Annotated in this window: 199 protein-coding genes and 26 pseudogenes (2 of these 225 running past the window's edge); 112 read left to right on the top strand and 113 right to left on the bottom strand. The window is 61.8% G+C overall.

The annotated features are described in order from the left end of the window. On the top strand, positions 1-84 hold the end of the coding sequence (locus ETW23_RS07990) for a hypothetical protein (RefSeq protein WP_134829685.1). 105 nt of this gene lie to the left of the window's left edge; only the last 84 of its 189 coding nucleotides appear in the window; its start codon lies off the left edge, out of view; the stop codon is at positions 82-84. Here ETW23_RS07990 and ETW23_RS07995 read toward each other — a convergent pair. Then, positions 81-881 carry an alpha/beta fold hydrolase gene (locus ETW23_RS07995; RefSeq protein WP_167738101.1) on the bottom strand — a complete coding sequence of 267 codons (801 nt, stop codon included), beginning with the start codon at positions 879-881 and terminating at the stop codon, positions 81-83. The genes ETW23_RS07990 and ETW23_RS07995 overlap by 4 nt on opposite strands. Before the next feature lie 61 nt (positions 882-942). Between ETW23_RS07995 and ETW23_RS08000 the strand changes: the two genes are divergently transcribed. From ETW23_RS08000 to ETW23_RS08015, 4 genes and pseudogenes are all read left to right on the top strand, one after another. Beyond that, complete coding sequence (locus ETW23_RS08000; RefSeq protein ID WP_129370556.1) at positions 943-1,308, top strand: hypothetical protein; 366 nt, start codon at positions 943-945, stop codon at positions 1,306-1,308. Between the two features lie 66 nt (positions 1,309-1,374). Next, positions 1,375-1,970, top strand: a pseudogene (locus tag ETW23_RS08005) (TetR/AcrR family transcriptional regulator). 91 nt (positions 1,971-2,061) lie between these two features. Beyond that, a complete protein-coding gene (locus ETW23_RS08010; protein WP_164982720.1) occupies positions 2,062-2,739 on the top strand; it encodes a PspA/IM30 family protein in 678 nt (225 codons plus the stop codon). 71 nt (positions 2,740-2,810) lie between these two features. Further along, positions 2,811-3,098: a hypothetical protein gene (locus tag ETW23_RS08015; RefSeq protein WP_129370559.1), complete on the top strand. Its 288-nt coding sequence runs from the start codon at positions 2,811-2,813 to the stop codon at positions 3,096-3,098. Positions 3,099-3,164: 66 nt separating this feature from the next. On the opposite strand, the gene ETW23_RS08020 is transcribed toward ETW23_RS08015, so the two are convergent. Both ETW23_RS08020 and glyA read right to left on the bottom strand, forming a co-directional pair. Beyond that, the gene (locus ETW23_RS08020; RefSeq protein ID WP_134829687.1) at positions 3,165-3,875 is read right to left on the bottom strand and encodes a class I SAM-dependent methyltransferase; all 711 of its coding nucleotides are present in this window, start codon (positions 3,873-3,875) and stop codon (positions 3,165-3,167) included. A 121-nt stretch (positions 3,876-3,996) separates the two neighbouring features. Further along, positions 3,997-5,292: a serine hydroxymethyltransferase gene (gene glyA, locus ETW23_RS08025; RefSeq protein WP_134829688.1), complete on the bottom strand. Its 1,296-nt coding sequence runs from the start codon at positions 5,290-5,292 to the stop codon at positions 3,997-3,999. Between the two features lie 169 nt (positions 5,293-5,461). Here glyA and ETW23_RS08030 point away from each other — a divergent pair, with 169 nt between their 5' ends. Next, on the top strand, positions 5,462-6,223 hold the full coding sequence (locus tag ETW23_RS08030; RefSeq protein ID WP_129370562.1) for an NAD kinase: 762 nt from the start codon (positions 5,462-5,464) through the stop codon (positions 6,221-6,223). A gap of 457 nt (positions 6,224-6,680) precedes the next feature. On the opposite strand, the pseudogene ETW23_RS08035 reads toward ETW23_RS08030, so the two are convergent. Beyond that, positions 6,681-8,125 (bottom strand): annotated as a pseudogene (locus ETW23_RS08035) (amidase family protein). 600 nt (positions 8,126-8,725) lie between these two features. On the opposite strand from ETW23_RS08035, the gene prpE reads away from it, so the two are divergent. Continuing rightward, positions 8,726-10,615: a propionate-CoA ligase PrpE gene (prpE, locus tag ETW23_RS08040; RefSeq protein WP_134829689.1), complete on the top strand. Its 1,890-nt coding sequence runs from the start codon at positions 8,726-8,728 to the stop codon at positions 10,613-10,615. 95 nt (positions 10,616-10,710) lie between these two features. On the opposite strand, the gene ETW23_RS08045 is transcribed toward prpE, so the two are convergent. The 3 genes from ETW23_RS08045 to ETW23_RS08055 form a co-directional block, all read right to left on the bottom strand. Next, complete coding sequence (locus ETW23_RS08045; RefSeq protein WP_129370565.1) at positions 10,711-11,112, bottom strand: GFA family protein; 402 nt, start codon at positions 11,110-11,112, stop codon at positions 10,711-10,713. 62 nt (positions 11,113-11,174) lie between these two features. Further along, positions 11,175-13,448, bottom strand: coding sequence for an NADP-dependent malic enzyme (locus ETW23_RS08050; RefSeq protein ID WP_134829690.1), 2,274 nt, complete (start codon positions 13,446-13,448; stop codon positions 11,175-11,177). Positions 13,449-13,480: 32 nt separating this feature from the next. After that, positions 13,481-13,933, bottom strand: a complete 453-nt coding sequence (locus ETW23_RS08055; RefSeq protein WP_134829691.1) for a hypothetical protein — start codon at positions 13,931-13,933, stop codon at positions 13,481-13,483. A 79-nt stretch (positions 13,934-14,012) separates the two neighbouring features. Here ETW23_RS08055 and ETW23_RS08060 point away from each other — a divergent pair, with 79 nt between their 5' ends. The 5 genes from ETW23_RS08060 to ETW23_RS08080 all read left to right on the top strand — a co-directional run bounded on the left by ETW23_RS08060 (position 14,013) and on the right by ETW23_RS08080 (position 19,146). Then, positions 14,013-14,405 carry a cytidine deaminase gene (locus ETW23_RS08060; protein WP_129370568.1) on the top strand — a complete coding sequence of 131 codons (393 nt, stop codon included), beginning with the start codon at positions 14,013-14,015 and terminating at the stop codon, positions 14,403-14,405. Then, positions 14,405-15,709, top strand: a complete 1,305-nt coding sequence (locus ETW23_RS08065; RefSeq protein WP_134829692.1) for a thymidine phosphorylase — start codon at positions 14,405-14,407, stop codon at positions 15,707-15,709. The genes ETW23_RS08060 and ETW23_RS08065 overlap by 1 nt, the downstream gene beginning before the upstream one ends. After that, on the top strand, positions 15,709-16,920 hold the full coding sequence (locus tag ETW23_RS08070) for a phosphopentomutase (protein WP_134829693.1): 1,212 nt from the start codon (positions 15,709-15,711) through the stop codon (positions 16,918-16,920). The genes ETW23_RS08065 and ETW23_RS08070 overlap by 1 nt, the downstream gene beginning before the upstream one ends. A 91-nt stretch (positions 16,921-17,011) precedes the next feature. Next, a complete protein-coding gene (gene upp / locus ETW23_RS08075; RefSeq protein WP_129370571.1) occupies positions 17,012-17,644 on the top strand; it encodes a uracil phosphoribosyltransferase in 633 nt (210 codons plus the stop codon). Between the two features lie 185 nt (positions 17,645-17,829). Beyond that, on the top strand, positions 17,830-19,146 hold the full coding sequence (locus tag ETW23_RS08080) for an SPOR domain-containing protein (protein WP_134829694.1): 1,317 nt from the start codon (positions 17,830-17,832) through the stop codon (positions 19,144-19,146). Between the two features lie 199 nt (positions 19,147-19,345). Here the strand turns inward: ETW23_RS08080 and ETW23_RS08085 are convergent, their stop codons facing one another. Next, the gene (locus ETW23_RS08085; RefSeq protein WP_134829695.1) at positions 19,346-20,356 is read right to left on the bottom strand and encodes a hypothetical protein; all 1,011 of its coding nucleotides are present in this window, start codon (positions 20,354-20,356) and stop codon (positions 19,346-19,348) included. 104 nt (positions 20,357-20,460) lie between these two features. Then, complete coding sequence (locus tag ETW23_RS08090) at positions 20,461-22,089, bottom strand: AMP-binding protein (protein WP_134829696.1); 1,629 nt, start codon at positions 22,087-22,089, stop codon at positions 20,461-20,463. A 76-nt stretch (positions 22,090-22,165) separates the two neighbouring features. On the opposite strand from ETW23_RS08090, the gene ETW23_RS08095 reads away from it, so the two are divergent. The 3 genes from ETW23_RS08095 (at position 22,166) to ETW23_RS08105 (ending at position 24,721) form a co-directional block, all read left to right on the top strand. Further along, complete coding sequence (locus ETW23_RS08095) at positions 22,166-23,089, top strand: DMT family transporter (RefSeq protein ID WP_134829697.1); 924 nt, start codon at positions 22,166-22,168, stop codon at positions 23,087-23,089. Between the two features lie 174 nt (positions 23,090-23,263). Beyond that, positions 23,264-23,929, top strand: a complete 666-nt coding sequence (locus ETW23_RS08100; RefSeq protein WP_134829698.1) for a sulfotransferase family 2 domain-containing protein — start codon at positions 23,264-23,266, stop codon at positions 23,927-23,929. Between the two features lie 111 nt (positions 23,930-24,040). Continuing rightward, positions 24,041-24,721 (top strand): Hint domain-containing protein, encoded by a 681-nt coding sequence (locus ETW23_RS08105; protein ID WP_134829699.1) that lies wholly within the window; start codon positions 24,041-24,043, stop codon positions 24,719-24,721. Between the two features lie 111 nt (positions 24,722-24,832). Here the strand turns inward: ETW23_RS08105 and ETW23_RS08110 are convergent, their stop codons facing one another. The 9 genes from ETW23_RS08110 to ETW23_RS08150 all read right to left on the bottom strand — a co-directional run bounded on the left by ETW23_RS08110 (position 24,833) and on the right by ETW23_RS08150 (position 34,194). Further along, entirely contained in the window at positions 24,833-27,034 is a 2,202-nt protein-coding gene (locus ETW23_RS08110; RefSeq protein ID WP_134829700.1) for a 3-hydroxyacyl-CoA dehydrogenase NAD-binding domain-containing protein, read from the bottom strand. After that, positions 27,031-27,516: a cupin domain-containing protein gene (locus ETW23_RS08115; RefSeq protein ID WP_134829701.1), complete on the bottom strand. Its 486-nt coding sequence runs from the start codon at positions 27,514-27,516 to the stop codon at positions 27,031-27,033. Before ETW23_RS08115 ends, ETW23_RS08110 begins: the two co-directional genes overlap by 4 nt. Beyond that, complete coding sequence (locus tag ETW23_RS08120; protein ID WP_134829702.1) at positions 27,516-28,727, bottom strand: acetyl-CoA C-acetyltransferase; 1,212 nt, start codon at positions 28,725-28,727, stop codon at positions 27,516-27,518. The genes ETW23_RS08115 and ETW23_RS08120 overlap by 1 nt, the downstream gene beginning before the upstream one ends. A gap of 10 nt (positions 28,728-28,737) precedes the next feature. Then, positions 28,738-29,370 (bottom strand): glutathione S-transferase family protein, encoded by a 633-nt coding sequence (locus ETW23_RS08125; RefSeq protein ID WP_134829703.1) that lies wholly within the window; start codon positions 29,368-29,370, stop codon positions 28,738-28,740. A gap of 277 nt (positions 29,371-29,647) precedes the next feature. Next, positions 29,648-30,796 carry an acyl-CoA dehydrogenase family protein gene (locus ETW23_RS08130; protein ID WP_134829704.1) on the bottom strand — a complete coding sequence of 383 codons (1,149 nt, stop codon included), beginning with the start codon at positions 30,794-30,796 and terminating at the stop codon, positions 29,648-29,650. Between the two features lie 28 nt (positions 30,797-30,824). Beyond that, positions 30,825-31,037, bottom strand: a complete 213-nt coding sequence (locus ETW23_RS08135) for a hypothetical protein (RefSeq protein ID WP_134829705.1) — start codon at positions 31,035-31,037, stop codon at positions 30,825-30,827. A gap of 76 nt (positions 31,038-31,113) precedes the next feature. Further along, positions 31,114-32,895 (bottom strand): acyl-CoA dehydrogenase C-terminal domain-containing protein, encoded by a 1,782-nt coding sequence (locus tag ETW23_RS08140; RefSeq protein WP_134829706.1) that lies wholly within the window; start codon positions 32,893-32,895, stop codon positions 31,114-31,116. 74 nt (positions 32,896-32,969) lie between these two features. Further along, a complete protein-coding gene (locus ETW23_RS08145) occupies positions 32,970-33,371 on the bottom strand; it encodes a MerR family DNA-binding transcriptional regulator (RefSeq protein ID WP_129370584.1) in 402 nt (133 codons plus the stop codon). 454 nt (positions 33,372-33,825) lie between these two features. Then, complete coding sequence (locus ETW23_RS08150; RefSeq protein ID WP_134829707.1) at positions 33,826-34,194, bottom strand: MerR family DNA-binding transcriptional regulator; 369 nt, start codon at positions 34,192-34,194, stop codon at positions 33,826-33,828. 124 nt (positions 34,195-34,318) lie between these two features. On the opposite strand from ETW23_RS08150, the gene ETW23_RS08155 reads away from it, so the two are divergent. The 3 genes and pseudogenes from ETW23_RS08155 (at position 34,319) to ETW23_RS08165 (ending at position 36,579) form a co-directional block, all read left to right on the top strand. Beyond that, positions 34,319-34,741: a PaaI family thioesterase gene (locus tag ETW23_RS08155; RefSeq protein WP_129370586.1), complete on the top strand. Its 423-nt coding sequence runs from the start codon at positions 34,319-34,321 to the stop codon at positions 34,739-34,741. Further along, positions 34,738-35,256: a PaaI family thioesterase gene (locus ETW23_RS08160; protein ID WP_134829708.1), complete on the top strand. Its 519-nt coding sequence runs from the start codon at positions 34,738-34,740 to the stop codon at positions 35,254-35,256. Before ETW23_RS08155 ends, ETW23_RS08160 begins: the two co-directional genes overlap by 4 nt. Positions 35,257-35,260: 4 nt before the next feature. Further along, a pseudogene (locus ETW23_RS08165) lies at positions 35,261-36,579 on the top strand (MATE family efflux transporter). Between the two features lie 36 nt (positions 36,580-36,615). Here ETW23_RS08165 and arsC read toward each other — a convergent pair. From arsC to ETW23_RS08180, 3 genes and pseudogenes are all read right to left on the bottom strand, one after another. Next, positions 36,616-36,957: an arsenate reductase (glutaredoxin) gene (gene arsC, locus ETW23_RS08170; RefSeq protein ID WP_134829709.1), complete on the bottom strand. Its 342-nt coding sequence runs from the start codon at positions 36,955-36,957 to the stop codon at positions 36,616-36,618. Continuing rightward, positions 36,954-38,011 (bottom strand): annotated as a pseudogene (locus ETW23_RS08175) (quinone-dependent dihydroorotate dehydrogenase). The gene arsC and the pseudogene ETW23_RS08175 overlap by 4 nt, the downstream one beginning before the upstream one ends. Then, positions 38,008-38,345: pseudogene (locus tag ETW23_RS08180) on the bottom strand (DUF952 domain-containing protein). Before ETW23_RS08180 ends, ETW23_RS08175 begins: the two co-directional pseudogenes overlap by 4 nt. Before the next feature lie 162 nt (positions 38,346-38,507). Here ETW23_RS08180 and ETW23_RS08185 point away from each other — a divergent pair. Further along, positions 38,508-40,088 carry a bifunctional UDP-sugar hydrolase/5'-nucleotidase gene (locus ETW23_RS08185; protein ID WP_134829710.1) on the top strand — a complete coding sequence of 527 codons (1,581 nt, stop codon included), beginning with the start codon at positions 38,508-38,510 and terminating at the stop codon, positions 40,086-40,088. Positions 40,089-40,241: 153 nt separating this feature from the next. Then, a complete protein-coding gene (locus ETW23_RS08190; protein ID WP_134831286.1) occupies positions 40,242-40,550 on the top strand; it encodes a DUF1992 domain-containing protein in 309 nt (102 codons plus the stop codon). A 6-nt stretch (positions 40,551-40,556) separates the two neighbouring features. Here ETW23_RS08190 and ETW23_RS25845 read toward each other — a convergent pair whose 3' ends face one another. Together ETW23_RS25845 and ETW23_RS08195 are read right to left on the bottom strand one after the other, a co-directional pair. Beyond that, positions 40,557-41,072 (bottom strand): sulfotransferase, encoded by a 516-nt coding sequence (locus ETW23_RS25845; protein WP_254695175.1) that lies wholly within the window; start codon positions 41,070-41,072, stop codon positions 40,557-40,559. Between the two features lie 26 nt (positions 41,073-41,098). Further along, complete coding sequence (locus tag ETW23_RS08195; RefSeq protein ID WP_254695176.1) at positions 41,099-42,304, bottom strand: tetratricopeptide repeat protein; 1,206 nt, start codon at positions 42,302-42,304, stop codon at positions 41,099-41,101. Between the two features lie 91 nt (positions 42,305-42,395). Here ETW23_RS08195 and ETW23_RS08200 point away from each other — a divergent pair, with 91 nt between their 5' ends. After that, entirely contained in the window at positions 42,396-43,085 is a 690-nt protein-coding gene (locus ETW23_RS08200) for an SOS response-associated peptidase (protein WP_134829711.1), read from the top strand. A gap of 2 nt (positions 43,086-43,087) precedes the next feature. On the opposite strand, the gene ETW23_RS08205 is transcribed toward ETW23_RS08200, so the two are convergent. Further along, the gene (locus ETW23_RS08205) at positions 43,088-43,579 is read right to left on the bottom strand and encodes a MarR family winged helix-turn-helix transcriptional regulator (protein WP_134829712.1); all 492 of its coding nucleotides are present in this window, start codon (positions 43,577-43,579) and stop codon (positions 43,088-43,090) included. Positions 43,580-43,782: 203 nt separating this feature from the next. Here ETW23_RS08205 and mnmH point away from each other — a divergent pair, with 203 nt between their 5' ends. Continuing rightward, a complete protein-coding gene (gene mnmH / locus ETW23_RS08210) occupies positions 43,783-44,835 on the top strand; it encodes a tRNA 2-selenouridine(34) synthase MnmH (protein ID WP_134829713.1) in 1,053 nt (350 codons plus the stop codon). A 240-nt stretch (positions 44,836-45,075) separates the two neighbouring features. On the opposite strand, the gene selD is transcribed toward mnmH, so the two are convergent. The 7 genes and pseudogenes from selD to ETW23_RS08245 form a co-directional block, all read right to left on the bottom strand. Next, the gene (gene selD / locus ETW23_RS08215) at positions 45,076-47,238 is read right to left on the bottom strand and encodes a selenide, water dikinase SelD (RefSeq protein WP_134829714.1); all 2,163 of its coding nucleotides are present in this window, start codon (positions 47,236-47,238) and stop codon (positions 45,076-45,078) included. A 47-nt stretch (positions 47,239-47,285) separates the two neighbouring features. Continuing rightward, the gene (locus tag ETW23_RS08220; RefSeq protein WP_129370597.1) at positions 47,286-47,684 is read right to left on the bottom strand and encodes a Na+/H+ antiporter subunit G; all 399 of its coding nucleotides are present in this window, start codon (positions 47,682-47,684) and stop codon (positions 47,286-47,288) included. A 9-nt stretch (positions 47,685-47,693) separates the two neighbouring features. After that, positions 47,694-47,963, bottom strand: coding sequence for a K+/H+ antiporter subunit F (locus tag ETW23_RS08225; protein WP_027259298.1), 270 nt, complete (start codon positions 47,961-47,963; stop codon positions 47,694-47,696). Beyond that, positions 47,960-48,457, bottom strand: a complete 498-nt coding sequence (locus tag ETW23_RS08230) for a Na+/H+ antiporter subunit E (protein ID WP_129370598.1) — start codon at positions 48,455-48,457, stop codon at positions 47,960-47,962. The genes ETW23_RS08225 and ETW23_RS08230 overlap by 4 nt, the downstream gene beginning before the upstream one ends. Further along, a pseudogene (locus ETW23_RS08235) lies at positions 48,454-49,991 on the bottom strand (monovalent cation/H+ antiporter subunit D). Before ETW23_RS08235 ends, ETW23_RS08230 begins: the two are co-directional and overlap by 4 nt. Beyond that, positions 49,991-50,343 (bottom strand): annotated as a pseudogene (locus ETW23_RS08240) (Na+/H+ antiporter subunit C). Before ETW23_RS08240 ends, ETW23_RS08235 begins: the two co-directional pseudogenes overlap by 1 nt. Before the next feature lie 2 nt (positions 50,344-50,345). Continuing rightward, positions 50,346-53,206 (bottom strand): annotated as a pseudogene (locus ETW23_RS08245) (monovalent cation/H+ antiporter subunit A). 288 nt (positions 53,207-53,494) lie between these two features. On the opposite strand from ETW23_RS08245, the pseudogene ETW23_RS08250 reads away from it, so the two are divergent. Both ETW23_RS08250 and ETW23_RS08255 read left to right on the top strand, forming a co-directional pair. After that, a pseudogene (locus ETW23_RS08250) lies at positions 53,495-53,970 on the top strand (rhodanese-like domain-containing protein). After that, positions 53,970-54,767 carry a PHB depolymerase family esterase gene (locus ETW23_RS08255; protein WP_368075883.1) on the top strand — a complete coding sequence of 266 codons (798 nt, stop codon included), beginning with the start codon at positions 53,970-53,972 and terminating at the stop codon, positions 54,765-54,767. Before ETW23_RS08250 ends, ETW23_RS08255 begins: the two are co-directional and overlap by 1 nt. 300 nt (positions 54,768-55,067) lie before the next feature. On the opposite strand, the gene mdoH is transcribed toward ETW23_RS08255, so the two are convergent. The 11 genes and pseudogenes from mdoH to ETW23_RS08310 all read right to left on the bottom strand — a co-directional run bounded on the left by mdoH (position 55,068) and on the right by ETW23_RS08310 (position 68,998). Further along, on the bottom strand, positions 55,068-56,945 hold the full coding sequence (gene mdoH / locus ETW23_RS08260; protein ID WP_134829715.1) for a glucans biosynthesis glucosyltransferase MdoH: 1,878 nt from the start codon (positions 56,943-56,945) through the stop codon (positions 55,068-55,070). Next, positions 56,942-58,449, bottom strand: a pseudogene (locus ETW23_RS08265) (glucan biosynthesis protein). The gene mdoH and the pseudogene ETW23_RS08265 overlap by 4 nt, the downstream one beginning before the upstream one ends. Further along, on the bottom strand, positions 58,446-59,708 hold the full coding sequence (locus ETW23_RS08270; RefSeq protein ID WP_134829716.1) for an OpgC family protein: 1,263 nt from the start codon (positions 59,706-59,708) through the stop codon (positions 58,446-58,448). Before ETW23_RS08270 ends, ETW23_RS08265 begins: the two are co-directional and overlap by 4 nt. Before the next feature lie 24 nt (positions 59,709-59,732). Further along, positions 59,733-61,094: a tetratricopeptide repeat protein gene (locus tag ETW23_RS08275; protein WP_134829717.1), complete on the bottom strand. Its 1,362-nt coding sequence runs from the start codon at positions 61,092-61,094 to the stop codon at positions 59,733-59,735. 260 nt (positions 61,095-61,354) lie between these two features. Beyond that, positions 61,355-62,552: pseudogene (locus ETW23_RS08280) on the bottom strand (CaiB/BaiF CoA transferase family protein). After that, positions 62,539-64,151, bottom strand: a pseudogene (locus ETW23_RS08285) (thiamine pyrophosphate-binding protein). Before ETW23_RS08285 ends, ETW23_RS08280 begins: the two co-directional pseudogenes overlap by 14 nt. A gap of 150 nt (positions 64,152-64,301) precedes the next feature. Continuing rightward, positions 64,302-64,772 carry a DUF302 domain-containing protein gene (locus ETW23_RS08290; protein ID WP_134829718.1) on the bottom strand — a complete coding sequence of 157 codons (471 nt, stop codon included), beginning with the start codon at positions 64,770-64,772 and terminating at the stop codon, positions 64,302-64,304. 155 nt (positions 64,773-64,927) lie between these two features. Then, positions 64,928-66,961 carry a PhoX family phosphatase gene (locus ETW23_RS08295; RefSeq protein ID WP_134829719.1) on the bottom strand — a complete coding sequence of 678 codons (2,034 nt, stop codon included), beginning with the start codon at positions 66,959-66,961 and terminating at the stop codon, positions 64,928-64,930. 175 nt (positions 66,962-67,136) lie between these two features. After that, a complete protein-coding gene (locus ETW23_RS08300) occupies positions 67,137-68,195 on the bottom strand; it encodes a YeeE/YedE family protein (protein WP_134829720.1) in 1,059 nt (352 codons plus the stop codon). Between the two features lie 20 nt (positions 68,196-68,215). Beyond that, on the bottom strand, positions 68,216-68,554 hold the full coding sequence (locus ETW23_RS08305) for a helix-turn-helix transcriptional regulator (protein WP_129370612.1): 339 nt from the start codon (positions 68,552-68,554) through the stop codon (positions 68,216-68,218). Positions 68,555-68,614: 60 nt separating this feature from the next. Beyond that, entirely contained in the window at positions 68,615-68,998 is a 384-nt protein-coding gene (locus tag ETW23_RS08310) for a hypothetical protein (RefSeq protein WP_205879964.1), read from the bottom strand. A 109-nt stretch (positions 68,999-69,107) separates the two neighbouring features. On the opposite strand from ETW23_RS08310, the gene ETW23_RS08315 reads away from it, so the two are divergent. The 9 genes from ETW23_RS08315 to ETW23_RS08355 all read left to right on the top strand — a co-directional run bounded on the left by ETW23_RS08315 (position 69,108) and on the right by ETW23_RS08355 (position 77,038). Continuing rightward, positions 69,108-69,845, top strand: coding sequence for a cytochrome c biogenesis CcdA family protein (locus ETW23_RS08315; RefSeq protein ID WP_134829722.1), 738 nt, complete (start codon positions 69,108-69,110; stop codon positions 69,843-69,845). A gap of 52 nt (positions 69,846-69,897) precedes the next feature. Continuing rightward, positions 69,898-70,446, top strand: a complete 549-nt coding sequence (locus tag ETW23_RS08320; protein WP_205877411.1) for a thioredoxin family protein — start codon at positions 69,898-69,900, stop codon at positions 70,444-70,446. Between the two features lie 127 nt (positions 70,447-70,573). After that, positions 70,574-71,050: a sulfur oxidation c-type cytochrome SoxX gene (gene soxX / locus ETW23_RS08325; RefSeq protein WP_134829723.1), complete on the top strand. Its 477-nt coding sequence runs from the start codon at positions 70,574-70,576 to the stop codon at positions 71,048-71,050. Between the two features lie 58 nt (positions 71,051-71,108). Next, positions 71,109-71,525, top strand: a complete 417-nt coding sequence (gene soxY, locus ETW23_RS08330) for a thiosulfate oxidation carrier protein SoxY (protein WP_129370616.1) — start codon at positions 71,109-71,111, stop codon at positions 71,523-71,525. Positions 71,526-71,569: 44 nt separating this feature from the next. Further along, the gene (soxZ, locus tag ETW23_RS08335) at positions 71,570-71,899 is read left to right on the top strand and encodes a thiosulfate oxidation carrier complex protein SoxZ (protein WP_027259276.1); all 330 of its coding nucleotides are present in this window, start codon (positions 71,570-71,572) and stop codon (positions 71,897-71,899) included. Between the two features lie 75 nt (positions 71,900-71,974). Further along, complete coding sequence (gene soxA / locus ETW23_RS08340) at positions 71,975-72,826, top strand: sulfur oxidation c-type cytochrome SoxA (protein ID WP_129370618.1); 852 nt, start codon at positions 71,975-71,977, stop codon at positions 72,824-72,826. Positions 72,827-72,925: 99 nt separating this feature from the next. Next, positions 72,926-74,623, top strand: a complete 1,698-nt coding sequence (soxB, locus tag ETW23_RS08345) for a thiosulfohydrolase SoxB (RefSeq protein WP_134829724.1) — start codon at positions 72,926-72,928, stop codon at positions 74,621-74,623. Between the two features lie 113 nt (positions 74,624-74,736). Next, a complete protein-coding gene (soxC, locus tag ETW23_RS08350; RefSeq protein ID WP_134829725.1) occupies positions 74,737-76,008 on the top strand; it encodes a sulfite dehydrogenase in 1,272 nt (423 codons plus the stop codon). Continuing rightward, entirely contained in the window at positions 75,992-77,038 is a 1,047-nt protein-coding gene (locus ETW23_RS08355) for a c-type cytochrome (RefSeq protein WP_134829726.1), read from the top strand. Before soxC ends, ETW23_RS08355 begins: the two co-directional genes overlap by 17 nt. 84 nt (positions 77,039-77,122) lie before the next feature. Here the strand turns inward: ETW23_RS08355 and ETW23_RS08360 are convergent, their stop codons facing one another. Both ETW23_RS08360 and ETW23_RS08365 read right to left on the bottom strand, forming a co-directional pair. Then, positions 77,123-78,562 (bottom strand): hypothetical protein, encoded by a 1,440-nt coding sequence (locus tag ETW23_RS08360; protein ID WP_134829727.1) that lies wholly within the window; start codon positions 78,560-78,562, stop codon positions 77,123-77,125. A 390-nt stretch (positions 78,563-78,952) separates the two neighbouring features. Next, on the bottom strand, positions 78,953-79,960 hold the full coding sequence (locus ETW23_RS08365) for a GlxA family transcriptional regulator (protein WP_134829728.1): 1,008 nt from the start codon (positions 79,958-79,960) through the stop codon (positions 78,953-78,955). Between the two features lie 254 nt (positions 79,961-80,214). Between ETW23_RS08365 and ETW23_RS08370 the strand changes: the two genes are divergently transcribed. The 6 genes from ETW23_RS08370 (at position 80,215) to ETW23_RS08395 (ending at position 84,134) form a co-directional block, all read left to right on the top strand. Further along, the gene (locus ETW23_RS08370) at positions 80,215-80,847 is read left to right on the top strand and encodes an ATP-dependent Clp protease proteolytic subunit (RefSeq protein WP_129370624.1); all 633 of its coding nucleotides are present in this window, start codon (positions 80,215-80,217) and stop codon (positions 80,845-80,847) included. Positions 80,848-80,996: 149 nt separating this feature from the next. Beyond that, a complete protein-coding gene (gene clpX / locus ETW23_RS08375) occupies positions 80,997-82,265 on the top strand; it encodes an ATP-dependent Clp protease ATP-binding subunit ClpX (protein ID WP_129370625.1) in 1,269 nt (422 codons plus the stop codon). A gap of 141 nt (positions 82,266-82,406) precedes the next feature. After that, positions 82,407-82,772 (top strand): RidA family protein, encoded by a 366-nt coding sequence (locus ETW23_RS08380; RefSeq protein ID WP_134829729.1) that lies wholly within the window; start codon positions 82,407-82,409, stop codon positions 82,770-82,772. Positions 82,773-82,905: 133 nt separating this feature from the next. Beyond that, complete coding sequence (locus ETW23_RS08385; RefSeq protein WP_129370627.1) at positions 82,906-83,292, top strand: NADH:ubiquinone oxidoreductase subunit NDUFA12; 387 nt, start codon at positions 82,906-82,908, stop codon at positions 83,290-83,292. A 24-nt stretch (positions 83,293-83,316) separates the two neighbouring features. Then, entirely contained in the window at positions 83,317-83,772 is a 456-nt protein-coding gene (gene mlaD / locus ETW23_RS08390; protein ID WP_129370628.1) for an outer membrane lipid asymmetry maintenance protein MlaD, read from the top strand. Beyond that, positions 83,772-84,134: a DUF2155 domain-containing protein gene (locus ETW23_RS08395; protein WP_129370629.1), complete on the top strand. Its 363-nt coding sequence runs from the start codon at positions 83,772-83,774 to the stop codon at positions 84,132-84,134. Before mlaD ends, ETW23_RS08395 begins: the two co-directional genes overlap by 1 nt. Here ETW23_RS08395 and aat read toward each other — a convergent pair. The 4 genes from aat to ETW23_RS08415 all read right to left on the bottom strand — a co-directional run bounded on the left by aat (position 84,098) and on the right by ETW23_RS08415 (position 87,348). Continuing rightward, positions 84,098-84,730, bottom strand: a complete 633-nt coding sequence (gene aat / locus ETW23_RS08400) for a leucyl/phenylalanyl-tRNA--protein transferase (RefSeq protein ID WP_129370630.1) — start codon at positions 84,728-84,730, stop codon at positions 84,098-84,100. The two genes, ETW23_RS08395 and aat, sit on opposite strands and share 37 nt — an antisense overlap. A 74-nt stretch (positions 84,731-84,804) precedes the next feature. Then, on the bottom strand, positions 84,805-86,154 hold the full coding sequence (gene accC / locus ETW23_RS08405; RefSeq protein WP_134829730.1) for an acetyl-CoA carboxylase biotin carboxylase subunit: 1,350 nt from the start codon (positions 86,152-86,154) through the stop codon (positions 84,805-84,807). A gap of 9 nt (positions 86,155-86,163) precedes the next feature. After that, positions 86,164-86,655 (bottom strand): acetyl-CoA carboxylase biotin carboxyl carrier protein, encoded by a 492-nt coding sequence (gene accB / locus ETW23_RS08410; RefSeq protein WP_129370632.1) that lies wholly within the window; start codon positions 86,653-86,655, stop codon positions 86,164-86,166. A gap of 156 nt (positions 86,656-86,811) precedes the next feature. Continuing rightward, positions 86,812-87,348, bottom strand: a complete 537-nt coding sequence (locus ETW23_RS08415) for a LuxR C-terminal-related transcriptional regulator (protein WP_134829731.1) — start codon at positions 87,346-87,348, stop codon at positions 86,812-86,814. Positions 87,349-87,439: 91 nt separating this feature from the next. On the opposite strand from ETW23_RS08415, the gene ETW23_RS08420 reads away from it, so the two are divergent. Next, entirely contained in the window at positions 87,440-88,936 is a 1,497-nt protein-coding gene (locus ETW23_RS08420; RefSeq protein WP_134829732.1) for a class I adenylate-forming enzyme family protein, read from the top strand. 8 nt (positions 88,937-88,944) lie between these two features. Here ETW23_RS08420 and ETW23_RS08425 read toward each other — a convergent pair whose 3' ends face one another. From ETW23_RS08425 to ETW23_RS08460, 8 genes are all read right to left on the bottom strand, one after another. Then, positions 88,945-89,493, bottom strand: a complete 549-nt coding sequence (locus tag ETW23_RS08425) for a helix-turn-helix transcriptional regulator (RefSeq protein WP_134829733.1) — start codon at positions 89,491-89,493, stop codon at positions 88,945-88,947. Between the two features lie 2 nt (positions 89,494-89,495). Then, complete coding sequence (locus tag ETW23_RS08430) at positions 89,496-90,032, bottom strand: cytochrome b/b6 domain-containing protein (RefSeq protein ID WP_134829734.1); 537 nt, start codon at positions 90,030-90,032, stop codon at positions 89,496-89,498. Positions 90,033-90,093: 61 nt separating this feature from the next. Next, positions 90,094-90,354 carry a PepSY domain-containing protein gene (locus ETW23_RS08435; protein WP_134829735.1) on the bottom strand — a complete coding sequence of 87 codons (261 nt, stop codon included), beginning with the start codon at positions 90,352-90,354 and terminating at the stop codon, positions 90,094-90,096. Between the two features lie 255 nt (positions 90,355-90,609). Continuing rightward, a complete protein-coding gene (locus ETW23_RS08440; RefSeq protein ID WP_129370638.1) occupies positions 90,610-91,365 on the bottom strand; it encodes an ABC transporter ATP-binding protein in 756 nt (251 codons plus the stop codon). Between the two features lie 12 nt (positions 91,366-91,377). Then, positions 91,378-92,133 (bottom strand): ABC transporter ATP-binding protein, encoded by a 756-nt coding sequence (locus tag ETW23_RS08445; RefSeq protein ID WP_134829736.1) that lies wholly within the window; start codon positions 92,131-92,133, stop codon positions 91,378-91,380. Between the two features lie 12 nt (positions 92,134-92,145). After that, positions 92,146-93,348, bottom strand: coding sequence for a branched-chain amino acid ABC transporter permease (locus ETW23_RS08450; protein WP_134829737.1), 1,203 nt, complete (start codon positions 93,346-93,348; stop codon positions 92,146-92,148). 3 nt (positions 93,349-93,351) lie between these two features. Further along, entirely contained in the window at positions 93,352-94,374 is a 1,023-nt protein-coding gene (locus ETW23_RS08455) for a branched-chain amino acid ABC transporter permease (RefSeq protein ID WP_129370641.1), read from the bottom strand. 141 nt (positions 94,375-94,515) lie between these two features. Further along, positions 94,516-95,862, bottom strand: coding sequence for a substrate-binding protein (locus ETW23_RS08460; RefSeq protein WP_129370642.1), 1,347 nt, complete (start codon positions 95,860-95,862; stop codon positions 94,516-94,518). Between the two features lie 231 nt (positions 95,863-96,093). On the opposite strand from ETW23_RS08460, the gene ETW23_RS08465 reads away from it, so the two are divergent. From ETW23_RS08465 to ETW23_RS08485, 5 genes are all read left to right on the top strand, one after another. Beyond that, positions 96,094-97,392 carry a helix-turn-helix transcriptional regulator gene (locus tag ETW23_RS08465; protein ID WP_134829738.1) on the top strand — a complete coding sequence of 433 codons (1,299 nt, stop codon included), beginning with the start codon at positions 96,094-96,096 and terminating at the stop codon, positions 97,390-97,392. A 92-nt stretch (positions 97,393-97,484) separates the two neighbouring features. After that, positions 97,485-97,865, top strand: coding sequence for a response regulator transcription factor (locus ETW23_RS08470; protein ID WP_129372881.1), 381 nt, complete (start codon positions 97,485-97,487; stop codon positions 97,863-97,865). A 7-nt stretch (positions 97,866-97,872) separates the two neighbouring features. Beyond that, positions 97,873-98,205, top strand: a complete 333-nt coding sequence (locus ETW23_RS08475) for a hypothetical protein (protein WP_129370644.1) — start codon at positions 97,873-97,875, stop codon at positions 98,203-98,205. After that, positions 98,205-100,883 (top strand): ATP-binding protein, encoded by a 2,679-nt coding sequence (locus ETW23_RS08480; protein WP_134829739.1) that lies wholly within the window; start codon positions 98,205-98,207, stop codon positions 100,881-100,883. Before ETW23_RS08475 ends, ETW23_RS08480 begins: the two co-directional genes overlap by 1 nt. 84 nt (positions 100,884-100,967) lie before the next feature. Further along, a complete protein-coding gene (locus ETW23_RS08485; protein ID WP_134829740.1) occupies positions 100,968-102,311 on the top strand; it encodes a FliM/FliN family flagellar motor C-terminal domain-containing protein in 1,344 nt (447 codons plus the stop codon). Between the two features lie 266 nt (positions 102,312-102,577). Here ETW23_RS08485 and ETW23_RS08490 read toward each other — a convergent pair whose 3' ends face one another. The 4 genes from ETW23_RS08490 to ETW23_RS08505 are packed head-to-tail and all read right to left on the bottom strand — an operon-like array spanning position 102,578 to position 104,759. Further along, positions 102,578-103,042, bottom strand: coding sequence for a TIGR01244 family sulfur transferase (locus ETW23_RS08490; protein WP_134829741.1), 465 nt, complete (start codon positions 103,040-103,042; stop codon positions 102,578-102,580). Then, entirely contained in the window at positions 103,014-103,448 is a 435-nt protein-coding gene (locus ETW23_RS08495) for a DUF6691 family protein (protein ID WP_129370648.1), read from the bottom strand. Before ETW23_RS08495 ends, ETW23_RS08490 begins: the two co-directional genes overlap by 29 nt. Then, positions 103,448-103,873 carry a YeeE/YedE family protein gene (locus ETW23_RS08500; RefSeq protein ID WP_134829742.1) on the bottom strand — a complete coding sequence of 142 codons (426 nt, stop codon included), beginning with the start codon at positions 103,871-103,873 and terminating at the stop codon, positions 103,448-103,450. Before ETW23_RS08500 ends, ETW23_RS08495 begins: the two co-directional genes overlap by 1 nt. 22 nt (positions 103,874-103,895) lie before the next feature. Then, a complete protein-coding gene (locus ETW23_RS08505; RefSeq protein WP_134829743.1) occupies positions 103,896-104,759 on the bottom strand; it encodes an MBL fold metallo-hydrolase in 864 nt (287 codons plus the stop codon). A 293-nt stretch (positions 104,760-105,052) separates the two neighbouring features. Here ETW23_RS08505 and ETW23_RS08510 point away from each other — a divergent pair, with 293 nt between their 5' ends. Next, positions 105,053-105,268, top strand: a complete 216-nt coding sequence (locus ETW23_RS08510) for a hypothetical protein (RefSeq protein ID WP_129370651.1) — start codon at positions 105,053-105,055, stop codon at positions 105,266-105,268. Positions 105,269-105,297: 29 nt separating this feature from the next. Here the strand turns inward: ETW23_RS08510 and ETW23_RS08515 are convergent, their stop codons facing one another. Then, positions 105,298-105,516: a hypothetical protein gene (locus tag ETW23_RS08515; protein ID WP_024089790.1), complete on the bottom strand. Its 219-nt coding sequence runs from the start codon at positions 105,514-105,516 to the stop codon at positions 105,298-105,300. A gap of 193 nt (positions 105,517-105,709) precedes the next feature. Here ETW23_RS08515 and ETW23_RS08520 point away from each other — a divergent pair, with 193 nt between their 5' ends. Further along, positions 105,710-105,973: a DUF2312 domain-containing protein gene (locus ETW23_RS08520; RefSeq protein WP_024089791.1), complete on the top strand. Its 264-nt coding sequence runs from the start codon at positions 105,710-105,712 to the stop codon at positions 105,971-105,973. Between the two features lie 94 nt (positions 105,974-106,067). Here ETW23_RS08520 and ETW23_RS08525 read toward each other — a convergent pair whose 3' ends face one another. Beyond that, positions 106,068-107,648: a hypothetical protein gene (locus ETW23_RS08525; protein ID WP_134829744.1), complete on the bottom strand. Its 1,581-nt coding sequence runs from the start codon at positions 107,646-107,648 to the stop codon at positions 106,068-106,070. A gap of 266 nt (positions 107,649-107,914) precedes the next feature. On the opposite strand from ETW23_RS08525, the gene ETW23_RS08530 reads away from it, so the two are divergent. The 11 genes and pseudogenes from ETW23_RS08530 to preA all read left to right on the top strand — a co-directional run bounded on the left by ETW23_RS08530 (position 107,915) and on the right by preA (position 117,615). Then, positions 107,915-108,334, top strand: a complete 420-nt coding sequence (locus ETW23_RS08530) for a GtrA family protein (RefSeq protein ID WP_129370653.1) — start codon at positions 107,915-107,917, stop codon at positions 108,332-108,334. Beyond that, positions 108,331-109,659, top strand: a complete 1,329-nt coding sequence (locus ETW23_RS08535) for an FAD-binding oxidoreductase (RefSeq protein WP_134829745.1) — start codon at positions 108,331-108,333, stop codon at positions 109,657-109,659. The genes ETW23_RS08530 and ETW23_RS08535 overlap by 4 nt, the downstream gene beginning before the upstream one ends. Further along, positions 109,656-110,393 carry an SDR family oxidoreductase gene (locus ETW23_RS08540; protein ID WP_134829746.1) on the top strand — a complete coding sequence of 246 codons (738 nt, stop codon included), beginning with the start codon at positions 109,656-109,658 and terminating at the stop codon, positions 110,391-110,393. Before ETW23_RS08535 ends, ETW23_RS08540 begins: the two co-directional genes overlap by 4 nt. A gap of 221 nt (positions 110,394-110,614) precedes the next feature. Then, positions 110,615-111,625, top strand: a pseudogene (locus tag ETW23_RS26745) (calcium-binding protein); the annotation flags it as partial. An 18-nt stretch (positions 111,626-111,643) separates the two neighbouring features. Beyond that, complete coding sequence (locus ETW23_RS25855) at positions 111,644-112,522, top strand: VCBS domain-containing protein (protein ID WP_134829748.1); 879 nt, start codon at positions 111,644-111,646, stop codon at positions 112,520-112,522. A 69-nt stretch (positions 112,523-112,591) separates the two neighbouring features. After that, positions 112,592-113,224 carry a hypothetical protein gene (locus tag ETW23_RS08555; protein ID WP_134829749.1) on the top strand — a complete coding sequence of 211 codons (633 nt, stop codon included), beginning with the start codon at positions 112,592-112,594 and terminating at the stop codon, positions 113,222-113,224. Next, positions 113,176-113,496, top strand: a complete 321-nt coding sequence (locus ETW23_RS08560) for a cadherin-like domain-containing protein (protein ID WP_254695177.1) — start codon at positions 113,176-113,178, stop codon at positions 113,494-113,496. Before ETW23_RS08555 ends, ETW23_RS08560 begins: the two co-directional genes overlap by 49 nt. Before the next feature lie 145 nt (positions 113,497-113,641). Then, positions 113,642-114,040, top strand: coding sequence for a RidA family protein (locus ETW23_RS08565; protein WP_134829751.1), 399 nt, complete (start codon positions 113,642-113,644; stop codon positions 114,038-114,040). Between the two features lie 87 nt (positions 114,041-114,127). Then, positions 114,128-114,766 carry a cupin domain-containing protein gene (locus tag ETW23_RS08570; RefSeq protein WP_134829752.1) on the top strand — a complete coding sequence of 213 codons (639 nt, stop codon included), beginning with the start codon at positions 114,128-114,130 and terminating at the stop codon, positions 114,764-114,766. A 157-nt stretch (positions 114,767-114,923) separates the two neighbouring features. Continuing rightward, positions 114,924-116,257 (top strand): annotated as a pseudogene (locus tag ETW23_RS08575) (NAD(P)-dependent oxidoreductase). A gap of 53 nt (positions 116,258-116,310) precedes the next feature. Beyond that, complete coding sequence (gene preA, locus ETW23_RS08580) at positions 116,311-117,615, top strand: NAD-dependent dihydropyrimidine dehydrogenase subunit PreA (protein ID WP_134829753.1); 1,305 nt, start codon at positions 116,311-116,313, stop codon at positions 117,613-117,615. A 185-nt stretch (positions 117,616-117,800) separates the two neighbouring features. On the opposite strand, the gene ETW23_RS08585 is transcribed toward preA, so the two are convergent. After that, a complete protein-coding gene (locus ETW23_RS08585) occupies positions 117,801-118,415 on the bottom strand; it encodes a TetR family transcriptional regulator C-terminal domain-containing protein (protein ID WP_129370663.1) in 615 nt (204 codons plus the stop codon). Between the two features lie 267 nt (positions 118,416-118,682). Here ETW23_RS08585 and ETW23_RS08590 point away from each other — a divergent pair, with 267 nt between their 5' ends. From ETW23_RS08590 to ETW23_RS08615, 6 genes and pseudogenes are all read left to right on the top strand, one after another. Next, positions 118,683-119,933 (top strand): Zn-dependent hydrolase, encoded by a 1,251-nt coding sequence (locus ETW23_RS08590; RefSeq protein WP_134829754.1) that lies wholly within the window; start codon positions 118,683-118,685, stop codon positions 119,931-119,933. 133 nt (positions 119,934-120,066) lie between these two features. Continuing rightward, complete coding sequence (hydA, locus tag ETW23_RS08595) at positions 120,067-121,521, top strand: dihydropyrimidinase (RefSeq protein WP_134829755.1); 1,455 nt, start codon at positions 120,067-120,069, stop codon at positions 121,519-121,521. Positions 121,522-121,582: 61 nt separating this feature from the next. After that, on the top strand, positions 121,583-122,422 hold the full coding sequence (locus tag ETW23_RS08600) for an ABC transporter ATP-binding protein (protein WP_134829756.1): 840 nt from the start codon (positions 121,583-121,585) through the stop codon (positions 122,420-122,422). A 146-nt stretch (positions 122,423-122,568) separates the two neighbouring features. Then, complete coding sequence (locus ETW23_RS08605; protein ID WP_134829757.1) at positions 122,569-123,477, top strand: ABC transporter permease; 909 nt, start codon at positions 122,569-122,571, stop codon at positions 123,475-123,477. A gap of 89 nt (positions 123,478-123,566) precedes the next feature. Then, positions 123,567-124,412: an ABC transporter permease gene (locus ETW23_RS08610; protein WP_129370668.1), complete on the top strand. Its 846-nt coding sequence runs from the start codon at positions 123,567-123,569 to the stop codon at positions 124,410-124,412. Between the two features lie 147 nt (positions 124,413-124,559). After that, positions 124,560-125,545: pseudogene (locus ETW23_RS08615) on the top strand (ABC transporter substrate-binding protein). A 281-nt stretch (positions 125,546-125,826) separates the two neighbouring features. Here ETW23_RS08615 and ETW23_RS25860 read toward each other — a convergent pair. Next, a complete protein-coding gene (locus tag ETW23_RS25860; protein ID WP_254695178.1) occupies positions 125,827-126,024 on the bottom strand; it encodes a hypothetical protein in 198 nt (65 codons plus the stop codon). 161 nt (positions 126,025-126,185) lie between these two features. On the opposite strand from ETW23_RS25860, the gene ETW23_RS25865 reads away from it, so the two are divergent. Continuing rightward, a complete protein-coding gene (locus ETW23_RS25865) occupies positions 126,186-126,665 on the top strand; it encodes an ATP-binding protein (protein ID WP_254695179.1) in 480 nt (159 codons plus the stop codon). Positions 126,666-126,690: 25 nt separating this feature from the next. Here ETW23_RS25865 and ETW23_RS08625 read toward each other — a convergent pair whose 3' ends face one another. The 8 genes from ETW23_RS08625 to acs all read right to left on the bottom strand — a co-directional run bounded on the left by ETW23_RS08625 (position 126,691) and on the right by acs (position 136,110). Then, the gene (locus ETW23_RS08625) at positions 126,691-127,191 is read right to left on the bottom strand and encodes a flavin reductase family protein (RefSeq protein WP_129370670.1); all 501 of its coding nucleotides are present in this window, start codon (positions 127,189-127,191) and stop codon (positions 126,691-126,693) included. A gap of 60 nt (positions 127,192-127,251) precedes the next feature. After that, on the bottom strand, positions 127,252-128,661 hold the full coding sequence (locus ETW23_RS08630; RefSeq protein ID WP_134829758.1) for a 3'-5' exonuclease: 1,410 nt from the start codon (positions 128,659-128,661) through the stop codon (positions 127,252-127,254). Between the two features lie 3 nt (positions 128,662-128,664). Continuing rightward, positions 128,665-129,180, bottom strand: a complete 516-nt coding sequence (locus ETW23_RS08635) for a hypothetical protein (protein ID WP_129370672.1) — start codon at positions 129,178-129,180, stop codon at positions 128,665-128,667. Positions 129,181-129,265: 85 nt separating this feature from the next. Beyond that, on the bottom strand, positions 129,266-131,089 hold the full coding sequence (locus ETW23_RS08640) for a DUF294 nucleotidyltransferase-like domain-containing protein (RefSeq protein ID WP_134829759.1): 1,824 nt from the start codon (positions 131,087-131,089) through the stop codon (positions 129,266-129,268). Between the two features lie 104 nt (positions 131,090-131,193). Beyond that, positions 131,194-132,978 (bottom strand): sodium:solute symporter family protein, encoded by a 1,785-nt coding sequence (locus tag ETW23_RS08645; protein WP_134829760.1) that lies wholly within the window; start codon positions 132,976-132,978, stop codon positions 131,194-131,196. A gap of 1 nt (position 132,979) precedes the next feature. Next, the gene (locus ETW23_RS08650; protein ID WP_129370675.1) at positions 132,980-133,264 is read right to left on the bottom strand and encodes a DUF4212 domain-containing protein; all 285 of its coding nucleotides are present in this window, start codon (positions 133,262-133,264) and stop codon (positions 132,980-132,982) included. A gap of 193 nt (positions 133,265-133,457) precedes the next feature. Further along, positions 133,458-134,141 (bottom strand): adenylate kinase, encoded by a 684-nt coding sequence (locus ETW23_RS08655; protein ID WP_129370676.1) that lies wholly within the window; start codon positions 134,139-134,141, stop codon positions 133,458-133,460. 7 nt (positions 134,142-134,148) lie between these two features. Next, positions 134,149-136,110 carry an acetate--CoA ligase gene (acs, locus tag ETW23_RS08660; RefSeq protein WP_134829761.1) on the bottom strand — a complete coding sequence of 654 codons (1,962 nt, stop codon included), beginning with the start codon at positions 136,108-136,110 and terminating at the stop codon, positions 134,149-134,151. Between the two features lie 491 nt (positions 136,111-136,601). Here acs and ETW23_RS08665 point away from each other — a divergent pair, with 491 nt between their 5' ends. The 3 genes from ETW23_RS08665 to ETW23_RS08675 all read left to right on the top strand — a co-directional run bounded on the left by ETW23_RS08665 (position 136,602) and on the right by ETW23_RS08675 (position 139,760). Further along, positions 136,602-137,618 carry a C4-dicarboxylate TRAP transporter substrate-binding protein gene (locus ETW23_RS08665; RefSeq protein ID WP_129370678.1) on the top strand — a complete coding sequence of 339 codons (1,017 nt, stop codon included), beginning with the start codon at positions 136,602-136,604 and terminating at the stop codon, positions 137,616-137,618. 82 nt (positions 137,619-137,700) lie between these two features. Further along, on the top strand, positions 137,701-138,351 hold the full coding sequence (locus ETW23_RS08670; protein ID WP_129370679.1) for a TRAP transporter small permease subunit: 651 nt from the start codon (positions 137,701-137,703) through the stop codon (positions 138,349-138,351). Between the two features lie 5 nt (positions 138,352-138,356). Beyond that, positions 138,357-139,760, top strand: a complete 1,404-nt coding sequence (locus ETW23_RS08675) for a TRAP transporter large permease (protein ID WP_129370680.1) — start codon at positions 138,357-138,359, stop codon at positions 139,758-139,760. A 102-nt stretch (positions 139,761-139,862) separates the two neighbouring features. Here the strand turns inward: ETW23_RS08675 and ETW23_RS25870 are convergent. Next, positions 139,863-140,252, bottom strand: a pseudogene (locus ETW23_RS25870) (hypothetical protein); the annotation flags it as partial. A gap of 410 nt (positions 140,253-140,662) precedes the next feature. Next, positions 140,663-141,196 (bottom strand): single-stranded DNA-binding protein, encoded by a 534-nt coding sequence (gene ssb / locus ETW23_RS08680; protein ID WP_129370682.1) that lies wholly within the window; start codon positions 141,194-141,196, stop codon positions 140,663-140,665. Between the two features lie 233 nt (positions 141,197-141,429). Between ssb and ETW23_RS08685 the strand changes: the two genes are divergently transcribed. From ETW23_RS08685 to ETW23_RS08700, 4 genes are all read left to right on the top strand, one after another. After that, entirely contained in the window at positions 141,430-142,014 is a 585-nt protein-coding gene (locus ETW23_RS08685; RefSeq protein ID WP_129370683.1) for a lytic transglycosylase domain-containing protein, read from the top strand. Positions 142,015-142,131: 117 nt separating this feature from the next. After that, a complete protein-coding gene (locus ETW23_RS08690) occupies positions 142,132-142,506 on the top strand; it encodes a hypothetical protein (RefSeq protein ID WP_134829762.1) in 375 nt (124 codons plus the stop codon). Between the two features lie 212 nt (positions 142,507-142,718). Next, positions 142,719-143,291 carry a hypothetical protein gene (locus ETW23_RS08695; protein ID WP_167738103.1) on the top strand — a complete coding sequence of 191 codons (573 nt, stop codon included), beginning with the start codon at positions 142,719-142,721 and terminating at the stop codon, positions 143,289-143,291. A gap of 119 nt (positions 143,292-143,410) precedes the next feature. After that, the gene (locus tag ETW23_RS08700; protein WP_167738104.1) at positions 143,411-144,151 is read left to right on the top strand and encodes a sulfotransferase; all 741 of its coding nucleotides are present in this window, start codon (positions 143,411-143,413) and stop codon (positions 144,149-144,151) included. A gap of 61 nt (positions 144,152-144,212) precedes the next feature. Here ETW23_RS08700 and ETW23_RS08705 read toward each other — a convergent pair. The 6 genes and pseudogenes from ETW23_RS08705 to miaA all read right to left on the bottom strand — a co-directional run bounded on the left by ETW23_RS08705 (position 144,213) and on the right by miaA (position 152,616). Beyond that, positions 144,213-146,301, bottom strand: a pseudogene (locus ETW23_RS08705) (dipeptide ABC transporter ATP-binding protein). Positions 146,302-146,435: 134 nt separating this feature from the next. After that, positions 146,436-147,650, bottom strand: coding sequence for an ABC transporter permease (locus ETW23_RS08710; protein ID WP_129370688.1), 1,215 nt, complete (start codon positions 147,648-147,650; stop codon positions 146,436-146,438). A gap of 15 nt (positions 147,651-147,665) precedes the next feature. Continuing rightward, positions 147,666-148,718 (bottom strand): ABC transporter permease, encoded by a 1,053-nt coding sequence (locus tag ETW23_RS08715; RefSeq protein WP_129370690.1) that lies wholly within the window; start codon positions 148,716-148,718, stop codon positions 147,666-147,668. Between the two features lie 122 nt (positions 148,719-148,840). Beyond that, positions 148,841-150,505, bottom strand: a complete 1,665-nt coding sequence (locus ETW23_RS08720) for an ABC transporter substrate-binding protein (protein ID WP_134829765.1) — start codon at positions 150,503-150,505, stop codon at positions 148,841-148,843. 300 nt (positions 150,506-150,805) lie between these two features. Beyond that, on the bottom strand, positions 150,806-151,618 hold the full coding sequence (locus ETW23_RS08725; protein WP_134829766.1) for an AraC family transcriptional regulator: 813 nt from the start codon (positions 151,616-151,618) through the stop codon (positions 150,806-150,808). 137 nt (positions 151,619-151,755) lie between these two features. Beyond that, positions 151,756-152,616, bottom strand: coding sequence for a tRNA (adenosine(37)-N6)-dimethylallyltransferase MiaA (miaA, locus tag ETW23_RS08730; RefSeq protein WP_134829767.1), 861 nt, complete (start codon positions 152,614-152,616; stop codon positions 151,756-151,758). 129 nt (positions 152,617-152,745) lie between these two features. Here miaA and pyrH point away from each other — a divergent pair, with 129 nt between their 5' ends. From pyrH to lpxB, 13 genes are all read left to right on the top strand, one after another. Next, positions 152,746-153,495 (top strand): UMP kinase, encoded by a 750-nt coding sequence (pyrH, locus tag ETW23_RS08735; RefSeq protein ID WP_129370696.1) that lies wholly within the window; start codon positions 152,746-152,748, stop codon positions 153,493-153,495. A gap of 266 nt (positions 153,496-153,761) precedes the next feature. Further along, complete coding sequence (frr, locus tag ETW23_RS08740) at positions 153,762-154,325, top strand: ribosome recycling factor (RefSeq protein WP_129370698.1); 564 nt, start codon at positions 153,762-153,764, stop codon at positions 154,323-154,325. 8 nt (positions 154,326-154,333) lie between these two features. Further along, a complete protein-coding gene (locus tag ETW23_RS08745; protein ID WP_134829768.1) occupies positions 154,334-155,092 on the top strand; it encodes an isoprenyl transferase in 759 nt (252 codons plus the stop codon). Continuing rightward, positions 155,089-155,865 carry a phosphatidate cytidylyltransferase gene (locus ETW23_RS08750; protein ID WP_134829769.1) on the top strand — a complete coding sequence of 259 codons (777 nt, stop codon included), beginning with the start codon at positions 155,089-155,091 and terminating at the stop codon, positions 155,863-155,865. Before ETW23_RS08745 ends, ETW23_RS08750 begins: the two co-directional genes overlap by 4 nt. Before the next feature lie 16 nt (positions 155,866-155,881). Continuing rightward, on the top strand, positions 155,882-157,054 hold the full coding sequence (gene dxr, locus ETW23_RS08755; RefSeq protein ID WP_134829770.1) for a 1-deoxy-D-xylulose-5-phosphate reductoisomerase: 1,173 nt from the start codon (positions 155,882-155,884) through the stop codon (positions 157,052-157,054). 4 nt (positions 157,055-157,058) lie between these two features. Next, positions 157,059-158,408 (top strand): RIP metalloprotease RseP, encoded by a 1,350-nt coding sequence (gene rseP / locus ETW23_RS08760; RefSeq protein ID WP_129370705.1) that lies wholly within the window; start codon positions 157,059-157,061, stop codon positions 158,406-158,408. Between the two features lie 143 nt (positions 158,409-158,551). Continuing rightward, a complete protein-coding gene (locus ETW23_RS26570) occupies positions 158,552-158,677 on the top strand; it encodes a hypothetical protein (RefSeq protein WP_275423037.1) in 126 nt (41 codons plus the stop codon). A 126-nt stretch (positions 158,678-158,803) separates the two neighbouring features. Further along, on the top strand, positions 158,804-161,218 hold the full coding sequence (bamA, locus tag ETW23_RS08765) for an outer membrane protein assembly factor BamA (protein WP_134829771.1): 2,415 nt from the start codon (positions 158,804-158,806) through the stop codon (positions 161,216-161,218). 73 nt (positions 161,219-161,291) lie between these two features. After that, positions 161,292-161,837 (top strand): OmpH family outer membrane protein, encoded by a 546-nt coding sequence (locus ETW23_RS08770; RefSeq protein WP_247676680.1) that lies wholly within the window; start codon positions 161,292-161,294, stop codon positions 161,835-161,837. 75 nt (positions 161,838-161,912) lie between these two features. Continuing rightward, positions 161,913-162,383 carry a 3-hydroxyacyl-ACP dehydratase FabZ gene (gene fabZ / locus ETW23_RS08775; RefSeq protein ID WP_129370710.1) on the top strand — a complete coding sequence of 157 codons (471 nt, stop codon included), beginning with the start codon at positions 161,913-161,915 and terminating at the stop codon, positions 162,381-162,383. 1 nt (position 162,384) lies between these two features. Continuing rightward, positions 162,385-163,170, top strand: a complete 786-nt coding sequence (gene lpxA, locus ETW23_RS08780) for an acyl-ACP--UDP-N-acetylglucosamine O-acyltransferase (RefSeq protein WP_129370712.1) — start codon at positions 162,385-162,387, stop codon at positions 163,168-163,170. Between the two features lie 4 nt (positions 163,171-163,174). Further along, positions 163,175-163,963, top strand: a complete 789-nt coding sequence (locus ETW23_RS08785; RefSeq protein ID WP_129370714.1) for an LpxI family protein — start codon at positions 163,175-163,177, stop codon at positions 163,961-163,963. After that, positions 163,960-165,126: a lipid-A-disaccharide synthase gene (gene lpxB, locus ETW23_RS08790; protein WP_134829773.1), complete on the top strand. Its 1,167-nt coding sequence runs from the start codon at positions 163,960-163,962 to the stop codon at positions 165,124-165,126. Before ETW23_RS08785 ends, lpxB begins: the two co-directional genes overlap by 4 nt. A 232-nt stretch (positions 165,127-165,358) precedes the next feature. Here the strand turns inward: lpxB and mnmA are convergent. After that, positions 165,359-166,503, bottom strand: a pseudogene (mnmA, locus tag ETW23_RS08795) (tRNA 2-thiouridine(34) synthase MnmA). Positions 166,504-166,650: 147 nt separating this feature from the next. Here mnmA and ETW23_RS08800 point away from each other — a divergent pair. From ETW23_RS08800 to ETW23_RS26575, 5 genes are all read left to right on the top strand, one after another. Further along, positions 166,651-166,938 (top strand): DUF1153 domain-containing protein, encoded by a 288-nt coding sequence (locus ETW23_RS08800; RefSeq protein ID WP_129370719.1) that lies wholly within the window; start codon positions 166,651-166,653, stop codon positions 166,936-166,938. A gap of 117 nt (positions 166,939-167,055) precedes the next feature. Then, positions 167,056-167,775 (top strand): response regulator transcription factor CtrA, encoded by a 720-nt coding sequence (gene ctrA, locus ETW23_RS08805; RefSeq protein WP_129370721.1) that lies wholly within the window; start codon positions 167,056-167,058, stop codon positions 167,773-167,775. Between the two features lie 169 nt (positions 167,776-167,944). Beyond that, on the top strand, positions 167,945-170,197 hold the full coding sequence (gene ligA, locus ETW23_RS08810; protein ID WP_254695180.1) for an NAD-dependent DNA ligase LigA: 2,253 nt from the start codon (positions 167,945-167,947) through the stop codon (positions 170,195-170,197). Next, entirely contained in the window at positions 170,194-172,284 is a 2,091-nt protein-coding gene (gene recG / locus ETW23_RS08815; RefSeq protein ID WP_134829774.1) for an ATP-dependent DNA helicase RecG, read from the top strand. The genes ligA and recG overlap by 4 nt, the downstream gene beginning before the upstream one ends. 148 nt (positions 172,285-172,432) lie before the next feature. Next, positions 172,433-172,555, top strand: coding sequence for a hypothetical protein (locus tag ETW23_RS26575; RefSeq protein WP_282103097.1), 123 nt, complete (start codon positions 172,433-172,435; stop codon positions 172,553-172,555). A 292-nt stretch (positions 172,556-172,847) separates the two neighbouring features. Here the strand turns inward: ETW23_RS26575 and ETW23_RS08820 are convergent, their stop codons facing one another. Further along, positions 172,848-173,300, bottom strand: a complete 453-nt coding sequence (locus ETW23_RS08820; protein ID WP_134829775.1) for an iron-sulfur cluster assembly scaffold protein — start codon at positions 173,298-173,300, stop codon at positions 172,848-172,850. Positions 173,301-173,377: 77 nt separating this feature from the next. Here ETW23_RS08820 and hisI point away from each other — a divergent pair. Further along, positions 173,378-173,748, top strand: a pseudogene (gene hisI, locus ETW23_RS08825) (phosphoribosyl-AMP cyclohydrolase). Positions 173,749-173,793: 45 nt separating this feature from the next. On the opposite strand, the gene gluQRS reads toward hisI, so the two are convergent. The 4 genes and pseudogenes from gluQRS to ETW23_RS08845 all read right to left on the bottom strand — a co-directional run bounded on the left by gluQRS (position 173,794) and on the right by ETW23_RS08845 (position 177,825). Continuing rightward, positions 173,794-174,654 (bottom strand): tRNA glutamyl-Q(34) synthetase GluQRS, encoded by an 861-nt coding sequence (gluQRS, locus tag ETW23_RS08830; RefSeq protein ID WP_134829776.1) that lies wholly within the window; start codon positions 174,652-174,654, stop codon positions 173,794-173,796. Then, a complete protein-coding gene (locus tag ETW23_RS08835; RefSeq protein WP_134829777.1) occupies positions 174,651-175,265 on the bottom strand; it encodes a class I SAM-dependent methyltransferase in 615 nt (204 codons plus the stop codon). Before ETW23_RS08835 ends, gluQRS begins: the two co-directional genes overlap by 4 nt. A gap of 33 nt (positions 175,266-175,298) precedes the next feature. Continuing rightward, a complete protein-coding gene (gene trmFO / locus ETW23_RS08840) occupies positions 175,299-176,654 on the bottom strand; it encodes a methylenetetrahydrofolate--tRNA-(uracil(54)-C(5))-methyltransferase (FADH(2)-oxidizing) TrmFO (protein WP_134829778.1) in 1,356 nt (451 codons plus the stop codon). A gap of 383 nt (positions 176,655-177,037) precedes the next feature. After that, a pseudogene (locus ETW23_RS08845) lies at positions 177,038-177,825 on the bottom strand (enoyl-CoA hydratase). 58 nt (positions 177,826-177,883) lie between these two features. On the opposite strand from ETW23_RS08845, the gene ETW23_RS08850 reads away from it, so the two are divergent. Continuing rightward, the gene (locus ETW23_RS08850; protein ID WP_129370735.1) at positions 177,884-178,306 is read left to right on the top strand and encodes a PaaI family thioesterase; all 423 of its coding nucleotides are present in this window, start codon (positions 177,884-177,886) and stop codon (positions 178,304-178,306) included. Here ETW23_RS08850 and asd read toward each other — a convergent pair. From asd to ETW23_RS08870, 4 genes are all read right to left on the bottom strand, one after another. After that, a complete protein-coding gene (gene asd, locus ETW23_RS08855; protein ID WP_134829779.1) occupies positions 178,303-179,193 on the bottom strand; it encodes an archaetidylserine decarboxylase in 891 nt (296 codons plus the stop codon). The genes ETW23_RS08850 and asd overlap by 4 nt on opposite strands. 255 nt (positions 179,194-179,448) lie before the next feature. Then, positions 179,449-180,312 (bottom strand): polyamine aminopropyltransferase, encoded by an 864-nt coding sequence (gene speE, locus ETW23_RS08860; protein WP_129370738.1) that lies wholly within the window; start codon positions 180,310-180,312, stop codon positions 179,449-179,451. Next, positions 180,309-180,815, bottom strand: coding sequence for an adenosylmethionine decarboxylase (gene speD, locus ETW23_RS08865; RefSeq protein ID WP_129370740.1), 507 nt, complete (start codon positions 180,813-180,815; stop codon positions 180,309-180,311). Before speD ends, speE begins: the two co-directional genes overlap by 4 nt. Positions 180,816-181,060: 245 nt before the next feature. Continuing rightward, entirely contained in the window at positions 181,061-181,294 is a 234-nt protein-coding gene (locus ETW23_RS08870; RefSeq protein ID WP_134829780.1) for a DUF1127 domain-containing protein, read from the bottom strand. Between the two features lie 94 nt (positions 181,295-181,388). Here ETW23_RS08870 and ETW23_RS08875 point away from each other — a divergent pair, with 94 nt between their 5' ends. From ETW23_RS08875 to ETW23_RS08895, 5 genes are all read left to right on the top strand, one after another. After that, the gene (locus ETW23_RS08875) at positions 181,389-182,792 is read left to right on the top strand and encodes a PLP-dependent aminotransferase family protein (protein WP_134829781.1); all 1,404 of its coding nucleotides are present in this window, start codon (positions 181,389-181,391) and stop codon (positions 182,790-182,792) included. 166 nt (positions 182,793-182,958) lie between these two features. Next, complete coding sequence (gene rplM, locus ETW23_RS08880; protein WP_129370746.1) at positions 182,959-183,417, top strand: 50S ribosomal protein L13; 459 nt, start codon at positions 182,959-182,961, stop codon at positions 183,415-183,417. Between the two features lie 5 nt (positions 183,418-183,422). Further along, on the top strand, positions 183,423-183,908 hold the full coding sequence (rpsI, locus tag ETW23_RS08885; protein WP_129370747.1) for a 30S ribosomal protein S9: 486 nt from the start codon (positions 183,423-183,425) through the stop codon (positions 183,906-183,908). A gap of 143 nt (positions 183,909-184,051) precedes the next feature. Next, complete coding sequence (locus tag ETW23_RS08890) at positions 184,052-184,420, top strand: group 1 truncated hemoglobin (RefSeq protein WP_134829782.1); 369 nt, start codon at positions 184,052-184,054, stop codon at positions 184,418-184,420. Next, positions 184,417-185,475 carry an adenylate/guanylate cyclase domain-containing protein gene (locus tag ETW23_RS08895; RefSeq protein WP_134829783.1) on the top strand — a complete coding sequence of 353 codons (1,059 nt, stop codon included), beginning with the start codon at positions 184,417-184,419 and terminating at the stop codon, positions 185,473-185,475. Before ETW23_RS08890 ends, ETW23_RS08895 begins: the two co-directional genes overlap by 4 nt. Here ETW23_RS08895 and ETW23_RS08900 read toward each other — a convergent pair. The 10 genes and pseudogenes from ETW23_RS08900 to guaA all read right to left on the bottom strand — a co-directional run bounded on the left by ETW23_RS08900 (position 185,472) and on the right by guaA (position 195,190). Beyond that, positions 185,472-186,089: a TetR/AcrR family transcriptional regulator gene (locus ETW23_RS08900; protein ID WP_027258814.1), complete on the bottom strand. Its 618-nt coding sequence runs from the start codon at positions 186,087-186,089 to the stop codon at positions 185,472-185,474. The genes ETW23_RS08895 and ETW23_RS08900 overlap by 4 nt on opposite strands. After that, the gene (gene ppk2 / locus ETW23_RS08905; RefSeq protein ID WP_134829784.1) at positions 186,082-186,951 is read right to left on the bottom strand and encodes a polyphosphate kinase 2; all 870 of its coding nucleotides are present in this window, start codon (positions 186,949-186,951) and stop codon (positions 186,082-186,084) included. The genes ETW23_RS08900 and ppk2 overlap by 8 nt, the downstream gene beginning before the upstream one ends. A 61-nt stretch (positions 186,952-187,012) precedes the next feature. Further along, positions 187,013-187,993, bottom strand: a complete 981-nt coding sequence (locus tag ETW23_RS08910) for an alpha/beta fold hydrolase (protein ID WP_167738105.1) — start codon at positions 187,991-187,993, stop codon at positions 187,013-187,015. After that, positions 187,968-188,885, bottom strand: a complete 918-nt coding sequence (gene metA, locus ETW23_RS08915) for a homoserine O-succinyltransferase (RefSeq protein ID WP_134829785.1) — start codon at positions 188,883-188,885, stop codon at positions 187,968-187,970. The genes ETW23_RS08910 and metA overlap by 26 nt, the downstream gene beginning before the upstream one ends. 59 nt (positions 188,886-188,944) lie before the next feature. After that, a complete protein-coding gene (locus ETW23_RS08920; RefSeq protein ID WP_134829786.1) occupies positions 188,945-189,808 on the bottom strand; it encodes an ATPase in 864 nt (287 codons plus the stop codon). Between the two features lie 55 nt (positions 189,809-189,863). Next, complete coding sequence (locus ETW23_RS08925; protein WP_254695181.1) at positions 189,864-190,829, bottom strand: DMT family transporter; 966 nt, start codon at positions 190,827-190,829, stop codon at positions 189,864-189,866. A gap of 56 nt (positions 190,830-190,885) precedes the next feature. After that, positions 190,886-192,000: pseudogene (locus ETW23_RS08930) on the bottom strand (outer membrane protein transport protein). Positions 192,001-192,103: 103 nt separating this feature from the next. Further along, entirely contained in the window at positions 192,104-192,976 is an 873-nt protein-coding gene (locus ETW23_RS08935; protein WP_134829787.1) for a DMT family transporter, read from the bottom strand. Next, on the bottom strand, positions 192,976-193,476 hold the full coding sequence (locus tag ETW23_RS08940) for a YdcF family protein (RefSeq protein ID WP_167738106.1): 501 nt from the start codon (positions 193,474-193,476) through the stop codon (positions 192,976-192,978). The genes ETW23_RS08935 and ETW23_RS08940 overlap by 1 nt, the downstream gene beginning before the upstream one ends. 146 nt (positions 193,477-193,622) lie before the next feature. Next, positions 193,623-195,190, bottom strand: a pseudogene (gene guaA / locus ETW23_RS08945) (glutamine-hydrolyzing GMP synthase). A gap of 261 nt (positions 195,191-195,451) precedes the next feature. Here guaA and ETW23_RS08950 point away from each other — a divergent pair. Beyond that, positions 195,452-196,995 (top strand): annotated as a pseudogene (locus ETW23_RS08950) (trimethylamine methyltransferase family protein). A 15-nt stretch (positions 196,996-197,010) separates the two neighbouring features. Here ETW23_RS08950 and ETW23_RS08955 read toward each other — a convergent pair. Then, positions 197,011-197,370, bottom strand: a complete 360-nt coding sequence (locus ETW23_RS08955) for a DUF6477 family protein (RefSeq protein WP_134829789.1) — start codon at positions 197,368-197,370, stop codon at positions 197,011-197,013. A 383-nt stretch (positions 197,371-197,753) separates the two neighbouring features. On the opposite strand from ETW23_RS08955, the gene ETW23_RS08960 reads away from it, so the two are divergent. After that, positions 197,754-198,683, top strand: a complete 930-nt coding sequence (locus ETW23_RS08960) for a DUF6456 domain-containing protein (RefSeq protein ID WP_368075884.1) — start codon at positions 197,754-197,756, stop codon at positions 198,681-198,683. A 72-nt stretch (positions 198,684-198,755) separates the two neighbouring features. Here the strand turns inward: ETW23_RS08960 and ETW23_RS08965 are convergent, their stop codons facing one another. Both ETW23_RS08965 and ETW23_RS08970 read right to left on the bottom strand, forming a co-directional pair. Continuing rightward, positions 198,756-199,304: a peroxiredoxin gene (locus tag ETW23_RS08965; protein WP_129370766.1), complete on the bottom strand. Its 549-nt coding sequence runs from the start codon at positions 199,302-199,304 to the stop codon at positions 198,756-198,758. A gap of 185 nt (positions 199,305-199,489) precedes the next feature. Beyond that, entirely contained in the window at positions 199,490-200,404 is a 915-nt protein-coding gene (locus tag ETW23_RS08970; protein WP_129370767.1) for a hypothetical protein, read from the bottom strand. Between the two features lie 209 nt (positions 200,405-200,613). On the opposite strand from ETW23_RS08970, the gene lipA reads away from it, so the two are divergent. Both lipA and ETW23_RS08980 read left to right on the top strand, forming a co-directional pair. Continuing rightward, entirely contained in the window at positions 200,614-201,567 is a 954-nt protein-coding gene (lipA, locus tag ETW23_RS08975; protein ID WP_134829790.1) for a lipoyl synthase, read from the top strand. After that, positions 201,564-202,706, top strand: a complete 1,143-nt coding sequence (locus ETW23_RS08980) for an amidohydrolase (protein ID WP_134829791.1) — start codon at positions 201,564-201,566, stop codon at positions 202,704-202,706. The genes lipA and ETW23_RS08980 overlap by 4 nt, the downstream gene beginning before the upstream one ends. A 3-nt stretch (positions 202,707-202,709) precedes the next feature. Here the strand turns inward: ETW23_RS08980 and ETW23_RS08985 are convergent, their stop codons facing one another. Continuing rightward, positions 202,710-203,054 carry a hypothetical protein gene (locus tag ETW23_RS08985; protein WP_205879954.1) on the bottom strand — a complete coding sequence of 115 codons (345 nt, stop codon included), beginning with the start codon at positions 203,052-203,054 and terminating at the stop codon, positions 202,710-202,712. 268 nt (positions 203,055-203,322) lie between these two features. Then, positions 203,323-203,868 (bottom strand): hypoxanthine phosphoribosyltransferase, encoded by a 546-nt coding sequence (gene hpt / locus ETW23_RS08990; protein WP_129370770.1) that lies wholly within the window; start codon positions 203,866-203,868, stop codon positions 203,323-203,325. A gap of 74 nt (positions 203,869-203,942) precedes the next feature. Between hpt and ETW23_RS08995 the strand changes: the two genes are divergently transcribed. Both ETW23_RS08995 and tmpT read left to right on the top strand, forming a co-directional pair. Next, positions 203,943-204,389, top strand: coding sequence for a type II toxin-antitoxin system RatA family toxin (locus ETW23_RS08995; protein ID WP_134829792.1), 447 nt, complete (start codon positions 203,943-203,945; stop codon positions 204,387-204,389). Positions 204,390-204,484: 95 nt separating this feature from the next. Further along, positions 204,485-205,126, top strand: a complete 642-nt coding sequence (gene tmpT, locus ETW23_RS09000) for a thiopurine S-methyltransferase (protein WP_134829793.1) — start codon at positions 204,485-204,487, stop codon at positions 205,124-205,126. 85 nt (positions 205,127-205,211) lie between these two features. Here the strand turns inward: tmpT and ETW23_RS09005 are convergent. From ETW23_RS09005 to ETW23_RS09020, 4 genes and pseudogenes are all read right to left on the bottom strand, one after another. Continuing rightward, positions 205,212-206,392: pseudogene (locus ETW23_RS09005) on the bottom strand (ammonium transporter). A 164-nt stretch (positions 206,393-206,556) separates the two neighbouring features. After that, positions 206,557-207,024, bottom strand: coding sequence for a CinA family protein (locus ETW23_RS09010; RefSeq protein WP_134831291.1), 468 nt, complete (start codon positions 207,022-207,024; stop codon positions 206,557-206,559). Positions 207,025-207,026: 2 nt separating this feature from the next. After that, positions 207,027-207,524 carry a phosphatidylglycerophosphatase A gene (locus ETW23_RS09015; RefSeq protein WP_134829794.1) on the bottom strand — a complete coding sequence of 166 codons (498 nt, stop codon included), beginning with the start codon at positions 207,522-207,524 and terminating at the stop codon, positions 207,027-207,029. Further along, on the bottom strand, positions 207,521-208,657 hold the full coding sequence (locus ETW23_RS09020) for a bifunctional 2-C-methyl-D-erythritol 4-phosphate cytidylyltransferase/2-C-methyl-D-erythritol 2,4-cyclodiphosphate synthase (RefSeq protein ID WP_134829795.1): 1,137 nt from the start codon (positions 208,655-208,657) through the stop codon (positions 207,521-207,523). The genes ETW23_RS09015 and ETW23_RS09020 overlap by 4 nt, the downstream gene beginning before the upstream one ends. Positions 208,658-208,838: 181 nt before the next feature. Between ETW23_RS09020 and dusB the strand changes: the two genes are divergently transcribed. From dusB to ETW23_RS09045, 5 genes and pseudogenes are all read left to right on the top strand, one after another. Further along, complete coding sequence (dusB, locus tag ETW23_RS09025; RefSeq protein WP_134829796.1) at positions 208,839-209,825, top strand: tRNA dihydrouridine synthase DusB; 987 nt, start codon at positions 208,839-208,841, stop codon at positions 209,823-209,825. Then, positions 209,822-210,901 (top strand): nitrogen regulation protein NR(II), encoded by a 1,080-nt coding sequence (locus ETW23_RS09030; protein WP_129370777.1) that lies wholly within the window; start codon positions 209,822-209,824, stop codon positions 210,899-210,901. The genes dusB and ETW23_RS09030 overlap by 4 nt, the downstream gene beginning before the upstream one ends. Positions 210,902-210,904: 3 nt before the next feature. Next, positions 210,905-212,272 (top strand): response regulator, encoded by a 1,368-nt coding sequence (locus ETW23_RS09035; RefSeq protein WP_134829797.1) that lies wholly within the window; start codon positions 210,905-210,907, stop codon positions 212,270-212,272. A gap of 100 nt (positions 212,273-212,372) precedes the next feature. Beyond that, entirely contained in the window at positions 212,373-214,652 is a 2,280-nt protein-coding gene (locus ETW23_RS09040) for a PAS domain-containing sensor histidine kinase (protein WP_134829798.1), read from the top strand. Beyond that, positions 214,649-216,057 (top strand): annotated as a pseudogene (locus ETW23_RS09045) (sigma-54-dependent transcriptional regulator). The gene ETW23_RS09040 and the pseudogene ETW23_RS09045 overlap by 4 nt, the downstream one beginning before the upstream one ends. A gap of 55 nt (positions 216,058-216,112) precedes the next feature. Here the strand turns inward: ETW23_RS09045 and ETW23_RS09050 are convergent. Together ETW23_RS09050 and ETW23_RS09060 are read right to left on the bottom strand one after the other, a co-directional pair. Beyond that, positions 216,113-218,401, bottom strand: a complete 2,289-nt coding sequence (locus ETW23_RS09050) for a caspase family protein (RefSeq protein ID WP_247676675.1) — start codon at positions 218,399-218,401, stop codon at positions 216,113-216,115. 457 nt (positions 218,402-218,858) lie between these two features. Further along, entirely contained in the window at positions 218,859-219,305 is a 447-nt protein-coding gene (locus tag ETW23_RS09060) for a hypothetical protein (RefSeq protein ID WP_237454427.1), read from the bottom strand. A gap of 134 nt (positions 219,306-219,439) precedes the next feature. On the opposite strand from ETW23_RS09060, the gene trkA reads away from it, so the two are divergent. From trkA to hflX, 4 genes and pseudogenes are all read left to right on the top strand, one after another. Continuing rightward, positions 219,440-220,816 carry a Trk system potassium transporter TrkA gene (gene trkA / locus ETW23_RS09065; protein ID WP_129370782.1) on the top strand — a complete coding sequence of 459 codons (1,377 nt, stop codon included), beginning with the start codon at positions 219,440-219,442 and terminating at the stop codon, positions 220,814-220,816. 1 nt (position 220,817) lies between these two features. Further along, complete coding sequence (locus ETW23_RS09070; RefSeq protein ID WP_129370783.1) at positions 220,818-222,353, top strand: TrkH family potassium uptake protein; 1,536 nt, start codon at positions 220,818-220,820, stop codon at positions 222,351-222,353. A gap of 120 nt (positions 222,354-222,473) precedes the next feature. Continuing rightward, the gene (gene hfq, locus ETW23_RS09075) at positions 222,474-222,713 is read left to right on the top strand and encodes an RNA chaperone Hfq (RefSeq protein ID WP_005611588.1); all 240 of its coding nucleotides are present in this window, start codon (positions 222,474-222,476) and stop codon (positions 222,711-222,713) included. Then, positions 222,713-223,983: pseudogene (gene hflX, locus ETW23_RS09080) on the top strand (GTPase HflX). Before hfq ends, hflX begins: the two are co-directional and overlap by 1 nt. A gap of 9 nt (positions 223,984-223,992) precedes the next feature. Here hflX and ETW23_RS09085 read toward each other — a convergent pair. Both ETW23_RS09085 and ETW23_RS09090 read right to left on the bottom strand, forming a co-directional pair. Beyond that, entirely contained in the window at positions 223,993-224,478 is a 486-nt protein-coding gene (locus ETW23_RS09085; protein ID WP_134829800.1) for a dienelactone hydrolase family protein, read from the bottom strand. Between the two features lie 424 nt (positions 224,479-224,902). After that, positions 224,903-226,780 carry the 3' portion of a penicillin acylase family protein gene (locus tag ETW23_RS09090; RefSeq protein ID WP_134829801.1) on the bottom strand. 597 nt of this gene lie beyond the right edge of the window, so the window shows 1,878 of its 2,475 coding nt (coding positions 598-2,475); its start codon lies beyond the right edge, outside the window; it ends in the stop codon at positions 224,903-224,905.

Consider the following 226,780-nt stretch of genomic DNA (forward strand, 5'->3'; position numbering starts at 1 on the left):
CTGGCCTCGGCGGCCATTGGTGCGCTTGCCGGGTTGCCGGTGGCCTGGCTAGTGGCCAAACAGCTTTATGCCCGCGGCGCCTAGGCGTTCAGGAACACCCGCGCGGCGGCTTCGAATTCGCGCGGCTTTTCGGCGTGCAGCCAATGGCCCGCACCGGGCAGTTTGGCAAAGCGGGCGGCGGGAAAGCGCGCACGGATCTCGTCGCGGTGTTCGGGCAGGACATAGTCCGATTCAGCCCCGGACAGGAACAGCGCAGGCCCCTCCCACGCGGCATCCGTGTCAGGGAAGGACATGATGTCCGGCATCTGATTCGCCAGCGTGTCCAGGTTCAGCTTCCAGCGCTTGTTCGGAATATCCAGCGATTGGGTGAAAAAGCTTTGCAGCGCAGGTTCCACCCCTGCCTCGGCCAGTTGCGCCGCGGCCTCCGGGCGGCGCGCAACTGTTTCCAGGTCCACTGTGCGCATGGCGTGGATGTATTGAATCTGGGTATGGCCATAGGCAACCGGCGCGATGTCGGCAACCACCAGGCGGCGTACCGCCTCAGGGTGGTTAAGAGCCAGCGTCATTGCCGCCTTGCCGCCCATTGAATGTCCGATCACATCCATCCGGCCGCCATGCGCGGCAATCACTTCGGCCAGGTCTTCGGCCAGTTCAGGATAGCTGTGGCTTTCGGTCCGCGGGCTGTCGCCGTGGTTGCGCATGTCCGCCGCAACCACCAGCCGCTCATCCGACAGGCGTTTGGCAATAACACCCCAGTTCCGGGCCGAGCCGTAAAGACCGTGGGCAATCAGCAGCGGGGTTTTGTTTGTGGCAGTGCCATGTGTGATCGTGTTCAGCATAAGCTTTAGATACCCGCGCAGGCAAAGGCTTGCCACCCCCATTGAGACAGACGCAGGCGCAGGTTAGGGTGGCGGTGAACAGCAGCTGAGGGAGAGTGCCGGAATGGCCGCCAGCCTGGACCAGGATATCGAGGACATCCGTACGTTGCTGAAGGAGCGCGAACAGGCCTCCGGCGATCTGGCCGCGGCATTGAAGCGGGCGCGCCGCCGCCTGCCGCGCCGGGTCTATAAACAGGGCATGAAGCTCGCCGATGCGCTGCCGATGCTGGAACACCCCAAGCTGCGGCCGACTGTTGACGAAAAACCGCTGCGCGGCGCCGCACGCGAAGTGAAGGCGCATTTGCAGAAAATCGACCTGGCCGACCGGCGCAAGGGCTTTTGGCTGGGGGTGCTGGGCAGTGCGGCGTTTTCCCTTCTGGTGGTGCTGATCCTGCTGGTCGTTGTGTTGCGCTGGCGCGGTCTGATCTGATTTCCCGCTTTACCCCGCCGCTGCCTTCGGTATTTTGAACGTGGTTCAAGATGAGGGCAGGGTGCCATGGCAGGCAAAGTAGAAGCGCGCAAGGCGGCGCTGCGGGAAAAACTGGTGGAAGCGGCAGAGATCCGCATTGCCCGTGACGGGGCAGGGGCGTTGCGCGCCCGTGATCTGGCGCAGGATGCGGGCTGTGCGCTGGGGGCGATCTACAACGCATTCGACGATTTGAACGCCATCATCATGGCGGTGAACGGCCGCACCTTCCGCAGGCTTGGGGCCGCTGTCAGGGCATCGGTGGAACACGCCGGCGCGGAGCCGCCCGCCAGCCGCCTGATCCTGATGAGCAACGCCTACCTGCACTTTGCCATCGCGAACACCAACCTGTGGCGGGCGCTGTTTGATTTGCAGATGACAGCAGAGGGGCCGGTGCCCGGCTGGTATCTGGAGGCGCTGGAAGGGCTCTTTGCCAATATCGCCCGGCCAGTGGGGGAGCTGTTCCCGGGATGGGCGCAGAGGAGACCGGCCTGATGGTGCGGGCGCTGTTTTCTTCTGTTCATGGCATTGTGCTGCTGGGGCTGGAGCGGCGTATTTCGGGGGTTCCGCCCCATCAGATCGAAACGATGATTGCCCAGGTGCTCAATCAAATCGGCAGTAAATGAATTTTTGAACACCGTTCAAAATAGTCATTGAACAACGTTCAGGATTGTGCGATCACTCTTCCCGTGAACGATGTTCAAGATGGAGGAAGAGATGTTCGCCACTCTGAAGACCCTGATCACCGGTGCCAATGCCCGGGCCGAGGAACAGCTGCGGGAGACCTATTCGATCGAGCTGATCACCCAGAAGATCCGTGAGGCCGAAGGCAATCTGAAGGCGGCCAAGCTGACCTTGGCCAGCCTGATCCAACGCCAGCGCGCTGAGTTGCGCCAGATCGAGACCCTGCAAACCCGTGTGCACGACCTGATGGCCCGGGCCGGCGAAGCGCTGGAAGGCGGGCGCGAGGACCTGGCGCAAAGCGCAGCCCAGGCAGTAGCCGAGATGGAGAACGAGCTGACAGTCCGCCGCCAGACCCTGGACCGGCTGGACACAAGGATCTTGCAGTTGCGTCAGTCGGTGGAAACCGCCAGCCGCCGCATCACCGATCTGAAACAGGGCGCCATTGCTGCCCGTGCTACCCGGCGCGAACAGGACATCCAGCGCCGCCTGCGCCGCCACACCGGCGGTGACAGCCCGGCTGAGGAGGCCGAGGCGCTGATCAGCGAAGTCCTGCAGCGCGATGACCCGTTTGAGCAGGGCGAGATCCTGCGTGAAATCGACGGCGAGCTGAACAGCAGCTCCATCGCCGATGATCTGGCGGACGCCGGTTTCGGCCCCCGCAGCCGCAGCACCGCCGCCGATGTGCTGAACCGGCTGAAAGCCAAAGACTGACCGGGCACAGTCCAGGCACCTCCCGGGCCGCCGGGCAACCTCAAGAAATTTTTGAATACTGGAGCAAAGATATGTTTACCGACAGCACTGACAACAAACTGATTATCCTGCTGAACGTCGCCGGCGTCGCCATCGCCTATGCGATGCTGGGGGTGTCGCTGTGGCTTTCCACCGAAGTACCGCTTGCCACCAAAGGCTATTGGGGCATGGGCGTGCTCTTGCTGACGCTCAGCTTGATCAACGTGGTGAAGTACCGGTTCGATCATCGCTCCAGCGAAGACCGCATTCGCAAGATCGAAGATGCCCGCAACGAAAAACTGCTGGAAGACGCGCTGCTTGACGCGAAACAGGATCTTTGATCCTCATTAAGTGAGACCGGCCCGGCGCCCGCCATTTATTGGCGGGCGTTTGCCGTGCCGCCGTATTCAGCCAGCCGGCTTTTGCCACTCCATCAGGTAGAGATAGGGAGCCCGGTTGTAGCTGTCCGCCCGCTCGCCGCCCGTCGCCATGGGTTCGTCAAAATGGGTCAGCTGCAGCCCTGCGTTCAGCAATGCCTGCATGTAGAACGCCTGCGGCCGGTGCCAGTTCTTTATCCGCATCCCATTCCATTCGCCCCAATGGTGGTGTTCTTCGAAATAGCGGTCGATGCACATATTCGCCGCGCCGTCCTGATCACGTGTCCAGCCTCCGCCTTTGGATTGCGAGGCTGTGATCCAGCTGTTGAGGTTGGCAATCAGCAGATGACCTCCCGGCGCCAGCACCCGCGTCATCTCGGCGATTGCACGTTTCGTGTCTGGAATGTCGATCAGTGTCAAATAGCTGACTACGATGTCGAAACTGGCGTCTGCAAATGGCAGAGCTTCTGCAGTACCTTTTACAAACCTCTGATCAGACAGGGCTTCCGCATGCCTGAGGAGGGCATCTGTCGGATCCAACCCGGTTACGTTTCCTGCGAAGGGCGCGAGCATCCGGCAAAACCGGCCCTCGCCGCACCCCACGTCGAGAATGCGCGGGCTTGGCCGGAGACGCACACGGTTCAGCATCGGGTGATCCAGAACATGTTGCCGGCTGAAGTCGCCGCTTACCCCCATCAGTGTGATCCAAGCGTAAGCAGAGGCCTGCCATCCATTGTCCATCACAGGCTCTCCCATACTGCATACGCGAAAGGGGAGTAGTGGTGGCTGACAGACGTGCCGTCAATAAGAAACGCCGCGGTATTTGAGCCGCGGCGTTTGGTTTTTTATGTTCTTCAGTCTCTTACAGGTTCGGGTACAGCGGGAATCTGGCGCAGAGATCCGCGACCTTGGCGCGCACCGCCGCTTCCACATCCGCATTGCCGTCTTCACCGTTGGCGGCCAGCCCGTCGATCACCTCGATGATCAGATCGGCGATCTGGCGGAACTCTGCCTCGCCGAAGCCGCGGGTGGTGCCGGCCGGGGTCCCGAGGCGCAGGCCCGAGGTCACGGTGGGCTTTTCCGGGTCGAACGGGATGCCGTTCTTGTTGGTGGTGATATGGGCCCGCCCCAGCGCCTTGTCGGCGATGTTGCCGGTCACGCCTTTGGGACGCAGATCGACCAGCATCACATGGGTATCGGTACCGCCGGTGACGATGTCCAGCCCGCCCTGGATCAGCTGGTCCGCCAGGGCCGCCGCGTTGGCCTTCACCTGCTTCTGGTAGGTCTTGAACTCAGGCTTCAGCGCCTCGCCAAAGGCCGCCGCCTTGCCTGCGATCACATGCATCAGCGGGCCGCCCTGGATGCCGGGGAAAATCGCCGAGTTCACTTTCTTGGCAATCGCCTCGTCATTGGTCACGATCATGCCGCCGCGCGGGCCGCGCAGGGTCTTGTGGGTGGTGGTGGTGGCCACATGCGCATGCGGGAACGGCGAGGGGTGCTCACCGGCCGCGATCAGACCCGCGATATGGGCCATGTCGACCATGAAATAGGCGCCGACGCTGTCGGCGATTTCACGGAATTTTGCAAAGTCGATCTGGCGCGGGATGGCGGAGCCGCCGGCGATGATCAGCTTGGGCTGGTGCTCGGTGGCCAGCGCCTGGATCTGGTCGTAGTCGATCAGGTTGTCGCTTTCGCGCACGCCGTAATGCACCGCGTTGAACCACTTGCCCGACTGGTTCGGGCGCGCACCGTGGGTCAGGTGGCCGCCGGAGGCCAGATCCATGCCCAGGATGGTGTCGCCGGGCTGGATCAGCGCCTGGAACACGCCCTGGTTCGCCTGGCTGCCGGAGTTCGGCTGCACATTGGCAAAGTCGCAGCCGAACAGCGCCTTGGCGCGGTCGATGGCCAGATTTTCAGCCACGTCCACATACTGGCAGCCGCCGTAATACCGGCGCCCCGGATAGCCTTCGGCGTATTTGTTGGTCAGTACAGAGCCTTGCGCTTCCATCACCGCCGCCGAGACGATGTTCTCGGAGGCAATCAGCTCGATCTCGTCGCGCTGGCGGCCCAGCTCGGCGGTGATCGACGCATAAAGCTCAGGGTCGCGCTCGGAGAGGGTTTGGGTGAAAAAGCCGGGGTCACGGGTCGCTTCAGTCATGGTGGCTCCGTTGGAGTAAGGATCAGAACTGAGGGATTTCCTATCGGAAACTTCCTTGCGCAGGAAGCCTGTAAAGCGACATTTCCCTGCGACAGAACGGCAACTATGGTCTTTGCCGGAAAGCTGTGATTGTTTCGGAACCAGATGCCTAACACCGGAAACAGATTTCATGAGTTTGAGAATCGCCTTTCTGGCCAGTGAGGCCGAAATTGCGCAACAGGCCCTGGGCACTCTGCGTAACAGATACGGGCATGTGCCGCCCGCCGAAGCCGGTATTGTTGTGGCTCTGGGCGGTGACGGTTTCATGCTGCGCACATTGCTTGCGATGGTGGATCATCCGGCGCCGGTTTACGGGATGAACCGCGGCACCGTTGGCTTTCTGATGAATGAGTACCGTGAAGACGGGCTGATCGAGCGGCTTGAAGAAGCGGTGCAGGAAATCATCAATCCGCTGTCGATGACCGCAATGGACCGCCGCGGCGCGGTGCATAAGGCGCTGGCCATCAACGAAGTGTCTCTGCTGCGGGCGGGGCCGCAGGCGGCACGGCTCAGAGTATCCGTGGACGGGCGCGTGCGGATGGACGAACTGGTCTGCGATGGCGCCTTGGTCTCCACCCCTGCGGGCTCCACGGCCTATAATTATTCTGCCCATGGCCCGATCCTGCCGATCGGGGCGGATGTGCTGGCGCTGACGGCGATTGCCGCTTTCCGGCCGCGGCGCTGGCGCGGAGCGCTTTTGCCCAGCAACGCAATGGTGCGCTTTGATGTGCTGGAGGCCGGTAAACGCCCGGTGATGGCTGACGCGGATTCGAATTCGGTGGCCGATATTGATTGGGTTGAGATCCGCACTGATCCGCAAATACGCCATAAAATCCTGTTCGATCCGGGTCATGGCCTGGAAGAAAGGCTTATATCCGAGCAGTTTACGTAACCGTTTAACGAAGAGTTCACGGATTTGTGAACATCCCGGTAACGATTATATGCGATGGTTTACCCACAGGCGGACGTGGGTGGTAATTGCCCAAGGGCAGAATGCCATAGAGCCGTACCGGCGTGTTTTGTACGTTCCTGTTTATTTAGTTACCTGCCGGTCATGCCTACGAAACCTGCGCCAGAACGCCAGGTTCGCTGAATGCGGCGAGGCGACCGCTGTTTGTAGTGAGTGATCTCGGTATGGAAGTTCCCCGGGGGCGGTTCAGTCCGTTCCCCGGGACCATTCGCAAAACGAGCGTGAACAGGCAAGACGGGCGTGAACAGGCTGTGTGAGAATAGGCTGTACGTGAAGATGCATACACCCGCCATTGCGCCCATCCGGACTATTTCTGGGCGATCTCCAATTTGAACCTTTGGGACCCGCTGATGCTGCCGTTTGCCGGCTGACTGTGAAATCAGGCGCTTCCGCCCGCCTGTATCTGGTCCCACAGCGGCAGGCACATGCGGCCTGCGCGGGCTTCAATCGCGGCGCAGGCGTCCACTGCCAGATCCTCGCGCCAGCGGCGGGCGGCGATCTGCACATTGATCGGCTGCGGCCCCTTGGGCAGCTGCGCCAGCCGGGCGGGGACCGAGGCGGCAGGCAGGCCGAGGAAGTTCATCGCATAGGAATAAACTGCGCAGCCGAGCACCTCATGCACGCCTTCGGCGCCTTCGGTGTCGCGGTCCGGCTTGAAAAAGGGCTGCGGCAGGAACGGCGACAAGACCAGCGGGTACTCTTCCATGAACAGGGACCATTGCCGCGCGTAATGGGTGCGCGCGGCCATCATTCTCAGCAGCTCATCGCCGGCAAAGGGCGGGAACTCCTGGAAATAGACGGCAAAGATGTCGCGCACGGTCTGGGAGCCTGCCGCGTCCACGTCATCCTTCATTAGCGCATGGACCTCGCCCATCAGTGCGCGGTAACCGTTGCGCCCGGCCTCGAACACATTGGGCGGTTCCGCTTCCTCCACCAAATAGCCTGCGTCGGTCAGCGCCGAGCGGGCAAAATCCAGCGCGGCCTCGACTTCGGGGTGCAGATCATAGCCATGGGTGTTCTTGGTGAATGCGACCTTGACCGGGCCGCTCACCGCTTTGCCAAACCACGGTACCGGCACATGGAAGGGGTCGCGCGGGTCTGCGGCAATCAAGGAGGGCATTGACAGATGCAGGTCTTCTGCCGAGCGCGCAATCAGCCCTTGCACTGACATCAGCTGCGCCAGCAGCCCGCGTTCGGCGGATTGGCTGGGGTTCCAGGCCGGCACCCGGCCCAGGCCAGGCTTCACTGTTACCGCGCCATTGGCGGCTGCCGGAAAGCGCAAGGATCCGCCTATGTCATTGCCATGCGCCAGTGCGCCGATCCCGGCCATCACCGCAGCCCCTGCGCCGCCGGAGGAGCCGCCCGGCGAGATATGCCGCCCCAAGGGTTAAAAGTGCGGCCATGCAGCGGGTTGTCGGTATCGGCCCGGAAGGAAAACTCCGGCGTATTTGTCCGCCCGATCACCACCGCCCCGGCCTTTTGCAGGTTTTCCACCACCGGGGCGTCTGCAGGTGCGATCAAATCCTTCAGCGCCGGGACGCCGTTGGAGGTGGCATGGCCCTTTTGATCCACGTTGATCTTGATGGTGACCGGCACGCCATGCAGCGGGCCGGGAACAGCACCGCCTGCGCGTTCCGTGTCGAGCGCGCGGGCGCGCTCCAGTGCCTCGGCGCTCAGGTCTTCAACCACGGCATTCAGCGCCGGGTTCACCGCGTTCATCCGGTCAATGGAGGCTTGCACGGCATCTTCGGCGCTCAGATCTCCGGTGCGGGTCCGTTTTGTCAGTTCCGTTGCACTCAGGCGCCATAGATCCGGTTTTGTCATGCTCAAGCCTCCCTGGCCGCAGCCTAGGAGGGCAGGGCTGAGTTGCAAGGGAAACCGGGCGGAAAAGGGCCGGAATTCTGCAAGAACTCCACCGAGGTTCAGGACCTGTCAGGTTTGTCTGTCAGCGTGACAGATCGCCATGAGCGCGCGATGGCACGTCTGGAAATTGTTTCCCCAAGCCCATGGCGGGCGGCGCGACAGGATAAGCGCAGTTGAAAGCGGCAAAGCCGGATCGAAATCATGCTTGGCGGAATGCAGGAACAGCGGTGCACGGCGAGGCGGCGCGGCAGATGCCAGAAGGCCGTTTCTGTGTCATGGGTCTTGCCGCAGGGGGTGATTCCCTGATTGCAGCCGCCATATCCGGGGGAAAAGTTTGCAGATTTGCAATTCTGGCGGGGCTTTCCTGAATATTCTCCGGCAAAGACCTGTTTGCAAAGTGGTTTGGATGCAAACCGCAAACCATGTGTAAATTTTGTGAATTCAGGCTGTCTGCCTGTTCGGAACCTGTAAATTTATTGACCAACCTTGCGTGCAGGGGCAGCAAAACTTGCCCGTTTGCCGCTTTCTCGCCTAGGCAAAGAGCAGGAGGAGACGATCACTATGGGATATCAGGATATTTATGCCGGCTGGAAACAGGACCCGGAACGGTTTTGGATGGAGGCCGCACAGGCGATCAACTGGGATGAAGCCCCGAAACAGGCGCTGTTAGATAAGGGCGATGGCCTTTATGAATGGTTTTCCGATGCCAAGGTGAACACCTGCTACAACGCCGTTGACCGCCATGTGGAACAGGGCCGCGGCGAACAGACCGCGATCATCTATGACAGCCCGGTCACCCATACCAAGCGTGAAATCTCCTATGTCGAGCTGCGCAACCGGGTCGCCACTCTGGCCGGTGCGCTGCGTGCGAAAGGCATCGAAAAGGGCGACCGGGTCATCATCTATATGCCGATGATCCCAGAAGCGCTGGAGGCGATGCTGGCCTGCGCCCGCATCGGGGCTGTGCATTCGGTGGTGTTCGGCGGCTTTGCCTCCAACGAGCTGGCGGTGCGGATCGACGATGCCAAGCCCAAGGCGATCATCGCCGCGTCCTGCGGGATCGAGCCGGGCCGCACCGTGCATTACAAACCGCTGCTGGATGGCGCCATCGACCTGTCTGAGCACAAGCCGGAATTCTGCGTGATCTTCCAGCGCGAACAGGAAGTGGCGGATCTGATCCCGGGCCGCGACGTGAACTGGCACGGGTTCCAATACGGTGTGGAACCCGCCGAATGCGTGCCAGTCGAAGGCAACCACCCCTCCTATATCCTCTACACCTCCGGCACCACCGGCCAGCCCAAAGGCGTGATCCGTCATACCGCGGGCCAGCTGGTGGCGCTGAACTGGACGATGAAAAACATCTACAACGTCGATCCGGGCGATGTGTTCTGGGCGGCGTCGGATGTGGGCTGGGTCGTTGGGCACAGCTACATATGCTATGCGCCGCTCATTCACGGTAACACAACAATTGTGTTTGAGGGCAAGCCGGTCGGCACACCGGATGCGGGCACATTCTGGCGGGTGATTTCCGAGCATAAAGTCAAAAGCTTCTTCACCGCCCCTACCGCCTTTCGCGCAGTGAAGCGGGAGGATCCCAAGGGCGAATTCGTCAAGAAATACGATCTGAGCTGCCTGCAGCAGGTTTACCTGGCCGGCGAGCGCGCCGACCCCGACACCATTACCTGGGCGCAGGATCAGCTGAAGGTGCCGGTGGTGGACCATTGGTGGCAGACCGAAACCGGCTGGTCGATTGCCGCCAACCCGCTGGGGATCGAAGAACTGCCGACCAAGCTTGGCTCGCCTGCGGTGCCGATGCCCGGCTATGAGGTGGACATTCTGGACGAAGGCGGCAACCCGGTGGCGCCGGGCGAACTGGGCGCAATTGCGGTCAAGCTGCCGCTGCCGCCGGGAACCTTGCCGACGCTGTGGAACGCCGAAGAGCGGTTCAAGAAAAGCTATCTCACTACATTTCCCGGCTATTACGAGACCGGCGATGCCGGCATGAAGGACGAGGACGGCTATCTCTATATCATGGCGCGCACTGATGATGTGATCAACGTGGCGGGGCATCGTCTCTCGACCGGCGGCATGGAGGAAGTGCTGGCGGGCCACCCGGATGTTGCCGAATGCGCCGTGATCGGCGTGGCGGACAGCCTTAAGGGGCAGATGCCGGTTGGCTTCCTCTGCCTGAACTCAGGCGCCGGCCGCGATCATGGCGAGGTGGCGGCCGAGGTCGTCAAACTGGTGCGCGAGAAGATCGGCCCGGTTGCCGCCTTCAAACTGGCGGTGGTGGTGGACCGGCTGCCCAAGACCCGCTCCGGCAAGATCCTGCGCGGCACCATGGTGAACATTGCGGATGGCACGCCGTGGAAGATGCCGGCGACCATTGACGATCCGGCTGTCCTGGATGAAATCAAGGATGCTCTGCAAACAATCGGTTACGCCGGTTAAGCGCAGGGTGGCTCCCTGCATGAAAGCCGCTAGGAAATCCCGCGATCTCCTGGCGGCGCAGGGAACATTGATGTCCGTCCGTCAACCCGGCCTGGCTACCGCGGATCCTGGTCGCTGCTCTGGCCATAGCGGGGCAGCCTGTCTTTCAGCTCCAGCCAGCTTACATGTTCGGAGTGGAAGACATGAAACCTGGGGGGCATATCCCCAGGACATTCCAAAGTCGCCGTGTACATGTGGATATTCACCGCATCCCGTGCGGTGCGATAGGCCATCTGGGTGCCGCAGGCGCCGCAGAACAGCCGCTCGACACCGTCAGAGGAATTGTAGATCTGCGGCTCTGCACCGGACCACGCGACTGCCGTATGCGGCAGTCCGAAAAATGCGGTGACAGGTGCCGCGCAGTTGCGGCGGCAATCGGCGCAGTGGCAGTAGCAGCTCCAGGCCGCCTCGGCCTGGCTCTCCCAATGCACGGCGCCGCAGTGGCAATGCCCTCTCATGGCTGGTCCCTCACTGTTGGCTTCCCTGGACAGGCGGCCAGCGGTAATTCCCAGCCGCAGGATTAACCGTAGTGCGCCACCGGGGTGCCGGCAATGGCGGCCATGTTCAATAGCCCGCGCGCGGTGATCGAAGGGGAAACGATATGGGCGCGGTTGCCCATGCCCATCAGGATCGGCCCGACCTCCAGCCCGCCGGCCCGCATTTTCAGGATGTTGCGCACGCCTGAGGCGGCATCGGCATGGGCAAAGATCAGCACATTGGCCGCGCCCTCCAGCCGCGAATTGGGGAAAATCCGCTCACGCAGTTCGGGATCCAGCGCACTGTCGATGTTCATCTCGCCCTCATAGGCAAAATCCCGGTGCCTTTCGTCCAGGATCTCCAGCGCGGCGCGCAGGCGGCTGCCGGTGTCGCAGGCGATATTGCCGAATTGCGACTGCGAACACAGCGCGATCTTCGGCTCCAGGCCGAAGCGGCGCACGTGGCGGGCGGCGCCGATTACGGTTTCCGCAATCTGTTCCGGCGTCGGCTCGATCCGCACATGGGTGTCGGCAATGAACAGCGGCCCGTCCTCCAGGATCATCAGCGACAACGCCCCGTGCGGCGCATAGCTGTTGCCGCCCAGAACCTGTTCGACATAGTTCATGTGCCAGCGGTATTCACCAAAGGTGCCGCAAATCAGGCTGTCCGCTTCACCGCGATGAACCATAATGGCGCCAATTGCAGTGGTATTGGTGCGCATGATCGCTTTGGCAAGATCCGGCGTCACCCCGCGCCGCTGCATCACCTTGTGATAGCTGTTCCAATAGTCGTAATAGCGCGGGTCGTTCTCCGGGTTCACCAGCTGAAAATCGCGCCCCGGCCGCACATCCAGCCCCAGCCGCTCACAGCGGCGCTCAATCACTTCCGGGCGGCCGATCAGGATCGGGGTCTCGGTTGTCTCTTCCAGGATCGCCTGCGCCGCACGCAGCACCCGCTCATCCTCGCCCTCGCTGAACACGATCCGGCGGGACGCGGCGCGGGCGGCCTCGAACACCGGTCGCATCAGCAGGGCGGACTTGAATACCGTCTGGTTCAGTTTCTGCTTATAGGCCTCGATATCCTCAATCGGCCGGGTCGCTACGCCGCTGTCCATTGCCGCCTTGGCAACGGCGGAGGAGACCACCGCCACCAGCCGCGGGTCGAAGGGTTTGGGGATCAGGTAATCGGCGCCGAAATTCAGCTGTTCGCCTTTGTAGGCAGCCGCGGCTTCGGCGCTGGTTGTGGCGCGGGCCAGTTCGGCAATGCCGTCGACGCAGGCGATCTGCATCTGGTCGTTGATCTCGGTTGCCCCGACATCCAGCGCGCCGCGGAAGATGAAGGGGAAGCACAGCACGTTGTTGACCTGATTGGGAAAATCGCTGCGGCCCGTGGCGATGATCGCCTCCGGCGCCACCTGGCGCGCGGCCTCCGGCATGATTTCCGGCGTCGGGTTCGCCAGCGCAAAGATGATCGGGCGGTCCGCCATCTTTGCCACCATTTCGGGCTTCAGGACGTTCGGGCCGGACAGGCCAAGGAACAGATCCGCGCCGTCCATCACCTGGTCGAGCGCGCGCAGGTCCGACGCCTGGGCAAAGGCCGCCTTCTGCGGGTTCATATCCTCCTCGCGGCCTTCATAAACCAGACCGTGAATATCGCAGAGCCAGATATTTTCGCGCTTCACCCCCAGTTTCACCAGCATGTTGAGGCAGGCAATCCCCGCCGCGCCGCCGCCGGTGGAGACGATCTTGATGTCTTCAAACGACTTGCCCGCCACATGCAGGGCGTTCTTGGCGGCCGCGCCCACAACAATTGCGGTGCCATGCTGGTCGTCATGAAACACCGGAATGCCCATCCGCTCACGGCAGATCTTCTCGACGATAAAACAGTCCGGCGCCTTGATGTCTTCGAGGTTGATGGCGCCGAACGTCGGCTCCAGCGAGCAGACGATATCCGCCAGCTTTTCCGGATCGCTCTCATTCACTTCAATGTCAAAACAATCGATGCCCGCGAAGTTTTTGAACAGGACCGCCTTGCCTTCCATCACCGGTTTTGAGGCCAGCGCGCCGATGTTGCCCAGCCCCAGAACCGCTGAACCGTTCGACACGACCGCCACCAGATTCCCGCGCGAGGTATAGCGGGCAGCATTGGCGGCGTCCGCTTTGATCTCGGTGCAGGCCTCTGCCACACCGGGCGAATAGGCGCGTGCCAGATCGCGCCCGTTGGCCATCGGTTTGGTCGCGCGGATCTCCAGTTTACCGGGCCGCGGAAACTCGTGATAGTTGAGCGCGGCTTGGCGCAGGTTCTGTGAATCGGACATCTGGCGCTCCTGAAGATCAGTATTGTTTAGTGTTAAACCATTTTTCTTGCCGGAAACCTAGTCCAAACTGACGCAAATGAACGCCAGTGCTGGCAAGCGGCGGCTTCTTGCGTGAATTCTGCCTTGCGGACGCCTTTGCCGGCAAATGAAAAGGGAATAAAATCGGGGCGCACAGTCGCCGGATTTTGCCTGCGCAAGCTGGAGCGGTTCTCTGGTATAGTGCTGATTGCCAAAGCCTTGGGGAAGAAAACGGACATAATCAAACGGCGGATGACTTGCGGATTGCGGGTTTTCCAGCCGCCGGGTGTACTGCGGGCTGCTAGAAAACCAAAGACATCCTTGGCGACCGCTGTATTCTGACTGAAGATCTTAGTTGGTTTTACAAAGGCCCGCCGCCTGGCCGGCCCCTGAAACAACGTGAAACTACTGAACGTGGATTGGTTTTGCTTGTTCGGCTTCACACCGGGATGCCAAGTGAACTGCATAGCAGGGCTTTCGCTCTGCGGGGCATATCAGCTAGGCTGCGGCATTCTGACCAGATGATCAAAAACCGGGGAAACACCCATGAGCCTCAAAGCCGCCGCAACCGCCGTCCGCGAAAACGCCCACGCGCCTTACTCCAATTTCAAGGTTGGTGCCGCCATCCGCTCGTCCAGCGGCCAGATCTACGTCGGCTGCAATGTTGAAAACGTGGCCTATCCGGAGGGCACCTGCGCCGAGGCCGGGGCCATCGCCGCCATGGTGGCCGCGGGCGAAAAGCAGTTGGCAGAGGTCTATGTGATCGCCGACTGCCCCTCTCCGATCCCGCCCTGCGGCGGCTGCCGTCAGAAGCTCAAGGAGTTTGGCACAGGAGAGGTGAAAGTGACCCTGGCAACCACCGACGGTGCTGAGAAGGACACCACAATCGGCGATCTGCTGCCGGGCGCTTTTGACGTGGACCATATGGAGCGCAGCTGATGGACGCCCGCGCCATCAATGCAACGCTCCGGCGCGGTCAAACACCGGGCGAGCACGCACTGCGCTGGTTTGCCGAAGGGCTGGCCAATGGCGCGGTCTCGGACGCGCAGGCCGGGGCCTTTGCCATGGCGGTCTGCCTGCAGGGCCTCAGCGTCGAGGGCCGCCGCGCCCTGACGCTGGCGATGCGCGACACCGGTGATGTGCTGGCATGGGATCTGGACGGGCCGGTTCTGGACAAACACTCCACCGGCGGGGTGGGGGACTGTGTGTCGCTGCTTCTGGCGCCTGCGCTGGCTGCTTGCGGCGCCTATGTGCCGATGATCTCGGGGCGCGGCCTGGGCCACACCGGCGGTACTTTGGACAAGCTGGAATCGATTCCCGGTGTTTCCACCAGCGTCAGCGAAGACCACCTGCGCCGCATGATGCAGGACATGGGCTGCGCCATTGCCGGCGCCACTGCGCGGATCGCACCTGCGGACAAGCGGCTTTATGCGATCCGCGATGTGACCGCGACGGTGGACAGCCTCGACCTGATCACCGCCTCGATCCTGTCCAAAAAACTCGCCGCCAGCCCGGATGCGCTGGTGCTGGACGTGAAAATCGGCTCCGGCGCCTTTATGAAAACCGCCGATGACGCCCGTGCGCTGGCGCAGTCGCTGTGCGATACCGCCAATGCCGCCGGCTGCCGCACTTCGGCGCTGATCACCGACATGAATCAGCCGCTGGCGCCCGCCCTGGGCAATGCGCTGGAAGTGGCCGAGGTGATGCGGGTTCTGACCGGGCAGGCGGCTGGCCCCCTGGCCGGGATTTCCGCGGTTTTGGGCGGCGAATTGCTGGCCCATGCCGGGCTGGCAGCTGATGCAGGGGATGGCGCGGCCAAGATCACCGCAACCCTTGCCGATGGCCGCGCGGCAGAGCGGTTTGCCCGAATGATTGCCGCCATGGGCGGCCCCGCGGATTTCGCCGCCAAATGGCAGGATCATCTGCCCGGCGCTGAGGTTGTGCGTGATGTGAAAGCGCCAATCGCCGGCTGCGTCTCGGCAATGAACGGCGAAGCCCTGGGCCTGACCGTTGTCAGCCTCGGCGGCGGCCGCATGGTGGAGAGTGACAAAATCCATCACGGCGTTGGCATTTCCGGCATAGCCCGCCTGGGGCAGCAGGTCGGGGCAGGGGATGTCCTGGCCCGCATTCACGCGGCCAGCGATGATGCGGCGGACAGGGCAGAGGCTTCCCTCCTGGCCTCCATTGCCATCGGCGATGCGCCGGATGCGCTGCCGCCGCTGGTTCATGAAAGGATCTCCTGATGCCCCGTGCCTTCCTTGTGGTGATGGATTCCGTTGGCATCGGCGGTGCCCCGGACGCCGGGACGTTCTTCAACGGCGATCTGCCGGATCTCGGCGCCAACACATTGGCCCATATCGTCCAGGCCTGTGCTGCGGGTGAGGCCGAGGAGGGCAGAAGCGGCCCGCTGCAGGTACCCAGCATGGAGCGCCTTGGCCTAGGCGCAGCAATGCGGCTGGCGTCCTCAGTGCCGTTTCCGGGCCTGAATGCAGAGCCGCAGGGCCGCTGGGGCTGTGCCAGCGAAGTCAGCCGCGGCAAGGACACGCCCTCGGGTCACTGGGAACTGGCGGGGCTGCCGGTGCCCTGGGACTGGCATTACTTCCCCGATCAGGCGCTGTCTTTCTCCGAAGACCTAACGGAATTTGTGGCGGAGCAGGCCGGCACCGATGGCATCCTCGGCAATTGCCACGCTTCCGGCACGGTGATCCTAAACGACCTTGGCGCCGAACACATGCGGACCGGCAAGCCGATATGCTACACCTCCGCCGACAGCGTCTTTCAGATCGCCGCGCATGAGGGCACATTCGGCCTCGACCGCCTGCTGACCCTGTGCAAATCCATCGCCCCCCGCCTGCACGCAATGAAAGTGGGACGGGTTATTGCGCGGCCTTTCCTTGGCTCGGCGGAGGACGGGTTCACCCGCACAACCAATCGCCGCGACTATGCGATCACCCCGCCGGCACCTGTGCTGACAAATTGGGTGCAGGACGCCGGCGGCAAGGTCCATGCTATCGGCAAGATCGGTGATATCTTCTCTATGTCCGGCATTGATACATTGGAAAAAGGCCCTGATGCCAAGCTGATGCAGCATCTCTTTGATGCAGTGGAGATGGCAGAGGAGGGCAGTCTGACATTCGCCAACTTTGTTGAGTTCGACAGCATGTACGGCCACACCCGCGACATCGCCGGTTATGCCCGTGCGCTGGAGTGGTTCGACGCGGAACTGGGACGGCTGCTGGCAAAGCTGCGCCCTGATGACATGCTCGTGCTCACCGCTGATCACGGCAATGATCCCAGCTGGCCCGGCAGTGACCACACCCGCGAACAAGTGCCGGTTCTGGTCGCAGGGCTTGACGCCGGCCCCGTCGGGCAGGTCAAATTCGCCGATGTGGGCGCCTCTATTGCGGCCCATTTGAACGTCCCGGCCCAGGGCCCCGGCAAGAGCTTTCTTTGACTTCATGGTCAAAACCCGCTTGCCAGCCGCGGCCAGGCCCGTAAAAGCGCTGCAAACAGAACCGCCGCAAACAAAAAAGTAGGAGTGCCCCATGACCGACCACCTGACCGTTGTTGATCACCCGCTTGTGCAGCACAAGCTGACCCTGATGCGGGACAAGGGCACATCCACGGCCGGCTTCCGCCGCCTGCTGCGCGAGATTACCCAGCTCTTGGCCTATGAAATCACCCGCGGAATGGAGCTGACCACAACCAGCATCGAAACCCCGATGGAGGAAATGGACGCGCCGATCCTGGCCGGCAAGAAACTGGCGCTGGTGTCGATCCTGCGCGCGGGCAACGGTATGCTGGACGGGGTGCTTGAGCTGATCCCCTCGGCCCGTGTCGGCTTTGTCGGCCTTTACCGGGACGAGGAAACCCTGGAACCGGTGCAGTATTACTTCAAAGCGCCCGAAGCGCTGGAAGACCGGCTGGTGATCGCGGTGGACCCGATGCTGGCCACTGGCAACAGCTCAGCTGCGGCCATTGATCTGCTTAAGGAGGCCGGCGCCAATAACATCCGTTTCCTGTGCCTTCTGGCCTCGCCCGAGGGTGTTGCACGGATGAAGGAAGCGCACCCGGATGTGCCGATCGTCACCGCCTCGCTGGACCGGCAGCTGAACGAGAAGGGCTACATTCTGCCCGGTCTGGGTGATGCCGGCGACCGGATGTTCGGCACCAAATGACCTGATCGGAAACGGCCAAGGCAGCCCTGATTGCCTTGGCCGGACTGCCCGGCTGCCGCCCGCGGCACGAAAACTAGTTCCAATTTGCGCAAAAATTGCCGCCGTGCGGCCTTATTGTTGCCGCAGAATCTTTACTCACAGGCCGGATTCGGGCATCCTGCAGCCATATTTTGTGGGGCTCAGGAATGAAAATAACTAGAATTATTGCACTGGCCATCATCGCGGGGACAACCGTGGCAGCAGGTATACAGGCGCAAACCCTGCGTGAAACCAGCCCGCCCTCCGAATTTCCGCCTGCCTCCTATACGGGCAAGCAATATGTGGACAGCCGCGGCTGTGTCTACATCCGTGCAGGCATCGACGGCAATGTCACTTGGGTGCCGCGGGTCTCCCGCTCGCGCAAGCAGATCTGCGGCTATGCACCAACCAAGCTGGCGGGCGCCACGCGAACGCAGCAGGCAGCCCCGGCACCGGAGCTGATCACCCTTGACCCGGGCCAGCAGCCGGCACAATCGAATGCGGGCGCCACGGCGCCCAGGGTTGTCACCACGGCCAAACCGCGCCGCACACCGCAATCCACCAGCGCCCGGCCTGCAGCCGCTCCGGCGCCGTTGCCGAAACCGGCAGTCAAAAGGGTCGTGCGGGTGACGCCCAAGCCAGCACCGGCACCAGTCCCGGCAGCCCCCGCTCCGGCAGCAGTGCAGCCCGCAGGCAGCGGTGCTTGCGCCGGGCTATCTGATATCAGCCGCCAGTACTCCAATGCCACCGGCGCGCGCTGCGGCCCGCAAACTGTTTCGCCGGTGACCTACGGCGGGCAGGACAGCGGCGCGCAGTCCTCTCTGCGCCTCACCCCGAATACACGTGTGGTGCAGACGCACATCTACCAGGACCGCCGCCTCAGCAACAGTTTCACGGTGCCCGAAGGCTATCGCCCGGTCTGGACCGACGGGCGGCTGAACCCGCAGCGTGCGGTGCGTACCGTGCGTCCGGCAGTGGTGACCGGTTTTGCCCAGGCCCCGGCCGGCTATCTGACAGTGGAACGTGAGGATGGCCGCCTGAACCCGATGCGCGGCGTGCGCACGCCCGAGGGCGACGCGCAGATGGCGCAGGTCTGGACCAATGGGGTGCCGCGCCGCCTGGTGCAGCTGCCATTGGACCGTGCCACGCTGACACTGCCGCGCAATGTGCGCCGCAGCCCGGCCGAAGCGCAGCCGTCGGGCCTGCGTCTGTCCTCCCGCTCGGCACCGGATGCGGCGGTGCCGCAGCAGGCCGCATCGCGGCGGTACATTCGCGCCGCAACTTTTGCCGGTGCCGCTGAGGCCCAGGCCGCAGCGCGGCAGCTTGCTGCTGCCGGCCTGCCGGTGCGCCTTGGTACAGTCAGCCGCAGAGGGCAGCCCTACAAGGTGGTTCTGGCAGGCCCGTTTCAAGCCGATGACCAGGCCGCCGCAGCCTTGGCCAAGGCCCGCAATGCTGGTTTCACCGGCGCCCGGATCAGTAAATAACATCGGGGCAGGGCCTGCCCCTGCCTCTGCAAAGACGGTCAGCACCCCTGCGGTCCGAAGGCGGAATGCACCAATGAGCGCATAATGGCCCGTTCCTGACACCATCAGGGGCGGGCTTTGTGTTCTGTGCCGCAGCTGCTCCAGTTTCTGTATGAACAATTGTGCCGCCCGTATTGCGCCGGGACCCCAAAACGGGCGCCTAGCCGCAGATGTTCTGCAATTGAACCCAGTCGCGGTCATTCAGCAGCGGCTTCTGGTCGCGGCCTGCCATCGGGTCCGCCTCGATCAGCCCCAGCACCGTTTCACCGGTGATGTCCAGCGCGTAGGCATAAGGCGATGAGGGCAGCGCTGCGCGGGCGAACTCGGCCAGCAGCACCTGATCCGGCAGTGCCGGGCGCGGACTGGCCAGGGTCGCCTCGGAATAGGCATCCAGGGCAGCGCGGTCCAGCTCGCCCGTGGTCAGCAGTTTGAAGGCGGCCATGACACCGCCGGCCTCCAGCAGTTCGAACATCGGGTCGCTGGCCTCAGCCCGGGCGCGTTCCGCCAGGATGGCGCCGGCCGCAACTGCCGGATCCTCGAAATCCTCAACGAACGAACGGTTCAGCAGCACGATGCCGCCAGGCAGATGCAGGCTGCCGGGAATGCCTGAGCGAAGCACCGCCAGCTGCCGCACCCCGGTGCGCGCTGCCAGATCCCGCAGGATCGGAGCGGCTTCCGGCGTCGCGCAGGCCGGCCCCGAGACCCGCTCGATCCGGCCAAGCAAGGCTTGGCCGATGGCCTTGCGCTTAATGTCAGGAACCACGCTGACAGCATGCCGGGTGACAGCACCAGGCAGCCACAAAACCAGCAGCGCCAGCACCAGCGCAAAGGTGCCCAGGATACTGACAGCCCGCAGCCGCCCGGGCCGCGCGCGGGAACGGCCGATGGCGTTTTGCACCCGGGCTATCGCCTCCAGCATGGCGGTCTCGTCCTGACCCAGTTCCAGTGTCTCGCCGGGATCGCCATCGGGGTGGAACAGGGCCGGGAACGCTCCGGGATTGGCGCGTTCGACCGCTGCCAGCGACCAGTGGGCCAGCGGCAGGTCATTCATGCTTGCGATGGTCAGCGTCGCATCGCCCAGCGAGATGATCACATCCCGCCGCTGCGCCTCCCGGTCCGCGCGCCACAAGCCCGCAGCCTCCAGCCGCTCAAATTCCCTCAATGCCGTCATGCAGCCAGCCCGGCCCCCGTTCTTATCGTTGCCAGCAGGATAATCACATAAAACAGGGGCAGCAAATTGCTTTGCTGCCCCGGACGCTGTTTCGCCGCGAAAAATTACAGGTTCTTGGCGATATTCCTCAGTTCGAACTTCTGGATCTTGCCGGTGGAGGTTTTCGGCAGCTCTTGGAACACCACTTTCTTGGGCGCCTTGAAACCCGCCAGCGTCTCGCGGGTGAAGGCGATCAAAGCAGCAGCATCTTCCGCGGCACCCGGTTTCAGCTCGACAAAGGCACAGGGCACCTCGCCCCATTTGTCGTCCGGCATCGCAGCGACCGCGGCCAGCAGCACATCCGGATGCGCCATCAGCACGCCTTCTACTTCAACCGAGGAGATGTTCTCGCCGCCCGAAATGATGATATCCTTGGCCCGGTCGGCAATCTGGATGTAGCCGTCGGGGTGCTGCACTGCCAGGTCGCCGGAGTTGAAGTAGCCGTCCTTGAACGCCTCTGCAGTGGCCTCCGGGTTCTTCAGATAGCCCTTCATCACCACATTGCCGCGCAAGGCGATCTCGCCCTGGCTCTGGCCATCTTTGGGCAGGGTGTTGTGATCGCTGTCGCGCACCACCACCGGCTCCAGCATCGGCATGGAAACCCCCTGGCGGGATTTCTTGGCGGCAATGCCGGCCTTGTCCAGCCCGTCCCATTCAGCGGCCTTCCAGTAGCATTCGGTGACATGGCCATAGGTTTCGGTCAGCCCGTAAACATGGGTGATGTTAAAGCCCAGATCCTCGATCTTGGACAGGGTTGCGGGCGCTGGCGGGGCGCCTGCGGTGAAGACCTCCACCGTGTGATCAAAGGTGCGGCGCTCTTCGTCCAGCGCATTGACCAGCATGTTCAGCACAATCGGCGCACCGCCGAAATGGCTGACGCCCTCATAATGGATGGCGTTATAGATGTTCTGCGCGGTGACATCGCGGCAGCAGACCAGGGTGCCGCCCACCACCGGCATCATCCAGGTGTGGTTCCAGCCGTTGCAGTGAAACAGCGGCACGATGGTCAGGTAGACCGGATGCAGCACCATGCGCCAGGACACCACCGTGCCCATGGTCATCAGATACGCGCCGCGGTGATGGTAAACCACGCCCTTGGGCCGCCCGGTGGTGCCGGAGGTATAGTTCAGCGCCAGGCTTTCCCATTCATCATCGGGCATGATCCATTGGAAGTCCGCATCGCCGCTGGCCAGCAGCGCCTCGTATTCCATATGCCGGCCGGTGGCGTGCCAGGTGGCCTGATCATCCGCCACTTCGATCAAAACCGGGGCCGGGCCTTCCATTTCCTCGACGGCGGCTTCGGCCAGTTCCAGGAACTGCGGATCGACCAGCACCGCCTTGGCTTCGCCGTGGTCAAAGATATAGGCGACTGTGCCCACGTCCAACCGGGTGTTGATGGTGTTCAAGACCGCACCGCAGGCGGGCACGCCGAAATGCGCCTCGGCCTGGGCCGGGATATTCGGCAGCAGAGTGGCCACCACGTCGCCTGGTTTTACCCCCAGCTTGACCAGCCCCGAGGCCAGCCGTGTGCAGCGGCCGTGGTATTCGGCATAAGTTTTGCGGTGCTTGCCATAGCTTACCGCCAGATGCTCCGGAAACACCTGCGCCGCCCGCTGCAGATGCGACAGCGGCGTCAGCGGCACATAATTCGCGGCGGTCTTCTCCAGACCGGTTTCATCCGCCATCCACCCCATCAGTTTCCTCCCCTGAATCACTTTGGTGTCGTTTAGAGAACAGATATTGCGGAAAGTTGCGGGCAATGGGAAGGGTATGAAACAAACAGCTACCCTTTCCGCAGAAACCGGCAGCCAGACGGCGGCCGCGCACGCCATGCTGGCAGCCATGCTGATTATCGGCATTACCGACAATGCGGTCCCGCTGATGGCCGAACAGATCGGGCTGGGGCAGTTCTACCTGCTGCGAAGTTTTGTCGCGCTGCCGTTCCTGTGGCTGATGGCGCGGGCCGGGCTGGGCGGCCTGGCGCCGCGCCGGATGGGGGCGGTGCTGCTGCGGGCGGTGCTGGTTGCGGTGGCGATGGTGTTCTATTTTGCTGCTGTCGCGCTGATGCCGATCGCACAGGCGCTGGCGGGGCTGTTCACCTCGCCGATCATCATTGTGCTTATCTCGGTTCTGTTTCTGAAAATGCAGATTGGCTGGGTCCGCATCGGCGCCGTGCTGTTTGGGTTTTCCGGGGTGCTGATGGTGCTGCAGCCCGACCCGGCAGCCTTCAACTGGCTGATCCTGGTGCCGGTAGCAGGCGGGCTGTTCTACGCATTGGGGTCGCTGGCCACCGGCCTTTACTGCCAGGGCGAAAGCACGGTGGCGATGCTGTTCATCTACCTGCTGGTGCAGGGCGCACTGGGGGCGATGCTGCTCACCGGGCTGGAAATCTGGCCGCAAGCGGTGCCCGCTGGCGCCGATGGATTTGTCACCCGCGGCTGGGTCTGGCCGCTGTGGGAGATATCGCATCTGATCCTGCTGCAGGGCTGCGCGGCAGTTGGCGGCGTGTTCCTGATCACCAAGGCCTACCAGCTGGGCGAAGCGTCCTTTGTGGCGGTGTTTGAATATTCGGTGATGATCGTCGGACCGGGTGTTGCCTGGGCCTATTGGGGCCAGGCGCTGAACATCTGGCAGATGCTGGGGATCACCCTGATCATTGCCGCCGGCACCACCATTGCAGTGCGCTCAAGGTAGCCAGGCAGGGGCGCTGCCCCTCTTGGCCCTATGGGCCAATTCACCCCGGAGTATTTGCGCAAAGGTGAAATGGGCCGGGGGTGCTTTGGGTTTGCCGTTCACCGGGGCAGAGCGTTCTGCAGGCCTGCGCACATCAGCATTTCCAACTGCGGATCAATGGCCTAGGGTCGGCTCATGATCCTGTCTCCGGGCCGCAAATACGTCTTTATCCATATCCCCAAGACCGGTGGAACAGCGCTGGCCCTGGCGTTGGAAGCGCGCGCCATGGCCAATGACATGATGCTGGGCGACACCCCAAAAGCGCTGAAACGCCGCCGCCGTCTGAAGGACACGCAGACCCGCGGGCGGCTGTGGAAACACTCGACGCTGGCAGATATCGAAGGGCTGGTGCCGGATCGCACATTGCGGTCGCTGTTTGCCTTTACCCTGGTGCGCAACCCGTGGGACCGGGCGGTGAGCTATTACCATTGGCTGCGCGGGCAGAACTTCAGCCACCCGGCAATCCGTCTGGCACAAGAACTGGAGTTCCGCGGCTTTGTGCAGCACCCGGAGATCATCAGCGCGTTCCGCGGCAGCCCGGCGGCCTCATACATGCGCCACGCGGACGGGGCAGAGCAGTGCCGGCTGTACATCCGGCTGGAGCATTTTCACGACGATGCCCAGCCTCTGTTCAGCCACCTCGGGTTTTCTCTGGATCTGCCGCGGGTCAATGACAGCGGCCGGCAGCGGGACTGGCGGGCCTATTACGATGACCGTGCAGCCGGGGCCGTGGCGGAGGCCTGCGCGCAGGATATCGCGCAATTTGAATACTCTTTTAACGATTCCCCTCTATCCAGGTGACCGGGAAAGGCGCTTTTGCGGCCCCCGGGGCGGATCGGCCAACGGGGATTTGCCAAGGCGTGAGAGTTGAGGCCAGCCTGGGAATGCCTGGGCCGCAGGAAAGGAAACCGGATGCTGGATTGGCTTCTGAAACGTTCGCAGGTCTCTATGGGACGGGCATTGAACAGCGGTTTTCCACTGGTTTCCGTCGGGCAGGGCGGGTTTCTGGCTGGCACGCATGTGGCCTCGAACCTGGGCTGGCGCCCGGTTGAAGCGCTGACGCCAGGCGACAAAGTGCTGACATTCGATCATGGCATGCAGGAGATTGTGGAACTGCAGCGCGAAACCATCGTTCCGGGCGACGGCGATCTGGATCCGGCCCGCTGTCCGCTGCTGGTGCCGCGTGATGCGCTGATGAACCGGGTGCCGCTGTGGCTGATGCCGGATCAGGGCGTGCTGCTGGAGAGCGATCTGGTGGAGGATGTTCAGGGTGACCCCTTTGCGGTTGTGCCCGCCGCCGCGCTGGAGGGTTACCGGGGTATCCGCCGGATGCATCCCGGTGCGCAGCTGGAGCTGGTCACGCCGCGGTTTGCCCAGGATCAGGTGATTTACCTGGAGGCCGGAATGCTGGGTTTCGCAGCCGCGCCGGTCAACTTGATGTGCGGGCGTATCTTTACCGAAGAAGGCACTTACCGTGTGCTGCCGCCGGATGAGGCGCGCGGTCTGGTCTTGTCGATGATGGCCGAGGAAGAGCGCTGGGGCGCGCCTGGCGCGGCCTCGGTTGCGGCCCAATATCAGCAACCGCTGAATTGAGCGGGACCATCCGCCGCTAAACTGAGCGGGCAGCACACCATTCGGAGCAGTAAAAAACGGCCAGGGAATGCCCTGGCCGTTTTGTGTTTTCCGTTGCAGTTGCCGTTGCCGTCAGGCGGCGGCGGATTTCTCCGGGTCGAAACGGCCATAGAAGCTTTGGCCCTTGTTCGCCATGTCGCGCAGCAGATCCGGGCAGGCAAAGCGTTCGCCGTACTGCGCGGCCAGCTGATCGCAGCGTTCAGCTGCGTAAGGCGTGCCGATGATGTCCAGCCAGCTTAAGGGGCCGCCGGACCAGGGCGCAAAGCCCCAGGCCAGAACCGCGCCCACGTCGCCTTCGCGGATGTCCATAAGCACACCTTCCTCCAGTGCGCGCACCGCCTCCAGCACCTGCGCAAACATCAGCCGTTCCTGGACTTCGATCAGCTCGGGCTGTTCGGACGCTTGCGGGTATTTCTCCTGCAGGCCTTTCCAGTATTCAACGCGCTTGCCCTTGTCGTCATAGTCAAAGAAGCCTGCGTTGGCTTTGCGGCCCAGACGGCCCTGTTCTTCCATCCAGAAAATCAGATCATCCGACGGGCTTTCGGGATAGGCATCGCCCATCGCCGCCTTGGTAGCGCGGGCAATCTTGGCGCCCAGATCAATCGAGGTCTCATCGGTCAGCTGGATCGGCCCCACCGGGAAGCCCAGCTGGCGCGCGGCGTTGTCGATCAGCACCGGCGAGACACCCTCGGCGATCATCCGCACCCCTTCGTTGATGTAAGGAATGATGCAGCGGTTGGCGTAGAAGAAGCGCGCGTCATTGACCACAATCGGCGTCTTGCGGATCTGGCGCACGTAGTCCAGCGCCTTGGCCACCGCGCGGTCGCCGGTTTCCTTGCCCTTGATGATCTCCACCAGGAACATCTTTTCAACCGGCGAGAAGAAGTGGATGCCGATGAACTGATCTGCGCGGCTGGAGGCCTTGGCCAGCTCCGAGATCGGCAGGGTCGAGGTGTTGGAGGCAAAGATGCAGTCGTCGGGAATGATCGCCTCAACCTTCCGGGTCATCTCGGCCTTGACGCCTGGATCCTCGAATACCGCTTCGATGATCAGGTCGCAGCCCTTCAGCGCGTCCAGATCCGGGGTCGCAGTGATCTGTGCCAGCAGCGCCTCTTTCTTTTCCTCAGTCGCTTTGCCGCGCTTGATGCCCTTGTCCATATAGGCGGCGGAATAGGCCTTGCCTTTGTCGGCGGCGTCCTGATCACGGTCGATCAGTACCACGTCCATGCCGGCCTGGGCCGAGACCAGCGCGATGCCTGCGCCCATCATGCCAGCGCCCAGTATACCGATTTTCTTCACCGACTGGTCCGGCACATCCTTGGGCCGCACAGCGCCTTTTTCCAGCGCCTGCTTGTTCAGGAACAGGCTGCGGATCATCGCCGAGGACGACGGGTTCATTAGCACATGGGTGAACCAGCGCGCTTCGATCTTCAGGGCTGTATCAAAGTCAACCAGCGCCCCTTCATAGATCGAAGACAACAGTGCCTGGGCCGCGGGGAAGGCGCCCTGGGTCTTGCCGTTGATCATCGCCGAAGCGCCAACAAAGGTCATGAAACCAGCGGGGTGATACGGCGCGCCGCCCGGCATCTTGTAACCCTTGGCATCCCACGGCTTGACCAGATCGGCAGGTTTGGCATTCAGCACCCACTCCTTGGCTGCGGCCAGCGCATCATCTGCAACCGCGTCGATCAGCTGCGCGCCCTTGGCCTTCTTCGGGTCCAGCATCTTGCCTTCCAGCAGCACAGGCGCTGCCGCCATGGCACCCACCATGCGGGAGTACCGCGTGGTGCCGCCGCCGCCGGGGAAGATGCCGATCATGATTTCCGGCAGGCCGATCTTGGCTTTCGGGTTGGAGGTCATCACCCGGTGATGGCAGGCCAGCGCAATCTCTGTGCCGATGCCGGCACAGGTGCCGTTGATCGCACAGGCAACCGGCTTGCCGCCCTTCTTGGTCTTCGGGTCCATGCCTGCGAGTTCGAGTTTGCGCAGGATGCGGTGGCCGCCCATTGTGAAGTCGAACAGCCCTTGCGCGGGGTTCTCGCCGGATTCTTCGCGGATTGTCGCCAGCACATTCAGGTCCATGCCGCCGGCAAAATCCTTCTTGGCCGACGTGATCACGATGCCCTTGACGGCCTCGTCTTCCAGCGCCCGGTCCACGTATTCCTCCACCAGGCCAAAGGCCTCGCGGGTGAGGACGTTCATGGACTTGCCGATCGCGTCCCAGGTGATGATTGCGACGCCGTCTGCGTCCACGTCGTATTTGAAATCGCTCATGTATCTTCTCCGGTCTGGTCAGCCGTCAGCGGGCTGCCGTCCTTGCGGGTGAAATTGAAATCGCCGTTTGCGAATTTCACCATCATGTCCAAATCGCTGTAATAGCCGGTCTCGGTTGCGGTACGGGTGCCCACCACCAGAAAGGCGGCAGGCTTGCTCGAGCGGTTCACCAGATGGTGGCCGTTCTCCTCCCCCGCAGGGAAGGCGGCGCAATCGCCCGGGAGCATTTCATGCGCGCCCTGATCATCGATCAGGGTGCAGGTGCCCTCGGTCACCATTACGAACTCGTCCTGCTCCATATGGTAATGGCGCAATGACGACGCTGCGCCGGGTTCCAGCCGCACGATGTTGACGCCGTACTGGGTGAGGCCGCCGGGATCGCCCAAGGGCTGCACGCTGCGGCCTTCAGTCGAGGCCGCCAGCTTACCGGGATAGCCCGATCCGGTCCGCCAGGGCAGTTGGGAAAGGTCCAGTTTCGGCATCAGACGCGCTCGATGATGGTGGCCGCGCCCATGCCGGATGCGATGCACAGGGTTGCGAGGCCGCATTCCTTGTCCTGCCGCTCCAGCTCATCCAGCAGGGTGCCGATGATAATTGCGCCGGTCGCACCCAGCGGATGGCCCATGGCAATGGAACCGCCGTTGACATTGACCAGTTCCGGGTCGACATCAAACGCCTGCTGGAAGCGCATCACGACGGATGCAAAGGCTTCGTTCACCTCAAACAGATCCAGATCGCTGATCTTCATACCGTTGTCGGCCAGGATCTTTTCTGTCACTGGCACCGGGCCGGTCAGCATGATGGTGGGGTCAGTGCCGATCTTGGCGGTTGCCTTGATCCGGGCGCGCGGTTTCAGCCCGTGCTTCTCACCGAATTCCTTGTTGCCGATCAGCAGCGCGGCAGCCCCGTCCACGATACCGGATGAGTTACCCGCATGGTGGATATGGTTGATCCGCTCCAGATGCGGGTATTTCATCATCGCCACTTTGTCGAAACCTGGCATCTGTTCGCCCATCATCTGGAACGCCGGGTTCAGCGATCCCAGCGCCTGCATGTCGGTGCCGGGGCGCATGTATTCGTCGTGATCCAGGATCGCCAAGCCGTTCTGGTCGCGCACCGTGATCACCGATTTGGCAAAGCGGTTATCATCCCACGCGGCCTTGGCCCGGCGCTGGCTCTCCATCGCCAGCGCATCCGCCTGATCACGGGTGAACCTATACTCAGTTGCGATGATATCCGCGGAAATGCCCTGAGGCACAAAATACGTGTCCATTGCCAGGCTCGGGTCCACGGCAATCGCCGCGCCATCGCTGCCCATGGCAACCCGGCCCATCATCTCAACACCGCCCGCGATGTAACCATCGCCTGCGCCGCCTTTCACCTGGTTTGCGGCCAGGTTCACGGCTTCCATGCCGCTGGCACAGAAGCGGTTGATGGCGAGGCCCGGAATACGCTCGTCCAGGTCCGAGGCCAGAACCGCCGAACGCGCCAGGCAGCCGCCCTGTTCCATCACCTGGGTGACATTGCCCCAGATCACGTCCTCGACCGCATGGCCTTCCAGGTTGTTGCGCTCTTTTATTGCGTTCAGCGTCAGGGCCGACAGGCGGACCGAGGTCACCTCATGCAGGCTGCCGTCTTTGCGGCCCTTGCCGCGCGGGGTGCGCAGGGCGTCATAGATATATGCATCAGTCATTTTGCTCTCCTCACGCCCGGTCCGACGGGTTGCCGGGCATCAAATCATAGGGGTGTTTCCAGCCTGGAACCGCGCTGATGCGGGTCAGCCAGGCGTCAATATTAGGCCACTCGGTCCGGTCAAAGCCGAAGGGTTCGGGGTAATACAGATAACTGCAGCAGCTGATGTCAGCATTGCTAAGGTCCTCCCCCACAATCCACTCCCGCCCCTTCAGGTGGTGTTCCAATGTGGCATATGCGGCCTTCAGGCGGCCCTGCATGAAAGCGATCACTTCCGGCGGCCGGTGTTTTTCCGGCAGGAAGTTGATCAGGAAGCGGGTCATCCCGGCCTGGCTGGACATTTTGTGATTGTCCCACAGCACCCAACGCAGAATCTCGTACTTGTCTTCCGGACGGCCTGCGAACTTGCCGGTCTTGTCGCTGATATACTGCTGGATCACGCCGGACTGCGACAGGCACACATCGTCGTCCACCAGCACCGGCGCCTCGGCCATCACGTTCAGGCCGCGGTAATCGTCGGTGCGGTGCGCGCCGCTGAAGAAATCGACAAAGACCGGTTCCCAGGCAAGGCCCGACAGTTCCAGCGCTAGCGCCGCCTTGTAGGAATGACCGCTTTCGCCGAAGCAGTGCAGTTTTATTGTCATCTGCTGTTCCCTGTGTCTGCTGGTGGAGCGGGGTTTCACACCCCCGCGCCCCCGTGGAGTATTTTTGGAAAGATGATGCAGCATTAACCCGCTGCGTCTTCCTGTTTGCTATCTTTGACCTGCGGTACAGGCTGGAGAGCCGATGGCCGTGAAAGCTGAAGACGTCCCTGCCCATTTGGCGCTGGCCTGGGGGCAGGGGCACTCTTTCGCCTTCATCTTTCCCCAAATACTCAAATCCCATCATCAGCCTCCCGCCGCTCCGCCGCGGCTCCTGCGCCTACAGCGCCCTTGAAATCAGCTCCTTCATGATTTCATTGGTGCCGCCATAGATCCGCTGCACCCGGGCATCTGCCCACATCTCACCCACCGCATATTCCTGCATGTAGCCATAGCCGCCGAAGAGTTGCAGGCACTCGTCCAGAACCTCGCCCTGGGTATCGGTGATCCAGTATTTCGCCATCGCTGCCTTCTCAACCGTCAGCTTGCCCGCCAGATGCTCGGCAATGCAGTCATCCAGAAAGGCGCGTGCCACTTTGGCTTTGGTCAGGCATTCCGCCAGTTTGAAGCGGGTGTTCTGAAACTGCAGGATCGGACCGCCAAAGGCTTCGCGCTCCTTGCAATAGGCAATGGTGCGGTCCACGGCACCTTCCATGGCGCCCACTGCGCCGCAGGCGATGATCAGCCGTTCTTGCGGCAGTTGCTTCATCATTTGATAAAAGCCCTGACCCTCGGCGCCGCCCAGAATGTTCTCCGGCGGGATTTCCACGCCGTCAAAGAACAGCTCGGATGTGTCCGCCGCATGGCAGCCGATCTTGTCGAGGTTGCGGCCGCGGCTGAAGCCCGCTGCGCCATCGGTTTCCACCGCCACCAGCGAGACACCCTTGGCACCCGCTGCCGGGTCGGTCTTGGCAGCGACCAGGATCAGATTGGCGTGCTGCCCGTTGGTGATAAAAGTCTTCTGCCCCGACAGCCGGTAGGCATTGCCGTCCCGCACTGCCTTGGTCTTTATCGCCTGCACGTCTGATCCGGTGGACGGTTCCGTCATCGCCAGCGCGCCGACCAGTTCGCCGCTGACCATCCTGGGCAGCCAGCGCTGTTTCTGCTCTTCGGTGCCATAGGCCAGGATATAGTGGCCGACGATGCCGGAATGGATGCCCTGGCCCCAGCTGGCCAGATTGGCGCGGCTGCCTTCCATCAGGATCACCGCCTCATGGCCGAAGTCGCCGCCGGCGCCGCCGTATTCCTCGGGGATCGAGGGGCAGAGCAGGCCGAGGTCTCCGGCCTGGTTCCAGGTCTCCCGGTCCATCATGCCCTGCTTGCGCCAGGTCTCGAATTTGGGCGCCCATTCATTGGTGATGAACTGGGCCGTCATTCCGGCGAGCATCTGATGCTCATCCGTCATCCATGCGGAGCGCGTCTCGGTCATCTTTCTCCCTTTGGCCGCTTTGCGGGCCTTATCTTTTGCGCGCCTCCAGCTCGGCGTTGAACAGCCGCAGCCGGTGGCTCAGGTTTTCAAAATCCGTCACGCTGTCGAAATTCTCGAACAGGAATGACAGCGCCTCGCCTTCATCCAGCCCCGCCTCCTGGGCAAACTTCTTTAGCTTGCGATAGCCGTCCTCGGTCATTGCAACCGGAAAACGGCGGGTCAGGCGGAAACGTTTCGGCATCATGTGGTCCTTTGCATGTCAAAGCACCGGTCGGGGTTGCGTTGGGCGTTCCCGTCACGGGAACGCCCGGAAGGCATCAGAAAGCGTCTGCGTCCAGCGCCATCACCGTATCAGCACCGCTTTCGATGCGGGCCAGGTGCAGTTTGGTCGCGGGCAGCCGCCGTGCCATATAGTACCGGCCGGTTGCGAGTTTCGTCTCATAGAACGCCGCGTCAGAAGACCCCGCGTCAAGCGCTTCCTGCGCGGCCTTGCCCATCTTTGCCCACATCAGGCCCAGGCAAACCTGCCCGAACAGATGCATGAAGTCGTAAGAGCCGGCCAGCGCGTGGTTGGGATCCTTCATGCCGTTTTGCATGAAATACATGCCTGCCGCCTGCAGGTCTTTGGATGCGGCCTTCAGCGGATCAATGAAGTCTTTGCCGAAAGCCTCTGAAACATCTTTGTTTTCCTGGCAGAACGTTTTCACCAGATCAAAGAACGCCAGCACGTATTTGCCGCCGTGCTGACCCAGCTTGCGGCCCACCAGGTCCAGTGCCTGCACGCCGTTGGCGCCCTCATAGATCATCGCGATGCGGGCATCGCGGGTGTATTGCGACATGCCTGATTCTTCGATGTAGCCGTGGCCGCCGTAAATCTGCTGCGCCTGCACGGTCATGTCATAGCCCTGATCGGTCAGGAAGCCCTTGATCACCGGCGTCATCAGCGAGATCAGCCCGTCGGCGTCCTTGTCGTCCGCACGGTGCGCCTGGTCGATCAGGGTGGCCCCCCACAGCAGGAACGCGCGCGCGCCCTCGGCAAAGCTTTTCTGGTCCATCAGCGAGCGGCGGATATCCGGGTGCACAATCAGCGGATCGGCGGGGCCGTCCGGGTTTTTGGCGCCGGTCACATCGCGGCCCTGCAGCCGGTCCTTGGCGTACTCGACCGCGTTCTGATAGGCGGCCTCGGCCTGGGCCAGGCCCTGCATGCCGACACCCAGACGGGCCTCGTTCATCATGGTGAACATGGCGCGCATGCCTTTATGCTCTTCGCCCAGCAGCCAGCCGGTGGCGCCGTCATAATCCATCACACAGGTCGAATTGCCGTGGATGCCCATCTTCTCTTCGATCTTGCCGACCGAGACGCCGTTACGCTCTCCCAGCGAGCCGTCTTCTTTCACCAGGAACTTGGGCACGATGAACAGGCTGACGCCCTTGATGCCGTCGGGGCCGCCGGGGATTTTGGCCAGCACCAGATGGACGACGTTTTCCGCCATGTCGTGATCGCCCGAGGAGATGAAGATCTTCTGTCCCGAGATCTTGAAGCTGCCGTCGCCCTGCGGTTCTGCCTTGCTGCGCATCAGGCCCAGATCGGTGCCGCAATGCGGTTCGGTCAGGTTCATGGTGCCGGTCCACTGACAGCTGACCATATTGGGCAGATAGGTGGCTTTCTGTTCGTCCGTGCCATGCACCAGAATAGCCGAGGCGGCGCCATGGGTCAGGCCCTGGTACATGGTGAACGCCTGGTTGGCAGAGGAGAAAAACTCCCCCACTGCGGTGCCCATCACATAGGGCATGTTCTGGCCGCCGAACTCCTCGGGCATATCCAGCCCGGTCCAGCCGCCTTCCTTGACCTGCTCAAAGGCCTCTTTGAAGCCCTTGGGCGTATAAACCACGCCGTTTTCCAGCCGGCAGCCCTCGGTGTCGCCCACCACATTCAGGGGGTGCAGCACTGCGCTGGCGATCTTGCCGGCTTCTTCCAGCACAGCGCCGGTAAAATCCGGCTCCAGTTCGCTGTATCCGGGGGTGCCGCTGCCGGACACCTTCAAAACGTCATGCAGGATAAACTGGGCGTCTTTTGCGGGGGCTGTATAAGAAGGCATTGCGGTCCTCTTCAGGGGTCTTGTTGCTTAGGGTCGGTGCCGGGCAGGCCGGCGGAATAGGGCGGGGCGGCTGCCTATTGGGCGGCCTCCTGCTTGGCCCGCATCGAGGCGATCATCTTTTCGCCCCAGGCCAGCTGGTCTTTCAGGTCCTCGATCGCCTCGGTCAGCTCTTCGCGCTGGCGCTCCATATCGGCAAGCCGCTCGCGGCCGACCTCATAGGTCTTGGTGAGCTGGGTCACCTGCTGGTCACCGGCATGGTACAGATCCAGCAGCTGGCGGATTTCCTCCAGGCTGAACCCGAACCGCTTGCCGCGCAGGATCAGCTTCAGCCGGGCGCGGTCGCGTTTGGTGAACAACCGCTTCTGGCCGTCGCGGATCGGGAACAGCAGTTCCTTGGCCTCGTAGAACCGGAGCGTGCGGGGCGTGACGTCATATGCCTCGCACATCTCCCGGATGGTCATGGTTTTCTCAGTCATCATCGTTACTCTTACGGCTTGGTGCAGGACCAAGCTGGGCGCATCCGGCTTTTCGATCAAGACTGACTTTACGTTTACGTAAGTTGTACGTTGCGTCACTTTGGGCTGAGTGAAAGGTTCGTAAAACGAACATAAAGTGACGCAGCGTTACGGATTTGTGCCCTCGCCAGAGCAAGGTTCCGAAGCCTTGAAAGGAATGTTTTGCAGACGAATCCAGCAGCCCGGAATCAAAACCAAGGCGTCAGGCAAGCGCTTGCCGGCCGTGCTTTGCGGCGCATAGCACGAGAGACCGCCCCAAAGGGCCGGCGCCTTTGCAGCCTGGCATCACATTAAAAATACAGCGCTGCCTGGCTGCCAGAAAACGGCAGGCAAAACAGGTCGGCACCCGCCCTGAGGGCAGGCGCTTGCCCGGCTTATTAAAACGGGACTGGCTTAGGATGGATGTCGAAGGAGATTACTTCAGCAGCGCCCGGGTGCTTTCGCGCAGCTCGCTCAGCTCTTCAATGGCCTCATTGATCTGTTCACGCTGCTTTTCCAGTTCCACCAGCTGACGGTCAGCCATATCCATGAACGCATGGTTTTGGGCGTCATTGCTCTCTTTTTCATAGATCATGAGCCACTGGCGGATCTCTTCCAGCTGAAAGCCGAACTTCCGCCCGCGCAGGATCAGCTTCATCCGCGCCCGCTCCCGTGCGCCATAGAAACGCGACCGGCCTTCGCGGTCCGGCTGCAGCAATTCGATGTATTCATAGTAGCGCAGCGTCCGCGGCGTAACCTCGAACTCGGCGCACATTTCTTTGAATGACAATCTGTTGTCGGTCATCCGTCTTCTCCCTTGCCGGGAACCTATGCACTTGCAGCGAACAGTGCAACCTCCGCGGCGGCACTCTTGCGCTTTCGCCGGGGCGGGGCCAAAGATGAAGCAGACAATCCAAAGGGGCAGCCCCATGGCCGACAAGACCGACCTCGCGCGCCAGTTCATCGAAGCGATCCCCCATGCCCAGCAATTGGGCATGAAGCTGACTGAGATCAGCGACGGCACTGCCGAAATCCGCATGGCGTATGATGAAAAGCTGATCGGCGACCCCGCAACCGGCGTCATTCACGGCGGCGCGGTCTCGGCGCTGATGGACACCTGCTGCGGCGCCGCAGTGATGAGCCATCCTTCGGCGCCGGGCGGCACTGCCACCATCGATCTTCGCATCGATTACATGCGCCCGGCAACGCCGGGACAGGCGATTACCACCCGCGCCACCTGCCACCAGATCACCCGCAGCGTCGCCTTTGTCCGCGCCGTTGCGATGGACGAGGACACAGACCGCCCCGTCGCCACAGCCGCGGGCGCCTTTACCGTGGAGAAGAAGTTTTGAGCCGCCCCCGTCCAGAACCGATCCAGGTGGTCAAGCAGCGCCGCGATGCGGCCCTGTCGGCGCTGGTGGATTCGGTGCCCTACATCCGCTTCCTGAACGTGACATTTGAGCGCCGCGGAGATGAGCTGACGGCGCAGCTGAATTTTGGTGACAAGCTGATCGGCAACCCGTTCCTGCCCGCCATTCACGGCGGGGTCACCGCGGCCTTCCTGGAAATCACCGCGATGATCACGCTCAATTGGTCGCACCTGTGGCAGCGCATCGAATCCGGCGATCTGGATCCGGCGGAAATGGCCAAGGGCAACCTGCCGCGCCAGCCCAAGACCATCGACTTTACCGTCGATTACCTGCGTTCCGGCCTGCCGCGCGACGCCTATGCCCGCGCCCGCGTGAACCGCTCCGGGCGCCGCTATGCCTCGGTGCATGTAGAGGCCTGGCAGGATCACAAGGACAAGCTGTTCGCCCAGGCCACCGGCCATTTCCTGATGCCGCAGGATCAGAACGGCGAAGGCTGACCTGATGGCCGGCGCCAGCCATGAGATCACCCATAAACGGGTGCTGAAAATCGCCTTGCCGATTGTGCTGTCCAACGCCACGGTGCCGATCCTGGGTGCGGTGGATACCGGCGTGGTCGGCCAGATGGGCCAGGCCGCACCGATAGGTGCGGTTGGTATTGGCGCGGTGATCCTGGCGACGATCTATTGGATCTTCGGCTTCCTGCGCATGGGCACCACTGGCCTTGCGGCGCAGGCCCGCGGGGCCGGGGACTGGGCTGAGACAGGCGCGCTGCTGACGCGCGGTTTGCTGCTGGCCTTTGCGGCCGGTGCCGTTTTCATCATTGCGCAAGGTGCGGTGTTCTGGGGCGCCTTTGCGCTGGCTCCCGCCAGTGCCGAGGTCGAAAACCTGGCGCGGGACTACCTGCAGATCCGGATCTGGGGGCGCCTGCCACGATTGCGCTTTATGCGGTCACCGGCTGGCTGATCGCGGTCGAGCGCACCCGCGGCGTGTTCCTGCTGCAGGTCTGGATGAACGGGCTCAATATCGTGCTGGACCTGTGGTTTGTGCTGGGTCTTGGCTGGGGTGTCGAAGGCGTAGCCATCGCCACGCTGATTGCGGAATGGACCGGGCTGGCGCTGGGGCTGTACCTGTGCCGTGATGCCTTTGCCGGTGATCAATGGCGCGACTGGGCGCGGGTGTTCGACCCGGCGCGGCTGAAGCGGATGATGCAGGTCAATGGCGATATCATGGTGCGCTCGGTGCTGCTGACCGGCTCTTTCACCACCTTCCTGTTCATCGGCTCAGGCATCGGCGATGTGAACCTCGCCGCCAATCAGATCCTGCTGCAGTTTGTCGAAATCACCGCCTTTGCGCTGGATGGCTTTGCCTTCTCTGCCGAAGCGCTGGTGGGCGGTGCCGTCGGCGCCAAGGCCCGCCAAAGATTGCGCCGTGCTGCGGTGATCTCCTCGCAATGGGGCGTCGGCGGGTCGGTTCTGCTGGGCATTGCCTTTGCTGCGGGCGGCCCTTGGCTCATCGACCTGATGTCCACGTCACCTGAAGTGCGCGACGCGGGGCGGGTTTTTCTGATCTGGGCGGCGGTGCTGCCGGTCCTCAGCGTGGCGAGCTACATGTTCGACGGCATCTATATCGGCGCCACCTGGACCCGCGACATGCGGTGGGCGATGCTGCAATCGGTGGCCATCTATGTCGCGGCGCTGCTGCTGCTGGTTCCTGCCTTTGGCAATCATGGCCTTTGGGCCGCGCTGATCGTGCTGAACATCGCCCGCGGCGTCACGCTGGGCCTGCGCTATCCGCGGCTGGAGGCGCAAGTGGGCGCCTGAATGTGCAAGGCGGGCCTATTGGCCCGCCGCAGCCGCTTACAGCAGCGTTTCAATCGCCTCGGTGGGGCGTCCGATCACAGCCTTGCCATCCATAATCGCAATCGGGCGCTCGATCAGGATCGGGTTCGCGGCCATCGCGGCCATCAGGTCATCTTCCGGGCTGTCCTTGGTCAGGCCCAGCTCCTTAAAGATTTTCTCGCCGGTCCGTACCATCTCAATCGCCGGGGTGCCAAGGGCGGTCTGAACCGCTTTCAGCTCCTCAACCGAAGGCGTATCCTCCAGATACACCCGCGTCTGCACATCCGCGCCGCGCTCCTCAATCAGCGCAAGGCCCGCGCGGGATTTTGAGCATTTCGGGTAATGCCAATATGTAATCACAGCCAATCCTTCCGTTTGGTGCCAACCGCTTGTGCGACGTTGTCAAAGCCATCCCGCGCCAGCAGCGCGTCCAGCCCGCGGGCGATGTCTCCTGCCAACGACAACCCGCCATAGACCATCGCGGTGTAGAACTGCACCGCTGACGCCCCGGCGCAGATCTTGGCATAGGCCTGCTCCGCCGTGCTGATACCGCCGACACCGACCAGCGGCACTTGGCCCTCCAGCAGCTCCGACAGCTGCGCAAGCACCCGGGTGGATTTTTCAAACAGCGGCGCGCCGGACAGACCGCCGGCCTCGCCCTTATAGGCGCTTTGCAGTCCGTCGCGCGACAGGGTGGTGTTGGTGGCAATCACCGCGTCGATGCCGGTTTCCAGCGCGACGGCGGCGATGTCCTCAATGCCTTCGCGGTCCAGATCCGGGGCAATCTTCAGGAACACCGGCACCCGGCGGGAAAGGCCCTCGCGGGTTTCAATCACACCGGCCAGCAGCGCCGACAGCGCCGCCTTGCCCTGCAGGTCGCGCAGTTTTTCGGTGTTGGGGAGGACACGTTGACAGTGGCAAAGTCCAGATGCGCACCGCAATGGGCCAGCACCTTGGCAAAATCCGCCGCGCGGTCCTCGCTGTCCTTGTTGGCGCCAAGGTTCAGGCCGATGACGGCATCGCGGGGACGTTGCGCCAGCCGGGCGCCGATCGCCTCCATGCCCTCGTTGTTGAAGCCGAAGCGGTTGATCGCCGCCTTGTCCTCGGTCAGGCGGAACAGGCGCGGCTTGGGATTGCCGGGCTGCGGGCGCGGGGTGGAGGCACCGACCTCAATAAAGCCAAAGCCGGATTTTGACAGCGGCGCCAGCGCCTCGGCGTTTTTGTCATAGCCTGCGGCGAGGCCCACCGGGTTCGGCAGATCAATGCCCGCCAGTGTGGTCTTCAGCCGCGCCGAAGTCACCGGGCCGGGGGCAGGCGCCAGCCCCATGTTCAGCGCCTTGATTGACAGGCCATGGGCGGTTTCCGGATCGGTCTTGTGCAGGGCGGCAAGGGCCAGTTTCTCGGTCAGCTTCATGCCATCTCCTCCGGGAATTGATGCACGCCCTCCGCCAGCGGCAGCGGCTTGGCCCAGACAACATCGCTCAGTCGGATAATGCGGTAGAGATGCGGGAATTCGGCGCCGCCGCGGGAAATCTCCCATTTCAGATCCGCCCCCATTGCAACCGCATCGCAGGCCAGCAGGGTCAGCCCCCGGCACCGGCAAAATGCTTGGCCGCGGTTTCCGCCGCCTGGGTTGCGGTGGAGAAATGGACGTAACCGTCCGCCACATCAATCGGCGCGCCAGTGGTCTCGCCCGCCGCCTGCAGTGCGGCCCATTCGTCCGCCCGGAAAATCTTGTAAATCAGCATGACGGCCTGATGCCTTGTGTTTGCGGGTGAATCAAGGGGGATTGGCGGCAGCAACCGCGCAGAGCTGACGCAAGGGGAGGCGGCGGCCCGGCTTTTCCCCTTTGACCGGCGCAGGCTTTGGGCGCAGGATTCTCCCAAGACAGATCAACAGGAGCGCCCCAAATGATTGCACGCATTCTTACGTCGGTTGCAGCCCTGACCCTCACAGCCGGCGCGGTGGCGGCGGAGTACAAGCTGACCATCCTGCACACCAACGATTTCCACGCGCGGTTCGAGCCGATCAACAAATACGACAGCACCTGCGACGGTGAGGATCAGGCCGAAGGCAAGTGTTTCGGCGGCACCGCGCGGCTGGTGACGGCCATCGCGGAGGCGCGGGCACGGGCGGAGCATTCGATTCTGGTGGATGGCGGCGACCAGTTCCAGGGTTCGCTGTTCTATACCTATTACAAGGGCAAGGCCGCGGCGGAATTCATGACCCAGCTGGGCTATGACGGGATGACCGTCGGCAATCATGAGTTTGACGACGGGCCGGAGGTGCTGCGCGGCTTCATGGATGCGGTGGGCTTTCCGGTCTTGATGTCCAATGCGGATGTCTCAGGCGAACCGGCACTGGCGGATGTGCTGAAGAAATCCACGGTGATTGAGCGCGGCGGCGAAAAGACCGGCCTTATCGGCCTGACGCCCGAAGATACGCATGAGCTGGCAAGCCCCGGTAAGAACGTGCATTTTTCCGACCCCGTGGCGGCGGTGCAAGCAGAGGTCGACAGGCTGACCGCGGAAGGCGTGACCAAGATCGTGGTGCTCAGCCACTCCGGCTATGGCATCGACCAGCGGGTGGCGGCGGAAACCACCGGCGTTGACGTGATCGTCGGCGGCCACAGTAACACCTACCTGTCCAACAGGTCGGACAAGGCCGCAGGGCCGTACCCGACAGTGGTGAATGGGGTGCAGATCGTACAGGCCTATGCCTATGGCAAGTTCCTGGGTGAATTGAGCGTGACCTTCGACGATGCGGGCAATGTGACCAGCGCCTCAGGTGAGCCATTGATCATGGATGCTGCCGTCAGCGAAGATGCGGCCACCCTGGACCGGATTGCCGAACTGGCGCAGCCGCTGGATGAGATCCGCAACAAGGTGGTGGCGGAAACGGCCGCACCGATTGAGGGCAGCCGTGACATTTGCCGGGTGCAGGAATGCCAGATGGGAAATCTGGTGGCTGATGCGATGCTGGACCACGTACGGGATCAGGGCGTGACCATTGCCATTGCCAACTCCGGCGGTATTCGCGCCAGCCTGGATGCGGGTGCCGTCACCATGGGCGAAGTGCTGACCATCCTGCCGTTTCAAAATACGCTGTCGACCTTTGAGATCAGCGGCGCAACCCTCATCCAAGCGCTGGAAAACGGGGTCAGCCAGGTGGAGGAGGTCAAGGGCCGCTTTCCGCAGGTTGCAGGCCTTACATTCAGCTGGGACGCCTCAGCTGCGCCGAACGAGGGCCGCATCAGGCAAGTGATGGTGGCCGAGGGCGGGGGTTTTGTGCCGATTGATCCGGCAAAGAGATACCTTGTGGTCACCAATGACTATGTCCGCAATGGCGGCGACGGCTATGCGATGTTCGAGGGCGACGACAAGAATGCCTATGATTTTGGCCCTGATGTGGCCGATGTGCTGGCAGAATACCTGGCGGCGCAAGGCCCGTATTCGCCCTATACCGACGGGCGGATTTCGCGGGTGAAATAGGCGCTGTCAACTAGGTCCGAACCGGATCCAATGTTTCGCGCGCGAAACATTCGGGCAGGGAAGCTGCCACATTATTTTCGGTGATTGTTAACCTTTGCCGGCGGTTCGTAAACGGGCTGGCGGGTGGCAGGGGGGCATGGCAGAATGCGGGTCATGGACCACCCGCTGATCGACCTCATCAATGCCCGGATCGAAGCCGCCGAGAAGGACGGCGCCTTTGACAATTTGCAAGGCGCCGGCAGGCCTCTGCCGGACTGCGGCGATCCGGAAAACGCGCTGGTCAACCGGCTGGTGCGCGAAAGCGGCGGGGTGCCGGAGTTTGTGAGCCTGTCGCGCGAGCTGCAGCGCCTGCGGGCAGAGCTGCGCGAGGCCGGCGACCGCAGCCGCCGGCAGGAGATCCTGAAAGAGATGTCGATGATGGATGCCCGGTTGGAACTGGCGCGTAAAGCTTACACGAAATAGGCCGGTTTACCCTTTGATTTCCGGCCAGATTTCCGGGTCCAATCCGTCGACGAACGGCGCCAGGACATCGGCGTATTTCTCCCACTTGCCGATTGAGCGCGTGTGCGCCGTCTGCCGCACTTGGGTGTTCGACAGTGTCAGAACCTGGCCCTCGTGGCGTTCCGGGTGGGCCATGTCCTCAACCCAGTTCAGCCCGCAGAACGCGGCCAGCTTGCGGCTTTCGCCCTCGATATCGGCAACGAAATCTTCATAGCGCAGGTCATAGATCCGCCCCGGCATCACTCGCCGCCAGTGCTGCATCAGCCGGCCATAAAGGTTGAACCGGTGCGCCATGGCCTTCAAATCATAGGCATAGGTGAGTGAGCTGCCGGAGAAATAGCCGCGCCAGATCGACAGCGCCACATCGCGCGGATCGCGGCAAAGATGAACAATGCGTGCATCCGGGTAGGCGGTCAGCAGATGGCCCAGCAGCCGGTAATTGTCGGGCATTTTGTCGACATAGGCCGCGGTGCCCTCGGGCATCTGCGGCAGGCGGCTGATGTCCTCGGCTACGAATTTGCGGGCGGCCTCGGGGTGAATCCCTGACCCTTGTCGATATAGGGATGCAGCAGGAAGGCCGGCACGCCGCGTTCGCCCAAGGGAAACACATCCGGGTGCAGGCCGATCACTGTTTCCGTCAGCGTGGTGCCGGAGCGCGGCATCCCCACCACATAGATCGGGCGCGGGCCGTCAACTTCAGTTTCGGCCGGGGGGATCGCCTCCGGGAAGGCCGCCATGATGCGGCTGAACTGGCGTTCGCTGTCCTCGTAATCATAGGGGTTCTGCGCCGCCATACAGGCGTTTGCCTCGTCGTTGTGGGCGGCAAAGCCGTCCTTGTCGCCGCCTTGATCGGCTATCCGGGCCAGGGCAAAGCTGACGTTGGCCCGGTCGAGCGAGCGGGGGGCGGCCGCTTTCAGCGCCTTTTGCGCCACCGGCAGCAGCTCTGCGTTCTGTTCACGGCTGTTGAGCCGGGCCAGCATTTCCAGCACCTGGCTGTCCTTGGGGTCCAGATCCAATATCGCCAGGCAATGGGTGCGGGCGGCATCGGACTCTCCGTTGGAGATCAGCTGGCTGGCCAGCCGCCGCCGTGCCTCCAGATTGCCGGGCGCCAGGGCAACGGCCTTTTGCGCGGCTTCTGTGGCCTCGTCCTGCCGCATCAGCCGGGCCAGCGGCAGGCTGATATTGGTCAGCGCATCCACGTCATCAGGGTTCAGGCGCAGGGTGGCCTGATAGTCTTCCAGCGCGGCCTTTTCGTCGCCAAGGTTCTTCCAGGCCATGGCGCGCAGCCGCAGCATCCGCGGCTGTTTGCCATCGCGGGCGAGCGCATCGCTTGCGGTGGCGATGGCCGCTTCGGGATCATTCTGCACCAGCTGCGCCTGCGCTTTCAGATACAGCGCGCCCTGATCGGCGGGCAGATCCGCCAGCACCCGGTCCAGCAGTTTCATTGCGGTCCCGCCCTGCTGCAGGAACAAAAGCGTCTGCGCCAGGTTCTTGCGCGCGTCATGAAAGCCGGGCGCCAGGGCCAGCGCCTTTTTGAAATGCGGCACCGCATCGCGGTGTTTGCCAAGCCCGGACAGAGAGATGCCCGCGATGTTGGGAAAATCCGGATGGGTCTTGTGCCGTTTCATCCCGGCTTTGGACTGTTTCAGCGCCTGTTTGAACTTGCCCTGATTGAGAAAGCCGAACGCTGCCTGGAGGTCGTTCTGAAGAGTCATGAGGCCTATCCGTCTCTTGGTGTCAGGGCGGCTGCTTCCCGGATGTGCGCAGGCACTTTGCGCGGGGGCAGTCCTGGGTTAGAAAATCAGCATGTGCGGACGATTTGCCATAACCCTGCCCAATGATGCAATGGCGCAGCTGTTTGCGGCGCAGCCTGCGAACACTTTGCCGGATGTGCCTGATTATAATGTCTGCCCCACCAATACGGTGCATGCGGTGCAGGCCGGGGAGGGGGGCCGCCAGCTGGTGCCCATGCGCTGGGGGTTCTTGCCGCAGTGGTATACGGCTGAGACCGCCGGGCCGCTGCTGATCAATGCCCGCGCGGAAACCATTGCGCAAAAACCCGCATTTGCCGCCGCCTGCCGCAATCGGCGCTGCCTGGTCCCGGCCACGGGGTTCTATGAATGGACCAAAGCAGGCGATGGCGCCCGGCTGCCCTGGTACATCCGCCGCAGCGACGCAGCCCCCTTGGCCTTTGCCGCCATCTGGCAGAGCTGGGGAGCGGAACACCCGGTCAAGACCTGCGCCATTGTCACGACCGCGGCAAATGAGGCGCTGTCGCCTATCCACCACCGGATGCCATTGATCCTTGAGCCGCAGGACTGGGGCAGATGGCTGGGCGAGGACGGGCCAGGTGCCGCGCGGCTGATGCAGCCGGGGGCGGCGGGCGTTCTGGATTTCCACCGGGTGGATCCGGCGGTAAACTCCAACCGGGCCAGCGGGCCGGAGCTGATAGAGCCGTTTGAGGACGGGGATATCCCGCGCGGCCGGCTGATCTGAGGTTACTCGGCTGCTTGGCGGGACGGCAGGTCGCGCTGCGGCGCGCGGCTCAGGCCATTGGCGGCGATGGCCGCCTTTTGCAGCAGGGCCACAAAGATCTCGCGTTCCGAATCCGTAAGGCCCGTCAGGATGCCTGGCTGGGCGGCCCGCACAACCGGCAGGATCCGTTCCAGCAATGCTTCGCCTTCGCCGGTCAGGCTGACCTCGCGCGCCCGCCGGTCTGCCTTGGAGATCCCGCGGGCCACCAGCCCCTTCTCCACCAGCCGGTCCACCACCTTGCCCAGGGTGGCCCGGTCATAGGCGATGAGCCCGGCAACCGAGGCCTGGTCGATGCCGGGATGGCGGTGGATCGCGGCCAGGGCGGAGAACTGCACCGGGGTAAGGTCGGCACCTTCCTCAGCCATCCGTTCCATAAACTGGGCGACCGAGATCTGATGCAGCCGCCGGATCAGGTGGCCGGGCAGGGTGTGAATGTCCAAAGGGTCGCTGTCCATGGCCTTCTGGTCCTTGCCGGCCTGATGGGGCCGGTCTGCTGGGTTCGGTCTGCTGGTGCCGGTTTGCTGGTCCGGGCCTTTTGCCCGCGGGTCTGTTCACCCTGACTGCCATACTGCCCTGTGCGCAGTACGTGCAAGTTTTATTGCCGCAACTGCGGCATTTGCGGCTTTTCCTTGCCGAAGGCGCGGGGTAGGCATGGGCCATGGCGCTGAAATTCACCTCCCTGCAAGACTTCTATGCCCACGGGTTCGACACCGTGATCGATGTGCGCAGCCCGGCGGAATATGCCGAGGACCATGTGCCGGGCGCAATCAGCCTGCCGGTGCTGGACAATGAGGAACGCGCCGAGGTCGGCACCATCTATGTGCAGGACAGCCCGTTCAAGGCGCGCAAGCTGGGCGCGGCGCTGGTGTTCCGCAATGCCGCAAACCACATCGAGCAGCATCTGAGCCACCATGATGGCGGCTGGAAACCGCTGGTCTATTGCTGGCGCGGTGGTCAGCGGTCGGGGTCCTTCACCTGGATGCTGCAGCAGATCGGCTGGCGCGCCGAGGTGGCGGAGGGCGGCTATCAGACCTATCGCCGTCTGGTGAATACGGCGCTGTATCAGACTGCATTGCCGCATCGGCTGGTGGCGCTGGACGGCTATACCGGATCGGCCAAGACCGAGGTGCTGACGCGGGCCGGTGCTCTGGGCGTGCAGGTGCTGGATCTGGAGGGGCTGGCAAATCACCGCGGCTCGCTCTTGGGGGACATGCCGACGCCGCAGCCGTCGCAGAAGGGGTTTGAATCCGCCCTGGCGGGCGCCTTGATGCGGCTGGACCCCAGCCGCCCGGTGCTGGTGGAGGCGGAGTCGAGCAAAGTCGGCCAGCGGATCATTCCGCCTTCGGTCTGGGCGGCAATGAAGCAGGCACCGAGGATTGACCTGCAGGTGCCGGTTGCGGCCCGCTGCCGCTATTTGGTGGCGGCTTATGACGACATCCTGTCAGACGCGGACCGTCTGCGCAAAAAGCTGGCCCCCTTGCGCGCGTATCGCTCAGGCGCGGTTGTTGATGGCTGGTTCACCAGCATTGCCAAGGGCGACAAAGCCGGGCTGACCGAGGCGCTGATGGCCGAACATTATGACCCCGCCTACCGCAAGTCCCGCACGGCTATTGGCGCAGAGGTTGCTGCCACTGTCGACGCAGAGGCGCTGGATGACGCAGGCCTGGATGCCGCAGCGGCGCAGGTGGCGGCGATCATGTCCCGTCTCTGACAAACGATACTCCCGCCCGTCGCCGGCACATCAAAGATGCCCCGCTCCCGTTGGGCGCGGCGCTGCGCTGGCGCGCAGCGTGCCTGCGCACCCGGCGGCAAAGCCGCCTGCCAGGCAGCGGGACAGGAGTATTTTCACAAAGGTGAAGCACCGGAACAGGGCTTCTTTCTGGTTGAAAATACCCCGGGGTGAATTGGTCCGCAGGGCCAAGAGGGGCTGGCCCCTGTACGCCAGGCGCCGCTAGGCACTGAGGGTGATGGCGCCGGGGCTTGAGTTTACCTTGCCGATGCGCACTGCCGGGTATCTGGCTGCGCGCAGCCGGTGCAGCAAATCATCAGCCTGATCCGCGGCGACCGCTGCCAGCAGGCCGCCCGCGGTTTGAGGGTCGAACAGCAGGTCCTGCCAGCCAGTGGTTTTCAGTTCCGGTACAGCGGCTTGATTGGCGGGAAACAGCGACGAGCGGATGCCGCGGTCCGCCAGTTCAGCGGCGCCCTGCATCAGGGGGATCTTACTGGTGAAGATTTCTGCGCCCGCGCCGGAGGCCTCGCAGATGCCAAGCAGATGGCCAATAAGGCCAAAGCCGGTCACGTCGGTCATTGCGCGGGCGTCCTGCAGGATGCGGGCGGCTTTGCCCTGCGGCTGGCTCATCTGTGCCAGCGCGGCGGCGACCCATTCCCCCTTAGCCAGGCCCGCCATTTCCGCGGCCATCAGCACGCCGGAGCCGATGGGTTTGGTCAGGATCAGCGCGTCGCCCGGTTTGGCACCCGCCAGGGTGATGGCAGGGCGGGGGCAGAGGCCGGTGACGGTGAACCCGATGGTCAGCTCATCCCCCAGCGAGGTATGGCCGCCGATTATGGCGGCGCCGGCCTGCTGCATGACGTCCGAGGCGGCATCCATGATCTCCTGCAGGGTCCGGGCCTGCAGGCCGGGTGACATCCGCGGCAGGATCAGGTTGGCGGTGGCGGCCTGCGGGTCTGCCCCCATCGCCCAGATGTCGCCAAGCGCATGCACGGCTGCGATGCGGGTCATCAGGACCGGGTCGCTGGTGAAGCTGCGCAAATGGTCGGTGCTGATCACCTGATTGACGCCGCCGGTGGTCAGAAGTGCGGCGTCGTCGCCGGGCAGCGGGGTGATGTCTTTGCGGTCCGCAGGCGCAAGTCCTGCGAGCGCGCCAAGCAGCGCGTCGCGGCCGACTTTGGCGCCGCAGCCGCCGCACATGGGTTTGTCGCCAAGTGCGGCCTCCATGCCCAGTGTGTGTTCGGCCGGAAGGGGCAGCGCGTCCATTGCAGGCAGGTCACGGAACTTCTCCATGAAGGCCTGGTCGATGCGGTCTTTCCAGGTCCACATCATGGGGCCGGCCAGCGTGGTGCCGAAGCGTTCGCCAAGCGCCTCCCTGGCGCCCATGGAGATGAGTTTCAGGTAGTCCTTTTGCGGGCGGTACCTGCGCAATGGATCGCCAGTCAGGGTGCTGCGCAGGTTGTGGTACAGCACCGGCGCCTGGCGCACTGCGTAAACGCCGGCCTTGGGACGCAGGGCGAAGTCCATATGGGCGCAGTCGCCGGTGGCAAAGACGTTGGCGGCGGAGCTTTGCAGGGTGTCACTGACCCGGATGAAGCCGTCCTGCAGGTCCAGGCCGCTGTCTGCGAGCCAGCCATAAGGGCGGGCGCCGGCGGCGCCGGTGGTAAAGTCCGACAGGATCTCGCGCCCGTCTTCCAGCACGATATAGCCGTCACAGATGCGCGCGATTTTCGCGTTCTCCTCCAGCCGGACGCCCTGTTCGACCAAAGCGCGGCGGAGTGTCTGGCGGGCCTTTTTGCCAATCGCGCGCAAGGCCTGGCCGTTGTCGATCAGGGTTGCCTGCGCCAGCCGGCCGCGGGATCTGAGAGCAAAGGCCATCGCCAGGATCAGCTCTGCCCCCGCCACGCCGCCGCCGATCACGGCGACATGGGCGGGGGTGTCACCGTCGCGGAACGCGTCCCATCGGGCGGCGAAACGTCCCAGCGGCTTGGCTGGGATCCCGTAGCCGGCAAAGCCCGGCAGGTCCGGCATGGCAGAGGTGATGCCGACATCAACCGAGGCCACGTCATAGCCGATGGGCGGGCGGCCCGGCACATGCACCAGCCGGGCTGCGGTATCGATATGATCCGCCGCGCCCAGCACCACGCGGGCGCCGGCAAACCGGGCCAGACGCACCAGATCGATGTCCAGTTCATCACGCGCGTAATGTCCGGCCACAAACCCCGGCAGCATGCCGGAGTAGGGCGCAGCGGGACCGGGGTTGATCACCGTCAGACGGGCGCCGGGCAGCGGCCGCATGCCCCATTTGCGCAGCACCAGCGCGTGGGTGTGGCCGCCGCCGACCAGCACCAGATCACGGGTCAGGGGAAGTCGCGAAGAATCCATATCTTGTCCAGCCTTTGCAGCGGGCCGGAACGCACATCAATCTGCCCTTACCGGGGCGTTTCCGTGCGGCCGGCGTTTTTGCGTTCCTCGTCCTCTGGCGTGTCATGGGTGGCCCAATGGTCATCCTCGCCCGCCGAGGGCATGGTGTCGCGGCTCTCTTGCCGGTGGATATGCACCTTGGCAATGAAATTGGCGGTGATCGGCGCAGTCAGGAACAGGAACAGAGTGATCATCAGCTCATGCACCGAGAAGTATTTCTCAAACGCTGCCGCATGCAGCATTGAGGCCAGCAGCACGCCGCCGACGCCCAGGGTGGTGGCCTTGGTCGGGGCGTGCAGGCGCGACATCGGATCGTTGAGCTTGAGCAGCCCGAAGGAGCCGACAAAACCGAAGACCCCGGCAATCACCAGAAAAGCGGCAACGAGGAATTCAAACAGGCTTTCCATGTCTCACCCTCACTCGATGATATTGCCGCGCAGGATAAAGCGCGCGTAGGCCACGGTGGAGACAAAGCCAAGCATGGCGATGATCATCGCGGCCTCAAAGAAAATCTCGCTCCCCAGCGCCATTCCGTAGAGCACCATCAGTGCGATGGCGTTGATGAACATGGTGTCCAGCGCCAGGATGCGGTCGGCCACGTCCGGCGCGGTGACGACCTTCCACAGGTTCATCAGCATCGCCAGGGCAAAGCAGGCAAAGGCAAAGGTGGCAGCACTTTCGATCATTCGAAAATCTCCATCAGCCGGCGCTCGTAGCGCTGTTTGATCTCGTCCCGCACCGCGTCCGGGTTGGGAGCATCAAGGCAGTGGACCAAGAGGGCGTGGCCCTCGTCCGAGACATCCGCCGACAGGGTGCCCGGCGTCATGGTGATGGTGCCTGCAAGGGCGGTGATCGCCTCGGGTGTTTTCAGGTCCAGCGGGACGGTGATCCAGTTGGGGCGGCGGTCTGCATTGGGTTTGAACAGCACGATGCGGGCCACGATGATATTGGCCTGCACAATGTCCAGCAGCACCACCAGGATGTATTCCGCGATCTTCAGCGGGCGGCGCAGCTTGGGCCGGTTGGGCCAGTAGGGCTGGGTCACAAACGGGATCAGCACGCCCAGCAGAAGGCCAAAGACCAGCGAATTCAGCGACCAGCCATTGACCAGCAAAAGCCAGGTGACGGTCAGCAGAAGCGTGAGCAGGGGGTGCGGGAACAGCCGCCGGATCAGTTTCATTCTGCCGTCCTCCCCAGCACGGTGTCGATATAGGCTGTTGGCGTAAAGAGCTGGGCTGCCGTTGCCTCGGCATAGCGGGTGGCGGGGCCTGCGAATACGGTAAGGGCAATGAGCCCGCCCAGCAGGCCGAAACAGGCGACAAAGGGCAGCTGCGCCGGTCTTGCGGCCAGGTTATCCAGTGGCGGTTCGGCGCTGGTATCAATGTCCTGCGGCGGCAGGCCGTGGCCTTTCCAGAACAGCAGCGAGCCGGCACGGGCCATGCCGATAATGGTGATCAGCGACCCCAGCAGGATCACGGCCCAGATCCACGGCGCCAGATCGACGCCGCGGGTGGCGTCCAGCACCAGCAGTTTACCAAGGAAACCCGACAGCGGCGGCATGCCCGCAAGCGCGATGGCGGCGGCAAAGAACAGCGCCGAGATCAGCCCGGTCTGCGGCATCGGCAGCTGCGGCAGGATCCATTGGCCCTGCCGTTCTATCACCAGATCAGCAACCAGGAACAACAGCGCCGCGGCCAGGGTGGAATGCACCAGATAGTACAGCGCCGCTGCCGCGGCGGTCTGGGTGAACAGCGAAATGGCGATCAGCAGCGTGCCCATCGAGGCGATGGCGCCAAAGGCCGCAAGCCGGCCCAGCTTCTTGGAGCCGAGAACACCGATGGCGCCGGCGCCAAGGGTCAGCAGGGCGGCGGGCAGCAGCCAGGTCTCGGTCAGGCCGGCGGTGGCCTGAACCTCGGGCCGAAAATCAGCGTGTACATACGCAGGATCGAATAGGCGCCGACCTTGGTCATGATGGCAAACAGGGCCGCCACCGGCATCGGTGCATTGGCATAGGCCGAGGGCAGCCAGAAATGCAGCGGCAGCAGCGACGCCTTGATGGCAAAGACCAGCAGCAGCATCACAGCACCAACGCGCAGCAGGGCGGTATCCTCAGCCGGGATCTGGGCCACTTTTACCGCGAGGTCGGCCATGTTCAGGGTGCCGGTCACCGAATACAGCGTGCCAAGCGCAAACAGGAACAGGGTGGAGCCAAGCAGGTTGAACACCACATACTGAACCCCGGCCTGAAACCGCCGGGTGCCGCCGGAGTGGATCATCAGGCCATAGGAGGCGATCAGCAGCACCTCGAAGAACACAAACAGGTTGAAGGCGTCGCCGGTCAGGAATGCGCCCATGATGCCCATCAGCTGGAACTGGAACAGCGCGTGGAAATTGGCGCCGCGGGTGTCCCAGCCGGAGCCGATGGCATAGAGCAGGACCGGCAGCGCCAGCAGTGAGGTCAGCACGATCATCATTGCTGACAGCCGGTCCAGCACCAGCACAATGCCAAAGGGCGCGGGCCAGTCGCCCAGCTCATAGACCTTGACGGTGCCGTCCAATGTCTGGGCGGCCAGGGTCAGCGACACGGCTGCCAGCAGCACCACGCTGGCCAGCGAAAAGATCCGCTGCAGGTCCAGATGGTGGCGCACCGCCATGATGATGAACGGCGCCACCAAGGCAGGCAGCACCACCGGCGCAATCAGAAGGTGGTCGATCATGCGTCGTCTCCTGCGCCTTCGGGTTCAACCGGCATGGCAGTGCTGTCATCGCGTGACGACAGATAGGCCCCAGCGCGATCATCACCACAACGGCTGTCATGCCGAAAGAGATCACGATGGCAGTGAGCACCAGCGCCTGCGGCAGCGGATCGGTATAGGCGACCTCCTCGTATTTGTTGAGGATCGGCGGCGCGCCGGTTGCCAGCCGCCCGGTGGCGAACAGGAAGACATTGACCGCATAAGTGATCAGCGACAGGCCCAGGATCACCGGGAAGCTGCGGCGGCGCAGGATCAGGTAGATGCCGGCCGCGGTCAGGATGCCGACGGCAGAGGCGACGAGAAGTTCCATATCTATCCCTCCGTCCCGGTCTTGTCCGCGTCATCGCGCGCCGGGTTGATGTCCATCGCGTGTTCCGTGCTCATCCCTGGCTGCCAGGCAAAGCGCGACAGGCTTTCCAGTGCCAGCAGCACCGCGCCAACCACCGCCAGGAAGACGCCCAGGTCGAACAGGGCGGCTGTGGCCCATTCGAATTCCTCCAGCGGCGGCCAGTGCAGGTAGCCGAAATCGCTGGTCAGGAAGGGCATGCCGTTGAACCAGGCGCCCATGCCGGTGGCGGCGGCAATCAGCACGCCCGAGCCGATGATAGCGTGATAGGGGTAGCGCTGGCGTTCAGTGGCCCAGGCAAAGCCCGACGCCATGTATTGCATGATGATCGCAATTGCCGCGATCAGCCCGGCGATAAAGCCGCCGCCCGGCAGGTTGTGGCCGCGGAAAAAGATATAGGCCGCCACCATCAGCGCCAGCGGCATTATCACCCGCGTTGCCACCACCATCATCAGCGGATGCGCGTCGCCGGCCTGCGGCAGATCGGGCTTGCGGTTCAGAAGATGGGCGCGCACACGGCTGTTCAAAACCGCTTCGGTCAGGGCAAAGATCACCATGGCGGCGATGCCCAGCACGATGATCTCGCCAAAGGTGTCATAGCCGCGGAAGTCGACCAGGATCACGTTCACCACATTGGTGCCGCCGCCGCCCTTGTAGGAATTGGCGAGGTGGAAATCCGAAATCGTCGGGAAGGCAAAATCGCGCATCAGCAGCGCATAGATCAGCCCGCCGGCACCCAGACCGGCGACCACAGATATCGCGCCATCGCGGATGCGGGTCAGGGCCGGGGTTTCAACCGGGGTTTCCTTTGGCATGAAGTTCAGCGCTAGCAGCATCAGGATGATCGTCACCACCTCGACCGAAATCTGGGTCAGTGCCAGATCAGGCGCCGAGAGGTAATTGAACGACATCGAGACAACCAGACCCACAACGCCGATCAGCACCAGCGACAACAGCCGGTTGCGGTGTTTGGCGACGATGAACAGCGTCGCCACAACCAGCGCGAACCAGCCGAGCACGGGCAGCAGGCCCGGTCTCTGCAGCTCACGCGTGGCCGCACCCAGTGTGCCGCCCTGATAGGCGTAAAAGGCGATGGCAACGGTGAAGGTGACCATGACTGCGGCATAGCGGGTCAGGTTGCCATTGTGCAGCCCTTCGGTCACGCCTTGGCCCAGGCGGGTAAAGGCGTCGATAAGGGCGTCGAAAATGACCTTGGCCTCGGGCGGGGCAGGGCGTTCCAGATCCGCTCCAGCGGCCTGTGCAGCGCCAGCAGCACCGCGCCGCCCAGCACGGCAAACAGCGACATATACAGTGCCGGAGTCAGCCCGTGCCACAGTTTGAGCGAGTAATAGGGCAGTTTCTCGCCGCCGATCACCGCGCTGGCGGCAGTGGCGACCATCGGACCTGCGATCTTGGCCGAAGCCAGGCCGATCAGCACCACCAGCAGCACCAGAAAGGCAGGCCCCATCCACATGCCGGAGTTGGGGTCATGCGGGTGTGCGGGATAGTCGTCGCGCTTGGGGCCGAAGAAGACATGCGCAATGAAGCGGAAGGAATAGGCGGCAGAGAACAGCGCCGCCACGGAGGCCAGCGCAGGGATCACCAGATGCGAGCCGTTCCAGACGGTATGGGCGGCTTCCTCCAGCATCATTTCCTTGGACAGGAAGCCGTTCAAGGGCGGGATGCCGGCCATCGACAGCGCCGCGACCATGCCGATGGTGAAGGTGACCGGCATCAGATGCCGCAATCCGCCAAGGCGTTTGATGTCGCGGGTGCCGGCCTCGTGATCGACAATGCCCGCGGTCATGAACAGCGCCGCCTTGAAGGTGGCGTGGTTGATGATGTGGAACATGGCCGCCACTGCGGCGATCTTGGTGCCAAAGCCCAAGAGCATGGTGATCAGCCCCAGATGGCTGACGGTGGAAAACGCCAATAGCGCCTTGAGGTCATCCTTGAACAGCGCAATCACCGCGCCCAGCAGCATGGTGACAAGACCGGTGGTGGCAACGATATAGAACCATTCCGGCGTGCCGGCCAGCACCGGCCACATACGGGCCATCAGAAACAGCCCGGCCTTCACCATGGTGGCAGAGTGCAAATAGGCCGAGACGGGCGTGGGTGCTGCCATCGCATGCGGCAGCCAGAAATGGAACGGGAACTGCGCCGATTTGGTGAAGGCCCCCAGAAGGATCAGGATCAGCGCGGGCAGATACAGCGGCGAGGATTGAATGGCGTCTTTGTTTTGCAGAATAACGCTCAGGTCATAAGAGCCTGCGATATGGCCCAGGATCAGCATCCCCGCAATCATCGCCAGCCCGCCGGAGCCGGTGACTGTCAGTGCCATCCGCGCGCCCTGGCGGCCTTCGGGCAGGTGTTTCCAATAGCCGATCAGCAGGAAGGAGCTGAGCGAGGTCAGCTCCCAGAATACCAGCAAAAGCAGAATGTTATCGGACAGAACGATACCAACCATCGCGCCCTGGAACAGCAGCAGATAGCTGTAGAACTGGCCCATCGGGTCTTCGCGCGACAGGTAGAACCGGGCGTAAAGGATGATGAGCAGGCCGATGCCCAGGATCATTGCCGCAAACAGGAAGCCCAGCCCGTCAAGAAAGAAATTGGCATTCAGACCCAATGCGGGCAGCCAGCTGGCAGAGGCATGAATGGTTTCGCCGCGGAACACGGCCGGGATATGCAGCATCAGCCCGATAAAGGCGAGCAGGGTGGTAAGCCCGGCGGCTGAGGCTGCCGCATTGCGTCCCGCGCGGATCAACAGCGCTGGGAAGACGGCTCCGAGAAAGGGCAGGGCCGCAATCAGGAATAGGGACACGTGCAGGTCTCCTGTCGGGTTGGCGCGTCGTTTTTGGACCAGTGCTAAGCAATTTTCTTGCCCAGAACCACCCCCGCCGGCCCGGATGCGGTAATAATGACGCAGCCAGAGGCGGGAATCTTACGCTCGTTAGGGCCATAATTGGGCAGTGTCCGTCCAATAACAAGAACTTGACCGGCGGTATTGGCCTGTTTCTGGTGATTGCGGCCTCATGGCCTGCTAGGTCTTGGGGCAACGGCCCGGGTCCGGGCAGTCAGCGGGCGGTCGGATTGAAAGGAAAGCGGCGGGATGGCGGCGCAGGAAAACACAGGTAAACGCGGAGTGTCCCGCCGGCTGGCGCTGCTCGGCGGTATTGCAGCGGCGGCTGGTGCGGGGATCTGGTGGCAGCGCAGGCAGCCTCCGGACCATGATCACCCGCGGCTGACCGTAGCCGAGGCCTTTGCCCAGGCGCAGGCCGGGGAGATTACCCTGGTGGATATCCGCACGCCGCAGGAATGGCGCGCCTCGGGGTGCCGGTGGGCAGCCATCAGATCGACATGCGCCGCGACGACTTTATAGCAGCCCTGCAAACCGCAGCGGGGCCGGACCCGGCTTTGCCTGTGGCGCTGATCTGCGCCCGTGGCGTGCGGTCGGCCCGGCTGACGCTGGCCCTGGCGCGGGCGGGATTCAGCAATGTGTTTGACGTGCCCGAAGGCATGCTGGGATCCGGTGCAGGACCAGGCTGGATTGCCGCCAACCTGCCGGTGGCGCGATGGGAGGGATGATGAAGACTTGGAAAACAGCCGCAGCCGCAGCGCTGCTGTCTGCGGCGTGGGGCGGCGCGGCAGTTGCTGCCTGCGGTTCAGAGGCCGGCGCGTGTGAGGTTGCGGATGGCGCGTATCACATCGCGCTGCCCGCTGATGCGAACACGCCGCCGCCTGTGGTGATGTTCTTGCATGGCTACGGCGGCAGCGGCGCGCAGGTGATGCGCAACAGGGCGCTGTCCGAAGGGCTGACAGCGCGCGGCTATGCGGTGATTGCACCTGAGGGGCGCAAACGCGGCGGCAGCGGTCCGCAGTCCTGGGGCTTCGGGCCGTTCACCGAAGGCCGGGATGAGGGAGCGTTTTTTGCGTCTGTGCTGACAGATGCCTCGGAACGGTTTGGCACATCCTCTGCGCAGACGGTTCTCGCAGGGTTCTCAGCGGGTGCCTTTATGGTGCATTACCTGGCTTGCAGCAATCCGGCGGCGTTTGCAGCGTATGCGCCGGTGTCCGGTGCGTTCTGGCGGCCGCAGCCTGAGACTTGCGAGGGGCCGGTGCGCCTGTTGCAAACCCACGGCTGGCGCGATGAGGTGGTGCCGCTGGAGGGGCGTATCCTTGGCGGCGGGCGCTGGGAGCAGGGCGATGTCTTTGCCGGGCTTGAGGTTTGGCGCGAGGCGAACGGCTGCGCGTCGCACGCGCCGGTCAAGGCTTGGAGCGCGGACAGCCTGATGCACCGCCGCTGGGATTGCGGGCCGGGGCGGAGATCGAACTGGTGTTGTTTGACGGCGGCCATACTGTGCCCGAAACCTGGGCGGGCCTGATGGCCGAATGGTTCGAAGATGAACCGGCAGTGCGCTGACGCTTGGGGGCTGTAACGAACGGAGCGCTCCCGCCCCTGTGATCGAAATCAAAGATTTCCATCAAAGCGTTGGGCCAGGCAGCGCGCCCTGCGGGCGCGCTGCTGTTGCATGCCGCCGCGAGGCCGGCATTTTTGAGGATAGCGGCGGGTACTTGCGCAACCGCGACGCGCGCCAGCGCGGCGCTTGGCCCAAGACCGTCAAGGGTGTCCCGGCGCAGCCGGGGATCCTTCGGTCGCGGGAGCTGCCCGCTGACGTGCAGGTTTATTCCGCCGGAGTACCGCGGGCGGTGCTGCCTTCCAGCAGGGCCTTCAAGTCAGCCCGCGCAACGCGGGCGGCACGGGTGATCTGGGGTTCGGTGAATTCCTCGCGCGTGGCCATCCAGTTGCGGATGCGGTTCACTGTCTTCACCCCGGACAGTGCCGACAGTGGCACTGCCAGCACCAGCGACAGCGCAATCGGTGCCAGCCACAGCGATACGGTGCCGCTGAGGATCCCTGCCCAGAGCGCCAACCCGCTGACGGTTTCCAGCGCATGGCAGGTGATCAGCGTGCGCAATGAATAGCTGCCGCCGTCGCGGGCCTGCGGTTCCCAGCCGCGCTGCAAGCCTAAGGCGGTACGGAACACCGCGATCATCTGCTGTACCATCAGGATCGGCGCATAGAGGATTGCCAGCAGGACCTCGGACACAAAGGACAGCGCAAAATGCACTGGACCGCCGTATTCCGAGAACCGGCTGCCGGTCAGCGGCAGCGCCGTTGCGGCCAGCATCTTGGGCGCCAGCAGCATCGCGTAGATCAGGATGATCACCAGCACGTGTTTGGGTTCCGACATATCCGGCCAGCTGGGGCGGAACGGGTTGGCCTCGCTGAAGTAGCTGATCACCGAGGCCTCGTCGCTGCGGCCGATAATGGCCCAGAGCACCAGCAGCGCAAACCACACCGGTGCCATCAGATAGCCGATGGCGCCGGCAAACAGGTGAAAGCGCGAGATCGCCCGGAAACCCTTGGCGTGCAGCAGGTTCAGGTGCTGGAGGTTGCCCTGGCACCAGCGGCGGTCGCGCAGGATGTGGTCGATCAGGGTGGCCGGGGTTTCCTCGTATGATCCGCGGATGCGGGGCAGAAAACGCACCGACCAGCCCGCGCGGCGCAACAGGCCTGCCTCGACAAAATCATGGCTCATGATCAGCTTGTCGCCGCCGCCAAAGCGCGAACGCAGCAGCGGCAGCCCGGCGCAGGCGGCAAAGGCGCGGGTGCGGATGATGGCGTTATGGCCCCAATAGTTGCCCTCGTGGCCTGCCCAGCGGGCCAGCCCTTCGGCCAGGGCGAGGCCATAGACACCATTGGCGAACTGCTGCATGCGGCCAAAGACCGACTGGGCGCCGATCAGCTGCGGATAGCTTTGGATCAGGCCGGCGCCGGGATCGCGGGCCAGGGCATCGGCCAGCCGGGCAATGGCGCGGCCGGTCATCAGGCTGTCGGCGTCCAGCACCAGCATCGCCTCGTAATCAGCGCCCCAGCGGCGCACCCAGTCAGAAATATTGCCGACCTTGCGGCCCTCATTGTCGGCGCGGCGGCGGTAATACAGTTCAGTGCCTTCCGGCAGCATGCTGCGCAGCGCCTCGACACTGGCGCGCTCCTGTGCGGCAATGGCGTCGTTGCGGGTGTCGGACAGGATGAACATCGCATACTCATGCTGGCCGCCGCGGCCATGAAGTTCCTGCAGCATGGTCTGGGCGTTGCCCAGCACGTACCAGGGCACTTCGTTGTAGACCGGCATCAAGAGTGCCACCTTCATCGGGCGCGCCGCGCCGCGGGCCACGGTCTTTTCCCGGCGGGACAGACCGTAAAGGCCCAGCAACACGGTCGAGACGGTAAAGGCGATCCAGAAGAAGTTGAAGGCGATCAGCGCCAGCAGGATCAGCTCCAGCACTGAGAACCCGTCAGCCGTAAACCAGCCCCGCATCACCCAGGTCAGAACGCCGGTTGCCAGCATTGCAGGCGAGAAGGCCAGCAGCCGCCACAACGCCACCTGGCGCGGCGCGGCGCCGCCGGGGGCTTCGGCATCGTGAAAGTCCTTGCTGAAATCCTGTTCCGGCATCGCCAGCGGCTGTTCCGGGGGCATCAGATCACATGCAGTCATGCGGTCCACCTGTATAGCCAGACCTCGGAAGCGGCAGTGCCGTCCTTCCTGAGCTGGGCGCGCAGTTCAACGTGATCCCGCTCACCGGGATCAAAATAGAAGGCCAGGCGCAGACCGCCGGTTTCGGGGTTGTGCTGCAGCACGCCTTCGCTGGTCGCCACATGGGGAGAGTGGATGTGGACGTCAAGAGTGTCCGGGCCGCCGTCAAACAACGGGTGGGCATCGAAATCGATGGTCATGATCCGGCCCGGCCCGCCAAAGATCCGTGCGCCCTCGGCGGTGTCGATCACCCGCGGCATCGACAGCACCGGCTCTTCGCCCCAGGTGAGACGGTAATTCAGGTTCACCTCGGATCCGGCGGCATAGGGCTCGCGCGGGCGCCAGTAGGCGACGATATTGTCGTAGATTTCCTTGTCCGCCGGGATCTCCACCAGGGTGACGGCGCCTTTGCCCCAGTCTTCCTTGGGTTCGACCCACAGGCAGGGGCGGTTGTGATAAAAGGCTTCCAGGTCGTTGAACTCCGACAATCTGCGCGGGCGTTGCATCAGGCCAAAGCCTTGCGGGTTTTCATCGACAAAGGACGAGACCTGCAGACGGGTCGGATTGGCAAGCGGCCGCCACAGGGTCTCGCCATTGCCATTCAGCACCAAGAGGCCGTCGCTGTCATGCACCGCCGGGCGGAAATCATCGAAACGGTTGCGGTTGGTGGCGTCGAACAGGAACATCGAGGTGAGCGGCGCAAGGCCTGCGTGGTTCAGCTCCTCGCGGGCGAACAGGGTTGCCTCCACATCCATCACCGCGCTGCTGCCGGGGTGATGGTGAACCGGTAGGCGCCAGTGACAGAGGGCGAATCCATCAGCGCATGCACCACCATCGAGCGTTGGCCGGGGGCAGGGGCCTCCAGCCAGAACTCGATGAATTCGGGGAATTCCTCACCCTCGGGGTCAGCGGTTTTCAGTGCCAGGCCGCGGGCCGACAGCCCATAGGCGTTGCCGGTGCCGATGGCACGGAAATAGCTGGCGCCCTGGAAGACGCAGAATTCTGTCTTTTTGTCCGGGTGATCCAGATCGGTACGCAGGCGCAGGCCGGAATAGCCCAGATCACCCTCGGTCGTCAGATCCGGCGCCTTGTCGTTTTTGTCGAACAGCGACAGGTCAAAGCCGATCCGCTCAGCCATGCCGTCCGCCACCGTGTTCACCTGAACGGCGCGCGGGAAATAAAGGCCGGGCAGGAAGAAATCGACGTTATAGCTGCGGTCGGTCCCCGCCCACAGCGCGTCCTTGGTGCGGAACCAGCGGGATTTGTAATCGTCATATGACTGGTCCAGCCAATCCTGCGGCACCATCGGGCGCTCGGCAAAGGGTTTGGCGGCCAGCGCGCGGGCCTTGGCCACAACAACATAGCGGGTAAAGGGCATGGCCTCGCGTGCCACAGACGGCAATGCGGCAAGTGCTGTGCTGCCAAGTGCTGCGGCCAAAAAGGAACGGCGGGTGAAAGAGCTCATTTCTTGGCTCTCCATGGCTGGGACTTGAACCAGGCAGCGCCGTAAGCGCAACCAATGATTAGGAAAAAACCAAACAGATTGGCGAATGCCGTGGTCATAACCGCGCGGTCCGTCTGGTCAAGCGCAAAGCCGATGAAACGCGCCAGTGCCATCGAGAATACAAACACCGCAAGCGATTGCTGGCCGACTTTGGTGATGATCTGCAGCAGAACCGCCCAGATCCGCGCTGCAGCGGAACTGCCGTTGGCGATCAGCCGTTTGCCGCCTTCGCCCGCAGCAACCCAGCCCAGATAGGCCAGCGCCAGGAAATGGGCATAGCGCAGCAGTCCAAAGTCTGTTTTTTCGCGCCATTCGCCGATGGCATCGCGGCCCGGCTTGATCAGGTCGGCCAGCTCGGGGCTGGCGGCCTTGACCCAGGTGAAGACTTTCCACGAACCATAAGGCGCCGACAGGATCAGGAATGCGGCGGCCAGCACGACCAGCACTTTGGACACCGGCGGTTTCGGCAGCCAACCCTTCATAAAGGCAAAGCCGGTGAAGAACAGCAACTGCCAGCCGAAGGGATTGAAGAACCATTCGCGTTCCGACCAGGGTTCCGCCGGCAGCGACAGGCCATCGGGACCCAGGCCGATCATATAGGGGTTTGCCATCAGCCAGATCAGCATGGATACGGCAGCCACGGCCCAAAGACCGATCTTTTCCAGACCCATCAGCAGCGGCATCAGCATCAGCACCACCAGATACATCGGCAGGATGTCAAAGTAGTTCGGCACGTAGGTGAGGGTGAACAGCCCCACCAGCTGCGGCGCCGGGTCCTTGAAGAAATGGCCCAGGTTCAGCGAATTGATATAGCTCTTTTCAAACCCGCCATAGACATCAATCGCCGCCAGCGACATGGCGATGAAGAAGAACAGTCCGATATGGGCCCAGAATACCTGCCAGCAGCGGAATGCGACGCGGGCGGTGCCCAGCCACCAGCCTTGCTTGGCAAAAGAGCCGCCAAAGGCAATGGCCGAGGCCATGCCGGAGCAGAATACAAAGATCTCGGTTGCGTCCGAGAACCCGAACCGGGCCGGAATCCAGCCGGTCCAGCGGTTGCCCGGGATGTGGGCGGCCAGGATGATGAACATGGCAATGCCACGGTAGAAGTCGAGCCGCGGGTCGCGCACACGCGGCTGTGCCGCTTGCGGCGGGGGGGCTGCGCGGTTGGCGACGCCGGGATCGTTCTGAGGCCCGGGGAAGGGCGCAACGCTGGACATTTGTGTTTTTGGTCCTTGAAAGTCTTATTCAGCAGGAACGCTTGCAGCACCGGGAGAGTTCCGGCCTTCGGCGATCAGGGTGCGGCGGGCAAGCGCATAATTGTCCTCGGCGCCGCCGCGCTTGGCACGGCGGTCATCCAGGATTGCCTCGACCGCGTCAAGCTGGCCTGAGCGGATTCCCGCGTCTATGGTAATGCGTTCAAAAACATCGCGTTGCGCGTGGCTGCCGCCGGCCAGCTGCATGCTGCCGCGGGCGGACGCAAGATGGCTGAAGGCGGATTTGTAATTGCCGTCGCCAAAGGCTTCCAACCCATCGGCGGCTGCGCAGCCCGGATCACCCATGCGGGCGCAGGCTTCGGAGCCGCCCTGTTTGGCGTCGGCATGAATGCGCTGAACCAGCTTGCGGGCGTCTTCCTTGCGGTGGCCGGTGAGGGCCAGCAGGTAATGCAGGTCTGCGAAAATCAAGCTGCCGTCCTCGGTCCGGTTGGCGCAAAGGTCCGACAATTCTTCCCAGCGGCTGCCGGCATCGACGCCTTCCAGCTCCAGCCGCACCAGCAATGAGGTGGCGTTGGAGATGTCGCGGTAATCGTCGGTTTTGTCCTTGCGCACCTCGGTGTCGTACAGCGCAAGTGCTTCGTCCATCTGGCCCAGGTCCAGATGCATCAGCGCCTTGTGCCACCAGACGTGATAGCGGAAGTTGTTGCAATGGGCCCAGGCCTCTTCGCGGCCGTGCAGCCACTCCAGTCCGGACTTGGCATTGCCGGTCATGTCATGCACATGCGCCACCGCATGCAGGCCCCAGGCATCATCCGGTGCCATCCACAGCGCCTGGCGGCCGGCATTGGCCGCGCGTTCAAACTCGCCGGTTTCCTCCAGCGCAAAGGAGTGGCAGCCCAACAGATAACCGCGGCCTGCGTGGTCGGGCGCATAGGCCGGCATCACCCGTTCAACGGATGCGCGCATGCCTTTGGGGTCGCCAAGGATAAAGCGGATGCCATGGCTGAGCTTCATTGCCAGGGTGTCCTGCGGGAAGATGTCCAGCACCTCTTCCATCCGGCGGATGGCCTGGCTGGGGCGGCCGGCCAGCCAGTCTTCCAGCGCATCGACATATTTGCGTTCCCGCGGCAGGGCACCTTCGTACTGCGCCTTGGCATCGCGCAGGGCGTCCTGCGCTGTGGGAAGCAGCTCCCGGCGGCCCAGCATCAATAGGGACAATCCTTTGATCGCATGGGCCAGGGCAAACTCCGGCGCCGATTTCAGCACCGCGCCCAGGTGATCGGCGGTTACTGCGGCATGCGCCAGAACGCCCATCTGCACGGCATTCCAATCCCGCAGCGCCGCTGCATCGGTCAGGCTGCTGTCTTGGCCGAAAATATCATGCATCATAGGAGTCCAATCTATTTCAAATTAAGCGCGGGTTCCGTGTCCTGATGAAAGAGTAGTTCATCGGATTGGTCCGGGCGAACCCCGCTCGCGGTTTGGTGATGGCCTGTGTGTGCCTGACAGTCAAATTCGCCGGATGTGTAGGATTTCCGGGGAAATTTTTGCAAGCGAAAGGGTTAAGGAGCGGCGAAATGACCGCTGATTTGGCGGTGATTTGCCGGAAATTGTAACACTTGGCGAAAAGCCGCCGCGAAAGGCGGTGCTTAGCTTGGCCCAAAGGGGTCGCTGGCGTCCAGAATCTCCTCTGTCCCTTCACCGCAAGCGGGGGGGCGTGCCGGTATGTTACAGGCGTGCGCGAGAAATTCAGCGGGTTGCCCAGCAGTTTGACCGGGCCGGACGCGCTGTCCATGCCGATGGCCATATTGCGGGCCGCGACCTGATCAGTGGCAAACAGCGTCTCCAGATCCTGAACCGGTCCTGCGGGAACCTTGCGGGCCTCCATCGCTGCCAGCACCTCCTGTGTGGTGAACCGCTGCACCGACGGGATCAGGACCCCGTTCAGCGCGTCGCGGTTCTGCAGCCGGGCCGGGTTGGTGGCAAAGCGCGGATCCTCGGCCAGGCCTTCCAGTTTCAAGTACGCCATAAAGCGTTGGAACTGGCTGTCATTGCCCACCGCCAGGATCACATGCCCGTCCGCGGTCTCATAGACGCCATAGGGCATGATGCTGGGATGCTCATTGCCGCGGCGCTTGGGGATCTGGCCGGTGTTCAGATAGGCGGTGCCTTCGTTGATCAGCCAGGCGATCTGCGCATCGACCAGGGCGAGGTCGATCTGCTGGCCTTCGCCTGACTTTACGCGGTGGTGCAGGGCTGACAGGATACCGATACAGGCATACATTCCGCACATGACGTCTGCGATGCCAACGCCTGCCTTCATCGGTTGGCCGTCAGGTTCGCCGGTCAGCGACATGATGCCGCCGAACCCCTGCGCCATGATGTCATAGCCGGGCTTGTGGCTGTTGGGCCCGGTCTGGCCGTAGCCGGAGATTGAACAGTAGATCAGGCCCGGCAGATCATCCTTGAGGCTGGCGTAGTCCAGCCCGTATTTTGCCAGCCCGCCGGGTTTGAAATTCTCGATCAGGATATCAGCCTCTGCCGCCAGCCGGCGGATTGCCTGCTGTCCGTCTTCTGTAGCGATATCAATGGCAACCGAGCGTTTGTTGCGGTTGGCGGCCATGAAATAGGCCGAGAGATCGGATTGGTTGCCGTCCGCATCGGTCACATAGGGCGGACCCCATTGGCGGGTGTCGTCGCCGCCGGTCCTGGGTTCTCCACCTTGATCACCGTAGCGCCGAGGTCGCCCAAAAGCTGGGTGCAGGTGGGGCCTGCCAGGATGCGGGAGAGGTCCAGCACCTTGACGCCTTTCAGCGCACCATGGGGAAGAAGATCAGATCCGGCCATCATAGCCTCCGCGCTCGATCACTGCCGAGATGACGGTGAATGTGTCTGCCTGCATCGCGTCCTGCAGGGCGGCGCGCAGTTCCGCGCGGCTGGTTACTGTCACCCCGTTGCCTCCGAATGCCCTGCCCATCGCAGCGAAGTCATGCGCGGCAAAATCCACCCCGCTGTTGGCGAGCTGACGCTGGCGCTGCTTGAGTTCGATCAGCGCCAGGCTGGCATCGGCAAAGACCACAAAGATCGGCGCCAGGCCCAGTTCCGCCGCGGTGGAAAGCTCGCCCGCCACCATCAGGAAACCGGCATCGCCTGAGAAGCTGACCACCGGGTGGTCCGGCTGCGCCAGCTTGCGTCCGATTGCCATCGGCACCGCACAGCCCATGGTGCACAGCGCCGATGACTGGATCAGTCCGCGCGGCTCATGGCATGGCCACATCTGGCTCAGCAGGATCCGGTGCGCACCGCTGTCGGCTGTGGCAAGGGTTTCCGGCGGCAAAGTAGCGCGGCATTCGGCTATGACGCCCGCCGGACCCCATGCGTCGTCGCGGGGAAGGCGCCGGTCAGGGCTGTTTTTACAGCGGCAGGGCGGCCGTTCGTCCAGGTTTCGTGCGGTACGGTGCCATCGGACAGGGCCTTTAGCGTTGGCGCAATGGCGGTCAGAAAACTCAGCCCGGCCTGGTGCATGTAATGGGTGTTGGCCACAGGCGCGATGTCGATCACGTTCTGGGTTTTCACATCCCAGGCATTGCGCCAGCCGGGGCGCATCTCAATCGGGTCATAGCCGATGGAGAGGACCAGATCGGCCTCCTGCACCAGTGGCAACAGATGTGTGTCTGCCAGCGGCGACAGGCCTGCGCCGCCAAGGCAGAGCGGATGGTTTTCGGCAATGATCCCCTTGGCCTTGTAACTGGTAATGAACGGTATCTGGTGTTTTTCCACAAAAGAGCGGAGGGCAGAACCGGCATTTTCCTGCAGCGCATCGAGGCCGATCACCGCCAGCGGGCGCTCTGCCGTTTCCAGCCAGGAGCGCGCCTGCGCCAGCGCTTCACCGCTTGGCACGGCCGCACTTGCAGGCGCGCGGCGGTGGCCGCGATCTCTGGCCGCCGCATCGGCCACTGAGATCGGCACATCGATATGCACCGGGCCGTTTCGAGCCTCGGTTGCGATGGCGACCGCTTTGTCGGCGATCAGATCGGCAGCTTCGGCGTCTAAACGGAACGTCGCTTTGGTGATCGGGGTGAACACTGCGCGATGGTCAAGCACCTGGTGGGTGTAACTCTGCTCCTCTGCTGCATCGACGCAGCCGGTCAGCACCAGCATCGGCACCCGGTCCTGATGGGCGTTGGCGACCACATTGATGCCGTTCAACGCGCCGGGGCCGAGGGTGGCAACCAGAATGACCGGTGCACCGTCAGCGTGATGCACCCCTTCGCCGATGAAACCGGCGCAGTTTTCATGCTTGGCCAGGTGGAACGTGATGCCCGCGCGTGTCAGCGCATCCACCAGCGTCAGCACCTCGCCGCCGGGCATGCCAAAGGCGTGGCGGCAGCCCGCCTCAAAGAGGCGGCGGGCCAGAACGTCAGCTGTGCGCAGGATCTCTGTCATCTTGTCCGTCCAATCCGTTGATTTGCCGCCAGATTGCCGAGGATGCGGCGGTGCGCAAGCCCTCTCACGCCAGTGTGAGAAATGCTGCGGCGGAAATCGGCGCATTTCATGCGCTTTTGGGTATTTTTAACCAGAAAGAAGCGGAAGGAGCTATTGCTGTGCTCTTTCAGCGATCCGTGCAAAGCGACTATCCAACTGGTCTGCCAGGGCTTTCAGCTCAGCACCGCCTTCGTCGATGTAGGGCGCAAAGACATGGGACGGCAGCTTGTAGGCAAGGGTAGCGCTGCCGTCCTCCTCCTCGGTCACATAGATTCTCACCGGGGCTTCGATCATCGCAGCTGTGGACAGTGCCAGGATCTTTACCGCGAAATCATTGTTGAACAGGCCGATGACCCGGTTGCCCGGAAGGGTGATGCCGCGGGCGGCTGCGGCCTTGGTGGGGCCTGCCTGGGTGACCACACCCATGCCCTCAGTCTTGGCGGCGGCTTTGACGTCCTTGATCAGCTGCCCGTAGGGTTTTGACGTCTCATGCACCGCCCAGCCGTCGCGTGGAGCAATGTTTCCGGCGGATGCGGCAGAGGCTGCCAGAATGAGCACGGCCGTCAGGCGTTTGAAAAACATGGGTTCCCTCCAATGGCTTTACCGGATTTGTTAAATCACGCGGGCGGGCTGGATGCTCACAATTGCGTGCATCAGGCGGCAATCCGCCCGTCAGGGCAAAAACCTGCGCGCGCCCCGGTTGGGGCGCGCTCCGCCTGATAGCAGCCGTGCGGGTGTTACCCTGCGATTTTGCCGCCGCCCTGTTTCGTGACCACCACAACCGAAGGGCGCGGCGGCATTTCCGGATCGAAATCCGGCCAGCGGGTTGCCGGGTCTTCAAAGGTCGATGCGCGCTCAAACCCCTTCAGCGCCTTGGTGCCATCGGTGCCCGGATGCTGAACCGCCAGAAACAATGTCTCGCTGTCCGGCGCAAAACAGGGGCCGCACAGCTCGCCGCCTGCCGGGCAGCGGAAGAACAGTTTGGAATGGCCGCGCAGGCTTCCTTCGGTCTCAACCCCGTACAACCCGTCCGATTTGCCGGTCTTGCTCCATTTGCTGCCCTGATCGGTTGCGACCCACAGGCGGCCCTCGGCGTCAAAGGCGCAGTTGTCGGGGGAGCCGAACCAGCCGTTGTCAGAGGTTTCCGGATTCCATTCGGCCCCGACGGCGGCAATGCCCGGATCGCCGCATTTCACCAGGATCGACCAGTTGCCGCGGGCCGCTGCATGGTCGCCGCCGTCTTCCTTGATTTCGATGATATGTCCAAAGCGCGACTTTGCCCGCGGGTTGGCCGGATCGGTCTGACCTGCCGAGCGGCGGGCGTTGTTGGTCAGCATGATATAGGCGGTGCCGTCGCCGCGGGGGGCTGCGTCTTCGGGCCGGTCCATTGGCGTGGCCCCCAGCGCATCCGCCGCCAGCCGTGCATCGATCAGAACGTCAGCCTGGCTGGCAAAGCCGTTCTCAGCCGTCAGCGGACCCTCGCCATGCACCAGCGGCAGCCAGTGGACATTGCCGTCCGGGTCAAAACGGGCGGCATACAGGATGCCGTCGCTGAGCAGCTTTGCATTGGCCGCCGGGTCGTCCGACACAACGCCCTTGGAGACATATTTGTACTGATAGTCAAACCGTGCATCATCGCCCATGTAGACCACCAGATGGCCGTCCGTGGAGGTGGTGGTTTCAGCGCCTTCATGGCGGAAACGGCCAAGCGCGGTGTGCTTCACCGGTGCAGCCTCCGGATTGCGCGGATCGACCTCAACAACCCAGCCGAAGCGGTTGGCCTCATTGGGGTCCTTGTCGATGTTGAACCGGTCGTGGAATTTGCCCCAGGCGTACCAGCGGCCCGGCACGCCGTAACGTTTCATCTGCGCCGCTTCAGGCTGATCCGACAGATCCGGCTTGCCGTCCGCGTCCAGCCTGTCCGTCCAGAAATAGCCGTGAAAGTTCTCCTCGGCCATCAGCCAGGTGCCCCAGGGGGTCATTCCGCCGGCGCAGTTGTTCAGCGTGCCGATGACCTGCGCCCCGCTGGGATCCGCGTTGGTTTGCATCCGGGCATGGCCGGCAGCGGGGCCGTCGATTGTCATCACCGTGTTCAGTGGTGAGATGCGGCGGTTCATGCTGCAATCCCGGACCACCGCCCATTTGCCGTCCGCGCTGCGGGCGATTTCCACCACCGAGCCGCCGTGTGCGGCCATTTCAATATCCACCAGTGCGCGAGTCATTCCGGCGAAGTCTGCTTTGTCCTGGCGGCCAAGGGCGGGGAACATCACCTCTTCATTGGTGTATTCGTGGTTCACGCACAGCAGCCCGCGGGTGCCTTCGGTATTCAGCGGTGTAAAGCCGACATAGTCGTTGTTGTAGCCGAACTGCTGCAACTGGGCCTGGGCCGTCTGGTTCATCACGTCGAAATCCGGCGCATCCGCCGTGATCGGGTCGCCCCAGCGCAGCAGGATATCTGCGTCATAGCCTTTGGCCACGTGGTGGGTTTCGTCGTTGCCCCAGGCCAGTTCATTAAAGGCATAGCGGCTGGTGCCAGCCGTGCCGCCGGCGGTGGCCTGGTGCGGCGCGGTGAGGGCTGAGGCGCCGAACAGCGCGGTGGTGGCAGAGACCCCCAGCAGGCCCTTCAATATGCCCCGGCGGCCATAACGGCTGGCGATCACGCCGCCGATGGTGCGGGTCAGGTTCGGATTGGCGGGAATATCGTCAAAGGCTTCAAAAGCTTCAGCCTTGTTGCCGGTTTGCGGGTCTTCGATTATTTGCTTGCGGTCCATGGCGGGCTCCAGAATCTTATCAATCGTTGCCGGCCGGCCAGCGGGGCCAAACTCGGACCGGGACCATTATGGGCGGGTGTGTAACAGATGTTTTAAGGTTAATGCGGGTTAATCGAACTATCACATTCGGCGGTGTGAACTGCAATTGCCCGCCTGTCCCCGCGGGGACAGCAGGTTATTCTGCCGGGCGGAAGCCTTCGATCAGCTGGCGCAGGCCAATTGCGGCACCTGCAAAGATTGCCAGCATGGTGACGGGCGCCGAGACTGCCAGCAGCGAAAACGCGCTGAGGCCTTGACCGACAGTGCAGCCCATGGCGATCACAGCACCCGCACCCATGATGGCGGCGCCGATGATCTGACGGCGCAGCTCGCGCGGGTCGTCACAGGCCTCCCAGCGGAAATGACCCTTGATCAGCGAGCCGGCGAAGGCGCCGGTCCAAACCCCGGCGATGGAGCCGACGGCAAAGGACAGCGGGCGCAGACTGCCGGTCATGGTCCAAAGGATCGTCTCGCCCAAGGGAGCAGAAAAGGAATGCGAAACAACCGGCAGCGCTTCGAACCCCTCGGCGTTGATCAGGGTCGTGCCAGCCCAGCCCGAGGTGACGGCCAGTCCGACCACGGCAGACCAGAACAGCGCTTGTTTGTCGGCGCGCAGTTCCGCATTGGCGAGGGAAGCCAGCAGGATCAACAGGCCGGCAGCTGTCCCGATCGCGGCAACCGGCAGGCCGCTCCAGGCGGCGGCGTAATGGGCCAGTCCCGGCGGGATTTCGGTAGTAACGTCCTGCTGCGTGAAAAACAGGTTGCGCAACGGGGCGAGAGGGCCGGCCAAAACCACATAGGTGGAGACGCCCATCACCAGCACAATGACAAAACTGCGCAGGTCGCCGCCGCCCAGACGGGCGATGGCGCCGTATCCGCAGTTACCGCTGAGCGCCATGCCGTAGCCGAACATCAGCCCGCCAAGGATCGAGGCGGCGGGCATCCAGCGGATCGAGAGGTAAAAGGACTGGCCGGCATCCACCAGCCCAAGCCCGATCAGTGCAAAGCTGGACGTTACCGCCACGCCGATGGCAATGCCCCACATCCGCATCCGCAGGGAGGAGCCGCCGTAGAGCAGGTCTTCGATTGCACCCAGGGTGCAAAACCGTCCCAGCCGTGCAGCAAGACCCAGCAGCACACCGCCCAGCAGCCCGATGCAGGCGGCCAGCTGGTGTTCTGTCAGGAGATCAAACATGCGGGGATTTCAATCAGGCCTCAGCTGCCGTCTTTGCAGAACAGGTCGTAGACCACTTCCAGGATGCGGCGGGGTTTGTCGTCGGCGAGACGGTAGAAAATAGCTTTGCCCTCGCGGCGGGGAATGACCAGGCCTTCGAGGCGCAGGCGGGACAATTGCTGCGAGACGGCGGCCTGGCGGGCTGACAACAGCTCTTCCAGCTCGGTCACTGATTTCTCGCCCGAGACCAGATGGCACAGGATCATCAGCCTGCCTTCGTGGCTGATCGCCTTGAGGAAGTTGGAGGCCTTGGTGGCGTTGTCCACCATCTTGTCCATTTCTTCCGGTTCCATATCGGCAGAAAACTGCGGTAATGCCATCTGTTATCTCCTGAGCGGCGCATGCACGCCGCACTCCTGTGCTTGACCCCGCCGGGACGGTCAGCTGCCGCCCTGGGTGTGCGTATTATCAACAAACCCTGTATGGGCGGTTAGCAAATCTGCCAGCAAAGGCCAAAAGAAATCTTCGCCGGGATAGCCTTCGAGCCGGGCCTGTTCCTGTCCGTCATCAACAATCAGGAAGGTCGGCGTAAACATGACCCTGCGGGCAACCTGCAGATCCTCAGGCATCGCGCGCAGGTCGACCCGCCGCAAGGGTGCGAATTTGCCTTCGGCTGTTTTCGGGTAGACCGGGGCGATTTCTTCGTCCCAGCGGGCACACCATTCGCAGCCCGCCTGTTCCACCATCACCAGTTCAGCCGCCCAGGCGGGCAGGGCAAGGCAGGCCGCCGCTGCGGCTGCAGCCAGTTGCCGAAGGTGGCGCATGTATGTCATTCCATCTGTTGACGGTTGCTATTGAAACAACATAATTCGAATATGTGAATGACACAAGCCGGGCCCGGATAACGTTGTTGTGGGGCAGCTGGGGGACTTGATGCTGGAAATATCCCTGTTTGGCGCCTTGATCGCAGGTTTGCTGAGCTTTTTCACCCCCTGTATTCTGCCAATGGTGCCGTTTTACCTGTCTTACATGGGCGGGCTGTCGATGGCCGAGCTGCGCGGCGACGGGGCGATTGCCACAGGCGCGCAGCGGCGGCTGCTGGTATCTGCCTGCTGCTTTGCCGCCGGTGTCACCACTGTGTTCATGCTGATGGGCATGGGGGCGACGGCGCTGGGGCAGCTGTTCGGGCAGTATCTGGAGGTGCTGTCTTATGGCGCGGCGGCCTTGCTGTTGCTGTTCGGGCTGCATTTCCTGGGGGTGGTGAAGATCCCGCTCTTGTACCGCGAGGCACGGATGGAAAGCAGTGCCGAGCCGTCGACGGTGCTGGGCGCCTATCTGATGGGGCTGGCGTTTGGCTTTGGCTGGACGCCCTGCGTGGGGCCGGCGCTGGCGTCGATCCTGATGATCGCCTCGGGCCTGGGGGATATCTGGCGCGGCGGTGTGCTGCTGCTGGTTTACGGGCTGGGCATGACCGCGCCATTTGTGGTGGCGGCGCTGTTTGCCAAGCCGTTTCTGGCATGGGTAGCGCGGCACCGGGCTGCCTTTGCCTGGGTCGAGAAGGGCATGGGCGCGATGCTGGTGCTGTTTGCGGTGCTGATCGCCACCGGCGGGGTACGGCTGATTGCCGAGGCGATGATCCGCTGGTTGCCGGGGTTCAGTTCGATTGGTTAAGTGAGGTCAGGAGTTCAACATGCTGAAAAATATTGCGAAAGCGTTAATTTTAATGACCCTGGCCACGCCTTTGGCGGCGGCGGACCTGGGCGATGACGGGCTGCATAAAACGGCCTGGATGCGGGACACATTCAAGGACCTGCGCGAGGATCTGGAGGAGGCCAATGGCGAGGGCAAGCGGCTGGCGCTGATTTTCGAGCAGCGCGGCTGCATCTATTGCACCAAGATGCATGAGGAGGTCTTTCCCCGCCCGGAAATCAGCCAGTACATTGAAGAGAATTTCTTTGTCGTGCAGCTGAATTTATACGGCGATGTGGAGGTTACCGATTTCGACGGCGAGGCGCTGGCGGAAAAGGACATGGCGCGCAAATGGGGCGTGTTGTTCACGCCGACGATTCTGTTCCTGCCGGAGGAAGTGGGCGAAAACGTCACAGCCACCGAAGCGGCGGTTGCAATGATGCCGGGCGCATTTGGCGGCGGAACCACGCTGGACATGTTTACATGGGTCAACGAAAAGCGATATGCGCTTGATAACGGGGAAGATTTCCAGCGGTATCACGCGCGCCGGATTCGCGAGCGCAATAATGGGTCTGCGGACTAGGGGTCTGGCGCATAATTTGGAAAAATTCACAATAATGAATTTGTTGTTGCGTATTGGGCCGGCGGTGCCCTACGGTATGCAGCAGCTAAGCAACCGCACTCAGATGCGGCAGCCATTGGGAGGATACATGAAGCTTACATCTCTGACACTGGTGCTGAGCCTGGCCGGAAGTGCGGTTTGGGCCGGGGAGGTTGCTCCGAAAGCGGTGCAGTATGGCGAGGACGGCCAAGTGGCCGCGTCGCTGACGGGTGTTGCGGGCGATGCCGTGAACGGCGCGCTGGTGGCCGGCACCAAGTCCAAGGGCAACTGCGTGGCCTGCCACCAGCTGACAGCGCTGGCGGATGTGCCGTTCCACGGTGAAATCGGCCCGTCGCTGGATGGTGCGGGCGACCGCTGGACCGCGGAAGAGCTGCGCGGGCTGGTGGCCAACGCCAAGATGACGTTTGAGGGCACCATGATGCCGGCCTTTTACAAGGTCGATGGCTTTATCCGCCCGGGCGATGCCTATACCGGCGATGCCGGGACCGAGCCGCTGCCGCCGATCCTGACGGCGCAGGAGATTGAAGATGTGGTCGCATTCCTTGCGACGCTGAAAGAAGAGTAAGGCGCGGGCGGGGCCTTGTGTGCCCTGCGGCCTGATGTGAATTCAAAGGAGAGATATGATGGAGTTCTCACGCCGTGAGACCCTGGCGATGGGCCTGGGCGCTGCCATGGTGACCGTGCTGCCGTTCCGTGTGAGTGCGGCGGCGGACGACCGGATTGCCGCCTTTACCGGCGGTGCGGATATCGCCGAGGGCGGTGTAACCCTGACCGCGCCGGAAATCGCTGAAAACGGCAATACCGTTCCGGTGTCCGTGGCCGCCGAAGGCGCCACCGCGATCCTGGTGCTGGCGACCGGCAACCCGGAACCGGGTGTGGCGACGTTCAATTTCGGCCCCGGTGCGGCGGCGCAGTCGGCCTCGACCCGGATCCGCCTGGCGGGTACCCAGGATGTGGTTGCGATTGCCAAGATGGCCGACGGCACATTCACCAAGGCCAGCGCCACCGTCAAAGTGACCATCGGCGGCTGCGGCGGCTGAGGCTGCCCGCTCCCTGAACGGAATTCTTAAGGAGAATTAAAGACATGGCATCCGGTGTTAAACCCCGCGTCAAGGTCCCGAAAAAAGCTGCCGCCGGCGAGGCGGTCACCATCAAGACCCTGATCAGCCACAAGATGGAAAGCGGCCAGCGCAAGGACAAGGAAGGCAACCTGATCCCGCGCTCGATCATCAACCGCTTCACCTGCGAATTCAACGGTGCGATGGTGCTGGACGTGGCGATGGAGCCTGCGATCTCGACCAACCCGTATTTTGAATTCGACGCGACCGTGCCCGAGGCCGGTGAGTTTGTCTTCACCTGGTATGACGACGACGGCGCCGTCTATGACACCAAGAAGAATATCGCCATCGGCTGATCCGTTCCGGATCTTCAGGCACGCGTCCTGTCCGGTGTGAACCGGTCAGGGCAGGCACCCAAGGGAGGACAGGGAATGAACAAGAAGGCAATCACAGCAATTGCCGCCGTGCTGGCGCTGCCGATGGCCGCGAGCGCAGGCCCCGACGACGACACGCTGGTGGTCAACGAAGAGATCGAGATGGTCACCAAGACCGCAGCGCCTGCGCATATCGCGGATGCGATGGATGAGGTGATGTCGGGCTGGCACTTCCGCAAGGATGAAACCCAGTCGCTGCAGATGGATGATTTCGAGAACCCGGCGATGATCTTTGTCGATCAGGCGATTGACACTTGGAGCACCGTCGAGGGGTCCGAAGGCAAGTCCTGTGCGTCCTGCCACGATGATGCCGAGGAAAGCATGGCTGGCGTTCGCGCGGTTTACCCGAAGTGGAACGAAGCCGCCGGCGAGGTCCGCACCCTGAACATGCAGATCAACGATTGCCGCGAAAACCAGATGGGCGCCGAGAAGTGGAAATACTCCGGCGGCAAGATGGCGGCGATGGAAGCGCTGATTTCCGTGCAGTCGCGCGGGATGCCGGTGAATGTGGCGATCGACGGCCCGGCCCAGTCCACCTGGGAACAGGGCAAAGAGATGTATTACACCCGCACCGGCCAGCTGGAGCTGTCTTGCGCCAATTGCCACGAAGACAACTATGGCAACATGATCCGCGCCGATCATCTGAGCCAGGGCCAGATCAACGGCTTTCCGGTGTACCGCTTGAAGAACACCAAGCTGAACACGGCACATGCGCGTTTCAAGGGCTGCATCCGTGACACCCGCGCCGAGACCTACAAACCCGGTTCCGCGGAATTTGTGGCGCTGGAGCTGTATGTCGCGTCGCGCGGCAACGGGCTGTCGGTCGAAGCGCCTTCTGTCCGCAACTGATCTTTGCGCCCCGTTCCTGCGGTCAGGAGCGGGGCGTCTCTCTTTTGAAACATTCATTCACGTGAATATATAGCGTGAGCAAACAGGATACCGGTACTCATGATTTCGCGCCGCGATTTTCTGCAGGTTTCCATGGCGGCATCGGCCATGGTGGGGGCGTCAGGCTTTGGCAATTGGGCGCGGCTGGCTGCGCAGCAATCGCTGAGCCAGGAGCAACTGTTGCAGTTCGACAGTTTTGGCAACATCAGCCTGATCCATGTGACCGATATTCATGGGCAATTGAAGCCGGTCCATTTCCGCGAGCCGTCGGTCAATCTGGGTGTTGGCGCCAACAAGGGCCACGTGCCGCATATCACCGGCGCCGATTTCCGCAAGGCTTATGGCATTGCGGACGGCAGCCCTTCGGCCTATGCGCTGACTTATGATGATTTCTCGTCGCTGGCGCAGGGCTATGGCCGGGTTGGCGGGCTGGACCGGATGGCGACGATCATCAATGCGATCCGTGCCGACCGCCCCGATGCGTTGCTGTTTGACGGCGGCGACACCTGGCACGGCTCCTACACCTGCCATCACACGGCCGGCCAGGACATGGTCAACGTGATGAACGCGTTGAAGCCGGATGCGATGACCTTTCACTGGGAGTTCACCCTGGGGTCCGAGCGGGTGAATGAGATCGTCGAGGGGCTGCCCTTTGCCGCCCTTGGCCAGAACATTTTTGACGCCGAATGGGACGAGCCGGCCGAGCTGTTCAAACCTTACAAGTTCTTTGAACGCGGCGGCGCCAAGGTGGCGGTGATCGGCCAGGCCTTCCCCTATATGCCGATTGCCAATCCGGGCTGGATGTTCCCGGAGTATTCATTCGGTATCCGTGACGAGAACATGCAGGCCATGGTGGATGAGGTCCGCGCTGCCGGAGCCGATCTGGTGGTGGTCCTCAGCCACAACGGTTTTGACGTCGACAAGAAAATGGCAGGCAAGGTGCAGGGCATCGACGTGATCCTGTCGGGGCATACCCATGATGCGCTGCCCGAGCCGGTACTGGTGGGCAAGACCCATATCATTGCCTCTGGTTCCAACGGCAAATTCGTCTCCCGCGTCGATCTGGATGTGCGGGACGGCCAGCTGATGGGGCTGCGGCACAAGCTGATCCCGGTGTTTTCCGACGTGATTGCTCCGGACCCGGCGGTGGCGCAGCTGATTGATGCGGAACGCGCGCCCTTCAAAGCGCAGCTGGCGGAGGTGATCGGCAAGACCGATACGCTGCTGTATCGCCGCGGCAATTTCAACGGCACCTGGGACGACCTGATCTGCGACGCGCTGCTGAGCGAGCGGGAGGCGGATATCGCCATGTCACCCGGTGTGCGCTGGGGTCCGTCGCTGGTGCCGGGCGACGACATCACCCGCGAGGATATCTGGAACGTGACTTCGATGTCTTATGGCGCGGCCTACCGGTCCGAGATGACCGGCGAATTCATCAAGGTGATTCTTGAGGATGTGGCCGATAACATCTTCAACCCCGATCCCTACTATCAGCAGGGCGGCGACATGGTGCGGATCGGCGGCATGGGCTACCGCATCGACATCACCAAGCCGCAGGGCGAGCGGATCACGGATATGACTCTGCTGAAGAATGGCGAGGCGATTGATCCGGCAAAGTCTTATGTGGTGGCCGGCTGGGCCAGTGTGAACGAGGGCACCGAAGGGCCGATGATCTGGGATGTGGTCGAGGACCATATCCGCAAGCTGGGCACCGTGAGCTTGAACCCGAATACCTCGGTGCAGGTGGCTGGCGCTTAACAGCGCCCGCCCGGCCGGGGCAGATAAAACCCGCCCCGGCGGGGTTAAGACAAAAAAATTTGCGCAGTTGAATTCACGAACGTGAATTTATCTATGTAAGGAGGCAAAGAGACATGAGTGATGATGCCAAGAGCCTGGCGCCCTCGCGCCGCCAGTTCCTGACCGGGGCAGCGGCTGCCGGGGCAGGCGCGGTGGCAGCAGGGGCTGCTCAGGCCGCAACCCCCGATCCGCTGATTACCGAGGTGCAGGAGTGGGCTTCTGGCCTGGGCGAGGGGGTTGATGCCACGCCCTATGGGCTGCCGATCCAGTATGAAAGCGATGTGGTGCGCCGCAATGTGGAATGGCTGACGGCGGATACCATCAGCTCAATCAACTTCACGCCGATCCACGCGCTGGACGGCACGATCACGCCGCAGGGCTGTGCGTTTGAGCGGCATCATTCAGGCGCCATCGAGCTGCGCAAAGAAGATTACCGGTTGATGATCAACGGGCTGGTCGATACGCCGCTGGTGTTCACTTACGCGGATCTGGAGCGGTTCCCGCGCGAAAACCGCGTGTATTTCTGCGAATGCGCGGCGAATTCCGGCATGGAGTGGGCCGGCGCCCAGCTGAACGGCGCGCAGTTCACCCATGGCATGATCCACAACATGGAGTATTCCGGCGTGTCTCTGCGGACATTGCTGGAGGAAGCCGGGGTTAAGCCAGAGGGCAAATGGGTCTATGTGGAAGGCGCGGATGCGTCCTCAAACGGGCGTTCAATCCCGCTGGAAAAGGCGATGGATGACGTGCTGGTCGCCTTCAAGGCCAATGGCGAGGCGCTGCGCAAGGAGCATGGCTATCCGGTGCGTCTGGTGGTGCCGGGCTGGGAAGGCAACATGTGGATCAAATGGCTGCGCCGGATCGAGGTGACGGATCAGGCGATTGAAAGCCGCGAGGAAACCTCGAAATACACCGACACGCTGGCTGATGGTGTCAGCCGCAAGTGGACGTGGGAGATGGATGCAAAATCTGTTGTCACCAGCCCCAGCCCGCAGGCGCCGATCAAACATGGCACGGGACCGCTGGTGATCACCGGCCTGGCCTGGTCCGGGCGCGGGGCGGTTACCGGCGTGGATGTGTCGGTTGACGGCGGCAAGACCTGGGCTGAGGCACGGCTGGCCGCACCCGGCACCGACAGGGCGCTGACGCGGTTCTATCTGGATACAATCTGGGATGGGTCGGAAATGCTGTTGCAGAGCCGGGCCAGGGATTCCTCGGGCTATGTGCAGCCGACCAAGGCGCAGCTGCGCGAAGTGCGGGGGCTGAATTCGATCTATCACAACAACGCCATCCAGACCTGGTGGGTCAAGGCAAGCGGGGAGGCGGAAAATGTCGAAGTTTCCTAAGTTTATCACAGCAACAGCCGTTGCAGCGGCTTTGGCGGTTCCGGTTTATGCAGAGGGTTTTGGCCTGGGCCGTCCCGCCATGCCGGAGGAAATCGCTGCCTGGGATCTGGACGTTGCCCCTGACGGCACCGGCCTGCCGGAAGGGTCAGGCGATGTGCTCACCGGCGAGGAAGTCTTTGCCGGGAAATGCGCTGTCTGCCATGGCGATTTTGCCGAAGGGGTCGGTAACTGGCCCAAGCTGGCAGGCGGGCAGGATACACTGGACCATGACGATCCGTTGAAAACAGTCGGCAGCTACTGGCCGTATCTGTCTACCACCTGGGATTATGTGAACCGTTCGATGCCCTTTGGCGATGCGCAGTCGCTGAGTGCGGATGAAGTCTATGCCATTGTGGCATACATTCTTTATTCCAACGATCTGGTGGATGATGAGTTCGTGCTGTCGAATGAAACGTTTAAGGATGTTGAACTGCCGAATGCCGGCGGCTTCATTCCGGATGACAGGTTGGAGGCAGAAAAGCACTTCTGGAACCCGGAACCTTGCATGGAAAATTGCAAGGACAGCGTGGAGATCACCATGCGGGCCTTGGTGCTGGATGTGACGCCGGATGAGGACAGCGCCAATACACCTGAAGAAACTGCGCCACTGCCGGAGGCCGCCGCGCAGCCAGTGATGGAAGACGCTGTTGAAGTAGCGGCAGTTCCGGATCCTGAACTGGTCGCCAAAGGCGAGAAGACCTTTAAGAAGTGCAAGGCCTGCCATCAGGTCGGGGACGGTGCCAAGCCGAAGACCGGGCCCGTTCTGAACGGTATCATCGGCGCCCCGGCCGGCCATGCGGAAGGGTTCCGCTACTCCAAGGCGATGAAGTCCGCGGCTGATGGCGGGCTGGTCTGGGATGAGGCCGAGCTGTCGGCCTTTCTGGCCAAGCCCCGAAAATACATGAAAGGCACCAAGATGTCCTTTGCCGGGCTGAAGAAAGAGAGCGAGATCGAAGCCGTGATCGCCTATTTGCAATCCTATTCGCAGTAACAGCGGCCCTAAAGGCTGCAGCAGAGAGGGGCGCCGCTAGCGCCCCTTTTTTAGTGCCCGGCATGTGCCCGGCAGCCGGTCCCCTTATGGGAGAGGCGGGAACACCAGGACCATTGCACCCGTGATGTCTTCAAGCCGGGCCTTCGGTGTTCGTTCTGCGGCAGGCCGGCGCAGGCTTTCGGGCAGATCCGCGCAGGTCTGAGGGGCCGCCTGGCAAAGGATGACAGCGCGCCCAGTCAGCAGTTCAAGACGGTTTGCAAGACTGCTGGACATGTGCAGGCCGGCTTTGGCGGCAGAGGGGTAATTCAGAATATCTCCGGTGATAAATACCGGCTTTGGGCTGACTGCGATGGCAGCAGCCATTGCGCGGGTTTCAACTTGCCAGTCGCGAAAGCGGGTGAATTGCACGGCAGTCTGCACAAGATAACTGGCGGCAACCAGCAGCACAGCATTGCGCGCCAGCCGGCCCGGCAGGCCAGGCTTGCGGCTCAGCTCCTGTGCTGCCCTGACTATCATCACAGCATAGATGATCCAGGTGAAATGAAAGGCGCGGGCCGGAATGGTCACCCCAAGCTTGAGAACCTGAAGGGTCATCAGTGCCATGCCCGCCCATAAGGCAACCCAGATGTACAGGGTCTCCATCGGCTGCCGGCGCAGCAGCACGGCAGTGGCCGCTGTCAGCATGCCGGCGTGAAACAGCAGAACCGGGGCGGACTGAAAGCTCAGCTTGTCCAGGAGAACTGAAACCGTCGCCCGCAGCTGCGGCAGATGGGACCAGAACCCGGCCAGGTCATGCGCCGGGTCCGGGCTGCGCGCCGGAGCCAGCGGGATGCCGAACACTCCGTGCACCTGCCAGTTCAACGTATAGACCGCCAGCACCGCGCCTGCAAAGCTGAGCCCGAACAAGACCACCAGCCCCGCAAGGTCACGAAAAGAGCGCTGCTGCGTGCTGATCAGGCAGATCGCAAACAGGATGAGCGGAAAGGTTGTGTAGGCGGTAAAGGCCAGCAGGGTAAACGGCGGCAGCAGCAGCCGCAGCGTGGCTTGGCGCAGGGTGAGCGCAAGAAACCCGTAGAGCGCCAGCACTGCAAAACCCGGAATGACGGTGCTGGACCAGCCTGCCATCAAAAAGACAGGCGGGGCCGGCAGCAGGGCCAGGGTGAGGGCAATAGTGAACCAGGCACGGTCATTGTCTTTGGTTGCCGTGGCTGCAATGGCGGCTGCAGTCAACGCCCACAGCACCTGGAACAGGGCGAAGTTCAGCCAGGGCGGTGTTACAATTCCGCGCAGATGCCACAGGTAATTCAGCCATCGCCCTTCATGAAGGGTTTTCGGCCAGAACCCATCGGGCCTGGCCAGCAGAGCGGGGTAATCGTCAAACCGGATAATCGGATCCAGCAGATTTCCGGCGGACACGGCAAGCAAAAGCGGCAGCGCCACACAGGCAGAGATACGGAACGCCCGGAGTCTGCCGGTATCCATTTCCTGTATATGCGGCAGATGAAGGTGCGGAGAATGCGTCATGCGAAAATCCAAAATGGTGCGTTGGCGCCTTGGTTCTGCGCCCGGCTGTGCTGAATTCGAAAGTTGTGTTCAATGAATGACTTGGCGCGGTCTTGCCCTGGAAAAATACCGGTAACCCGGTTGCAGGAGTGCGGCAGCGTTAATCCCTTGTTGAGTTTTTGTCCTAAAGCCAAATCTCTCAGGCGTGTTGTCAATTACAGGGGAAATTCGGCAAATTTTAGGCGTATTGTGCTAACCCTCACAAACGGACCAGAGGGTGTGGGGTTGCAAATGCCGGGCCAGGAGAGATGAACGCCGGCAGATAGCTGAACCGGGAAATTGAGCCGCGCGGTGCAGAAAGCCGCAGCGCTGGCCGGTGGCCGGGCACGACAGGCCGCCGGAATTCGGGTATCAGCTCCAGCCCTTGCGGAAGAAATGCGGGGAGGCGCCGAATTTGCGTTTGAACTGGCGTGAGAAATGCGTGGCCGAGTTGAAACCCGAGGCCAGGGCAATTTCGGTAACGCTCATCGAGGTTTCGTTCATCAGGGCAAAGGCGTGGCTGAGGCGCATGTCGAAATAGACATGCATCGGGCTTTGGTTCAGGTAGCGCGAGAACAGCCGCTCCAGCTGGCGGCGGGAGATGTCGAGCCGGTCGCAAAGCTCGCCGATCGACAACGGCTCCTCAATCGATTCCTGCATCAGCTGCAGCGCGTTCAACAGGCGCTGGTTGCGGCTGCCGATGGCCACCGCATAGTTCGATTTCTGCGGTGCCGCCTGGCCGCCGGAGCGCACATGCAGGCACATGTCAGCGACAATGATCGCCAGCTGCTTGCCGTGGCGTTCCTCGATCAGGTGCAGCATCATGTCGGTGGCCGCATTGCCGCCGCCACAGGTCATCAGCGGGCCGGAGATTTCAAAGATATTGGGGGACGGGTCCAGATTCGGGTAGCTTTCCAGAAAGCCCGGCTGGTTTTCCCAGTGCAGCGTGAATTTGTGGTTCTTGATCAGCCCGGCCTGGGCCAGGGCAAAGGCACCAGTGCAGATGCCCCCGATGGAGCGGCCAAAGCGGCTTTCGCGGCGCAGCCAGTTCAGGGTGACCTCGCTGGCTGTATTTTGCGGCTCCACGCCGGCGCAGACAAAGCCCAGCGAATCCGAGGGCAGCGGCTGCAGCGGTGTGTCCGGCGTGATCACCATGCCGTTGGAGCAATGCAGTGGCTGGCCGTCTTCGGTCATGATATACCAGCGGTACAGCCGGGTGCCGGTCACCTGATTGGCAATGCGCAAAGGTTCGATGGCGGCGGCCACCGGCAGCATTGTTGCCTTGGGCAGCAGCAGGAAGTAAAAATCCTGCGGCTCGCCTTCGAAGGGAACGGCGAGATTGGCGGCGGCGCCTTTCTGAACGAAACTGTCATCAGCCATGGCGGAACCCCAGCACGGCACCCGGGATTTGGCCTCCCCGGGTGGAATTCGGACTTGAGTTTGTTTCCTAAGGCGCTGCCGGGCGCCGCAGCCCGAGAATAGCGACAGCGTTCCAGCGGATTGCGACACGGTATGCAGCTTTGCGGCACCGTAAAATGGCCGCCGCCCCTTGCAGCTCAAAAGTGGCGATACTAAGACTCAGGTAACACACTGTCGGGTATGGTGCCGGACATAAACAACGCAGGCAGGTCGAAATGATTGATCCCAGAGAAACATACATGAATACCCTGGTCCCGATGGTGGTGGAGCAGACCAGCCGGGGCGAGCGGGCCTATGACATTTTTTCCCGCCTGCTGAAGGAGCGGATCATCTTTCTGAATGGTCCGGTGCATGACGGGATGAGTTCGCTGATCGTGGCGCAGCTGCTGCATCTTGAGGCGGAAAACCCGTCCAAGGAAATCTCGATGTACATCAACAGCCCCGGCGGCGTGGTGACGAGCGGCCTGTCGATCTATGACACCATGCAGTACATCAAACCCAAGGTTTCGACCCTGGTGATCGGCCAGGCGGCCTCGATGGGGTCGCTGCTGCTGACCGCCGGCGAAAAAGGCATGCGGTTCAGCCTGCCCAATTCCCGGGTGATGGTGCACCAGCCTTCCGGCGGGTTCCAGGGCCAGGCGACCGATATCATGATCCACGCCGAGGAAACCCTGAAGCTGAAGAAGCGCCTGAACGAGATCTACGTCAAGCACACCGGCCAGGAATACGACAAGATTGTCGACGCGCTGGAGCGGGACAATTTCATGGCGCCGGAAGAAGCCAAAGAGTTCGGCCTGATCGATGAGATCGTCGAAAACCGCGCCAAGGGCGACGAAGAGCAGGCGTAACGCCTGGCGTTGTGAACAGCCGTGTGCCCCGTGTTTGAAATGGGGCGCACTTTCACATTGTGGCGGCCTAAGCACTCGCTTAAGCTGGCAGAAAGTTGAGTAGCCCCGCAGTGCGGGAGCAGCGGACCGGGCGGACTGAAAGGTAGACCATGGCGACGAATTCAGGCGGCGACAGCAAAAACACCCTCTATTGCAGCTTCTGCGGCAAGAGCCAGCATGAAGTGCGCAAGCTGATCGCAGGCCCCACCGTGTTCATTTGCGATGAATGCGTTGAACTGTGCATGGATATCATCCGTGAAGAAACCAAGGCTTCCGGGCTGAAGGCCACCGACGGGGTGCCGACTCCCAAGGACATCTGCCAGGTTCTGGATGACTATGTGATCGGTCAGGCCACCGCCAAGCGGGTGCTGTCGGTTGCGGTGCACAATCACTACAAACGTTTGAACCACGCCCAAAAGGCCGGGTCGGACATCGAACTGGCGAAATCCAACATCCTGCTGATCGGCCCCACGGGTTGCGGCAAGACCTTGCTGGCGCAGACGCTGGCGCGGATCCTGGATGTGCCCTTCACCATGGCGGATGCCACCACGCTGACTGAGGCCGGTTATGTGGGCGAGGATGTAGAGAACATCATCCTGAAGCTGCTGCAGTCGTCCGAATACAACGTCGAGCGCGCGCAGCGCGGCATCGTCTATATCGACGAAGTCGACAAGATCACCCGCAAGTCTGAAAACCCCTCGATCACCCGCGACGTATCGGGCGAGGGCGTGCAGCAGGCGCTGTTGAAACTGATGGAAGGCACCGTTGCCTCGGTGCCGCCGCAGGGCGGGCGCAAGCATCCGCAGCAGGAATTCCTGCAGGTGGACACCACCAATATCCTGTTTATCTGCGGCGGTGCTTTTGCCGGGCTGGACAAGATCATCTCGGCCCGCGGCAAGGGGTCTGCGATGGGCTTTGGCGCGGATGTGCGCGACAACGATGACCGCGGTGTCGGCGAAGTGTTCCAGGAACTGGAGCCGGAAGATCTGCTGAAATTCGGGCTGATCCCTGAATTTGTCGGCCGTCTGCCGGTTCTGGCAACGCTGGAAGATCTGGACGAGGACGCGCTGGTCATAATCCTGACCCAGCCCAAGAACGCTCTGGTCAAACAGTACCAGCGTCTGTTCGAGCTGGAAGACACCGAACTGGACTTCACCGACGAGGCGCTGAGCGCGATTGCCAAGAAAGCAATCGAACGCAAGACCGGTGCCCGCGGGCTGCGGTCGATCATGGAGGATATCCTGTTGGATACCATGTTCGATCTGCCGGGCATGGACAGCGTGACCAAGGTGGTTGTCAACGAGGAGGCGGTGACCTCGGATGCGCAGCCGCTGATGATCCATGCGGACGCCGAGAAAGAGCCGGCCTCGGCCGGGTGAATGGCTAGTCAATAGATCAAACGGCGCGGTTTTATCCGCGCCGTTTGCTGTTTGGGGGCCGGTTGGATGGGGGGCGCTGCCCCCGCAGCGGCGGGCCGCTGCGCCCCCGGGATATTTCGGGCAAGAGGAAGGAGCAGGGCAGTGATCAAACGTATTTCTTCAGGCGGTGAGTTTGAGGCTAAGATCGGCTATTGCCGCGCTGTTGTGGCTGGCGGCTTCGTGCATGTGGCAGGCACCGTCGGGCAGGGCGATGATGTGGTGGCACAGTGCAAATCTGCGCTTGAAACCATTGGCGGTGCCTTGCAGAAGGCGGGCGCTGGCTTTGCCGATGTGGTGCGGGTGAACTATTACCTGCCGGATGCGGCGGAGTTCGAACCCTGCTGGCCGGTTCTGGCTGAGGTCTTTGGCGCCAACCCGCCTGCGGCAACAATGATCGAGTGCAACCTGATCGATTCCAAGTTCCGCATTGAGATTGAAGTGACGGCGCTGGCCCCAGCGGCAGGCTGATCCTGTCAGGTGCGGGAAACGCGCCTCAGGCAAAACTGCCAATTCCCGCCGTGACCCGTCCAGAGGGGCGCAAGCCACTGGACCTTGGCGGGAAATTGGGCCATATCAGAAACGGATAAATCCGGAGGCACCGATGGGAATCCTGAACACACTTCTGAGCGCTGTGACATGGTGGAACGGCGCCACCCTGAACACCCGGATGTTCACCGCCCGCAAGGGCATCAAGGTGGGCGAGGATGATCAGGGCAATGTGTTCTACCGCAATGCCGATGACAGCAAGCGCTGGGTGATGTTCAACGGGGAAGTTGAAGCCTCGCGCGTCAGCCCCGACTGGCACGGCTGGCTGCACCGCACTTTTGACGAGCTGCCCAGCGAAAAGCCCTTGAAGCACAAGGCCTGGGAAAAGCCGCATCAGGAAAACCTGACCGGCACCATGATGGCCTATGCACCGGCCGGGTCGATCCGCGCAGGCGGCGAACCCAAGGAACGCCGCGATTATGAGGCCTGGGTGCCCGAATAAAACATCTGCCAGAAGGCTGATTTCATGTCCCACAATCCTACCGAAGTTTTTGCCGGCGGCGTCGTGCTGGCTGCTGCTGTTGCTTTTGCTGTCTATGCCGGCCAGGCGGCCGGCCTGTCGCGCGGCGGCGCGACCTATGACTTGAACGCGTCTTTCCGCTCGCTGGAAGGGGTCAGTGTCGGCACCGACGTTCGGCTGGCCGGGGTCAAGATCGGCACCGTGACCGGCGTCGGCCTGAACCCGGAAACCTTCCGCGCAGATACTATGTTCTCTGTTAATGAAGGCATCGAAATCCCGGATGACAGCGCGGTGGTGATCTCTTCCGAAGGGCTGCTGGGCGGTAACTTTGTTGAGATCATGCCCGGCGGTTCGCCCTTTGCTTTTGAAGCAGGGGATGAGATCGAGGACACCCAGGGTGCGGTCAGCCTGATTTCGCTGCTGGTCAAATTTGTCGCCGGCGGCGGCGAGGGCGATTCTTGATGCGCTTTGCCGCGGCAGTAATGGCTTGTGCGCTGGCCATGCCGGCCTGGGGTCAGGAGCAGCCGGCGGCGCAGGGCAGTGCTGCGGTGCTAAGGGCGCTGGACAAGGTCAACGGCCATACCATGGATGCGGAAGTGGCGATCGGCGGCAGTTCGGAAATGTTCGGCCTGCTGGTGACCGTGTCGGACTGCCGCTATCCGGCGGAGAACCCGACCGGGGATGCCTTTGCCTATCTGACCGTGCGGGACCCCGACGATGGTGCGATGCATTTCCAGGGCTGGATGGTGGCGTCCAGCCCGGCACTCAACGCGCTGGACCACAACCGCTATGATGTCTGGGTCATGCGCTGCAGCAGCAGCTGAGGTGCGGGCACAGCTGGCCGGGCAAAATCCGCATCCGTTTTCAGGGCCTCGCGCAATAGGGCCCGGTAACGCGCGCGGGTAACCTCAATTCCGCCAAGCGACGCAAGATGCGCGGTCAGGAATTGCGTGTCGCACAGCCTGTAGCCCGCCTGCCGCAGCCTGTCAGTCAGATAGGCCAGCGCCACTTTGGAGGCATCCCGGCGGCGCGAGAACATGCTTTCGCCAAAAAAGGCGCCGCCCAGAGAGACGCCATAGGTGCCGCCGGCCAGGATGCCGTCCTGCCAGACTTCAAGCGAATGGGCGTTGCCCATCAGGTGCAGATCCAGGTAGCGGTCGCGGATTTCCCCGTTGATCCAGGTCTCGGCCCGGTCGGCGCAGCCGTCTACGACGCCGCCGAAATCCCGGTTCACGGTGATCTCAAATCCGCCGTTGCGGATCCGTTTGGCCAGCGAGCGGGAGATGCGGAAGCCATCCAGCGGCAGAATGCCACGCCGCTTGGGATCGACCCAGAAAATCTCGGGGTCGTCGCGGTGTTCGGCCATCGGAAAAACACCGGCAGAATAGGCGTGCAGCAATAGGTCCGCAGTTAAGCTCATGGTGCTGGCCAGTATAACGGTAAAAGGCAGGCAAATGTAAAACGGGGCGCGGCCAGTGGCGCGCCCCGCTGAAGTTATCCGGGCTGGTTTTCTTCCAGCCAGCGTTCCAGCCAGTGAATGCCGTAGTCGCCGGTGTGGATATCCTGTTCCTGCAGCAGCGCATGGAACAGCGGCACGGTGGTGTCGATGCCGTCGATGATCAGCTCGCCCAGGGCCCGGTTCAGGCGCGCCAGCGCCTCGGTCCGGTCGCGGCCGTGCACGATCAGCTTGCCAATGAGCGAGTCGTAATAGGGCGGGATCGAGTAGCCGTCATAGAGCGCCGAATCCATCCGCACACCCAATCCGCCGGGGGCGTGGTACTGGGTGATCTTGCCCGGGCAGGGCGAAAAATTCGGCAGCTTCTCGGCGTTGATCCGGACCTCGATGGCGTGGCCGTTGATTTCCAGATCGTCCTGGGTAAAGGACATCGGCAAGCCTTCGGCCACCCGGATCTGTTCACGTACCAGATCGACACCGAAGATGGCTTCGGTCACCGGGTGCTCCACCTGCAGGCGGGTGTTCATCTCGATGAAGTAAAACTCGCCGTCTTCATAGAGAAATTCAACGGTGCCTGCGCCGGAATAGCCCATCTTGCCTATAGCGTCGGCGCAGATTTTGCCGATGCGGGCGCGTTCTTCCGGGGTGATGCAGGGGCCGGGAGCCTCCTCGAATACTTTCTGGTGGCGGCGCTGCAGCGAGCAGTCGCGCTCGGCCAGGTGAACGCCAACGCCTTTGCCGTCGCCAAAGACCTGTACTTCGATGTGACGCGGTTTCTGGAGGTACTTCTCCATATAGACTTCGTCATTGCCGAAGGCAGCCTTGGCTTCCGAACGGGCAGTGGAGAAGGCGGTCGCCAGCTCTTTTTCGTTCAGGGCCACTTTCATGCCGCGGCCGCCGCCGCCGGCGGTGGCCTTGATGATCACCGGATAGCCCATATCTGCTGCGGCTTTCTTGGCTGCGGCAATATCGGGCACGCCGCCCTCGGATCCCGGAACAACCGGAATACCAAGGTTCTGGGCGGTTTCCTTGGCGGTGATCTTGTCGCCCATGGTGCGGATATGCGCAGCCGAGGGGCCGATGAAGGTCAGCCCGTGGTCTTCGATGATCTGCACAAAGTTGGCGTTTTCCGACAGGAAGCCGTAGCCCGGATGAATCGCCTGGGCGCCGGTGATCTCGGCAGCCGAGATGATGGCCGGGATCGACAGATAGCTTTGGGTGCCGGACGGCGGCCCGATGCAGACCGATTCATCGGCCATGCGCACGTGCATTGCGTCGGCATCCGCAGTGGAATGCACCGCAACCGATTTGATGCCCATTTCCCGGCAGGCACGGATCACGCGCAGGGCGATCTCGCCGCGGTTGGCAATCAGGATCTTGTCAAACATGCCAGATCCTTACTCGATGATGGCCAGGGGGGTTCCGAATTCAACGGCGGCGCCGTCTTCAACCAGAATGCGCTTCACGGTGCCCGATTTCGGCGCCGGAATGTGGTTCATGGTTTTCATGGCCTCGACGATCAGCAGGGTGTCGCCTTCGCTGACCTGCTGGCCAACAGAGATAAAGGCGGGCGAGCCGGGTTCGGCCTGCAGATAGACGGTGCCGACCATCGGCGATGTCACGGCGCCGGGGTGGCTGGCCGGATCTTCGCTGGCGGCTGCGGGGGCTGCGGCGGCGGCAGGGGCAGCGGCTGCAACCGGAGCAGCGGCGGCAGGCATCGCAACCTGCACCGGCGCGGCCATGGCGGTCTGGCGGGAGACACGCACATTCAGGCTGTCGTCGTCGCCGTAGTCCCGCTTGACCTGCAGTTCGGTCAGATCGTTTTCGCGCAGCAATTCCGCCAGCGCCTTGATGAATGCCACGTCAGCTTCGTGAGATTTGTTTGTCATATTGTCCTCAGCCAATTCCGACAGGCCCGCCAGGGCAGGCGGGCCGGAAATTAGGGCGCTTATAGGGCAAGGATTACCGCAAGGAAAGCACCGTCGATCCGGGCTGTAACATGGAGGCAGATAATCGGATTTGCAATTGCCGGACCGTATTTTGTCTCACAGCGGCATGCCCGTCAGTTTGGCCACCAGTTCCGGCAGCTTGCGGGCGGCGAATTTTTGCAGCAGATGCGCCCGGTGGCTTTCCACTGTGCGGTAGGACAGATCAAGCTGCTGGCCGATTTCCTTGGCCGACAGCCCCTTGCAGGTGAGGATCGCCACTTCGCGTTCGCGCGGGGTAAGCGAGACCACCGGGCGGTCCTCGGATATGTCCGCAAAGGACCAGATGCCGGTCTGAAACGGCGCCTGCGGCGTGACCGAGCGGCCGCGCACCCGGCACCAGAACAATGCGCCTGCGCGGCGGCGCATGATACGCTCGTCGCTGTAACTGCCGCTTTGCGCCTCGGGCTGTTGCAGCAGGGTGCCGATACGGTTGAAATCCTCCTGGCTGGGGTACAGCCCTGAAATCGGCATGCCGGTATATTCACCGGGAGTTCCGCCGAAGGTGGAGGCAAACTGCAGGTTGCACCGCGTGATGACGCGGCGTTCCAGCACGGCAAGGCCCACAGGGGCATGGTCAAAGGCAAGATCGCTCATATGGTGTTTCTACCCCGGCCTTTCTGCGGAATTGAAGGGGGTGTTTGCGTGCCGTGATGCACGCCGACGGGCAAGCCGGAGGGGACAGCGGATGAACATTGCAGTGTGGTTGCAGCGCATGGCAGCGGCAGAGGCGGCGCGGCCTGCGTTGTTTCTGGGACAGGAGCAGATTGCGGACTACTCAGGCTTTCACACCCGCGCGGCGTCGGTGGCCGGCTGGCTGCAGATGCAGGGTGTGCGCCCGGGGGACCGGGTCGGCATATTCATGAAGAATTGCCCGGACTATCTGATCACGCTTTACGGCATTTGGTATGCGGGGGCGGCGGCGGTGCCGGTCAATGCCAAGCTGCACGGCAAGGAGGCGGAGTATATCCTGCAAAACTCCGGTGCGGGGCTGGTGTTTACCTCGCCCGGGCTGACGGAGGCTGTTGCAGCAACAGAGGCGGTTGTGCGCTGTGTGGACATCACGGGTCCGGACTATGCCGCAGCCCTGGAAGCGCAGCCTGTGGCAGAGCCTGTTTTCCGTGCCCCCGAAGATCTGGCCTGGCTGTTCTACACCTCTGGCACCACCGGGCGGCCCAAGGGGGTGATGATCACCCACCGGATGCTGATGACCATGGCAATCGCCTATTTTGCCGATGTGGATCAGGTCAGCGCTGAAGATCAGGCGCTTTATGCGGCACCGATGAGCCATGGGGCGGGGATTTATGCAATTCAGCATGTTCTCGCGGGGGCTGCGCATGTCTGCCCGGTGTCGGGCGGCTTTGACGAGGCGGAGATCTTTGATCTGGCAGCGCATTTCGGGCGCGTCCATATGTTTGCAGCGCCCACGATGGTCACAAGGATGACTTCGGAAGCCAAGCGGCTGGGCCGCAAGGGCGAGGGGTTGCGCACAGTGATTTACGCAGGCGGGCCAATGTATACGGCCGACATTGTGGAGGCGGTGGAGCATTTCGGCCCGGTCTTTGTGCAGGTCTACGGCCAGGGCGAATGCCCGATGGCGATCACCGCGCTGCCGCGGCATGCCGTGCAGGACCGCGCGCATTCGCGCTGGCGTAAGCGGCTGGCCAGTGTCGGCAGGGCGCAAAGCGTGGTTGAGGTGCGGATCGGCACGCCGGAGGGGGATTTCCTGCCCGCCGGCAGCCACGGCGAGATCATGGTGCGCGGCGATGCGGTTATGCCGGGCTATTGGAACAACCCGGAGGCCACCGCCAAAACACTGGTCAATGGCTGGCTGATGACCGGCGATATGGGGGTTTTGGACACCGACGGCTATCTCACCCTGCAGGACCGCTCCAAGGACATGATCATCACCGGCGGTTCCAACGTCTATCCGCGCGAGGTGGAGGAAGTCTTGTTGCTGCACCCTGACGTGCGCGAGGTCTCAGTCGTGGGCCGGCCCCATGCGGATTGGGGCGAGGAAGTGGTGGCCTTTGTTGTGGGGGAGGCGGCAGAAGCCGCGCTGGATGACCTTTGCAGCAGCCGGATCGCCCGGTTCAAACGCCCCAAGGCATACCTGCGCATCGAAGCGCTGCCCAAGAACAATTATGGCAAGGTGCTGAAAACCGAGCTGCGCAAGCTGCTTTGACCGCGGGTTCAGGCGGAGCGGGCGGCAGGGTCCTGGCCCGCGGCCGGCTGGCGTTGTCCCATCATGGTGTCGATCAAAAGGCTCATCAGCTCCGCCCGGTTGCCGGTGCCGGATTTGCGGTAGATTGCATTCAGCTGCGCCTTGACGGTGCCTGCGGCGCTGCCGCGCAGGGCGGCGATTTCAGCCGTGGACATGCCCTTTACCAAAAAGGCCGCCACGTCCAGCTCGGCTGGAGTCAGAGCCCAGTTGGCAAATTCCGCATTGATGACGTCCTGCACTGCGGCCTGGGCTGCGCTCAGGCTGTCCTCCAGATGCGCCTTGCGCCGCATCAGCCGCATCAGGATGCGGGTCTCGATCACGATCGCGGCCACCAGGGCAATTGCTGCCAGCCCTTCGATATAGGCATGCGGGCCTTCGCCCGGATCTGCCTCTGCGCCTTCCATCCCGCCGAGGTCAGCAGCCATGTCGCCCAGAAACACCGCCGCGCACAGGGCTTGCACGGCGATGACAGCAATCAGGATCCAGGGCCGGGCCGGGTCTTGCCGGTTTTGGCGCATCGTTATGTCCCCGCTGATCTGTCTGGCAGGTTCTTGTAACCGGTGATCATGGCGCGGGCCAGCCTGACTTTGGTGCGGCGTGTCTCAAACAGGACCGCACCCGCATGCAGCAGGACCGAGACTTCCGCCCAGGTGACAAGGACTTCGTGCAGCTCCTCCGGCCAGCCTGCGCTGGTCAACAGCGGCACTGTCAAAAGCCAGCCGGTCAGCGCAATGCCCAGCAGTGTCAGCAACAGGTTGCAGATCATCAGCGCACCCAGGGGAGAATGCCCCTTGTGACAATTCCTGCGCCCTGCCGCGATGTCCGCCAGATGGCCGGCAGCAGCGCCAAGGTCGGGCCTGAAGCTTGAAAAACGGGCGTAACGGCTGCCAATCAATCCCCAGAGCAAACGGATACCAAGCAACGCGGCGATGAAGTATCCGATGGTTTGATGAAGAGTTCCATCGGGGTCGGTAAACAGCGCGTTGGCGGCAAAACCCGCGGCAAGCAGCCAATGAACCAGCCGGACCACAGGGTCCCAGATATATGAGTTTTTCATGTTGTATCCTTCCGGCTCCGGGGTTTCTGAAATGCGCCCGGAGCCGTTCAAATTGGCAGGATCAATCGTCTTCGCTGTCTTCCTTGATCTTCACGACTTCGATCTGATCATTCAGGTGGAACTCGTATGCTTTGCCGTTTTTGGTGGCTTCGGCCTCGAACAGACCGTCTTCGGCTTCGATTTCGGTGACCTCATACCCTTGACCGGTCAGCAGGTCGCGGATCTTGGCTTCGGTATCCGGGCTGGGAGCGGTTTCTGACGCCATGGCCGCTGCGGCCGGCAGGGCGAGGGCGAGGGCCAGGAGTTTGATGGGATTGCGCATGATGTTGTCCTTTCTGCGATGCTGCCGCGCTGGAGAAGCGCGAGCAGTGACAGCGACATCGGGGTCACTGCGGTCAGGCAGAATAGGAGCGGGGTCTGATTGGTGCAGAAAACCGCGGCGTATAACCATGGTTTACAGTTCAAATCAGGGGTCGGGAGGGATTGCTGCAAAAAGGAGAGGCCAGACCTGACAAGGTCCGGCCTCAATCACCCGGCGCCGGAGCGCGGCGGGGCGGAGATTGTTTTGAGATGCGTCTCAGATTGCCAGGTATTCGGCGCGCAGCTCTTCGTTTTCCAGAACCTCTGCGGCGGTTCCGTCAAAGACGATGCCGCCGGTATCCAGGATCACCGCACGGTCCGCCAGTTCCAGGGCGCGGACGGCGTTCTGCTCGACAATGATTGTTGTCATGCCCTGTTCCTTGATGTGGATGAGGGTCTTTTCAATCTCGTCGACGATTACCGGGGCCAGGCCTTCGTAGGGTTCGTCCAGCAGCAGCACCTTGATGTCACGCGCCAGCGCGCGGGCAATCGCCAGCATCTGCTGCTCGCCGCCCGAGAGGGTCACGCCCTCCTGCTTGCGGCGTTCGCCAAGGCGCGGGAACAAGTCGTAAAGACGCTCCAGCGACCAGCCGACGGGCGGCGCTATCTGCGCCAGCTGCAGGTTTTCCTCAACCGTCAGGCCGGGGATGATGCGGCGGTCCTCAGGCACCAGGCCCAGGCCCACGGATGCGGCCTCATAGGATTCCATCTTGTGCAGCGGTTTATGATCCAGCCAGATTTCACCGCGGGTCACCATGGGAGAGCCGGTACGCGCGATGGATCGCAGGGTGGAGGTTTTGCCGGCGCCATTGCGGCCCAGCAGTGCCAGGATCTCACCCTCGTGGACGTTGAAGCTGATGCCCTGCACGATATAGCTCTCGCCGTAGTAAGCATGGACATCCCAGACCGACAGGAAGGCCGGGGCTGTGGTGGCCGCATTGGCGCTTTTGGAGAAATCGGGTTTCACATTCATGGTGCTTCTCCTTTACGCGCTTTCGCCCAGATACGCTTCGCGCACCTTGGGGTTGCCGCGGATGTTTTGCGGATCGTCCTCGACCAGCGGGGTGCCCTGGGCCAGCACGGTGATCCGGTTGGCGAGGCTGAACACCACATGCATGTCGTGTTCGATGATGGCGATGGTGATGTCGCGTTCGTCCGAGATCTGTTTCAACAGGTCGATGGTGTTGTTGGTGTCCGCCCGTGCCATGCCTGCGGTCGGCTCATCCAGCAGCAGCAGGCGGGGTTCTTGGCTAAGGCACATGCCGATCTCCAGCCGCCGCTTGTCGCCGCGGGACATGGCGGCGGCGTGCATGTGCCGCTTGTCCGCCATGTTCATCTCTTCCAGCATATGCTCGGCCTTTTGCAGAATGTCCGCCTGCTTCAGCACTGATGACAGGGCGTTCAACTCAAACGCGCCGTCCCGTTTGGCAAAGCAGGGGATCATCATGTTTTCCAGCACCGTCAGATCGCCAAAGATTTCGGGCGTCTGGAACACGCGGGAAATGCCCATCTGGTTGATCTCGTAAGGCGCGCGGCCCAGCACCGACTGGCCGTCGAACATGACGGAACCGGTGTCGGGGATCAGCTTGCCCACCAGGCAGTTCAGCAGGGTGGACTTGCCCGCGCCGTTTGGTCCGATGATCGCATGGACCGAGTTTTCCTTAACGCTGAGGTTCACCTCGGACAGGGCCTGCAGGCCGCCGAACCGTTTCCCCACGTCTTTGACTTCAAGGATACCCATTGTGTTGTCTCCTTATTCCGCGGGGTTGGTTTTGCCGGACGTATTGCTGTCCTTGGCCTTGCGGCGGCTGAGCCAGCCCTTGATCCGCTGACCGCCCTCAACCAGGCCGCCGGGGAGGAAGATCACCACCAGCATGAACAGGATGCCCAGCGTCAGGTGCCAGCCTTTGCCGATGAAGGGGTGGACCAGGAACACAACCGCGTCCTCCATCCCGTCGGGCAAAAAGCTGAACCATGTGTGCAGCACGTTGTCGTTGATTTTCGAGAAGATGTTCTCGAAGTATTTGATGAAGCCGGCGCCCAGCACCGGGCCGATCAGCGTGCCGGCACCGCCGAGGATGGTCATCAGCACGACCTCGCCCGAAGCAGTCCACTGCATCCGCTCAGCACCTGCCAAGGGGTCCATCGAGGCCATCAGCCCGCCTGCAAGACCCGCATACATGCCGGAGATCACAAAAGCCGCCAGGGTGTAGGGCCGGGTGTTGAGGCCGGTGTAGTTCATCCGCTGCTGGTTCGACTTCACCGCCCGCAGCATCATGCCGAAGGGCGAGCGGAAGATGCGGATCGACAGGTAGAACGCCGCCAGCAGGATCAGCGCGCACAGGTAATAGCCTGCGTTGAACTGAAAGGCCCAGGGGCCGGCCGCCAGCTCAAACGTTGACCGCATCTCCAGGCCGAACAGGCTGGTCACCGGGATTGAGCCGTCAGCTGTGGCGGAGACACCCAGGATGCGCGGGTCTTCCAGTGTCAGCTGCAGACCGGTCTCGCCATTGGTGATCGGGGTCAGCACTGAATAGGCAAGGTTAAAGGACATCTGCGCGAAGGCCAGCGTCAGGATCGAGAAATAGATGCCGGAGCGGCGCAAGCTGACAAAACCGATCAGCAAGGCAAACAGGCCTGCGACAATCACTGACAGCAAGATTGCCGGGATTACGTTCATGCCTACCAGCTTGAACATCCAGACGGCCGAGTAGGAGCCGGCGCCGAGGAAAGCCGCATGGCCGAATGACAGATAGCCGGTGAGGCCAAAGAGGATGTTAAATCCGATGGCGAAGATCCCGAAGATCACAAAGCGCTGCATCAGGTCAGGATAGCCCGCGTTGAACTGCGCCATGGCGCTGCCGGTGGGGAAGGGGTTCAGGATGAAGGGGGCGAACAGCGTCAGGCAGGCGACGATGATCAGCATAGAGGTGTCTTTTTTATCCAGTCCGAACATGTCTTAGTCCTCCATCACGCCTTTGCGGCCCATCAGGCCCCGTGGACGGGTCAGCAGAATGATGATTGCGACCACATAGATGATGATCTGGTCGATGCCGGGGATCAGGGATTTGATCTCGTTCATTGAGGCAAAGCTCTCAAGAACACCCAGCAGGAAACCTGCCAGCACCGCGCCGGGCAGCGAACCCATGCCGCCGACAACCACCACCACAAAGCTGAGCACCAGGAAGTCCATGCCCATGTGGTAGTTGGGCGAGTTGATCGGCGTGTACATAACACCGGCCAGGCCCGCGACAGCGGCGGCGATACCGAACATGATGGTAAAGCGGCGGTCGATGTTGATGCCCAAAAGGCCCACGGTTTCGCGGTCGGCCATGCCGGCCCGCACCACCATGCCGAAGGTGGTGAATTGCAGGAAGGAGAAGATGCCGCCGATGATCAGCACTGCAAAGAAGAAATAGACCACACGCCAGACCGGATAGATGATGTCCATGCCGATGACGGCGCCCAGGTTCATCACGCCGTTCAGCGCGTCCGGGGCCGGGGTCTGGATCGGGTTGGCGCCATAAAAATACTTGATGACTTCCTGCAGCACGATGGCAAGGCCGAAGGTCACCAGGATCTGGTCGGCATGGGGGCGCTTGTAGAAATGCTTAATCAGCCCGCGTTCCATCACATAGCCGACGCCGATCATGATCGGGATGGCAAAGAGGATTGCCAGCGGCACCGCCCAGTCGATGATGGAGCCGCCGAACTCGGGGCCGAACCAGGCCTCGACGTAAGGGGTTTTCACTTTCAGCGGGTTGCCCAGAAAGTCGGTCTGGGTCTCGTCGACGGTTTCAAAGCTGAGGTTCAGAAAACGTTGCACGGTAACTGCGCAGAAGGCGCCGATCATGAACAGGGCCCCATGGGCAAAGTTCACCACGCCAAGCGTGCCGAAGATAAGTGTCAAACCCAGCGCGATCAGCGCATAGGCCGAGCCTTTGTCCAGCCCGTTCAAGATTTGCAATAGGATTGCGTCCATGGGTCCCGCCCCCGGTTAGTCTGGGTGGAAGAGAGGGTCTCCGGCTGTTCAGCGGCCTGAGACCCCTGTGCTGACGGCACGCGTCAGATAGCCGGTGAAACGAAGGGCCGGGCGCAACGCGCCCGGCCAGAACCATCAGGCTCAGGCGCCCGGGTTGCAGGAACCCAGCTGACCGCCCGCGAACATCGGGTGATCCGGTGCGTATTCCACCTGCGCGCGCGGGGTGACTTCGACCACTTCCAGAAGGTCGAATTCCGAGGTTGGGTTTTCCTTGCCGCGCACAACCAGCACGTCTTTGAAGCACTGGTGGTCTTCGGCGCGGTACAATGTCTTGCCATTGCCCAGCCCGTCGAATTCAAACCCTTCCAGCGCTTCGGCAACGCCGCAGGGGTTGAAGGTGCCCGCACGTTCAACCGCATCCGCATAAAGCAGCGTCTGGCAATAGGTGGTGTGCGCGGCCTGGCTCGGCGGGAAGCCGTATTTGGTGCCGAAGGATTTGACGAACGCTTTGGAGCCTTCATCCTGCAGCGTCCAGTGCCAGTTGGTCGAGCCGTGAATGCCCTTCACGTTCTCGCCTGCACCCTTGGCCATCAGGCGGGAGTAGAGCGGCACCACGATTTCGAAGTTCTTGCCGTTCACCACCTTGTCGCGCAGGCCGAACTGCACCGCGTTGGTCAGCGAGTTCACCATGTTGCCGCCATAGTGGTTCAGCACCAGAACGTCGGCGCCGGAATTCAGCACCGGCGCGATGTAGGAGGAGAAGTCGGTCGCGGCCAGCGGCGTGCGGACCTTGTTCACCGTGTTCCAGCCCAGGGCCTCGGTCGCGGCTGCAATCGATTCTTCCTGGGTCCAGCCCCAGGTGTAGTCTGCGGTCAGATGATAGGCGGTGCGGTCGGTGCCATACAGGTTCTTCAGCACCGGCGCCAGCGCGGCACCCGACATGTAGCCATTGAAGAAGTGGCGGAAACCGTTGGCCTTCTTGTCCTTGCCGGTGGTGTCGTTTGAGTGCGTCAGGCCGGCCATGAAGATCACGCCTGCCTCCTGGCAGAGACCCTGCACGGCGATGGCAACACCCGAGGAGGAGCCGCCGGTGATCATCACCGCGCCGTCTTTTTCGATCATCGATTTGGCCGAGGCGCGGGCGGCATCGGATTTGGTCTGGGTGTCGCCGGTGACATATTCCACCTTCTTGCCCAGGATACCGTTCCCCTGCAGCGCCTTGGAGCTGAAGGTGTTCATCATGCCGCCGTCGCCGCCGCCGTTCAGATGCTCGACCGCCAGCTCATAGGCGCGCAGCTCGTCGGCGCCTTCGTCGGCGTAGGGGCCGGTCTGGGGCACATTGAAGCCCAGGGTGACGGTGCCGCCGGTCGGTTCATTGGTAAAGGCCGCGGCGGAAGAGGCGGTAAAGATCGTTGGCAGCGCCATACCGGCGCCTGCGATTGCGCCGGTCTTTAAGACTCTGCGGCGCGATGCGTCAAATTCAGACATGTATTCCTCCCTAATATGATTAGTGCCTTGCAGCTCCTCACTTCTGCGCAGCACCAGCACGTTTCGTGCAAAATCAGTATGAGCGCGCTATGTAAAGCCAGGCAATAAATCCCTTTTATTGCTTGAAAATTCTGTAAATAACTGAACAGTATTCAGTGGCATTCTGTAAATTGTATTATATTGCAATGCAGAAAGCCGTTGAATTGACAGTGTTTTGGGAGGCCACGCATAATGGCACGCGATACCCTGACCGGCAGCCGGATCCGCGAACGCAGGCTGATCCTGGGGATGCGTCAGGCCGAATTGGCGCGGGAGGCGGGGATCTCGGCCTCCTACCTCAACCTGATCGAACATAACCGGCGCAGAATCGGCGGTAAGCTGCTGGTTGATCTCGCTGGGGTGCTGGGGGTGGAGCCGTCGATGCTGAGCGAGGGGGCCGAGGCGGCTCTGATCTCTACCCTGCGCGAGGCGGCGGCGGACAGCGGGGTTCCGGTGGCCGAGCTGGACCGGGTCGATGAATTTGCCGGCCGGTTTCCCGGCTGGGCCGAGGTGCTGGCAACCGGCCATCGCCGCATCGCCACGCTGGAGCGCATGGTGGAAACCCTGTCAGACCGGCTGACCCATGATCCCAATCTGGCGGCCTCGGTGCATGAGGTGCTGTCGACTGCTGCGGCGATCCGCTCTACCGCGTCGATCCTGGCGGAAACCGGCGAACTGGAGCCGGAGTGGCGCGACCGGTTCCACAAGAACCTCAACGAGGATTCCCTGCGCCTGTCCGAGAGCAGCCGGGCACTGGTGAATTTTCTGGACGAGGGCGACACCAGCGACGACCGCCGCGGCATGCCGCAAGAAGAGGCCGAGGTCTTTTTTCAGGAAAACGGGTTTCATTTTCCTGCGCTTGAGGATGGCTCCGCTGGACCCGGACAGCTGGTCCAGACCGCCCCTGCTTTGACAAGCCCGGCGGCCCGCAGCCTGGCACAGGCGGCCTTGGCGCAATACCGGGCGGATGCCTTGGCAATGCCGCTGCAGGCGATGGAGCAGGAAATCCAGGCGGGTGGGGTTGCTCCGGTGGCGATCGCGCGCCGCTTCAATTGCGGGCTCCCTGCTGTGCTGCGCCGCTTGGCGGCGCTGCCGGAGGAGGTTCTGGGGCAGGAGGCCGGGCTGGTGGTCTGCGATGCCTCAGGCACGCTTTTGTTCCGCAAGCCTGTGACCGGGTTTTCGATGCCGCGTTTCGGGTCGTCCTGCCCGCTGTGGCCGCTGTACACTGCGCTTGTTCACCCGAATATCCCTGTGCGGCGCAATGTTCTGCAGCAGGGGCGCAATGCGGCGGCTTTTGACTGCATGGCGGTGGCCTGGCCGCAGGAAATGCAGGATTTTGGCGCTGATCCTATGTACAGGGCGGTTATGCTGATCCTGCCCGGCGCCAAAGATGCACGGGATCCGCAGCCGGTTGGCGCCAGTTGCAGGATCTGCCCGCGCCAGGGCTGTCCGGCGCGGCGCGAGCCATCGATTCTGAAGGAAGAGTTTTGACAGTGACACGGCCGCGGGGCTAATCTGCACAAAAATGAATGCGTCTGCGGACCGGCCTGGCCGGCAGGTGGCGCCGGGAGGAAATTCTGCTGATGGGCAGGCATGTTGTTCTGATCGAAGACGAGCCGAATATCACCGAGGCCATCCGGTTTCTGCTGATACGGGACGGCTGGAGCGTGGATGCGCATACCGATGGTGCCACCGCGGTGGAGGTGATCCGCGATGCCAATCCCGATCTGGTGATTCTGGACCTTATGCTGCCGGGCAAAAGCGGTCTGGAGATCGTGCGCGAGCTGCGCAGCGAGGGTGGCATGGGCGCACTGCCGGTGCTGATGCTGACCGCCCGGGGCCAGATGCGCGACCGGGAAATGGCGGAAAAGGCGGGCGTGACCCGGTTTATGACCAAACCCTTCTCCAATGCCGAGGTACTGACGGCGGTGCGCGACCTGCACGCCCAGGCCGGCCAGGAATAATGCAGGGATGACACAGGGTAGCGGCGCCGAAGAGCAAACAGGCACCCGCGCGGAACGCCAGACCTACCGCCGCCGCAGGCTGATGGATATTGCCCGCCTGCTGCCGGTGCTGGGCGCATTGCTGCTGGCGCTGCCGCTGTTGTGGCCCGAAGCCTCCACCCATCCCGCGGCGCGCGATGGTGTCAGTATGTCGTCGGCCATCATCTATATTTTCGCCGTCTGGACCGGCCTGATCGGCGCCTGTTTTGCTTTCAGCCTCGCCGTGCAGCGTTGGGCGGATCACTGGACCGGCGGCGGGCCGGACGGGGCAGGATCTCCGGACGGAGCGGAGGACCGCTGATGGCCTCGCTGAATGTGCTTGCGGTTGTCTGTCTCGCCTATGTGGCGTTTCTGTTTTTCATTGCCTTCTGGGCCGACCGGATGGCAACCCGCGGCAAAAGCGCCGCCTGGATGCGTTCGCCGCTGATCTACACGTTGTCGCTGTCAATCTATTGCACCGCCTGGACTTTTTACGGCGCGGTTGGCTATGCCGCGCGCTCAGGTCTGGAGTTCGTGACGATCTACCTTGGCCCGTCTCTGGTGATGATCGGTTGGTGGTGGGGGTTGCGCAAACTGGTGCGGATCGGGCGCAGCCAGCGGATCACGTCAATCGCGGACCTGTTGTCGTCGCGCTATGGCAAGTCGAACCTGCTGGCGGCCGGCGTGACGATCCTCGCGGTGATTGGCGTCACGCCCTATATTTCGCTGCAGTTGCAATCCATCACGCTGTCCTTTGCCATCTTTGCCGAGGCGGATCCGCTGCGAAGCTACAATGAGACCTACACCGTATTCTGGGTGGCGGCGGGGCTGGCGGTTTTTGCCATTCTGTTTGGCACCCGCAACCTGAACGCCAATGAGCGGCACCACGGAGTGGTAACCGCGGTGGCGCTGGAGGCCATCGTCAAGCTGGCGGCACTGCTGGCAGTTGGGGTATTTGTGGTCTGGGGCGTGGCCGGCGGCGTGGGAGAGACGCTGCAGAGGATAGACGCCTCGCAGATCGGTCAATGGAACGTCGATGGCAGCCGCTGGGCCACGGTTACCTTTCTGGCCGCGGCGGCCTTTGTCTGCCTGCCGCGGATGTTTCAGGTGATGGTGGTAGAGAACGAGGACGAACGCCACCTGCGCATCGCCTCCTGGGCGTTTCCGCTGTATCTGCTGCTGATTTCGATGTTTGTGGTCCCCATCGCGGCAGTCGGGCTGGAGCTGCTGCCCGCAGGCGCCAACCCGGACATGTTTGTACTAACAGTGCCGCTGCAGCAGGGGCAGCAGGGGTTGGCAGTCCTGTCCTTTCTCGGCGGGTTTTCCTCGGCAACGTCGATGGTGATTGTGGCCGCCATGGCGCTGTCCACAATGGTTTCGAACCACATCGTGATGCCGGTCTGGCTGCGGCTGCAGAACCGCCGGGCGTCGGTTTCGGGCGATGTGCGCGATGTAGTGCTGCTGTCGCGCCGGGTATCTATCGCAGTGATTATGGCGCTTGGGTATTTCTATTACCACCTGTCCGGCGGCGCTGCGGCGCTGGCCGCCATCGGCCTCATCTCCTTTGCCGGGGTGGCGCAAATTCTGCCCGCGCTGGTCGGCGGGCTGTTCTGGCGCGGTGCCACCCGCAGCGGCGCACTGGCCGGGCTTACGGTGGGGTTTGCCATCTGGCTCTACACCATGCTGCTGCCGGCATTGGGCGGCGGGCTTTTGCCCGAGCATATCCTGCGTGACGGCTTGTTTGGCCTTAGCTGGCTGCGTCCCGAGGCGCTGTTCGGGATCGAAGCCATGGATCCGACCGTTCACGCCGTTTTGTGGTCGATGAGTCTGAATGCGCTGGTGTTCTGCCTGGTGTCGCTGATGAGCTTCCCCAGCCCGCTGGAGCGGCTGCAGGGTGCGCAATTTGTCAATGTCTTCGACCATTCCGCCGGTCCGCGCGGCTGGACCGGATCTGTGGCGCAATGCGAAGATCTGATGATCATGTCGCAGCGGATTCTGGGGGCTGCAGAAGCGCAAGCGTTCTTTCAGCGCGAGCGGCTGCGGCAAGGCGGCCGCGGCCCGCTGCCTGAACCGACACCGGCCTTTCTGGAACGGCTGGAGCGCGAGCTGAGCGCCTCCATCGGCGCGGCTGCAGCACATGCGATGATTGGCCAGATCGCCGGCGGCTCCTCGGTTTCAGTTGCGGATCTGCTGGCGGTTGCGGATGAAACCGCCCAGATGCTGGAGTATTCCAGCCGCTTGGAGACGCAATCGGCGGAACTGACGGCGACTGCCCGCAAGTTGCGGGAAACAAATGAGAAACTTACACAAATTTCCGAACAAAAGGATGCGTTTCTGAGCCAGGTCAGCCATGAGCTGCGCACGCCGATGACCTCGATCCGGGCGTTTTCGGAAATCCTGCGCGATGACGGGCAGCTGAGTGCGCAGGATCAGCGCCACTACGCCGGGATCATTCATGACGAAACGCTGCGGCTGACCCGGCTGCTTAACGATCTTCTGGACCTCAGCGTGCTGGAGAACGGCCAGGTGAGCCTCAACATGTCGGCCGGCGCCCTGCCGGACGTGCTGGACCACGCGGTGGCCGCTGCACTGGCGGGATCGGACCGTCCGCTCAAGGTCTGCCGCAATCCCGCAACGGAAGGGGTGCGTATATCCTCCGATCTTGACCGGCTGGCGCAGGTCTTTATCAATTTGATCGCCAATGCCCAGAAGTATTGCGATGCGGCGGAGCCGGAACTGTCCATTTCCGCCTCTGCAACCAGCGGGTGGCTGCAGATCGACTTCACTGACAACGGCAGCGGCGTGCCGGCAGAATTTCAACAGATGATTTTCGAAAAGTTCTCGCGTGTCAGCCCCGAGCGGGCAGGCGGTGCGGGACTTGGCTTGGCAATCTGCAGGGAAGTCATGCAACGGCTGGGCGGCAATGTTTCCTATCTGCCAGGGCACGGCGGCGGTGCGTTCCGGGTTTCCTTACCCGCAGCAGGCGAAAAGGCTGCGTAACCTGGCCCGGGGTACAGGAGTTGTTAACCTCCTTTCGGGTAAAAACGGGGAAACGGGACGTGCAAGGGGCAGGTTAAACAGCCTATGTCTGAAACAGAAGCAGCAGAGGCAGGCAGCGGCAAGCAAAATGTGCTTGCACGCAAGCTGGCAGCGACAAAGGAAGGTGTTGGGGCGCTTACCAGTTCCTTGACGCTGAAAGCATTGCGCCGGTCGGTGGCGCGGGCAGCTGCAGACCTGTGCGGGTTGCCGGTGGCAGTTCTGGCAGCCCGGCAATCCAACCGCATTCCCGAGGATCTGGCTGACCAGCTGTCGGATAAGGATCTTCTGGTGGTGCTGGACTGTCCGCATGGCAGAATGGGTGCGGCCAGCATGGATGCACCCACGGTGACAGCGCTGATCCAGCAGCAGACCATCGGTACGGTGATGGGCAAAGCACCGGACGAGCGTCACTATACCCCGACAGATGCAGCAATGACGGCAGAGTTTCTGGAACGCACCTTTGGCAAGGTGTTTGCGATGCTGGATGGCCAGGCGGATCAGGCAATCTTTACCGGTTACCGCTTTGGCGCGCAGGTTGAAAATGTGCGCAGTCTGGTGCTGGGCATGGAGGCCGAGGATTACCGGGTGATCGAGCTGAACCTGGACCTGGCCTGCGGCGCCATGCAGGGCGTGATGAAGCTGATACTTCCGGAACCTACTGCCGAAGAGCTGCAGGACGGCCAGGGAAGCGGTGCGCAAGGTCCATCTCTGGGCCGCAACCTTGGGGCTATCCGGGCGGAGCTGTCGGCTGTTTTGTGCAAGATGCGGGTGCCCCTGAGGGATTTTGCCGGTCTCAAGGTCGGCGATTCGCTGCCGCTGGATTCCGCCTTTCTGTATGAAACCGACCTGCTGACCATTGGCGGCCAGTCGATTGCACAGGGGCGGCTGGGCCAAATGAACGGCGCGCGTGCAGTCCGACTGAATCAGTCCGGGGCCAGGCTGGCAGGCGATGCCGGGGCAGAAGGAATGGGGTTCTCCGACGGGGCAGGCGCCGACATGATGGGCGGCGGACCTCCGGCGCTCGATATGGGAATTGCCGCGCAGGGCCTGCAGGACCCGATGGAGGACGCGGGCCTGCCGGCATTGGAAGCGGCACCGGGTCTGGGCGGCGGCGGTCTTGGCATGGACGGCGATGGGCTTCCTGCGCTGGGTGACGGCGGTTTTGACGGCGGCATGGGCGGCATGGATGACGCAATGGGTGGAATGGGCGCAATGGATTTGCCCGGTCTCGGCGACGATGCCGCTTTGGGCATGGATGGGCTGGACGGCGGGCTGCCTGACTTGCCTGACCTTCCCGCGGTCGACTTGGGAGATTTTGACCCGGGGGATGCCGCGGCAGAAATCTCGCAATTGGCAGGGCTGGACGGCGCATTGCCAGGAAACAACTGATTTATTAAGTTCTTTGCGCTGCGAACCGCCATCATTCAGCCCCGGAATCCAGGGCCTTTTCCCGGAGCCGCCGCGGCCAGCCAAACCCTTATAGCCGTTCCAAACGGTTGGCGGCCTGCACATTCATCCAGTGCAGGCTCCGGGTCCGGTTGACGCATTGGGTTCCGGCCAGGGGGGATCAGTATTGGTCAGATCCGGGGTTCCTGCGTCGGCCAAAGGCTTGGCCGCTGCCTGCAACATTCGACGCAGGCAGAGTTTTCACAGGGTTAGTTTCCCGCCAGGGAATCAAGTGCTGGCCGCAACCCGTCCAGTTGATAGCCGGCAGCCGCGGTTTTCAGCAGAATGTCATCGGCGCACATATCGCAGGCCTGGCTGAGCGCCCAGACCACAGAACAGCGGGTTCCGGACGCGCAATAGGCCAGCACCGGGCCTTCGCAGCCTTCATACAGCGCCCGCTGACGGGCTGCATTCTCGGGTGTCATGGTCTGATGGGTGAGCGGCAGAACCTCGAACCGCAGGCCTGCGGCTTCGGCGGCTGCGCGGATTGCCTCTGCCTGATGGCTGGGCGGCACTTCCGCGTCCGGTCTGTTGCAGATAACCGTTTTGAAGCCGGCGCCGGCAATGGCGGGCAGGTCCTCAGCCGAGATCTGCGGCGAGACCGAATAGCGGGGGTAATAACGCGTGCATCCATATCCTGAGTCTTTACGCGTTTGCGGCGCGCCGGTCCAGATGCCGGCTGAACCTGGGAGCGGCTATCATGCCGCAGGCCATCGCCGCCAGGAACAGCGCGCCCTGCCAGCCGTTATAGCTGAGCGCGGCCATTGCAGGACCGGGGCAGAGCCCCGCCAGGCCCCATCCCGCGCCGAACAGAATGGATCCAAGGATCAGCCGCCGGTCCAGCCCGGCGCGCGGCAGGGCGGGGAAGCTGCCCCCAGCCGCAGGCTGGCGCCCTTCTGCCAGCCGCCAGGCCAGTGCCATCGGCAGCAGCGCGCCGCCCATCACAAAGCCCAGTGTGGGATCCCAGCGGCCAAAAACATCCAGCCACCCTTGTACTTTGGCGGTGTCAGTCATGCCTGACAGCATTAGTCCGGCGCCAAACAGGCTGCCTGCAATCAGCGCCAGTAAAATCCGAAGCATCAGATCACTCCCATAACCTGGCGCAGAACTGCCAGCGTCAGGATGCCTGCCAGCATGAATGCCGCCGCCGCGGTGATGCCACGCAAGGACAGCCGGGAAACACCGCAGACCCCGTGACCGGAGGTGCAGCCGTTGGCCATCCGCGTGCCAAGGCCGACCAGAAGCCCGGCAATGATCAGCACGGTGGCGCTGCTCGTAACATGGGTTTCCGGTGTACCGGCCAGCAGGCCAATCAGCAGCGGAACGGCAACCAAACCTGTGATGAAGGCCAGTCTTTCGGCTGCAGAGCTGCGGCCGCTGCCATCCAGCAGCCCGCCCAGAATACCGCTGGCACCCATTATACGGCCGTTGCCCAAAAGATAGACGGCACCGCCAAGCCCGACCAGCATGCCGCCCGCCAAGCCCAAAATCCAATCCGTTTCCATGATCGCCTTCCGCTTGCTTCGGTCAGATTTTGTTGATCGGGATCTTTAGAAATACATCGCCCTGATCATCCGGTTCCGGCATCTGGCCTGCGCGCATATTCACCTGCAGCGACGGCAGGATCAGACGCGGCATACCCAGTGTCGCATCACGGGCGTCGCGCATTCTGGTGAATTCCTCAATGCTGCGCCCTTCGCCGATATGCACGTTCAGCGCCTTTTGTTCGCCTACGGTGGTTTCCCATGCGTAATCATCGCGGCCCGGTGCCTTGTAATCATGGCCGACAAAGATGCGGGTGTTGCCGGGCAGCGCCAGGATCTTTTGGATCGAATTATACAAATCGGTTGAAGACCCGCCGGGAAAGTCACACCGGGCGGTGCCGAAATCAGGCATGAACAACGTGTCGCCGACAAAGGCCGCATCCCCGATCACATAGGTCAGGCAAGCGGGTGTGTGGCCCGGTGTGTGCAGCACCTCGCCGCGCATCTGGCCGATCATGAACACATCGCCTTCGCGGTACAGGCGGTCGAACTGGCTGCCGTCGCGCTGAAACTCGGTGCCTTCATTAAAGATTTTGCCGAAAGTGTCCTGAATCACGGTGATCCGGGCGCCGATGCCGATCTTGCCACCCAGCTGTTCTTGCAGGTAGGGCGCGGCAGACAGATGGTCGGCATGCACGTGGCTTTCCAGGATCCACTCTGTCCGCAGGCCTTCATTTTTGATCCAGGCGATGATGGCATCCGCTGATTCCGTGCCGGTGCGGCCCGCTGCCTGGTCGTAGTCCAGAACGGAGTCGATAATGGCACAGGCGGAGCCCTCAGGCTCAACCACCACATAAGAAACGGTGTTGGTGGCTTCGTCGAAGAAGGCCTTGACGGCGGGGGTCATCTGTTTCTCTCCCTTGAGTTTGGATAATCATATATTGATTAGAGAATGTGTTTCAAGGATGCCGGTGCGTAGACCGATGGTGCCGTTGAAATCATCGCAGCCGGTTGACCTGTGTCAAGACAGGGCAATGTTGCGCTGCAGTATGCTTGGCAGGCGTGCGTGACGCCTGCAAAACCGTCAACCGGCCGGAAAAATTTCACAAATAGGCGGTCGAGCGCCTAATTTTTGCGGGCTTTCACGCAGCTGTTGTGAAATACCAGCGTAACCCCATCATGATCCAGGGAGGACTGCCAATGACACAAGAAGATCTGCTTCACACTGTTGAAAATCTGGAAACCCGGATTCTTGAAGAGACCGGTACTGCCCGGCTTGCCATGCGGCCTGAATTTATCCGGTTGCTGGATCACATGCGCAAGACGGGTGCTGCGGTGCCGGGCCGCTTCCGCCGTTTGGAAGCCGCGCTGTGCGAAGAAGCGGTTGAGGAGATGTTTGACAATATGCCGGTCTAGCCGGTCAGTCAGGCAGGGCGCCCCAGGCTTCAGCCCAGGAAAATGCCCGTCATAACCAGCATCAGTCCCAGAACTGACAGAAGCAGGGCGCCCAGATTGTAGGGCAGCACTGATTGCACGACCGCACGCAGGGCTTCGTCGTCCAGTTTTTGGCGGCGCGCACGCGCGACGCGGACAATGCACCAGACCAAGCCCAGCAGACCGGCGATGGACAAGGCGGCTCCGGCCCAGACGATGAGTTCGAACATTTGCGTGCTCCTGCGGTTTTCGCGCTGCGCCGCGCCTAGCCGATCCGGGCTTTGCGTGCAAGCCGCGAGGGGACGGGCGCCGGTTTTTGCCGCTCGGCGGGTCTCTGCGGCTTTCCTTGCTTGCGGCGCAGCGGGCGGGGCGCTATCCCCTTGCTCCGACAGCAATTGACAGCATGTGCCGACGGAGCCGCAGATGGATATCACCGAAGACGAAAAAAGCGAAAACTACCGTGTGACCGCTGGCGAACTGCGCCAGTTCATCGAACGGTTCGAGCGTTTGGACGAAGAAAAGAAGACCATCGCCGAACAGCAGAAAGAGGTGATGGCCGAAGCCAAGGCACGCGGCTACGACACCAAGGTCATGCGTAAGATCATTGCGCTGCGCAAGCGCGACCAGAACGACATCGACGAAGAAGAAGCGGTGCTGGAAATGTATAAGGAAGCTCTGGGCATGTAAGCCCGGCGGGGCCGCGGTCCCGCGTGAATTTCTGCTGGTGCCGGAGGGGTTTGCCCGCTTGCGGCACCAGCCGGCTGATGCAGGTCTATCCGGCTTATTGTGAGCTGCCGGTTTCCGGCAGGGCCTTTACACGGATGCGGCGGGTCAGCCGCCCTGCGCGCCGGGCGGCCTCCTGGAACACCACCGCATAAAGCCCCCAGAACAACGGGTGCAGCGTGTATCTCATACGCTCCTGTTCCGGCCCGTTCACTGCATGCGCCACGCCCAGGAACAGCACCACCGACAGCAGCATCACCTGAAAGAAGGCCCGGCGTGTGCGGTCTTGATCCCGGCGGGCCAGTTCCGCCAGGGCGATCAGCGCGAACAGGTTCAGCGCCAGGGTCAGGAAGCGCGACAGGCTGGGGTCGATTATGATCTTGTTCTCGGCCGTCAGCACCCGCTTGGTGTCGGGGATCTTTGGGAAACGGTCCCAGTTCAGCGGCGGGTAAAAATATTCGTTCGGCCACAGCGACAGGCTGGTGAAAGCCCGCACCACAACGCCGGCGGCATATTGCACCGGACTGGCAGCGATGACCTCGAGCGATTTTTTCAGGCAGGTCTTGGAATAGGGGATCATCCGCGGATCATTCAGCGCTGTGCCGGTATGCTGGCCGATCAGCCCGTGGACTTGGGCAAATGTTTTGAACGAGCAGCCTTCGATCGGCTCAGGCGCGGTTTGCGACGCATTGAGGCCAAGCCAGCTGCCGGAGCTGAAGATGCCGAACACCGCCTTGTTCTTCACCGACGGCAGCAGCGTGACTGCCAATGTCAGGGCCAGGACGGCCGAACGGGCAGGGGTTGCTGCGGTCTTGAACAGCAGCAGCCCGGCCACCAGCAGGATGTAGATCGGGTGGAACAGCGTCCAGGTCAATGACAGCACCGCCAGACAGGCGCAGAACTGCAGGAAACAGAGCGTCTTTTGCGTTTTCAGAAACAGCAGGGCACAGAGGCAGGACAGCGCAAAAAACGCTGAGGTGAAATGGGCATAGAGGAGGAAATTCTCATAATAAAACACGGCCGGCGACAGGATATAGGCCAAGGGCAGCAGCCAGGCCAGACGCCGTGATTGCGCCAGCAGCCGCAGCGCCGCAAACATGCAGGCGGCGGTCAGGACGCTTAGCACCAGGTGGCTGCTCCAGATCAGCTGGATCATGCAGGTGTCTTGAGCACCGCAGGCCTTGGCGGCGATCCCCAGCAGAAAATTCCAGAACGGAGGCTGGGAGTGCAGGGTGAGCAGGGCATCCAGCAAACCGTCATGCAGCTGCTGCGCCGGGAGATGCTGGTAGGAACCATCCAGGTGAACGGGATCGGGGTGAATGTCGAGCAGGCCGGCTGCCAGCAGCCTGGAGGCCAGGATGATGACGCCTGCCGCCAGCGCAAACAGCGCTGTCTCACGCGGCAGAGCAGCGCTGGCCGGTGCGCGAACGGCTGGCTTGGCGGATGGAATCGATTGATTTGTCATGCCCGTCCTCAACGTTTTTATGCCCTTATAGGTTAATCCGGCGCAGTTTGAAATTCCCCGCAGGTACTGGCCGGCAAGGCGGGCCAGCCAGCGGGCAGTTTGACACCTAGCCAAAAAGTGATGGTGCTGATACAAATCGGACCGGAAGTAAAAGCATCTTTCGGTTGATTTCATTTGACGACAGATTCATCGCTTAGGACCGGCCAGCCCGGTATGCTTGCCGTCGATTTGGATGGCACTCTGCGGCGCAGCAACATCCTGTGTAAAAGCTCCTGGCCTTCCTTCGGGCGGGATTGGAACAGCCCGTTCACCTCGGCCAAGGCTCTGTTTCAGAGGCGGAGCGCGCATTTGCCGGGCGTTGTGACGCCGATGCAATCCACCTTGGTGTTTTTGTCGTTCAGCCTGATTGTACTGGCTGTTGCGGTCCGGGGCTGCGCGCTATGACATTGCAGCAGCTTCTGGTCCGCTACACGGCCTTTGCGGTTGTTGCCACCGCGGTCAATCTCGCCACCCAGCGCGCGGTCCTGCAATTGGGTGAAAGTGCTGCGCATTTCACCGCTGCCATGGCAGCGGGCACCCTGGCCGGGCTGGTTGTTAAATACTTGCTGGATAAGCGCTGGATCTTCTTTGATCAGCATAGCGGTCTCAAGCATCAGGGGCGTACCTTTTCGCTGTATGCCTTGATGGGTGTCGCAACCACAGCGGTGTTCTGGATTACGGAAACGCTGTTTTGGATAACTTGGGGAACTGATGGTGCGCGCGAGGCCGGAGCTGTCCTCGGGCTGGTGATCGGCTATACGGTGAAATACCAGCTGGACCGGCATTTCGTTTTCACTCAAGGCGCAAAGGAAACGGAATGAAAATGCTGTCAGGCTGGGGGAACTACCCGGTGGCACGGGCACAGCTTATGGCCCCCCGGAATGAGGCTGAGCTGCAAACCATGATCGCCGGTCACCCCTCGGTCATTGCCCGCGGCAATGGCCGCGCATATGGCGACAGCGCTATCGGCCTGCCGGCGACATTGCACATGCGGCATTTCAACAGGATGATCTCGTTTGACGCCGGAACCGGGCAATTGGTGGCGGAAAGCGGGGTGTTGCTGGGCGATATCATCTCGGCCTTCCTGCCGCGCGGCTGGTTTCCGGCAGTGGTGCCGGGCACCAGGTTTGTGACCCTTGGCGGAGCGATCGCGGCGGATGTGCATGGCAAGAACCACCATAAGGAGGGCAGTTTCCGCAATTGCCTGGATTGGGTGGATGTCATGGGGCCGGATGGAACGCTGCGCCGTTGTTCGGCGCAGGAGAACAGCGAATTGTTCGGCTGGACTGCCGGCGGCATGGGGCTCACCGGGATCATTGTCAGGGCCGCGATCAGGCTGCGGGCGGTGCCGTCGGCCTGGATCCGGCAGCAGACACAGCCGGCCGCAAATCTGGATGCCGCAATCGAAATCTTCGAGTGGTCGGCCAGCGCAACCTATTCGGTGGCGTGGATCGATTGCCTGTCGGAAGGCCGCTCGCTGGGCCGCTCGCTTGTTATGCTGGGTGAACATGCGGAGTTGCAGGACCTGAGCGCGCAACAGGCGGCCGCCCCCTATGCCATCGCCAGTGCAAAGACCCGGCAGGTGCCGCCGGTGTTCCCCTCTTTTCTGCTGAACCGCTTCAGTGTCCGGGCCTTCAATTCGGCCTACTACTGGGCGGGCGCCCGCAAGGCCGGGATGCTGATTACCGACTGGAACCGCTACTTTTTCCCGCTTGATGCATTGCTTGGCTGGAACCGGATTTACGGGCGCAAGGGGTTTGCCCAGTTTCAATGTGTACTGCCGCTCGACAGCGCCCGGTCCGGCCTGCGCAGACTGCTGCAGGCGATCTCGGCTGCCGGGCAGGGGTCTTTCCTGGCGGTGCTCAAGCGGCTGGGACCGCAGGACAGCCCGTTCTCCTTTCCGATGGAAGGCTACACGCTGGCGCTGGATTTCCCGGTCAATCCGCGCAGCCTGGCGCTGATGGAGGAACTGGACCGGATCACCATTGCCCATGGCGGCCGGTTCTACCTGGCCAAGGACAGCCGGATGCACGCGGACACTTTGCGCGCGGCGGACCCCAGGGCTGCGGGCTTCACCGGAATGCGGCAATCCTCCGGGCTGCACCCGTCATTTCAGTCCGCACAATCGCAAAGGCTTTCGCTATGACAAAATCTCCTGTTCTGATCCTTGGCGCCCGTTCGGACATCGGCTTGGCCGTGGCCCATGCCTTTGCCGCACAAGGGCATCCAGTGCAGCTTGCCGCCCGCCGGGCGGACACGCTCGGGGCTGAAAAAACGGATCTTGAACTGCGCCATGGCGTGCCGGTGAGTCTGCATGAATTCGATGCGCTGGCGCTGGAAAATCACGAGGGTTTTGCCGATGCGCTGCCTGAACTGCCGGGCATAGCGGTTTGCGCCATCGGCTATATGGGCGATCAGGCGGAAAGCGAACAGACGCCCCAGCAAGCAGTCCAGGTGCTGCGGAGTAATTTTGAGGGGCCAGCAAGCATTCTGGCGGCTCTTGCCAACCGGTTCGAGCAGCGCGGCACCGGCACGCTGGTGGGCATCAGTTCAGTCGCCGGTGAGCGCGGCAGAGCGTCCAATTACGTCTATGGGTCGGCCAAGGCCGGCTTTACCGCATTCCTATCCGGGCTTCGCAACCGGCTGGCCCGCAAAGGTGTTCATGTTGTCACCGTGCTGCCCGGGTTTGTCGCCACGCAAATGACCGAGGGCATGGACTTGCCGGCCAAGTTGACTGCTCAGCCTGAAGAGGTGGCAAAAGCAATCACCGCCGCCGCATCCAAAGGCCGGAATGTTGTGTATGTGCGGCCTGTGTGGCAGCTGATCATGCTGATTATCCGTAACATTCCCGAAGCGGTCTTTAAGAAGACAAGTATCTGAGCACGGGCGGTCCTATCTTTGGATAGACTTGCCATTTAAATTGCCGGCTTGCAGTCCTTGGTTGTATAGAATTGAACACTTTTCCTTAACACTCTCGAAAGGGCTGGCCGGATAGCGTCACAGCCGGGTAGCTTCAGAGTGGGATTGTGAACAGCAAAAAGAGCATTACCGGCACCAGCAGGGGTGACCGGATTCTGGCGGACGACGAGCATTACGTTATTATGGCAGGCGCCGGCGGCAACAAGATCCTTGCCGGAGATGGCAACAACAAGATCGAAGCGGCTGATGGCAACGATCAAATTCTCGTTGGAGATGGCGCCAACGAGATCAACGCAGGCGGCGGCAAGAACAAGATCAATGCCGGCGACGGCGGCAACCGGATCAGTACAGGCAGCGGCAATGATGCCGTGATTGTCGGGGCTGGCAGCAATGTGATAAACGCCGGCAGCGGCAACAACAAAATTACTGCAAGCGATCTGTGGGACAGCGTTAACACGATCACGGCTGGCAGCGGCCACGACAAGATTATTGTTGAGGAGGGCACCAGCCGTATTTCCGCCGGGGATGGAAAGAACAGTATCACGGCCGGTGATGGCAGCAACACTATTGATGCAGGCGCCGGCAACAACTCCGTCACCACGGGCGACGGGGATAACCAGATTGCCACAGGAGCCGGCAAAGACAGGATCCAAACCGGCGAAGGTAACAACAGTATCACCGTTGCCGGGGGCGCGAACAAAATCACGGCAGGCGATGGCAATAACGTTTTCCAGCTGCTGGACGGCCGCGCACAGATCAAGGCCGGCAGCGGTGACAACCAGATCAGCACTGCAGCTCAGAACGATGCCATCCAGGCTGGCGACGGCGACAATCAGGTTCAAGCCGGCGGCGGGAACAACCGCATTAAGCTGGGCGATGGCAGCAATTCTGTGCAGGCAGGATCCGGCCGGGATGATATTCGGCTTGGGGATGGAGACAACTCTGTCACGGATCTTGGCGGCACCAACACGATCAAGGCTGGCGATGGCGACAACGTTTTGCAGGTGCTGGATGGAAGCGCCCAGATCAAGGCCGGCAGCGGCGATAACGAGATCACTACCGCTGGATTGAACGATGTTGTCCAGGCTGGCGACGGCAACAACCGTATTCATGCAGGGGCCGGGAACAACCGCGTCAAACTGGGCGATGGCAGCAACACCGTCGAAACCGGTACCGGAAAGGACAATCTCAGGGCTGGTGACGGCGATAACATGATTGTCGCAGGCGGCGGTGACAATGCGGTCAAAGCGGGTCACGGCAACAACGCAGTTCAGACTGGTGCCGGCAGGGATGCAATCCAGCTTGGAGACGGCAACAACACGATCACGTCACTTGGCGGCAACAACAAGATCAAGGTTGGACACGGGCAAAATGCAATTGAAACCGGGGACGGCGCCGACAGCATCAAAACCGGGAACGGCGGCAATGATATTTCTTCCGGCGGTGGCAATGACCGCATCCAGACCGGCAACGGGGATGACCGGATCAGCAGCGGCGCGGGTGATGACTATGTCAACGCCGGGCGTGGCTATGACACCGTGGTGCTGAGTGGAAGCTTTCAGGACTACGACCTTGATCTGAGCCGCTACAACGGCGGCCGCGGCAAGGCGTATATCACATCGCGCGCGGGCAGCGAGGGGGGCCAGGGGACTGACACGCTTCTTGGGGTCGAGGCGCTTTTGTTTGAAGAAGACGGGCTCCTCCTTGATCTGAATACGCCAGTCGGATTGCAGCTGCAGGATGATCAGATCACGGCAGAAGGCGAAGGCCCGCTTGCAATATCGCTGGAAACACTGCTGGAGAACGACGCAGAAACGCTCGCCGGTACCTCCCGCGTTCGCGTCGATGACGTGAGCGCCGACGGTCTTCGGGTGGGCTTCGACGGCGGCATCGTCACCTACAACGCCGATGACCTGCTGCAAGGCCTGAAAGAGGGGGATGTCTTTGAGGACAGCTTCACTTACTACGTAACAGATGCCTTTGGGACCCGTTCTCAGGCCACAGTAAACGTGACCCTCACTGGTGAAAATGATGTGCCTGTCGCAGGTGACGACCACCTGAATAACGGCCTGAAACCTTTCGGCGGCTAAGTTGCTTGGTCTCAGCCTGACTATGAGCCTTATTACCGTTCCGGAGGTTCAAAGACGATCAAGGTTCAATTGTTCGATGAAACCGGCAACACCGCTGCTGCTGAATTTGATGTCACCAAGCCCGCAGGCCAGCTGGACAGTTTCCCGGATATAACGGAAGGGCCGGACGGGCAGTTGCTTGTTGTTTGGAAGTTCTATGACCCGGATGTTTCCGGCAGTACTGCCTATTTTGCAAAAATCATCGACCACGAGGGAAAGGTACTGGTCGATGAATTTCAGGTCCATCAAGATGCGGCCGGCGGGTCCGGCGACAGCCCTCCAAAAGTTGCGTGGCTTGAAGATAGCAATTTCGTTATTGTCTGGGGCGCACCGGGAGACAGCGATCCGGCAGAGGCTGCATGGGCCAGGCATCCAGGTGTTTGGGCGCGGGTTTTCAGTTCAGAAGGCGAGCCGCAAGGTGATGAATTCGTGGTCAACCAGCAAACCATGGATACACAAAGCTATTACGAAATCGAGGCGCTTGAGGGCGGACGGTTCATCATCACCTGGGGGGATCACCATAGTGGTGACTCGGTAAAGTACACTGTATTCGAAGGCGATGGCTCCCCGTTGAACTGCCTTATGGTTTTGAAGATGAAGTTGCTGAAATTGCAGTGCTTGATCTGCTGGCCAATGACAGCGATCCGGATGCAGATGCTCTGACGTTTGCTCTTGCTGCCAGTACCAGTGAATACGGTGCTTTGGTGTCCTATGATGCGGAAACGGATACCCTGTTTTACGATCCGACCGCTGCCGGCGGCATCCAGTCGCTCTCTGACGGCGAGGTGCTGGAAGACAGCTTTACCTACACGATCTCCGATGGGCAGGGCGGCACTTCCGAGGCGACAGTGACCATCCTGGTCGGCGGCCTTGATGAGGCTGATGCAGGGGCAGCCCCACTGTTTGCACAGGAAGATTACGGCGTGCTGCTGTAAATGGGACCTTGGCTGTGCGGGCGTCTGCCCGTGCGGCCAATGGCCTTCGGGTGATGAGCTTCAGCGTGATAAGTTTTAAGCTTGAAATAAATACCGTGGCAACGGTATGGTCGCTGGCAGGCCGCATCAGCAAAGGAGCCCCATCATGCCAGCCATCAGCGTGCATCCCGAAGGGTGGAAGCCCGCCAAAGGTTATGCCAACGGCATGGTGGCCGAGGGCAAGCTGCTGTTTGTCGGCGGCCAGATCGGCTGGACCGCGGATCAGGTGTTCGAGGCGCAGGATTTCATCGGCCAGATGAGCCAGGCGCTGCAGAATATTCTGGAGGTGGTCGAAGCCGCAGGCGGGTCCGCGCAGGATATCACCCGGCTCACATGGTTTGTGACCGACAAGGCCGAATATCTCGCCCATCAGGCAGAGGTCGGTAAAGCCTACCGCGCAATTATGGGCTACCACTTTCCGGCGATGACTATGGTGGTCGTTTCGGCTTTGGTCGAGGATGAGGCAAAGGTGGAAATCGAAGCCACGGCCGTACTGTCCGCTTGACGCGATGCGTCACACGGTTTCGTGAGCGCCCTTTCCTTGGGCCGTGCCGGACGCCACATTCCAAGGTGCAGAGCCAGGGGGAGCGACATGCGGATCAACGCCGATTTCACCAAACGGGCAGCGGTGCATTTCGATGAAACACCTTGGGTGGCAAGCCCGGCGCCTGGGGTAGAGCGCAAGATGCTGGACCGCATTGGCGAGGAAGTGGCCCGCGCCACCACCATAGTCCGGTTTGCACCGGGCTCTGCCTTTGCTCCGCATGTGCATGACGGCGGCGAGGAATTTTTGGTACTGGACGGTGTGTTCCAGGACGAACACGGGGACTTCCCCAAAGGCTCTTACATCCGGAACCCGCCGACCACCAGCCACACGCCTGCTGCGGCCGAAGGGGCAGTGATCCTGGTGAAGCTGCACCAGTTCGATCCAGCCGACCGGACCGAAGTGAAAACCCGCATCTCCGGCACTGCAGCGCAGCAAGAGCTGTTTCAGGACAGTGTTGAAACGGTGACCCTGCAAATCTGGGCGCCGGGGCAGGCGATTAACCTGGATGCCCCTGGCGGCGTAGAGGTGTTTGTGGTGCATGGCAGCTTTAGCGAAAACGATGAAGCGTTCACGCGCTGGGACTGGCTTCGGCTGCCGCCGGGCAGCCGTTTAGTGGCCACGGCTGGCGCTGAAGGTGCACATGTCTGGGTGAAAACCGGCCATCTTGCGCAAATGACAGCCTAGGCCGGCAACGTGTTTTTGCCCTGAAATCAAATCTTTGAATGCCGTTCCTGCTGGGGCGGCATTTTTTTTCGCCCAGTAAAAATTTTACCAGTTGATAAAAAATCAGACTGTGGCAGTCTAATAGGCAAGAAGAATGTAATAATCAGGGAGACACCCAATGGCGACCAGCCATCAGGCATCCGGCATTCAGGCAGCGCGTTTGGACGCTGCTGGAATTGCTGAGAATTTCTCGGACCTGCACCCAGCCTATGATGCGCATGAGGCAGCAGTGGCGGCGGATCGCTGCTATTTCTGCTATGACGCGCCTTGCATGACGGCCTGTCCGACCAGTATCGACATTCCTCAGTTCATCCGGGAAATCCAGGCGGGCCATGCCGAAAGCGCGGCCAAGACCATTCTGGACCAGAACATCCTTGGCGGCATGTGCGCCCGGGTCTGCCCGACCGAGACGCTTTGCGAAGAAGTCTGCGTGCGTGAAACCGCCGAAGGCAAACCGGTTGAGATCGGCCGCCTGCAGCGCTTTGCCACCGACACGCTGATGGAGAAGGGCGTGCATCCTTTCACCCGCGCCGAAGCAACGGGCAAAAAGATCGCTGTTGTCGGGGCAGGTCCGGCGGGTCTTTCTGCGGCGCACCGGCTGGCGATGCTTGGCCATGACGTGGTGGTTTATGATGCCAAACCCAAGGCCGGCGGTCTCAATGAATTTGGCATTGCGGCCTATAAATCCACCAACGGCTTTGCTGCGCGCGAGGTTGACTGGCTGCTGCAAATTGGTGGCATTACAATGGATTACGGCAAGAAGCTGGGCGGGGATCTGTCGTTGGACGGGCTGGCATCCGGCTATGACGCGGTGTTCCTCTCCATCGGTCTGGCCGGGGTCAATGCCCTGCGTGCGCCTGGTGAGGATAAGGACGGCGTGAGCGACGCTGTGGAATTCATTGCTGAGCTGCGCCAGGCGGAGGACCTGACCGCGCTGCCCGTGGGCCGCAATGTGGTGGTGATCGGCGGCGGAATGACCGCAGTGGACGCTGCTGTGCAGTCAAAACTGCTGGGCGCTGAAAACGTCACCATAGCCTACCGCCGCGGGCGTGAGGACATGGGCGCCAGCCGGTTCGAGCAGGATTTGGCCGCCTCCAAGGGGTGAAACTGATGTTCAATGTCATGCCCAAGGCGGTTCTTGGCAACGGTGCTGCTGCTGAGATCGAACTGGAGTATACTGCGGTTGCGGACGGCAAGGTTTCCGGCACCGGCGAGACCGTGCGTCTGGTTGCAGATCAGGTGTTCAAGGCCATTGGCCAGACACTGGAAGGCCAGCCTGACGCGCTGGAGCTTGAGGGCCGCAAAATCAAGGTCTCAGAGACCGGACGGACTTCTATGGCCGGGGTCTGGGCCGGGGGCGACTGCGCCTCGGGTGGCGAGGACCTCACCGTGACTGCCGTGGCCGAGGGCCGCGACGCTGCAATGGATATTCACTCCAGCCTGATGGGCTGAGCCAGCGCGGCGCAAGTTGATTGCGCCAAGCTAGCCTGAAGAGGAGAGATCAAATGGCTGATCTGACAACAGAATTTCTGGGGATCAAATCCCCGAACCCGTTCTGGCTGGCCTCGGCGCCGCCAACTGACAAAGAATACAACGTCCGCCGCGCTTTTGAGGCCGGCTGGGGCGGTGTGGTCTGGAAGACGCTGGGTGCCGAAGGCCCGCCGGTGGTCAATGTGAACGGCCCGCGTTACGGCGCGATCTGGGGTGCCGACCGGCGGCTGCTGGGGCTGAACAACATTGAGCTGATCACAGACCGCCCCCTTCAGACCAATCTGGAGGAAATCACCCGGGTCAAGAAAGACTATCCGGACCGCGCCATCATCGTCTCGATCATGGTGCCGTGCGAAGAACAGGCCTGGAAAGACATCCTGCCGCAGGTCGAGGCCACCGGCGCGGACGGGATTGAGCTGAACTTCGGCTGCCCGCATGGCATGGCCGAGCGTGGCATGGGCTCTGCTGTGGGGCAGGTGCCGGAATACATCCAGATGGTCACCGAGTGGTGCAAGAAATACTACTCCAAACCGGTGATCGTGAAGCTGACGCCGAATATCGCAGACATCCGCCAGCCGGCGCGGGCGGCACATGCGGGCAAGGCCGATGCGGTCAGCCTGATCAACACCATCAATTCGATCACATCGGTGGATCTCGACAGCATGGCGCCGGAGCCGACGATTGGCGGCAAGGGCACCCATGGCGGCTATTGCGGCCCGGCGGTGAAACCGATTGCGCTGAATATGGTGGCTGAGATTGCCCGCGATGCGCAAACCCGCAACCTGCCGATTTCGGCGATTGGCGGCGTTACCACTTGGCGCGATGCGGCTGAGTTCATGGCGATGGGGGCCGGCAACGTGCAGGTTTGCACTGCGGCGATGACCTATGGCTTCAATGTGGTCAAGGAGATGATCTCGGGCCTGTCCACCTGGATGGATGAAAAGGGCTACACCTCTACCCAGGACTTCATCGGCATGGCGGTTCCGAATGTGACCGACTGGCAGTATCTGGACCTGAATTTCGTGGCCAAGGCCAAAATCAATCAGGACGATTGCATCAGTTGCGGCCGCTGTTTTGCAGCCTGCGAGGACACTTCGCATCAGGCGATTGCGATGAGCGAGGACCGGGTGTTCACAGTTAAGGACGACGAATGCGTCGCCTGCAATCTTTGTGTGAATGTCTGCCCGGTCGAGGGCTGTATTACCATGGAAGAAGTGGCCGCCGGTCAGATCGATGAGCGCACCGGCGAGGTTGTCTCGGACGATTACGCCAATTGGACAACACATCCGAACAACCCGGCAGCCACGGCTGCGGAGTAATCCGCCGCCTGGGCTGGTTCCGGGTGTTCTCCCGCCCGTCGTCGGCCTCCTGCCGGAGGCGCTCCTCCCGTTGGGCCCGGCACCGCGCAAGGCGCGGTGCCGGGCCCAACGCCGTTCAGTAAGCATCAGTAAGGCTGATGGTTTCTGCGGGGCGGGAGCGCTTGGTCACGTTTGGCAGTCAAGGGTCAGCTTTGCGGTGTAAGCATCCGCCGGTACAAGGTTTCCAGGTATTGCGGCGCTGCATCGAACGGGTCCTCGTCCCCCATCAATGTGCGCACCTGGGCATCGAAATCTGCGTAATGCTGGGTCAGCGACCAGATCGAAAACAGCAAATGTTTGGGGTGCGCGCGGTTGATCCTGCCGCCATCCATCCAGCCTTGCAAAAGCTGTGCCTTTTCCTCCACCAGCCCGTTCAGGTCGCTGGCGATCACATCTTGCAGCCGGGGCGCACCCTGTACAATCTCATTGGCATACAGCCGGCTTTCGCGCGGAAAATCCCGGCTCATTTGCAGTTTGCGCTGCACATAGGCGAGGATTTCGTCCAATGGTTCGCCTTCCGGATCCAATGCCCGCAATGGGTCGAGCCAGGTATCCAGCAAGCCTGACATCAGTTCGTTGAAGATCGCTTCCTTGGAGGGAAAGTAGTAAAGCAGGTTCGGCTTTGACAGGCCGGCGGCCTTAGCGATCTGGTCCACTGTGGAGCCGCGGAATCCGTGGCTGGAAAACACGTCCAGCGCAGCCTCCAGGATGGCGGCGCGATTCTTTTTCTGAATTCGGGTTGGCGCGCGGTCTGCAGGCATGTCTGTCCCTGTCTGTTTCTGCCGCCTTCTGCCAGCTGAAGCGCGGAATTTCACCTGTTTCCGGCAAAAGAGCCGATTTTTTCAAGGGCTGTGCGGCAATTTCTTGACTGATAGTGAACCCGTGATAGCGTGAGTTTGACCAGTTGGTCAAATCATTGCCCGGAATCGAGAGAACCGGCGCTCTGACCTGGCCGGCACTCAAAGCCACCTAACGGCGCAAAGCCGATTGAAGCCTGCAAAGACGGGCGCACAGGGAAGGAAGCTGAGATGACGTCGCTTGGACAGAATCTGAAGATCAATGGCGACCGTTTGTGGGACAGCCTGATGGAGATGGCCGAAATCGGCCCGGGCGTCGCGGGCGGCAACAACCGTCAGACGCTGACGGACGAAGATGGCGAGGGCCGCGCGCTGTTTCAGAAATGGTGCGAAGATGCCGGCTGCACCATGGGGCTGGATCAGATGGGCAATATGTTTGCCCGCAGGGAAGGCACCGATCCGGACGCGCTTCCGGTCTATGTGGGCTCGCACCTGGACACCCAGCCCACCGGCGGCAGATATGACGGGGTGCTGGGGGTGCTGGCAGGGCTGGAGTTGATCCGTTCGCTCAACGATATGAACATCAAGACCAAACATCCGATCGTGGCCACCAATTTCACCAATGAGGAGGGCACGCGCTATGCGCCTGCAATGCTGTCTTCGGGTGTCTTTGCGGGCATCCATACCCAGGACTGGGCTTACGGCCGTGAAGATGCCGAGGGCAAGAAATTCGGGGATGAGCTGAAACGCATCGGCTGGCGCGGCGAGGAAGAAACCGGCGCCCGCAAGATGCACGCCTTCTTTGAGCTGCACATCGAACAGGGGCCGATCCTGGAGGCCGAGGGTAAGGACATCGGTGTGGTGACCCATGGCCAGGGCCTTAGCTGGACCCAGGTGACGGTGACTGGCAAGGATGCGCATACCGGCTCCACTCCGATGCCGATGCGCCGCAACGCGGGGCTGGCAATGGCGCGGATCCTGGAAACCGTGGACGAAATTGCCTGGGGCCACGCGCCGCATGCTGTCGGGGCAGCGGGTCATATCGATGTTTATCCGAACTCGCGCAATGTGATCCCCGGCAAGGTGGTGTTTACCGTCGATTTCCGCAGCCCGGAACTGGACGTGATCACGGACATGGAAAATCAGCTGCACGAAAAGGGCGCCCAGATTGCCGAAGCGATGGGCGTTGAAATCGAGTTTGAGAAGGTAGGCGGCTTTGATCCCGTTACCTTTGACGAGGGCTGCGTCACTGCTGTGCGCAGTGCGGCAGAGCGGCTGGGCTATTCACATCAGGATCTGATTTCCGGCGCGGGCCATGATGCCTGCTGGATCAACCGGGTTGCACCGACCGCGATGGTGATGTGCCCCTGCGTTGATGGTCTGAGCCACAACGAGGCCGAGGAGATCAGCAAGGACTGGGCGGAGGCCGGCGCCAATGTGCTGTTCCATGCGGTGGTCGAGACGGCGGGGATCGTGGAGTAGGGGGCGCTGCCCCCGCGGCCCGTTGGGCCGCTTCCCCCGGAGTATTTCCGGAAAAGATGAAAAGAGCTGCGCCAGACAGCGGGAGAAATAACGGGAGGCGTGAGTAAACGCCCCGATTCAGGGAGTTATAGCCATGAGTAAAGTCATCAAGAACGGCACTATCGTGACCGCCGATCTGACCTATAAGGCGGATGTTCTGGTTGAAAACGGGGTAATCACGCAGATCGGCCCGAACCTGAAAGGCGACGAGGAGCTGGATGCCACCGGCTGTTTTGTGATGCCGGGCGGGATTGATCCGCATACCCACCTGGAGATGCCTTTCATGGGCACCTACAGCACGGATGATTTTGAAAGCGGCACCCGTGCCGGGCTGGCGGGCGGCACCACTATGGTGGTGGATTTTGCGCTGCCCAATCCTGGCGAGAGCCTGCTGGATGCGCTGAAGCGCTGGGACAACAAATCGACCCGCGCCAATTGCGATTACTCATTCCACATGGCGGTGACCTGGTGGGGCGAGCAGGTCTTTGACGACATCAAGACGGTGATCCAGGAGCGCGGCATCAACACCTTTAAGCACTTCATGGCCTATAAGGGCGCGCTGATGGTGAATGATGACGAGCTTTACTCCTCGTTCCAGCGGCTGGCAGAGCTGGGCGGTATTGCCATGGTGCATGCCGAAAACGGTGATGTGGTGGCAGAACTGTCGGCCAAACTGCTGGCAGAGGGCAACACCGGCCCCGAGGCGCATGCCTATTCCCGTCCGCCGCAGGTTGAGGGTGAGGCCACCAACCGGGCGATTATGATCGCCGATATGGCAGGCGTGCCGCTCTATGTGGTGCATACTTCTTGCGAGGACAGCCACGAGGCCATCCGCCGCGCCCGGATGCAGGGTAAGCGGGTTTGGGGCGAGCCGCTGATCCAGCATCTGACGCTGGATGAAAGCGAGTATTTCAACAAGGATTGGGACCACGCTGCCCGCCGGGTGATGTCGCCGCCGTTCCGCAACAAGCAGCATCAGGACAGCCTGTGGGCCGGCCTGCAGTCGGGTTCTTTGTCGGTTGTGGCCACCGATCACTGCGCCTTTACTACTGAGCAAAAGCGCACTGGCGTTGGCGACTTCACCAAGATCCCGAACGGCACCGGCGGGCTGGAGGACCGGATGCCGATGCTGTGGACCCATGGCGTTGAAACCGGGCGGATTACTCCGAATGAATTTGTCGCTGTAACGTCTACAAACATCGCCAAGATATTGAATTGCTATCCGAAAAAGGGTGCGGTTCTGGTTGGTGCCGATGCCGACCTGGTGGTCTGGGATCCGAAGAAGACCAAGACGATCACGGCCGGTACTCAGCAGTCCTCGATTGATTACAACGTGTTTGAAGGACATGAGGTGAAGGGCCTGCCGCGTTTTACCCTGACCCGCGGCCATGTGGCGGTGCATGACGGCGAGATCAAGTGCAAGGAGGGCCACGGCAAGTTCGTCTCGCGGGAGGCGAACACAACGGTCAACAAGGCGCTTAGCACGTGGAAAGAGCTAACAGCGCCGCGCCCGGTGGAACGCACCGGAATCCCGGCAACAGGTGTTTAAATCCAGGAGCGGGCTGCCGGTATCGGCGGCCCGTTTTCCTGTGTGAAATCAAGGCGAAGATATGAATATGGAACCGACCACCCAGGCAATCTTACCCGAGGCCGCCGCTTCCGATCCAGCCCCCGCAGACTGTGTGATCAAGGCCCGGAACCTGGATCTGACGTTTGAGACAAACGACGGTCCAGTGCACGCACTGAAGGACATCAGCCTGGAGATCAACAGGGGCGATTTTGTCTCCTTTATCGGGCCGTCGGGCTGCGGCAAGACGACGTTCTTGCGCTGTATCGCGGCACTGGAGACACCCACCGGCGGCAGCCTGAGCGTTAATGGCATGACACCGGACGAGGCGCGCCGCAACCGCGCCTATGGCTATGTGTTTCAAGCGGCGGGGCTTTACCCGTGGCGGACCATTGCCAAGAACATCAAACTGCCGCTGGAGATCATGGGATACTCCAGGGCGGAGCAGGAAAAGCGCGTTAATCAGGTGCTGGAACTTGTTGAATTAACAGGGTTTGGCGGTAAGTTTCCCTGGCAGCTGTCGGGCGGGATGCAGCAGCGGGCCAGCATAGCGCGGGCGCTGGCGTTCGATGCTGATATCCTCTTGATGGATGAACCGTTCGGGGCGCTGGACGAGATCGTGCGTGACCATCTGAATGAGCAGCTGCTGAAGCTTTGGGCGCGGACCAACAAGACCATCGGCTTTGTTACTCACTCAATCCCTGAAGCGGTGTATCTGTCGACCAAGATCGTGGTGATGTCGCCGCGGCCGGGCCGTATCCATGATGTGATTGATAGCACCCTGCCGAAAGAACGGCCTCTGGATATCCGGGACAGCCCGGAGTTCATCGAAATTGCGCATCGGGTGCGCGAAGGGCTGCGGGCGGGTCATGGCGATGACTGATATCAACCAGCCAAATACGGCGGCACCGGACATGCAGCCCCTGAACACTGCTTGTACACAGGCGGGGGCATCATTTGCGGCATCGGAAAATTCCAATTATCCGGTCAATTTTCTGCGCAGAAAATTGGCGCGGGGCGGGGCGGGTCATGAAGAGCTTTGTTGCAGTCTTTACTGTGCTCGCTGCCATCATCGCACTCTGGTACGCCGCTTGCGTCCCGATGAACATCAAGGGTGTGCTTGATCAGGCAGAGCGGACAGGGGCAGAGGTCACACCGGCTACTGCCAAAGAGCGCCGGTACATGAGCGAAATCGGGCTGGTGGCAAAAAACACATTTGCTATTGGCGAAACCTGGGTGCAGCAGCGTCCGCGCTTGCCGGCCCCGCATCAGGTGGCGGCCGAGCTGTGGCAGACCACAGTGGAAAAGAAGATCACCTCGAAACGCAGCCTGATCTATCATGCGCAGGTGACGCTGAGCGCCACGCTCTTAGGCTTTGCCATCGGCACCGGGCTGGGCATTCTGCTGGCGGTGGGGATCGTGCATTCCCGTGTTATGGATATGTCGGTGATGCCCTGGGCGATTGTCAGTCAGACCATCCCGATCATCGCGCTGGCACCGATGATCATTGTGGTGCTGTATTCCATCGGAGTGCAGGGGATTATCCCGAAGGCGGTGATCTCGGCCTATCTGAGTTTCTTCCCGGTGGTTGTCGGCATGGTGAAGGGCCTTCGGGCGCCGGATACGATGCAGCTGGACCTTTTGAAAACCTATAACGCCAATACAAATCAGGGGTTCTGGAAGCTGCGGCTGCCGTCCTCGATGCCGTATCTGTTTGCCTCGCTGAAGATCGGCATTGCCGCCTCGCTGGTGGGGGCCATCGTGGGAGAGCTGCCGACCGGCGCGGTTGCGGGGCTTGGCGCGCGGCTGCTGGCCGGCAGCTACTACGGGCAGACCGTGCAGATCTGGTCGGCGCTGTTTGCGGCGGCGATCCTGGCCGCGGCGCTGGTGGCATTGCTCGGGCTGATCGAGCGGCTGGTTCTGAAACGCATGGGGTAAGCGCATGATCAAGCGATGGACAGAGGGCTCAGCCCTTGCCGCTGCGCGGCTCACCCGGGATGTTTCTGGCAAGAACAAGGGGTGCTGTCATGGTGATGGTTGTTCTAGCCGTGCTAGTCTGGTGTTTGGGATGGTGGCTGAACAGCCGTCTGGCAAACAGCCCGGCCGCGAAAACCCGCGCAGTGCAGCTGCTGGTGCCCGCGATCTTCGGCACCACTGTTCTGGTGGTCTGGGAGTTGCTGGTGCGCGGGATGGACGTGTCTTTGGTGATCCTGCCGGCTCCCTCCGTAATCGCGGTGCGCTTTGTCTCCAGCATCCCAATTCTGTGGGCGGATTTTGCCCAGACCATCCTGAAGGGCGCGCTTGGCGGCTATGTGATCGGCTGCGGCGCGGCGTTTCTGACCGCGATCCTGGTGGACCGCAGCGACTTTTTGCGCCGGGGTCTGCTGCCGGTGGGGAACTTCATTGCAGCGCTGCCGATTGTCGGCACCGCACCGATCCTGGTGATGTGGTTCGGCTTTGACTGGCACTCCAAGGCTGCTGTAGTGGTGGTCATGGTCTTCTTTCCAATGCTGGTGAATACGGTGGCGGGCCTGCGCGAGACCTCAGCGATGCAGCGCGACTTGATGCAGACCTATGCGGCGAGTTACTGGCAGGCGTTTTTCAAGCTGCGCCTGCCGGCAGCGCTGCCCTTTGTGTTCAACGGGCTGAAAATCTCGACCACGCTGGCACTGATCGGCGCGATTGTGGCGGAGTTCTTTGGCTCGCCCACAGTCGGCATGGGCTTTCGTATCTCTACCAGTGTCGGCCAGCTGGCGCTGGACATGGTCTGGGCCGAGATTGTGGTGGCAGCACTGGCAGGCTCGGCCTTTTACGGTCTGATGGCGCTGATTGAGAAAACACTGACTTTTTGGCACCCGTCGCAACGGGGCTGAAGATTGGGCCGCCCCGCCAGATGCGGGGCGGTTTTGCGGAAAACTTGCGCGGGGTGCCGTCAACGGCCGGCCTTATAAAGAAAAAACTTTGAACGAATGGTCAAACCCGGGCAAGCTTCAAGTCATAATCAATAGGGAGAACGAGACATGAAACATCTGATGACGGCGGCAGCGCTGGCACTGGGCGCTGCGGGGCGGCGCAGGCGGCGGATGATGTGACGCTGCAGCTGAAATGGGTAACCCAGGCACAGTTCGCGGGCTATTACGTGGCGCTGGACAAGGGGTTCTATGAGGAAGAGGACCTGAATGTCACCATCCTGCCCGGCGGGCCGGATATTGCCCCGACCCAGGTGATTGCCGGCGGCGGTGCAGATGTGACGGTGGAATGGATGCCCGCGGCGCTGGCAGCACGGGAAAAAGGCCTGCCGCTGGTTAATATTGCGCAGCCCTTCAAATCCTCGGGCATGATGCTGACCTGCTGGAAGGACACCGGCATTGCCGCGCCTGCCGATCTGGCCAACCGCACCCTGGGTGTGTGGTTCTTTGGCAATGAGTTTCCGTTCATGAGCTGGATGAGCCAGTTGGGCATTTCCACCGAGGGTAAGGGCGAGGCTGGTGTCGAAGTTCTGAAGCAAGGCTTCAACGTGGATCCGCTGCTGCAGCGCCAGGCTGATTGCATTTCGACTATGACCTATAATGAATACTGGCAGGTCATTGATGCCGGGGTCGGCGCCGATGAGCTGATCACGTTTAAATACGAAGATCAGGGCGTGGCGACGCTGGAAGACGGCCTGTATGTGCTGGAAGAAAACCTGAGCGATGCGGAGTTCACCGGCAAGATGGAGCGCTTTGTGCGTGCTTCAATGAAGGGCTGGAAATACGCTGAGGAGCATCCGGATGAGGCGGCAGGGATCGTTCTCGACAATGATGCCTCCGGTGCGCAGACCGAAACCCACCAGAAGCGGATGATGGGTGAAATTGCCAAGCTGACCGCTGGCAGCAACGGCGCGCTGGATCCGGCGGATTATGAGCGGACAGTGTCAACGCTGATGGGCGGCGGCTCGGATCCGGTAATCACCAAAACCCCTGAAGGCGCCTGGTCCCATGCCATCACCGATGCGGCTCTGAAATAGGCAGCGCTTAGGTATTGAAGATCCGCCGGGTCCTGGACACCGGCGGGTCTTCCGCTTGATTTCCGCGCAATATTGTTAAAATTTCAACAATTCGGTGGTAATTAAAAAATACTCCCTTGAGGTGTTTGATATTGTGTTAGCATCTCCTTATGGGAGAGATGCGTGTTCATATCCCTGATCGGCAAAAGCAATCCGGTTACCCGCCGCAATACTTGTGCCTTTGCCCTCAGCCAGACGACACTGCCTGCCACGCTCGGTACGCAGCGCACGGTCGGGCTGCGTTACTGGATGTCGCCAGCAGAAGCTGCGAGCTGCCGCTGATGAACCTCTGCCAGGCGGCGCATCAGCGCAAGCTGGAGACCGGGCGGGTCCAAATTCTGTTGCTTTACGAAGTAGTACCGCTGGGGCTGGAACTGACGGCGCCCCATCAGAGCGACGTGATACCGGTTTCGGTCTGCTGCTTGCAGCAGATCACGCACACTGATTTGCTACACGCCTTGGCCTGCGGTTTCGATGTCATTCACGTGCAGGCCTGCGCCAGCTCTGCCGGCAGGCTGCAACAGCAGCAGGAGGTGGAGTTGGTGCATGTGCTGGGCGGGTTAGGCCGGATTTTGCTGTTTGACGGGCTGAGGCCCTGGCAATGCGGCTGGCGGCAGGCATTTTCCCGTTTCCCTCGGTCGCACCGGACATATTGGCGGTTGGCAGCCGCAGGGACACCGCAAGGGCCAGCGCCGCAGCGCTTCTGCCACCCAGTGCGGACCATGTCGCCTTGCCGGAACAGGCGCCATACGGTTCCGTCAGCTTGGACGAAGACCTGTGCAATCAGTGCAGCAGCTGTGTCTGGGTTTGCCCGTCGGATGCCTTGAGCCTGACGGAAGACGGCGGCGCACTGAGCTTTGTTGAATCCTTGTGTTTTCAATGCGGCTTGTGCATTTCGATCTGTCCGCAGCGGGCGCTCAGCATGGAACCGGGTATGGATCTGTCCGCGTCTGCCGTGCTGCCGCATCTGCTGGCGGGTCAAGATGCAGAAGAGGCAGGAACCCCTGGATTGGTAGAGGAGATTGCAGTTCTGGGCAGCGCCAGCGCCGCGGTGCAGGCCTTGGGGCAAGCCCGGGGCTAGGCGGCCTGGCCTGAGATTGCGCTGTTCAGCTTTGCTCCAGGAACCCGCCATACTGGCCGCGCTTGAAGATCAGCCCCTTGCCGGGACGGGTGGTGACGCTGGCCGCTTCGCCTATGATGATGGTGTGGTCACCCGCCAGATGGGCGGCAAAGCGGCGGCAATCAAACCGGGCAATCACCCCGTCCAGCGCCGGCGCCCCCTGATCGTTGAGTTGCCATGCTGCAGCGCTGAAATCTTCGCCGCGGGCCGCGAAGTGCTTGGCCAGGCCCAGCTGATCCTCTGCCATCACGTGAATGGCGAAATTCTCAGCCATAACAAATGCATCATGGCGCAGGGACGCTTTGGCCGGGCACCAAAGCAAGAGCGGCGGATCCAGCGACACGGAGGTAAAGCTATTGACCGTAATGGCCAGGGGGCCGCGCGCTGTCATGGTGGTGACAACAGTCACCCCGGTGCCAAAGCAGCCGAGCGCATCGCGGTAATCCCGGGCGGTCTCGGGCCCGGGGATAAAGCTGGTTTCGGCCATGTCGCGCGCCTTTTATCCGTTCCGGGCAGTGACCTGCCACGCATAGGGGCGATTGTCTACCTAGTTCATGTCTTCAATGAGGCGCCCGTGTTTGCGGGTCTGTTCCAGCACCGCGCCAAAGGTGCTGAGACCGCGGGCCTCCAGCATCGCCAGCATTTTGCTGAACACCTCAGCTGTGGCGCGGGCATCGCCCATGGCGGTATGGCGCAAAGCAGGCGGGATGGTGACGTCCAGCCGTTCGCACAACGCGTCCAGCGTGTGGTTCTGCGAGGCGCCGAACAGCACCGCGCTGAGCAGTACCGTATCCAGAACCGGCTGATCCCAGCTGACGCCGGTGCGTTTGGCATGGCGGTGCAGAAAGGCCATGTCAAAGGGCGCATTGTGGGCCACGATCACGGCGTCCGAGGCAAAGCGGTGAAAGGCACGGGCAGCTTCGGCAATGTCCGGCGCGCCCTGCACCATGGCGTCGCTGACCCCATGCACCCTGGTCGAGGCCGCCGGGATCGGCCGGCCCGGATCGACCAGGGTTTCAAAGGTCTCGCTGCCGATGATGCGGCCGCGCACCATCCGCAGCGCGCCGATCTGCACGATCTCGTCCTTATGCGGCAAGAGACCGGTGGTTTCGGTATCAAACACCACATAGCTGAGGTGGCTGAGTTTGCGGCTGTCCAGCCCGGCGTGATCGGTTTCCAGCAGTGCAAAATCATAGACCAGCGGCCGCGCGTCTTCAGGTTCAAGACCGGCATGGCTGCCCTCGAACAGGATGATATAGCCCGGCGCGCCGCCCAAGGGTTTCAGCCGCAGATCGAACACCTGGGTGCCGCTTGCGCTTTTGACTTCGGCTTTGACCTCCAGCCCGCTGCGCACCAGCCGGCCATAGGCGGCCTCCAGCCCGGTGAGGTTCAGATAATCGGACAGCGGCGCGTTCAGCCGCGGCGGAGCTTCCTGCGCCAGAACCGCGGCGGCCTGACCGTCATAAAGCACGATCTGATGAGCGGGGTTTGCCATGACGGTGGCAATGGGAATGTCGGTCAGCAGCGCCGCAAGGCGGGACTTCTCGGCTTCCAGGTGCTCGGTTTCGCGGGCGATGGCCTCAGCCGCGGACAGCGCCGAGTCCCCCAACTGCCCGGCCAGCCCCTCGGCGGCAGCTGCCAGATCGCCCAGGTACCGCGCGCCGCGGGTGTCCAATTCCTTGGTCACGCCGGCATGGGCGCGGGCGCGCATGCCCGCCGCCAGCCGCTCTATCGGCTTGGCGACATTTTCGTCAAACAACAGCCAGACCGCAGCACTGAGACCAAGGATGGCGAATGTGCTGAGCAGGCCCGAAAAGACAAAGGCATCCGCCAGCAGAGGTTGATCTGCCCGGTTGTAGCCAAGCCACAAGGCGCCGCCGGTGACAAAAATGCTGCCAAGCGCCAGCAGGCAGAAGAACAGGAAAATCCGCAAACGCAGGCTGAGGCGTGCCAGCATTTTTTACCCTCCGCAGGCAGTTGCCAGGATCGGGTCATCGCCGCCGCCGCCGACCCAATCCAGGTTTTCAGGAAGACCGCCGGCAAAACCCGCATCACCAGCCGCCAGCGCCCGCCGGCCGCTGCCGCAGTCCAGCCAGACCGGCAATTTGCTGACCGGGGCCCAGCGGCCAAAGAAGTACAGTTCACCAAGATAGATCTGCGGATGATCCGCATGGGTTTTCATCGTCGCGGTATCCAATGCGGCAAAGCGGTCGACATAGGGCACGGCATAGGTCCAGGGCCGGTAAAAGCTTTGGTTTTCCACCGTGTCCGCGATGACCAGCCCCTCGGGCAGGGCCGCAGCCGTGCGCGGGTACCAGCCGTATTCCGAGGCAATGGTGGCTGCGATCATTGCCAGCCCTGCCGCCACCGGCGCCAGCCAGCGCGGCAGCCGCCCGCCCAGGAACTTGCCCAGCAGCATCACCACACCCGCGGCGGCAATACCCGCAAAAATCACCGCAATCAGTTCCAGAAACATATGCTCTCCCAGCGGGCCTCCGGCCCTTTCATCTTTCTCAAAATACTCCCGCCGGAGGCTCCCGCGCTCTCCGCAGGCACAATCGTCAGCTTAGCATGGCTTTGCCGTGGCCTGCCGCCGATTGCATGGTCTTTACCACAACAAAGGCGTCCCGCAGATGACTTCGCTCAAAATCCGACAGATCCGAGGGCGCCAGATAGTTGTCCGGAGCCTGACCGCTGCGGATTTGTGCCGCCTGATGCTCCAGCCGGGTCTGGGCGATCAGGTCGTAAGCGTCCAGCAGGTCGCGCGCGCCGGAAGGGCTGAGACCCCCTGCGGTCTCTGCCGCCTCCAGCCGGGCGCGGGTGTTGACCGCGTCCAGCCGGCCTTGCAGCGCATAGATCCGGCCCAGATCCACCACCGGCACCACGCCGTTGTGTTTCATGTCCAGGGTGTTTCGGTGCTCGCCCGAGCGGATGGTGGCCAGCCCGCGCAACAGGCCCAAGGGCGGCGTGTGCTTCAGCGAGTTGGCGATCATATGTGCTGTAAAGATCGTATTGCCGCCGGCCGCCTTCAGGGTCTCCTGTTGCAGATCCTCGAACAGCGCAGCCTCGCCGCCGATCGGGCGCAGGTCAAACATCACCGAGGCCAGCATCTGCGCCTCTGGAACCGGCTTGGCGATCCAGCCGCGGAAATAGTCACGCCAGACGCGCATGGGCTGACGCCAGCGCGCATTCGATGCCATCATGTCGCCGGGGCAGTAGACGTAACCGCAGGTGTTCAGCCCATCGCAGACAAACCGGGCCAGCGCTTCGAAATAGGTCTCATCGCCGGGCGCCAGATCGTCGGACAGGATCAGGCAGTTGTCCTGATCCGACACCCCGGTCTGCTCGCGCCTGCCTTGTGAACCGCAGGCCAGCCACAGGTAGGGGACAGGCGGAGGCCCCAGCGTGTCTTCGGCCAGCGCCAGCAGGCGGCGGGTCACGGTGTCGGCGATGTCGGTGATCAGCCGGGTCGCCACCTCATGCCGGTTGCCGCTTGCGACCAGTTGCAGCAGAAGCCGCGGGATTTCAGCGGTGACCTTGGCCATGTCTTCGGCATTTCCGGCACGGGCGATGCTTGAGACCATCTCGCCTGAGCTGACCGCCTGAAACCGGGTGAGGTCGGTCTGGGTGACGATCCCGACCAGCTTTCCGGCCTCAACCACCGGGACATGGCCGATGCCGTGTTCCATCATCATGTGCAGCACATCCGAGCCGATGGCAGAGGGCGCCAGCGTCAGCGGGTCCGGGGTCATCGCGTTACAGACCGGGGTGGAGATGGGTTTGCCCGCGGCAAGGATCTTGCCGGTCAGGTCGCGCGTGGTGAGGATGCCTTGCAGCCTGTCCCCGTCGGTCACGCAGACTGAGGAGATGAAGTGGTCGCGCATCAGCTGTGCCGCACTTTGGCAGGTAATACCGTTGGAGCAGGTGACTGGCGCCCGCGCCATGATTGCCTCGACGCGGGTGGTGGCCAGGTTGCTGGTCTCCTGTGCGCCGGGGCGGCGGCGATCGAAGAATTTGGCGACTTGCGGCTGATCTGCCATCAGGGCGTGGAATTTTGCCTTGGGCAGCAACAGCAGCAGCGTCTCTGTGGTGGCCTGGGCTGAGGTCACCGCCCGGCCGCTGCGGGTCAGCCCGCGCTCGCCGAAGGAATTGCGCGGGCCGAGGATCGAGACGGGAATACCGTTTTCATCCGTCACTTCGACTTCGCCGGTGTGGACCAGGTAAAGGCCTTCCAGCTCTTCGTTCAGCGCATAGACGGGATCGCCTGCGGCGGCCTCGATCTGTTGGAACTTGAAGGCCAGATCCTGCAGCAGCGCGGGCTCCAGGCTATCATAAGGGTGAACCGAAGTCAGAAAGCGGAGCAAGGCGGCGTCAGATAGGGGCATGGGCATACCTGCATGAAATCAGGAAAAAAATGGCCCCGCCAGTAAGAACCGGACGGGACCATGAGGAAAAAGGCGGGCTGCAGGGCAGCCCGCCCAGGGGAGGTTCAGTGGTCCTGCGCAACTCCGGCACCGCGCGGGATGCGGACGCTTTCCACCAGCTCTTCGATCTCGGCGGGGATCGCTGCGGTCGATTTCGACACGATGAAGGCGACTGCAAAGTTCACCATCGCGCCAACCGCACCAAAGGAGGTGGATTTGATGGTGCCCAGCAGCGGGTCTGCGTCGGTGAAGGAGTTGGTGTCCGGGATGAACAGCCAGCCTTTGTGCAGGAAGATGTAGACCAGGGTCACACCCAGACCCGCCAGCATGCCGGCCACGGCGCCCTTGTTGTTCACCTTGGTGAAGATGCCCATCATCAGCGCCGGGAAGATCGAGGCTGCTGCGAGGCCAAAGGCCAGCGCCACGGTCTGCGCGGCAAAGCCGGGAGGGTTGAGGCCCAGATAGGTGGCCACCGCGATGGCCACACCCATGGCGATACGGGCCGACAGCAGCTCATTCTTTTCCGAAATCTGCGGGTTGATCGAGCCTTTGATCAGGTCGTGCGATACCGCAGACGAGATTGCCAGCAGCAAGCCCGCCGCGGTCGACAGCGCAGCCGCAAGACCGCCGGCAGCAACCAGACCGATCACCCAGCTGGGCAGGTTGGCGATTTCCGGGTTGGCCAGAACCAGGATGTCACGGTTGAACTTGGTCAGCTCATTTCCGGCCCAGCCATTGGCCGCAGCAGTTGCCTGCAGGTCTTCGGATTTGTCGTTGTAGTACTGGATCGCACCGTCGCCGTTCTTGTCTTCCCAGGCCAGCAGGCCGGTTTTCTGCCAGGTCGCCATCCAGTCGTACTGCGGATCGTTTTCGATCTGCTGGACGGTCACAGCACCGCCTTCAATGCCGCCATTGGGCCACATCATCTCGGTGATGTTCAGACGCGCCATGGCGCCAACTGCCGGTGCGGTCAGGTACAGAAGGGCAATGAACACCAGCGCCCAGCCGGCCGACCAGCGGGCATCAGCCACTTTGGGCACGGTGAAGAAGCGCATGATCACGTGGGGCAGGCCCGCGGTGCCGATCATCAGCGACAGGGTGAACAGCACCATGTTGAAAGTGTCGGAATGATGCGCGGTGTACTCATTAAAGCCCAGCTCGCGGACAATGGCGTCCAGCTTGGCCAGCAGCGGTTCACCGGATGCGGCGTGATCGCCGAACAGGCCCAGTGCCGGAACCGGATTGCCGGTCAGCTGCAGCGAGATGAAGATGGCCGGGATAGTATAGGCCATGATCAGCACGCAGTATTGCGCCACCTGGGTGTAGGTCACGCCTTTCATGCCGCCGAACACGGCGTAGGCGAACACAACGCAGGCGCCGATCAGCAGGCCGGTGGTGTTGGAGACCTCCAGGAAGCGGCCAAAGGCGACGCCGACGCCGGTCATCTGGCCGATCACGTAAGTGGTCGAGGCCACAATCAGGCAGATCACTGCCACGATGCGCGCGGTCGGGGAATAAAACCGGTCGCCGATGAACTCGGACACGGTGAACTTGCCGAACTTGCGCAGGTAGGGGGCAAGCAGCAGCGCCAGCAGCACATAGCCGCCGGTCCAGCCCATCAGGAAGGTGGAGTTATCATAGCCGGTAAAGGCAATGAGGCCCGCCATCGAGATGAACGAGGCTGCCGACATCCAGTCGGCTGCAGTGGCCATGCCGTTGGTTACAGGGTGAACACCCCGGCCGGCGGCATAGAATTCAGATGTGGAACCCGCGCGGGCCCAGATCGCGATGCCGATGTACAGCGCAAAGGACGCGCCCACAAACAGCAGGTTGATGGTAAACTGGTCCATCTTATTCTTCCTCCACGCCGTATTCGCGGTCCAGCTTGTTCATCCGGAACGCGTAGAAAAAGATCAGCCCCAGGAACACCAGGATCGAGCCTTGCTGGGCGAACCAGAAGCCAAGATCGGCGCCGCCGACGCTGATGCCCGACAGGGCAGGGCGCAGCAGAATGCCGAAGCCGAATGAAACAACAGCCCAGATCACCAGGCTGACAAGAATGATGCGCACGTTCGCCGCCCAATAGCCTTTATCGGCCTCGGCGGTTTTTGCCGCATTTGTGGTTTGGTCCGCCATGAGCGGCTCCTCCTTCTTCCTCCTGAGCTGCTTTGCGCACGGGGCGCCGGGCAGACTCTCTCCGTTTGCCTGCCGCCGGGTTCACGGGCGTGCAGGCATAATTCCTCTGGTCCGCCAAGGCGGTGCCTTCGGGTATTCATATGTCCGGAAGACGGGGTCCTGCGGGTTTGACGCAGGCCCCGTTTCTTGTTTGTTAGGCGGTGGCCTCGGTCACGATGGCCGCCATGTCCCGGGCAATATCCGCGATATCGCCCATGGCATTAGTTGTCTGCAGCACGTCCTTGCCGCCGTAATAGTCAATCAGCGGCGCGGTTTGCGCGTGATAGGCTTCCAGACGGCTGGCAACGGTTTCCGCGTTGTCGTCGGCGCGGCGTTTCATTTCGGTGTTGCCGCATTTGTCGCATTTCCCGGCTTCGGCGGGCTGCTTGAAACTGTCGTGATAGCCCTCGCCGCAGCCGCCGCAGGTGTAGCGGCCCGAGATCCGTGTCACCATGGCGGCGTCATCCACCTCAAGGCTGATCGCGGCGTTGATCTTCTGGCCGGTTTCCGCCAGCAGCTCGTCCAGTGCTGCGGCCTGCACGGTGGTGCGAGGGAAGCCGTCGAGGATCACGCCCTTAGTGCAATCCGGCTCTGCCAGACGGTCGCGCAGGATGTTGATCACGATCTCGTCGCTGACCAGCTGCCCTGCTTCCATCACGGCCTTGGCTGCCAGGCCTGCCGGGGTGCCCGCGGCAACCGCTTCGCGCAGCAAATCACCGGTCGACAGCTGCACATAGCCGAATTTTTCCTCAAGCATCCGCGCCTGGGTGCCCTTGCCGGCGCCCGGAGGGCCCAGCAGGATCAGAACGGCGGGACGGGTTAGAACTGCCATATTCATTGGTCAATCACCCCTTGTTCGCACGGTTTTGGATCAGGTCATCGACCACCGACGGATCGGCGAGGGTCGAGGTGTCGCCCAGGCTGCCAAAGTCATTCTCGGCAATCTTGCGCAGGATGCGGCGCATGATCTTGCCGGAACGGGTTTTCGGCAGGCCCGGTGCCCATTGAATGACATCCGGCGAGGCAATCGGGCCAATCTCGGTCCGCACCCAGGTGCGCAGCTCCTTCAGCAGCTCGTCCGACGGCTCGCGGTCGTTCATCAGGGTGACATAGCAATAGATGCCCTGGCCCTTGATCTCATGCGGGTAGCCGACCACGGCGGCCTCTGCCACGGCGGCGTGGGCCACCAGTGCGCTTTCGACCTCGGCGGTGCCCATGCGGTGACCGGAGACGTTGATCACGTCGTCAACGCGGCCTGTGATCCAGTAATCGCCATCCTCGTCGCGGCGGCAGCCGTCGCCGGTGAAGTAGTAGCCCTTGTAGTCGGAGAAATAGGTTTTCTCGAAGCGCTCGTGGTCACCCCAGACGGTGCGCATCTGGCCCGGCCAGCTGTCCTTGATGCACAGCACGCCCTCGACGCCGTTACCCTCGATCTCGACGCCCGATTGCGGGTCCAGAACCACCGGCTGGATGCCGAAGAAGGGCTTCATCGCCGCGCCCGGTTTCATCGTATGCGCACCCGGCAGCGGGGTCATCAGGTGGCCGCCGGTCTCGGTCTGCCACCAGGTGTCGACGATCGGGCATTTGCCGCCGCCGACAACCTCGTTGTACCAGTTCCAGGCTTCGGGGTTGATCGGCTCGCCCACGGTGCCGAGGGTGCGCAGGGAGGACAGGTCGCATTTCTCGACCCATTCGTTGCCCTGGCCCATCAGGGCGCGCAGCGCGGTGGGGGCGGTGTAGAACTGGTTCACCTTGTGCTTTTCGCAGACCTGCCAGAAGCGGCTGGCATCGGGGTAGGTCGGCACGCCTTCGAACATCAGCGTGGTGGCGCCATTGGCCAGCGGCCCATAGACGATATAGCTGTGGCCGGTCACCCAGCCCACATCCGCGGTGCACCAGTAGACGTCGCCATCGTGGTAATCGAATGTGATCTCATGCGTCATCGCGGCATAGGCCAGATAGCCGCCGGAGGTATGCACAACACCCTTGGGCTGGCCGGTGGAGCCGGAGGTGTAGAGGATGAACAGCGGATCTTCGGCGTTTACTTCGGCCGGAGCGCAGTAGTCATCCGCTTCCAGCGCCATCTCGTTGTAGTCGTAGTCGCGCCCGTCAACCCAGGTGGTCTGGCCGCCGGTGCGCTTGACCACCAGGCATTTCACGCTGTCCTTGGTGTGCAGCAGCGCGGCATCGGCGTTGGACTTCAGCGCCGTCTTGCGGCCGCCGCGGGGAGCCTCGTCGGCGGTGATCACAACCTTGGCGTCGCAGCCGTTGATCCTGGCCGCCAGCGCGTCGGGGGAGAAGCCGGCAAACACGATCGAATGAATGGCACCGATCCGGGCACAGGCCAGCATCGCATAGGCTGCTTCGGGGATCATTGGCAGGTAGATCACCACCCGGTCGCCTTTGCGTACACCCATCGATTCCAGAATGTTGGCCATCCGGCAGGTGCGGCGGTGCAGCTCCTTATAGGTGATGTGCTGGGCTTCTTCTTCGGGGCTGTCCGGTTCCCAGATGATTGCGGTCTGGTCGCCGCGTGTTTCCAGATGACGGTCGATACAGTTGGCAGAAACGTTCAGGGTGCCGTCGGCGTACCAGTTGATCGAGACGTTGCCGAAGCTGTAGTTCACATCTTTCACCTGGGTGAAAGGCTTGATCCAGTCGATGCGCTTGCCCTGTTCGCCCCAGAACCCGTCCGGGTCAGTCAGCGAGGCGTCATACATTTCCTGATATTTGGCGGCATTCACATGCGCGCGGGCAACGGTTTCGTCGGACGGCGGATAGACAGCGTCTGCGTGCAACGCGTTCATTCGGTTTCCTCCCAGAAATTTTATTGGCAAGACAAACGACAACGCTGTGCCGTGGCTGTCAAACCGTTTCCTCCTGGGGCTAGATAATACCGCAGATTGAAAATTTGTGAATAAAACACCGATATCAAAGAGTTTATCTGTAAACGAATTTCAGGCCTTCAGAGGTTCTTGTAAATGATAGCGCATGCAAACGCATACCACCGCATGTTTTCATAAGCTTTTCTGTAAATTCCACCATTGGCCGTTTACGGCTTCCGTCCCCGTTATCTACCTGGCAGCGGCGTACTGCCGCAGCTTCCGGCGGCTTTGCACCTGCGGCAAATTGTGCCGGCATGAGCTGGGAACCACTGTTTCACCGCGCTGCGAGTCGCTGCGTCACCTTTCCCTCCGGGGGCTTGGCAGAGCGTATCTGTGCCGCTAGCCTGACCGTCAAGCGCACCACTCCGGTCAGATGCCGGATCGAAAAGGGCGCAATTCGGGAGAGTTACATTATGAACAGAATTCTGACCGCCGCTGTGGCGGCAACCGCGGGCATTGCGATGGCAGGCGAGGCCGCCGCGACCGAGTGGAACGTGTCCCTGTGGGGCAAGCGCCGGGCGTTCACCGAGCATGTTGAAAAACTGGCTGAGCTGGTCAGCGAAAAGACCGGCGGCGAATTTACCCTGAACATCAGCTATGGCGGGCTTTCGAAGAACAAGGAGAACCTTGACGGGATCTCTATTGGCGCGTTTGAGATGGCGCAGTTCTGTGCCGGCTACCACCGCGACAAGAACCCGTCGATCACCGTGCTGGAATTGCCGTTTCTGGGCGTGAACACGCTGGACGAAGAAGTGGCTGTGGCCAATGCGGTCTACGCACACCCGGCGGTGCAGGCGGATCTGGCACGCTGGAATGCCAAGCTGCTGATGACCTCGCCGATGCCGCAGTACAATATCGTCGGCACAGGTGAGCCGCGTGATGAGCTGGGTGAGTTCAAGGATATGCGCGTGCGCGCCACCGGCGGCATCGGCAAGGCGTTCTCGGCCGTTGGTGCGGTGCCGACCTCGGTGACGGCAACCGAAGCGTATAACGCGATGGAATCCGGCGTTGTGGACACGGTCGCCTTTGCCCAGCACGCGCATCTGGCCTTTGGCACCATCAACCGCGCAGACTGGTGGACCGCAAACCTGAACCCCGGCACCGTGAACTGCCCGGTGGTGGTCAACACCGATGCCTATGACGCCCTCAGCGACGCTGAACGCGAAGCGCTCGACAGCTCGGTCGAGGAGGCGATCGGCCACTACCTGGCCAATTACGGGGCACTGCTGGAGAAATGGGACGGCGTACTGGCCGAGAAAGGCGTCGAGAAAGTCACCATCTCCGACGACCAGCTGGCCGAGTTCCGCAAGGTCGCTGCCGACCCGATCCGCGCCCAGTGGATCGAGGACATGAGCGCGCAGGGCCTTCCGGCGCAGGAGCTTTATGACCTGGTGCAAAAGACCCTCAGCGATCACCGTTCGGGCAGCTGATCCTGACACAACACAAAAGGGGCCGGGCTGCATCAGGTCCGGCCCCTTTTGTCTTTGATTGTACATAGAGACGGGGGCGGGCATGGCAGGCAGCGCAGCAGTGCTGGAGGACGGCAGCTTGATCAGCAGGCTGGACCAGCGGTTAGTGAAAGCGGAGCGCCTGCTGGCGCTTTTGAGCGGCATCGCGGTGTTTTCCCTGATGATCCTGGCGGTGGTCTCGGTTGGCGGACGCAATGCGATGAACGCGCCGCTGCCCGGCTATGTGGACTGGATCGAACAGATCATGCCGTTGATCGCCTTCATGGGCATTGCCTATGTGCAGCGCGACGGCGGCCACATCCGTATGGATATTGTTGTCGGTGCCCTGCGGGGCCGGGCCATGTGGCTGTTTGAGCTGATCTCGGTCCTGCTGATCCTGCTGCTGATCCTGGCGCTGGTCTGGGGCAGTTGGTCGCATTTCCTGCGTTCCTTTGATTTTGCCGCCCCCTGGTGGAGCCGTGACAGCTCTATCGACATTGGCATTCCGATCTGGCCTGCGAAATTGCTGGCGCCGGTGGCCTTTGCAGTTCTGGGGCTGCGGCTGATACTGCAGATCTGGGGCTATGGCCGGGCGCTGGTGCTGGGGCTGGAAACGCCTGTGGCGGTGCCGCTGGTGCTCAGCGCAGCGGAACAGGCGGCGGCAGAGGCGGATCAATTGGCAGGCCATGACACCAATGGCAGCGGGCAGGGGTAAGGCAGATGGAACCCATTGAAATCGGCCTGTGGGTCACCGGCGGCCTGCTGGCCATGGTTGTGCTGGGGATGCGGGTGGCCTTTGCCGCCGGTCTTGCGGGCCTTATCGGCCTGATCTGGATCTTCTGGGCCAAATTCGGCTATGACCCGGCGCGGTTTGGCAAGGCTCTGACCGTTTCGGTAAAGATCGCAGGGCAGGTACCGCACTCCAAAGTGTCGTCACAGGCGCTGTCGCTGATCCCCACCTTCATCCTGATCGGCTATCTGGCCTATTATGCTGGCCTGACCCGCGCCTTGTTCGAGGCCGCCAAGCGCTGGATCGCCTGGCTGCCGGGCGGGTTGGCGGTCTCCACCGTGTTTGCCACCGCAGGCTTTGCTGCCGTGTCGGGTGCCAGCGTGGCGACCTCTGCCGTCTTTGCCCGTATCGCCATCCCTGAAATGCTGAAGATCGGCTATAACAAACAATTCGCGGCCGGTGTTGTGGCCGCTGGCGGTACACTGGCCTCGCTGATCCCGCCTTCGGCAATCCTGGTGATTTACGCCATCATTGTCGAACAGGACGTGGGCAAGCTGCTGCTGGCAGGGTTTATTCCCGGCGCCTTCTCGGCGTTGGTTTATGGTCTCCTGATTGTCGGCATCGCAGTGATCTTCAAATCCGTCGGCCCGCCGGTCAGAGGCTTTACATGGGGCCAGCGCTTTGCCGCATTGCCCGGTGCGCTGCCGATCATCTTTGTCGTCGTGATCATCATCTGCTTTGTCTACAACCCCTTTGGCGGCGACGCCTGGGGCACGCCGACCGAGGGCGGCGCGCTGGGGGCCTTTGTGGTGTTCTGCATGGCCGTCCTGAAGGGTATGAAATGGGCCGAGCTGAAGTCGGCGCTGCTGGAAACCGCCAAGCTCACCGTGATGATCTTCACCATCATCTGGGGGGTGCTGATCTATGTGCGTTTCCTCGGCTTCGCGGACTTGCCGGGGGCGTTCTCCGACTGGATCACTGCGCTGGAGATGAGCCCGATGGTGATCCTGATCTGCATCCTGCTGGCCTATGCGGTGCTGGGCATGTTCATGGATGCCATCGGGATGCTGCTGCTGACGCTGCCGGTGGTCTATCCGGCGGTGATGGCGCTGAACGGCGGCGAGAGCGTGGCGGCCGCAGACAGCGCCTTTGGCATGAGCGGCACCATGTGCGCGATCTGGTTCGGCATCCTGGTGGTGAAGATGGCCGAATTCTGCCTGATCACCCCGCCGATCGGGCTGAATTGTTTTGTGGTGGCCGGCGTGCGCGATGATCTGAGCGTGCAGGATGTGTTCAAGGGCGTGACCCCGTTTTTCATTGCCGACGCCGTGACAATTGCGCTGCTGGTCGCCTTCCCGGGAATTGTTCTCTACCTGCCGTCCTTGGCGGGATAAGGACGGGCGCTCAGGACACACCGATACAGACCGGCTTGGCAGGCGGCGGCGCAGCGCCTGATTGTGCAGCCTTGCTTTCCCTGTTCCCGGACAGACTTTTTCTACAAGTTCTGTGACAGGTAGGCCAAGCGCGGTCTTGCGGTTTAGCACGGCAATGCGGATGTGAATGTCTGCAACCTGCCGCTGAATATCTCCCGCCATGACGGATTGGCCATGGCAGATTTACTGAGCTGCTTGATGCAGCCGTCCAATCGGCGGGAGACGATCGCCCGGGTCGTTTTCCGGCCCGGCTCATATCCCCGATGCGGCCTGCGGCGGTGATATCCGCTCCATCGCCGTCATAGGGCGCGGTCAAGGTATCGCGATGCATGTACCGCCTCGTTTCAGGTGAAGATTCCGGCGCTCGCGGGCTTCCAAGGCTTGGCACTTTTTTCGAGGCGGTATGACAGCATGGATGTCTCGCGCGGCGATTGCATCATGGTATTTGCGTGTGCCGCGCTGCCCGGCAGGCGATTCTTGCACTACCGGCAGGCGTGGCAGCCCGCTGGTCAGTGCAATAGGCACCTCATCCGGCGGAATAAGTCCGTCCGTTTCGAACCCAGAGTTCGTCTTTTTTGATGCAATAAATGTTGTCTAAGGAGCGGCATCAAACCGTGGCAGGTCCACAAAGGCAGCGATGTAGACTGTTGGTGCGATCAATGGCTTGCCATCTTGTGCGACAAGCAAGGAAGTGGTTGGTCCAGTGCTCAGGGCAAACTGCGGATCGTCATGGTGATTGTTCACATCTCCATGAAAAGGGAAATACGAAACAGTGGTGTCCTAACGTGAAAGGGCTGGCAAATGCCAACCCTTTGCTTTTGTTGCTAAAGCGGAGGAACTTCACATTCCCAGAGCATAGCCCGTTAGAACGGGATCTCGTCGTCGTCGATGTTATGGGACGCGCCGCCGCCGAAATTGCCGCCGCCGCCACCACCGCTGCCGCCGCCTTGCTGGCCGCTGTCATAACCGCCGCCGTAACCGCCGCCCTGGCTGCCGCCGCCATAACCGCCGCCGCCGCCACCGTCTTGGCCGCCGCCGCCTTCACCGCGGCCGTCAAGCATGGTCAGGGTGGAGCCGAAGCCTTGCAGGACGATTTCGGTCGAATACCGGTCCTGACCGCTTTGGTCCTGCCATTTGCGGGTCTGCAGCTGGCCTTCGATATAGACCTTGGAGCCTTTGCGCAGATACTGCTCGGCAACGCGCACAAGACCTTCGCTGAAAATGGCCACAGAGTGCCACTCAGTCCGCTCGCGGCGTTCACCGGTGTTACGGTCTTTCCAGTTTTCCGAGGTAGCAATGCGCAGGTTGCAAACTTTACCGCCGTTCTGGAAGCTGCGCACCTCCGGGTCGCGGCCCAGATTGCCGATGAGCATGACTTTGTTAAGAGAGCCGGCCATAGGGTTCCGTCCTTTTATTCCTGAATGTCCTGTCCAGCACCGGTCCGGCGCGAATCCGTCCGGGCTGCTTGATTGGCACAGTACAGACCTGTGCAAGGTGAGGAAAGCAGCTCTCTGGGGATGATTTTGCAGGAGTTTGCGCTGCAATGATGACGGATTGCGCCGGTGTTGCTTTAAATTTCTTCTGTATTGGTTATATTTGCGCAAAGTGGGACAGTGTTGGGACAGCGGAAATGCGCAAAGCCGTTGCGGGGTTGGTGATTGCCATGGTCGGGGCAGGGCAGCCTGCCGCCGCCGATGTATTGAGCACCAAGAACCGGCGGGATTTGTTTTCCGCCCACACCAGGTTGCTGGATGGCCGCGCTGCCACCCAGTACAAGAACTCATCCCGGCTGCAGCCCAAGACATATCAGATCCCTTCAGCCGCGGGCACGCTGCCCTACAGCGGCAAGTACCGCGGCCAGTATCTGCAGCTGGCGCGGGACGCGGCGCGTCAGCACGGTGTGCCAGAAGATCTGTTCCTGCGCCTGGTGCAGCAGGAAAGCAATTGGAACCCGAACGCCAAATCGCACAAAGGCGCGTTGGGCCTGGCACAGCTGATGCCTGCAACCGCACGGGCGCTGGGGGTCAACCCCGCGGTGCCGCAGCAGAACCTGGAGGGCGGCGCGAGGTATCTGGCGCGGCAGTTCCGCAAATTCGGGTCCTGGCGGCTGGCATTGGCGGCTTATAACGCGGGTCCGGACGCGGTGAAGAAATACGGAGGGGTGCCGCCCTATAAGGAAACCCAGAACTATGTAAAGAAGATCTGGGGCAGCTGACGCGCAGTTTCATTAACCTGTGGGTAAGTTCCCTTAATGCCCCGTTAACTCCGCGCTAGTGTCACGCATTTGCCTTAAATTTTTGTGAATCTTCCCTCAAGTTCTGGAGGGAATGACTTGTACACCAACAGCTTTGATGAGCGGATCAACCGGATTGACTGGCAGCCGAGCGCGGTCCCGACGCGTCATATGATCGACAGTGTCCTGGCCAGCCGTCTGCCCCGGCAGCCGCGCAGTGCTGTGCTGAGCCTGGTCGGCGCCATTGTTGGTATTTTGATCGGCACCGGCCTCAAGGGAATGTCTTTGGCCGGATCTCCTTGGGGACCGGAAACCGGCCTTGCCGGTGCAATCGGCGGCAGCCTGGCGCTGGCTGGTCTGGCCGCTTCGGTAACGGCTGCCCTGATGGCTGCGGCCAAAGGAAATGAGGCGCCGCGGCTGATGCAGTTCGCCTCGATGAACCTGCTGATGATCGTGGTGGTGCTGCTCAGCTGAACAAGACGGCCCCTGTGGGAGTGGGGGACAGGCGCCGTGCTCTGGTGAAAGGCAAATGGCCAGATCTGTTGAAATTTGGCGCAGAAATAAAGAAAACGTTCTTGGGGCGCTGGAATGCGGCAGGGTTGCCGCGGTTCGTGCCTGTCGCTTAACGGCTGGTTCATCTGAATATTGCTATCTTGATGATGACCATGTTTCAGAAGGGAACCAGAATGACACTCCAAGGGTCGAATTTTCAATGCACTTCGGAAGCATCGGAAACCGATCTGGCGCACGCTGATCGGCTGATCGAGCAGAAGGATTTTGCCCAGGCCCTGCAGGTCCTGCTGCCTGTGCTTAAAAGCGGTGGGATAAATGCGGGCGTTCTGGACCGCGCGGCGGTTTGCTATCATGCGTTGGGGGATGCGCCGACGGCTATTTCTTTGCTGGAGTTCATTACAGGAAACTGGCCTGATATGGGGGCGGCCTGGGCAAAGCTCGCAGCGATGCGTCAGACCGCCGGTCAAATAGAGCAGGCAATTGGTGATCTGAAGAGTGCTTTGAGGATCAATCCAAAGCATGTTGGTGCGCTGGTGTCACTCAATAGGCTAGAGCCCTTTGCAGTCCAGAGCACTAACACCCGGCGTCTCAAAGAGCTTTCGAAAAATCGCAAGCTAGCGGCCAAGGAGCGCCGGATGGCGCACAATGCGATAGGAAATATCGAAGCAAAGGCTGGCAATTCTTCGCGCGCCTTCTTCCATTTTCTGAAGTCCAAGAAGCTGGGGACGGGGAATTTGATGCCGTAGGAACGCGAGCAAGGGTTCAGGATCAGAAACAGCGGTTCCAACCTTTTACTCATACAGAGGGAGACTCCACTGGTCCACGCGTCATCTTTGTCTGCGGCCTGCCGAGAAGCGGAACCACTTTGGTCGAGAATATTTTGCTTCGGCACAGCAAAGTAGACAGCATCGGCGAAAGCGAAGCGCTGAAGCAAACATTGTATGCGGTTCGCGCGCAGTGCATTTCGCGTGGGCTGGGGCAGGGGTACTGGGACTGGGCTGGCCTGTTGGAGCCGCAAGAACGCGAGTCCTTCCGGCAGCTCTATTTCCAGCGGGCGTTCCATGCACGGTCTTCAGAAGCACCAGTGATTGTTGACAAGATGCCGCTCAACTGCCTTGCGCTGGGGTTGGCGCAGCATCTGCTGCCGGACGCGCGGTTTGTGTTCATGTCCCGCCACCCGTTGGATACTGGCCTATCCAATATCATGGCAGATTTTGCTCGGGGCAATGCGTTTACCCGACGAATGGATTGGCTGGGCGAGATGACCCGGCTGGTCTATGACTCTGCTTGGGACTATCAGGACAAGCTTGGCGACCAGTTCAGGGCGCAGTCCTACTGCGCGCTAGTTAGCGACCCACAGCCGCAGATCGCCCGGCTTCTGGAGCATTCGGGGCTGGAGTGGGAGGAAAGCTGTTTGTCCCCGGAAAAGTCCAGCAAGGCTGTGGTTACTGCTTCGTTAGTTCAGGTCCGTAAGAAGATCAACACCGCAGCGCTGGACAAATGGAAGTCCTTTTCTGCACAGCTGGAGCCATTAAAAGTATCCTTAGGCGGCGATGAATGGATCGCTGAATGGGAAAACTGGGACCACACGCTGCACGGCGGCTAGCAGCGGAAACAACAACGGGCCGGGGAATTTTCCGGCCCGTTTGGTTTCGTGTGAGTTGCCTTCACTCCGCTGCGATTTTGATCACAGGTGTCATGCGCTCCAGCACCTCGTCGCTAAGGTGGCATTTGATCTGATGGCCGTCTTCCAACTGGCGCACAGGCGGCACTTCCTTATCGCACAGGCCTCCAGGCACTTCGGACTTCCAGCGGCAACGGGTCTGGAACGGGCAGCCCGGGGGCGGGTTCATCGCCGAAGGGATGTCGCCCTCCAGCACGATGTGCTCTTTCTCGATCGAGGTGTCGGCGATCGGAACCGCGCTCAACAGTGCTTCGGTGTAGGGGTGGTAGGGCGGCGAGAACACCTGATCGGTGTCGCCCAGTTCCACCACATGGCCGAGATACATCACCATCACCCGGTCGCTGAGGTAGCGCACGATCGACAAATCATGGGAGATAAACAGCAGCGTGGTTTTCTCCTTGCGCTGGATCTCCATCAAGAGGTCGGTCACCGCCGCCTGCACCGACACATCCAACGCCGAGACGGGTTCGTCCGCCACCACAATACGTGCACCGCCGGCAAAGGCGCGGGCGATGCCCACGCGCTGCTTCTGGCCGCCGGACAGCTGCCGCGGCATCCGGTCGGCAAAGGCGCGGGCAGCTTTACCAGGTCCAAAAGCTCCAGCATCCGCTTTTTGCGCTCGGCTTCAGAGTTGCCGATGCCGAAGATTTCCAGCGCCCGTATGATCTGGCGGCCAACCGACATTGACGGGTTCAGCGTGTCGAAGGGGTTCTGGAACACCATTTGCACGTCCGAGACGGTCCTGGTGTCGCGCTCCTCGATCGGGATCTGTTCGATGTTCTGATTGTCCAGCAGGATCTGGCCTTCGGTTGCGGTTTCCAGGCCCATCAGCACTTTGGCAAAGGTGGACTTGCCGCAGCCGGATTCGCCGACGATGGCCAATGTTTCAGATTCGCGGGCCTCGAAGCTAAGCGTTTCGTTGGCTTTTACCACCTTCTTCTCGCCGCCCCGAACAGGGCGTTGGCTGCGACCTCGTAGTATTTCTTGAGGTTTTCCATCTTGAGAACAACCTTGCCAGGCGCGGTTTTTTCCTTCGTCTCAGCCAAGGTGATCGGGGCGTTCCAGTCGATTTCCTGAAACTTCAGACAGCGGGTTTCATGGCGGTCGTTGCCATGCACCGGCGACATCGGGATAATCATTTCCTGATCGCAGCGGCCTTGTTCAAAGTAGTCGCAACGCGGCCCGAAGTTGCAGCCATTGGGCCGTTCGTGGGGCAGGGGGAAGTTGCCGGGAATGGCCACCAGCGGGCGCGAGTTCTTGTCGGCACCCGGCAGCGGGATTGAGCGGAACAGCGCCTGGGTATAGGGGTGCTGCATTTCATCGAACACATCCGCGATCGAGCCGCGCTCAACCGCTTCGCCGGAATACATCACGCAGAGGCGGTCGCAGGTTTCCAGCACCAGGCCGAGGTTGTGTGAGATGAACAGCATCGAGGTGCCGTATTTCTTACCCAGATCCTTCACCAGCTCAACCACCGCAGCCTCAACCGTCACGTCGAGCGCGGTAGTGGGTTCATCCAGGATCAGCAGCGACGGTTTCGACATCAGCGCCATCGCAATCACGATGCGCTGCTGCTGGCCGCCCGACAGCTGGTGCGGGAAGGAGTTCAGCATCCGCTCCGGGTCGGGCAGGCGCACGTCGGTCACCACTTCCATCGCCCGGTTGTAGGCTTCCTTCTCGCTGACGCCCTCGTGGATCATCGGCACTTCCATCAGCTGTTTGCCGATTTTCATCGCCGGGTTGAGCGAGGCCATCGGCTCCTGATAGATCATCGCGATCTCGTTGCCGCGGATGTCGCGCAGTTCTTCGGCGCTCATCTCGGCCAGGTCGCGGCCCTTGAACTTGATGGTGCCGCCGACAACGCGGCCGTTCTTGCCGAGGTCCTGCATAACCCCCAGCGCCACAGTGGATTTGCCGCAGCCGGACTCGCCGACCAGCCCGACAGCTTCACCCGGTTGCACGGCTACGGAAAAGTCCATCACCGCTGGAATCTCGCGCAGGCGGGTGAAGAAGGAGATCGACAGCTTGTCAATCTCAAGGATCGGGCCGTCGTATTCTTCCATTTTGCTCATGTTTTTGTCTCCCTGTTGAGGCTGGAAGGGAAAGACCCCTTTCTTCTGGCCTCAGGTATCCCGGGGGCTGCCTGCTGTGGCGCCACTGGTTCAAGACCAGCTGGCGGCGGGGCTGGCCCCCCGGGTTTGTCGCATCAATCCTTCAGGCTCTCTTCGCGCAACCCGTCCGCCAGCAGGTTCAGACCAAGAACCAGCGTCAGCAGGGCAAAGGCAGGCGGCAGCGCCGGGTGCAGGTAGATCGACAGCAGCTTGCGCCCGTCATTGATGGTCGATCCCCAGTCCGGGCTTTCCGGCGGCAGGCCAAGGCCGAAGAAGCCCAGGGTGCCCAGCAGGATGGTGGTATAGCCGATGCGCAGGCAGAAATCGACGATCAGCGGGCCACGGGCGTTGGGCAGGATCTCCCACAGCATGATGTACCAGGGACCTTCGCCGCGGGTTTGCGCTGCGGCCACATAGTCGCGGGTTTTGATGTCCAGCGTCAGGCCGCGCACGATACGGTACACCGTGGGCGAGTTGACAAAGACCACCGAGACAAACACCACCAGGATACCGCCGGGAATGTCGAACATATCCATCGCCCGGGGCAGGCCCCAGATCGCGTATTCCGGCGTCTTGATCAGGTAACCGCCGTTGGAGACCAGCTGCAGGTAGAACCAGATGATGGTCCCCAGCACAACCGGAAGCAGCCAGTTACGCAACTTGGGCCGGGTGTAGTAGCGCGAGTTCAGCAGCACCCCGACAAAGATGATCGGGAACACAAACAGCACGATGGCCATATAGTTCGGAACACCGGTGGCGACGATTTCCGGGGTCACCAGCAGGTAGAACAGCAGGATCACCGGGAAGGCCAGGATCAGGTTGGCTGCAAACGACAGGATCGTGTCCAAGCGGCCGCCGTAATAGCCCGCGGGCAGGCCCAGGGTGATCCCCACCATAAAGGCAAAGACCGCGGCCATCGGGGCAATCTTGATGACTTCCCAGGCGCCCTTGACCAGACGGCTGAAGACGTCGCGGGCCAGGTTGTCGCCGCCCAGCAGATACCATTCATACTGGCCTTCTTCGGGGTTGCGAAGCGGGGTGCCAGGCACCTTGTTCTTCATGCCCGAAAGCTGGCTTAGCGGGTCATGGGTGATGATCATGTCCATGGCGCCGTAGACACCGGTGAACACCCAGAACATCACCAGGCCAAAGCCGATCATGCCGATGGGGCTGTCAAACAGCTTGCCGTACAGGCCAAGCCGCCGTTTGAAGCCGATCGAGAAAGCGTAGAGGATCACCAGGGAAATCCAAACCGGAGACAGCTGGTAGATAATACGCCCTGCAATTTCAATTGCGCTAAGAGGTTCCATTCTCTGCTGCCTTCCTTAAGAGATCCGGATACGCGGGTTCAGGTACACATAGCCGATGTCCGAGATCAGCTGTGTCACAAGAACCACGACAACTGAGACCACAGAGACGGCCAGCAGCAGTTCGATGTCGTTGTTGCCTGCGGCTTCCACCAGGATCCAGCCGAAGCCCTTGTAGTTGAACAGGGTTTCAACAATCACCACGCCGTTCAGCAACCAGGGGAACTGCAGCATGATGACGGTGAAAGGCGCAATCAGCGCATTCCTGAGCGCGTGTTTCAGAACGATGTTGTGAAAACTCACACCCTTAAGGCGGGCGGTGCGGATGTATTGCGCGGTCATCACCTCGGTCATCGAGGCGCGGGTCATCCGGGCGATGTAGCCCATGCCGTAAAGCGCGATGGTCAGCACCGGCAGGAAGAAGTTTTCAAAATTCGGATTATCCATCGCCGAGGTGGCGGTGCCCTTGAACCATTTCAGGCCGACGGTGGAAGATGTGAAGACAGCGATAAAGATCACCCCGGACACATATTCCGGCGTTGCCGTCGTCAGGATTGAGGCCGTCGAAAGGCTTCGGTCCGTCACCGATCCTTCGCGCATCCCCGCCAGGACGCCGATGATCAGTGCCGATGGGATCATCAGGACCAGCACCCAGAACATCAAGCGGCCGGTATTGCCCAAACGCACTGCCACGATGGAGGAAACTTCGTCTTTAAAACGGGTGGAATAGCCCCAGTCGCCCTGCAGAATACCGCAAAAGGTTGAGGCTTCGGCGGCCACTTCGGCTGAAACGGTGCCTGTCATGCACCGGCCGCTGTAGCCGTCTTCAGTTTCGCGGGTCCAGCCGGGCAGGACACCCAGCCATTGGCCGTATTTTGAGACCATGGAGCCGCCATAGCCGTTGGCATCCAGCCAGCTGGCCACGGCCTCATCCGACATCCGGAAGTTGCCCTGGGTTTTGGCGAGTTTCTCAAGGTTTGGGTAGAGGTTCGTCAGGAAGAACACGATGAACGTCAGGCACAAGGCCGTCAGCAGCATCACGCCTGAACGTCGGAGAATGAAAAGTCCCATGGGGTCCCCTGTCAGTCTGGCGGATCGGACCCGGCTGCAGGTGCGGGTCTCTTATCGTATGAGCTGGAAAGCACCGCCCCATCCGGGGCGGTGCGGGTGCCGGGAGCCTGTTAGGGCGTGGCTTACGCCGCCCAGCCCCATTTGTAGTGGTGGTGTTCGAAGGACACGTGCATGTCCGCGCCGACAACGCCTTCGCGCATATGGCGGTAGAGCGAACGCCAGTAAGGCTGGATGGTAACGCCTTCTTCCTGGATCAGCGCCTGGCCTTTGGCAGAGATCTCGCGGCGCTTGTCGGCGTCGGCGATCGACAGAGCTTCTTCCAGCAGGGCGTCGAATTCAGCGTTTTCCCAGCCGAATTCGTTCCAGGCTTCGCCGGACTTATAGGCCAGGGCCCAGATCTGCACACCCAGCGGGCGGTGGTTCCAGTTGGTCGAGGAGAAGGGATATTTCACCCAGTCGTTCCAGAAGGTCGAGCCGGGCAGAACTGTCCGCTTGACCTTGAAACCTGCGTCGCGCAGCTGTGCGGCCACGGCATCGGTGGTGTTCCGGCGCCAGTCGTCGTCGATCGACAGGATTTCATGTTCGAAATCCATCATGCCGGCTTCTTCCATCAGCGCGCGGGCACCTTCAGGATCGACCTTCTGCGGCGGCAGTTCGGCGTATTCCGGGTGGATCGGGCCGACATGGTGGTTTTCCGCGGGTTCACCGCGGCCGCCATAGCCGAGTTCAAGACAGACGGAGTTGTCGACAGCCATCTGAATCGCCTTGCGGACGCGTTTGTCTGCATAGGGCTTCTTGCCATCGATTTCCGCCAGCTGGTTGGTGCGGATCACAATCGAGGACATGGTCACAACTTCGGACTTCTTGTAGCCAAGACCGTCCATCACGTCGATGAATTCACCAACTGATTCATAGAGCATGTCGACTTCGTCGGATTCCAGAGCGGCCAGCCAGGACGACGGGTCGGTGCCGAAATCGACGTATTCGATACGGTCCAACGCAGGTTTGCCGTAAATCGCTTCTCCCCACCAGGTGTGGTTATCGTTGCGTTCCAGGGTCGCCTTCACGCCCACTTCCAGTTCTGTCAGCAGAAACGGGCCGGTGCCGACATTGGTCAGGAAATCATTGGTCTGGAAGGACGCGTGAACAATCGCCGCCGGATAATCCGCCATGCCCGCGATCAGCGAAATGTCGGAATTCGGCAGGTTCAGCTTCACGGTGTGGCTGTCGACCACTTCGATGCCGCCTTCAATCGCCTGGCCGGCTTCTGTGTCGATCAGGGTCGCAAAGCGGCCGGCCATCGAGTTGCCTTCCAGCGACTTGTCGCACCAGCCTGCAATGTTGCGGGCCACGTCTTCGGCGGTGAAGTCGTCGCCGTTGTTCCACTTGACGCCTTTGCGGACGTTCAGCGTGTAAACGGTTGCGTCCTCATTGACTTCCCAGCTTTCCAGCAGCATGCCGGTGATAGAGCCGTCATTGTTGTATTCAACCAGGTATTCGATGGTGCCGCGGGTCTTGTTGGCCATCTGCGACCAGTCAAAGGTGCGCGGGTCCTTCAGCGGGCGGACCTCGGTCTGGATGCGCAGGGTTCCGCCTTGTTTTTTCTCTTCAGCAGCCTGCACCGGTGCGGCCATGCCGATCATGCCGTAAGCAGCGCTGGCAGCCACACCAAGCGCGGTGGCGCGGGTCAGGAATTCACGGCGGTCGAGCTTGCCATCCAGCACTTCTTCGGCGTGCATCTTGGCGGCCCAGTGTACCGGTGCTCCGTTGATTGTGTCGTTGGTCATTTAGGTCTCCCTGTTATCCCGTTTGGTCATTTGTCTTGCGAAACGGATTTTGGCCCGGCGGCGTGCCGGGCGTTTTTGTTTAGCGTTTTGGATTAAAGTTTCCCCATGGCTGTATTCGGGCAGAGATATGCCGTTTCGTCAATGCACAGTTTCGGCGTTTGAAGGTAAAATTACGACATTCGGGGTGTCGTTTTCCCGAATTGAAACGGTATGCTACTGAATACTGTTCAAAACTGCCCAGTAACCGGTGTGAAATCCGCACTTACTGGAAAACATGCAAGAATCTGCAAGCGGATCAAACTATTGTGACTTCTTGCGGGCGGCTTTGCGCACTGCGCTGGGGGTTTGACCGGCGTGCTGGGAGATGAAGCGGGTGAAGTAGGCGGCGCTGCCAAACCCCAGATGAGCAGCGATGTCGCGGATGGGCAGCTCAGAGCTGATCAGCAGCGTGCGCGCGGTGTGCAGCTGGCGCTCGGTCAGCAGGGCTGCAGCGGTCTTGCCGGTCTCGGCCTTGCACACCCGCGTCAGGTGGGTTGGCGTCACATTCAGCGCGGCCGCGTGACCGGCCATGGCGGTCTGGGTGCCGGGCAGTTCGGCGATGCGCAGGCAGTAGGCCTGGCACAGGCGCTGCGCTGCGGTCTGCCGGGCAGCCCGTCCGGCGGGCTCCGGTTGCCGGTGCAAGGCAATGGCGGCCAATTCGCAATGGGCCTGAACGGAGCGGTGCCAGAGCAGATTCTGCTCGTTCTGCTCGCGGCTGATGGCTTCGAACAGGGCGGTCAGCCTGGCCTGGTCCTGAAGGCTGGCGAACCGCTTCTGGACCGGCGTTTCCGGAAACGGCAGCGGCAGCGGGCCGGATACTGACAGAACCTGCCCCAGGCACTGGCGGGTGAATTCGGCGGACCACAGCGTGCCGGCCGGAAGAAATATGGCGCTGTAGGGGCCAAAGCCGCGCTGTGCGCCATTGACACAGATACGCCCCTGTCCGCGGGTGATCCAGATCAGCAAGTGTTCGCGGCGGGTATGTGCCAGCCCGGTCTGCCAGGCGCCATCTGGGGCAAGCCGGGATAAAGGGGCGGCGTGAATGTCGCCGGACAGGGTCGGATCAAATGGCATCAGATATCTTAGGCACAGGAACAAATACGATCTGCTGCAACAGGGCATGAATCGCTGATTCTGGCAAGTTTCCGCCGGCTAGCGCCGAAAACGTCTAAATATTTAGAGTTTATGCCGGCTGGCTGCCCCGGCGGCGGTCAGGCCAGGGCCACCTGCTGCCAGTCTTTCATGCGGGCGCGGAACCAGCTGCGCTGACGCTTGGCGAACCGGCGGGTGGCGATGGCCGCGCGTTCTTCTGCCTCGGCCAGCGAAATCCGGCCTTGGCCATAGGCCATCAATTCCGGAACGCCGATCGCCTTGCAGGAGGGCAGGGCAGGGTCAAAGCGGTCCTGCATCGCGCCGATCTCCTCCATGGCGCCCTGATCCAGCATCTGGCCAAAGCGTTTGCGGATACGGGCCTCCAGCCAGGATTTCTCTGAGTTCAGCACCAGTGCGGTGCAGCCGGACAGCGGCAGCGCCGGGGCGGGGGTGTCATCCTGCCAGCCGGCCAGCGGGCGGCCGGTGGCCTTCAGCACTTCCCAGGCGCGCTGCACCCTGGCCCGGTTCTGCAGATCGATGCGGGATGCGGTCTTGGGGTCCAGCTCTGCCAGCAGCGCCTCAAGGGGCAGGCTGTCGCCTTCGGCGCGGACCTCGGGCGGGGTGGCAGGAATGTCCGCCATGCCGTCTGTAAGGGCGGTGAAGTAAAGCCCGGTGCCACCGGTGATGATCACCCGTTCAGGCCCTTTCAGCAGCTCCAGCACCTCGCGCAGCCAATGGCCGGCGGAATAATCTGCATCATAGGGCATGTGCCCGTAGAGCGCGTGGGGGGCCTGCGCTTCTTCCTCTGCCGAAGGACGGGCGGTGATCACCCGCCAGCAATCATAGACCTGGCTGGCATCGGCATTGACGATGATGCCGCCCTGGCGCGCGGCAATTTCAAGCGCCAGCGCGGACTTTCCCGAAGCGGTGGGGCCGGCAATCAGTACAGGCAGATCCGGGTTGATGTCGGGCAGGTTCATTCAGGCGTGATCCGTCTCTTAAGTCCAGTTCCGCAAAACTGTGCGGAAAGCGCGCAGCGCGGATTGAAACCGGCGGCGAATTGCTTCATTTTGCGCGCAAACTAACCCTCACATCTTCTGGAGCGCAACATGCCTCAACCGCAAGACAAGCCGGAGCTGCATCCGGCCGCCGCCTATAAACGCGTCATGCTGAAAATTTCGGGCGAGGCGCTGATGGGCGATCAGGGGTTCGGCCTGCATCCGCCGACCGTGCAGCGCATCGCCCGCGAAGTGAAATCAGTGCAGGAGATGGGCGTCGAGATTTGCATGGTGATCGGCGGCGGCAACATCTTCCGCGGCCTGTCCGGCTCGGCTCAGGGGATGGAACGGACCACCGCTGATTACATGGGGATGCTGGCAACCGTGATGAATGCGCTTGGCATGCAGTCGGCGCTTGAGGAGCTAGGGGTGTTCACCCGGGTGATTTCGGCAATCCGCATGGATGAGGTGGCCGAACCCTATATCCGCCGCCGCGCCGTGCGCCACCTGGAGAAAAAGCGGGTCTGCATCTTTGCGGCAGGCACCGGCAACCCGTATTTCACCACCGACACCGCCGCCACCCTGCGGGCCAATGAAATGGCCTGCGAGGCAATATTTATGGGCAAGAACGGGGTTGATGGCGTCTATGACAAAGACCCCAAGGAACATGCCGACGCCGTCCGTTATGACGAGATCAGCTATGACGAAGTCTTTGCCAAACGCCTGAAGGTGATGGATGCGTCAGCCATTGCGCTGGCGCGGGATAACAATCTGCCGTTGATCGTGTTCCCGCTGGATGAGCCGGGCGGCTTCCGCGGCATCCTGGCCGGCAAAGGCACCTATACCAAGGTTCACGGCTAAGCCCTGATCCGGGACTGAGGAAAGACGCGGGCCCATTGCGGCCCGCGTTTTTTTTGCTTCCGGCCGGGGCAGATCCCTTGGCGGGGCAGGGCATTTCCGTGAAATCACCGGAACGCAGGCTAAATTTCCTGGATGACAGGAGAGACCGGCAAGGGGGCAGGATGCAGTCCCGGCGGCGGCAAATCCTGGCCAACATCGCTATACATCAGCCTTCCAATGGCTTATGAGCCAAGGGAAGACCGCCTCAGATAAGGGGAGAGAGCAGAATGTCTGATGATTTTGAACTGGATACCGACGACCTGAAGCGCCGTATGGACGGTGCCATGGCCAACCTGCGGACCGAATTCGCGTCCTTGCGCACCGGCCGGGCGTCTGGCTCGATGCTGGAGCCGGTGATGGTGGATGCCTATGGCTCGATGACGCCGATCAACCAGGTCGGCACTGTGAACGTGCCGGAACCGCGCATGGTCACCATCAACGTCTGGGACAAGGGCCTGGTCGGTAAAGTTGAAAAAGCAATCCGCGAATCCGGGCTGGGGATCAACCCGCAGCTTAACGGCACTATCATCATGCTGCCGATTCCCGAGCTGAACGAGGAACGCCGCCGAGAGCTGACCAAAGTTGCCGGACAGTATGCCGAACATGGCCGGGTTTCGATCCGCAACGTGCGCCGCGACGGCATGGACCAGATCAAGAAGGCCAAGGCTGACGGCATGTCGGAAGACGATCAGAAGTTCTGGGAAGCCGAAGTGCAGGAGCTGACCGATAAGATGATCAAAGCTGTGGATGAGGCGCTTGAGACCAAGCAAGCCGAAATCATGCAGGTCTGACCGGCAGTATGCCAGGAGATGCAAATCCGCAATTGAGCGCCGCCGGAGAGTCTCCGGCGGTCCGTTCCGGCCCGCGCCATGTGGCCATCATCATGGACGGCAATGGCCGCTGGGCCCAGGCCCGCGGGCGGCCGCGGCTGTTCGGCCACCATGCCGGCGCGCGCCGGGTGCGTGAAGTTGTTGAGTGCTGCCCAAGTCTGGGCGTGAAATACCTGACTATCTTTGCCTTCTCGACCGAGAACTGGAAACGCACCCAGACCGAGGTCGCAGGCCTGATGAGCCTGTTCCGGCGTTACATTTCCAAAGAAATGAACGCTTTGGCCGAAAAAGATGTCCGGGTGCGCTTTATCGGCGACCGGGTTCGGCTGGATGCCAAGCTGATCGATCTGATGGACAAGCTGGAACAGAAGACCGAAGGCAACGACGGCACCCAGCTGACTATTGCGCTGAACTACGGCGGCCGTGACGAGGTTGCCCGTGCCACCAAGCGGCTGGCGCAGGATGTAGCGGATGGCCGGCTTGATCCCGCTATAGTCGATGAAGAAACCCTGCCGCGGTATCTGGACACCCATGTGCTGCCGGATCCGGATCTGGTGATCCGCACCAGCGGCGAGGCGCGGATCTCGAACTTTCTGCTGTGGCAATCGGCCTATGCGGAATATGAGTTCATCGACACGCTGTGGCCGGATTTCTCCGGCGAGGAGCTGGCGCGGCTTTGCAATAGCTATGGCAGCCGCGACCGCCGGTTCGGGGCCGTCAAAACATGAGTGCCGCCAAGGGCCGCTGGGCCGACCTGCTGCCGCGGGCCTTGTCTGCTGTGGTGATGGTGGCTGCGGGCGGATATGCCGTATGGGCCGGCGGGCTGGTGTTTGATGTGCTGATTGCGCTGTGCAGCGGCGGCATGGTGTGGGAACTGGTGCGGATGCTTCAGCCTGCGCGCAGCGGCACTGCGCTGCAGCTTGGCGCAATCTCTGCCGTTGCGGTTCTGCTGGCGTCGTTCCTGCCCGTGCTTTGGGTGCTGCCGGTCTTGGCGGCCCCTGTGGCGGCAGGGTTCAGCCAGATCCGCGAGCGGCGGCAGTATTTCACCGGCTTTGCCTTGTGGGTTCTGCTGGCGGGCTTCGGCTTTATCTGGCTGCGCGGCCAGATGGGAATGGCCTGGATGCTGTGGCTGATCGGCATTGTGGTGGCCACCGACATTGCGGGCTACTTCGCTGGCAAGGCAATCGGCGGGCCAAAGTTCTGGCCGCGTGTCAGTCCCAAGAAAACCTGGAGCGGCACTGCAGCGGGCTGGCTTGCGGCGGCTATCGTCGGGGCGGTTTTTGCCGGGCAGATAGGTCTGGGCTATGGCATCGTGGTGCTGTCGGTGCTGCTGTCGATGGCCAGCCAGGCGGGTGACGTGGCCGAGAGCGCACTGAAGCGGAAGATGGGCGTCAAGGATTCCAGCGGGCTGATTCCCGGCCATGGCGGCCTGTTCGACCGGTTCGACGGGATGCTGGGGGCTGCGGCGATGTTCCTGGCCGTGACCGCCCTCTGGGGATAACCAGACAGGAAAAGCTATGCGGAAAGTCTCGATTTTCGGCGCGACGGGCTCGATTGGCCAGAACACCATCGATCTGATCCGCCGCGCGCCGGATGCTTATGACGTGGTGGCGCTGACCGGCGGCGCCAATATCGCGCGGCTGGCCGAAGACGCTGTTGCGCTGCGGGCTGATGTTGCTGTGACTGCTTATGACAACCGCCTGCCGGATCTGCGCGCGGCGCTGGCAGGCACCGGCGTCGAGGCCGCAGCAGGGCAGGCGGCGCTGGTGGAGGCTGCTGCACGGCCTGCCGATTGGATCATGTCGGCCATTGTGGGCGCGGCTGGTCTGGCTCCGGGGCTGGAGGCGCTGAAACACGGCACCACCCTGGCGCTGGCCAACAAGGAATCGCTGGTCTGCGCCGGCCGGTTGCTGCTGGAGACCGCAGCGGCGCACGGCGCCCGGCTGCTGCCGGTGGACAGCGAGCATTCGGCGGTGTTCCAGGGGCTGGCAGGCGAAGATATTGAAGCGGTTGAACGGATCATTATCACCGCGTCCGGCGGTGCATTCCGGGACTGGCCGCTGGAGGACCTGCCAAGTGCAAGCCTGGCGCAGGCGTCCTCGCACCCCAATTGGGATATGGGTCAGCGGATCACCATCGACAGCGCATCCATGTTCAATAAAGCACTGGAAGTTGTTGAAACTCGTGAATACTTTGGTGTCCGGCCTGAACAGATCGAGGTGCTGGTGCATCCCGAATCGCTGGTCCATGCACTGGTTGGTTTCAAGGACGGAGCGCTGATGGCGCATCTGGGCGCGCCGGACATGCGGCACGCCATCGGATACGCGCTGCATTGGCCGGAACGCCGGGAACTGCCGGTGGAGCGGCTGGATCTGGCCCGTATCGGCCAGTTGAATTTCCGTGCGCCGGACCCGGCCCGGTACCCGGCGCTGCGCCTGGCCTATGATGTGATGGACCGCGGCGGTATGATGGGCGCGGCCTTCAACGGGGCCAAGGAACAGGCGCTGGATGACTTCATCGCAGGCCGCATCCGGTTCACTGATATGTCGGCTGTCACCGAGACCGCGCTGGAGCGCATGTCAGCGGAACGTGACCTCATTGATGCCGCAATGACACTTGATAACGTGACCCGGGTTGACCATCTCGCCCGGCAACAGGCGGCGCGCGCCGCAGAAGAACGCATAGGGTAGATCTTTGGACGTACTTGCTTTTGTCCCGCAGTTTGGCGGATTTCTTTATACGATTGCCAGCTTTGTCATCGCCCTGTCGGTGATAGTGGCCGTGCATGAATACGGCCACTATATCGTTGGCCGCTGGTCGGGGATTCACGCCGAAGTGTTCTCGCTGGGGTTCGGCCCGGTGCTGTGGAGTCGGGTGGACAAGCACGGCACCCGCTGGCAGGTTGCCGCGCTGCCGTTCGGCGGTTATGTGAAATTCCTGGGTGATGCCGATGCGGCCTCGGGCAAGGATGCCGGGGCAATGCAAGCCGCCGCTGACGATCCGGCCGCGCTGCGCCGGACCATGCATGGCGCGCCGTTGTGGGCCCGGACCGCAACTGTCGCAGCCGGGCCGGTGTTCAACTTTGTGATGTCGGCGATCATCTTTACCGCGGTTGCGATGTCTCAGGGCATCATGCGCGACCCGCTGACCATTGGCGCGCTGGCGCCGCTGCCTGGGGTCGAGAGCGGCCTGCAGCAGGGGGATGAGCTGATCACAGCGGGTGGCATTGCGGTGCCAAGCTATACCGATCCCGATGCCTGGGAGGCCTTTCGCGAAGCTCTGCCGCAAGAGCAGCCGCTGGAATATCAAGTGCGCCGCGACGGCAGAGACATCAGCGTCAACGGACCGTATCTTTACCCGCCCTATGTGCGCGGTGTGGTGCCGCGCAGTGCAGCCGCGGATGCCGGATTGCAGCCGGAAGACGTGATCCTGGCGATGAACGGCGCGCCGGTTGTGTCCTTTGACCAGCTCAAGACGCACGTCGAGGCCGCGGACGGCAAAGTGCTGGTGCTGGACGTCTGGCGGGACGGCGAGCAGGTCGAAATGGCCTTGGCGCCGCGTCGCACGGATGAGCCGCAGCCGGATGGCGGTTTTGCCACCCGCTGGCGGATCGGCATCATTGGCGGCCTGGCCTTTGAACCGGCCACGGTATCCGCAGGCTTCGGCGCCTCATTGGCGGCGGGCACCTATCAGGTTTGGGCAGTGGTGGAGACCTCGTTGTCGGGGCTGAAACATATGATCACCGGCGCCATCAGCACCTGCAACCTGTCCGGGCCGATCGGCATTGCCGAAACTTCGGGCGCGATGGCCAGCCAGGGGGCTGAGAGCTTTATCCGCTTCATTGCGGTGCTGTCGACCGCCGTGGGCCTGCTGAACCTGTTCCCGGTGCCCGCGCTGGATGGCGGCCATCTGATGTTCTACGCCTACGAGGCGGTGTCAGGCCGCCCGCCCAGCGACCGGGCGGTGCGGGTGCTGATGTCGCTTGGTATCGCCATCGTGCTGTCGCTGATGGTGTTCGCTCTTGGCAATGACTTGTTCTGCTGAGAAGCCGGCACAGAAAGGATGACTTCGGGCGGCCATGTTGCCGCCCAAGTGCTGCCACATTCTCCCGTTAACTTTTTATCAACCCGCAGATTGTGCCGGATAGGCGCTTTGCGGATTGGTGAACGATAACTGGGGGACGACCGATGCAGACACTCTCGCAATCTTACCAGGGCCTGGGCCTGTTGGTCCGGCTGAATTGGGACCGTGCGCTGACGGGATTTGCCGTCCTGGGCGCATTGACCGCAGGCGCCTGGCTCGCCGCATTGTGATTCCAGCAACCGGCGCGCAAGCCCGCCGCGCCGGTTGCTGCCAGACTGCGCTTTGTTGGTTTTGACAAGCGCTTTCAAACCCGGTACGCACATCCCAAAGCTGCTATAATAATCGGGTTTTGAAAAATGGTTTGGGGGAAAGTCGCAGGCAAGTCCTGTGGTGAGCGTAAGTCGGGCATCAACATCTTGTACCGTAAAGTTTCGGCTATTTCTCTGGCGGTTGCGCTGGGTTATGCATTGTCTCCGCTGCCGGCCGAGGCGCAAAGCTTCCGTTTCAATACGGTCCAGGTCGAGGGCAATCAGCGGATCCAGACGTCCACTGTTGTTGCCTACACCGGGATCGAACGGGGGCAGACTGTCAGTGCGGGCGAGTTGAACGACGCCTATCAGCGCATCCTTGACAGTGGCGTATTTGAAACAGTGGAATTGGTGCCGCGCGGCAATACGCTGGTGATCAAAGTCACCGAATTCCCGACCATCAATCAGATCAGCTTTGAGGGCAACCGCCGTCTCAAGGATGATTCCCTGGACCAGATTATCGAATCTGCACCGCGCCGGGTGTTCAGCCCCTCGCAGGCCGAACGCGATGCCGCCGCAATTGCCGAGGCGTACAGCGTTCAAGGCCGTCTGGCGTCGCGCGTGACCCCGCGGATTATCCGCCGCAACAACAACCGGGTCGACCTGGTGTTCGAGATTTCCGAAGGCGACACCATCGAGGTGGAGCGCGTCTCCTTCACCGGCAACCGGGTCTATTCTGACCGCCGTCTGCGCCGGATCCTGCAGACCAAGCAGGCTGGATTTCTGCGCGGTTTCATCAACTCGGACACGTTGATCGAGGACCGGCTGGAATTCGACAAGCAGGTACTGCGTGATTTCTACCTGTCGCGCGGTTACGTGGATTTCCGGGTGAACAGTTCCAACGCCGAGGTCACGCGCGAGCGGGATGCGGTTTTCCTGGTGGTCGATGTGACCGAAGGCCAGCAGTTCAAGTTCGGCAATGTCTCGGTCACCAGCGAAATGCCCGAAGCGGATGCCGACCTGTTCCGCTCCACATTGAAGATCAAGCCCGGTGTGGTCTATTCCCCGACATTGGTCGAGAATGCAATCGACCGGATGGAAGGGCTGGCTGTCCGCACTGAGATCGATTTTCTGCGGGTCGAACCGCGAGTTACCCGCAATGAGCGGGATCTGACCTTGGATATCGAATTCGTGTTGCGCCGCGGTCCGCGGGTGTTTGTCGAACGCATCGATATCGAAGGCAATACCACCACGCTGGACCGGGTGGTCCGTCAGCAATTCCGCTCGGTGGAAGGCGATCCCTTCAATCCGCGGTCCATCCGCAACAGTGCAGAGCGTATCCGGGCGCTTGGTTATTTTGCCAACGCGGATGTTGAAACCCGCGAGGGCAGCTCGTCCGATCAGGTGATCATCGACGTCGACGTCGAGGAACAGCCGACCGGCTCCCTGAACCTTGGCGGTGCATATTCTGTCACGGATGGTTTCGGGGTCAGCGTCGGCCTGACTGAGAACAACTTCCTGGGCCGCGGTCAGCGGCTTTCATTCAATATCGCCACGGCGACGGAATCGGATTCCTATGTGCTGGGCTTTACCGAGCCTTCGCTTCTGGGGCGGGATCTTCGGTTCGATCTGGACCTCGGTCTCAATGAAACCGACTCCAGTTTCTCGGAATACCGCACCAAACGGATCTTCTTCCAGCCCGCGCTGACATTCAACACAGGCGAGGATACCTCGCTTCAGGTCCGCTATACTTGGGATGCGGACGAGATGCTGTTCAGCGATAGCGAGGATGACGACACGACCTCCTTCCTGGCGAGTCCGGTTATCCGCAATGAAATCGCGCAGGGTGAACGTTCGTCGAGTGCCATCGGCTTCACCTACCGCTATGACAGCCGTTTGACAGGCCTGGATCCGACTGCTGGCTTCCTGGTTGAAGTCGGCGCCGACTATGCTGGTCTGGGCGGAGATTCTGAATACTTCAAGACCACAACCAAGATTGTGGCGCAGAAACAGATTCTGAATGAGGAAGTCACGATCCGTGCGACCTTGGAGGCGGGTGCGTTCCAATGGGAGGGCAGCGGTTCCAGCCGCTCGATCGACCGGTTTGTGCTGACGCCGTCAGTTATGCGCGGGTTTGAACCCGGTGGTATCGGTCCCCGCGATCAGTCTGCGGTGACAGGCGGGACTGGTAACTACAACGACTTCCTGGGCGGCAACTACTATGCGGTGGCCCGCTTTGATGCGGAATTCCCGCTGGGCCTGCCTGAGGAACTGGGGATGCGCGGCGCCCTGTTCTATGATGTCGGCAGCCTTTGGGGAACACAGAACGTGGATACTTCCGGCGCCACCAGCAGCGGCAACGGTGTCGTGGGTTCCAGCAGATCGTTCCGCCACGTCGTTGGCGTCTCTCTGCTGTGGACCACCGGGATCGGCCCGCTGCGCTTCAACTTCTCCAAGGCCCTCCAGAAAGAGGACTTTGACCAGGAACAGAGTTTCGACCTGACCTTGCAGGCGCGGTTCTGATCTGGTGCGGCGGCCTGCGCCCAGTTATTGGGCAGCGCTTGGTCTTGCCATAGCGCTGTCCGGGTCCGGAACATTGTCGGCCCTGGCCCAGGAGCCGACTTCACCACCCCCGAATACGGGCACGGAATTCCAGCTGGGGCTGCCGCAAAGCGGCATCCTCACCATCCAGCCTGACCGGCTGTTTTCCGAAAGCGCCTTTGGCAAGCGGGTGGAGCGCGAGATTGAGGCCGAGGGCGCGGTGCTGACCGCGGAAAACCGCCGCATCGAGGCTGAACTGCGCGCCGAGGAGCTGGAGCTAACCGAACGCCGCAGCGACATGGCGCCGGACGCCTTCCGCGCCCTAGCGGATGCTTTTGATCAGAAGGTGCAGGAAACCCGGCGCCGCCAGGACCAGAAGTTGCGTGAAATCAACCAGATGGGCGAGGAAGCCCGGAGGGAGTTCATCGCCGCCTCACTGCCGGTGCTGCAGCAGATCATGCGGGAGACCGGCGCAGGGGCGATTCTGGATCATGCTTCGGTGTTTCTGAGCGCGAATGCCGCTGATATCACCAGCCTGGCAATCGGCCGGATAGACGAGGTTCTTGGCGATGGCGCAGCAGATGAGGAGAGTGAGCGCTGAGTGTGCGAACTTGCCCAACTGCCCTCTGCTTGCTAGGGACGGCGCAGCATAATTGACGATAATGGGAAACCACGCATGACCACCGAGCTGCAAAATGCTGACATTCAACTGATCCAGCGGATTCTGCCGCACCGCTACCCGTTCCTGCTGGTCGACAAGGTGGTTGATATCGACAGCTACAAATCGGCGCGCGGCATCAAGAATGTCACCATGAACGAGCCGCATTTCCAGGGCCATTTCCCGGGAACGCCGATCATGCCGGGTGTTACCATCGTCGAGGCGATGGCGCAGACCGCAGGCGTGATGCTGGGCGTTGGCATGGACATGGTCGATACCGACCTGCTGATCTATTTCATGAACATCGACAAATGCAAATTCCGCCGCAAGGTGGTGCCGGGCGACGTGCTGGAAATGCATGTGGAAACCCTGCGCGGCAAACCGGGCGGCAAGATCTTCAAGTTCCTGGGGCGCGCCACGGTGGACGGCGAAGTCGCCGCAGAAGCCGAATTCACTGCGATGGTAGACCGTCAGGTGGAGGGCGCCTGAAATGAGCAGCATCCACCCCAGCGCCATTATTGAAGACGGTGCCAAAATCGGCGAAGGCTGCGAGATCGGCCCGTTCTGCCTGGTTGGACCTGATGTTGTGCTGGGGGACCGGGTTGTTCTGAAATCCCATGTGGTGGTCACTGGCGACACCGAGATCGGCGACGAAACCGTTGTCTTCTCTTTTTCGGTGCTGGGCGAGATCCCGCAGGACCTGAAGTTCAAGGGCGAGAAGTGCAAGACCGTGATCGGCAAGCGCAACCGTTTCCGCGAACATGTGACGGTGAATGCCGGCACCGGCGGCGGCGGCGGCGTGACCCGTATCGGCGACGACGGGTTGTTCATGGCAGGTTGCCACATCGCCCATGACGCCCAGGTCGGCGACCGGGTGATTGTGGTGAACTCCGCCGCGGTGGCGGGCCACTGCGTGCTGGAGGATGACGTGATCATCGGCGGACTGTCAGGCATCCACCAATGGGTGCGCATTGGCCGCGGCGCCATCATCGGCGCGGTCACCATGGTGACCAATGATGTGATCCCCTACGGGTTGGTCCAGGCGCAGCGGGGCGAGCTGGACGGGTTGAACCTGGTCGGCCTCAAACGCCGCGGTGTCGCCCGCAGCGACATCACAGCCTTGCGTGCGGCGTTTCAGATGCTGGCCCAGGGCGAGGGCACCTTTCAGGAGCGCGCCAAGCGGCTGGGGGACGAGAGCGACAGCGAATACGTGCAGCGGATCGTCGCCTTTATCACCGGCGGCAGCGACCGCTCTTTCCTGACACCGGGGGGCTGAGACCATGCTGGCAGTGATTGCAGGTACCGGTGAACTGCCGGCTGAAGTTGTCTCCCGTGTTGCCGGCCGGCCGCTGATCTGCGCGATGGCAGGGTCGGAACCTGACGCGGTGGATGCGGAAGTGACATTCCGGTTTGAACAGCTGGGATCCTTTCTGGAACGCTTGAAGGCCGCAGACGTGACCGAGATCTGCATGGCAGGCGCGGTGCGCCGTCCCAATATCGACCCTTCGGCCATTGATGCCGCGACGATGCCGCTGGTTCCGGTGCTGCAGGCGGCGCTGGCCGCTGGCGATGACGGGGCATTGCGGGCGATCATTGGCATTTTTGAACAGGCCGGGTTCACTGTCCGCGCCGCGCATGAAGTGGCGCCGGATCTGCTTATGGCAGAGGGCGTGCCGACCAAGGTGCAGCCGGGGGAGCTGGACAAGGCGGATGCTGTGCGGGGCGCTGAAATTGTCGCCGCCATGTGTGCGGCTGATATTGGCCAGTCCTGTGCAGTACGTAAGCAGCAGGCCATTGCGGTCGAGAACATCTTCGGCACCGACTGGATGCTGGCCTCGCTGCTGCACCGCCCGGATGGGCAGGGCGGTTTGCTGTTCAAGGCGCCTAAACCGGCGCAGGACCGCCGTGCTGACCTCCCCACCATTGGTGCCGGGACAGTTGAAGCCGCGGCCAGGGCCGGATTGTCCGGCATCGCATTGGAAGCAGGCGGCGTGATCGTGCTGGATCAGGAGGCGGTCATTTCGGCCTGTAACCGGCTGGGCCTGTTCCTGTGGCTGCGCAAGGGATGAGCCTGCGGGTGTTCATTCTGGCGGGCGAGCCTTCGGGCGACCGGCTGGGCGGGGCGCTTATGGCGGGATTGAAACAGCTGGCGCCGGAGGCGGTTTTCGACGGCATCGGCGGCGCGCTGATGGCCGAGCAGGGGCTGTTCTCGCGGTTTCCGATGGATGAGCTGTCGGTGATGGGGCTGGCCGAGGTGCTGCCGAAGTACCGCCATCTGAAACGCCGGATCCGGGAAACTGCCGATGCGGTTCTGGAAACCAGGCCGGATGTGCTGATCACTATCGACAGCCCGGATTTCTCGCTGCGGGTGGCGCGGCTGGTCAAAGAGCAAAGCAATATCCGCACGGTTCATTACGTGGCGCCCTCGGTTTGGGCGTGGCGGCCCAAACGGGCAGGCAAAATGGCTGAGGTCATCGACCATGTGCTGGCACTGCTGCCGTTTGAGCCGCCCCTTATGGAGAAGGCCGGGATGGCCTGCGACTTCGCCGGCCACCCGGTGGTCGCCGAGCCGCAGGCCACGCGCGAAGAGGTTGCTGCGTTCCGGCAGGAATTTGGTCTGGGGAATGCGCCCTTTGTGCTGGCGCTGCCAGGTTCGCGGCGCTCTGAGATATCGCGGCTGGCGCCGGACTTCGGGGCGGCCTTGAAACGGTTCCTGGAGACGCACCCGGACTATAAGGTGGTCGTTCCTGCCGCCGCACCGGTGGCAGGGCTGGTTGCGGAGGCTTTGCAGGGCTGGCCCGAAGGCACAGTCCTGATCGACCCGAACAAATTTGATCCCGCCACGGCCAAGGCCCACAAACGCGCCGCCTTTGCTGCGGCGGATCTGGCGCTGGCCGCTTCTGGCACGGTGTCGCTGGAACTGGCCGCCGCGGCCACGCCGATGGTGATTGCGTATAAATTCCAATGGCTGACCTGGCAGATCATGAAACGCATGGCGCTGATCGACACCGTGACGCTGGTCAACCTGGTGAGCGATACCCGCGTGGTGCCGGAATGTCTGGGGCCGGAGTGCACACCGGACAATATAGCTGCCCGGCTGGCTGCGGTTTCAGCCGACCCTGGCGCGCAATTGGGTGCCATGGACATGACGATGCAACGTCTTGGCAAGGGCGGTGAAGAGCCCGGGCTACGGGCGGCGCGGGCTGTCTTGGACCGTCTCCCCCAGATGTAAGCAGAGCGCGGCGGAGACTGACGCCTCCGCCGCGCGGCTTTCGGTAGCGCGGGCGCTGCGCCCCGCGCGGGGCGTGCCGCCTACGCACAGAAAAACATCTGCGGACCGGCAGGATGATGCGGTGGGTTTGATTCTGCGGAGAAGCGCCTGAGGGCAGGACCGGCCTCAGGCGCTTTTGCAATCTTATGGGAATTGCCGGGTCAGGGAAGGCGCAATTGGCTGGCTGCGTTTCTCAGTAACCGCGCCAGATCCAACCGCCGCCAAAGATGCGGGAGCCTTCGCTGGCGTAGAACACGCAGGCCTGACCGGGAGAGACGCCTTCCTCCGGGGTCAACAGCTCGACCTCGGCGGTTGTATCGCTCAGAGGACGGATAATCGCCTCACGCGGGGGCGGGTGGAGCGGACCCTGACCTTCACATGCCATTCATCCTGCGAGGTGAAGGCCGTGTCGCCCAGCCAGTTGATTTCGCGCACCGGGATAGTGCGGGTGGCCAGCAGTTCCTTGGGGCCGACGACAACCTGTTTCGTGTCTACGTCCAGCTTCACCACGTACAGCGGCTCGGAAAGCCCGCCGATGCCCAGGCCGCGGCGCTGGCCGATGGTGTAATGCAGCACCCCGTCGTGGCGGCCCAGCACCCGTCCGTCGGAATGAACGATGTCGCCCGGCTCCGCAGCACCGGGGCGCAGTTTTTCGATTACCCCGGCATAGTTTCCGTCCGGCACAAAACAGATGTCCTGACTGTCCGGCTTGTCGGCCACCGCCAACCCGTACTGCGCCGCCATCTCCCGCGTTGCGTCCTTAGAGGGCAGGTGGCCCAGCGGAAAGCGCAGATAATCCAGTTGTTCCGGCGTCGTTGAGAACAGGAAGTAGCTCTGGTCGCGGTTCGCATCCTCGGCGCTGTGCAGCTCTGCCCCGTTTGCCCCCATCATGCGCTGGATGTAGTGGCCTGTGGCCATGCAGTCGGCCTCCAGATCCTTGGCGGTCTCCAGCAGATCCTTGAACTTCACCCGCTCGTTGCAGCGGATGCAAGGCACCGGGGTTGCACCGGCCAGATAGCTGTCTGCGAACTCGTCAATCACCGCATCCTTAAAAATGTTCTCATAATCCAGGACGTAATGCGGGAAGCCGCGCTCCTCGGCGACGCGCCGCGCGTCGTGGATATCGATGCCCGCACAGCAGGCCCCCTTTTTGGCCAGCGCCGCGCCGTGATCGTAGAGCTGCAGTGTCACGCCGACCACGTCATAGCCCTGATCGGCCAAGTATGCAGCGACAACAGAGCTGTCGACACCGCCTGACATGGCCACCACCACCCGGGTTTCCGAGGGCGGTTTGGCAAAGCCGAGCGAGTTTAGTTTTGAGTCGTGGTCCAGCGCCATGGGGCAGCTCCTGAAGGCAAGGGGGCAGGCGCCGCAGAATATAGGAAAATCCTACAGACTCTCAAGGGCCGTGGTTCACGTGCCGTTAAGCCTGATCGGAAATTCTTGTGCCAGACCTCAACGAAAAAGATCTTCGAGGGAAGAAAGATGTTTTTGAAGAAAGTTGACGGGCCGCGGGCCGTCACCCTGCCGGATGGCACCATCATGACCCGGGCGGATCTGCCGCCGGCAACCACCAGGCGCTGGGTTGCCTCTCGCAAGGCCGCGGTGGTGCGCGGTGTTCTGTACGGGCTGCTGCCTCAGAAAGAGGCCATGCAACGTTACGGGCTGAGCGAGGAAGAGTTCCGAAGCTGGGTTGCAGCGGTTGCAGACCATGGCGAAGAGGCCCTGAAAACCACGCGTCTCAAGAAATTCCGCAGCCCTGACGCAAAATAAACAAGCCCGCCCTTGAGTTGCATTTGTAAATTAACCATCATGGTAACGAGGCATTAACTTTTTTCCACCAAGGTTAACGCGACCTGAGGGAAACAGTGTACAGGCGGAGAAAATAATATGCGCATTCTGCTGGTTGAGGATGATCCGACCACGGCCAAAAGCATCGAACTGATGCTGACCCATGCCAACCTGAACGTCTACTCGACGGATTTGGGGGAAGAAGGGATCGATCTGGCTAAACTTTACGACTATGACCTGATCCTGCTGGATCTGGGGCTGCCCGATATGAACGGCCACGAGGTCCTGCGCCAACTGCGCATGTCCCGTATCGAAACGCCGATTCTGATACTGTCCGGTGCCGATGATACCGACAATAAGATCAAGGGCTTCGGCTTTGGCGCGGATGACTATCTGACCAAGCCTTTCCACCGTGAGGAACTGGTGGCGCGGATCCACGCGATCATCCGCCGTTCCAAGGGGCATTCGCAGTCCATCATCAAGACCGGCAAGATTGCGGTCAACCTGGATGCCAAGACGGTTGAGACCGATGGCAAGGCGGTGCATCTGACCGGCAAGGAATACCAGATGCTGGAGCTTTTGTCGCTGCGCAAGGGCACCACGCTGACCAAGGAGATGTTCCTGAACCATCTTTATGGCGGCATGGATGAGCCTGAACTGAAGATCATTGATGTTTTCATCTGCAAGTTGCGTAAGAAGCTCAGCAACGCAACAGGCGGCGAGAATTACATCGAAACCGTCTGGGGCCGCGGTTATGTGCTGCGTGATCCGCAGGAAGACCACCTGTCAGGCGGCCAGCGAATGGCTGTCGGCGCCTGAAAGGATGATCACCCGGGCGGCACATGATAATGTGCCGCCGGTTGCAAGGACCTGCCGGTTGGCGGGTCTTTTTGCTTTTTGACGCCTGCAGCATGCGGGCTGTCAGATGCGCTGGACGCGGCCAGCGCGGCAGCTTATCACCAAAAGGGAGAACGAAGAGGGACCGCGCGTGGCAGAGAAAACAGAAAAAGACGTGGCCAACCTGTCGGCTGAAGAAGCGCAGGCCGAGTTTCTCGGACTGGAAGAACAGCTTCGTGCGGCGGATTTGGCCTATCATCAGGCCGATGCGCCAGAAATCAGCGATGCGGCGTATGATTCGCTGAAACGGCGCTATCGTGCGCTGGCAGAGGCGTATCCGGATCTAGCGGCAAATGCCACTCAGCTTGATGCAGTGGGGGCTCCGGTTGCCTCTGGCTTTGGCAAGATCCCCCATTCGGTGCGGATGCTGTCGCTGGGCAACGCGTTTGAGGATGAGGACGTCGCCGATTTCGACCGCAGCATCCGCAAATACCTGGGCCTCACGCCTTCTGATGGATTGTCGTTTGCCGCCGAACCCAAGATCGACGGGCTATCGCTGTCACTGCGCTATGAACAGGGCGTTCTGATCCAGGCGGCAACGCGCGGCGATGGCAGCATTGGTGAAAATGTGACCGCCAACGCCCGAACCATTGCCGACATTCCACAGCAGCTGCACGGCGCGCCGGATGTTCTGGAAGTGCGCGGCGAAGTCTACATGAGCCACGCTGACTTTGAGGCGCTGAATGCCCGGCACGAAGAACGCGGCGGCAAGGTTTTTGCCAATCCGCGCAACGCCGCCGCAGGATCGCTGCGGCAGCTGGATGCGGAAATCACCCGGGCCCGGCCTTTGCGGTTCTTTGCCTACAGCTGGGGTGAACTGAGTGAATCCCTGGCAGAAACGCAGATGGAGGCAATTGCGCGGCTGCACTCCCTGGGGTTTCAAACAAACCCGCTGACCCGGTTGTGCGCAACTCTTGAAGAGATGATCAATCACTACCGCAGTATCGAAGAACAGCGCGCAACGCTTGGCTATGACATTGATGGCGTTGTGTATAAGGTCAATGATCTGGCCTTGCAGGGGCGGCTGGGCTTCCGCTCCACCACGCCCCGCTGGGCGATCGCGCATAAATTTCCGGCGGAACTCGCCTGGACCCGGCTGGAGTCCATCGACATTCAGGTCGGCCGTACAGGCGCGCTCAGCCCTGTGGCCCGCCTCACCCCTGTGACCGTAGGCGGGGTGGTGGTGTCGAATGCGACGCTGCACAACGAGGATTACATTCAGGGCCGCGATTCAAAGGGCGAGGAGATCCGGGGCGGCAAGGACATCCGCATCGGTGATTGGGTGCAGATATACCGGGCCGGTGACGTTATCCCGAAAGTGGCCGATGTGGATCTGACCAAGCGGCCCGCGGATGTCGCGCCCTATCAGTTCCCGCAAACTTGCCCGCAATGCGCCAGCCCGGCTGTGCGCGAGGAAGGCGATGCCGTGCGGCGCTGTTCCGGCGGCCTGATCTGCCCGGCGCAAGCGGTGGAAAAGCTGAAGCATTTTGTGTCCCGCGCAGCCTTTGACATTGAGGGTCTGGGCGCCAAACAGGTGGAGCAGTTTCATGCAGACGAGTGGGTGAAGGAACCCGCTGATATCTTTGATTTGCAAGAGAATTATGGATCCGGACTACAGCAGTTGAAGAACCGCGAAGGGTGGGGCGAAAAATCTGCGGATAACCTGTTTGCTGCGATTGCTGAAAAACGCACCATCCCGATGGCCAAACTGATATTTGCCCTGGGCATCCGCCACGCGGGCGAAGTTGCCGGCCGGGATCTGGCATTGCATTACCGGGATTGGCACGCGATGGCGGAGGCGGTTGACGCCGCACGACCCGCTGCGCTGGCGCACCGGGCAGCGGATGAAGCTGAGGAGGCTGAACGCCAGTCTGCCGCTCGGGAAGGCCGCCGTGCCCGCATCAAGGACGCCCGCGATGCGGCGATTGCCGCTTGCGGTGTTCCTGCCGGGGCTGCGTCCGTTTGGGCGGACCTTATCGGTGTCGATGGGATTGGCGCCGTGCTGGGCCTGTCCCTGTCAGATGCCTTTGCCAACCCCGAAGAACGCGCGGCCTTTGACCGGCTGGTGGCCAAGCTGACCATTGTGCCGCCGGACGCGCCTGCGGCGGACAGCCCGGTGGCGGGCAAGACCGTGGTCTTTACCGGCACGCTGGAAAAGATGACCCGCGCCGAAGCCAAGGCGCGGGCCGAAGCTTTGGGTGCCAAAGTGTCCGGCTCGGTGTCCAAAAAGACCGACATTCTGGTGGCCGGACCGGGCGCGGGGTCCAAGGCCAAGAAGGCGGCTGATCTGGGTATCAGAACAATGGACGAAGATAGCTGGCTGGAGCTGATTGCAGAGGCATGAGCGGACGTCCCGAAATCCTGTTTCCGCTGTTTGCTGGGGCCGAGACCTTGCAGGGGGTCGGTCCGAAGACTGCGCAATCCCTCACCCAGGTTGAGGTCGAGACACCGCGTGACTTGCTGTTTTCGCTGCCGTATTCGGTGGTGGACCGGCGGCGGCGCGATACTATCCGCGGGGTGGATCTGCCCGCCGTCGTTACAGTTGAAGTGACCATCGGCAGTCACCGCCCCGCCCGTAACCGGGGCGGCGCATACCGGATCCATGTGGAAGATGCGGAGACTGAATTCCAGCTTGTGTTCTTCCACGGCCGCAGCCGTTACCTTGAGGCTCAGCTGCCGGAGGGCGCGCGCCGTGTGATCTCGGGCAAGCTGGAGCTGTTTGACGGTCTGGCCCAGATGGTTCACCCGGACCACATGCTGCCGGTTGAGGAAGCGCATGAGATCCCGGAGTATGAGCCGGTCTACAGCCTGACCCACGGTGTTACCCAGAAAACCATGTATAAGGCAGCGCAAAGCGCGCTGTCGCGGATGCCGGAGCTGGCCGAATGGATCGACCCGGCGCAGATGCTGAAGGAAGCCTGGCCTGCCTGGCATGACGCGTTGCAAACGGCCCATGCACCGCAGGGTCCCGGTGATTTGGACCCGCAGGCGCCGGCTCGGGCGCGGCTGGCCTATGATGAGCTGTTTTCCCATCAGCTGACCCTGGCGCTGGCCCGCCAGACCGAACGTAAAGTTCGCGGTATTCAAAGCCAGGCCACCGGACGGCTGCAATCCCGCGTGCTCAAGGTTCTTCCGTACCGGCCGACCAGCGCGCAAGCCCGCGCGATTGACGAAATTTCGGCGGATATGGCCACTGGCAACCGGATGAACCGGCTTTTGCAGGGGGACGTGGGTTCTGGCAAAACCTTGGTTGCTTTCATGGCCTTGCTGGTTGCTGTTGAAGCAGGCGGGCAGGGTGTGATGATGGCTCCCACGGGGATTCTGGCGCAGCAGCATATGGAAGGGCTTGCACCGCTGGCCGAGGACGCAGGTGTGGTGATTGAGATCCTTACCGGACGCGACAAAGGCGCGGAGCGCAAGGCCAAGCTGGCGGCGCTGAAACGCGGTGACATTCACATCCTGATCGGTACCCACGCGGTGTTCCAGCAAGATGTGGAATTCCGCGATCTGCGGCTGGCCATTGTCGACGAACAGCACCGCTTCGGGGTGCGCCAGCGGATGGAGCTTGCGGAAAAAGGCAAGGGCGCTGATGTCCTGGTGATGACCGCTACGCCGATCCCGCGCTCGCTGGCACTGGCACAATATGGCGACATGGATGTTTCAGTGCTGGACGAAAAACCGCCGGGGCGCAAGCCGGTCAAGACCGCGGTGATCAGCACCGAGCGGATGCAGGAGGTGGTCGATCATCTGCGCAAGGCGATATCTGAAGGGCGTCAGTGTTACTGGGTTTGCCCGCTGGTCGATGAATCCGAGCTGAGCGACCTGACCGCCGCCGAGGAACGGTTCAAGCATCTGCGCGCCATTTTGGGCGAGGGCACTGTGGGATTGGTGCATGGCCAGATGCCGCCTGCGGACAAAGATGCGGCCATGGCGGCGTTCCAAAAAGGCGATACCAAGGTGTTGGTGGCCACCACGGTGATTGAGGTGGGGGTGAACGTTCCGAATGCCTCGATCATGGTGATTGAGCGGGCAGAGATCTTTGGCCTGGCGCAGCTGCACCAGCTGCGCGGCAGGGTGGGGCGCGGCAGTGCCCAGTCAACCTGCCTGTTGATGTACCAGCCTCCGTTGACTGAGGGCGGGCGTAAACGGCTTGAGGTCCTGCGCGAATCCGAGGACGGCTTCCGCATTTCGGAAACCGACCTGCAGATGCGCGGCGCGGGGGACATGATCGGTACCGCGCAATCCGGCCTGCCGCGGTTCCGTATTGCCGATTTGGAACGCCAGGCAGGGCTGATGGCCGTGGCGCAAAGCGACGCGCGGGCGCTGCTGGCCGCCGATCCCAAACTGGACAGCCCCCGCGGCAAGGCTGCGCGTGTTCTTCTGTGGCTGATGAAGCAGGATCAGGCAATCCGTTTGATTACAGTGGGTTAACGCGCATTCCAAAGCCTGTTCTCTGGCGGCGTTCCAATCTGTTCGCAAATGTTCTCAAAAAGTTCTTTACAGGTGTTCTTGAAAATGAGAACAAAGGGGCAACAAAATTGCCAGAGAGCGAAGAGACTGACCGGAGGAGGCCCGAGCCATGATTGCACAGATCAAAACCACCATGCAGAACGCCCATTCGACCCTGCTGGAGGACGCCGTCGGCGCGGCCTCGCTGATTGTGATGCTGGTGGCGGCACTGCATCTTCCAGGGCTGTTCTAATCCGCTTTTCCCATTCCTGATTGCATCTGCTGTGCCGGGCCGGCCCTTTCCTGTCCCGGACTGCCCGAGGGATCAACCGCCTGTCCCGATCCCCAACTTGGATTGCCTCAATATCCAGCCTGGCCTGCCCGGGTCCCGCACAACAGAGCATGACTGCCGCCGCCATCCTGCCCGGATGCGCGGCGGTTTTTTTTATTTGAGGGGAGAGTGATCACACAGCGTATTGATTTGCACAGGTGCAGGCCGCGTTGCAATATTTCGGGCTACCTGTGCAGGGCCGCAAAAGGGAGCGTCAGGCGCAGTGCTCCTTGGCGGCGGTCTGCATGGCTTCCAGCGTTGCCTCCAGCGCCAGCATGATCGAGGCGTGGCGGTTCTTGAACTCGCGCGCAGGCTGCAGCACTTCCAGCCCGTCAAAAGGCGCGTCCGGCACCGGGCCGTTCTGGGTCAGCATCGCCTTCAGCTGGTCGCGGGCGGTCTCAACCTCTTCCAGCGAGCGGCCGATGACATGGGCACCCACCACTGCCGCCGAGGCCTGTCCCAGCGCGCAAGCCTTTACGTCCTGGCCGAAATCCGCGATCCGCCCGTCTGTCACAGAAATGTCGACGGTCACGGCAGAGCCGCAAAGCGGCGAGCGTTTCTTGACAGTGGCACTGGGAGATTCGAGCCTGTCGAGATGCGGAATATCCGCCGCCAGCGCAAGAATGCGGGTGGAGTACAGTTTGATCAGATCACTTTCGCCAGACATGTCTTTCCCGGGCTTTCCCTGCTTGGTTCTTCCCCATACATAGGGAGCCGAACAGCAGATGCAAAAGGTTTTTACCCATGTCTATTGCCGCGTCCTTTGATCCCGCCAGCCTGACCTATAATGACGCCGGGCTGATCCCCTGCATTGCGCAGGACGAAGCTTCGGGCGAGGTTCTGATGATGGCCTGGATGAATGCCGATGCGGTGGCGCGCACGCTGGAGACCAGGAACGTGACCTATTGGTCGCGGTCGCGCCAGGCATTTTGGGTGAAGGGGAAACCTCAGGCCACGTGCAGGAACTGATCGATCTGCGGGTGGATTGCGACCGGGATTGCCTGCTGGCGCTGGTGCGGCAAACCGGGGCGGCCTGCCATACCAACCGTCGGACCTGTTTTTATACTGCGGTGCGCGGCGGCGAAGAGATTGAGCTGATGAAGCCGATGGGCTGAACAAGGGTACGGCCCTGGCGGACCGTGCCTCCGGCGGGGATACTTTTAGCCAGAAGAAGCGATCAGGCCGGCCATTTCGCGGATGTCCTGCGGGGTGGCCCCCTCGGCGCGGTATTTGGCGATGGCGCGGGCATCGTCGCGTTTGGCAAGGCGCTTGCCAGCCTCGTCGCGGATCAGGCGGTGGTGGTGGTAAACGGGCGTGGGCAATCCAAGCAGGCTTTGCAACAGCACATGGATCTGTGTGGCCTCAAAAAGGTCAGCACCGCGTACTGCATGTGTGATGCCTTGATCCGCGTCATCAACAACAACGGACAGATGGTAGGATGTGCCCAAATTTCGGCGCACCAGGATGATGTCGCCAACGGTCATGATCAATTGTTCCGGCTTCAGGGGATGGATGCCTTCGAACTCCGGGCCGGTTTCCGTGAAGCTGCGTAATTCAGCTGCCTGGACGGCTTTCATCATGTTCAGCCGGATCACGTCCTTGTTCGTGGCCTCGGATGCCGGGCGCTCGCGGCAGGTGCCTGGGTAGATGCGCCCGTCGGGGCCGAATTGCGGAACCCCTTCTTGCGGGGCGCCTGCGGCGGTCTCGATATCGGCACGGTTGCAGCGGCAGGGATAGGTCAGGCCCATCACTGTCAATTGGTCCAGTGCGGCGCGATAACGGGGCAGGCGGTCCGACTGGCGCATTACCGGCTGCGGCCAAGTCAGGCCGAGCCACTCCAGATCCTGAAAAATCTGCGCCTCCCATTCGGGGCGCGCGCGGGACTGATCGATATCTTCGATGCGCAGCAGAAAGCTGCCGCCTTCCGCCATGGCCATATCGTGCGCCAGGATGGCGGAATAGGCATGGCCCAGGTGCAGCGGTCCGGTTGGCGACGGTGCAAATCTGGTGGTGAATGTCACGCTTTCTCAATTACATAAACTGTGGACTTCAAGTCGATGCCAGGGAGGTGGTCGCCGTGCTCCCGGAATAACAGCCGGGCGGCCGAACAGTCCAGCCATTCATTGAGTTTGCCGGTATAGGCGCGGTCTTCCAGTGCGTGATCATTGTAGGAAAAGGCAAACAGCCCGCCGCGCGGCAAGGCATGCAGGATCATGTCGAATACCGCTGGCGGGGCTGCGCCAGTGCCCAGAACGCCGCAGCCGGTGATCTGGCGGTAGGCGCCCCGCGGGATCGGCTTGCTGTCCTTGACATCAATCTGTGTCAATGTGCGGTAGACGCCCTTGCTGCGGGCCTGGGTGAGCATCTCGTCAGACGGCTCCATACCATCCACAGTGTCAAACCCCTGCAACCGCAGCGCCAAACCTGACAGGCCGGTGCCGCAGCCGAAGTCGAGAACGGGCACACTCATGTCCGGCTGGAACTGTGCCAAGGCTTCGGCGATACGGCCCGGTGTGGCGTAACCGTTCTCGGCGATCTCAGCGTCATAAGAAGCGGCCCATTGGTTGTAGTGATCCAGGGTCGCTTCCGGTGTTTCAAGGTCGTAGGCCTTGTTCAGAAACTTTTCGCTCATGCAGTGAGTTTAGGCCCGGCAGCCGCAGCCCGTCTAGGAAAAGTTGCTGAGCCACTCTTGCCAGGCATCCTTGGCGCGGTCGGTATAGGCCTTGTATCGGTCCTTGCGGCCGCGGCGGCCGCCTTTGAGACCGTCAACCGGGCGGAACAGGCCGAAGTTCACGTTCATCGGCTGGAAAGTCTTGGCCTCGGCGCCGCCGGTGATGTGGTGGATCAGCGCGCCCATGGCACTGTCCTGCGGCACATCCGGCAGCTGTTGACCGAGGATTTCCGCAGCGGCCAGCCGGCCTGCCAGCAGGCCCATGGCCGCACTTTCGACATAGCCCTCGACGCCGGTGATCTGGCCGGCAAAGCGAATGTTGGGCTTGGATTTCAGCCGCATCTGCGCGTCCAGCAGGGTGGGGGAGTTCAGGAAGGTGTTGCGGTGGATGCCGCCGAGGCGTGCAAAGCTGGCGTTCTCCAGCCCCGGGATCATCTTGAACACGTCTGTCTGGGCGCCGTATTTCATCTTGGTCTGGAAACCGACGATGTTGAACAGCGTTCCCAGCGCGTTGTCGCGGCGCAGTTGCACTACGGCATGCGCTTTGACGCCGGGCTGATGCGGATTGGTCAGCCCCACCGGCTTCATCGGGCCAAAGCGCAGCGTCTCACGGCCGCGGTCGGCCATGACCTCGATCGGCAGGCAACCGTCGAAATAGCCCGCGGTCTCGCCTTCGTGAAACTCAGTTTTGTCAGCTGACAATAATGCGTCGATAAAGGCCTCGTACTGGTCCTTGTCCATCGGGCAGTTGAGGTAGGCGGTGCGCTCTTCCTCAGTCTCGCCCTTGTCATAGCGCGACTGCATCCAGGCCTGCGACATGTCGATGCTTTCCGCATAGACAATCGGCGCGATGGCATCGAAAAACGCCAGTGCCTCGGCGCCGGTTTCCGCCTGGATTGCCTGCCCCAGTTCCGGTGATGTCAGCGGGCCGGTGGCAAAGATCCAGTGGCCGTCCACAGGCAGTTCGGTGATCTCTTCGTAAGAGACCGACACATTGGGATGTGCCTTCAGCTTAGCCGTCACAGTTTCGGCAAAGGGATCCCGGTCCACCGCCAGCGCACCGCCGGCGGGCAGGCGGTGTTGGTCTGCTGTGGCCATGATCAGCCCGCCTGCTGCGCGCATTTCCCAATGCAGCAGGCCCACGGCGTTCTGTTCGTCATCATCCGAGCGGAAGGAGTTGGAACAGACCATCTCGCCCAGGTTGCCGGTTTGATGGGCAAAGGTTTCCACCTTGGGGCGCATTTCGTGGATCACCACGGATACGCCCATGTTCGCCGCCTGCCAGGCAGCCTCGGACCCGGCCATGCCGCCGCCCACGATATGCAATGTCTGTGCCGAATGATCTGTCATGCCCGCCACATAGGGCAGGGGAAGGGGTTGCGCAACAGGATTGGCGGTCGAACCCGCGCCGCAGCGCCGCCGAAAATCGTACAGAGTTTGTTGGCTGTATGTGATCTGACCGGGAGGGAGGGAAATTTGGGGCCGCCGCTGCGGGAATGGTCACCGGTGAGAGAGAACCGGTTGGAGGGACCCTTCCGCAGCAGCAGCCCAAATTGTGCCGGTCAGTGACTAATCAGCGACCGTGCCCAATCTTTGCCATCTTTCCGCCCGAATTGAAAGGCGTTTGGCTGGCTTCTTAAGGAAACAATATGTGCGGAATGGTAAACAAAGCCTAAAATTTTCGGAAAATTCCGGAGGTCAGGCCGGAATTCCCGAAAAATCCTCCCGGCGCATCAATTTTCCTGCCAGTCGGGGGCGCGTTTTTCGATAAAGGCGGCCATGCCTTCGATGGTGTCGCGGTACATCAGGTTCTCGACAATCACTCCGCTGGTATAAGCATAGGCCTGATCCAGCGGCATCTGCAGCTGCTCGTAAAACGCCTGTTTGCCGATTTTCACAGCAGAGCCGAGTTTCGCGGCGATGGTTTCAGCCAGCCGGGTGGTTTCCGCCTCCAGCTCCTCCAGCGGCACGGCGCGGTTGGCCAGACCCAGATCCACCGCGCGGGCGGCGTTGATGAACTCGCCCGTGGTCAGCAGCTCAAACGCCTGCTTTCGGGGATATTGCGCGACAGGGCCACCATCGGGGTGGAGCAGAACAACCCGATGTTCACGCCGTTGACGCCGAATTTGGTGTCCTCTGCCGCCACTGCCAGATCGCAGGACGCCACCAGTTGGCAGCCTGCTGCCGTGGCGATACCATGGGCTTGGGCAATCACCACCTGGGGCAGCGACTGCAGCCCTGTCATCACGCTGGTGCAGCGGGCAAACAGGTCCTGGAAGTAAGCCTTGCCGCCGTCCGCCGCGGCGCGGCCTGCGGTCATCTGCTTGATGTCATGGCCCGCACAGAAGCCTTTGCCGGTGCCGGACAGGATCACCACCTTGATGCTGCTGTCCTCGCGCAGGGCGTCGATCTGCTCTTGCAGGGCCGCCAGCATCCCGTCCGACAGGGCGTTCAGTTTTTCCGGCGTGTTCATCTTCAGCCGGGCAATGCCGCCCGTGTCGTGACGTTCCAGAATTGTCATCTTGCCCTCCTCGCAATTCTCGGGGCAACTCTATGCAGGGATAGGGGAAAGGGAAAGCATGACGCTGGCATTTGATGTCGCAGGTCTTACGGATTACCTGCATGAGATTTTTCCGCAGGTGAAGGATGACTTTGCCATCGACGCGATGGATGAGCAGGGCCTGCGGATGCGGCTTTTGACTGCCGAACGGCATTTGCGGCCCGGCGGCACGGTGTCGGGCCCGTCGATGTTTGCACTGGCGGATTGCGCGATCTATGCGCTGCTCCTGTCGCGATTGGGGCGCGAGGCGCTGGCCGTCACCACCAATTGTTCGCTGGATTTCATGCGCAAACCCGTGGCCGGCGCGGATATTATCGCCGAGGCGCGGCTGTTGAAGCTGGGCCGGGTTTTGGCGGTCGCCGATGTGCTGATGTATTCCGAAGGGCTGGCAGAGCCGGTGGCGCGCGCCAGCATGACATATTCGATCCCGCCAAAGCGCTAAAGCGCGGTGGCAAAGGGCTGGCCGGCCTTCACCAGCGTTTCCCGGCCTTTGGCGCTGTTTGCCACCAGATCGTCCGAGAAGCGGACCTTGCCGGGCTCAAACACCACCACCACGGTGGAGCCGCCGAATTTGAAATAGCCCTTCTCGTCCATCTTCTGCACGTCGCCAGCGGTACGGGTGTTGACGATGCTGCCGACACCAAAGGCGCCGACCTCGACAAAGCAATAGGTGCCCAGCGTTTCGGTCTCGATCAGGGTCCAGCTGCGTTTGTTCTCGCCGAACACATCCGGCCCGGCCCCCAGCGCAATCGGGTTCACCGAATGCAGCGCGCCGGCAATGTCCTGGGCGCCATTGATCCGGCCTGCCGCGGGGAAGTGGTATCTGTGATAGTCCGCCGGGCACAGCCGCACGATGGCCAGGGCGCCGCCGATGAAACGCTCCGCAATGCCGGGCAGCATGGTGCGCACCGACATCGGGTGGCCTTTGACGGGGATAAACACGTCCTCAGCAAGTTCCGGGAACACCAGCACCCGGCCATCGGCAGGGGAGACAACGTCCTTGGGGGCGGTGCTGAAGGGGCGCACTTCGGGTTTCAAATGGCGGACAAAGAATTCATTGAAACAGGAGAAACTCTCCGTGTCGGCAGAAGCTTCGGTCATGTCGATCGACAGGTCTTCTATCACCGCCTTGATCTTGCTCTTGGAGAACCGCGAGTTGAACCAGATGCCCATCAGACGGCTGATGAGGGGCGAGCGAAACAGCAGTTTCTCGATGGGCCGGGCACTGGCGTTCTGATAGGCCCAGCGAATCCATTTCTCGCCGAGCACGGTTTCTTCAAAGGTCTCGCCGGTGTCGCGGTCAACAACAAGGATGGGATCGCGCTTCATAGGGCCTGCCACGTCTGGTTTCTGCTCCGCCGCGCCTAGCAAGAAGCGGCGGCGGGGCCAAGGCCGGAATTGGGTCGCAACGCTGGGGCAGGGACCGTTCAGGGGCCGGAGGCCGTCTTGCAAATGCGTCCAGTGCAGCTTTTGCGGCCGAAAGCTGCCATAGCACCGGATGCATGGCGCGTGCCCGCTCTGCGGGCGGAATTGCTTTTCCAGAAAGGAAAAAGGGGGCCGTGGCCCCCCTGTCCCGGATGTTCCTTACGGGAACAGCTTTTTCACGTAGTTCGGCAAGGCAAAGGCGGCCTTGTGAACCTCCGGATTATAATACCCGGTGTCGATCCCGGCAGCAGCAAACCGCGCCTCCAGATCCGCAAGGCTTGCATTGCGGGCCTTGCCCGAATGGCTGCCCCAGCCGAACGCCATCGGACCGCCGGCATAGGTCGGCACTGACGCCAGATAACATGACGCATCGGCGAACAGCGCCTGGAAGGCGCGCAGGGTGCCTGTCAGCTCGTCACCCTGCATGAACGGCACGCCGTTTTGCGTCACGATGATGCCGTCCTCAGTCAGCGACCGCGCTGCGTGGCCATAGAAAGTATCGGTGAACAGCACTTCGCCGGGGCCGATCGGGTCGGTCGAATCGACGATGATCACATCGAACTTTCCGGTGTTCTCTTTCATGAAGAGCGCACCGTCGTTGATCACCAGATTGAGGCGCGGATCGTCGAACGCGCCGTCGCTCAGCATCGGCAGATACTCTTTCGAGAAATCCACCACGCCGCCGTCGATCTCGACCATGGTGACATGCTCGACCGACGTGTGGCGCAGCGCCTCGCGGGCCATGCCGCCGTCGCCGCCGCCGATGATCAGCACACGTTTTGCGGCACCATGCGCCAGGATCGGCACATGGGTCAGCATCTCGTGGTAGATGAAGTTGTCGCCTTCGGTGGTCTGCACCACGTCGTCCAGCGTCAGAATCCGGCCGAACTGGCCGTTCTGGAACACTTTCAGACGCTGATGCTCGGTGTTGCTGTCATAGAGCATCTCGTCCACGCGCAGGGCCTGGGCGTAATGCGCATGCAGGCTTTCCGTAACCCACTCCGGTTTGCTGGCACTGCTCATGCTGCAACCTCTTTGGCGATCAGTTCCTCTCCGCGCAGCAGTTCGCGCACTTCCACCATGTCAGTGTTGAAGGCCTCTTTCAGCACGTCGACGGCTTTCCACGGCTCGGCATCGCCGCACATGAAGACGTCAAAGGCGCCATAGCCGATTTCAGGCCATGTATGCACCGAGATATGGCTTTCCGCCAGCACGGCCACGCCGGAGACGCCCTGCGGTGAAAACTTGTGGGTGTGGATGTGCAGCAGGGTGGCGCCGCAAACGTCCACGCAGTCGCGGAACGCCTTCTGGATGCGGGCTTCGCAGTCCAGGCCGGTGCCTTTCATTACTTCGATGATCAGATGGGTCCCAGCAAACACCTTGCCATCCTTACGGATGAAATGGTCTTCGCGGTCCGAGTCCACAACGGAGTCGATATTCGCGGCTGTTACACCGCGGGCGGTATCTTCCTCATGGGCGCCTGTCTCCAGACCGATCCCCAGTTGGAAGAGGTTGGCGTCTTTCATGACACTCCCCTTCGTTCCAGTAGATTGCAATCCAGCCGGTTCCTTAGCGCCCCCCGAATAAGGGTCCGGGGTTGGGATCGGTACCGAAAGTGAGGGGCATTTAGGCCGGGGGGGAGATTCGATCAACCTTTAATTTTTGCATAGCCGGTAACGCGCAAGGACCTGCATCCTGCGGATCACAAGGGCCGGCAAAAAAAAGGGCCGGGGCGAACCCCGGCCGTCAGGTTGTTCTATTGCCCAGGGGATCATGGGCGCCAGAACGGAAGAGTGGCTTCATAATGGGCGTCCTGGCGGCTCAGCCCGATGTCCTTAAGCTGCGCTGCGCTCAGGTGTTTAAGGTGGGTTCTTGTGCGGCGGCGCAGGCTCCACTTGGTCACCAGTACTGCAAAAAGGACGGCCCATTGCGCCAGCACCGGCAGGGCCGGGCGGCTGATCAGATAGGACATGTTCGAATGTGCCATTTGCGTGTGCTGTACCATGGGAGGCTTCCTGTATTGTGTTGATACAATCCTGTTGATTTGTCGTGATGTTTTGATACAAAGGGGTAAGCGTGTTGTCCAAGGATGGATTGTAATGGGTACAATTTGGCCGCAAAGCCTGAGTGAGACAAAAGGTCCCAAGTATAAAAAAGTAGCAGATACAATCCGGTCTGCTGTCGAATTGGGCAGTTTGAAAATTGGTACAAAGCTGCCGCCGGTGCGCGATCTAGCGTATCAATTGAGCATTACACCCGGCACCGTAGCCCGCGCCTACAGCATTCTGACCGATGAAGGCGTGCTGGAGGCCGAGGTCGGGCGCGGCACCTTTGTAGCCGAAAAGAAAAAGCCGGTGCCGGATGACGTATGGTCGCGGGAGCTGCATTTGCTGGAGGCGCGCGATCCCGGTCATGTCAGCCTGTTCAGCCCGCGGATTGCGGATATGGGGCAGGTGGCCGCGGTGCGCGAGGCGCTGCACAAGGTGGCGGAAGGCGAGGCGCGCAATTTCCTGAATTATCCGACCCGCGACGCTTATCTGCCGGTGCGCCAGGCGGCGGCGGCCTGGGTGGGACAGTCGCCGGTTGGCATGGTCACAGAAAACGACATTGTTCTGACACATGGCGGCCAGAACGGGCTGATGGTGGTTCTGCAAGCGATCCTCGAGGGGCCGCAGCCGGTGATCATGGTTGAGGATCTGACCTATGCCGGGTTCCGTCGTGCCGCGGAACTGCTGAGGGCGCAGGTGGTCGAGGTTGCCATGGATGAACATGGTATCCGGCCGGATTCAATGGAACTGGCGATCCGCAAGACCGGCGCCACGGTGCTGTGCACCAGCCCTGAGGTGCATAATCCGACCGGGCTGCACACCCCGCTGGGGCGCCGCAAGGAGATCGTCCGCATTGCCCGCCGCCACGGGGTGCAGATCGTCGAGGATGATTGCTACCGGTTGGGCGAGTCGCGCGCACCCAGCTACCGGTCGCTGGCGCCGGAGCTTGCCTGGCATGTGTCCTCGATCTCCAAGATCCTGACACCAGCCCTGCGCGTCGGTTTTGCGCTGGCGCCGGAGGGCCGGACCACAGACCTGCGGCGGGTGGCGGAACACGGGTATTTCGGCCTGGCGCAGCCGCTGGCGGACCTGGTGCGGATCCTGCTCACCGATCCGCGGCTGCCTGATCTGGTGGCGGCGGTGCGCAGGGAAATGGCCCGTTATGTCCGGGTCGCGGTCAATGCGCTTGGCGGGTTTGATCTGACCTGGAATCCGGATGTGCCCTTTGTCTGGCTGCGGCTGCCCTCGGGCTGGCGCGCTGCCGCTTTCACCCGCGCCGCAGAATCAAACGGGGTTCAGATCCGCTCGGCAGATGAATTTGCCCTGCGCGACGGCCGCGCGCCGCATGCCGTGCGCATCGCCATCAACGCGCATGTGCCGCTGAAGCAGTTCGAGGAGGCGATGCTGCGCCTGCGCGCCCTGCTGGACAACCCGCCCGAGCAGATCAGCGTCTGATTTTATGGGGTATTATTATACCTAATTTCTAAGGCGTTGAATTTGCTGCATTTATTGTTGTTTACGCCTGTTGACGTGGCTTTGTGATCGCCGTAAACCCCCTCCATCGCATTCAGGCGTTTCCTTTCGGGGACTCTGCCGTCACGACAAACAGGATTGACCTGCCATGAAAACCTTCTCTGCTACTCCGGCAGACATCGAGAAGAAGTGGATCCTGATCGACGCCGAGGGCGTTGTTCTGGGCCGTCTTGCTTCCATCGTCGCCATGCGCCTGCGTGGTAAGCACAAAGCGTCCTTCACTCCGCATATGGATATGGGCGACAATGTGATCATCATCAACGCTGAAAAGGTCCAGATGACCGGCAAGAAGCGCGAAGAGCACTTCTACTGGCACACTGGCCACCCGGGCGGCATCAAATCGCGCACCAAACAGGAAATCCTGGAAGGCAAGCACCCCGAGCGCGTTGTGACCCAAGCGGTCAAGCGCATGCTGCCGGGCAACCGTCTGAGCCGTCAGATCATGACCAATCTGCGTGTCTATGCCGGTGCCGAGCACCCGCATGAAGCACAGGCCCCCGAAGTTCTGGATGTTGCATCCATGAACAAGAAAAACACCCGGAGCTAATGTAGATGTCTGATCAGATCAACACTCTTGAAGAGCTCGCAGCTGCAACCGGTGTGGAAGCAGTGGCCGAAGAAACCATCACACGTGAGCCGGTTCGCGATGAACTGGGCCGCGCCTATGCCACCGGCAAGCGTAAAGACGCGGTTGCCCGTGTCTGGATCAAGCCGGGCTCCGGCAAGGTCGAAGTGAACGGTTTGGAAATCAACAAGTATTTCGCCCGTCCGGTGCTGCAGATGATCCTGCGCCAGCCGTTCCAGGTTGCCGGTGTCGAAGGCGAATTCGACGTCTACGCCACCGTAAAAGGCGGCGGCCTGTCCGGTCAGGCCGGTGCGGTCAAGCACGGCGTCTCCAAAGCGCTGCAGCTGTATAATCCCGCTCTGCGCGGCGCGCTGAAAGCGGCTGGCTTCCTGACCCGCGACAGCCGTGTTGTGGAACGGAAGAAATACGGTAAGGCCAAAGCCCGTAAGAGCTTCCAGTTCTCCAAGCGCTAAGTTTCACGCTTTTACCAATTTTGGAAAGGGCCGCCTGCTGGGCGGCCCTTTTTGCTGCTGGTTCAGGTGATTGACCTGCACCGTTAACATTTTCGCAAAAGTAACGTAACATTGCTGGCACCGCGTTCTGTTGGGGGGCTGCAATGCCGCAAACCATCTATGAGAAATACGGCGGTTTCAGTGCCATCAGCCGGGTCGTGATGACCTTTTACGAGTTGGCGCTCGATTCCGATCAGATCGGTGACTACTTCGCCGATGTGGATATGGCGCGGCTGATCGACCATCAGACCAAGTTCATTTCGTCGCTGCTGGGCGGGCCTGCATCCTTCAGCGATGAGCGGCTGGAGGCGGTGCACCGGGCTCTGGCCATAACCCATGATGACTTTGATGAAATGGGCGCGCTGCTGAAAGACGCGCTGGAACAGCATGGGCTGTCTGAACCGGATGTCCGGGCCACGCTTGCCGCAATTGAAAGCAAGCGCAACGTCATCGTCCACCGGGACGCCGCATGAGCATCGCTGCCATCAACGAGCAGCTGCTGCGCGCCGTTGGTGTAGGGGTTGCCGTTGTCCGCGCTTCTGATCTTGGGTTTGTCTTTCACAATCAACCCTTTGCCGAGTGGTTTGGCACACCCGGGCCGGACGCGGTCCTTACGGATGCCATCGAAGAGTTGCAGCCACAGGATCTTGGCCCGTTGTGCGACGAAGGGCTGCGCTACTCGGCGGAGCTGAAGATCAAGCGCAAGCGGCGGACGCTGGTTTTCGCCATCAACATCTCGCAGGCCAGCCACCTTGATGAGGCGCTGTTGGTGGTGGAATGCCAGAACATCACCCGCATCCGCGAGCTGGAAAGCATGATCGACAGCTATTCCGCCATGGTGGAGCGCAACACCCGCGAGCTGGAGCGCGAGAAGGAGCGGGTGGAACGGCTGCTGCTGAACCTGATGCCGCGCTCGGTCTACGAGGAGTTCAAGACCTTCGGCGTGGTGACACCGCAGCTTTACCCGAAGGTGTCAGTGGTAATGCTGGATTTTGTCAATTTCACCGACTTCGCCTCCCGCACCGATCCGACGGTGACTTTGGGAGAGCTGAACGATATCTTCACCGCCTTTGACCGCATCGTAGAACAATACGGCTGTGAGCGGATCAAGACCATTGGCGATGCTTATCTGGCGGTGGCCGGGATGCCGGATCCTACCCCGGATCACGCCACCGCCGTGGCCCATTGCGCCACCAGGTTCCTGCGCTATCTGGACCGGCGCAATCAAAGCCATCAGCATAAATGGCAGGCGCGCATCGGGCTGGGCACCGGCTCGGCCGTCGGCTCGGTGGTTGGCATTCAGAAATATGTGTATGACGTCTTCGGCCCGGCGGTGAACCTGGCCTCGCGCCTGCAAGTCTTTGCTAACCCGATGAAAATCGTCGCGCCGGATGAGATGAGGGAATCCCTGTCCGAGGAATTCCGCGTCACCGACATTGGCCCCGAAGATATCAAAGGCATCGGTGAGGTGCATCTTGTTAACGTCGGAGACGAGTTGCGCGCGCCGCAGCCCAGCAGCCGGTTCTAACCGTCCGGCGCAATCAGCCCCAGTCCGCGCAAGTAGATACCGATCCCGCTTTCCAGCAGGTCCTCGGGCGGAAAGGGAGAGGCGGCACCGGGCGAGTTCCGTGCATAAAGCTCCACCACTCCGTGGCTCATCGCCAGCACATGGGCCGAGAACATCGAAGCAGGCGGGCGTTTATCTTCCGGGATATGCTGGCTGAGGTCCGCGGCGGCGCGTTCCAGGATCGCCCGTGCCCGGGCAGCAGCATCAGCCAGTTCCGGCGTCCGGTTCACTGAAATGCCGCTTTCGAACATGGCGATGTAATGGCCCGGATGTTTGCGGGCAAAGGCGAGATAGGCGCGCCCCGTGGCCTCGAACGCCGCCAGCGCCGAGGGCTGGTATTTGTCATAGGCGTGCTGCATCAGGTCGGCAAACATCGCATAGCCTTGCCGCCCGGCTTCGGCGATCAGATCCTCGCGCCCTTTGAAGTGGCGGTAGACGGCGGCGGGGGTCACTCCGGCCTGTTTGGCAGCCTCCGACAGGGTGAACCCGGTCGGACCCTTGGCCTCGATCAGATGCAGGGCTGCTTCGACCAGTGCCTGGCGCAGGTTGCCGTGATGATAGCCGCGTTTAGGCATCCCAGATATCCGGGCCTCCGCAAATTCCGGTGTCCAATTCGCCAATCGCATCGGCGTTTTTGCTGTCATAGTCAACGGCATGCAGAACGCTGCGCATCGCAGCCAGCCTGGCCCGTCTTTTGTCATCGGATCGAATGATGGTCCAGGGGGCCTCGGCGCTGTGGCTGCGCGAAAAGGTTTCGGAAATGGCGGCGCTGTATTCGTCCCATTTCTCCAGCCCCTTCACGTCAATCGGGCTGAGCTTCCATTGTTTCAGCGGGTCGGACTCGCGCGACAGGATCCGGCGCAGCTGTTCTGCTTGGCCGACGTTCAGCCAGAACTTGAACAGATGCACGCCATCCTCGGCCAGGGCCCGTTCAAACCCCGGAACCTGACGAAAGAAGCGTTCGCGTTGTTCATCGGTGCAAAAGCCAAACACCTTTTCCACCACGCCGCGATTGTACCAGCTGCGGTCAAAGAACACGATTTCGCCGCCCGACGGCAGGTGCTGGACATAACGCTGGAAATACCACTGGCTTTGTTCGGCCTGGGAGGGTTTGGACAGTGCTACAATCCGCGCGCCGCGCGGGTTCAGGTTTTCGCGAAAGCGCTTGATGGTGCCGCCCTTGCCGGCTGCATCCCGGCCTTCGAACACAATGGCAATGCGGGCGCCGCTGGATTTGACCCAGGACTGCAGCTTGACCAGTTCGATCTGCAGCGCCTCCAGCTCCGCCTCGTAGGCCTTGCGTTTCATCCGCTCCCGGTACGGGTAGCTGGGGCTGAGGATCCCGTCTTTATCCGCGCCTTTGATGGCCTTGCGGATCTCCTCCGGCGCGCCGGTCTGGTAATAGCGGCTTATGGCCCCGTCAAATGGCAGCGGCATGTGAAAAACCCTTCTGTCCTCAACCCTTTATATGGGCAAGAACTATGGAATGTGAATCGTTTTAACGCAATTGTGCGCGCGAGGCGGCCCGGCGCACGGCAGCGGCCACGTCTTCTGTGGCCACATGCTGCGGCATATGGCCGATACCGTCCAGCAGCGTCAGACGTGCGCCTTCCACATTCCGGGCCAGACCCTGGGCATGAAGCTCCGGGCTGACCAGATCGTCAGCAGTGCCGTGGAGAACTTCCAAGGGAACCGGGATTTCACCATAGCGCGGCGACAGTTCGGTCACTTCCTGCAGCAGGTTAGCCCGTTGCCGGGCATTTGCGCGCAGGGACGAGCGCCGCAGCGACAGGCCAGGGCCGAAATGTGCTGCATACCCTTGCGGCACGGCTTGCGGGGCAAAGACGTCCTGCAGGGAGCGGGACACAGCAAAGTCCGGCACAAAGGCGGTCAGCAAGGGCACCGCCAGCATACTGCCAACACGCGAGGAGGTGACCCGGTAAAGAGGGTCCAGCGGCGTGGTCCAAGGATAGGCGACGCCGGACACTGTCACCAGCGCCGAGATGCTGTCCGGGTGGTCCACCGCCCAGGCCAGCGCAACCGCGCCGCCATAGCTTTGGCCCAGCACAATCGGCCTGTCCGCCCCCATTTGCGCCGCGGCCTGGCGCAACAGGCCGGCCTGCTGGCGGATGGTGGCCCCGGTACCATTGATGCGGTCCGAATACCCCAGTCCGGGGCGGTCGAATATCAGGATACGGAAGTCCTCTGCCAATGCCGGTGCCAGCCGGAAGGTCATATCGCGCGTACTGCCGCTGGAGCCGTGGATCAGCACCAGATCCGGCGCGCTGCCTTTGGGCCGGCCCATCTCAACCACATGCACCCGGTGGCTGCCCGCCACCAGGGTTTGCCCCAATGGCGGGTAGCTTGCGACAGCCGCTGCCTCGCGGCGGCCCGCCTGCCAGTTGGTCAGCGCGGCAGCAGCCGCCAGTGCAAGGCCTGCATACATCAGCACCTTAGCGGCCGATCTGATCCATTTCATAAGGCGTAGTCTGGTAGATCTCATTGATCCAATTGCCATAAAGAAGATGCGCGTGGCTGCGCCAGCGGTTTTGCGGCGGCTGGCTGGGATCATCGTCCGGATAGTAGTTGCCCGGCACGTTGATCGGCGTGCCATTGGCCACGTCGCGGTCGTATTCCTGCTTCAGCGTATCATTGTCATACTCAAAATGGTTAAAGATATAGAGCGCGTTGTGCGCCCTGTCCTCAACCAGGCAGGGGCCGACCTCGTCACTGCCCAGCAGCGTCTTCAACCCTGGCGCCGCACTGATTTCGGCCTGCTTCATCTCGGTCCAGCGGCTGACCGGAATCACAAAATCATCCGAAAACCCGCGCAAATAGGGCGAAGCAGGCGCCAGGTTCCGATGCCGGAAGCAGCCGAACGCCTTGTGATCCAGCATGTGTTTCCTCACGCCATGGAAATGGTTGATCATCGCCATGCCGCCCCAGCAGACGCCAAAGGTGGAATGCACGTTGGTCTGTGTCCAATCCATGACCTCGCGCAGTTCGTCCCAATAGGTCACCTCGGGGAAGTCGAGGTGTTCAATCGGGGCGCCGGTGATGATCAGCCCGTCGAACTTTTGGTGCTTCACTTCCTGGAAGGAGTGATAGAATTCGGCCATATGCGCGGCCGCGGTGTTCCTGGTCTGATGCTCGGTCATCCGGATCAGGCTCAGATCGATCTGCAGCGGGGTCGCCCCGATCAGCCGGGCAAACTGGTTCTCGGTCTGGATCTTCTTGGGCATCAGGTTCAGCAGGCCGATGCGGATGGGGCGGATGTCCTGACGCGCCGCCTGGTCCGGCGACATAACCATCACGCCTTCGTTCGTCAGAACGTCATAGGCGGGGAGGTCTGCGGGCATCTTGATGGGCATGTCAGTGTCCTGATTTGCGGAAGGTTGTGCGATATAGCGGAATTCGACAGATAGGCGGCTTAGCCGCGGGCCTCAAGAGCGGAGGCGATCAAATCCTCGAAACCGGCTTCATCCTTGACGGCTGAGATCTGGTCGGCGGTGACAGTGACACCCCAATTGTCCGCCATCGCCTGATAGCGCGGCTGCCGGTGCGCCAGCGCCTGGGCATAGGTCCAGCGGATAAATGCATCAGGGTCCACATCCCCCTCAGCTACGCCATGTTTCTGAAGATACTCTTGCCAGACCCGGTCCAGGAATTCCGGCTGATAGGACATCGGTTTGGGCGCGCGGTCAAAGCGGCGCACCAGTTCGGCAGTGTGGGCGTCACTGCCCTTGATCCAGACCATCAGCGTGTGTTTGCCAAGCTCGGTCAGGACCTGGTCGTTCGGGTCATTGGCATCGACCCATTCGCAGATCGACCCGCCGGTATCGCAGATGAAATTCGGATAGCCGTAAAGCTGCCCGGCACGGCCTGCGAAGTATTCCGTATCCAGCAGCGCCCGGATTTCGGCGACTCGGAACTGTTCCTGGCGGCGCTTGTATTCGCCAATCGGCAGCCCGCCTTTGGCCTTATCGCCTGGTTTGCCCAGATAGGAGGCAACCGGGGTCAGATTCTCAAACGTGATATTGGAGCCGATGAAGATGGAATCCGACAGCAGAAGGTCCCGCAGGAACGGCACTTTCATCGCCTCTGCCTTGGCGTTGTCGGCGATGTATTCGCCCATATAGCGGGTGCCGATCCGGTAATCGACCGAGTAGTGGAACCAGCTGCCGGCGCCGCGCAGGATGTTGCTGACATAGGTTTTGCCAAGCCCGGACATGCCAAAGAACAGCACCCGTTTGTTCGGCGCATCGCGCCAGTCCTGTGCAGAAGTGTAAAGCATGAGATCCCAAGTCCCTTAAGGTTTCACGCCTTGCTAATCGCCTGCGCGGGCTTGGTCAATTCCGTGCGCGGTTGCGCCGCAAGACAGGTTTGCCGTTCAGGATTACCAGGCCTGCAGCCAGAAGGGCAAAACCTGCATAGGCCTGCGGATTCAATTCTTCCTCCAGGACCAGCGCGCCCAATACAATGGCCACCGGCGGGATGACCAGCGTGACCAGCATCAGGTTGCCGCTGCCCGCCAGTTCCAGCACCCGGTAGTAAAGCAGATAGGCCCCTGCCGTGGCGAACAGAGCAAAATAGGCGATAGAGGCCCAAGTGCGCGCCGCCAGTTCCAGGACAGGCGGGCCGTCGATCAGCAGCGCCGCCGGGGCCAGGAACAGGGTAGAACCGGTCAGCATTCCGGCAGCCGCGACAAGCGGCGGCAGTCCGGTCAAATTGAAACGCGCCCAGGCACTGGCAAATGCATATGAGACAGTGCCCGCCAGCACTGCCAGCTGCGCTGTGCTGCGCAGGTCGAACCGGGCAAATTGCTCCAGACCGATGGCGGTTGCAACACCAAGGAACCCAAGGCCCACTCCCAGCGCTTTGCGAACCGTCAGCCGCTCATCAGGAAAGAGCAGCGCCGCCACGATCACCCCGAATATTGCCGTCGCCGCATTCAGGATGGAGGTGAGGCCGGTTTCGATGTGCAGTTGCCCCCAGGCTATCAGCCCGAAGGGGATCACGTTGTTCAACAGTCCCATCACCAGAAAGGCGCCCCAGATGCGCGGTTCTTTGGGGACCGGCAAGCGCATCAGCAAGACCAGTATCCACAGAAACAGCGCCGCCCAGCCGCAGCGATGCAGCACAAGGGTAACAACGGGGATTTCGTCCAGGGCGATGCGGATCGACAGAAACGATCCGCCCCAGATCACGCCGAGCAGAATCAGCTCGGCCCAGGCGCGGGGGAAATGGTCTTTTGCGTGTTCATGCGGATCAGTTAGCGCGCAGGGGGGATGCGAGCGACCCGGATCTTGCGGCAAAAGAAAACCCCGCCCGGAGTATGCGGGCGGGGTCAGGTTGTCCGTCTTGCGGCGCTTTAGAAGTTGTAGCCGATTTTCATGCCAAAGCTGACCGCGTCGTTATCCTGAAAGTTGGTAACCGGGTTGCCGCCGGGGAGGCAACCGAGTCGCCCAGCTGGGTGTAGCGGATGCCGGCCGAGATCGTCATCTTGTCCTGCTTGTACTGCACGCCAAGCCGGATCGCTTCATAACCATGGGTCGGTGCCAGCGGCGACACCAGGTCATCCCCGTCCACATCCGCATAGATCAGCGCCAAAGACCCCGACCAGTTTTCGTTGAACTTGCGGCCAATCCCCAATGTGTAGGTAAAGGAGTCGTCCAGATCGATCAGGTCACGGCCCAATTGCCCGGGAACCAGATCGGTCACGCTGTGCTCTGCCCAGCGGATACCGCCGAACAGCAGCGTGTCTGCGGCGATACCGGTCTGGAAGTCCAGGTTGACCGATTGCGGCGTCTTGGTCTTGGTCGAAGTCGAAGCGTTCGCAGCCGGGAAACCGGCAAAAGTTTCGGTCAGGTCGAAATCATGTTCGATTTCAGAGCTGTATGTCAGCGCCGCGCGCAGGGCGATCTCTGGGATCTCATAGGCCACGCCGGCTACCCAGCCAAATGCGCCGTCTTTGTCTACCTTCACATTGTAGGTGCCGCCGGGAATGACACTGTAGGCAAGACCGTTCAGATTGATTTCGCCGTCGATCTCCTGGTACCGGATACCGCCATGGGCGCTGAAACGCTCGTTGAACTTGTAGCGCAAAAGGGCAGTCACGGCATTTGCATCCGCCTGCGCCTTGGTGCCGCCGAGAAGCGCAGAACCACTCGCCGGGTAGAGCACATCCACACCCCAAGGCTGGTCGAAGATCACGGCAAAGGACAGTTGATCGTTGATGTCCCGCTTGTAGCCTGCGCCGAACATGTTGAAGCGGTCGCCGACATCTCCGGAAGCGGAGCCAAGCGGGTTCAGCGTCGTGCGGTCATTGCCCGACAGATCCACGGATGTCGTCGCGAATGAGAACTCTGCGTAGGTGCCTTCTTCAAAGATGATGCCGATCGGCTGGCCGGTGCGGTCAAGGCCGCTTGCCATGGCAGAACCCGATGCCAGCGCCAATGCCGCCGATGTTGCAAGATAGCGTTTCATTTTTCCTCCCTGAATTGCGGCCTGTAAGGGCCGCTTTACGCGAACGTAATCGGGCCGAATTCCGCAAATCAACATTAACCGCACGGCAACTTGCCGGATTCGATCAATTCTCAAGGGTTTCAGGGGGCCGCTTCGCAACTATATTAAGGTAATTTGCAATGCAGATGATTGCGGCGCCGCTCAGTACCCAGACATCCAAGGCTTCACCATAGATCACCATACCCAGAATGGCGATAGCGGGCAGGCGGGCGAAATCCACCGGCACCACTACGCTGGCAGGCGCCAGCGACAGCGCGGTTGTCAGGCAGAAATGCGCGGTCAGACCGGCAATGCCGATCAGCACCAGCCAGGGCAGGGTGGTGGCGTCCGGCAAGGCCATGTCGCCGTCCCAGCCCGCTGCCAGCAGACCCATCACCAGCTGCATGGCGGTGAGCCAGAACAGAATTGAGGCCGTTGTTTCGTGCCGGGTCAGCCGCTTGGTCAGGATCGCAGTAAGCGCAAAGAAGATGGCGCAGCTGGCGGCGGCAAGGATGCCAAGGTTCAGCGTTTCCGGACTGGGTCGGGCGACAATCAGAATGCCGGCAAACCCAATGCCTGCGGCAAGCATCCGGCGCCGGCTGAGGGCTTCGCCCAGCAACAATGGCGACAAAATAATCACCCACAGGGGCGAGGTGAACTCCAGGGCAAAGACCTGTGCCAGCGGCACCAGCGTCACCGCCAGAAACCAAAGGTTCTGACCGGTGAAGTGGAAAAGGTTACGCACAGCATGGACACCCAGCCGGGCGCTGCTGACCTGATGCCAGCTGCCTGTTGCCGTCAGCAGGCTTACGACAATGATGACCCCGACCAGGCTGCGATAGGCCATGATCTCGAAGGTATCCAGCGTCAATCCGGCCTCGCGTCCGGCAATCGCCATGGCGGAGAACGAAACAATGGCGCCGATCATCCAAAGGGCGGCTTTGGCGGTATTAGTCATCAGTGCAGCCAATCATCGTTTTGCAGATCCACGGTGGAGGCAGCGCTCCATGCGGCGGCCCTGAACAGGTTGAACCAGACCGCTGCGGTTTCCCGCAAGAGTATACTGAAGCTGGGCCAGCCGGTTTCTGGATCCCGGCGCACATTTTCAGATGCTGCAAGCTGCAGCCCGCGCGCGCCTGCCCAGCGGAAGGACGCCCAGGAGCGGGGCAGGTGAAAGGCTTCGCTCACCAGGATCAGGTTTTCCGATACGGGCAGCAGCGGCAAGGAAAACAGCGCGTTCTGCAGGGTCGATTGCGACTCAGGCTCGATCAGGATGGCGTCCGGCGGCATATCGAACTGTTGCGCCAGCTGCGCCATCTGCGCGCCCGCAGACGGGCCGTCCGGAACCGCGCGCCCGCCAGTGAACACAACCAGCGGTGCCCGCCCGGCGTGATAAAGCCGGGCGCAGGTCGCTACCCGCTTTTGCGTCGGTGCGTGCAGGGAGCCATCTGCGGACATGCCGCCGCCCAGGCAGATGATTGCATTCGCTGCGGGCAATTCCGCTGGATCATTGTCCGGCCACAGAAAGGTCCAGAAAAGCACCGCCAATAATGTAAAAAGCCCAGCGGCAGCAAACCACTGGGCCAATTCTGTGATCCGCCGGATCATTCCCACTCGATGGTGCCGGGAGGCTTCGAGGTAATGTCATAGGTACAGCGGTTGATGCCCTTGACCTCATTGATGATCCTTGTGGCGGTCTCGCCCAGGAACTCGTGGCTGAACGGATAATAATCCGCGGTCATGCCATCCACGCTTGTCACTGCGCGCAGGGCACAGGCAAAATCATAGGTGCGGCCGTCGCCCATCACGCCAACGGTGCGGACCGGCAGGATGGCCACGAAGGCCTGCCAGATATCGTCATAAAGACCGTGCTTGCGGATCTGGTCGATATAGACCGCATCGGCCTCGCGCAGGATCTCCAGCTTTTCGCGGGTGATCTCGCCCGGGCAGCGGATTGCCAGACCCGGTCCAGGGAAGGGGTGGCGGCCGATGAAGCTTGCGGGCAGGCCCAGCTCGCGGCCCAATGCGCGGACCTCGTCCTTGAACAGCTCGCGCAGGGGTTCGACCAGTTTCAGCCCCATCTTCTCCGGCAGGCCGCCCACGTTGTGGTGCGACTTGATGGTGACCGACGGGCCGCCCGAGAAGGACACCGATTCAATCACATCCGGGTACAGGGTGCCCTGTGCCAGGAACTCGGCGCCCTCAATCGTGTTGGCGTGTTTCTGGAACACGTCAATGAACAGCTTGCCAATGATCTTGCGTTTGGTTTCCGGGTCGCTTTGGCCGTCCAGCTCGCCCAGGAACAGCTCCTGCTCATCCGCGTGGATCAGCTGGATGTTGTAATTGTCGCGGAACATCGCGACAACTTCTTCCGCCTCGTTCTTGCGCAGCAGGCCGTGGTCGACAAACACACAGGTCAGCTGATCGCCGATCGCCTCGTGGATCAGAATCGCCGCAACCGAGCTGTCGACGCCGCCGGACAGACCGCAGATCACCTGCTTGTCGCCAACCTGCTCGCGGATCTTTTCGATCATCTGCTCGCGGTAGGCGCCCATGGTCCAGTCGCCGGAAAAACCCGCCAGTTTGACAAAGTTCTCATACAGCTTGGCGCCGTTCGGGGTGTGATGCACTTCCGGGTGGAACTGCACCGCATAGAAATTGCGGCTGACATCGGCGGCGATGGCAAAGGGCGCGTTGGGGGAGGTGCCGTAGACCTCAAACCCGGGGCGATCTTGCTCACGTGGTCGCCGTGCGACATCCAGACCTGCTCTCGGTCGCTGTCGTCTGTGAACCAGCCTTCCAGCAGCGGCGGTGTCTCCACCGTGGGGGTGACAAAGGCGCGGCCGAATTCGGCGGTGCCGTGGCCGCTCTCAACCGTGCCGCCCAGCTGGTGCATCATCACCTGCTGGCCATAGCAGATGCCCAGGATCGGCACGCCATAGTCGAAAATCTCCTGCGGCGCACGCGGCGACCCTTCGCGGGTCACGCTGTCCGGCCCGCCCGAGAAGATCACAGCTTTGGGCGCCAGCTCGCGCACAAACTCCATGGTGACATTCTGATAGGGGTGGATTTCGCAATAGACGTTCAGCTCGCGCAGGCGGCGTGCAATCAGCTGCGTGACTTGGCTGCCAAAGTCGATGATGAGAAGGCGGTCATGGGATGTCTCTGTCATGCACGCGCCATAGGGCAGGAATGCCTTTTCCGCAAGAGGGTTTGCGCCTGCGCCGGCCCGCAGCCGCGATTTTCACGGCAGACCGGTCCTGAAGCTGGCCAGGGTAGGCGAAAGTTCACAGTCACGGTGCAAATGGTGCAAATGGTGCAAAATGCCCCGCCAATGTCGCTTTTCAACTTGAATGGCCGTAATCCTGCGGCGGCGTGGTGTGAGGTGGCTATAATACCCATCGCAATGAAATGCCTGTGGTGAGGATAAACCATGACAGAAGCAGCACCGCGCCGTCGCGCACGGGGTGGCGGCGGCGCCGCCCGCCGCGCCGAACGCACCAGCGTCAAGATCGAGACCGCGAAGTACATCGAGCGCAACATTCCGAACTTTGAGGTTCTGAACGAGGAAGCGCTGGAGATCATCGAATACAACGCGGATACCATCCTGGAAGAGGTCGGCGTCAACTTCGTTGACAACCCGGCGGCGCTGGAGCGCTGGCGCGAAGCCGGTGCAGACGTCAACGGCGAGCGCGTGCGCATCCCCGAGGACTGGCCCGCAAGCTGTGCGAAACAGCTCCGTCCGAGTTCACCCAGCACGCCCGCAACCCGGAGAAATCCGTGGTTATCGGCGGCCGCAACATGGTGCTGGCGCCGGTCTACGGCCCGCCGTTTGTGCGCGACGCTCAAGGCGGACGCCGCTACGCGACCATGGATGACTTCAACAAATTCGTGAAGCTCGCCTATATGTCCAAATGGCTGCATCACTCGGGCGGCACCGTCTGCGAGCCTACCGATATCCCGGTGAACAAGCGCCACCTGGACATGCTGATGGCGCATATGACCCTCAGCGATAAACCGTTCATGGGTTCGGTTACCGAACCCAGCCGCGCGCAGGACTCGGTCGACATGGCCGGCATCCTGTTCGGCAAGGAGTTCGTTCAGAACAACACCGTGATGACCTCGCTCACCAACATCAACTCGCCGATGACTTTCGACGATGTGATGATGGGCTCGCTGGAAGTCTACGCAAAGAACAATCAGGCCTGCATCATCTCGCCCTTCATCGTTGGCGGCGCCATGGCGCCGGTGTCGGTTGCGGGCACCCTTACGCAGGTGCTGGCCGAGGTTCTGGCCGGTGTCGCCTACAGCCAGCTGTGCCGCGCAGGCGCACCGGTGATCTTTGGCGCCATGGTGACCTCGATCGACATGAACTCGGGCGCGCCGACCTTTGGCACCCCGGAAGCGTCGCACATCACCTATGGCGCCGGCCAGCTGGCCCGCCGCATGAACCTGCCGTACCGTTCGGCCGGCTCTTTCTGCGGCTCCAAACTGCCCGACGCGCAGGCGGCCTATGAGACCGCGAACTCGCTCAACATGGGTCTTCTGTCGGGCGTGAACTTCCAGCTGCACTCCTGCGGCTGGCTCGAAGGCGGCCTGGTTGCCGACTTTGAGAAGTTCGTGATGGACGCCGACCAGCTGGGTGTGCTGCACGGCCTGGCCAAAGGCGTGTCGGTGGACGAAAACGCCCAGGCGATGGACGCCATCCGCGAAGTCGGACCCGGCGGCCACTATCTGGGTTGCGCCCACACCCAGGAGAACTTCAAATCGGCCTTCTGGAAGTCCGAACTGCTCGACTACAAACCCTTTGAGCAGTGGGAAGAGGAAGGCGCGCGCGACACCTATTCGCTGGCGACCAACCGCGTCGAGAAACTGCTGGCCACTTACGAGCAGCCGGCGCTGGACCCGGCCATCAAAATGGCTCTGGACGAGTATGTGACTGAAAAGAAAGCTTCGATGCCCGACGCGTTCATGTAATCGCGCAGCTACAGCTTAGGGGCAGGGGGCAGTCGCCTCTGCCGCAGCAGAACGGCGGTCCTGAAAGGCCGCCGTTTCTGTTTTTGGCCGGGTCGCAGTATTGCGCAAAAAGGCGGCTTCGCCCGCCAGCGCGATCAGAACATCCACATGCCGGATCAGCGAATATCCCGCTTCACCTGCCTTGCGTGCGGTGTCCTGCGCGCTTTCCAGCTCCAGGAGCTGCATTACGGCAGCAGCGGGCTTGGGCAGGGTCCCGTACCCCAAAATCCGGCGCAGATCCCGCTGCCGGCTATAGTTCTGCGCCCCCAGCCGGGCAGCCCTTGCCAGAATCCGCGGGCGCCGGAGCAATGTAAGCCGGGTGTATACGTCCTGCATGGTCCTCTCCTTTCAATTCTCTGTACCGGATCTGCTATATCACAACCTATTGTGGTGTTGCGGCGAGGGGGCTACCGGCGAACGGTACGTTTTGTGATGATTATGTTTTCTCTGGAAACAATGGGGCCTGATCCGCGCATTTGTTCAACTACAGTCAGGCGTACGTGGAAAAGCCTCAGGCGCTATTGATTGCGGCTGACAGGCTGGCCTGGCTGACGACCGGGGCTTGATATATGCAAAACATACCGCACGCGTCCCTGCCTGGCTGGGTGCCGCTTGAGACATGCCGATACCTTCAGCACACAGAGGCAGGCCGCCCGATCCGGCAATTGGCCCGCAAGGCCGGGTGTCATCCCTCCACCATCCTGCGGCAGGTCAGGCGGGTGGAGACCTTGCGGGATGATCCGCTGATCGACGAAGTTCTGACCTACCTTGCCGGGCGTTACCAGGCAGCACCGGGGAAACCCGGAAAATCCGGCTCCGGCCCGGGCAAACCGGCGGGACGGGGATTGACCGCCGGGTTCGAGCAGGAGGCCGCCAGTGTTCTGACTCTGCTCAGCCGCGGCGGTGCGGTTCTGGCTGCGGCTGAGGGCATGGAAATGGCCGTGGTGGTGCGCGAAGGCACCGAGGCAGACGGGCAGAAAGTGGCCGTCTCGCGCCCGCTGGCCGGTGCATTGGCGCTGACCGGCTGGATTTCCTGTGCCCGCCGGGGCCGGATCAGCCGGTATGCCATCACCCCATCAGGGCGCAGCGCCTTAAACCGGATTATTGCCGATCAGGAGAACCGGGCGCGGGCCCGTCTGGAGGGCGGCTTTGCCGAAGCCCAGACGCCGTTTCTGGCACCCGAAGACAGCGACAAATCCAGTTATGGCCGCAAGCCGCGCTACGGCGGATCCGAGACGCCGCTGGAGATGCTGGCCCGGCTGTCGGACAAGGATGGCAATTCCTTTTTGACGCCAGGCATGATCAGCGCCGGAAAGCGCCTGCGGGAGGATTTCGAGCTGGCTCAGATCAGCAGCCATCTGATGCAGGAGAAGCTGTATTTTGCTAAAGGCAGCCAAGAGCTGCGCAGCAGCAGCCAGGAAGCCGGGGCTGCGGCGCGCAAGCGCATGACAGAGGCGCTGCAGACGCTGGGGATGGGGCTGAGCGATATCGCTCTGCGCTGCTGCTGCCATCTGGAAGGGCTGGAAACCGCTGAACGCAATCTGGGCTGGCCCGCGCGCTCGGGCAAGGTGGTGCTGCGTATCGCGCTGCAGCATTTGGCAGATTACTACGGCGAGACCAGCGCGCAGGAGGCTGAGCTGATCGGCTGACCGCGCAGGCCCGGAAAACCAAAACGGGCCCGCATTTGGCGGACCCGTATAAGTGCCTGAATTGGCAACGCCTTAGGCGGCGACTTCTGCCTTGGCGTCTTTCAGGTGCTTCAGCACGGTCTCGGGAGAAGAGACACCATAGGGGTCATCGCCGTGGTTGTCGGACAGGCCCGGCTCTTCGAACCATGCTTCAACAACACCGTTGTTGATGATGGCGGCATAGCGCCAGGAGCGGTTGCCGAAGCCCAGGTTGTCCTTGGCGACCAGCATGCCCATCTTGCGGGTGAATTCGCCGGAGCCGTCCGGGATCACGTCCACGTTTTTCAGGTTCTGCGCTTCGGCCCATTTGTTCATCACAAAGCTGTCGTTGACCGACATGCAATAGATCGCGTCGATGCCTTCGGCCTGAAAGTCGGCAAAGCCGTTTTCAAAGCCCGGCAGCTGGTAGGTCGAGCAGGTGGGGGTGAAGGCGCCGGGCAGCGAGAACAGCACAACGCGCTTGCCTGCAAAATAATCCGCAGTGGTTTTGTCTTCCCAGCGGAAGGGGTTCGGGCCTTCGACCGCTTCGTCACGGACGCGGGTGTGGAAGGTCACGTCGGGCAGCTTAACGCCAGCTTTCATTTCGGAATGCTCCTGAAGGTGGGTGTTCGTTCGGCGGGCAGGCTTAAAACGATTCTAAGCCGGTATCAACAAGTCCGTGAGCAAGTTGTGAAGGTTCCGGACAAGACGCCGCAGATGCGCCGCCCGGACGCCAAAAGGCGGCGTGCCGGGCGTGGTTATTCCTCCTTCAGGAGATGTGCTGCTGGTCAGGCCGCCGCCTTCTTGATTGTCACTGTGGTGCCGCGCAGTTTGCGTTCGGCCGCGGCAGTGAGGTCATTGAATTTCTTCAATGTGGCCAGCAGCTTCTTCTTGTCCTTGGAATCGTTGATTATGCCGGGGAACTTCTTTTTCACCGTCTGGTACTGGTCGTTGATCTTCTTCAGGTCTTTGTATTTCGCCGCCGCTGCCTTCAGATCCGGCGCTGCTGCCTTCAGGTCTTGCCCGGCTTTGTCGATGGCCGATACGCAATGAGCGTTGATCGCCTTTACCAGCACCCCGACCCGGTTGGTGTATTTCTTCAGGTTCCGGTCCACCAGCAGCTGCGGCAGCTCGGTTGCATCCAGCTTCTTATCCTTCGATTCATCGCTTTCCTTCAGAATCTTGTCCACGGTCTTCTGGAAATTCGCAGCATAGAATTTCTGCGCCGCGTTCAGCTTGCCCTCATATTGCATTGCTTTCTTAACTTCGGCGGCTTCCTTGGTCAGCTTGTCCTGCAGGGCTTCGATGTCCTTCTTCGAGGCCGACGTCTTGGACCGCTTTTTCAAGTCCTTGCCAATGTCGGCCAGCAGCTTGTCCAGCTTCGCCAGATGCGCCTTGGCGTCGCCGCAAAAGCCCAGCATGGCAGTAAGTTCTTCCTGATGGATATCCACCGCCTTGTTCCAGGTGGTCAGCCCGTCCTTGAAGCTCTTGTTCTTTTGCAGGTCCGCCATCTTCTTGGACTCGACCCCGTCCTTGCGCGCTTTGGCAAGGCTTTCACGGAAATAGTCTTCGCCCTCCCAGGCGTTGCCCAGGGAAATGCCGACCCGTTTCTTAAGCTTTTCGCCCTCAGCGGTGGTGAATTTCTTGCTGTCTGCAGCCAGTTTCTTGTGTTCTGCTTTGAACTTTTCCAGCTCCTTGGCCATGCGTCCCTCCGTGAATGATTTGCGGCGAAATCTTATTGCTTCGCGTGAATTATGTGTTCCCCAGCGTCACTTTGGCAAAGGAAAACGGCGCATTTGCGAAGTTTGAGCCATGATAAGGCTGCAGGGCAGGGTTGACGATATGCCCGTGCCAAGCCAATTCAGCTATGTTAAACCTGCGCAGAACGCCAAAGGCCGGAAGGGAAACCCACGTGAGAGACCTAAAGATCCCGGAGCAGCGCCACCCCGAAAAGGCGCATCGTCCCGATAATGCTCAGCCAAAAAAGCCAAGCTGGATCCGGGTCAAGGCGCCGGGCGGCAAAGGTTATGCGGAAACGCATAAAATCATGCGCGACAATAAGCTGACGACGGTGTGTGAAGAAGCCGGCTGCCCCAATGTCGGCGAATGCTGGAGCCAGGGCCACGCCACCATGATGATCATGGGCGAGGTCTGCACCCGCGCCTGTTCCTTCTGCAACATCGCCACCGGCAAGCCGCCCGAGGCGCTGGATGTGTTTGAACCGGGCCGGGTGGCGGATGCGGTGCAAAAGCTGGGGCTGAACCACGTTGTCATCACCTCGGTCGATCGCGACGATATCGAGGACGGCGGCGCCGAGCATTTTGCCCAAACCATCCGGGCGGTGCGCCACCGCTCGCCGAAGACAACCATCGAAATCCTTACTCCGGATTTCTTGAAATGCGATCCCTCGGTGCTGGAAAAAGTCGTGGAAGCACGCCCGGACGTGTTCAATCACAATCTGGAAACCGTGCCGGGCCTGTACCCGGAGGTCCGCGCCGGTGCCCGCTACTTCCACTCGCTGCGGCTGTTGCAGCGGGTCAAGGAACTGGACCCGTCGATGTTCACCAAATCCGGCATCATGGTTGGCCTGGGCGAAGATGCGCAGTCAGTGAAGCAGGTGATGGACGACATGCGCGCTGCCGACATCGACTTCCTGACCATCGGTCAGTACCTGCAGCCGACGCCGAAACACCACGCGGTGGACCGCTTCGTGACGCCGGAGGAGTTCAAGACCTACGAGAAGGCCGCCTATGGCAAGGGCTTCCTGATGGTCTCGGCAACGCCGCTGACGCGCTCATCCTACCATGCCGGTGATGATTTTGCCCGCCTGCGCGATGCCCGCAATAAGAAACTGGGGCTTGCATGACGCCTGAGCGTTTGGCGCAGCTGACCCGGTTGCGCCGCGCCCTGCACCAGATCCCGGAGGTCTCCGGCGCAGAGGAAAAGACCGCTGCCATGGTGGCGGACTATCTGCGCGGGCACGCCCCAGACCATCTGCTGACCTCCCTCGGCGGCCACGGCGTTGCTGCCGTTTATGAGGGCAGGGCGGACGGCCCCACGGTCCTCATCCGCTGTGAACTCGACGGGCTGCCGATTGAGGAACTCTCGGATTACCCCTATCGATCCGCCCACGCGGGCCGCGGCCATCTCTGCGGCCATGACGGCCACATGACGATGGTTGCCGCACTGGCAGAGGATTTGGCGGCAAACCGCCCTGCGCGGGGCCGCGCCGTGCTTCTGTTCCAACCGGCTGAGGAAACCGGCAAGGGTGCCGCGGCGGTGATTGCTGATCCTGCATTCCAGCAAATCGCACCGGACTATGCCTTCTCCCTGCACAATCTGCCGGGGCTTCCGGTGGGACAGGTTGCCTTGTGCTCCGGCGCAGCTAATTGCGCGTCGCGCGGAATGCGTATCAAACTGACAGGCAAGACCTCCCACGCTGCTGCTCCGCAGGACGGGGTGTCGCCTGCAGGTGCCGTCTCCCAGCTTCTGCCGGGCCTGGTTGCCTTGGGCAGCGGTGGTGATCCGGGGCCGGGTTTTGCGCTGGTCACGCTGACCCATGCCCGGCTGGGCGAAGCCGCCTTTGGCATCGCTCCGGGGGAGGGCGAGGTCTGGGCCACCCTGCGCACTGTCACTGATGCGCGGATGGACCAGGTCATTGCAGATGCCGCAGCACTGGCGGAACAGGTCTGCGCGGCCGAGGGGCTGGGGCTTTCAATTGAATTCGACGATGTCTTTGACGCCTGCACCAACCATTCGGAGGCGGTGGAGGTGCTGCAGGCCGCCTGCGCCGCAGCCGGCCACCCGGCGTGGATGCGGGACTATCCGCAGCGCTGGTCCGAGGATTTCGGCCAGTTCGGCAAAGGCGCCAAGGCGGCGATGTTCTGGCTAGGCTCCGGCGAAGATCAGCCGCAGCTGCACAACCCGGATTTCGATTTCCCGGATGCGGCAATCCCGGCCGGCGCCGGGATCTTTCTGCACACGCTCAGAAACCTGCTGGGCTGACTGTCAATTCACCAGCGCATCAACAACGGCAACTGCGCCGATGATGGCCAGCGTGTCTTTGACCACCTCAAAGATCTTGTCGCCCTGGCGCACATAGCGGTGCCCGTCGCGCGGCGGCTCCAGCCCCCAGCGGTGGTAGTCATCCACATAAATCCAATCACCGCCTTGGATATGGCCGTGGTCATGGCCGTTTTTGGCGCGTTGGCGTTTCTTGACCTGGCCCGGCGCATAATGAGCCGCGCTGTTCTTGTGGCCCGGCGCCCATTTCGGCGGTCCTGCGTGGGACACTTCGGGGGCAAGGGCAAGACCCATGGCTGCTGCTGCGGCTGCCGCCATTACCTTCTTCATTGCGGATTTCCTGTCGTCACTGCTTCTGCGCTTCAGTTGATCGAGCCGGGCAGAAAAGGCAAATCCGCTGCGCTGGAAACCGCCGGCAGCAGCGGGCCGGCAGGCGGAGCTGTGCCGGTGCGCGGCGGCGCGCAGGTTTCTGAATTTTGTGGCATTTCTGCACGATGCCTGCGGCTGGCTGCACTGGTAGTGTGCAGGGGCACGCAGGGAGCCTGGTCACCACGGCACGCGCAGGGCGGGCGAGTCCGCCCGCCGCTTGGGGCTTGGCCTAGTCCTCGCCGGTGAACCGCACTTTGCCGATATGCGGCAGGTTCCGGTTGCGCTGCGCATAGTCGATGCCATAGCCGACAACAAATTCGTCGGGGATTTCGAAACCCACCCAATCCGAGCGGAAATCCACTTCACGCCGCGATGGCTTGTCCAGCAGCGCAATGGATTTCAGCCGCGCCGGATTGCGGCTTTGCAGCAGGTGGGTGACATGGTTCAGCGTGTGGCCGGTGTCGACGATGTCTTCCACAACCAGCACGTCACGCCCTTCAATGGCGCCGCGCAAGTCTTTGAGAATACGCACTTCCCGGCTGCTTTCCATTGAGTCGCCGTAGGAAGATGCCTCGAGGAAATCAACCTCGATCGGCAGGTCCAGCTCCCGCACCAGATCGGCGATGAATACGAAACTGCCGCGCAACAGGCCAACCACGACCAGCTTGTCAGTATCGCGGAATTCAGCCTTGATTTCCCCGCAAAGCTCTTCGATCCGTGCTGCAATGGCCTTGGCCGAGATCATCACATCAATGACATATGGACGCTGTGACATGGCTGCCCCCTTGAATTTCCCGCGCGTTCATAGGACATGACGCGGCACAATTGTAGCAGAAAATCAGCAGGCCGATGCCCACACACTCGGAAACCCGCCAGATGCCCTATTCGGCGCAGCAGATGTACGATCTGGTGGCTGATGTCGCGCAGTACCCGAAATTCCTGCCCTGGTGTGCCGCCGCCCGCATCCGCAGCCGCGCACCGATCGGCGGGGCCGAAGTGTTGGAGGCGGATCTGGTAATCTCCTTCAAGGTGTTCCGTGAACGCTTTGGCAGCCGGGTGACGCTGTATCCGGGCGAGCGTAAGATTGATACCGAATATCTGGACGGCCCATTTCGCTACATGAAGTCCCACTGGGCCTTTGCCCCGCGCGAGGACGGCACCTGTGATGTGTCCTTCTTTGTTGATTTCGAATTTAAGAACGCGGTGCTGCAGAGTATCATCGGCGTGGTCTTCAACGAGGCGATGCAGCGCATTGTGCGCGCTTTTGAACGCCGGGCGGCGGAGCTGTACACCTGACACGCGCTTTGACCGGCATTTCTGAATTGACTTGAGGCGGGCTTGAAGTTGTATCGGGGCTGGTCTCAATATCAATCAGGAAAGGTTGCGCCGGGATGGAACAGGACTTTTGGCAGGCGCGCTGGCGCGAGAACCGGATCGGCTTTCACGAAGATGCGCCCAACACCCTGCTGACGCAGCATTTTCCAAAGCTGGGCTTGCACGCGGGCCAGTCGGTTTTTGTGCCGCTTTGCGGTAAGGCACTGGACCTGGACTGGCTGTGCACCCAAGGGCTGCAGGTATCCGGGATTGAATTCAATCAGGGCGCTGTTGAGGAGGTTTTTGCCCGCCAGGGTCTGGAGCCTGAGGTGATCCGGCAAGGGGACCTTATATGTTTCCAGGCGGGCGCTCTGACCCTTTTTGCGGGTGACTTCTTTGCACTGACCCCGGCGCATATTGGCCAAGTGGATGTAATTTACGACCGTGCGGCACTGGTCGCGGTCAAGCCTGAGGATCGCGAGGCCTATGCCGCGCACATCAACAGGATTGCAGGCCCGGCACAACAGTTGCTGGTCGGGTTTGATTATGACCAGTCTTTGATGCAGGGACCGCCGTTTTCGGTGCCAGGTGAAACTGTGCAGGCATTGTATCAGGAAACCCATGCAATCACGCTTGCTGAGGAACGTGCGGCAGACGGCCGGATCGGTGAGCGCTGCAATGCGCTGGAGCAGGCCTGGCTGCTGAAGCCGCTGGTTTAGAACGCAAAACGGGCCCCCGAAGGGACCCGCCCGGTGCGGAAATTGCACCGTCTGCCGTGAGTGGCGGCATGCGCCATAGCCGGGGTCAGCTGTTCATGTCGTACGCACGCTCACCATGTACTGAAAGATCGAGGCCGTTGGTCTCGCTTTCAAGATCCACGCGCAAAGACGTGATGAAAGCGGAGATTTTCACCAGCGCAATGGTCACAGCCACGGTAAAGACGCCGACAATGGCCAGCCCGCCCAGCTGCGCGGCCCAGGTGCCGGCACCGAAGACCGCAATCATGATGGTGCCAAAGATACCGCCGACGCCATGCACGGCAAACACATCCAGCGTGTCGTCGATCTGCATCTTGTTGCGCACCAGGTTGACCATCTCCTGGCACAGCACGCCGGCAATGGCGCCGATGATCAGCGCTTCCATGGGCCCGACAAAGCCGGAGGCCGGGGTGATTGAGGCAAGCCCCGCAATGGTGCCGGTGACCAGACCCACCAGCGACGCCTTGCCGTATTTGATCTTTTCCCACAGCGCCCAGCTGAGCGACGCAGTAGCAGCAGAGATATGTGTCACCGTCAGCGCCATTGCGGCCCCGCCGTCCGCGGTCAGCTGCGAGCCGCCATTGAAGCCGAACCAGCCGACCCACAGCATCGCGGCCCCGATCATCACATAGCCGGGATTGTGCGGCGGGATGGCGCGGTTTTTACGCGGGCCAAGGTAGAAGGCGATGATCAGCGCAGCGATACCTGCTGTCTCATGCACCACGATGCCGCCGGCAAAGTCCTTCACACCCGTTTCACCGAAGATACCGCCATCGGCCAGGAAACCGCCGCCCCAGATCCAATGCACCACCGGCGCATAGCACAGCAGCATCCAAAGCCCCGAGAACACGAGGACAAAGCCAAAGCCGACCCGCTCCACATAGGCGCCTACGATCAGCGCGGGCGTGATGATGGCAAACGTCATCTGAAAGGCAAAAAACAGAACCTCGGGCAGGGTGCCGGACAGGCTGTCTGCGGTGACACCGTTCAGGAACATTTTGTCCAGCCCGCCCACAGGCCGCTGGTGCCGCTGCCAAAGGCGATTGTGTAGCCGAAGGCGAGCCACAGAACGCTCATCAAACAGGCAATGGCGTAGCAATGCATAAAGACGCTGAGAACATTGCGGGCACGTACAAGCCCGCCGTAAAACAAGGCCAGCCCTGGCAGTGTCATGAAAAGGACCAGGGCCGTGGCCACAATGATCCATGCGGTATCCGCTCCGTTCATCCGAGTGTTCCTTCCCCTTGAAAAACCGGTGAGGTCAGGAGAAAGCGGAAAACCTGCGCGAAAAAAAGCGGCAGAGGTTCGCAAGCCGCACAAATCGGCGGCTTTTTTGCAAGTGCCGGTTTTTTGGGCAGGCTTTTGCAGGTGCTGCCCGGAATGCGGCCGGTTTAAGAAATTGCCTGCACCAGCAGGAACAGCGCGTGATCGCGGGCCGCTGTTCGGACATTGGCGCGGCCAATGGCGCCGAAGTCCACGGTTTCAGTCACCGCAGGATAGCCTGCACGCGCCAGGCCAAAACAGACGCGGCCCTCGGGTTTGAACTCTGATCCGCCGGGACCGGCGATGCCGGTGACAGAGACCGCAAGCGAAACACCTGCCTGTGCCACGGCCCCTGCGGCCATCTCAGCCGCGACCTCCTCGCTGACCGCCCCTTTGGCGTCCAGAGTTTCCGCCTTCACGCCCAGCATCTGCATCTTGGCGTTGTTGGAATAGGTGACAAAGCCGCGGTCGACCACGGCGGAGGAGCCGGGAATATCCGTCAGCGCCGCGGCAATCATGCCGCCGGTGCAGCTTTCGGCGGTGGCAATGGTGAGACCTGCCGCCTTTGCCTGGGTGATCAGTTTTGCCACATCCACACTCATAATCCCAGTACCCCGTGCGAGAAGCCGGCCAGCAGGGCAACGCCGATGGCGGCCATGATGCCGGCGATAACATCATCCATCATAACACCAAACGGGCCCTCTTTGCGATCTGCCCAGCCGACAGGGCCGGGTTTCCAGATGTCGAACAGGCGGAACAGCAGGAACGCGCTGATCCAGCCAGGCCAAAGTGCGGTGATAGGAATGCCATGCGCCCAGGCCGGATAGGAGATGGCCCAAAGCGCGATCCACTGGCCTGCGACCTCATCCACCACGATTTCCGATGGGTCGTGGTCGTCGCTGCCGGTGGTCATGATCTTGGTCGCCCAGATGCCAGCGGGGATGCAGGCAAGGGTCGCCAGAGCCAGCAACGGGAAGCCGCCCAGCTGATGCAGCCCGTAGGCAAGCGGCAGGGCGGCCAGCGATCCCCAGGTGCCAGGGGCCGGGCGCATATAGCCAACGCCGCAGACGGTGCCGATCATCTGGGCCGGTGTCATGTCTTCACCAGGGCAGCGGTGGCGATGGCGGCGATGCCCTCGCCGCGGCCGGTGAAGCCAAGGCGTTCAGACGTGGTGGCCTTGATCGACACCCTGTCAGCCTCGATGCCCAGGTTTTGGGCCATGACGTCACGCATGCGGGCCGCGTGGGGGCCGATTTTGGGGTATTCACAGACCAGGGTGCAATCGACGTTCGACAGGGTGAACCCCATCTCGCGCGCCAGATTGGCGGCATGGCGCAGGAAAATCTCGCTGGCAGCACCCTTCCACTGCGGATCGGAGGGCGGGAAATGCTGGCCGATGTCGCCACGGGCCAGTGCGCCATAGATCGCATCGGTGACGGCGTGCATCCCGACATCGGCGTCGGAGTGGCCTTGCAGGGTTTTCTCATGCGGGATTTCGACACCGCAGAGGATCACGCTGCCGCCGGGGCCGAACCGGTGCACGTCGTAGCCATTGCCAAGCCTGATATCCATGTCAGCTCCCAGAATGCGTTCCGCCCGGGCAAAATCCTCGGGGCGGGTTATTTTGATATTGTCCGGCTCGCCCGGAATGATTGCAACGTCAAGACCTGCGGCGCGCGCAACCTCAACATCATCTGCGGCACCGCCGGGATGGGCGTTGTGGGCAGCGAGGATTGCGCCGTAGCGGAACCCTTGCGGGGTTTGCGCCGCAAATAAGCCATTGCGGTCCTGAGTACCCGTGACGGTGCTCTCTTCGCCAGTCCACAGCGCGTCGGTCACAGCAAGCGCCGGGGCTGCTGCAGGTGCCTCGTCCAAGGCATTGAGAATGCTGTGGATCAGATCGCTGCTGACACAGGGGCGGGCGGCGTCGTGGATCAGCACTTTCTCCACGCCATGCGTCTCCAGAGCCTTCAGCCCGTTCAGGACAGAGGCTGCGCGTTCGGCACCGCCCTCGGCCAGGATCAAGCTGGGGCGACCGGAGAATTCGTCCCAAGCGGCGATGTCATCGGGCGACAGCACAAGCACCGTGAGATCCACACCTGCTTTGTCAAAGGCCTCCAGCGTCCAATCAATCACCCGGCGGGTTTTCAGCGGACGCCATTGTTTCGGCGTGCCGCCGCCTGCACGGGTGCCTCGGCCGGCGGCGACGATCAGGGCTGCGGTGGTCATGCGGGCCTCATGATAAGTTCGGCATTTGTTTATGAGGTGGCGCAGGGATAGGCAATCACCCCACGGAATGTGCCTGAAAAATAGGCAAGTGGTGATTTGCTGTGCCTTGCAAAGCGCAGTTTCATTGCTGCATAGCAAAGGCTTCGGGTAAAAACATCTCAGTTGCACAAGGATTAGGCAGTTGTCCTTCACGCTTGGAACCACCTCCATGTCTCCGCCGATCGCGCTGGCGCCGATGGCTGGAATCACCGACCGTCCGTTCCGGGATCTGGTCCGCTCTTTCGGAGCGGGGCTGATGGTGAGTGAGATGGTGGCAAGCCAGGAGATGGTACAGGCCAAGCCTGGTGTGCGCGAACGGGCGGAGCTGAGCGCAGATGTGGAGAACACCGCGGTGCAGCTGGCCGGACGGGATGAATACTGGATTTCCGAGGCCGCGAAACACGTCGCCGGGCAGGGCGCGCGGATCATCGACATCAACATGGGCTGCCCTGCCAAAAAGGTTACCAATGGCTATTCAGGCTCAGCCCTGCTGAAGGCGCCGGATCACGCGCTGCGGCTGATCGAGGCGGTGGTCGGTGCGGTGGATGTGCCGGTGACGCTGAAGACCCGGCTGGGCTGGGACGACAACTGCCTGAACGCGCCGGACGTGGGGCGGCGGGCCTGCGATGCCGGCGTGCAGATGATTACGATTCATGGCCGCACCCGCTGCCAGTTCTACAAGGGTTCGGCCGATTGGGCGGCGATCCGGGGCGTCAAGGACGCTGTGACAGTGCCGCTGCTGGCCAATGGCGACATCGTGGACACAGCAACCGCACGCCGGGCGCTGGAATTGTCCGGTGCTGACGGCGTGATGATCGGGCGCGGCGCCGAAGGCAAGCCCTGGCTGCTTGCTCAGGTGGCCCATGAGCTATGGGGTGCGCCGGCACCGAATGTGCCGGAAGGTGATGCGTTGATCCTTATGGTTTCAGAGCATTACAAGGCGATGTTAGAGTTTTACGGGCAGGACCTGGGCGTGCGCGTCGCGCGCAAGCATCTGGGCTGGTACATGGATGAGACCGGGACCGGCCCCGCGATGCGCCGGGCGGTGCTGACGCAAAAAGACCCGGCAGAGGTCCTGGCCCTGCTGCCGGAGGCGCTGAGCGCGCAAGATGCGGAGGCCGCCGCATGATGGACAGTGCCGCCCTCTGGGCCTCTCTGCCAGTGCCCGCGTTCCTGATCGATTCCCGGGACAGGATCGCCGATGTGAATGCGGCGGGTGAGGGATTTCTGAATACCTCGCGCAAGGCGCTGGTGGGGCAGCCCGTTTGGGACACGCTGGCCATTGACGCGCCGATTGAAGAAGCCTTTGCCCGCGCCCGTGTTCAGGGCACGCCGCTGTTCGTGAATGACATTGATGTCGGTTCGGGCAGCCGGGCGCCGCTGCAATGCGGGGTGCAGATCGCCCCTTTGCAGGGGCAGGAGGGTGTGATGCTGCTGATGGTCACCCCGCGCGAACTTGCCGGGCGGATGACCCAGACTCATTCGGCGAAATCTGCCGCCGCCTCGGCCATTGGCATGGCGGAGATGCTGGCACATGAGATCAAGAACCCGCTGGCGGGGATCACCGGCGCGGCCCAGCTATTGAGTATGAACCTGAGGTCCGAAGACTTGGAACTGACTGAACTGATCGTCAGCGAAAGCCGCCGGATCGTGAAACTTCTGGATCAGGTGGAGCAGTTCGGAAACCTGACCGGGCCGGCCTTCAAACCGGTGAATCTGCATGATGTGCTGGACCGGGCGCGGCGGTCGGCGCTGCTGGGGTTTGGTGCCCGCATGACTATAACGGAAAACTACGATCCCTCGCTGCCGATGGCCTGGGGGGATGCGGATCAGCTGCTGCAGGTGGTGCTGAACCTTCTTAAGAATGCATCGGAAGCGGCTGATAATAAGGGTGGAAATATTTCCATCCGTACTTTTTATGAGCATTCCTTCCGGCTGCGCCGCAGTGATGGAACAGGTAAACTTCTGCCGCTGCAAATTGAAATCTGCGACGACGGGCCGGGGCTGCCGGAGAAGATCAAGGATGACATATTCGACCCGTTTGTATCGGGCCGGGAGAATGGCACCGGGCTGGGGCTTGCATTGGTGAGCAAGATCCTCTCGGAGCATAATGGCTGGATATCCGTAAGCTCGGTTCCCGGGCGCACGCTGTTCCGGCTGTCGCTGTCGCGCGTGCCGCGTGACGCAAAACCGCAGGAGAGCTGATCCATGGACGGCACCGTTCTGGTCGCAGATGACGACCGCACCATCCGCACCGTACTGACCCAGGCGCTGACGCGCGCGGGCTGCAAAGTGCATGCGACCTCTTCGCTGACCACTCTGATGCGCTGGGTGGCCGAGGGGAAAGGCGATGCCGTCATTTCAGACGTGATGATGCCGGACGGAAACGGGCTGGAGATGCTGCCCAAGATCCAGGCCGACCGGCCCGGGCTGCCGGTGATCGTGATTTCGGCGCAGAATACCATCATGACGGCGATCAAGGCAGAGGAAGCGGAAGCCTACGACTATCTGCCGAAACCTTTTGACCTGCCCGAGCTGATGAAGCGCACGGCCAAAGCATTGGCGGCCAAGCGGGTGGCGCCTGCAGCCGCAAAGACCGAAGCGCCGGATCATCCGGAAGAGCTGCCGCTGATTGGCCGCAGCGAGGTGATGCAGGCGCTGTACCGGCTGATCGCGCGGGTGATGAACACGGAACTGCCGTTGTTGATCACTGGGGAAAGCGGTACGGGTAAGTCTCTGATTGCGCAGGCTATTCATGACTTTTCAGATCGGCGGACTTTGCCTTTTATCCACGCGGATGCTGCGGCATTGATCGACCTGGAAGGCCCGGCGCGGTTGCTGGCCCAGGCCAAGGGCGGCTCGCTGGTGATTGACGAATTGGCGGACCTGCCGGAAGAAGCGCAGGCTCGGCTGGTGCGGATGATGGACACGCCGGGCGACCACGCACCGCGGTTCATCGCCTCCAGTCAGAAAGACCTGGCCGCGGCGATGGAAGCCGGGGAGCTGCGCCAGGATCTCTACTACAGGATTTGCGGCACCGCGCTGCAAGTGCCGGCGCTGCGGGAACGGGTGGAGGATATTCCGCTGCTGGCCGAGCATTTCCTGATCCGGGCCGAGAACGAAGGCGCGCCGCACCGCGAGCTGAGCGAGGGCGCGCGCGAAGCGCTGCGCCATTTCGGTTGGCCCGGCAACGTCCGCCAGCTGGAAAACACCGTCCGGCGGCTGGCGCTGACGGCCCGCAATGAGGAAATCAGCCAGTCCGATGCGGCCGCTGTGCTGGGGCCGCAGAGCGGGCCGGAGCCTGCGGTGGCAGGTCTTGCCAATGAAAAGCTATCTGAGTCCGTGGCCCGCCATCTGCAGCGCTATTTCGATTTGCATGGCGACTTGCTGCCGCCGCCGGGTCTCTATATGCGGCTGCTGCGCGAAGTAGAGACGCCGCTGATCGAAATCGCGCTGACGGCGACCGGCGGCAACCAGGCGAAATGCGCCGAATTGCTGGGGATCAACCGGAATACTTTGCGAAAGAAGATCACTGATCTGGATATTGAGGTGACACGCCGCCGCAAACTGATGTAATATCGCCACAGAAATGTGGCCTTGTTGTGATTTTCCTAGGCAGGGCCACGAGATATGGCGGTGACTCGCAAAGAGTCGCACATCAGGATGAGGGCAGTCAGTGGCGCATAAGTCACATCTGAGGGCAGCATACGGGCCTTTTGCGGCCTTGGACCGGTGGCGGAGAACCCGCCGGGCCCGCAATATCGGCACTATCGGGCTGGTGGTGCTGGGGCCGGCTCTGGCACTGGCGACATTCCTTATCATCGGCCCGTTGGGGCAGGGCGCGTCGTCCCGGTCGCTGCGACTCATTCTGTTGGCGGATTTGGTCTATATCCTGACCATCGCTGCGCTGGTGATGGCCCAGATTGTCCGCCTGTTTGCCGCGCGGCGCTCCAAGTCAGCGGGATCCCGCCTGCACCTGAGGCTGATCGGCGCTTTTGGATTTTTGGCACTGATCCCCACAGTCATCGTGGCCGTGTTCGCCGTGCTGACGGTGAATGTCGGGCTGGAGGGCTGGTTTTCGCAGCGGGTGCGGCAGGTGATCGGCAGCTCTCTGGCTGCGGCGGACGCCTATCAGACGCAGCAGAAAAATGACCTGAGCGAAGATGCCCGGGCGCTGGCGCGTTACCTGGACAACAGCCGTTCGCGCAGTTTCTTCATCAATGATGCTGAGCTTCGTCTGGTGCTGTCGCAAGGCCAGCTGCAAATTCAGCGCGGGCTGCGCGAGGCATATATCGTCGACAGCGCCGGCCTGATCCGGGCGCGCGGCGAGCGGTCTTACGAGTTCGATTTCGAGAAGCCGAACAATCGCCAGATCGGTGCCGCCCGTGCGGACGGGTTTCTGCTGATTGAGGATTGGAACAACAGTGAATTCCGCGCGCTGGTGCGGCTGGAGGCGTTTGTCGACCGGTTCCTGTACATCAGCCGCGATGTGGACGGCGAGCTTCTGAACCTTCTGGACGACACCCAGGAAACAGCCCATCTGTATCAGCAGCTGGAAAGCGAGCGCGGCAGGGTGCTGTTTGAATTTGCGCTGCTCTATATCGGTTTTGCAGTGATTCTGATCCTGGCGGCGATGTGGTTGGGAATGTGGTTTGCCGAGCGGCTGTCGCGTCCGGTCGGACGGCTGACGGTGGCGGCGCAACGGGTTGGCTCCGGCAATTTGGACGTGCAGGTGCCGATTGACGACGGTGGCGATGAAATTTCCCAATTGGGTCAGTATTTCAATCAGATGACGCGCGAACTTAAGGCGCAGCACGGGCGCCTTGTGGACAACACCCGCCAGATTGAACGCCGCCGCCGCCTGTTTGATTCGGTGCTGTCATCGGTGACGTCCGGGGTTGCCGGGCTGGATGCCGACGGGCGTGTCACATTTGTAAACCGCTCGGCTGAGCGGCTGCTGGACTGGCAGGAGGATCAGCAATCCCTGGCCTTGTCCGTTGCAGTGCCGGAGTTCGGGCCGCTGTTTGTGGAATTGATCGAAACCAGCGCCGAGGTTGTGCAGGAGGAAATCAAAGTCACGCGTCAGGGCCGGCTGGAAAACCTGCTGGTGCGGATGTCGCCGCGCCGGTCGGAACAGGGCCGGCTGGAAGGTTATGTGGTGGCGTTTGATGATGTGACCGATCTTGTCAGCGCCCAGCGGATGGCGGCCTGGGGCGATGTGGCGCGCCGGATTGCCCATGAGATCAAGAACCCGCTGACCCCGATCCAGCTGAGCGCGGAGCGGATCAAACGCAAATTCGCGCCCAAACTGGGCGAGGAGAACAGCGATCAGCTGCAATCCATGACCGATGTGATCGTGCGCCAGACCAATGATCTGCGCAGGATCGTCGATGAATTCTCGAAATTCGCCCGCATGCCGGAACCGGAGCGGCGCGAAGAGGATCTGGTCAAACTGCTGCGGGACGCGGTTATCCTGCAGCAGCAGGGCCAGCCCGGTGTCCGGATCAAGGCGGAGCTGTCCGAGACAGCCATGCCTTCGGATCTGGATGCCACAATGATTGGGCAGGCCTTGACCAATCTGATCAAAAACGCAGGCGAAGCCATTGAAAGCCTGCAAATAAAGGAAAATCCGCAGGGGCTGGTGCCGGAAATCCGGGTGGCAGCAGTCAAGGCAGGCAATTTCTATGAAGTCCGTATCGCCGACAACGGCATCGGCTTGCCCGAAGACCGGGCACGGCTGTTTGAGCCTTATGTGACCACGCGGGATGCGGGCACCGGGCTGGGGCTGCCGATCGTTAAAAAAATCATCGAAGAGCACGGGGGCACGCTGACGCTGGAAGATGCCCCGGTATTCGAGGGACACGCGCATTACGGCGCGATGGCGGTAATCCGTCTGCCCGCCGCAAACCGGGCAGCGGCGCCAAACAAGAGCACAGTGAAAGCAGGTCTGACATGAGTGACATTCTGATTGTAGATGACGAGCGCGACATCCGGGAACTGGTCTCGGATATTCTTGAGGATGAAGGCTATGCCACCCGAAAGGCTGCCAATTCCGACGAATGCATGGCCCGTCTGGAAGACGCCGAACCGGCGCTGATGATCCTGGATATCTGGCTGAAGGACAGCCAGATGGACGGTATCGATATTCTGAAGGCGGTTAAGCGCGACAATCCGGAAGTTCCGGTGGTGATCATTTCCGGACACGGCAACATCGAAATCGCTGTCGCAGCGATCAAGCAGGGGGCCTATGATTTCATCGAGAAGCCCTTCAATATCGACCAGCTGATGGTGGTGATCCGCCGCGCGATGGAAGCCTCGCGCCTGCGCCGGGAAAATTCGGATCTCAAGCGCAGGGATACAGGCCCGGCGGAAATGATCGGCACCTCTGCGTCGTTCCGGACGTTGATCAGCCAGCTGGACAAGGTGACCAAGTCGAACGGCAGGGTAATGCTGACCGGGCCGGCCGGCAGCGGCAAAGAGATTGCTGCGCGCTATATCCATGCCAATTCAAACCGGGCGTCCGCGCCCTTCATCACCGTCAACTGTGCCAGTATCGAACCCGACCGGATGGAAGAGGTTCTGTTCGGCCGCGAATCCTCGGAGCGCGGGTGGAACCCGGCTTGCTGGAACAGGCGCATGGCGGTGTGGTGTTCTTTGATGAAGTTGCCGATATGCCGCTGGGTACCCAGTCCAAGATTTTGCGGGTGCTGGTGGATCAGCAGTTCCAGCGCGTTGGCGGTTCGGACAAAATCCGTGTCGATCTGCGGGTGGTTTCCGCCACCAACAAAGACCTGGATGCTGAAATCGAAGCAGGCGGGTTCCGGCAAGAGCTGTATCACCGGCTGAATGTGGTGCCGGTTGCGGTGCCGTCGCTGGCGGACCGGCGCGAGGATATTCCGCTGCTGGCCGGCCATTTCATTGCTCAGTTCAACGAAGCCCAGGGGCTGCCGCTGCGGGTGCTGACCGAAGAGGCGGTGGCGTTGATGCAGACCATGCTATGGCCGGGCAACGTGCGCCAGCTTAAGAATCTGGTGGAGCGGGTGCTGATCCTTGGCGATGGCAGCGGCCCGATCGAGGCCAAGGATTTGCCGCGCGAAGAAGACAAGCCGCAGGAGGAGGGCCGCGTGGTCCTGTCCGGCGCGCTGGCGACATTGCCGCTGCGCGAGGCGCGGGAGGCGTTTGAGCGCGAATACCTGCTGACCCAGATCAATCGCTTTGGCGGCAACATCAGCCGCACGGCGTCGTTTGTCGGCATGGAGCGGTCTGCGCTGCACCGCAAGCTGAAGTCGCTGGGGGTGGTGACCTCCAACAAGGCAGGCGCCCGGGTGGCGCATGTGGAGGCCGAGGAAGAGCAGGCCTGATCAGGCCGCCATTGCGCCCGGCACCACCGGACGCAGGCGGTGCTGCATCATAGGGTCAGAACAGGTCCTGGCGGATCGGGTTCAGCGCAAAATGGATCTGCGCGGCCAGTCGCAGCTGGCTGATGGCATCGCCGGGAACGGTTGCGGGCAGACCTGCCTGGCGCGCCCAATTGCCCAGTTGCTTGCGGGATGACGGGCCGAACTGGCCGTCGATGGCAATCCCGGCCCCCAGCTGGCGCAGGATGTACTGGGTGCCTGCGGCAACGTCTGTTTCGGCCATGCCGGTCAGCAATTCCCGCGCTGCGGCGCGTGCATCGGGATCGTTCAAAGCCATCGCCTTGCCTGCCCGCGCAGCAGCAGCATGGGCGGGGATCCGGTCCGGCAGCCTGTTAAGGGCTACCCAAGCGCCGTTCGAACCACCCCAGGCGTCGCCGCGCGACAGCCCCATGTCATACCATTCCAGCGCTTCAGCTGCGTCGCTGCCGGGCAAGTCGCCGCCCATGATCATCCGGCCGATCTCAGCCGGGGCATGGGGATGGCCCAATTGTGCCGCTTCGGCAAACAGCGCGCGCGCTTTTTCCTTGTCCACCGCCTGGCCCGCGCCGCCGTCGCGGTAGACATAGCCAAGGTTGGCGGTGCCATAGATATCGCCGCGTCCGGCAGAGGCCTGCAGGTAGGAGAAGCCGCGCTCCGGCTGCGCCAGCTCATCGCCGCTCCATAGAAAGAAAACCCCAAGTTCGTTCATTGAATAGGTATGGCCCAGCTCCACTGCGCGGCTCAGCAGGTCAAAACCGCGCCGCTTTTCCTCCGGGGTGCTGCTTTTTCGCAAAAGCCGCTTGCCTCTGGCGTGCATCGAGAAGGGGTCTCCTGCCTCTATCCCCTTGTCCCACAGGGCAAAGGCCTTGTCCGGGTTGTAGGGGATGGGCACTGTTTCGCGGTCGACATTCGGGGTGACATGCAGATATGCGACGGCGTTATAGGCGCGGACGTGGTCCAGTTCGGCGGCCTTTTCAAAAGCTTCATAGGCTTCGATCAAGCGGCCCTGACCCTGCAGCGCGCGGCCCAGCTGATAGTGCAGGCGGCCGATATCCGGCGCGGCCCCGACAGCATCGCGGCAGGCAGCCTCGGCATCCTCAAGGTTGATTTCATTGGGGTAACGGTAAAGGCCAACCCCCTGCAGATCCAGCAGATCACCGGCTTCCAGGTCGCACTGCCGGGCGATCATTTCCAGGTTCACGGTCACGTCCCGCACCGCGCCGGCCTGGGCCAGGCGCAGCACCATCCGGTCCTTGCGGACCTGTCCGCCATCCTTGCGGGCAGGAAGCTCGGTCAGTTTCGGCGCATAGCTGAGGCTGAGACCGCTGCTGTCCCCGGTTTGCAGCGATGTCACGCCGGACGAGGGCGATTCAACAATTGAAACCGTTGTGCCTGCACTGACATAAGGGCTGATCTCCGGCGCCAGTTCCAGCGCGCGGCCCAACGGGATTTTCACCGACAGCACGGCGGGCATCCGGTCAAGGCCGGCCGCTTCGGTTTCGGCTTCAGCCTTGGCAATGTTCAATGACCGCTCTGCCGGGCGCAGATAGACCTTCTGCATCAGCGTCGAGCTTTCCCATGGCACCTGAGTGTTGCCGGTCGCCGCATAGACGTCGCCGCGAATTGCCGAAAGGACAGTCATTGCATCTTCGTCAGGCCGGTCCGGAAAATGACGCACGACCGAGGCGGTATAGGGGCTGTTGCCGCCAGGCTCGCCATCCAGCGCCGTGGCGCCGGGAGATGTTGAAAACGCCACCAGCGTGTTGAGCGGCGGGCGGAACACGTCAAATCCCTCGCGCGCTTCGTAAAGCTGGGCGCCGACCTCAGCGTTGAGCTTGGCATCCGGCACGGGATTGTCGCGGCAGGAATCCAGCATCAGGATCTGGCTGCCTGCCTTGCCGCCGAGAATGGCAGAGACGCGGTCAAGGGTGACTGACTGGAAAGGCAGATCGTGAATGCCAGTAAGTTCCGCATCACTGGTCAGCAGGTAATTGCGCCGCCCCAGCTGAATACCGTGGCCTGCATAGTAGAAGAACACCTGGCTGCCGTCGCGGATATTAAGAGCGGCCTGGCGCAGCAGCGCTTCAAACCCGCGCTTGTCCAGGTCATAGCCTTCGTAAACCGTATAGCCGAAGGAGCTGAGCATTTCAGCCATGGCCTTGGCATCCTGACGGGTGTTGGTCAGGTCAGTGACGTGGTCATAGTCCTGAATGCCGACAACGATGGCGGTTTCCGGGGCATTGCCCCGTTCGCTGGTTTCATATGCCGCTTGGGCAGCCGTTGCCGGCAGCAGCGCTGTGCCGGTCAAAAGGGCTGCTGCAAGGGAGGGGATTCTGGAATGATGGGGGATCATGGCAGCACCCGGGTTTAACCCCAGCCTCCGCCGCCGCCACCGCCGGAACCACCGCCGCCGCCGCCGCCGCCGGAACCTCCGCCACCGCCGCCTTGATAGGCGGGTTCAGGCGCTTCTTCTGCCGGGATGACCGGAGCCCTGGGAGCCGCTGCAGGTGCCGGCCGCGTTGCTGGCGCGCTGTATGTTGCAGGTGCCGGCGCTGGGGCTGCCGCCGGTGGCGGGGCAATCGGTGCCACGGGTTCGCAGGCGGCTGTCACAGCTGCAAGAGGCAGCGCGGCAAACAGGAAATGTATCCGCATCGGGTACCTTTCTTTATGAAATACTGGTCAACAAACAATCCGGCGCCAGCTTACTTGAACCGGAGGCGCAATTCAAAGTTAGCCTGCCGCGCATTTTCGGCAAGGGAGTGCGCCTAGCCGCCGGTGCGGATGCTGACGCTGCCATCCTTGTTGCGCTGCGCGCAGGATGCTTCGCTCAGCGGGGCCAGCTGCGGTCCGGCTACGGCGGCGGGGTTGCGCCGGGTGCAGCGTTTCAGCGCGATCTGCTGGTAGCCCTTGGATGCCATGCAGGATTTCTCCAGCCGCAGGCGCAGGGGTCTGTTCACATCCACCGTGTAGATGCCGCCGTTCACCCAGTAACCGGGCCGGTAATAACAGCTGCCGCCGGAACAGACTTTGCGGCCGGGGTGGAAAACCGGGGGGTGCTGGCGGATTTCATTGGCGACGGGCGCATCCCGCAGCGATTGTGCCGCACAGCCAAGCTCATCACTTTGCAGGCGCGAGACTTCTGCCCCCTGCCTGTAATAAACAGGAAGCGGTCCGCAGGCCGCCGTGCCAAGCAGCAGGACCAAGGCCGCCATGATCGTTCGATCCTTGCACATAAGCAAAGAATGACTGCAATCAGAGCAAGTTACAATTAAATTGACCGTGAAAGCGGCTTCTGTCATTCACATCGGGCGAAACTCCGCCCGAAATTCCGCCAAGGGACACGCAAATGAAGGTCATTATCTGCGGCGCGGGCCAGGTTGGCTGGCAGATCGCCCGGCACCTGTCCGGCGAGCACAACGATGTGACGGTTGTCGACAACAACCCGGAACTGGTGCGGCGGGCAACCGATACGCTGGACGTGCAGGGGATCCATGGTTTTGCCTCCTATCCGGATGTGCTGGACCGGGCCGGGGCACGGGATGCCGACATGATTATCGCGGCCACCCATTCGGACGAGGTCAACATGGTGACCTGCCAGGTGGCGCATTCGGTCTTCAAGGTTCAGCGCAAGATTGCCCGTCTGCGGGCCAAAAGCTATCTGACCGCAATCTATTCCGACCTTTATCAGCGCGAGCATTTGCCGATCGACGTGGTGATCAGCCCCGAGCGGGAAGTGGCGGCAGCAGCGATGCAGCGGCTGTCGGCGCCGGCAGCGTTTGACACGGAGACCTTCATGGGCGGCAAGGCGCAGCTTCTGGGGATCCAGATCGACGCCGATTGCCCGGTGGTGAATACACCGCTGCGGCAGCTGACCGAATTGTTTTCGACGCTGCGCGCGATTGTGGTCGGGGTGCGGCGCGACGGCACGTTGTTTGCGCCGGAACCGGGCGACCAGCTGTTTGTCGGCGACAGCTGCTATGTGTTCAGCCACGCCGATGATGTGCCCCGCACCATCGAAGTGTTCGGCAAGCAGGAAACACGCCAGGACCGGGTGGTTGTGGTCGGCGGCGGCAACGTCGGCCTGGAAGTGGCCAAGGCGCTGGAGGCAAGCACAACACGGATCCGGGCCAAGATGATCGAACGCGACCGTACCTGTGCTGAACGGGCGGCGGAAACGCTGGAACGCACGATTGTGCTGAACGGCGACGGTCTGGACCGGGCGCTGATGATCGAGGCGGGCATCGACAAAGCGGATGCGATGCTGGCGGTGACCGATGACGACAAGACCAACATTCTGGCCGCGGTGCGCGCCAAGGTTGAAGGCTGCCCGCTGGCCATTGCGCTGATCAATGACCCGACCCTGGTGCCGCTGCTGCCGCATCTGGGCATCGACGCCTATATCAACCCGCGCTCCACCACCGTCAGCTCGATCCTGCGCCACATCCGCTATGGCCGGGTGCGGCAGGTCTACTCATTGGGGGATGCCGAGGCTGAAATGATCGAGGCCGAGGTTTTGTCGACCTCGCCGATTGCCGGCCAGATGATCCGCGAGACGGATTTCCCCGAAGGCGTTCTGGTCGGCGGCGTTCTGAAGAACGGCGAGATGCTGCGCCCTTCCGGTCAGATGCGGATCGAGGCGGGCGATGTGATCGCGCTGTTTGCCATGGCGGCGGACGTGCCTGAGGTCGAGCGCCTGCTGCAGGTTTCGATCGACTATTTCTAGGATGCGCCGCCCGGTCAAAGCTCCCATTGGCGTGCTGCGCCTGCCGCTGTTCCTGCTGATCTGGGGCATTGCCTCGCTGGCGATGTGGCTGCCTGCTGTTCATGCGCTGGTGCTGGACGATCATCACACCTCGCGCAGTTTTTTCTATGCCGGCGTTGCCGGGCTGATCCTTGTGGTGCTGATCGGCCTGTCGATGGGCAACCGGGTGCCGCGCTACGGGATGCCGGGGCAATTGCTGTCGCTGCTGGCGACGTTCACCGTACTGCCGCTGTTCCTGGCGGTGCCGGTTCAGGATGCGCTGGTCAGCACCCGGTATCTGAATGCCTATTTCGATATGGTCAGCGCCATCACCACCACCGGCGCCGATGTCTGGGGCGATCCGGACCGGCTGCCGCCCAGCGTGCATCTGTGGCGGGCGATTGTCGGCTGGCTGGGCGGTCTGTTGATGTGGGTGGCCGCCTCGGCGGTGCTGGCGCCGATGTCCCTGGGCGGGTTTGAGGTCACTGCCAAAGGCGAGCCCGGCGGCGGCACGGCCGCCCCTCTGCATATGGAGAGGGCAGATCCCCGCCGCCAGCTGGTGCTGGTGACGCGTACCCTGGCGCCGGTTTATGCCGGGCTGACCCTTGTTCTATGGCTGTTGCTGATGATCACAGGCGAACAGGCCTTGGCAGGTCTCAGCCATGCGATGTCGGTGATGGCGACCTCGGGCATATCGGCTATCGGCGGGGTGGAAAATGCCGCCAGCGGCCTGGCGGGCGAGATGGTGATGTTCCTGTTCATGTTCTTTGCGCTGTCGCGGCTGACTTTTTCCAGCGACACGGTCACCGCGGGGCAGGGGCGGCTGGACAAGGATCCGGAATTCCGCACCGGGCTGCTGATCGTTTTCGGGGTACCGCTGCTGCTGTTCCTGCGCCACTGGCTGGCCGCCTATGAAGTGGATGCCGGTGAAGATCTGCCGCAAGCCCTGCACGCGCTTTGGGGCACCTTGTTTACAGTGCTGTCCTTCCTGTCGACCACCGGATTTGAAAGTACGCATTGGGAAGCCGCCCAGGCCTGGTCGGGGCTGGAAACACCGGGCATGATCCTGCTGGGGCTGGCGGTGTTCGGCGGCGGTGTCGCGACCACTGCGGGCGGGGTCAAGCTGTTGCGGGTCTACGCTCTGTACCTGAATGGTCTGCGCGAAATGGAGCGGCTAGTGCATCCCAGCTCGGTCAGCAGCGAAGGCAACCGCGCCAAGCGTTTGCAGAAGAACGGAGCGTTTGTGGCTTGGGTGTTCTTCATGCTGTTTGCCCTGTCGCTGGCTGTGGTCAGCACTGCGCTTGCCGCAGTCGGCACGGATTTTGAACAATCGCTGGTGCTGGCTGTAGCGGCGCTGTCAACAACCGGCCCGCTGGCTGATACGGCCAGCAGTACGCCGATTGTACTGAACCTTCTGACAGATCCTGCCAAACTGATCCTGTGCATTGCGATGGTTCTCGGGCGGCTGGAGACCCTGGCCTTCATCGCGCTGCTGTCACCCAACCTTTGGCGCAGCTGACCGCCCTTGAGGGTGAAAAGTGTTTTTCTGGTGGAAACTTACATTTTCTCCGTCCATACTGAATTTAATGTGCGTGCTGGTCCGCAGCGCGCGGCAAGAACAAAGGCGAGATAATAAAAAATGGCTTCGGACAGACAGAATCTTCAGGATGCCTTCCTGAATCACGTTCGCAAAACCAAGGTTCCGGTTACAATCTTTCTGATCAACGGGGTCAAGCTGCAGGGTGTGATCACCTGGTTCGACAATTTCTGCGTGCTGCTGCGCCGCGACGGACAGTCGCAGCTGGTCTACAAACACGCGATTTCGACCATCATGCCGGCCCAGCCGATCAGTCTCTATGAGGGTGAAGACTCCAATTGATGGAGCATGAAAGGACGCGTACCCGTGCCTGGGTGCTGCATCCGGAAATCAAATCCGATAGCAGGCGCCGCCAGGCTGCACCTGCGCTTGATGAGGCCGTTGCGCTGGCAGCGGCCCTTCCCGATCTTGATGTGATCGGCTCCAATGTTGTGCGCCTGCCCAAGGCGCATGCGGGGATGCTGTTCGGCTCTGGCAAAATCGAAGAGCTGGCGGGCATCCTCAAAGCAAATGAGGTGGAACTGGTCCTGATCGACGGGTCGGTGTCCCCGGTGCAGCAGCGCAATCTGGAAAAAGCCTGGAAGGTCAAGATCCTCGACCGGACCGGGCTGATCCTGGAGATATTCTCGGACCGTGCGGCCACCCGCGAAGGTGTGCTGCAGGTCGAGATGGCGGCGCTCAGCTATCAACGGACACGGCTGGTGCGGGCCTGGACCCACCTGGAGCGCCAGCGCGGCGGATTGGGATTTGTCGGCGGACCCGGCGAAACCCAGATCGAGGCCGACCGGCGCGCCATTGACGACCAATTGGTGCGGCTGCGCCGGCAGCTCGACAAGGTGGTGAAGACCCGGACCCTGCACCGCGCCTCGCGGGCCAAGGTGCCCTATCCGATTGTGGCGCTGGTCGGCTATACAAACGCCGGCAAGTCGACCCTGTTCAACCGGCTGACCGGGGCTGAGGTGATGGCCAAAGACATGCTCTTTGCCACTTTGGACCCGACCATGCGCCGGGTGCAGATTGCGGATGGGCCGGAGGTGATCCTGTCCGACACCGTGGGCTTCATTTCGGATCTGCCGACCGAACTGGTGGCATCTTTCCGGGCGACGCTGGAAGAGGTTCTGGCGGCGGATGTGATCCTGCATGTGCGCGACATCAGCCATGATGAAAGCGAGCAGCAGGCCAAAGACGTCGAGGCCATCCTGACCTCATTGGGGTGGACGAAAACCGCGCCCGGATCGAAGTCTGGAACAAGCTGGACCAGCTGCCTGAGGAAGACGCCGAAGCCCGCCGTCAGCGTGCGGAACGTGAGGACGGCATCCATGCGATCTCGGCCCTGACGGGCGAGGGGCTGGACGGGTTAATGGCAGATATCGCCGAGCAGTTGCAGGGCGTGCGGCACGAGGAGCTGCTGAATCTCACGTTTGCCGAAGGCAAACAGCGCGCCTGGCTGTTCAAGGAAGACCTGGTTCAAAGCGAAGAACAGACCGAGGCCGGTTTTGACATTACCGTGCTGTGGACCGACCGGCAAAAGGCGAAGTTCCAAAAGCTTTGAGTGTTCCGGTTACTCGCCGAGTGACCGGAACCATGCCCAGCTGTCCTCTGCAATCCTGGGGCCGATTTCATAAACCCAATGTGTGTGGCGCGGAATCAATTGAAGCGAAAAGCTGTGGCCCGATCTGGCCATGGCCTTGCCCGTCTTCACAGCTTCTTCGCTGCTGAAAATGTGGTCCCGTTCCCCAAGGTACAGGCGGACGGGCTTGGGGGTCGCGGCTGGGATGAAAACCTGCTCTGAAGCGAAGCCCCCGTGCAGAGCGGCCGCTTGCCAGGGGCCTTCGAAGCGGTTCACCAGCATGGAGGCGAAGATCGCGCCATTTGAGTGGCCGAATAAATAGACCGGGCCAGTATGGCGGCCCAGGGCCTGCTGAGACAGCATCTGGTCCAACAGGGTCTGTGAAAAGTCATCCGGCTGCCAGTTTTTTGCTTTGGCATTCGGCGCAATCAGGATCAGTTCGTGTTTCTGCGCGGTCTCTTTCCAGATATCGATCATCGACAGGCCGAACCGGCCTGACCCATGCAGCAGGATGACAGTTGGTGCTGGCCCGTCGCCGTCAGGGACAAAACTGTACCAGGTTTGGCCAAAGTCCATGTGCTCCCTGGCCAGCCGCCGTGCTTGGGCTGACGGTGTGTATTCGTGGTTGGCAGGGGCCGGAGGCTGCAGGCCGTTGCGTAGGACCCGGGCAAAGCCACCCGCAGTAGGGCTGCCCTGCTGTGCAGCCATCACCTGCAGGCTTTGAGTTCCGTCGAGCGCCGGCGGTTGCGCGGGGGAAATGAAATAGACGGCCGCCGCCGCCGCTAGCAGCGATAAGGAAAGGGTGTGAAGTTTCATAATTGTTTTCTCTGAAAAACTGGTGACGCTGCCAGCCGGAAATGCGGCCGGAAACTAATGATCAAAATGCTTTCTCCTTTACAGGTCAGCGCGGGGTAATCCGGGTTATGCCGACCGCAGCGGCGCGGGCGAGTTCCTCGTCCAAAGACATCGGGATGTATTCGCCGCGGCGCCACAGCTGGGCCATGTCGTCGTAGTAGCGCGACAGCGGGTGGCCGGACTGGCCGGTGGCGGTGATGAAGACGGAGCTGTCGGGGTCGGCAAAATCATAGACCCCGCGGTAGCCGGCAGAATGGGTGTTCTGGAACGGATCCGGGTCCTTACCTGAACTCTTGCCGCGCTGCAGGGTGTTGCCGCTGCCGCTGGTGGACTGGCGGATGTTTACGAAATAGCGCAGCAGCGGCACTTCTCCCAGCACCGGGTGGTCCTGCGTGGCCTGATGCGCATCGCCCCAGCGCAGCGATTCCAGCGCGGTGCCATAGCGTTCTTCGATCCAGATCAGCGCATCATCCAGCGCCAGCCGGGCCATATCAGTGCAGCTTTCTTCCGGAGCGCTTTGGCGCACGTCGCACCAGACGGCGGCACCATCGACATCGCGGTAGACCCGTTCAATGAACAACGGTTCCACATGGCGGAAGGTCTTGGCCACCGGACCCAGTTCATCGGTGATCAGCCGGGCCTGCAGGGCGCGCAGCCAGGCGGCATAGATCAGCGGTTCCGGCAGATGCTCGTTCATTTCACCGTTCCACTCCGACAGCAGGGTCAGGGCGATCTGGCGCTGGCGCTCGCGGGTGCCGGCAGGGGCGGCCTCGCCGGTGAACCACAGGTCGGCTCCGATCAGCGGCAAGAGGGTGCGGGCGGTGTAGGAGACCGTGTCCAATTGCGCCTCGATAAAGCTGTCGCGGGTATGCACTTCGCGGTTCTGCATCAGTTTTTCCCAGCGGTGGATGCGCTGGGTATCGCCCCAGTCAAAGGAGACGTGGTTCGGGAAGGGGCGGTCCAGGATCTTGTTGTTGGTATTGCCCAGGATGCCGCCTGCGGGGCTGGTGAATTCAGGGTTTTCCGCATAAGGCGCGCGGCCTTGCCAGCGGTTCTCCGGGTGCCAGCCCTGGCTTGGCATCCGGCCCTTGCTTTGGTGTGCGGCGTCGCGCAGCGGGAAGGCGCCTACGGTTTTGAGCGCAATTGTGTCCCTATCCGCCAGAGTCAGGTTTTGCGAAGGGGCGACAAAGCCTTCTCCGGCTGTGATTGCGTCTTGGACCGTGGTGCTGCGCATCAGGCCGATGGCAGCGCTCATTGAGGTATCCTTGGGGCTGAGCACAGTCCAGCTGAGCGAAACCACATGGCCGGGCGGGGTGATCCCGGCCAGTTTGAACATCGAACCGGGCAGCACCGGGCCGTTGTCTGTCCAGCGCAGGGTCAAAGTAACCGGCGCCTGGTCCTTGATCTTGATGATCGACGGGCGGGAGATGAATTCCTTATACCCTTCAACGCTCAGATACTCCTGAGGATTTTCCGGGTTGAGGCGTTCGATGAACAAGTCCTGGTCGTCCAGATAAGACGAGGTCACCCCCCATCCCAGCACGTCTGAGCGCCCCGTGATTATTGCCGGGATGCCAGGGATGGTGCCGCCGATCACACCGCCGGTGCCCAGTTCAAGCCGTGCCAGATACCAGACGCCGGGTGCGCTGAGACCCAGGTGCGGGTCATTGGCCAATAGCGTGCCGCCCGCCGCCGAACGGCTCGGGGCGGCGGCCCAGGCGTTGGAGGCCCCCGCCAGCCCGCGCGGAGCAACCGGAAACAGCAGGCTGTCTGCCTCTGCGGGCTTGGCAGCGGCGAACTGCCGGACGCCGGGAACCAGTGCTGCATACTCCGGCAGGGCAGTCAACCCTTTACCCGGCGCATCCGGCAGGATGTCCTTGATCCTGGCCGCATCATCCAGTGCCAGCGAAGTCCGGGCGCGCAG

Source organism: Leisingera sp. NJS201 (assembly GCF_004535885.1).
GTDB lineage: Bacteria > Pseudomonadota > Alphaproteobacteria > Rhodobacterales > Rhodobacteraceae > Leisingera.

Bases quoted from the DNA above. Each gene is read 5' to 3' on its own strand.
- ETW23_RS07995 (WP_167738101.1), bottom strand. From the start codon at position 881: ATGGGGGTGGCAAGCCTTTGCCTGCGCGGGTATCTAAAGCTTATGCTG.
- ETW23_RS08000 (WP_129370556.1), top strand. From the start codon at position 943: ATGGCCGCCAGCCTGGACCAGGATATCGAGGACATCCGTACGTTGCTG.
- ETW23_RS08010 (WP_164982720.1), top strand. From the start codon at position 2,062: ATGTTCGCCACTCTGAAGACCCTGATCACCGGTGCCAATGCCCGGGCC.
- ETW23_RS08015 (WP_129370559.1), top strand. From the start codon at position 2,811: ATGTTTACCGACAGCACTGACAACAAACTGATTATCCTGCTGAACGTC.
- ETW23_RS08020 (WP_134829687.1), bottom strand. From the start codon at position 3,875: ATGGACAATGGATGGCAGGCCTCTGCTTACGCTTGGATCACACTGATG.
- glyA (WP_134829688.1), bottom strand. From the start codon at position 5,292: ATGACTGAAGCGACCCGTGACCCCGGCTTTTTCACCCAAACCCTCTCC.
- ETW23_RS08030 (WP_129370562.1), top strand. From the start codon at position 5,462: ATGAGTTTGAGAATCGCCTTTCTGGCCAGTGAGGCCGAAATTGCGCAA.
- prpE (WP_134829689.1), top strand. From the start codon at position 8,726: ATGGGATATCAGGATATTTATGCCGGCTGGAAACAGGACCCGGAACGG.
- ETW23_RS08045 (WP_129370565.1), bottom strand. From the start codon at position 11,112: ATGAGAGGGCATTGCCACTGCGGCGCCGTGCATTGGGAGAGCCAGGCC.
- ETW23_RS08050 (WP_134829690.1), bottom strand. From the start codon at position 13,448: ATGTCCGATTCACAGAACCTGCGCCAAGCCGCGCTCAACTATCACGAG.
- ETW23_RS08055 (WP_134829691.1), bottom strand. From the start codon at position 13,933: ATGCAGTTCACTTGGCATCCCGGTGTGAAGCCGAACAAGCAAAACCAA.
- ETW23_RS08060 (WP_129370568.1), top strand. From the start codon at position 14,013: ATGAGCCTCAAAGCCGCCGCAACCGCCGTCCGCGAAAACGCCCACGCG.
- ETW23_RS08065 (WP_134829692.1), top strand. From the start codon at position 14,405: ATGGACGCCCGCGCCATCAATGCAACGCTCCGGCGCGGTCAAACACCG.
- ETW23_RS08070 (WP_134829693.1), top strand. From the start codon at position 15,709: ATGCCCCGTGCCTTCCTTGTGGTGATGGATTCCGTTGGCATCGGCGGT.
- upp (WP_129370571.1), top strand. From the start codon at position 17,012: ATGACCGACCACCTGACCGTTGTTGATCACCCGCTTGTGCAGCACAAG.
- ETW23_RS08080 (WP_134829694.1), top strand. From the start codon at position 17,830: ATGAAAATAACTAGAATTATTGCACTGGCCATCATCGCGGGGACAACC.
- ETW23_RS08085 (WP_134829695.1), bottom strand. From the start codon at position 20,356: ATGACGGCATTGAGGGAATTTGAGCGGCTGGAGGCTGCGGGCTTGTGG.
- ETW23_RS08090 (WP_134829696.1), bottom strand. From the start codon at position 22,089: ATGGGGTGGATGGCGGATGAAACCGGTCTGGAGAAGACCGCCGCGAAT.
- ETW23_RS08095 (WP_134829697.1), top strand. From the start codon at position 22,166: ATGAAACAAACAGCTACCCTTTCCGCAGAAACCGGCAGCCAGACGGCG.
- ETW23_RS08100 (WP_134829698.1), top strand. From the start codon at position 23,264: ATGATCCTGTCTCCGGGCCGCAAATACGTCTTTATCCATATCCCCAAG.
- ETW23_RS08105 (WP_134829699.1), top strand. From the start codon at position 24,041: ATGCTGGATTGGCTTCTGAAACGTTCGCAGGTCTCTATGGGACGGGCA.
- ETW23_RS08110 (WP_134829700.1), bottom strand. From the start codon at position 27,034: ATGAGCGATTTCAAATACGACGTGGACGCAGACGGCGTCGCAATCATC.
- ETW23_RS08115 (WP_134829701.1), bottom strand. From the start codon at position 27,516: ATGCCGAAACTGGACCTTTCCCAACTGCCCTGGCGGACCGGATCGGGC.
- ETW23_RS08120 (WP_134829702.1), bottom strand. From the start codon at position 28,727: ATGACTGATGCATATATCTATGACGCCCTGCGCACCCCGCGCGGCAAG.
- ETW23_RS08125 (WP_134829703.1), bottom strand. From the start codon at position 29,370: ATGACAATAAAACTGCACTGCTTCGGCGAAAGCGGTCATTCCTACAAG.
- ETW23_RS08130 (WP_134829704.1), bottom strand. From the start codon at position 30,796: ATGACCGAGACGCGCTCCGCATGGATGACGGATGAGCATCAGATGCTC.
- ETW23_RS08135 (WP_134829705.1), bottom strand. From the start codon at position 31,037: ATGCCGAAACGTTTCCGCCTGACCCGCCGTTTTCCGGTTGCAATGACC.
- ETW23_RS08140 (WP_134829706.1), bottom strand. From the start codon at position 32,895: ATGCCTTCTTATACAGCCCCCGCAAAAGACGCCCAGTTTATCCTGCAT.
- ETW23_RS08145 (WP_129370584.1), bottom strand. From the start codon at position 33,371: ATGACTGAGAAAACCATGACCATCCGGGAGATGTGCGAGGCATATGAC.
- ETW23_RS08150 (WP_134829707.1), bottom strand. From the start codon at position 34,194: ATGACCGACAACAGATTGTCATTCAAAGAAATGTGCGCCGAGTTCGAG.
- ETW23_RS08155 (WP_129370586.1), top strand. From the start codon at position 34,319: ATGGCCGACAAGACCGACCTCGCGCGCCAGTTCATCGAAGCGATCCCC.
- ETW23_RS08185 (WP_134829710.1), top strand. From the start codon at position 38,508: ATGATTGCACGCATTCTTACGTCGGTTGCAGCCCTGACCCTCACAGCC.
- ETW23_RS08190 (WP_134831286.1), top strand. From the start codon at position 40,242: ATGGACCACCCGCTGATCGACCTCATCAATGCCCGGATCGAAGCCGCC.
- ETW23_RS25845 (WP_254695175.1), bottom strand. From the start codon at position 41,072: ATGCCCGAGGGCACCGCGGCCTATGTCGACAAAATGCCCGACAATTAC.
- ETW23_RS08195 (WP_254695176.1), bottom strand. From the start codon at position 42,304: ATGACTCTTCAGAACGACCTCCAGGCAGCGTTCGGCTTTCTCAATCAG.
- ETW23_RS08200 (WP_134829711.1), top strand. From the start codon at position 42,396: ATGTGCGGACGATTTGCCATAACCCTGCCCAATGATGCAATGGCGCAG.
- ETW23_RS08205 (WP_134829712.1), bottom strand. From the start codon at position 43,579: ATGGACAGCGACCCTTTGGACATTCACACCCTGCCCGGCCACCTGATC.
- mnmH (WP_134829713.1), top strand. From the start codon at position 43,783: ATGGCGCTGAAATTCACCTCCCTGCAAGACTTCTATGCCCACGGGTTC.
- selD (WP_134829714.1), bottom strand. From the start codon at position 47,238: ATGGATTCTTCGCGACTTCCCCTGACCCGTGATCTGGTGCTGGTCGGC.
- ETW23_RS08220 (WP_129370597.1), bottom strand. From the start codon at position 47,684: ATGGAAAGCCTGTTTGAATTCCTCGTTGCCGCTTTTCTGGTGATTGCC.
- ETW23_RS08225 (WP_027259298.1), bottom strand. From the start codon at position 47,963: ATGATCGAAAGTGCTGCCACCTTTGCCTTTGCCTGCTTTGCCCTGGCG.
- ETW23_RS08230 (WP_129370598.1), bottom strand. From the start codon at position 48,457: ATGAAACTGATCCGGCGGCTGTTCCCGCACCCCCTGCTCACGCTTCTG.
- ETW23_RS08255 (WP_368075883.1), top strand. From the start codon at position 53,970: ATGAAGACTTGGAAAACAGCCGCAGCCGCAGCGCTGCTGTCTGCGGCG.
- mdoH (WP_134829715.1), bottom strand. From the start codon at position 56,945: ATGACTGCATGTGATCTGATGCCCCCGGAACAGCCGCTGGCGATGCCG.
- ETW23_RS08270 (WP_134829716.1), bottom strand. From the start codon at position 59,708: ATGTCCAGCGTTGCGCCCTTCCCCGGGCCTCAGAACGATCCCGGCGTC.
- ETW23_RS08275 (WP_134829717.1), bottom strand. From the start codon at position 61,094: ATGATGCATGATATTTTCGGCCAAGACAGCAGCCTGACCGATGCAGCG.
- ETW23_RS08290 (WP_134829718.1), bottom strand. From the start codon at position 64,772: ATGTTTTTCAAACGCCTGACGGCCGTGCTCATTCTGGCAGCCTCTGCC.
- ETW23_RS08295 (WP_134829719.1), bottom strand. From the start codon at position 66,961: ATGGACCGCAAGCAAATAATCGAAGACCCGCAAACCGGCAACAAGGCT.
- ETW23_RS08300 (WP_134829720.1), bottom strand. From the start codon at position 68,195: ATGTTTGATCTCCTGACAGAACACCAGCTGGCCGCCTGCATCGGGCTG.
- ETW23_RS08305 (WP_129370612.1), bottom strand. From the start codon at position 68,554: ATGGCATTACCGCAGTTTTCTGCCGATATGGAACCGGAAGAAATGGAC.
- ETW23_RS08310 (WP_205879964.1), bottom strand. From the start codon at position 68,998: ATGCGCCACCTTCGGCAACTGGCTGCAGCCGCAGCGGCGGCCTGCCTT.
- ETW23_RS08315 (WP_134829722.1), top strand. From the start codon at position 69,108: ATGCTGGAAATATCCCTGTTTGGCGCCTTGATCGCAGGTTTGCTGAGC.
- ETW23_RS08320 (WP_205877411.1), top strand. From the start codon at position 69,898: ATGACCCTGGCCACGCCTTTGGCGGCGGCGGACCTGGGCGATGACGGG.
- soxX (WP_134829723.1), top strand. From the start codon at position 70,574: ATGAAGCTTACATCTCTGACACTGGTGCTGAGCCTGGCCGGAAGTGCG.
- soxY (WP_129370616.1), top strand. From the start codon at position 71,109: ATGGAGTTCTCACGCCGTGAGACCCTGGCGATGGGCCTGGGCGCTGCC.
- soxZ (WP_027259276.1), top strand. From the start codon at position 71,570: ATGGCATCCGGTGTTAAACCCCGCGTCAAGGTCCCGAAAAAAGCTGCC.
- soxA (WP_129370618.1), top strand. From the start codon at position 71,975: ATGAACAAGAAGGCAATCACAGCAATTGCCGCCGTGCTGGCGCTGCCG.
- soxB (WP_134829724.1), top strand. From the start codon at position 72,926: ATGATTTCGCGCCGCGATTTTCTGCAGGTTTCCATGGCGGCATCGGCC.
- soxC (WP_134829725.1), top strand. From the start codon at position 74,737: ATGAGTGATGATGCCAAGAGCCTGGCGCCCTCGCGCCGCCAGTTCCTG.
- ETW23_RS08355 (WP_134829726.1), top strand. From the start codon at position 75,992: ATGTCGAAGTTTCCTAAGTTTATCACAGCAACAGCCGTTGCAGCGGCT.
- ETW23_RS08360 (WP_134829727.1), bottom strand. From the start codon at position 78,562: ATGACGCATTCTCCGCACCTTCATCTGCCGCATATACAGGAAATGGAT.
- ETW23_RS08365 (WP_134829728.1), bottom strand. From the start codon at position 79,960: ATGGCTGATGACAGTTTCGTTCAGAAAGGCGCCGCCGCCAATCTCGCC.
- ETW23_RS08370 (WP_129370624.1), top strand. From the start codon at position 80,215: ATGATTGATCCCAGAGAAACATACATGAATACCCTGGTCCCGATGGTG.
- clpX (WP_129370625.1), top strand. From the start codon at position 80,997: ATGGCGACGAATTCAGGCGGCGACAGCAAAAACACCCTCTATTGCAGC.
- ETW23_RS08385 (WP_129370627.1), top strand. From the start codon at position 82,906: ATGGGAATCCTGAACACACTTCTGAGCGCTGTGACATGGTGGAACGGC.
- mlaD (WP_129370628.1), top strand. From the start codon at position 83,317: ATGTCCCACAATCCTACCGAAGTTTTTGCCGGCGGCGTCGTGCTGGCT.
- ETW23_RS08395 (WP_129370629.1), top strand. From the start codon at position 83,772: ATGCGCTTTGCCGCGGCAGTAATGGCTTGTGCGCTGGCCATGCCGGCC.
- aat (WP_129370630.1), bottom strand. From the start codon at position 84,730: ATGAGCTTAACTGCGGACCTATTGCTGCACGCCTATTCTGCCGGTGTT.
- accC (WP_134829730.1), bottom strand. From the start codon at position 86,154: ATGTTTGACAAGATCCTGATTGCCAACCGCGGCGAGATCGCCCTGCGC.
- accB (WP_129370632.1), bottom strand. From the start codon at position 86,655: ATGACAAACAAATCTCACGAAGCTGACGTGGCATTCATCAAGGCGCTG.
- ETW23_RS08415 (WP_134829731.1), bottom strand. From the start codon at position 87,348: ATGAGCGATCTTGCCTTTGACCATGCCCCTGTGGGCCTTGCCGTGCTG.
- ETW23_RS08420 (WP_134829732.1), top strand. From the start codon at position 87,440: ATGAACATTGCAGTGTGGTTGCAGCGCATGGCAGCGGCAGAGGCGGCG.
- ETW23_RS08425 (WP_134829733.1), bottom strand. From the start codon at position 89,493: ATGCGCCAAAACCGGCAAGACCCGGCCCGGCCCTGGATCCTGATTGCT.
- ETW23_RS08430 (WP_134829734.1), bottom strand. From the start codon at position 90,032: ATGAAAAACTCATATATCTGGGACCCTGTGGTCCGGCTGGTTCATTGG.
- ETW23_RS08435 (WP_134829735.1), bottom strand. From the start codon at position 90,354: ATGCGCAATCCCATCAAACTCCTGGCCCTCGCCCTCGCCCTGCCGGCC.
- ETW23_RS08440 (WP_129370638.1), bottom strand. From the start codon at position 91,365: ATGAATGTGAAACCCGATTTCTCCAAAAGCGCCAATGCGGCCACCACA.
- ETW23_RS08445 (WP_134829736.1), bottom strand. From the start codon at position 92,133: ATGGGTATCCTTGAAGTCAAAGACGTGGGGAAACGGTTCGGCGGCCTG.
- ETW23_RS08450 (WP_134829737.1), bottom strand. From the start codon at position 93,348: ATGTTCGGACTGGATAAAAAAGACACCTCTATGCTGATCATCGTCGCC.
- ETW23_RS08455 (WP_129370641.1), bottom strand. From the start codon at position 94,374: ATGGACGCAATCCTATTGCAAATCTTGAACGGGCTGGACAAAGGCTCG.
- ETW23_RS08460 (WP_129370642.1), bottom strand. From the start codon at position 95,862: ATGTCTGAATTTGACGCATCGCGCCGCAGAGTCTTAAAGACCGGCGCA.
- ETW23_RS08465 (WP_134829738.1), top strand. From the start codon at position 96,094: ATGGCACGCGATACCCTGACCGGCAGCCGGATCCGCGAACGCAGGCTG.
- ETW23_RS08470 (WP_129372881.1), top strand. From the start codon at position 97,485: ATGGGCAGGCATGTTGTTCTGATCGAAGACGAGCCGAATATCACCGAG.
- ETW23_RS08475 (WP_129370644.1), top strand. From the start codon at position 97,873: ATGACACAGGGTAGCGGCGCCGAAGAGCAAACAGGCACCCGCGCGGAA.
- ETW23_RS08480 (WP_134829739.1), top strand. From the start codon at position 98,205: ATGGCCTCGCTGAATGTGCTTGCGGTTGTCTGTCTCGCCTATGTGGCG.
- ETW23_RS08485 (WP_134829740.1), top strand. From the start codon at position 100,968: ATGTCTGAAACAGAAGCAGCAGAGGCAGGCAGCGGCAAGCAAAATGTG.
- ETW23_RS08495 (WP_129370648.1), bottom strand. From the start codon at position 103,448: ATGCTTCGGATTTTACTGGCGCTGATTGCAGGCAGCCTGTTTGGCGCC.
- ETW23_RS08500 (WP_134829742.1), bottom strand. From the start codon at position 103,873: ATGGAAACGGATTGGATTTTGGGCTTGGCGGGCGGCATGCTGGTCGGG.
- ETW23_RS08505 (WP_134829743.1), bottom strand. From the start codon at position 104,759: ATGACCCCCGCCGTCAAGGCCTTCTTCGACGAAGCCACCAACACCGTT.
- ETW23_RS08510 (WP_129370651.1), top strand. From the start codon at position 105,053: ATGACACAAGAAGATCTGCTTCACACTGTTGAAAATCTGGAAACCCGG.
- ETW23_RS08515 (WP_024089790.1), bottom strand. From the start codon at position 105,516: ATGTTCGAACTCATCGTCTGGGCCGGAGCCGCCTTGTCCATCGCCGGT.
- ETW23_RS08520 (WP_024089791.1), top strand. From the start codon at position 105,710: ATGGATATCACCGAAGACGAAAAAAGCGAAAACTACCGTGTGACCGCT.
- ETW23_RS08525 (WP_134829744.1), bottom strand. From the start codon at position 107,648: ATGAAATCAACCGAAAGATGCTTTTACTTCCGGTCCGATTTGTATCAG.
- ETW23_RS08530 (WP_129370653.1), top strand. From the start codon at position 107,915: ATGACATTGCAGCAGCTTCTGGTCCGCTACACGGCCTTTGCGGTTGTT.
- ETW23_RS08535 (WP_134829745.1), top strand. From the start codon at position 108,331: ATGAAAATGCTGTCAGGCTGGGGGAACTACCCGGTGGCACGGGCACAG.
- ETW23_RS08540 (WP_134829746.1), top strand. From the start codon at position 109,656: ATGACAAAATCTCCTGTTCTGATCCTTGGCGCCCGTTCGGACATCGGC.
- ETW23_RS25855 (WP_134829748.1), top strand. From the start codon at position 111,644: ATGATTGTCGCAGGCGGCGGTGACAATGCGGTCAAAGCGGGTCACGGC.
- ETW23_RS08565 (WP_134829751.1), top strand. From the start codon at position 113,642: ATGCCAGCCATCAGCGTGCATCCCGAAGGGTGGAAGCCCGCCAAAGGT.
- ETW23_RS08570 (WP_134829752.1), top strand. From the start codon at position 114,128: ATGCGGATCAACGCCGATTTCACCAAACGGGCAGCGGTGCATTTCGAT.
- preA (WP_134829753.1), top strand. From the start codon at position 116,311: ATGGCTGATCTGACAACAGAATTTCTGGGGATCAAATCCCCGAACCCG.
- ETW23_RS08585 (WP_129370663.1), bottom strand. From the start codon at position 118,415: ATGCCTGCAGACCGCGCGCCAACCCGAATTCAGAAAAAGAATCGCGCC.
- ETW23_RS08590 (WP_134829754.1), top strand. From the start codon at position 118,683: ATGACGTCGCTTGGACAGAATCTGAAGATCAATGGCGACCGTTTGTGG.
- hydA (WP_134829755.1), top strand. From the start codon at position 120,067: ATGAGTAAAGTCATCAAGAACGGCACTATCGTGACCGCCGATCTGACC.
- ETW23_RS08600 (WP_134829756.1), top strand. From the start codon at position 121,583: ATGAATATGGAACCGACCACCCAGGCAATCTTACCCGAGGCCGCCGCT.
- ETW23_RS08605 (WP_134829757.1), top strand. From the start codon at position 122,569: ATGAAGAGCTTTGTTGCAGTCTTTACTGTGCTCGCTGCCATCATCGCA.
- ETW23_RS08610 (WP_129370668.1), top strand. From the start codon at position 123,567: ATGGTGATGGTTGTTCTAGCCGTGCTAGTCTGGTGTTTGGGATGGTGG.
- ETW23_RS25865 (WP_254695179.1), top strand. From the start codon at position 126,186: ATGCGGCTGGCGGCAGGCATTTTCCCGTTTCCCTCGGTCGCACCGGAC.
- ETW23_RS08625 (WP_129370670.1), bottom strand. From the start codon at position 127,191: ATGGCCGAAACCAGCTTTATCCCCGGGCCCGAGACCGCCCGGGATTAC.
- ETW23_RS08630 (WP_134829758.1), bottom strand. From the start codon at position 128,661: ATGCTGGCACGCCTCAGCCTGCGTTTGCGGATTTTCCTGTTCTTCTGC.
- ETW23_RS08635 (WP_129370672.1), bottom strand. From the start codon at position 129,180: ATGTTTCTGGAACTGATTGCGGTGATTTTTGCGGGTATTGCCGCCGCG.
- ETW23_RS08640 (WP_134829759.1), bottom strand. From the start codon at position 131,089: ATGCCCCTATCTGACGCCGCCTTGCTCCGCTTTCTGACTTCGGTTCAC.
- ETW23_RS08645 (WP_134829760.1), bottom strand. From the start codon at position 132,978: ATGGACCAGTTTACCATCAACCTGCTGTTTGTGGGCGCGTCCTTTGCG.
- ETW23_RS08650 (WP_129370675.1), bottom strand. From the start codon at position 133,264: ATGGCGGACCAAACCACAAATGCGGCAAAAACCGCCGAGGCCGATAAA.
- ETW23_RS08655 (WP_129370676.1), bottom strand. From the start codon at position 134,141: ATGAATATGGCAGTTCTAACCCGTCCCGCCGTTCTGATCCTGCTGGGC.
- acs (WP_134829761.1), bottom strand. From the start codon at position 136,110: ATGAACGCGTTGCACGCAGACGCTGTCTATCCGCCGTCCGACGAAACC.
- ETW23_RS08665 (WP_129370678.1), top strand. From the start codon at position 136,602: ATGAACAGAATTCTGACCGCCGCTGTGGCGGCAACCGCGGGCATTGCG.
- ETW23_RS08670 (WP_129370679.1), top strand. From the start codon at position 137,701: ATGGCAGGCAGCGCAGCAGTGCTGGAGGACGGCAGCTTGATCAGCAGG.
- ETW23_RS08675 (WP_129370680.1), top strand. From the start codon at position 138,357: ATGGAACCCATTGAAATCGGCCTGTGGGTCACCGGCGGCCTGCTGGCC.
- ssb (WP_129370682.1), bottom strand. From the start codon at position 141,196: ATGGCCGGCTCTCTTAACAAAGTCATGCTCATCGGCAATCTGGGCCGC.
- ETW23_RS08685 (WP_129370683.1), top strand. From the start codon at position 141,430: ATGCGCAAAGCCGTTGCGGGGTTGGTGATTGCCATGGTCGGGGCAGGG.
- ETW23_RS08695 (WP_167738103.1), top strand. From the start codon at position 142,719: ATGACACTCCAAGGGTCGAATTTTCAATGCACTTCGGAAGCATCGGAA.
- ETW23_RS08710 (WP_129370688.1), bottom strand. From the start codon at position 147,650: ATGGAACCTCTTAGCGCAATTGAAATTGCAGGGCGTATTATCTACCAG.
- ETW23_RS08715 (WP_129370690.1), bottom strand. From the start codon at position 148,718: ATGGGACTTTTCATTCTCCGACGTTCAGGCGTGATGCTGCTGACGGCC.
- ETW23_RS08720 (WP_134829765.1), bottom strand. From the start codon at position 150,505: ATGACCAACGACACAATCAACGGAGCACCGGTACACTGGGCCGCCAAG.
- ETW23_RS08725 (WP_134829766.1), bottom strand. From the start codon at position 151,618: ATGCCATTTGATCCGACCCTGTCCGGCGACATTCACGCCGCCCCTTTA.
- miaA (WP_134829767.1), bottom strand. From the start codon at position 152,616: ATGAACCTGCCCGACATCAACCCGGATCTGCCTGTACTGATTGCCGGC.
- pyrH (WP_129370696.1), top strand. From the start codon at position 152,746: ATGCCTCAACCGCAAGACAAGCCGGAGCTGCATCCGGCCGCCGCCTAT.
- frr (WP_129370698.1), top strand. From the start codon at position 153,762: ATGTCTGATGATTTTGAACTGGATACCGACGACCTGAAGCGCCGTATG.
- ETW23_RS08745 (WP_134829768.1), top strand. From the start codon at position 154,334: ATGCCAGGAGATGCAAATCCGCAATTGAGCGCCGCCGGAGAGTCTCCG.
- ETW23_RS08750 (WP_134829769.1), top strand. From the start codon at position 155,089: ATGAGTGCCGCCAAGGGCCGCTGGGCCGACCTGCTGCCGCGGGCCTTG.
- dxr (WP_134829770.1), top strand. From the start codon at position 155,882: ATGCGGAAAGTCTCGATTTTCGGCGCGACGGGCTCGATTGGCCAGAAC.
- ETW23_RS26570 (WP_275423037.1), top strand. From the start codon at position 158,552: ATGCAGACACTCTCGCAATCTTACCAGGGCCTGGGCCTGTTGGTCCGG.
- bamA (WP_134829771.1), top strand. From the start codon at position 158,804: ATGGTTTGGGGGAAAGTCGCAGGCAAGTCCTGTGGTGAGCGTAAGTCG.
- fabZ (WP_129370710.1), top strand. From the start codon at position 161,913: ATGACCACCGAGCTGCAAAATGCTGACATTCAACTGATCCAGCGGATT.
- lpxA (WP_129370712.1), top strand. From the start codon at position 162,385: ATGAGCAGCATCCACCCCAGCGCCATTATTGAAGACGGTGCCAAAATC.
- ETW23_RS08785 (WP_129370714.1), top strand. From the start codon at position 163,175: ATGCTGGCAGTGATTGCAGGTACCGGTGAACTGCCGGCTGAAGTTGTC.
- lpxB (WP_134829773.1), top strand. From the start codon at position 163,960: ATGAGCCTGCGGGTGTTCATTCTGGCGGGCGAGCCTTCGGGCGACCGG.
- ETW23_RS08800 (WP_129370719.1), top strand. From the start codon at position 166,651: ATGTTTTTGAAGAAAGTTGACGGGCCGCGGGCCGTCACCCTGCCGGAT.
- ctrA (WP_129370721.1), top strand. From the start codon at position 167,056: ATGCGCATTCTGCTGGTTGAGGATGATCCGACCACGGCCAAAAGCATC.
- recG (WP_134829774.1), top strand. From the start codon at position 170,194: ATGAGCGGACGTCCCGAAATCCTGTTTCCGCTGTTTGCTGGGGCCGAG.
- ETW23_RS26575 (WP_282103097.1), top strand. From the start codon at position 172,433: ATGATTGCACAGATCAAAACCACCATGCAGAACGCCCATTCGACCCTG.
- ETW23_RS08820 (WP_134829775.1), bottom strand. From the start codon at position 173,300: ATGTCTGGCGAAAGTGATCTGATCAAACTGTACTCCACCCGCATTCTT.
- ETW23_RS08835 (WP_134829777.1), bottom strand. From the start codon at position 175,265: ATGAGCGAAAAGTTTCTGAACAAGGCCTACGACCTTGAAACACCGGAA.
- trmFO (WP_134829778.1), bottom strand. From the start codon at position 176,654: ATGACAGATCATTCGGCACAGACATTGCATATCGTGGGCGGCGGCATG.
- ETW23_RS08850 (WP_129370735.1), top strand. From the start codon at position 177,884: ATGACGCTGGCATTTGATGTCGCAGGTCTTACGGATTACCTGCATGAG.
- asd (WP_134829779.1), bottom strand. From the start codon at position 179,193: ATGAAGCGCGATCCCATCCTTGTTGTTGACCGCGACACCGGCGAGACC.
- speE (WP_129370738.1), bottom strand. From the start codon at position 180,312: ATGAGCAGTGCCAGCAAACCGGAGTGGGTTACGGAAAGCCTGCATGCG.
- speD (WP_129370740.1), bottom strand. From the start codon at position 180,815: ATGAAAGACGCCAACCTCTTCCAACTGGGGATCGGTCTGGAGACAGGC.
- ETW23_RS08870 (WP_134829780.1), bottom strand. From the start codon at position 181,294: ATGGTACAGCACACGCAAATGGCACATTCGAACATGTCCTATCTGATC.
- ETW23_RS08875 (WP_134829781.1), top strand. From the start codon at position 181,389: ATGGGTACAATTTGGCCGCAAAGCCTGAGTGAGACAAAAGGTCCCAAG.
- rplM (WP_129370746.1), top strand. From the start codon at position 182,959: ATGAAAACCTTCTCTGCTACTCCGGCAGACATCGAGAAGAAGTGGATC.
- rpsI (WP_129370747.1), top strand. From the start codon at position 183,423: ATGTCTGATCAGATCAACACTCTTGAAGAGCTCGCAGCTGCAACCGGT.
- ETW23_RS08890 (WP_134829782.1), top strand. From the start codon at position 184,052: ATGCCGCAAACCATCTATGAGAAATACGGCGGTTTCAGTGCCATCAGC.
- ETW23_RS08895 (WP_134829783.1), top strand. From the start codon at position 184,417: ATGAGCATCGCTGCCATCAACGAGCAGCTGCTGCGCGCCGTTGGTGTA.
- ETW23_RS08900 (WP_027258814.1), bottom strand. From the start codon at position 186,089: ATGCCTAAACGCGGCTATCATCACGGCAACCTGCGCCAGGCACTGGTC.
- ppk2 (WP_134829784.1), bottom strand. From the start codon at position 186,951: ATGCCGCTGCCATTTGACGGGGCCATAAGCCGCTATTACCAGACCGGC.
- ETW23_RS08910 (WP_167738105.1), bottom strand. From the start codon at position 187,993: ATGAAATGGATCAGATCGGCCGCTAAGGTGCTGATGTATGCAGGCCTT.
- metA (WP_134829785.1), bottom strand. From the start codon at position 188,885: ATGCCCATCAAGATGCCCGCAGACCTCCCCGCCTATGACGTTCTGACG.
- ETW23_RS08920 (WP_134829786.1), bottom strand. From the start codon at position 189,808: ATGCTTTACACTTCTGCACAGGACTGGCGCGATGCGCCGAACAAACGG.
- ETW23_RS08935 (WP_134829787.1), bottom strand. From the start codon at position 192,976: ATGACTAATACCGCCAAAGCCGCCCTTTGGATGATCGGCGCCATTGTT.
- ETW23_RS08940 (WP_167738106.1), bottom strand. From the start codon at position 193,476: ATGTCCGCAGATGGCTCCCTGCACGCACCGACGCAAAAGCGGGTAGCG.
- ETW23_RS08955 (WP_134829789.1), bottom strand. From the start codon at position 197,370: ATGCAGGACGTATACACCCGGCTTACATTGCTCCGGCGCCCGCGGATT.
- ETW23_RS08965 (WP_129370766.1), bottom strand. From the start codon at position 199,304: ATGAAAGCTGGCGTTAAGCTGCCCGACGTGACCTTCCACACCCGCGTC.
- ETW23_RS08970 (WP_129370767.1), bottom strand. From the start codon at position 200,404: ATGGCCAAGGAGCTGGAAAAGTTCAAAGCAGAACACAAGAAACTGGCT.
- ETW23_RS08980 (WP_134829791.1), top strand. From the start codon at position 201,564: ATGACGCCTGAGCGTTTGGCGCAGCTGACCCGGTTGCGCCGCGCCCTG.
- ETW23_RS08985 (WP_205879954.1), bottom strand. From the start codon at position 203,054: ATGAAGAAGGTAATGGCGGCAGCCGCAGCAGCAGCCATGGGTCTTGCC.
- hpt (WP_129370770.1), bottom strand. From the start codon at position 203,868: ATGTCACAGCGTCCATATGTCATTGATGTGATGATCTCGGCCAAGGCC.
- ETW23_RS08995 (WP_134829792.1), top strand. From the start codon at position 203,943: ATGCCCACACACTCGGAAACCCGCCAGATGCCCTATTCGGCGCAGCAG.
- tmpT (WP_134829793.1), top strand. From the start codon at position 204,485: ATGGAACAGGACTTTTGGCAGGCGCGCTGGCGCGAGAACCGGATCGGC.
- ETW23_RS09015 (WP_134829794.1), bottom strand. From the start codon at position 207,524: ATGACACCGGCCCAGATGATCGGCACCGTCTGCGGCGTTGGCTATATG.
- ETW23_RS09020 (WP_134829795.1), bottom strand. From the start codon at position 208,657: ATGACCACCGCAGCCCTGATCGTCGCCGCCGGCCGAGGCACCCGTGCA.
- ETW23_RS09030 (WP_129370777.1), top strand. From the start codon at position 209,822: ATGATGGACAGTGCCGCCCTCTGGGCCTCTCTGCCAGTGCCCGCGTTC.
- ETW23_RS09035 (WP_134829797.1), top strand. From the start codon at position 210,905: ATGGACGGCACCGTTCTGGTCGCAGATGACGACCGCACCATCCGCACC.
- ETW23_RS09060 (WP_237454427.1), bottom strand. From the start codon at position 219,305: ATGGCGGCCTTGGTCCTGCTGCTTGGCACGGCGGCCTGCGGACCGCTT.
- trkA (WP_129370782.1), top strand. From the start codon at position 219,440: ATGAAGGTCATTATCTGCGGCGCGGGCCAGGTTGGCTGGCAGATCGCC.
- ETW23_RS09070 (WP_129370783.1), top strand. From the start codon at position 220,818: ATGCGCCGCCCGGTCAAAGCTCCCATTGGCGTGCTGCGCCTGCCGCTG.
- hfq (WP_005611588.1), top strand. From the start codon at position 222,474: ATGGCTTCGGACAGACAGAATCTTCAGGATGCCTTCCTGAATCACGTT.
- ETW23_RS09085 (WP_134829800.1), bottom strand. From the start codon at position 224,478: ATGATCGATATCTGGAAAGAGACCGCGCAGAAACACGAACTGATCCTG.